The organism is Actinoplanes sp. NPDC051494 (assembly GCF_044454705.1).
Taxonomy (GTDB): Bacteria; Actinomycetota; Actinomycetes; order Mycobacteriales; family Micromonosporaceae; genus Actinoplanes.
In genome coordinates, this window is sequence record NZ_JBITDZ010000009.1 from 227,826 (window position 1) to 411,672 (window position 183,847).

Here is a 183,847-nt window from a genome sequence, read left to right on the forward strand (position 1 = left end):
AGCGCCGGTCGCAGCCCTAGCGCTGGTTGCTGCCTCCGCGCCGGTCGCTTTCTTCAGACCGTCCGCTGTCTCCGGACCGTCTGCTTTCTCCAGGCGGGCCGTCTTCTCCAGGCTGGGTGTTTCCGCCAGGCTGGCTGTTCTCCCCAAGCTGGCTGTCTCTGCCAGGCTGGCTGTTTTTCCCAAGCTGGCCGTTTCTGCCAGGCCGGTTGTCTTGTCGGGGCTGGGTGTTTTTCTCAGGCCAACTGTCTTTCCCCGGCTGGGCGTTTCCTCCAGGGCGGCCGTCGTCTCCGCGCCGGCCGTCTTCTTTGGATCGGTTGTCTCCCCGGCCGGGGGTAGTTCTGAGCCGGCGTTCGGCCCGGGATCGACCTCCTGACCGCGCCGGCGCCGGGATACGGTCTGCCGCCTGTGCCGGAGCGCCTTCCCGAGCCTGAACAGCCACCGGATCAATACCGCGGCCGCGACCACAACGATGATCAACCCGAGCGCGTAGGCGAACGGCAGCCCCAGCGAGAATCCCAAGGTCAGCTGCCAGGTCGCAACAGCCCAGCCCGCGACAGCCCATCCGGTACGCCGTTGAGCAGACCGGAATCCGCCCCGTAGCGACCAGCCGTGGCCTCGCGCCAGCATTGCCAGGGCCAGAGGGATGCCACCGGCGGAGAGGATGTCGAGGTGGCCCTCCTGCGCGAGCCTCCAGGGTGCGTATGCGAAGGCGACCGCCCCGACCAGCGCCGCGGTTCGTCCGGCACCGAGCTGGCGTACCAGCGCATAGCCGCCCATGGTCAGCAACGCGTGAGCGAGCACGAAGAGGATGTTGTAACGCAACACCGCGGCGAACGGTCCTTCGCCGAGCATCCCGGCCGGCGCGTATCCGAGCAGGCTGTCGCCGAAAGCGAAGCTGTAGTGCTCCGGGTAGAACGCGTTGGCCTGCCACAACCGTGCCGGGTCGGTCAGCAGCACATGCCCGGCCCAGGAAATCTGCCACGCCTGCCGCGCCGGATCCCAGATGTCCTGGGGCACGGTGTGCAGCGGATAGCGCAGGGTCGGCCAGGTCAGCACAATGGCGAGCAGCAACGAGCCGTAGATCGCGACGGCGTACTCGTGCCGCAGGGTCCGTCCGACCCGCCGGGCGCCGCGCCGGAACCGGCCGGGCTCGCGTTCGGTGGTCTGCGCGAACACGGTCCAGGGGTCCGGCGGAGACCCGGGAGGCCGGGCGGTGGGCAGCGCCGCCTTCCGTCGCCGCCGGAACCTTCCCCCCACCGAACCGCCCGCGTCGCCATCAGAGCGGGAACCGGCACTCTCAGCGGGTGAGCCAGCGGTGGAGGCTGAGTCGCCCGCAGAGCGTGAGCCGGCAGTGGGAGCCGAGCTTTCCTCCGCAGGTGAGTCGGCCTCCCCGGCCGGGCCGGATCCAGCGTTCGGGCCGGATCCAGCGTTCGGGCCGGATCCAGCGTTCGGGCCGGATCCAGCGGCCGAGCCGGATCCAGCGGCCGAGCCGGACTCAGTGGTCGGGCCGGACCCCGCGGCCGAACCGGACCCAGCGTTTGGGCGGGCGGCAGCGCCGACCTTCGCGGTCGGGTCAACCTCGGTGGTTGAGCCGGCCGCGAAAGCAGTTGAGCCGGCCTCAGCGGTTGAGTCACCCGCGGGGACGGTCGAGCCGGCCGCCGCGGTTGACGCGGCCTTGGCCGGGCTGTCGCTCTTGCCGCTGCGGCCAGCGGAGGCTGCGGCCAGCGGGACCGTTCGGTCCGTCAGCGGTGAGTTCAGGATCGCGGTGTCCGCCTCTGTAGAGGTCTGAGCCGGGTCCGCGCCGCGGTCGGGTTGGGACGGGACTGCCGGCCGTAGCTTCCGCTCGGGTTCGGCCGCCTCCGGCCGCTTGGCGGTGCGGGACCGTCGGAAGCCGGCCCAGCGGCGTACGCGAGAAGTCTCCACAGCGGACACCTCGGCCCCCGCGACCGGGCCGTCCGCGGCATCGTCCGTACGTTGCTGATCGGGGCCGGTTGGGTCCGGGGTTTCTCGGGAGCCGGTTCGCGGCTGGTCGGTCGTCATTCCGCTCCCTTGTGCCGGGCTGGATTCTGGTGCCGGGGCTGGTCAGTTGCCTGCTCTCTCGCGCAGCAGTGCGATGTCGGCGGACTGGCCCTCGATCCCGCCGGGCGTCTCGACGATCGCCGGGGCGCCGGAGGCTCGGATGGCGGCCACCACCAACTCGGGGTCGATCTTGCCATTGCCTAGGTTGTCGTGGCGGTCGCGGCCCGAGTCGAATGTGTCTTTCGAGTCGTTGGCGTGGATGAGGTCGATTCTGCCTGTGATGGCCTTCACTCTGTCCACGATGTCGAGAAGCTCTTCGCCGCCTGCGTGGGCGTGGCAGGTGTCGAGGCAGAATCCGGCTCCGAACTCGCCGACGGCGTCCCAGAGGCGGGCGATGTTGTCGAGGTGCCGGGCGATCGCGTGGTCGCCTCCCGCGGTGTTCTCGATGAGGACGGGGAGAGGGAGGCCGCCTTCCTTCTCCGCGTACGCGAAAGTCTTGCGCCAGTTGTCGAAACCGACCGTGATGTCGTCGCCGGCGTTGACGTGACCGCCGTGCACGATCAGCGCGCGGGCGCCGATCTCGGCAGCCGCGCGAGCGTGGCTGAGCAGCAGTTTGCGGCTCGGGATGCGAATGCGGTTGTTCAGCGTCGCGACGTTGATCACGTAGGGCGCGTGGATGTAGATGTCCACGTCGGACGCCTTGAGGGCCTCCGCGTCGGGGCGGGCCGCCGGGGCCTTCCAGCCCTGTGGGTCGGCCAGGAAGAACTGAACCGCGTCGGCTCCGCGGGCGGTGGCCGCGGCGAGGGGTTCGGCGGGATCTACATGAGCTCCGATGCGCATGGAAAAGAGCGTACGACGTGGGTACGACGCTCACCCGGTGTCGTCGTGGCACCACTGAGCGCGTCACCGTGCTGAACAAGACGTCGTTAACCGGGAGAATCAACCACGAAGCGGGGAGATGTTCACATGGCACGGCAAGTCCGAAACCGGGTGACAGCGATCGTGTTCGGCGGGTTTCTGCTGGGCGCGGCGGTGGCCACCACGGGTACGGCCAACGCCGGGCAGGTCGGGTCCGGCGGCCGCCAGGTCGTGTTCGCGGGTGGGGGCATGATGGGCCTCTCCTGCCGGTCCACCCCCTCGATCGAGTCCTTGACCGTGCCCGCCGAGAGCACGCTGCGGGTGGTCAACCGCACCGGCTGGGGCGCGAAGTTGCTGCTCAACGGTGATTCCAGGGGGACTGTCGCGGATGACGCCACGACCGAGGTGGTGTTCCGTCAGGGCACCACGGCCGTGCTGCTCGATCCCGGCTGTCCGATCGGTGAGCAGACCACGCCGGTGATGGTCACGGCGACCCCGACCACCACACCGTTCCCCGACGAGACGCTGACACCGCCGGAGCCCCCGGACGGTGAGGCCTCCGTCGACCCGTCGGACAGCGTCGAACCGTCGGCTTCCGGGCCGGACTCCGGGACGACGCCCGCGACGGAGTCCCCTGAGCCGTCGCCCACCACCGCCGAGCCGGGGCCGGTCAGCCCGCCGGCGCCGACGACCCACAGTCCGGCGACGTCCGGGACGTCCGGGTCGACGCGGACCGCCGCTCCCTTCGTGCCACTGGGCAGGAAGACCCCCAAGGTCAACACCGATCCCATGACGGGTACGGAGTCAGGTGGCGGTCCGGTGCTCTCCGGCATCCCGGCCGGTGACGAAAAGGTGGCGCTTGACGGCGTACCGGATATCGCACTGCCGGCGACCACGACCGAGGCCGCGCCGCCGCTGGATGCCGGATCCGATCGCCCGGTCGCGGCGGCGGAGCCGGTGATGAGGATGACGCCGATCACGCCGAGCCGGCCGATCGGGTTGCTGACGCTGGTGGCCGTGGTGTGCGTGCTGGGCGTCGGTACGGGGGCGATTCGGGCATTTGTGTCGGAACGTGCATCTCGGGCAAGTCTCGCGTAGACTAGCTGCACAAGCTCCGCGGGGCGGCCGTTCCAACCTCATCGGTGTGGTCGTTCCTCCCCAGGTCCCACCCAGCGAATGCGGACCGGGCGCCCCGCGGCTCCACAATTGAGAGCCTCGTCCACGGACGGGGCTCTCTTTTTGGTTGCCCAGCTCCGCACGGGTATGCTTCTCGGGTTCGCAGTGTGTGCGCCGTGGGGACATCCGACCCCGCGGTTTCTTTCTGCGGACGACACAAGACCTCCTGCCGCGGAAATTCCGTGGCCGTTCAAGCCCACAGGAGGTGAGAACGTCTTGCGTCATTACGAACTCATGGTGATCCTCGACGCTTCACTCGAGGAGCGCACCGTCGCCCCGTCGCTCGACACGTACCTGAACGTGATCCGGACCGCGGGCGGCTCGGTTGAGAAGCTCGATGTCTGGGGCCGTCGCCGGCTCTCGTTCGAGATCAACAAGAAGACCGAGGGCATCTACGCCGTCGTCGATCTGCAGGCCACCCCCGAGGCCGTGGCGGAGCTGGACCGTCAGCTGCGGCTGAACGAGTCCATCCTGCGTACCAAGGTCATCCGGCCGGAGACCCGCTGACGTTCGTTTTGTCGTAGGGGTCTGAGAACCTTTCCGACGAACAACGCCCAGCGGCGAGGAGAAGATCATGGCAGGAGAAACCACCATCACGATCGTCGGTAACTTGACCGACGATCCTGAGCTGCGCTTCACCCCATCGGGTGCGGCAGTCGCCAAGTTCCGTATCGCTTCGACGCCGCGGACCTTGGACCGGCAATCGGGCGAGTGGAAAGACGGCGAGCCACTCTTCCTTGCGTGCAACATCTGGCGTGAAGCCGCCGAGCACGTCGCCGAGTCGCTGCAGCGTGGCGCCCGGGTGATCGTGCAGGGCCGGCTGCGGCAGCGGTCTTACGAGACGCGCGAGGGCGAGAAGCGCACCGTTTACGAGCTCGAGGTCGACGAGATCGGCCCGTCCCTGCGCTACGCCACGGCGAAGGTGCAGAAGGCGAGCAGGTCCGGGGGCGGCGGAAGCGGCGGCGGCTTCGGCGGCGGCGGTGGTGGCAACCGGCAGCCCAGCAACGGTGGCGGCGGCGGTGGCGGGGGCAACTCCTCCTCCTTCGACGACCCGTGGGCCACGGCAGCCCCGGCCTCCGGCGCCAACCGCTCCGGCGGTGGCGGCGGCAGCAGCTCCTCATTCGACGACGAGCCTCCCTTCTAAGCCCCTTACCGGGCTTTTCCGAGTTCAGGAGTAAGAGCAATGGCTAAGGCTGCGGCACTTCGCAAGCCGAAGAAGAAGGTGAACCCGCTCGACAAGGACGGGATCACCTACATCGACTACAAGGACACCGCGCTGCTGCGCAAGTTCATCTCCGACCGCGGCAAGATCCGCGCTCGTCGGGTGACCGGCGTTACCTCGCAGCAGCAGCGGCAGATTGCCCGCGCGGTCAAGAACGCCCGTGAGATGGCGCTCCTGCCGTACACGGCGACGGCGCGCTGAGGGGCGGGACCGACATGAAGATCATTCTCACTCACGAGGTGTCGGGTCTCGGCACTCCCGGCGACATCGTCGAGGTCAAGAACGGCTACGGCCGTAACTACCTCCTGCCGCAGGGCTTCGCGATCCAGTGGACCAAGGGCGCCGAGAAGCAGGTCACGGTCATCAAGCGGGCGCGTGACGCCCGTGAGATCCGCGACCTGGGTCAGGCCAACGAGGTCAAGGGCCAGCTCGAGGGCCTCAAGGTCACGCTGACGGCGCGCTCCGGCACCGGCGGCCGCCTGTTCGGCTCGATCACCCCCGCCGAGATCACCGACGCCGTCAAGGCCGCCGGTGGTCCGTCGCTCGACCGTCGCCGCCTCGAGCTGCCGGGTCACATCAAGACCACGGGCTCGTACAAGGTCCAGGTCAAGCTGCACCCCGAGGTCACCGCGTCGTTCCCCGTGAACGTCGTCGCCTCGAAGTAACACCCGCTACACCGCGAAGAGCGCGCCGACCCTGCCGGGCCGGCGCGCTCTTTCGTCTTTTGCTCGTCAGCTGAGGGATTGACCGGTGATCGCGGAGGTCAGTACGGTCGCCAGCCCGCCGCCCATCACGGCCGCGGCGAGGCCGACGCTGGCCGCCTTCCAGGAACCGCTCGCCCAGCGCAGACCCACCGCGACCAGCATGCTCAGCACCAGGGAAAGCCCGAACTGAGGCGCCGCGTTCGCGAGCGTGGTCAGGGCGTTCGCCTGCTGGCTACCGTTGAGCACGAGCATGTACAGCACGAACAGGACGACCGGGACGCCGTACCAGACAACCGTGTAACCGACCGCCGCGAGCGGACCGCCAGTGTTCTCCTCGATCTCGTCATCCGGCTCGAGCAGATCGTTCTGCCGAGCCGACGCCGACGTCAACGTGCTCACCGGCCGGCGTTCGTACGACCCGGTCGGCGACGTCATCACCGACCCGCGCGGCGGCCACTCGGTGTCCGGCGGATCCTGCCAGCTCGCACCCGTACGAGCGATGAGCGCGGTCGCACCCTGCGAAGCCGAATTGGCCGCCGGAACCTTGACGGCCGCGGACGCCCCGTTCTGCGACGGAGCCCGGAACGGCACGAAGTCACTGGTCCCGAACCGCCGCGACTCCCCGTCGGCGAGATCGCTCTCCGCCCTCAGGTCATCGCGCCAGTCCGCGGCCTGCGGATCGCGGTACCCCGCGGCCGGCGCGCCCTGACCCCGCTCATCCTTGAGCCAGGCCGGCTCGTCCCGCTGAATGATCTCCGTAACGGCATCGCCGGGCCGGGGCGAGCCCCCACCCTGCTCGGCGCGAAGCTGGCTGCGCCAGTCCTCCCCCGGGACCGCCGCCGACCCGCTCGCGGCAGCCGCAACCGGGTCGGGACGTGCGGTCGCAGGTGCGCCTCGGTCGGCCTGGAGCTGACTACGCCAGTCCGCCGCAGGTGCTTCCGGCTGCGCGACGGCCCCGCCCTGGTTCGTACGGGGCCCGGTCGCCGCGGATCCGGCCTGCTCAGCACGAAGCTGGTCGCGCCAGTCCGGGACCGGGTTCGCCGACTGCGCCGCAGGCCAAGGAGAGGCACTCCCCCGTTCAGCGCTCCCCTGTCCAGCACTCCCCTGTCCTGCACCGCCTTGCTCCGCGCGAAGCTGGCTGCGCCATCCCTCGGCCTGGGCTTCGGCCTGCGCCGCGACGTCGCCGGACAGGCCCGGGGGCGTCCCCTGCTCGGCGCGGAGTTGAGTCAGCCAGCTCTCGGTCTGGGCATCCGACCTCGGCGCGGCAGCGCTACCCCGGATCGGTGCTTCCCCCTGCTCCGCACGAAGCTGATTACGCCAGTCCGTGGTCCGATCCTCGGCCTGCGCCCCGGGCCGCCACGCACCGACCTGGGCCTGCCCACCCGGGCCCGCCTGCCCGCTGAAGCCTGCCTGCCCACCCGGGCCTGGCTGCCCGTCCGGGTCCGCCTGCTCATAGCTCAGGCCTGCCTGCCCACCGCGGCCTGCCTGCCTGCCCGGGCCTGCCTGCCCGTCCCGGCCTGGCTGCCCGTCCGGGTCCGCCTGCTCATAGCTCAGGCCTGCTTGCCCGCCGCGGCCTGCTGGCCTGCCCGGGCCTGCCTGGTCGACTGGGCCAGGACGGCTGTCCCGGCCGGCTTGCACGCCGGATCCGGGCCGGGTCGATCCGGGGGCGGTCTGTGCCACTCCGGAGACCGGCCGAACTTCATACCCCTCCGGAGGGCCGGACATCGGCCGGTCGTAGTCCGACGGCCGCTCGTCGTAACCGGAAGGCACGGCGGAAACCGGGCCGTCGTAGCTCGACGGTCCCCACGGCGCGGCCGAGACCGGTGCGTCCCCGGGACCGGGACCCCACGGCGCACCCGACCCACTCGGCGCCGCCGAGGTCGGACGGCCGTCATCACGCCGCCGGCCGGAGGGCCCGGCTTCGAGCTCGCGGGCCCGCCCGGTCAGCGGCCTGGTCGGACCTTCCCGGTCGACCCGGTACGCCTCAGGGTCGACGGGCTGCTCAGCCGGTGCCCGTCGGCGTCCCCCGCGCGGGTCGTCATCCTGCGGCTCGCGCCCACTCTCGAGGGCCAGCGGTGGCCCGTCCAGTGCTCGCCGGCGTCGTCGGGGTCGAGGACTATCGCCTCGGTCATCCTCGTCGTCTTCATCGTCGGCGTCGGCTCGGTGCCACTGGCCGGTGTCGCTGTCCCGGAGCCAGACATCCGAATCCCGGTCGCGGTCCCCCGCCGACTCGAGCTCGTGCTGCCAGCTGGTGTCCGGTTCACGCTTCCCGCCGTACGCACGCTGGCTGTCCCGTCGCGCCGGCGGCATGCCGATGCCACGCTGCGCGTCGAGCCCACGGCGGGGTTCGCGCTGCGTTTCCGGCCCACGCGGCCGGTTGGGACGCCGATCGGGGGCACGAGCCGGACGTCCGTCCGCGCCGTCCCGCTGCCAGGACCCGGTGTCGCCCGGTCCGGGCCGGGCGACACGCGACCGGGAACCGGTGTCACCCGGCGCAACCTGGTCGGCCCGCTGCCAGGACCCGGTCTCAGAAGGCCGTGGTTGGTCGCCGCGCTGCCAGGACCCGGTTTCGGAAGGTCGCGGTTGGTCACGCTGCCAGGACCCGGTTTCAGAGGGGCGCGGCTGGTCACCACGCTGCCAGGACCCGGTCTCGGACGGGCGCGGCTGGTCACCACGCTGCCAGGACCCGGTCTCGGACGGGCGTGGTTGGTCGCCTCGTTGCCAGGAGCCGGTCTCAGAAGGTCGTGGTTGGTCGCCTCGTTGCCAGGAGCCGGTCTCAGAGGGCCGTGGTTGGTCACCGCGCTGCCACGAGCCGGTTTCGGAAGGCCTGGGCTCATCACCGCGCTGCCAGGAGCCGGTCTCCGACGGCAGCGGTTGATGGCCGCGCTGCCACGAGCCGGTTTCGGAAGGCCTGGGCTGGTCCCCGCGCTGCCAGGAGCCGGTCTCGGACGGGCGCGGCTGGTCACTGCGCTGCCAGGAGCCGGAGGCCGAGGGGGACGCGGATTCGATCTCGCGACGCTGCCAGGAACCGGTGGCCGAGGGCGGCGCGGACTCGATCTCGCGGCGCTGCCACGAGCCGGACGGCGGGCCCGACTCGATCTCGCGCGGCCGGGATCCCGGGTCGCGCCGGGTGTCGTCGCGTTGCCAGGTGCCGGTGTCCGTACGGCTCTGCCAGCCGCCGTCTCTGTTCCAATCGCGGGGCTGGTCGGCGGGGCGGGGCGGCACCGGCAGGCCGATGACTCCGGTCTCGGTGGCACTCTGCGCCCACGGGTCCACCGGCGGTGTGGTCCCGGGGTCGCGCCGCCACGACCCGGAGTCGTTCCAGCTGTCCCGGGATTCCTGCCCACGGGCCTGGTCGCCACTGCGCCAGCTCGCGCTGGGCGGTTCCGCCGGCTGCCAGCTTTCGGTACGACGCTGAGCGCCGCGGGATTCGTCGCCGCTGCGCCAGCTGTCGGGGGCCGGTGGGGTGCTCTGCCAGCTGTTGGTGGTCGTGCCGGTGCGCCAGTTGTCGGCCGGGGGCGGTTCGGGCGAGTCGCGGCGCCAGCTCGCGCCGCCGGATTCCGGTTCGTCACGGTATGCGGGGATGTTGCCGGTATCGGTGTGGCCAGCCCAGTTATCCGTTTCGGAACGCGACGTCCAGCCCGTACCCCCGGTGGTCCTTGATCCGGTTTCGGGGGCCCGGCGGCGACCCACCTGGCGTGACCCCTCGTCGAGGCCCGCCTGTCCGGCGGCGGCCTGGCGGCGCCATTGCTCGCGGTCGTCCTCGCGGACGAGGTGCCGGCCGTCGTCGCGCCAGTCCGAGCGGGCTGGGTCGGCGCTGGGCTGCCAGGTGGAACGGGTCTCCCAGGACGGGCGCTCCGAGCGGGTTTCCCAGGACGGGGTGGCTGGATTCGACGGCGTCGCGAAACCCTGCCAGGACGGGCGCTCCTCGGCCCGCTGCCAGCTGGGGGTCGGATCGGCGGGGCGTTGCCAGGACGGCGGGCTGTCCGGCGGCGCCGACTGCTGCCAGCTCGGGAGCGGATCGGCCGGCGGCTGCTGCCAGCTCGGCGTCGGGTCGACCGGGCGTTGCTGCCAGCTCGGGACGTCGCCGGGCTGCTGCCAGCTGGGCGTGGGGTCGGCGGGGCGTTGCTGCCAGCTCGGGGTCGAACCGGGGGCGGGCAGGCGGCTGGAGCTGGCGTCGGACGCCTGCTGCCAGGTGGGTGTGGCATCGCCGGGCCGCGGCTCGCGGGGCTGCTGCCAGCTCGGGGTCTGCTCGGCGGACTCCGGGGTGGGCCACGCGGTGCCTGAGATGGCCGGTGTGCGCGTCAGGGAGTCGGTGGAGGGCAGAGTCGGGGGGAGCGATGATTCGGCGTCAGGGCCGCTCTGCCAGGCCTCCGTGGTGGTGCGCCAGCCGTGGGTGCCCGACGGCGACGACCATTCGGTCGTCTGGCGCCAGCGGGCCGACTCGGCGGTCGACCGCCACTCCGCCGTCGAGGTGCGCCAGCCGACGCCGTCCGCCGGGACCGGGGGGCGGCCGGTCGCCGCGACGTCCGACCAGCGGCTGACCGTGCCGGAGCTTTCGACGGCCTGGTCGTCGTTCTGCGCCCAGGCTTCCGCGCGCAGCGACCATGCGACTGCCTCGGGGATCGGCTGCATGCTCCCGGTGTCGGTCACCGAGCCGGTGCCCCAGCCTGGTGCGCCGGGTTCCTGCTCGGCTGATCCGTCTTTACGGCGCGAATCGGGACTTTCCGGGCGGTCAGTGGGTTGCCAGGAGTCAGCGGCGCTGCGCTCTCGCGGCAGGCGGGCGCCGTAGTCCCACTCCCGTTGGTCCACGGGAAAAGCGTGACGTGCGTTCTCCAGATCTGCAACGCCCTGGCGCGATCGCTTCGTCACCGGCAGCACCTTTTTGTTTTCTCCACACGGTGGGGACGAGGAAAACGCTGGTCACAGCGCTTCGTGACGTAGCGTCTCCGGGGGTTTTACACAGGCTGTGCACAGGGCTGCACACAGGCGCGGCCCGCTTGTCCACAGGTTGTCCCGAGCGCTGTCCACCGTGCCGTTTGGGCCGATGACGTGCAAGTTCGTATTGTTACCGGCGCTGCACCAGGCCCCGGCCCGGTCCAGTCGGGTCATCTCGGCCCGGATCGGAAAAGGCGGGGGATTTCGTGTCATGAATCACTCGCCCGGGCGAGTCCCCACCCGAAAGTGTCATACCAGAGGTGTTCGATCTACCCGGGTGCTCGCCGGTTCCATCCGGCTCGCTGTTCGCTGACCCGCGGTTCACAGGAGGGGAAGGTCGGAGTGTCCATCACCGATGACGCACGGCCCGAGGCTAAAGGACAGTCGTCCGGGCGCCCACCAGGTCCCCCCGCCGGCCCCCCATCGGGAGGCGGCGGCGGAGGGTTCGACAAGACCCCGCCCCAGGACATCGCCGCGGAGCAGAGCGTGCTCGGCGGCATGCTGCTCTCCAAGGACGCCATCGCCGACGTCGTGGAGATCCTCAAGACCCCGGATTTCTATCGCCCGGTGCACGCGACGATCTACGACATCATTCTCGGACTGTACGGACGGGGCGAACCCGCCGACGGCGTCACGGTGGCGGCGGCGCTGGCCGATTCCGGTGACCTCCAGCGCATCGGTGGCGTGCCCTACCTGCACACCCTGATCGAGAGTGTGCCGACCGCGGCCAACGCGTCGTACTACGCCCGGATCGTCTCCGAGCGGGCCGTGCTGCGCCGCCTGGTCGAAGCCGGCACCAAGATCGTCCAGCTCGGCTACGGTGCCGGCGGCAACGGCGGCCGCGACGTCGACGACATCGTCGACCTGGCCCAGCAGGCCATCTACGACGTCACCGAGAAGCGCGTCAACGAGGACTTCATGGCCCTTGGCGACATGCTCCAGCCCACCCTCGACGAGATTGAAGCCGTCGGTGCCTCAGGCGGCATGATGACCGGTGTCCCCACCGGCTTCGCCGACCTCGACCGCCTGCTCAACGGCCTGCACGCGGGCCAGCTGATCATCGTCGCGGGCCGCCCGGGCCTCGGCAAGTCCACCGTGAGCATGGACTTCGCCCGCAACGCGGCCATCCGCCACAATTGCGCCAGCGCCATCTTCTCCCTCGAAATGAGCAAGATCGAGATGGTGATGCGCCTCCTCTCGGCGGAGGCCCGGGTCTCCCTGCATTCCCTGCGCTCCGGCCAGCTCTCCGACGACGACTGGACCAAACTCGCCCGCCGCATGGGCGAGATCAGCGAAGCCCCGATCTTCGTCGACGACACCCCGAGCATGAACCTCATGGAGATCCGGGCGAAGGCCCGCCGCCTCAAGCAGCGCCACAACCTCAAACTCCTGGTGATCGACTACCTCCAGCTGATGAGCTCGCCGAAGAAGACGGAAAGCCGCCAGCAGGAAGTCTCCGAGCTCTCCCGAGGCCTGAAGCTCCTGGCCAAGGAGGTCGAGTGCCCGGTGATCGCGGTGAGCCAGCTGAACCGTGGCCCGGAACAGCGCACCGACAAACGCCCCCAGCTCTCCGACCTCCGAGAATCCGGCTCCATCGAGCAGGACGCCGACGTCGTGATCCTGCTCCACCGAGACGACTACTACGACAAGGAATCCCCCCGAGCGGGCGAAGCCGACTTCATCGTCGCCAAGCACCGAAACGGCCCCACCGACACGGTCACGGTGGCAGCCCAGCTACACCTGTCCCGCTTCGTCGACATGGCCATCAACTAACACCGACACCTGGCGCCGCCGTTCGGAGGTCAAAGCCCCGAACGGCGGTCCCGGCAGTTCTATCGCGTCTGATCAGCCTGGCGCGGAGGGCCGTAGTCCCAGCCCATCCGCTCGCCCTCGGCACACATCTCCAGCAGGACAGCCTCGTTAGGCAGCTCCGACCGCAGAGCCAGCAGAGCGGCCTGTTCGGCTACATGTCGATCAACAGGTTGGATCCTGTCGCGGTATTTGTCGTCGTACAGGAACGACACGGCGAGGGCCGGCGCATAGACCCAACTGTGCCGGGGAACGCTCCAGATCACCGCCCGGAACGGGCTGTCCGGCCGGACCTGATAAGCGATCAGGCTGCTCACGGCGCCTGACAAGTCCGACTTCAGCACCACCTGATAGTCGAAAGCGCTATCGGTCATCGCGACCATCCACTTCGGTGACTTCGAATACGTCAGCCCGGGTGAGCCCGCGCTCTGCCAGTTCGCCATCGAGAGACCTGCCCGACCGAGCCAAGAAGCGAGAGTACTCCCGCCACACCGCCGGCTCGGTCTCGATGAGACGCGCGAGAGTGGTGTCGATGGTCTTGGTGACCGGCAGACGATCAAGGTTGGCGGGCTGGTGCTCAGCGATGTTCAAGGAGTGGTTGACCTGCAACATGTTGAGGAAGGCGCGAACCCGGAGCCAGGGTGGGGCAAGCTTGAACCGGAACGCTTCGTACTCCCGGTGCGTCCGGCTCCCGGCCGCACGCGACAGCGGCGTAGGGAACTGAACTTCGAATCGGAAACCGTCCCGGTCGGTCAGTACGACGTTCAACCCGTTGTGCCGACCACGCCGGGACCAGAAATTCGTGACCTTGCTCGGCGTGAACCCTGACCTGCCGAATTCGGCAAGCGAAGCCATGACCGCCGAGACGTAGCCGTCCTCGGACGTCTGGATCGAGAAGCGGACCCGATCCGTCGTGCCGGCCAGGAACGTATCAAGGTCCAGAGCCTCGAACTGGGACTCGATCGCATACGCGCGGGCAAGCGAATGGGCGGTCTTCACCCGGTGCTCCTCGCCGACGATCTCCAGTGAACCGGCGATGCCGGCAGCACGAAGCCGATCGACAACGCGGTGCAGTCGGGTGGAGAGCACAGCCGCGAGCCGTCGAGCATCACCGACTGACAGGGCGATCGCCGCTCGTTCCTCATCTGACAGCAGGGCGAGGAGCTTGCGTTCCTCCTCGATCGGATCAAGCTCGGACATCGCACCCGAGGAGGAATCACCTACCGTTCGGGTGGGCCGTAGGTCCAGCCCATCTTCTCGCCTTGCTCGATCATCGCTGCCAGCTGAGCCGGGGAGGGGAGGGCGGTGTGGAGCTGTTCCGTGGCCACCTGTTCCGCCGTCCGGCGGTCGACCGGCCTCGTGTCGTTGGTGGATGAATCGTCGAAGAGGAGACTCGCTGCGATCGCTGGGGCGTAGATCCACTCGGCCCGGGTTACGTGCCACATCACGGCTTGCAGGGCCGAGGTGGCCGGTGCCCGGTAGGCGATCAGGCTCGTGACCTGGTTCGACCCCGCGTCGGCCAGGATTGTCTGATAGTGGAAATCCGTGTCGCTCATTTTCGCTGATCAGCCTGTCTATGCCGGGAAGGTCTGCCCAGGTCAGTCCCCAGGCGCTGAGGATGTCTTCGAGGTTGGCCCCATGGGACTCGACGAAATCAATGTATTCGGTCCACGCGCCCTTGCCTCGGCCGGCGGCCCATCGTGGGAGTGAGGTGACCACCGAGACAAAATCGCCGATTGTCGCAAGATCGGATGGCTGGTGCTCGGCCATCTTGTGCATCTTGTTGATGCTGATGATGGCAAGGAAAGCTTCTATTCTCTCCTGGCCCGTTACCGTGTGGGAATCGATACGGAATATCTCGTACAGGTCGTGGGTCAGTTTGCCGACCTTGTGGGATTGCGGGGTGGGGAGCTGTAGCTCCATGCGGAAGCCCTCTGGGTTTCGCATGGTGATGTTCAGGCCGTTGTGGCGGCTGCGGCCATCGCCCCAGAAGCTTGCTACCTCGAGGATTTCGTAGCCCTGGGTGCGGAGTTCGTGCAGTACCTGGGTGAGGGCTGCCGCGTAGGTCTGTTCGGGCAGGGTCATGGAGAAGCGGACCCGGTCGTTGACGTCCTTGAGGAAGTCCTCGACGGAGGTCTGGCTGGTCGCCTGCTTGAGACTGAATTTGCGGGCCAGGGATTCGACGGCTTTGACTCGGTGGTTTTCGTCCACAATGGTCGCCGGGACGGTCAGGGTGTCGGCGAGACGGCGCATGCGGGTGAGTTCTGTTTCGGCTACCTCGGTGGCCGTCGCGCGTGCGGCTAGGAATTCCTGCCGCACCCGGGGATCCAGAGCTCCGAATGCTTCCTTTTGGGCCTGCCTGGCGTGGCTGAGGGCGTCGGGCAGATCGTTGGGCGGGGCTCCGGTCGGGTGGTGGGTGGCTCGGGGCCCGGTGGACGGGCCGGTTACCGGGTTGCCCTGGTTGTCGACCACGAGGGCGTCCACCGAGACGATGTTGGATGGGCCCGGGAATCCGGTGTGGGTGTAGAGCGGGATCGTTTCGGAGAGATGGCCTGTCTGGGGATCCAGGAACAGGATCGTGCCGTTCTGGTTGACCGCTGCCCAAGCGTGGGAGGTGCCCTGTTCGGCGCCGGTGACTATGAAGGCGAACGCGCCGTGGCCGGTTTCCAGCAACTGGTCGTGCAGGGCGGCCAGAGAGGTGTCGACTGCGATTTTTGCTTCACGGTCCGGCAGGGATCCGACGTACGGGCAGAAGCTCTGGAAGTCTCCACCTGTTGTATTTTCTATTCTTGCCAGTCCACCCTTTTCGGCTCCGAGTGGGTGCGTCGGATTGCCCATTGCGTATGAGTCGAACGTCCTAGGGGCGGACACTCTCGGGCGCCCGTGGATGTACGTCTCGTAGAGCGACAGGACGCCGTCCGTGCAGTTGATGCCGCGGGTCGGATCGGCCGCCGGACCGCCGTCGTTCGCCAGCGCGAACCATTTTCCCCGTCGGGGATCGGCCAGGCGTCGCACCCGGCCGTCCGCTTGCCGCGGCATGGCTTCTTCCAGATCTTTCTGGTGTACGGCCAGAGGTGCTCGCAAACCACCCCGCTTCCCGTACCGCCGGCTGCGGTCGATCGGGGCGGGGATGTCGTTGCCGGTCAACGCCGATCGGTCGGCCGTTGTCACGCCGGCATGGGCCAGGGTGCCGAGGTCGTCGTTGAGTCGCGACCAGTCGGGTGGCTCTATGACGGTGCTTTCCGGAACGCGCGCTCCACGGCGTACCTCATCGGAATGGACTGTCAGTTCTTCGGCGTTCTGGTGGGCGAGCCTCGCATCCCTGCGCAATTGATCCGCGAAAACGGTCGAGCCATTGCGGGCGGCATGGTCGGCCCGCTGGTTGAGTTCGTGGCCCCGGGTGCGGTGGTTCTCTGCGGCACGCTGCAGATAGCCGGCGTGATCGGTTCGGCGGTTGTCTTCGAAGTCGGTCCGGATCCGGTCGAGATATTCGCCGTAGACGCGACGCGACGCGCTGTCCGGAAGATGGGGCGGCAGGTTATGGGAACGGGGGCGCCACCAGCCGTCCTCGCGATCGGTGAAGGGGAGCGGATTGGCCCGGCCGTCCACGACAACCGCGTCGAGGGCTACGAGATTGTCGGGGTGGGGTTCGCCCCGATGGCCGTAGAGAGACATTCCCGGTGGGGCCACCCGGCCTGACTGCGGGTCCACGAAGAGGATTTCGCCGTGGTGGTTGACCGCCGCCCAGGCGTGTGCGGCACCGCCTTCCCAAGCGCTCACCAGGAATGCGAATGACCCGTGTCCGCCGGTCGTGAGCTGGGCGGAAACCTCACCCAAGGCTCGGGCTGCCCGTTTCTGCGCTGTCGCGGGAGTGTCCGACGGGTCGGGCTTGCACAGCGATTGCAATTTGGCGCCGGCGGCGTATTCGACCCGTTCGGGACCGATCGCCTCGCCGTAGAGGGGGCGTTGGGGGTCGCCGTCCTGATAGGCGTCGAAGGTGCGGGGTGCGGATACCCGGGGGCGGCCGTGCACATAGGTGTCGAAAAAGGAGAGTACGCAATCCTGACAGTTGATGCCTCGGGTCGGGTCGGCGGCCGGGCCGCCGTCGTTCATGAGCTGGAAGTAGGGCGTGCGCGGGTCCAATTGGCGCATCGGGTTGCCGGCGGCATCGCGTGGAACCGCCTTTTCGAGGTCGAGCTGGTGCTGGGCCAGGGGCGGCCGGAGCCCGCCGGACTCGCCGTACCTGCGGGTGCCGTCGATGGGCGGTGGGTGACCGTTCCCGGTCAACATGGAACGGTCGTCCAGGGAAACGGGGCCGGGGGCGAGGTGTCCGCTGTCGCGGTTCGCGCGGTGCCAATCCTGCGGTTCGACGGTGGTCAGCGCACCGAGCTCGGTGTCGTAGGCCGGGTCGCGCCGGACCCGCGCCTCCGCGTCGGCCAGATCGGCGGCGACGGTCGCCCGCTCGACGTCGGCCTCGAAGAACGCGGCCAGGCCGGGATCGAGTTTCAGGAACTTCGCGATGCGAGCGGAGCGGCGGGCGCTGCGGGCCTGATTGCGAGCGTTCTGTGCCTTTTGCTCCAGGCGTTCGATCGCGTCCTGCCGCCTGAATTGTGCGTATGCGGACCGCTGTTCCCGGGCGAACCGTAGGTATCGGTCCACATCGGAGGAGGTGGCGGGGGCTGGGTGATGGCTCAGAGGTGGCGTGGACCAGGGGCGGCCGATGCGGTGACGACCGCTTTCGATCACTGTGGACGACGGGCTGGGAGGGGTGGATGTCGGTGTAGAAAGGGCGGAAGAAGGCGGCGGGGAAGCGGTCGGCGGTGCGGCAGACGGTGACAAGGGCGTTGAAGCGAGGGGAAGCGGCGAGGGAGGTGGTGAGGAAGGAGGCGATGGAGAGAGATGCGGCGGGGAGATCGAAGGTGGTGCTGAGGGCGGCGACGAGAAAGCGGGAGGTGGCGGGGCGAGGGGTGGTGAGCCGGGAGGTGGGGAGGTGAAGGGCGATACCGGGGAAGGGGAGGTCTGGGTAGTGGGGAGGTCTGAACCGGGGGCGGGGTTCGGGCCGAGGGCGAGGTCTGGGGCTAGGGCGAGGTCTGGGGCTGGGGCGAGGTCTGGGGCGAGGACGGTCAGGGCTGAACGGTCCGGCAGGCCGGCGGGTGGCGCGATGGTGGCGGTCGCTGGGGCCAGGCTGGACAGGTCGGGGCCGGTTGATGAGGGCGAATTGCCGATGGTGGATAGGGGCAGCTGGGGTGAATTCGCAGGTGCTGACTCTGCGGGTGGGGACGACAGCGCGGAGAGGTCAGGCCGGGAGGGATCGGTGAGCGCAGGGCCGCTGCCGGAGAGAGGGCCGTCAGCGGGTGAGGTGACGGGGCCGGTCGAGGGGCCGTCGGGCGAGGTGGCGGGGTCGGTCGAGGGGATGGTGGGTGAGGCGGCGGGGTCGGTCGAGGGGATGGTGGGTGAGGCGGCGGGGTCGGTTGAAGGGCTGCCGGAGAAAAGGCTGTCGGTGGGCGAGGCAGCTGGGCCGGTCGAGAGGCTGTCGGCCGGCGAGTTGTCGGGGATGGTCGTAGGGATGTCGGCCGACTGCCCGGCGAGGCTGTCCGGCGAGGAAGCGGAGGGGTTACCGGCGGCGGGGTCGCCCGTGGCGGTGGCGGAGCCCGTGGCGGTGGCGGAGCTAAGGGCGGTGGCGGAGTCCAGGGCGGTGGCGGAGCTAAGGGCGGTGGCGGAGCTATGGGCGGTGGCGGAGTCCAGGGCGGTGGCGGAGCTATGGGCGGTGGCGGAGTCAAGGGGGGTGGCGGAGTCAAGGGGGGTGGCCGGGCTATCGGGGGGCGCGGGGGCGAGCGCGCTGGAAGAAGGAGCCGTGCCGAGGTCTGGCGCCGGGGATGCCGGGACCGTGGGCATCTTGGCCAGCAGCGCGTCCGTTGCCCCGGTGGTTCCGGAGTGGAGGGCCGAGCCGGTGGCTCCCGAGCTGGCTGATTTGGCCAGGCCTTCCAGGTCGGGAAGGCCTCCGCCGACCGCCGCGCCGCCGAATTCTCCCAGGATCTCGGCTCCGGCTCCGCGGGTGATGCTGTGGTGGGAGCCGCCTCCCACGTGGGCTCCCGAGGCTGCGAAGCCGCCACCGAAACCGCCCGCCGCCGACCACCCGGCATCCGACAGGCTGAGGCCGTGGGCCCGGCCGGTGGTGTTCTGGTATCCCTGGATGGCGCCGTTGGTGATGAGTTCCTCGCGGGCCTCGTCGAAGCCCTCGCGGATCGCGTCCCGGCCCAGGTGCTTCAGGCCCTGCCGGGTGGTCAGCTGCTTGACCGCCCGCTTGCCCGCCGCTTTCAACGATTTCTTGCCGAGCTGTTCCACGAGCCGTTTGAAGATCTGCTGGATGGCCAGCCGGGTGGCCGTGATCAGGCCTCCGGCTGCGGGGGAGGCCGCCCCCAGCGTCATGGCCACCGCTACCGCCATGCCGATGAGTTCGATCAAAAACAGGGTGATCTCCACCCAGGCCTCGATCTTGGCGCCTTCGATGTCGCGGCCGCAGCCTTCGACGAGTTGGCCCAGTTCGTCGGCGATCTCCATCAGGGTGGTCAGCGGTGTCTCGTCCCAGGCTTTGGTGAAGGCCGTCGCCGCGTCGCCCTGGTAGCCGGTGACCACCTGGTTGGCCGCGTCGGCGGCTTCGTCGCTGGGGCCGGCCAGCTGGGTGGCGATGGCGTACCAGCGGTCGGCCACGTCCCAGGTCGTGCGTTCGTTGCCGGCCGGCCAGTCGAAGCCGACCACCCATTCGAGTGCTTCGTAGGCCCAGCCGGGGACGTCGAACGGGCTGAAGTCCAGCGGGTGCGGGATGGGGCTGGGCAGGATGGTCACGGCCGCTCCCGGTACGTCTGCCGCACGCTCATCGAGGCCTGGAGGTCGGTCCGGGTGGCTTCGCGGACCGCGGTGACCACCGCGTCGCCGAGGTCTTCGACGCGGGCGGCGAGGGCTTCCCAGAGCTGCAGGAACTGGTCCTCGACCGGGCGGTAGTTACGTTCGAAGGCGTGGCCGATGCTGTCGGTGCCCCAGGGCTGGGCGTCGCTCATCGCCGCGGCTTCGGCTCCGGAACTCGCGCGCAGGCCGCGGAGGTTCTCGCCCGCGGTCGCCAGGTCGCGGCCGCCGGCGAGGGTGTGCGGAGAGTCCAGCCAGAACTCGTTCATCACCGGCACCCATTCATCGATGAAGATGACTGTAACGGGCAGCACGACTCTGCGTGTTCCGGTAACTTCAGAGCGTGCATATTGGATACACGGAGCGCGAGCATGATCGGCTCAATGACAGTTAGGGAGCGGAATGATCACTAGGGCTGATGCCGAGGAGATCGCCGCCGGGTGGGCGCGCAGCGAGTCCGAGCGCCGGGGGTACGAGTGCATGCCGATGCTGACCGAATTCGATCTCGGCTTCGTGGTGTGGACCCGGCAGCCGCCCGCTGTGCTGCCGGTCCCCGGCGATGGCGCCCGCACCGTCATCGACCGTGAGAACGGTGCCCTGTCGACGTATCCGGGAGTGCCACCCAGCGTTGTCGCCGAGATGTACCGGGAGCGGCGGCCGGAGATCGTCGCGCAACGGCGTACCGTCGCTCCGGAAGTTGAACTGCGGCGCAACGCGCGTCGCCGGCCGGTGCCGACGACGGCCGCGCACATCACAGTGGACGGTCGGTTGTTCCTGGCCCGGGGCGCGAAAGGCGATCAGCTGATCGACCATCACCCGCTGGTCGCGGCTCAGCTGCGCGAGATGGAACCCGCCATCACGGTACGCGGCACCGAGCGTCACGCCGAGCTGATCGTGCTCTCCGATGTGCTCCACGAGGCGGACCGCCGGCGCGAGACGCCGATGACCCTCGACGAGGCCCGGACCTGGTTGCGAACGGCGGAGTTCGAGGCATTTCTGGTACGGGAAAAGGGCGACCCGCTCGCCGGCAGCGCCGCCCGCCCGTGTGAGTCGTGCATCTCGATCCTGGTCGACCTGGCCGTCTTGCCGTGGTCCCACCTGGCGTTCATCGAGCCGTTCCGCCCGTACTCGGCGAACGTCGCGCAGCCGGGCCGCTTCCCGGACCCGGTCGCGGGGGCGCTGGCCGACGCGGGCTGGCGGCCGATGCGGCGCGCGGTGGCCGAGGTGCTGGCCGACGGCATGATCAACGACGTGGTCACGGTCGTGGGGAGCCGGTTCCGGCACCGGGCGTTCCCGGCCGCGCGGGCCGCGGTGATGGACTTCCCCGGGATCTTCTGCGGACTGCGCGCGCCCGGGGTGCGGCGGCAGATTCGCTGGCTGAATCTCGAGCCCGCGGCCGCCGCGCACACCGCCGACCTGCTGGGGGAGTTCGGCGAGGTGCTCGGGTCGGCGTTGTTCCCGCTCGGGGTGGAGGCCAAGGGCGACGCGATCGTGGCCATCGACGAGCAGGGCCGCGTCTTCGGGCTGGATCAGGGCGGCGAGTGGTATCTGGGCAAGGACCTCGACGAAGCCCTGCTGAGCCTGCTCACCGGTGACGGCCCGGCCGAACGGGTGCGCGACGACGGCACCTGGTGAGCCGGGCCGCGCCCCCGAAAGCCGGCCTAGTCGAAGAAGTCGTTGAGGAAGCTCTTCTTCTTGCGTCCCCGGTAGTGGCCGTGGTGGCCGCCGCCGCGGTAGTGCCCGTGGTAGCCCTGCTGGCCGTAGGCGGGCTGGCCGTAACCCGGCTGACCGTACGCGGGCTGGCCGTAGGCGGGCTGCTGGCCGTAACCGGGCTGACCGTAGGCGGGTGCGGGAGCCGCGTAGCCGCCACCGTGCACCGGCGGGGCGGGCGGGGGCGGCGGGGGCGCGTAGCCACCCGGGGCCTGGGCGGGCCGGGGCGGGGTGGGCGCCTGGCTCTTGTTCCAGTTGGCCTCGGCCTCGAAGAGTTTCTCCAGCTCACCGCGGTCGAGGAACATGCCGCGGCATTCGGTGCACTGCTCGAGGGTCACGCCGCTGCGCTCGTAGACCCGCATTTCGCCGCGACACTTGGGACAGGTCATCTGGGGCTGCATGTCATAAATTGTAAGAGGCGGTGTCACTCCGTGGTGGCGTTGTACCTGTGGGTCTGCTGAACGTGGGGGCCGAGGTCAACGAGCCGGCCCAGACCAGCAGCGCGAGCGGGTACATCAGGTAGCCGAAACGGGTGGTCGGCATCAGGAGGATCGCGGCCAGGAGTCCGTACCCGCTGAGGTATGCCGCCGCCGCGGCCGTGCGAGGCGGACGGCGCAGGAGCCGCACCGCGATGGCCAGACCGGCCGTGACCAGCAGACCGAGCGCGAGATAGCGACCGCCCGGCACCGCCTGCGCGATCAGGTATCCGGGGAACGGTGACTGCGCGGGGCTGGTCACCACGCCGTGTCCGAGCGGGAAGCGCAGCACGTTCTCGACGAACGCGTCGCCGTCGACCAGGAACGTGGGGAGCAGGGTCAGGATCGGCAGGCCGATCGCTCCGGGCAGGAAGCGGCGCAGCCCGCCCTGGGTGATCGCCAGGATCAGCAGGACGGCCAGCACCGGGAACGCGAACAGCTTGAGCGCGGCGGCGGCCCCGATCGCCAGGCCGGCCGCGCCGAACCGGCCGGGCACGCAGAACGCGAGGGCCAGCAGGCACAGGGCGAGCACCGGCAGGTCGTCGCCGCCGGTGGCCAGTGTCAGCGCGCAGATGGGGAACACGGTCGCGACCTGCAACGGGCGGACCTGATCGCGGAGCAGACGCAGGGCCGCGATCAGCGCGCCGGCGGTGACCAGGGCGAACCAGATCCGCGCGTCGGTCCACCAGAAGTCACCGAAGGCGGCGCGCGGCAGACCGAAAACGGCCATACCCGGCTGGTACGGCGAGTAGCCCAGCAGCTGGTCCCCCGTCGGCAGCGCGGTGATCGCCTCACGGCTCAGATACGGCGTCCCGGTGTGTGCCAGCCGCTCGCCCATGTGTTCGGCGACCAGCACTTCCTCCTGGGCCCGGTCGGTGCGGCCCGCTGCCCGCTGCACCGACTGCACCACCATCGGCAGCAACGTTGTCGCCCCCCAGGCGAGCCACGTCAGCTCGCGCCGGAAGGCCGGCTTGCGCAGGAGCAGCTGGACGACGACGACCAGGAACGCGGCAAGGTAGCCCCACGTGGCGACCGCACCCCAGGCCCGGTGCGGGAGCAGCGTCGACGTGAGCGCGGTGACCAGCGCGAACACCGCGGAGAGCCCGTAGAGGGCGGCGTCGGCGGCGAGCCCACCGGCAGCCCGGTCGATGCGTTCCGGCAGCTTCACGCAGGCAAGTGTGGCAGAGCGTTTCTCGAGCGGCGCCGTTGTGGCAGGCGAACCACCGCGCCGGTCTCGTGCAGCGGCTCGGCGAGCGCGCCGGATCCACGCTGCAGGGTGGCGAGCATCCGCTCGGCGCGCATCGGCCGGGCGAACAGGTGACCCTGGCCCGCGACGCAGCCGAGTTCCCAGAGCGCGTGCCGTTGCGGCTCGCTCTCGACGCCCTCGGCCACCACGGTCAGGTGCAGGCTGCGCCCGAGGTCGACGGTCGAGCGGATCACCGCGGCGGCCTCGGACGACGTCTCGACCGCGGTGACGAACTCGCGGTCGATCTTGAGTTGGTGCACCGGGAGCCGGGAGAGCACGGTCAGCGACGAGACACCGGTGCCGAAGTCGTCGAGGGCCAGGCGGACGCCGGCGTCGCGGAGCTCGCTCAGCGTGCGGTCCACCACGTCGAGCTGGCTCAGGGTCAGTGTCTCGGCCAGTTCCAGCACGAGCCGGTCGGCCGGTACGGCGTGGGCGACGAGCCGGTCCAGCACCGCGGCCGGGAACGTCGGGTCGAGCAGGCTGCGGGGCGAGACGTTGACCGCAACCGGTAGGTCGAAGCCGGCGTCGCGCCAGCTGACGACGGCGGTCAGCGACTGTTCCAGCACGGCGTCGGCGAAGGCCGCGAGCTGTCCCGAGCGTTCGACCGTGCGCAGGAACTGCATCGGGGTGAGGTCGCCGTGCTCGGGGTGGTGCCAGCGGGCGAGGGCCTCGGCCGAGACGACGTCACCGGAGGCGAGGTCGACGATGGGCTGGAACTCGACGTAGAACTCGTGCTTGGCGACCGCGCGGGTCAGTTCCCCGCCGAGCATGAGCCGGCCGACGTCGGTGGTGTCCTGCGCGTGGGCGTACGTGGCGATGCCCTGGCCGTTGCGTTTCGCCTGGTACATCGCGACGTCGGCGCGGCGCATCAGCTCCTGCACGCCGCCGCTGCCGGGGGCCAGCGCGATGCCGCCGGCCGCCTCGACGGTGAGCTGCATGCCGTCCACCATGATCGGGGGCTCCAGACAGGACAGCATCGCGGTGGCACGGTGGCCGGCGACGGCCGGCGTGGGCAGCCCGGTGAGCAGGATCGCGAACTCGTCGCCGCCGAGCCGGGCGACGAGGTCCCCGGACTGGGCGGCGTCCTCGAGCCGGCCGGCCACCTCGCGCAGGACGTCGTCGCCGGCGGCGTGCCCGAGCGTGTCGTTGACCTCTTTGAAGTGGTTCAGGTCGATGAGCAGCATGGCGGTGATGCCGTCGGTGTGCCGGTCGGCGAAGCTGCGGTCGGCCTGCTCCAGCAGCTCACGGCGATTGGCGAGGCCGGTCAGCGGATCGTGCGCGGCCGCGTAGGCGTTCTCCGCGTTGATGCGCTTGAGCTGTGCGTACGCGCGGGCGTTGTCGATGGCGGTGGACAGCGACGAGGCGAGCGTCTGGAGTTTGTAGCGCTCGGACTCGTCGAGCTTGACCGGTTTGCGGAAGCGCAGCCGCAGCACGCCGATCGGGGTGCCGTCGCTGCCGGGGCGGTCCAGCGGCACCTCGATGGTCGAGCCCTCGTGCCGGGGGGCCTCGGCCACCGGCCCGTCGTAGGCGAGCCGTCCCGCCTCGCCGCGCACCAGCCGGGGCGGGTCGACGTCGCTGAGTTCGATCTCGGCCTGGTCGGCGGAGAAGAGTTCCGGGGTACGCCGGACCGCGGCGTGCAGCACCGCGGTGAGCTCGGTGACGTTCAGCTGGTCGGCGGTGCCCGCGAGGCGTTGCCATGCCTCCTGGTCAGCGCGCTGCCGGACCTTGTTCTTCGTGGCGAACTGCAGCGCCAGCACGGTCGGGATGGTCGCGACGACCAGCAGCGAGTCGTACTCCACCGCGATGACCACGAGCGTCGCGAGCACGATGTTGACGCCGCGGACCACGAGCGTCACGTCCCAGTGCCCACGCATCGCCCGTCGCCACGAGGCGCCGCTGAGCAGGGAGAACAGGGTCATCCCGAGGAGTTCGTCGACCGCCGCGTACGCCAGCGCCGCGCCCAGGATCGCGGCCGCCAGGTGCGGCGGGGCGGGGAGGTCGACGATGAGGTCCGCGGTGGGACCGATGCCCAGGACGGAGATGGTGAACGCGGCGGTGGTCGCCGCGACGATGTCCTTGGACGCGTTGTACGACACCTTCAGCGGATCGCGCATCATGATCCGCGAGGCCAGGGCGCCGACGGTGGTGCAGATGATCACCCAGGGCACCGGCAGCGTGGCGGCGGCGAGCAGGATGGATCCCGAGGTGGCGGCGATGCCGCGTTTCTCCGAGCGGACCCGGACCGAGACGAGCGGGCTGCTCGCGGCGGCGATGATGGTGGTCACCGCAGCGGGGAGGAAGAGCCGCTCGGCGGGCAGGGCGGGTGCGTGGCTGATCGCCCACAGGAGACAGCAGAACCCCGCAAACGCGACGAGACCGACATACAACCGGAGTTGTTTGTCGGCCTTCGCGTCGTTCACAGCGGACGCCCCATGTCTCCATGGTGCCTCGCCGCTCATACGGGCTGTCAATCCCTGATCGCCGTTCCGTGACCGGCGACCGGTGCTTCCGTCAGTGCCACTCGACCTCGCGCATGATGGCCCTCCCTTCTCGTGAATGGTTTTACGCCCTTTTCAAGGCGCTCGATCGACGAATCCTGGTCAACGCCGGCCGCGTTTCCCGTTGATGAGGCTAGGCAAGAAAGACCTATCCGCCAAGAATGATTTGTCGGTCGTTTCACGAAATGCGAGTCTTGCGCACTTCATACCGAATCCGTGACCGTTTAACAACGCTCCGGAGTTGGTCGGTGGCGCGTATTGCCCGGTTCTCGGCCGGGCCAAACGGCACGTACTGGTAGCAGGCCAAACCTGCCTTGCAATGTACGTCCGGACCGGCGCTCGCGTCGCGTCGAAAAAGCGCGCTATGGATCAGTTCACCGCGTGGAACGGATTGCCATCCGAAATGGCTACGGAAAGTGGAGGCGCGCACACTAAGCGCCATTGCCCGGCACGCCGAATATCAAGACCGACTGCGCGCTGGATACTCTGGTAGCCGTGACGAACGCAGCGAAAATGACGCATGTCGACGCCCAGGGCGCGGCCCGCATGGTCGACGTATCGGCGAAAAACGTGACGGCCCGGCGCGCCGTCGCCGCGGGACGGCTGGAGACCACCCCCGAGGTGGTCGCCCTGCTGCGCGCGGACGGCCTCCCGAAGGGCGACGCGCTCGCGGTCGCCCGGCTGGCCGGCATCATGGGCGCCAAGCGGACGCCCGACATCATCCCGCTGTGCCACCCGATCGGGCTGCACGGCGTCACCGTGGACCTGACGGTCACCGACACCGGCGTCGACATCGTGGCCACGACCAAGACCGCCGACCGCACCGGCGTCGAGATGGAAGCGCTCACCGCGGTCGCGACCGCCGGCCTCGCCCTGATCGACATGGTCAAGGCCGTCGATCCGGCGGCCAGCATCGAGGCTGTCCGGGTGCTGCGCAAAGAGGGCGGAAAGACCGGCGAGTGGGTACGCCCCGAGGACCGTCCGTGACCCGCGCGCGGGTCATCGTCGCCTCCAACCGGGCGGCGGCCGGGGTGTACAAGGACACCAGCGGCCCGCTGCTCGTGGCCGGCCTGCGGGAACTCGGCTGCGACGTCGACCCCGACCCGGTCGTGGTGCCCGACGGTGAACCGGTGGCGGGGGCGTTGCGCGCGGCCGTCGCCGACGGGATCGACGTCGTGCTGACCAGCGGCGGCACCGGGGTCACGCCGACCGACCGGACCCCCGAGGCGACCCGTCCGCTGCTCGACTTCGAGATCCCGGGCATCGCCGAGGCCGTCCGCGCGTACAGCCGGGACAAGGTGCCCGCCGCGGTGCTCTCCCGCGGCCTGGCCGGGGTCGCCGGCCGTACGCTGATCGTCAACCTGCCGGGCTCGACCGGCGGCGCCCGCGACGGCCTGGCGGTGCTGGGGCCCGTCCTTGCTCACACCGTGGCGCAGATCGCCGGTGGCGACCATAAGGTTCAAGGGTGACCGCAGAGAGTTTGCCCGTCGACTGGGACAAGGCCCGCACCCTCGCCTACGAGGCGGGCCGGGCCGCGGCGGGCCCGGCCGAGAAACTGCCCCTGAGCGCGGCGGACGGACGCACCCTCGCCGAGCCGCTCGTCACCCTGACCGACCTGCCGGCGTTCCCGACATCGAGCATCGACGGCTGGGCGGTGCGCGGTCCCGGGCCGTGGCGCCCGGTCGGCCAGGTGCTCGCCGGTGGTGTCCCGGCGCCCCTGACCGGCGCCGGCACCTGTGTGGAGATCGCCACCGGCGCGATGGTCCCGGCCGGCGCGGAGGCGCTGATCCGCGTCGAGGCGTCCACCCGGGACGCCGACGGCCTGGTCAGCGGCGCGGCCCGGGCGGAGCCCGAGTGGCGGCTGCCCGGCGACGAGGCGGTGCGCGGCGAGCAACTGCTCCCGGCCGGCACGCCGATCGACCCCGCGGTGCTCGGCATGGCGGCCACCTGCGGTTACGACACCCTTTCGGTACGTTCCGAGCCCCGCGCGGCGCTCCTCGTGTTCGGCGACGAGCTGCTGACCAGCGGTCCGCCGGGTGACGGCCGGGTCCGTGACTCGCTGAGCTCGCTGGTGCCGGCCTGGCTGCGCCGCTCGGGGGCCACGGTGGAACCCGCCGCGATCCAGGGCCCGGTCCGGGACACGCTCGAAGCGCACGTCGCCGCGATCCGCAGCGGCCTGGCCCTGGCGGACGTGGTCTGCACGACCGGCGGCACCATGCACGGTCCCGTCGACCACCTGCACCCCGCCCTGGCCGAGCTCGGCGCCGAGTACATCGTCAACACCGTCGCCGTCCGCCCCGGCTTCCCGATGCTGCTCGCCCGGGTGCCCGGCCCGGACGGCCGGCCCCGCTTCCTCGCCGGGCTCCCGGGCAACCCGCAGTCCGCGGTCATCGCCCTGGTCTCGCTGGTCGCGCCGCTGCTCGCCGGTCTGCGGGGCCGGGAGCTGCCGGCGCTGCCCCCGGTCGAGGTGACCGCACCGGTGCCGGGCCGGGGCGACTTCACCCACCTCGCGCTGGCCGGGCTCGACCCGGCCGGCCGGGCCACCGCGGTCGATCATGCCGGGTCGTCGATGCTGCGCGGCCTCGCCAACTCCCACGGGTTCGTCGTCGTGCGCCCCGGCACCCGGGCCGACGCCGGCGACACCGTGCCCTTCCTGCCCCTCCCGCTGTATCCCGGAGAGCGTCCATGACCAGCACGGACCTGATTCGCATCGCCGAGGTCGGCGACGTCGCCCTGGACCTGGCAGCACACGAGAAGGCGGTCGCCGACCCCCGGGCCGGCGCGGTGGTGTCGTTCCAGGGTGTCGTCCGCGACCACGACGGCGGCCGGAGCGTGACGGCCCTGGAGTACGAAGGCCATCCGAGCGCCGCGGCGGTGCTGCGCGAGGTCGCGGCGGAGATCGCGGCCGACCCGGACGTGTACGCGGTCGCGATCTCGCACCGCGTCGGCGCGCTGCGGATCGGTGACGTGGCCCTGGTCGCGGCGGTGAGCACGGCCCACCGCGCGGCGGCGTTCGCGGCCTGCGCCCGGCTGGTCGACGAGGCCAAGGCGCGGCTGCCGATCTGGAAGCACCAGGTCTTCACCGACGGCACCGACGAGTGGGTCAACTGCCCCTGATCCGTGGCGGCGGTTGCCGCCAGGGCAGCGTGTTGACCAGCAGGATCAGCGCCAGGGCATAGGAGTTCACCGCGAACTGGTCCGACAGGCTCCACATCGGAGCGAGCACGAACAGCAGGTAGGTGCCGATCCCGGCTACCGCGGTCGCGGTGCCCGGGCGGCTCGGCCGGCGCGCCGCGGGATGCCGGGGCGCGGTCCGGTACCCGGCCGCGACGTCGGCGAGCACGAGCAGCGCGGGCAGCACCCACAACAGCTCGTGTGTGCCGCTGATCGGCCCGGCGATCGCCGCGGACAACCCGGCCAGCGAGAACGCCGCGACCTCGTCGCCGTCGGCGTGGGCGGCCCGGGCCCGGATCATCGCGACCGCGGTGATCAGCAGCGCGAACGACAGCCACAGCAGCACCGGGGTGGTGGTCGCGTCGTACAGCCGGGCGAGCACCCCGGCCAGCGACTGGTTGCCGGTCGCCTCGATCGGCCCGGACCGGTCGATCCGCCACAGCACGTCACCGAACCAGGCCGCACTCTCGTGCGGGCTGATCGCGAATGGCACCAGCGCGGTCGCGACGGCGGTCCCGGTGGCGATCAGCGCGGCCCTTCGCTGCCGGCTCACCAGCAGGTAGACGATGAAGAAGGCCGAGCTCACGGTCAACGCCGCGGCCAGCCCGATCCCGACGCCGGCCCATCGCGGCCACCGGGCGACGGGCCCGGCACGGGCCGGCGCGGGGGTGGACGGCCCGGCCGGATGGATCCGGCGCAGGGCGACAAGGTCGGCGGTGACCAGGCCGAACGCCAGCAGGTCGAGGGTGCCCAGGCCGATGGTCGCGCGGATCGGCTCCATGGTCAGCGCCAGCGCGGCGGCCGCGAGCACCACCGGCCACGGGCGCCGGCCGTACCGGCGGGCGATCGGGCCGGCCAGGGCGATCAGGGACAGCGTCAGCGCGGCCACCCCGGCCAGCGCCACCAGCCAGCCCGCGACCATCACCGGCAGGAACGCGGCCGGGGCCATGAACAGCGCCGCGGCCGGGGACAGCGCGGTGCCGAGGTGCGTGCCCGGTTCCCGGTACGCGTACAGGCCGTCGCCGTGCAGCCAGCTCAGGACGGCTCCGCGGTCGCGGGCGAGCGTGCTGAACCCGTACCGCTGGGCGATCGTGGTGATCGCGGCCAGCAACCCGACGCACGCGAGAGTGACCACGACGGATCGGTGGGTCGTCGGGCGTGCCGATGTCCGCGTCGCGGGCATGCCCGACCTCCCACAGCTAGCGCGTCTGGGCCTCCGTCCCGCTTAACGCCTTAACCGCGGTTTGGTGATCTCTAAAAGATCTTTCGGGCGGCCGACGCGGAGCGGGTGGCGATCTTGGCCTCCCGGCGGGCGGTACGGACGGCGCGGCGGGCCGACCGCTGCGAACGCTCCACCGCGCGGCTGACTCCGCGCTGCGAACGGTCGATCGCGTGACTGGTCCGGTATCCGAGGCCGGGCCGGCCCTCGGTGTCGACCGCGGCCAGCAGCAGACCACCGAGCAGGCCGAGGTTCTTCAGGAACTGGGTCTGGTGCTGCTGGCGCTCCTCGCGCGGCCCGGACCAGAACGGGTGACCCGCGATCGTGGTCGGCACCAGACCGGCCGCGAGCACCACCGCCGCGGGCCGGGTGAACCGCCCGGTGGCCAGCAGGAGCCCGGCGGCGACGTCGGCACCGCCCTTGATCTGGACCAGGGTGCGGGCATCGCTGGGCAGACGTGGGTCGACCCGCTCGATCAGCGGACCGGCCTTGTCGGTGACCCGCCTCGCGGTGGGGACCTTGGCGTCGGGATTGATCACGGTGCGGACTCCGCTGACCACGAAGATCGCTCCGAGCATGGCACGGGCGGCGGCGCGTACGGGCTTCATGAACCTGTTATACCCATTCCGGGGATCCCGGATCAGTTGTTGCCGTACTCGCGCAGGCACAGCACGAAATCGAGGCTGTCCAGCTCGCTGTCGTAGAAGTACCACTTCGTGTAGTTCGCCACCTTGCTGCACTTTCCCTCGGCGTCCGCCTCGCCGGTCGTGCGGCCGTCCACCCGCTTGAGCACCTCGTACGTGCCGTCGGTGCACTCCACGACCGTCAGCTGCGGGCTGTCGTCGGCGTGCCCCTCGTTGCGCACGCACTGGCCCTTACTGACGAACCGGGCATCCTGGCTCGGCTGCGTCTCCGGCGCGGCCACGTCCTGGGTCGCGGTGGACGAAGGCGCCGGCACCCCGGCCCGCTCGCCCGCCGCGGAATCCGGCTGGCGCACCAGCCAGGCCGTCGTGCCCAGTCCGCCACAGATCAGCAGGACCAGCACGACCACGATCGCGACGATGGGCCCGTTCGTGCGCTTGCGGACCGGCGGCTCGGGCGGGTGCTGCCAGACCGGGGGCGGCGTGTTGAGCGGGGCCGCCGTGTATGGATCCTGGGCGTAGCCGGGCGGGACCGAGACCGGCTGGCCACCCCACGCATCGTCGGAGACGTGCGTGCCCGCGGCGTCACCCCAGGGATCGGCGGGGGCCGAATACGGCTCGCCGGTCGACCAGCCCTGGCCGTTCTGCGACATCGGGATTCCTCCAGGCGGGGTTTCGCTGTAGGCCACCGTACCGGGCACCCGGGACGCTGAGGTGCCCGGAATCGCGGCGATCGCCGTCCGGTGTCGGTAACAAGACGCGCGACATACCCCTTTCCGGGGATACCGTCGCTGCACATGTCCCTCCCTCTGATCCTCGGCGCGGCGATGTTCGGCGGCGCCGGTGCCACCTTCGTCCCCCGCGTCGCGGACCGCCTGGCGGTGCCCCGCGGCACCCCGGCCCGGATCACCTGCGCTCACTGCGACACCCCCACCCCCGATTGGGTACGCGCGGGAGGTGCCTGCCGATGCCGTCCGGCACCCATGTGGACAGCCGGGGCCGGTGCCCTGGCCGCGGGCCTGCTCAGCTGGGGTCTCGGCGCTTCCCCGGCGCTGCTCGTCCTACTCCCGGCACTGCTGCTCGGGGTCCTGCTGGCCGCTGTCGACGTGCGCTGCCACCGCCTGCCCGACCCGCTCGTCGGGGCGCTGGCACTCGGCACGGTGCTGCCGCTCGGCGCCGGGGCGGTGCTCGCCGGGGATCCCGGCCGGGCGGGACGGGCTCTGCTGGCGGCGGGACTGTGCGGGACGGCGTACCTGCTCATCGCGATCCTGCCCGGCCACGGCCTGGGCCTGGGCGACGTGAAGCTCGCCACCGTCCTGGGTTTTGTGCTCGGGTTCGCCGGCTGGCCGGCGGTCGTCGCCGGGCTGGTCGTCCCGCACCTGATCAACGGGCCGGTCGCCGTGGTGCTGCTGCTGACCGGGCGGGCCCGGCGGCACACCGCGGTGCCGCTCGGACCCTCCCTGCTGGCCGGTGCGCTCGCCGGACTGCTGCTCGCCTAGAGAAGGCGCAGCTGGCGGTCCTTCGGGCGGCTCGGGACGGTGTTGCCCATCCGCTCGAACAGGCCGGCGTCGATCGCGTCGAGGAACGGGCTCGGGTGCTGCTCGCGCTCGCTGCCATGCCGGAACCGCCGGGCCGAATGCGTGACGTACAGCCGGTCCTGGGCCCGGGTCAGCCCCACGAAGAACAGCCGTCGTTCCTCGGCCACCTCGTCGTCGGACGGCGTGCCACCGGGCCAGCGCAGCGGCAACAGGCCGTCCTCGCACCCGACCAGGAACACGATCGGGAACTCCAGGCCCTTCGCCGCGTGCAGCGTCAGCAGGTTGACCGCCTCGGCCCGCGGGTCCAGCGCGTCCACCTCGGCGCCCGTCGCGATCTCCTGCAGGAAGACCGCCGGGTCGTCGCCGATCCGCCGGGCCAGCGGCATCAGCAGGTCAGCCGCGGCCCAGATGTCCTCCGGGGCCAGCTGCTCGGCGTCCAGCGTCGGTGCGGCGTACCGCTGGGCCAGGACCTGCGCGGCCTGCTTGACCCGCGTCGCCAGCGGGCCGGACGTCTTGTCCGCGTGCCGCAGCTCGCGGGCGATGACCTGCACCCCGGGACGGTCCCGCAGGCGGTTGTGCGACCGCTTCTGCACGGGTACGCCGGCCCGGCTGAGCGCGTCCACCACGGCTTGCGACTGCGCGTCGGTGCGATACAGCACCGCGATGTCCGAGAAGGACAGCGTGCCCGGGGCCACCGCCCGGGAATCGATGCGTCCCGAGTCGAGCGACCGGTGCGACAACCCGCCGACCAGCTCGTCGACGGTGCGCACCACGAAATCGGCCTCGTCCGCCGCGCTGCCCGCGAAATAGCGCCCGACCAGCGGCGACTCCGGGTTCACCCGGGCCGGGTCCAGCCGGCGGCCGCTGACCAGCGACGTCGGGGCGATCGCCTGCACGGCCGCGGCCAGGATCGGCGCGGACGACCGGTAGTTGCGGGTCAGCCGGACCAGCCGCGCGTTCTCGAAGTCCTGGTTGAAGCGCAGGAAGTAGCCGACGTCCGCACCCCGGAACGAATAGATCGCCTGGTCCGGGTCACCGATCGCGCAGAGGTTCCCGTCCGCGGGGCTGAGCAGGCGCAACAGCTCGTACTGGGTGTCGTCGACGTCCTGGTACTCGTCCACGAAGATCCACTGCCACTGCTTGCGGTACTTGTCGACCAGCGCCGGGTCGTCGCGCAGCAACGCCACCGGCATGGTCAGCAGATCGTCCAGGTCGACAAGGTCCTGCTGGCGGAGAAGCTTGAGATAGCCGGCGTCGTCGTCCCCGGCCTGCTCCCGCGCGGCGGCCCGCTCGGCGTCGTCGGCGATCCGCCACCCGGCACCCAGCCCGGCCGCCTTCGCGTTCTCCTTCAGGATCCGCAGGCCGATCGAGTGGAACGTGCCCACGGTCAGGTCCTGCACGGTGTCGCCCATCAGCGACGCCAGCCGGTCCCGCATCTCCTCGGCGGCCCGCCGGGTGAACGTGATGGCCAGACAGCGGTGCGGGAAGACGTTCATCTCGGCGCACAGGTACGCGATGCGGTGCGTCAGCGTGCGCGTCTTGCCGGTGCCCGGCCCCGCGACGATCAGCAGCGGCCCACCCGGCGCGGATGCGGCCACCCGCTGCATCGCGTCGAGCCGGTCGAGCAACCCGGTGCCGACCTCTTCCATCCCGGTCAGCGTCGGCTCGAACGGCTCGTGCGGCGACGCGGGCTGCTGGATCGGCGGGGCGGGCGCCTTACGTTTCGCCGGCTCCTTGGCCTTGGCGGGAGCTTTCGGCACGGTCGCACGGCCGACCGCCGGTTCCGCCTTGCGTTGCTGAGGCACCGGGATCATGTCGAACAGTGTCTCCGACTGCGGAGCACTCTGCGCGTTACGGATCTCACCCGGCTCGAACACGGTGATGACGCCATACTCACCGTCGAAGCCGGGCACCCGCCGCACCGCACCGCGCCGCAGCCGGGTGATCGCCTCTTTCAGGTTCTCGCCACCGTGCTGACCGATGTCGTCCAGCGGGACCTTGCGCAGGATGTCCAGCTCCGAACCGAGCGCCGAGACCAGCGTCTTGAGCTGCCCGTCCACGGTCTTCGACTTCGGCCCGACCCCGTTGATCTCACCCAGGATCTCGGCCAGCTGGATCAGGTGCTCGACGGTCTCCTTGCGTTCCCCGCCGTTCGTCCGGTCAGCCAGATCCTCGACCCGGCTCAGCACGCCCACGGTCAGCGGCTTGCCGCACTCGGGGCAGCGCCCGCCGGCCTGCCGGGTCCGCTCGGGCTCCCAGCTCACCCCGCACACCCGGTGCCCGTCGGCGTGATACTTGCCCTCTTCCGGGAAGAACTCGATCGTGCCGGCGAGCGTCTCACCGTTCTTGATCGCGAAGTAGTCCGGCGTCCCGGTGAAGAGGGTGGCCTCCCGGGCCAGCGCGGCCGGCGAGTGGGCGTCGGAGTTCGAGACCAGCCGGTATCGGTCGAGGCTCGAGACCCGCCAGTTCATCTCCGGATCGGAGGAAAGGCCGGTCTCCACCGCGGTGATGTGCCCGGCCAGGTCGGCGTAGCAGTCGGCGATCGCGTCGAACCCGGACTTCGAGCCCAGCGCCGAGAACCACGGCGTCCAGATGTGCGCGGGCACGAGGTAACCGTCGGGGCTGGCCTCCAGCACGATCTCCAGCAGATCGCGCGAGTCCAGGCCGAGGATGGGCCGCCCGTCGGCGGTCAGGTTCCCGATCCGGCCGAGCGCGGTGTTGAACCGGGCGGCCGCCTCGAAATCGGGGAGATAGACGAGGTGGTGCACTTTACGCGTACGGTCATCGCGCTTGTAGATCGTGGAGATCTCGACGCTCAGCATGAACCGGGCGGCATCCGCGGCCTGCAGCGAACCGGGCAGCCGCTTGGTGACGTCGGCTTCCGCGTCGGCGCTGAGCCGGTAAAGCCCGGGCTCGTCGGCGGGCCGCAGACTCTCCCGCAGGTGGTCGAACCATGCCGGATGGGTGAAATCGCCGGTCCCGAGCACCGTGATGCCCTTACGGCGGGCCCACCAGGCCAGATTGGGGAGGGTGAGGTCGCGGCTGCAGGCACGGGAATACCGGGAGTGGATGTGCAGATCCGCGACGTACGTGTCCGCGGCAACCGAGGACCCTGCGCTGTCCGAGGGCACGCTGCATCCTGTCACGAGCGCGCCACAGCCTCGAAGCCGCCACGCGCGAAGTGACATAACCGATCCACGATTGAATCCCGTGGAGGTAACGCCCGTGGCTCAGCCCAATCCACCAAGATTCACTTCCAAGAGGTAATTTCCCTGCCCACCGGACACCACCCACGACCACACCGGGCCGCCCCCAGCCTGCCATCCCCGCCCACCCGCACCGGCCCGGGCCCCAGGCGCGGCCGGGCGTCGCTGTTTCGTTACGGCGCCCGCAGCTCGATGACGCTGACCTGCGGAGGAGCCCCCACCCGAACCGGCGGCCCCCAGAACCCGGCACCGTTGGTCACGTAGACCGGCATCCCGTCGACCGCGCCGAGCCCGCTGACCACCGGCTGTTCCAGCTTGACCAGCAGGTTGAACGGGGCCATCTGCCCACCGTGGGTGTGCCCGGAGACCTGCAGATCGACGCCGTAGGGGGCGGCCTGAACGGCGGCCAGCGGTTGGTGAGCCATCAGCACCACCGGCCGGGCGGTGTCCCGGTCACCGAGCGCCCGGGCAAAATCGGGGGCGTCGCCGTGATCGGCCCCGCCCAGGTCGTTGACCCCGGCCAGATCAAGCCCGTCCAGTTCCAGCCGCTCATTGCGCAACGGCCGCATCCCGAGCCGGGCGACTTCCTCGACCCACTCCTGATACCCGGAGTAGTACTCGTGGTTCCCGGTGACGAAGTACGCCCCCTGCCGCGACTGGATCCCCCGCAGCGGAGCGGCGAACTTCCCCAGCTCGGCCACGCTCCCGTCGACCAGATCCCCGACCACGCAGACAATGTCGGCGTTGACCGAGTTGATGACCTCGACGATGCGCTCGGCATGCCGCATCCCGGTCAGCGGCCCCAGGTGAATGTCGGAGACCACCGCGAGCCGGGTCCCGTCCATCGCCCGGGGCAGCTTGGCCATCGGCAACTGCACCCGATCGATCCGAGGCCCCCCGAGCGCGGTCTGCACGCCGTAGCCGGTGATCCCCGCGGCGGTGAGCCCGGCGAAGATCGCAGCCCCCCGAGCAAGCAGAAGTCGCCGATCGACCCCCCGCCCCGGCTCCCCGCCCCCATCGCCGGCCGCGCGATCGTGGTTGTCAGTGCCGGCTTGGCCATCAACACCGGCTTGGTCATCAACACCGCCTTGGCCGTCAGCGCTGACCTGGTCGGTCGACCGGATGGGCGTTTCCGTCGCGGCCACGTCAGCTGTCGAACTCAGTGCCACGACTGGTGCCGTCTCCCGGCCCTCTCGCGTCTCAGTCAAGGGCTGGGCCTCGGCTTTGGCGCGGTGGCGTAGCCAGAGGTTGGCGGCCAGCCGTGGGATCTCCAGCACCGCGAGCGTCACCAGCAGGTAGAACATGAGCGCGAGCCACATGTATCCCGGCCAGGCCAGCCACTTCAGGTGGCCCGCCCGGACGCCGATGAGGGTGACCGGGACGAGGACGGCCAGGACGATGACGAGGGTGCCACCCGCGCGGCGCGCCCAGACGTTGCGGAGCGTGTCGTGGACCAGACGCTTCCACAGGTACAGATGGATCAGGGTGAGCACGACAATCATGAGTCCGGCGAACCCGAGCAAGCTCAACCCCCAGCGAACGGCGGCAGGACGTCGACTGTCGCCCCGGCGGGCAGTGCCGCGCGACGATCATGGCAGGCGAGGCCGTCCACCAGGAAACTAGCGGCCTTGAGGACCACGGCGAGCCGTTCGCCGTGGCGTTCGGTCAGCGTGTCCGTCAGGTCGTCCAGCGAACCGGCGGAGATCGATTCCTCCCGTACGCCGGCAGCCGCGCGTGCTCCCGCGAAGTAGCGCACCTGAACCATCGGACTCATCCCCCGATCGCGGACATGGGGCGGTCCGGCTGGAGGAATGACGGATCGTCGATGCCGTGGCCGGCCTTCTTGCCCAGCATCGCCGCCCGCCAGGCGTCGGCGAGCTCGGTGTCGGAGGAGCCGTCCCGCATCAATCCGCGGAGGTCGGTCTCACCGGTGGCGAACAGGCAGTTGCGCACCTGTCCGTCCGCGGTCAGCCGGGTCCGGTCGCAGTCCCCGCAGAACGGCCTGGTCACGCTGCCGATCACGCCCACCCGGGCCGGCTGGTCGGCGGCGTCGCGATAACCCGGCACGAGCCACGTCTCGGCCGGCGCTGTTCCACGTGAAACATTGTCGGGAACCAGCCCAAAGGGCGCCAAAGAAGCAAGAATCGCATCGGCGGTGACCATCTCCTGCCGGTCCCACTGATGCTGGGCGTCCAGTGGCATCTGCTCGATGAAGCGCAATTGATACCCATGGTCGAGCGCGAACTGGAGCAGTGCCGGCGCCTCGCCGTCGTTGATCCCCCGCATGAGCACGGTATTGATCTTCACCGGGGTCAGCCCCGCCTCGGCCGCGCCGGCCAGGCCTTTGAGAACGTCAGCGTGCCGGTCGCGATGCGTGAGCTCCTTGAAGCGCGTCGGCGACAACGTGTCGAGGGAGACGTTGACCCGGTCGAGGCCGGCCTCGCGCAGGGGCCCGGCGAGCCGCTCCAGCCCGATGCCGTTCGTCGTGATCGACATCCTGGGCCGGGGGCGCAGCGCCGCGGCACCGGCCACGATGCCCAGCAGGCCGCGGCGGATCATCGGCTCACCACCGGTGAACCGGATCTGGGTCACGCCGAGCAGCTCGACGGCGACCCGGATCAGCCGCCCCACCTCGTCGTCGGTGAGCTGCTGCTCGCGCGGCATCCAGGCCAGACCCTCTTCGGGCATGCAGTAGGTGCAGCGAAGATTGCATCGATCGGTCAGGGACACCCGGAGGTCGGTCGCCACCCGGCCGAAGCGGTCAGCCAGCACTCCGCCACCACGGACGGATCCTCGTGGCGGCACGACGGGCAGGGCAAGCTCAGTCACTGATCGAACGTAGCGCTTGATTCGTCCGATTGCCGTTATGCAAACCACTGCTTGGACGTTCAAGCCCGCAGCGCCGCCTCCGCGGTAGCTCGCACGGCGCCGCGATATGTCTCGCCGAAAGCCGCCGTATGCACCAGCAGCAGGTGCAACTGGTGCAGGGGCACCCGTGCCCGCCATCCCTCGCTCAGCGGCGACACCTCCTGATACGCCGAGACGATGCGTTCCAGATGGGGCGCCCCACCGAACAGCGCGAGCTGGGCCAGATCCGTTTCGCGATGTCCGCCGTGCGCCGCCGGGTCCACCAGCCATCCCCGCTGGTCGGATCCCCACAGCACGTTGCCCGGCCACAGGTCGCCGTGGACCCTCGAGGGCGGTTCCTCCCCGCCGCACGAGCCGATCCGGTCGATGACCCCCTCGACAACCGTGACGTCGGCCGACGAGAGCGCACCGCGGTCGGCCGAGATCTCCAGGTACGGCCGCAGCCGCCGCTCGGCGAACCACTCGCTCCATGGCCCGGTGGCAGGCGTGTTGTCCTGCGTCAGCGGCCCGATGAAGCCCGTCCAGGGCGCCCCGAAGCTCCCCGCTCCGGCCCGGTGCATGCCCGCCAGCTCCCGGCCGAAGCGCTCCGCGGCACCCGGCGTCGGCGGGCCGGCCTCGATCCATTCGAGCGCGAGAATCCCGGCCAGCGCCACGAATACCTCCGGAACGGGCACCTCGCCGGCCTCGCGAAGCCAATTCAGCCCCGCCGCCTCGGTGGCGAAGAATTGCTCCGGAGCCTCGCCCGAGGGCCAGGTCTTCGCGAAGACCGACGAGCCGTCTTCCAAGGTCAAGCGGGTCGCCGTGCATACGTCACCCCCGCCCACCGGTGTTTCCCGAATCCGTTGATGAGTGAGAAATGTCGGGAGATGCTCCGGGTGCGCGCGCAGATATGCCAGATCCACCGCCTTATCTTCCACTTCGGGTTACGGCGTGCCCGGATCGGAGTCAAAATGTCGGCATGACACCTGTCGCGGTGCGTTCGTACCGGCCGAGCGACCACAGCGCCGGCCGCCGCCTGTGGTCCGAGCTGACCTCGGAACACAACAGCATGTACGGGGATCCGTCCGACGACGGCGGCGCGGGTTTCGAGGAATACCTGACCCGGCTCGATCTTGGTGGGCTCTGGGTGGCCGACCACGCGGACGACGGCGTCGTCGGCCTGGTCGGGCTGATCATCCGTGGCCGCGCGGGCGAGGTGGAGCCGGTGGTCGTCACGGCGACCCATCGCCACAAGGGCGTGGGTCGCAAGCTGCTGCGCCATGTGGCTCAGGAAGCCAAGAAGCGCAGCATGCTGTCGCTGACGATCTCGCCCGCGTCGCGCAATGTCGAGGCGATCCGCAGCCTGCACGCGGCCGGATATGACGTGGTGTCGTCCATCGAGCTGACGATGCATCTTGATCATCAGACGCAGGAGTGGCAGCAGGACGGGCTGGAGTTGCACGCGCTTCAATTCCGCTCCTGACCTCGGGGCCGGCTGGGTCCTGGAAGCCTGGCACGGCCGGCGCCGGGTGCCGTGAGTTATCCACAATCCGGCTCTGTCCACAGGGCGCGGAACATCGGGATGCGGACGCCGCCCCGGTTGGTCCACGCTGCCCGGCATGTCGAAGCCGTACATCTCCGAACTGCTCGCCGGACTGCCCTACGCCCTCGGGTTCCACCCCGAGGACAGCCTGGTCGTCGTGGCATTGCCCGGACCCGGCGAGGCGTTCGTCGTCCGTACCGATCTTCCGGAGCTTGACGCCCCGGCCGCGGAGGCCAGGGACTGGGCCGAGTTACTGGTGACGGGTGTCCTGGGGCAGAGACCCGCGGCGGCGATCCTCGTCGGATACGGCCCCGGAACCCGGGTGACACCGGCTGTCCGGCGTGCGTCCCGGGCGCTGAGCGCGGCCGGTGTGCTGATCGAGGACGAGCTGCGCGTCACGGAGGGGCGCTACTGGTCCTACCGGTGCCAGGAGCTGCGGTGTTGTTCCGCGGAGGGCCATCCCTACCCGCCGGCGGACAGCCTGGCGGCGGCCGAGGCGACCTTCGCGGGGGCGGTCGCGTTGCCGCGCAGGAAGGACCTGGAGGCACAGGTGGCTCCGGTGACAGGCAGCGAGCGGCAGGCGATGAACCGGGCCGGCGTCGGCGCCACGGCACGACTGCTCGAGCTGTACAGCAAGGCGGCGGGTCTGCCGGACGCGGTTGAGGTGAGCCCGCCGGTGACAGCGGAACAGACCCGCATTTTCAACCGGGTGCTCCTCAGGATCGGGAGGAAAGCGGTACGCGCCGCTGAGCACCGTTATCGCACCGGTGGCCGGCTGGCCGACGAGGAGGTGGCGTGGCTGGCCCTCGCTCTCCAGGACATCCGCGTCCGCGATTACGCCTGGCTCCGTACGGGGGCCGATGACTGGCAGGTGTCCTTCTGGTTGGACCTGGTGCGGCGGTGCGATCCGGCTCAGGCCGCGGCCCCGGCCGCGATGCTCGGCTTCGTCGCGTGGCGAGCGGGTCAGGGCGCGCTCGCGAACATCGCGGTCGACCGGGCGCGCGATGCCGACGAGGACAACCAGATGGCGCAGTTGGTGGGCCGGATCCTGCTGAACGCGGTCCCGCCCGAGGCGGTCGCCGGCTGGCCCGCCGTCCCGGGGCTGCGGGACTACCTGCGATTCGATCCGGATCGGGACGGCCCGGCGACCGGGGGTGACCACCCGGACCGGTCGAGAACCAGGACGTCACCGGATCCGGGGAATGCGGCTACCGGATCGGCCGCTCCGTCTCCTGACGGACCGTCGCCGCGCCGAGGTCGTCACTCCGCAGTGACGAGACCGCGCCGCCGGGAGTCGGGGTGTCCGCGAGCTGCTGCAGCCCCGGCACCCGGTCCTCGATGACGAAGGTCGCCCGGGTGTGCGCCGGTGCGCCGGGACGGGTCACGTAGGGCAGCACCCGGAAGTCCGCCGTCAGGTCGCCGGGTGTGATCCGGGTGCGTACGTACCCACGCTGGTTGTTGTAAAAGCGCAGGTGAGGGTTCCAGGAGGTCCAGGGATGAGCGGCAGGAACCACATCGACACCGTCGCCGGTAGAGGTGATCGACGAGCAGACCAGCTCGGTGCCGACGGTGGCCGAGGTGGGGTCGGTCCAGTCGAGTTTGAGGTCGTCCGCCCAGTGGGCGTGGACGTCCCCGGTGAGCACGACCGGGTTGCGGACGCCCGCGTCCACCCAGCCTCTGGTGATGCGGTCGCGGGAGGCGGCGTACCCGTCCCAGCTGTCCATGCTGACCACCGAGGCCGGGCCGGAGTTGTTGTCGCGCCGGCCGAAGAAGACCTGCTGGCCCAGGACGTCCCAGCGGGCCGCCGACCGATGGAAGCCGTCGAGCAGCCACCGTTCCTGCTCGGCGCCGGTGATCGAACGGGCCGGGTCGAGGGCGGCCGGGCAGTCCTTGTATCCGTCCCCGCAGCCCTGGTCGTCGCGGAACTGCCGGGTGTCGAGCAGATGGAAGGTGGCCAGCCGGCCCCAGTGCAGACGTCGGTACAACTGCATGTCTATGCCGCGCGGGATGGAGGTCCGGCGCAGGGGCATGTTCTCGTAGTAGGCCTGGAAAGCCGCCGCCCGGCGGGCGAGGAACGCGGGATCCGGCTGCTCCGGCACCTCGTCGGCCCAGTTGTTCTCGACCTCGTGGTCGTCGAAGACCACCGCCCACGGGGCCACGGCGTGTGCCGCCTGCAGGTCGGGGTCGGTCTTGTACTGGGCGTGGCGCTGGCGGTAGTTGGCCAGCGTCACGGTCTCCGGCCCGGCATGGTCGCGGGGGTTCCCGCCCGGGATCGTGTAGCTGCCGGGGGCGTATTCGTACTGGTAGTCGCCCAGGTGCAGGATCAGTTCCGGCTCGTCCTCGGCCAGCCGCTGGTATGCGGTGAAGTAGCCGTGCTCGTACTGCGAACAGGACACGAACGACATGGCGAGCGAGCGCGGCATCGACCAGGGCGCGGGTGCCGTCCTCGTCCGGCCGGTCGGCGACAGGTAGCGCTCGGCCCTGAACCGGTAGAAGTACTCCCGGCCCGGCAGGAGCCCGCTCAGCTCGACGTGGACGGTGTGCGCGGCGGAGGCCCGGGCGATCGTGACACCCCGGCGGACGACGTGCCGGAAGCGGTCGTCCGCCGCCAGCTCCCACGCCACCGGGACATCGCGGGCAGGCATGCCGCCGAGCCCGTCCTCGGCCACCGGGGTGGGCGCGAGCCGGGTCCACAGCACGAAGCCGTCGTGCTCCGGGTCGCCGGACGCGATCCCGAGGGTGAACGGATCGGCGCGCAGCGGCCCGGCGTACGGGGTCGCGGAGGCGGCCAGGGGCCAGGTCGTCGCGGCGGTGGCCGCTCCGACCGCGGCGCCGCTGAGCAGGAGGGTTCGGCGCGACAAGGCCATGTCGGAGCTCCCAGCGTTCCGGGGTTACGGACGCAGGACAGCCTCATCAGCGTGAATGTCTCGGCTACGTGGCGCGGATTAATGGCGTCCGAATACGCAACGAACTCAGACCATGACGCGTTGCGATCCGCTGTAGACGTTCATGGACGGTCCACGCAGAAATCCCACCAGCGTCATCCCGGCCTCGTCGGCCAGCTCCGCCGCGAGCGTGCTGGGCGCCGACACCGCCGCGAGCACCGGGAGGCCGGCCATCCACGCCTTCTGGGTGAGCTCGAAGCTGGCCCGGCCGGAAACCAGCAGGACGTGGCCGGTGAGCGGCAGCCGCCCCTCGCGCAGCGCCCAGCCGATCACCTTGTCGACGGCGTTGTGCCGGCCGACATCCTCCCGCAGCACCAGCAGCTCGCCGTCCGCGGTGAAGAGCCCGGCCGCGTGCAGGCCGCCGGTGCGCTCGAACGTCCGCTGGACGGCCCGCAGCTTGTCCGGGAGCTCGGACAGGGTCCGGGCGGTGACGGTCATCTCGTCCGTGCCGACGTCGAACTGGGATCGGGTACGGACCGCGTCGATACTGGCCTTTCCGCACACGCCGCACGAACTGGTGGTGTAGAAGTTGCGGCTCGGGTCGGTCACCGGCGGTGGGACGTCCGCGCCGAGCACGACGTCGACCACGTTGTACGTGTTCGGAGTGTCGGTGCCGGCACAGAGCTGAGCGGTCAGCACGTCGTCAGCGGTGCGGATGATGCCCTCGGTCAGCAGGAAGCCCATCGCCAGGTCGATGTCCTGACCCGGGGTACGCATCGTCACGGCCAAGGGTTCCTTGCGCAGCCGGATCTCGAGCGGCTCCTCCGCGGCCAGGTCGTCGGGCCGTCGCCGGGGCTCCGCGGCATCGTCGAGATTGATCTTCATGACCGGTCGCCGGTTCATCGTGCGCGCCATACGACGAGCGTATGCCGTGGTGGGGACGCACCCGACGACGCCGGTGCGGCGGGGGTGACAGCACGCAACGACGAAGGCAACAGTCACGCCCGGGGGCTCGGCGGGATACGGTACGTACGTGGGGGGATTCGCGGCGGTGGTGCTTGCCGGCGGTGCGGCGCGTCGGATGGGTGGTGCGGACAAGCCCACCATCCCGGTGGCCGGCCAGCCGATGCTGACCCGCGTGCTGGCGGCGGTGCACGATGCGGACCCTCGGGTGGTGGTCGGCAGGGTGCCTCCCGACCTGCCCGTTCAGGTGTCCTCGACCACCGAGGATCCGCCCGGCGGTGGCCCGGTGGCCGCGACCGCGGCGGGGCTCGCGCTGGTTCCCGAGGGCGTGAGCTTCACCGCTCTGCTCGCCGCGGATCTGCCGCTGCTGACCGGCGAGGCGATCGATGTGCTCAGACTCACGGTCGAATCCGCGCACATGATGCAGGGTGCGCTCTACCGGGACGCGGAGGGGCGCAGGCAGACGTTGTGTGGGGTCTGGCGCACCACTGCCCTGCGCAAGGCCCTCAGCCAGCTCCAGGCGGAGCGCGGTGGCCTGCACGGTGCCTCGATGCACGCGCTCCTCGACCACCTGCAGTTCAGCGAGGTCTCCTGGCGGCGCCCGGGCCCGCCGCCGTGGTTCGACTGCGACACCGACGACGATCTGCGCGCCGCGGAGGAATGGGCCCGGTGAACGTGCTCGAGGAGTGGATCAGGGCAGCGTCCGCCGAGCTGGGGCTCAGCCCCGCGGACGTGCGGCACGAGGCGGTGCTGGACGTGGCCCGCGACGTCGCCCACAACGTGGTGCGGCCGGGTGCGCCTGTCACGGCGTACCTGATGGGGCTGGCCGTGGGCCGTGGCGCTGATCCGGCGGACGTCGCCGAGCGTCTCACCGCACTGGCAGTCGCCTGGCCCGCCGCAGGCGCAGACGAGAAGCCCGCGGAGCAGAAGTAGAAGCAGCAACAACCCGGAATGGGACGCGGCCGATGGGCGGGCGCGCGGCTCGATAGGGTGACGGGGCGGAGGTGACGATCATGACGGCGGAGAACGGTACAGATCAGCCCGAAGGCGTGTTGCTGGACGAGCCGACCACGGCCGACCTGCGGGCCAAGGTGACCGAGGCGTGGCGGGAGTTCGCCGGTGCGTTCGCCGCCCTGCTCCCGAGCCTGAGCGCGGGGGCGTATGTCGACATCACGCTCGACCCGACCGCTTCCGGCACCGGGACGGCCGTCTACTCGGTGAGCATCCGGGTACTCGACGGCGGTGTCGTGGAGGCGCTCGCGGTCGGCAACGCCGGGCTGCCCGAGGGCTACCGGATGGACCGGTCGGCCGTGGCCGACCTGGTCGCGCTGGGCTGGTCGCCGCCCGGGGTGCTGCCGGACTCCGGTGACTCGTTCGGGTTGCGGACCTCGGTCGACGGCGCGAAGCAGCTGGCCACGATCGTGTCCCGGACGCTGCGGGACGTCTATGGCGCGCCGCATCCCGCGTTCCTCGTCTACCTGGTGCACGACGACCAGGACGAGCCGATCGAGACCGCCCCGCTGGCCACCGCGCGGCACGAGCCCAGCATCGACGAGGTGCTCAGCCTCGACGACCTGGACGAGGACGGCGTGCTCTCCGAGGCGCTGGCCAACGCCGCCGACGAGGTCGTCCCGCTCGAGGAGCGGGTGCGGACGGTCGTCGCGACGATGTCCAAGACCACGGTCGACCAGTTGCAGGTCGACACCGACGGCGACATCGGGATTCGGGCCGGGTCCGCGATGGTCTTCGTCCGGGTCCGGGACAACCCGCCGCTGGTCGACGTCTTCTCGCCGATCCTGACCGAGGTCGAGCCGACCGAGCAGCTGTACGTGAAGCTGTCCGAGCTCACCAACCGGATGCCGATCGGCCGCTTGTACTGCGCCCAGGACACCGTCTGGGCCTCGATCCCGGTGTTCGGCCGCAACTTCCAGGCCACCCACCTCATGCTCGCCGTGCAGGTGATGACCGGGCTCGCGGACGAGCTGGACGACCGCCTCCACGGCGAGTTCGGCGGCAAGCGGTTCTTCGGCGAGGGCGACAAGCCGGCCCCGCCGAAGTCCGGCCCGAAGGACGGCGACGACCACCGCCCGGGCATGTATCTCTGATCAGTCGTTGGGCAGCCAGGCCACCTGATCCAGGGTGGACAGGTTCGACGCCTGCAGGCCTCCGTCGGCCACGGTCCATAGCGTGTCGCCGATGACCAGGGAGCGGCGGATCCCCGGGCGGTCGAACGTGCCGACCCGGGTCACGCCCTGGTCGGTCACGCGCAGGGCCAGCGCGCTCGCCCCGCCGCCGTCGAAGGACAGCGACGCGACCGGCACCACGAGCAGCTGCGTCGCCGGCCACCAGAGCAGCGCGTGCGGGTCGTACTCGGCCTCGGACTGGCCGCCCGGGACCTGGTGCTGGGCGAGCCGCCGCGGGGACGCCGGGTCGGCGACGTCGAACAGGGACACCTGGGTGCCCTGGACCCGGCCGGTGGTGTCGGCTTCCTGGCCGATGCCGATGAGGCGGTTGTCGCCGGCCGGCTGCAGGTGCGCCGAGTAACCGGTGATCTTGAGTTCGCCGGTGACCTCGGGCTTTGCCGGCACGCTCAGGTCGAGGGAGTACAGCGGGTCGGTCTGCTTGAACGTCACGACGTAACCGCGGGCGCCCAGGAACCGGACCGAATAGATCCGTTCGCCCTTGCCCAGCCCGTCGACGACCCCGACCTGGGTGAGCTTGTCGCCCTGCTGCTCGAGCACGCGTACCGCTGACTGCTCCCCGCTCGTGGTGGCGACCCTCAGGTGGCCGTCCCATTCGGACAGGGCGTACTGATTGATCAGGAAGCCGGGGACGGTGCCGGCCGCCGCGTACGTCACCGGCCCGGTCGCCTGGGTGGTGAACCGGTAGACCTCGGTCTCCTCACGCACCGGCAGCGCGGCCCGCCCGAGGCCCCGGTCGAGGCGCCAGCGCTGGTCACTGGCCAGGTACAGGCTCGTTCCGGTCGCGTACACGGTGTCGCCGTCCGCCACCACCGCGACCGGATCGCCGTCGCCGAGCGTCGCCTTGCCGAGGTCGAACGTCAGGACGCTGACCAGGGCGCTGCCGGAATACGCGGCCGGCCGGGTGACCTGGCCGCAGGCGAGCCGGCCCGCCGACGACGTCCCCGCGGCGTCGGTGACCGTCCAGGACGGCAGCCAGGCCTCCGCGGCGGCCTTGTCGATCGCCTTCCGGTTGGCCTTGATCCGCTTGCTCTCGTCGTTGACCGTGGGGAGCTCGGGGAACGCGATGCCGGGGGTGGAGCGCAGCACGACCCGGGCGGTGCTGCCGGTCAGCCGGGCGTCGAGCAGGCTGGCCCGCTCCGAGCTGTACCGGCTGATGATCCGGGGCGTCCCGGTCAGGTCGACGAGCAGCAGCTGGGTCTCGGTCCGTGGTAGCCCCCGCTTGTAGGTGATCGCACCGCCCGGACCGCCACCGCCGGCGAGCACGAGCGCGGTGTCGCCGGAGAGCAGCAGGTTGCCGCCCACGGCGCCGACGTCGAGCTTCCCGGTGGGCCGGCGGGTGGTGGCGTCGACGACCCGCAGCGTGCTGCCGTCGAGGGTGACGATCCGTTTCCCGTCGGTCTTGACGATGTTCGGCTCGTCCGCGTCCGCTTCATGGTTGTTTGTGCCCGAAAAAGAAGGAGCCTTGGCGGCGGAGGCCATCGACCGGGCACCGCCGAGATCCATCACTTCGGCCACGGGCGCATCGCCGGGGAAGCCGTATGCGCCGACACTGTCCTTCGCGGCCGCACGCAGGTCCTTCTCGAGCTGCTGACACGAGTCGAATGCGACCAGCCGCATCGCGGACGACGGGCGTGGCGCGGGTGGCGACGAGGTGCAGCCGGCGAGCGACAACAGCAGGACCAGCGCAAGCGAGACACGGTGCGACATGGGGTTAGGACGCCCGGTGACGCCGTGGGGTTCCCGTCAACCCGGTGCGGGAACCGGAGCAGGCGTCTCCACCAGCCGGGACAGCACGATCATGCTGCGGGTCGAGGTCACGAACGGCTCGGCGCGCAGCCGCTCCAGCGCCTGCTCCAGATGGCCCATGTCGGCGGCGCGCAGGTGCACGAGAGCATCGGAGTCACCCGACACCGTGTACGCCCCCACGACCTCCGGGTGGCGCCGGGCGGCCAGGGTGATCTGGGCCGGGGTGGTGCGCCCGGTGCAGAACAGCTCGACGAACGCCTCGGTCGTCCAGCCCACCGCGGCGGGCTCGATGATGGTGGTGAATCCCTTGATCACCCCGTCGGCGCGCAGCCGGTCGACCCGGCGTTTGACCGCGGGGGCGGAGAGCGACACCTTCGTCCCGATCTCGGAATACGAGGCGCGAGCGTCCACCGACAGCAACGCAATGATTCGCTGGTCGACAGCGTCCATGCGCAACGAATTGCCTCCGGCCTGCAAGGGATTGAGCTGTTTCTGTTGTACCAGCGTACCTACCCTTTACTTCATGAGCCAGACGGAGCGGTTGCCGCGAAAGCGGACATATCTCATGTGTCCGCCAGCGCATTTCACGGTCGAGTACGCCATCAACCCGTGGATGGACACCTCCGTCCCGGTCGACGCCGGCCTCGCGCTCAAGCAGTGGACCCTGCTGCGGGACACGCTCACCGATCTCGGCCACTCCGTGCACGTGCTCGACGCACAACCCGGCCTCCCCGACATGGTCTACGCGGCCAACGGCGCGTTCTCGGTCGACGGCACCGTGTACGGCGCGCGGTTCCGTTTCCCCCAGCGCGCCGCCGAGGCCGTGGCGCACGAGCACTTCTACGCCGACGACTGGAAATACACCCACCCGGTGCACGTCAACGAGGGTGAGGGCGACTTCGCGTACCTGCCGGAAGCGTACGGCGGGCTGATCCTCGCCGGCTACGGCTTCCGCACCGAGCCGGCCGCGCACGCCGAGGCCCAGGAGGTGCTGGGCCGCCCGGTGATCTCCCTGCGCCTGGTCGACCCGGCGTATTACCACCTCGACACCGCGCTGGCGGCGCTGGACGACAGCCGGATCACGTACTTCCCGGACGCCTTCTCCGAGCAGAGCCGGCGCGTTCTCGCGCAGCTGTTCCCGGACGCGGTGCTCGCCGACCGGGCGGATGCCGAGGCGTTCGGGCTCAACCTCGTCAGCGACGGGCGGAACGTGATCCTCAACACCGAGGCCGTCGCGATGGGGGCGAAGGTCCGCGCGGCCGGATATCAGCCCGTCCACGTGGAGTTGAGCGAGCTCAAGCGGGGTGGCGGCAGTGTCAAATGCGCCGTGGCGGAGCTTCGACCCTGACGGCGGCCGCTGGGAAACACGAGGCAAGATGGATCGCATGACCGACGAATCCCGCACCGAAGACAAGCAGGAAGACGGCTCCGTCATCGTGGTGGGCCCGGACGGCCGCCCGCTGGGCACCATGGATCCGGACGGCACCATGAAGGCCGAGGAGCCGGGCAACCTCATCGAGCAGCCCGCCAAGGTCATGCGCATCGGCAGCATGATCAAGCAGCTGCTCGAGGAGGTCCGCGCGGCGCCGCTGGACGAGGCGAGCCGCACCCGGCTGCGGGAGATCCACCAGCGGTCCATCAAGGAACTCGAGGACGGCCTGGCGCCGGAGCTGCAGGACGAGCTCGAGCGCCTGTCGCTGCCGTTCGACGCCGACAAGGCGCCCAGCGAGGCCGAGCTGCGCATCGCCCAGGCCCAGCTGGTGGGCTGGCTCGAGGGCCTCTTCCACGGCATCCAGGCGGCGCTGGTCGCCCAGCAGATGGCGGCCCGGCTGCAGCTCGAGCAGATGCGCGGCGGCCAGGGCCGGCCCGCCCTCCCGATGGGCACCACCATCCCCGGCATGCCCACTCAGAACGAGAGCACGGGTCAGTACCTATAGACCGAACAGCCCTTCGAGGTACGCGGCGACGCCGTCCTCGTCGTTCGTGAGGGTCACCTCGTCGGCGATCTCCTTGACGGCGGGGTGTGCGTTGCCCATCGCCACGGAACGACCTGCCCAGGTCAGCAGCGGCAGGTCGTTCGGCATGTCCCCGAACGCCACCACCTCGGCGGCGGTGATCCCCTGCCGCTCACAGACCCAGGCCAGACCCGCGGCCTTGGTCACGCCGGCCGCGGAGATCTCCACCAGCGCCGACTTCGACGAATGGGTCGCCACCGCGGCGTCACCGAGGGTCCGGCTCACCAGCGCCACGAAGTCGTCCGGGTCGTGGTGGGCCGACCGGGCCAGCAGTTTCACGGCCGGCACCGAGGTCAGCTGCTCCTGAGTCGCGAGCACCCGGACGGACTTGTGCTGGTCGTCCCACAGCAACGGCCACTTTTCCTCGTACCAGAAGCTTCTGCCGTCCTCGACCTCGACGGCAAGGGCGACGTCGGGCACCGCCTCGCGCAACCGCTGGGTGATGTCGAGCAGCAGCTCGACCGAGATCGGTGCGGCCCGCAGGATCTCGTCGGTCCCGGGGTCGTAGATCACCGCGCCGTTGGCGCAGACCGCGGGCAGCGGTTCGGCCATCTGGTCGTAGAGCTGGCGCAGCCAGCGCACCGGCCGGCCGGTCACGAGGACGGTCGGGACACCCTGACGGTGGAGGCGGTCGATGGCCTCGGTGGTGCGCGGGCTCAGTGTTCCGTCGCTGCGGATCAGAGTGCCGTCGATGTCCGAGGCGACCAGGCGAAATTCTGACATCACCTGGACAGTAGCCGGTCGAGATAGACCGCGACCCCGTCCTCGTCGTTGGAGAGCGTGACCTCGTCGGCCACCGCGAGCAATTCCGCGTGCGCGTTCGCGACGGCCACCCGCCCCCACCCGGCCCAGGCGAACATCGGCAGGTCGTTGGGCATGTCCCCGAACACGAGCACGTCCGCCGGGTCGACGCCGACGGCCTGGGCGACCACCGCCAGACCGCTGCCCTTGTCGACGTCCGGAGGGCAGATCTCGACGTAGTCCAGACCCGCCTGAGTGACGGACGCCACGTGTTCCGGCACGATCCGCCGGGCCGCGGCCAGCAGGTCGTCGACGTGGCGGTCGAACGAGCGCGCGAACGCTTTGATCACGTCGCCGGTGGTGCATTCGGCCCGGGTCCGCGCCTCGATGGTGACCGGATAACGCCAGGTCGGGTCGTAGTCGCCCCAGAGCGGGGAGTCGTGGTGTTCCAGCGCCTCGACCATCACCGACAGCGGTCCGACCTCGGCCTCCAGGCTCTGCAGCACCAGGGCCAGGTCGCGGCCGGGCAGGCGGGCACTGCGCAGGAGCTGGGACTCGTTCTGGTCGATGACCCAGCCGCCCTGGGCCAGCACGAGGAAGTCGGCGACCCGGATGTCGGTGCGGACGAGCTCGGTGAGGCGGGGACCGCGGCCGGTCGCGGCGACGATGCGGATCCCGGCGGCCCGGACCCGGTCCAGGACCTCGTGCGTGTACGCGGACACGGTGTCGTCGCTGCGTACCAGAGTGCCGTCGAGATCGGTCGCGATGAGCTTCGGAAGGCCGGGTTTGGTCATCAGAACCTCCGAGGGTGGGAAACCCCCGCGGAGGGCGGAAGGAAAACGTTACACGCGCCTGGCTACCAGCAGCTATGACTTTTGGTAGCCAGGCGGTTTCGTGATCGTTAGCGAACGGGTTCGAGGACTTCCCGGCCGCCGAGGTAGGGCTGGAGCGCCTTCGGCACGCGCACCGAACCGTCCGGCTGCTGGTGGTTCTCCAGGATCGGGATCAGCCAGCGGGTGGTGGCGAGCGTCCCGTTCAGCGTCGCCGCCGTCTGGGGCTTGCCGTCCTCGTCGCGGTAGCGGATGTTGAGCCGCCGGGCCTGGTACGTGGTGGTGTTGGACGTCGAGGTGACCTCGCGGTACCGGCTCTGCGACGGCACCCACGCCTCGCAGTCGAACTTGCGGGTCGCGCTCGAGCCCAGGTCACCCGCGGCCACGTCGATGACCCGGTAGGGCACCTCGACCTTGGCGAGCATCTCCTCCTCCATGGCGAGCAGCTTCAGGTGCTCGGCCTCGGCCTCCTCGGGCTTGCAGAAGGAGAACATCTCGACCTTGTCGAACTGGTGCACGCGCAGGATGCCGCGGACGTCCTTGCCGTGCGAGCCGGCCTCGCGGCGGAAGCACGACGACCACCCGGCGAACCGCTCCGGGCCACCGTTCAGGTCGATGATCTCGTTCGAGTGGTAGGCCGCCAGCGCCACCTCGGACGTACCCACGAGGTAGAGGTCGTCGGCCTCCAGCCGGTAGATCTCGCTGGCGTGGGCGCCGAGGTAACCGGTGCCCTCCATCGCCTCGGGGCGCACCAGCGCCGGCGTGATCGACGGGATGAACCCGTGCTCGACGGCCTGGGCGATCGCCAGCTGCAGCATGCCCAGCTGCAGCAACGCGCCCACACCGGTCAGGAAGTAGAACCGCGAGCCGGACACCTTGGCCCCCCGCTCGGTGTCGATGGCGCGCAGCGCCTCACCGATCTCGAGGTGGTCCTTCGGGTTCTCGATCTTGGGTGTCTCGCCGACCTCGCGCAGCACCACGAAGTCGTCCTCGCCACCCGGCGGGACGCCGTCCTGCACGATGTTGGGCACGGCCAGGTGGGCCGCGCGCAGCGTCTCGTCGGCGGCGTTCGCGGCGGCCTCGGCCGCCTTCACCTCGCCGGCCAGCTCCTTGGTGCGGGCCAGCAGCGCGGCCCGGTCGTCGCCGGAAGCCTTCGAGACCTGTTTGCCCAGGGATTTCTGCTCGGCCCGCACGGACTCGAACCGCTGGGTGGCGGCTCGGCGCTCCTCGTCAGCGCGCAGCAGCGCGTCCACCTTGTCGGTGGACTCGCCGCGCACTCGCTGGCTGGCGCGGATCAGCTCGGGGTCCTCACGGAGCAGACGCAGGTCAATCACGATCGTGAGCCTACCGTCCCTACGTGGCGTCCCAGGGCTTGGTGGGGGCCACGGTGAGCTCCAGGGGCGCTTCCGGCAGACCGTCCTCCTCCGGGGCCTCCGGGCGGCGCCAGGACCGGTCCGGCCCGGCCTCCGTCTCCCCGAGGTCGCCCCGCTCCGTGAGGTCGCCCCGCTCCGTGAGGTCGCCCCGCTCCCCGAGGTCGCCCCGCTCCGTGAGCTCGGCCGTCTTCACGAGGTAGGCCGCGAGCAGCACCAGCCCCACGCCCACGATCGCGCACCAGGGTCCACGCCCGACCGACACCACGAGCTGGTCGTCGTCCAGCCCGATCGACTGGACCGCCCCGATGGCCCAGCTGGTGTCCGCGAGCGTCGAATACGCCGCGAGAACCACCGCCAGCAGCGTCCCCGCACCGCCCAGGGCGGCGAATCTCGCGTACACCCGGCCGGCCGGTGGTCCGAAAAGAGCCAGCATCATCGCCATGGCCAGCAGGAACAGCCCGGTCAGATAGGCCGAACCCCACCCGCCCACATCGCCGACCGTGGACTCGAACCGCAGCAATCCGACCTGGCTCTGCTGCCGTTCGGTCCCGTCGATCGCGGTGACCTGCCATTCGGACACCAGCGACGCGAACACCGCGACAGCGCCGAGCGCCGCGAGCAGCGGCACGACCCGGCGATCCCCGGCCAGCGATGTCAAGAAGCGCATGGGAACAATCATTGCCCGCGCGGCGTCCACCGGCCAGCGGGGCGGCTCATGGGCTAGCGTTCTTCGTATGCCTATTCGCACTGCTTCTGCGCGCTGGTCCGGCAACCTCACCGAGGGCACCGGAACGATCAAGACCGGCAAGGGCGGCTACGAGGGGAACTATTCCTTCAAGTCCCGCTTCGAGGAAGGCGAGGGAACCAACCCCGAGGAGCTCATCGGCGCCGCGCACGCCGGCTGCTTCTCGATGGCGTTCTCCAAGGGTCTCGCGGACGCCGGTTTCACCCCCACCTCGGTGGAGACCACGGCCAAGGTGCACCTCGACAAGACCGACGCCGGCTTCGGCGTCACCCGCATCGACCTGGAGACCGTCGGTGACGTCCCGGGCATCGACGCCGACACGTTCCAGAAGCTCGCCGAGGACGCCAAGAAGAACTGCCCGATCTCCCGCCTGCTCTCGCCGGGCGCCGAGATCACCCTGAGCGCCACGCTGTCCTGACGACCGATTCGGTGCTCCGCCCGCCCTCAGGCGGGTGGAGCACAATGGGTGGCGTGCCCGTCGAGATGAGCCGAGACCGTTTCGAGGAGCTCGTGGGCGAAGCGCTCGACGAGGTCCCGCCCGAGCTGCTCAAGACCATGAGCAACGTGGTCATCCTCGTCGAGGACCTGCCACCCGACGGCAGCCTGGGCCTGCTCGGCCTCTACGAGGGCACCGACCTCACCAGCCGCGGCTGGGACTACGCCGGCGTCCTGCCCGACCGCATCACGATCTACCGCCTCCCGACACTCGCGGTCTGCGACACCGAGACCGACGTGATCGACGAGGTCGCCATCACGGTCGTGCACGAGATCGCCCACCACTTCGGCATCGATGACCAGCGCTTGCACGAACTCGGCTGGGGCTGAGCCCTTGCCCGGCGGCCCTAAGCTGAGGGTCCGAACTCACAGGAGGACTTCATGCGCAGCGATCTGTTCTCGGCCGAGAATCTCGAGAAGGAATCGGCCCAGCCCGGCCTGCGGCTGCAGAATTCCAAGCTGCTCAAGGCCGAGCTCAACGGCGATTTCATGGCCCGGGTCGGCTCGATGGTCGCCTACCAGGGCAACGTCCAGTTCGAAGCGCTCGGATCCGGCGGCATCGGCAAGTTCCTCAAGCAGAAACTCACCGGTGAGGGCGTCCCGCTCATGCGGGTCAAGGGCCACGGTGACGTCTTCCTCGCCGAGAACGCCGCGGACATCCACCTGATCGACCTCGAGCCCGGCGACGGCCTCTCGATCAACGGTGCGAACGTCCTGGCCTTCGACTCGACCCTCAACTACGACATCAAAATGGTCCAGGGCGTCGGCATGGCCTCCAACGCGGGCCTGTTCAACTGCGTCTTCAGCGGCCACGGCCGGATCGCGGTGACGACCAAGGGCACCCCGGTCGTCCTCACCGTCGACCAGCCCACCTACGTGGACCCCCAGGCCGCCATCTGCTGGTCGGCCAACCTCCAGACCGGCTACCACCGAGCCGAGCAGATGGGCCTCGGCACGCTCCTCGGCCGCTCCACCGGCGAACGCTTCACGATGAGCTTCGCCGGCCAGGGCTTCGTCGTGGTCCAGCCCTCGGAAGAACCCCCGGGCGGCCTCGCCGGCGCAGCCGGAGGTCAGCAGCAGTCCGGCGGCCTCCTCGGCAACATCCTGGGCAACTGACCACGATCAAAATCTTGCTGTCGTAGCTCGGTGGGGGGTGGCGGACCGCTGCTCCCGCCGAGGGACGGGCCGGGGCCCAGCTTCGCAGGCCCTGGCCCTTCACCTGCGAAAATGGTCACCAACCCCGTGGTGGCTCAGGCCGGTTCGCCGGCTCGGAGGCGGGAGAGCCAGGCGGCGCTGTCCGCGAAGTCCTCGTTGGTCAGTCCCGGCTGCGACGGCTGCGGGTTCTCGCGGGCTGTCGTGGACCAGCGGTGCCGCGGGTAGGACCCGAGGAAGCGGACCTCCGTGCAGATGCGGCGCAGGCCCTGCAACGCCTCACCCAACCGCGGCTCGGCGACGTGGCCGGTGCAGTCCAGGAAGAAGACGTAGACGCCGAGCTGCTCGCCCGTGGGCCGGGACTCGATGCGGGACAGGTTGATGCCCCGGACGGCGAGTTCGGTGAGAACCGAGAGCAGGTTCCCGACCCGGTCGTGGTCGATCATCAGCGCCAGCGAGGTGACGTCATCACCGGTCGGGGGCCCGGGCGGGGTGGGGCGGGACAGCAGGGCGAACCGGGTCACCGCGTCCGGCCGGTCGGCGATCTTCTCGGCCAGCACCGTCAGGTTGTTGCGGGGCACCCCGATCGGGGCGCAGATCGCCGCGTCGTAGTCGCCCGCGGCGGCGGCCATCGCGGCAGCGGCGTTGGACAGCACGTCGACCACGATCGCGTCCGGCATGTTAGCGCGCAGCCATCCCCGGCACTGGGCGGAGGCCTGCGGATGGGCGGCCACCGACCGGACCGAGCCGAGCGGTTTGAGCGACGCCGAGCCCAGCACGAACTCGACCGGCAGCACCACCTCCCGGGTGATGACCAGCGGTGACCCGGTGCCCAGCTCGTCGAGCGTCACCGGCACCGCCCCACCGACGGAATTCTCCAGCGGCACGAGCGCGGCGTCGGCGTCCCCGGCCCGGACCGCCTCGAGTGCCTCGGGAACGCTGCGGGCCGGCGTGCGCAACCCTTGCTCAGCTGCGGGAATGGTGCGCAGTGCCTGCTCGGTGAAGGTGCCTTCCGGCCCCAGATAGACGAAGCGCGTAGGCATCCCTCCACCCTAGTGGTCACGAGAATGGCGGGCGGGAGCCACAGCTCCCGCCCGCGGTGATCAACGTGCGGAACCGGTCAGATCCAGACGCGCAGGGCCTCGAGACGCAGCGACTGGCCGGTGGTGCCGACCTGGGCGTACTTGGTGCCGTGCGAGTACTTGACCTTGCCCCAGCCGTAGTTCTCGACGTGGCCCTGGATGCCGAACGACAGACCGTTCTTCTTGGCGGCACTGATCCGGACAGCCTCGAGACGCAGGGACTGGCCGGTGGTGCCGACCCGTACCGGAGCGCCGTTCTTGGTGGTGCACTTCTTCTTGCCCCAGCCGTAGTTCTCGACGTGGCCCTGGAGGCAGACCCCGCCGGTCTTGGCGGTGGCGATCTCGACGGCTTCGAGGCGCAACGATTCCCCGGTGGTGCCGGCCCACACGAATTCGCTGTCGCAGTCCCAGTCCTGCCAGCCCTCGTCCTGGACGTGCCCGCGGATGCAGATGCCGGCCTCGGACTTGGCCAGGGCAGCCTTGAGGGAAGAGCCTGCGGAGGTCGTCTTGACCGCCGCCGCGGCCGGAGCGGCAGAAGCGGCATTGCTGAGCGACGGGAATGCGAGGGTGGCCACGGCCATACCGGTAACGGCGGCCATGCGGACAAATTTAGTGGCTGTGAACATGCTCAAGAGATACCGCAAAAATAACGTAACAACCGGAAAAGGACAAAAAGTTCAACACTCCTCTTTTGAGTGACAAACCGCCCGGCGTACCAGCTCGCGAGGGGTGCCGGGCGTCCCGGGCATCGAGCTGCCCACGTGCGTCGCGCGCGCGAGGCATTGAATGGCAGGGATTTGCTGCGCGGGCGAGGTATTGAACGGCAAAAATTTGCTGCGCTTTCGAGCAAAGGAACAAAGAGCGGGTGCTATCGCCCCGAGGTGAAGCCGTTGCCTCGAAGTGGGAGGAGTTCTCCCAAGGCGGGAGCCCGGATCGGGGCGGGGTGGGGCCGGAGGGGCGCCGCTGCGGGATGCCAGAGCGAGGTGCTGCTTTGCGGGGCGGGACCTGGGCTCAGGTGGAGGCCCGCTCTCAGGCTCCGCAGGCGTGGACCCGGATGCCGGCTGGGGCCTCGCCCTGGACCCGGACGCTGCAGACATCGGCGCCGGCTTCGACGAGTTGGAGAGCGCTGGGGATGCCGGTCGTGACCACGGACAGGGGTTCGTACCTGGTCTCGCCGCCGGACGCGGCGATCTCCATGATCGAGTATTGCCACGTGCCCGAGCAAAACGGCCCGGAGATGACCTTGAGTGGCTCATCCGGGATGCCGGGCGTCCCCTTCACCGCGGCGATCAACTGTGCCGGGGTGGGACCGTTGGTGCACGCAGGTGCCGGCGTCGCCGTGGGGCCGGTGGTGGTCACGACCGGTGGCGGCGTGTAGCGGGTGGTCGGTGCGGTGGTGACGGCGCCCGGGTACGTCGTGATCGGCCCGACCGTCGGCGTCGCGTAGGTCGGTGGTGGCAGCTCGGGCGTCGGCTCGGTGGTCACCACGGGCGGCGGGGTCGGTAGTGACGCCGAAGGGGTCCCGGCGTTGCCGGTGACCGGTGGCGGCGCGGTGCGCGGCGGTGCGGGTGGTTCGCCGCATCCGGTGAGCGACGCCAGCGCGCCGACCAGTAACGCGCCGGCCGTCATGCCGGTCAGCGGCAGGTGGCGGAGGCCTGCCCGGTGGACATCGCGGAGCACGGCCCCATGGTAGGGCGATATTTGAATAGACGGCTATCTCGATTTGGCGGCAGCTACGCAGGCGGTACAGCGTGCGCAGCGCAACTGGCCAGCGAGAGCGCGGCAAGCAGTGGAGCGGGCTGCGCGGGTGGTCCGGTACAGCAGCGGGTGCGACGGCCGGTTACGCGGCCAGGCGGTGGCCGGCTGCGGTCAGGGTGGCTACCGCCTCGCTGAGGCGGACCTGCGGCACCAGGAGGTAGTCGGTGTCGTAGGTGGAGAAGGCGATGATGTTGACCCGGGCTTCGGCCAGCGGGCTCACCAGGGAGGCGAGCACTCCGGTGAGGGCGAGGTCCAGGGGGCCGACCACCCGGAAGCAGCGCCACGAGGCCTCGGCGATCGCGTCCTGGGGCACCCGGTCGCTCGGGCAGATGATGGAGACCTCGTCGGGTGCCCAGGTCACGGAGATGACCGACTTGTTGTCCGGGCCGCTGCTGAGGGATGGCGGCAGTGCGGATCCGGCGGGTAGCCGGCACACCGCGTACTCCTCGGGTAGCAGATCAAGCTCGAGCATGAAGGGAACCTTACGGTCCGAACCCTGCTAACCCCAATGGGTGACGGGTGCGTTCATCGCCACACGAAAGAGTGGAATCAGTACCGGATGGCCGCGAAGAATGTGAGCGTCGCCACTACCCGGCCGTTCTCGAGCAGCGGGGTCGTGATGGCATCGACCGTGACGGGGCGTTCGTCGCCGGGGGGCTGGATGCGCAGCAGGCCGCGGGCCATCCGTTCCGAGGACATGGCCAGCAGCGGCGGGATCTTTTCGATCTCCTGGTCGGTGAGGTCGCCCGCGCCGGCCGTGAAGTCGATGAGCCGGAGGGTGCCCAGCAGCGGCTTGCCCACCACCTCGGCGCCCTTGCCCAGGCCCAGCAGCTCGCTGCCGGACGGGGACACGGCCACCACCGTGGAGTTCACGTCGATGACGAGGCAGGGTTCCACCGCCTGCCAGACGGTGGCGGCCCATCGGTCGATGTTCGAGACGAACTCGGATTCGACCGGCGTACGCGCCTGGGGCACGAACGCTCCCGAGAGTGAGAGCTCGACGTGCGCCACCCGCACCTCCCTGTTGTCCGTGCCGCCGGGATCGGCAGGACCCCGGCCGGTCACCCGATGAGTGTCCGGCCGGTGCCCGATGCACTGGGAGGAACGTTACCGGCGGGTCGCCCGATTGTCAGCGGCCGTTTGGCCCCCCGGGTACCAACGGTAGTCACCAGCCGGTCGATATGGCGCGTTTGCCCAGGTAGCGGGGTGCTGTGCCACGGCGGAAAGTTTGCTCGCCGTAGCGGGCGAGATGCGGGCGCCACCGGCGATCAGGAGGCGGTCGAGTTCCTTGTGGGTCGCCACGAGACAGTCCTTGGGCAGACCGTGCACGCTGATGACCCCGGTGCCCACGAACGCGAGTACGGGCGTCACGGGCACGCTCAGGCCCACAGCGGCGCTCATGGCGCGTCCGGCACGCTTGGCGTCCCGGCGGGCCTCAGCGACGTACGCGGGCCGCTTTCCGTTGATCTGGACGACGTCCCCGGCGATGAGAACGCGGGCGCGGCCGTGGTCGGCGACCGTCACGGCGTACACGCCTCCGGGTCCGATCGCGAGGAAGCCCGCGCGGTCGTCGCTGGGGTCGTGTTCGTAGCCCAGGGAGTCGGTCCGCGGCCAGTCGACGATGTGCCACGCGGGTCCGAGGCGGTCGAGGCGGGTCAGCGCGCGGGAGCCGGCGGCCTCGAGGCGCCGGGCGTCACGTTCGGCGCGGCGGCGGCGGGCCCACTCGACGGGGCTGGGGCGGACCGGCTCCAGTGCGGTGCCTGGCTGGGACCGGTCCGGGTCGGGGGGTGCGGGGGGAAGGCTTCGGTGTGCGGCGGGCAGGGCGGGACGTGCGGGGAAGACAGTCACTGCGACCTCCGGCAAAAGGTCCATCGGGCTCTCTTTTCACTACGGTAAGTGTTGGACCCGGTACTCAAGCAAGTCATCGGGCCGAAAAGAAAGCGGAATGAGTGGGGATGAATGCCGCATTCACGGACAAGGTGTTTTTCCGTATGGTGCATCACGCGACCTAGGGCTCCCCTGGAATCCGAAACATCCTCCGCCAAGTTAGCGTGCCCTTAGCGTGTGCGCAGCCGTGTCCCGGATCTTGGCGCTACGTCACAGGACCGATGCGGACAGTAGATGACAAATCTGCGGACCGCGAGACAAGCCAGCGCGCCGACGGCCCGAAATCACCCTAGGCTCGTGTTCGTGACTCCTCATGTCGACAGTGAAGTTGGCCGCCTCGCGACCGTCATGTTGCACCGGCCCGGGGCCGAGCTGGCGCGGCTGACACCTCGCAACAACGACTCACTTCTTTTCGACGCCATCCCGTGGGTGGGCCGGGCGCAGGAGGAGCACGACCGGTTCGCGGAGGCGCTGCGGCAGCGCGGTGTCGAGGTGTTGTACCTCGGTGAGCTGCTCGAGGAGACGCTGGCCGTGCCGGAGGCCCGGACCACGCTGACCGCCGGTGTGCTGAATTCCCCGCGCCTGGGCGACAGCCTCCGGACCCGGGTCGGCGCACACCTCGCCGACCTCGACCCGCGCGAGCTCGCCCAGGTCCTCATGGCCGGACTGGCCCACGAGGAGGTGAAACCCGGGCCCGGCAAGCCCGGCGGCCTCGTCTACGAGCTCATGGACCGGCACGACTTCGTCATCGACCCGCTGCCCAACCTGCTCTTCACCCGGGACTCCTCGGTCTGGGTCCGCGACCAGGTCGCCGTCACCAGTCTCGCGATGCCCGCCCGGGGCCGGGAGACGACGCTGACCCGGGCCATCTACACCCACCACCCGCGGTTCGCCGGCACCGAGCTGCTCTACAGCCCGGAGCTGGAGAACCTGGAGGGCGGCGACGTGCTCCTGCTCGCCCCGGACGTGCTGGCGATCGGGGTGGGCGAGCGCACCACGCCGGCCGGTGCCGAGCGGCTGGCCCGCCGGGTGTTCGCGGCCGGCCTGGCGCACACGATCCTCGCGGTGCCGATCGCGCAGGAGCGCGCCACGATGCACCTCGACACCGTCTGCACGATGGTCGATGTGGATGCCGTGGTCATGTACCCCAACATCGCCGACACGCTGATGGCGTACCCGGTGACCGCGGGGTTCGACGGGGAGCCCCGGGTGGGCGCGGCCCGGCCGTTCCTGGAGGCGGCGGCCGAGGCGATGGGCATCGAGCGACTGCGCATCATCGACACCGGCCTGGACCCGGTGACCGCCGAGCGCGAGCAGTGGGACGACGGTAACAACACGCTCGCGGTGGCACCACGGCTCTGCGTCGCGTACGAACGCAATGTCGAGACGAACGCCCAGCTGGAGCGGGCCGGCATCGAGGTGATCGCGATCAGCGGCTCCGAGCTGGGCTCCGGCCGGGGCGGGCCGCGCTGCATGTCCTGCCCGATCGAACGGACCGGACTCTGACGACGCGGGCCCGCCACGGGCCGATGAGCTAGCGGAGCGTCAGCTGCCGTCCGACGAGACCCTGCTTGGCGCGGCGGGCGGCGCCGTCCAGCGGGGCCTTCTCGCCGAGGACGTCGGCGTAACGCTTGGCGAAGTCCGCGAGCGGGGCTTCCCAGTCGGTGCCGTCCGGCTCGCCCGGCACGTCCCAGACCGGGACCAGCAGGCCGTGCGCGCGGAACATGCCGGCGAACTTGGTGCCGTCACCGAGCAGCAGGTCGCCCGCGGCGGAGAGCCGGGCCAGGGCGTCCAGCGCGGCGTCCTCCGGGTCCGGCAGGACCCAGCGGACGTGGGCCTTGTCCGGGACCCGGCACCAGTACGCGGCGTGCGCCGACGACAGCCGTACGGTCGGGTAGATCGAGGCGTTCGCCCGCTCCAGGGACGCCTTGACGTTCGCGTCCTCGGCCTGCTGGGCGTCGAGCCAGTACTCGAAGCCCTCGTGCATGCTGATCTCGAGCGGGCCGTCCACCAGGATGTCCTGCAGGCGTACGCCGGGACCGGGCAGGCCGGGCACCGCGACGGTCTCACCGGGCGTGGTCCGCAGCGCGCACAGGATGGCCACCGCGATGTCACGGGACACGTCGCCGGACTGGACGTGGCGCTGCAGTCCGACGAAGACCCGGCCGTCCTGACGGGTCATCGCGGGCCACGCCATGGGCAGCACCGTGGAGAGGGTGACCTGGCGGTCGCCGTACTCCTCGATGATCTCGGGTTTGAGGGTCAGCGGCGCCGAGGCGGCCGGCACCAGTTCGCGGAGCGCGATCCACTCGGTCTCGTCCGCCAGGCCCTCGAACGGCCGGGCGACGAAGATGTCCTTGATCTTCTCGCGCTTGGGCGCCGCGTCGGCGGCTCGGGGGTTCTTTCGACGCTTGCTCACGGCGAACCAGCCTAGGGCATGGAGTCCGGATCGTGGCGCCGCCGAGACGGAGTCCAGGTTTCGCGTCGCAAGTGGGCCGGGCGATCGGATACCGGGTTTGTATCCGACCGTTCGGACCGCGCAGCGAGGCGCAACCTGGGCCCGTCGCAGGCCGTCACGATCCGGACTCCATGCCCCGGGGCATGGCGGGTTATGCGCGGGGGAAGCGGACCTCGACGACCGTGCCGCCGCCCTCCCGGGGCCGCAGCGAGACCCAGCCGTGCTGGCGTTCCACGATCCTGCGGACCAGATAGAGGCCCAGGCCGGCGCCCGGGTTGCGGCCGTCGGGGTCGGGATCGCCCTGCCAGTAGCGCTCGAAGGCGAGCTCGACGTGTTCCGGCCGGACGCCGATGCCCCGGTCGGCGACCCGGAACGTCACGGTCGACTCGTCGGCCTCCGCGGTCACCGTCACCGGTGTCTCGGCGGGGGAGTACTTGTCGGCGTTGGTGGCGAGCTCGGTGAGGATCGTGGCCATCGAGTCGCGGTCGCCGAACGCCTTGGGCAGCTCGGCCGGCAGGTCGGCGAGCACGAGCCGGGGCCGCAGCGCCTCGGGCAGCTCGGTGACGGCCGCACGGAGCCCGTCCACGAGGTCGAACGGGCCGGGCGGGGAGCCGCCGGCCTCGCCGTCGTCGCTGGTCGCGGCGAGCAGCCGGTCGACCAGGCGGGCGAGCTCGCCGGCCCGGGAGGCGATCACCCGGACCGCTTCCTGGCGGCCGACCTCGTCGAGGGAGCCCCAGTGGTTGGTGAGGGTGTCCGCGTATCCCTTGATCACGGTCACCGGGGTCCGCAGCTCGTGACTGGTCACCGCGACGAACAGGTCGCGGTCCTGCTGGCGGCGCTGGTCGGCGACGGCGGTGCGGTCGAGCACGGCGCCCTTGGGGTCGCCGGGGCCGGGCCGGGCGGCGGCCCGGGCGCCGTAGACGTGGCCCACGTTCGCCGCGAGCAGTTCCAGGACGGCGTGGTGCTCCGGGCCGGGCTCGGTGTCCTCGGCGCCGTAGTAGACGTGCAGGGTGCCCACGACCAGGTCGCCGGCGGAGCAGCGGGCCCCGAGCGCGTGGTGCAGGCCGGCGTCCTCGATGTCGTGCAGCGAGTCGAGGCTGACGAGGCGGGTGTTGCGGCCGGCGAGCAGTCCCTCGTCCTCCCGGTCCACCCGGCGGCCCAGCGCGCTCTCGCAGGCGCCGCTGGCGGCGACGATCCGGCCGTGGCCGGGGTGATACTCGGCGAAGCCCGCGCCACGGCCGCCGAGGACGTGCTGGGCGAGCCGGACGATCTGGTTCAGGACGGCGAGACCGGTCTCGCCCGCGCTGATCCGGCCGAGGAGAGCGATCTGCCCACGCGTGAACGCGGTGTAATCAGGTCGGTCCGGCATATCTGCGAGTCTGCCTCGCTTCCGCGCTTTTTGGCAGAGCGGTAGGTGTGGATCTTGGGGATAATTCTGGCGAGAGTGGCGGCTGTCACACTGGGCGTGCGTTTTCCAGCTTGTCGATCACGAAGCGTGGCCGGTCACTGATGATGCCGTCGACGCCCTGCTCCAGCACGAGGTCGAGATCGGGCTCGTTGTTCACCGTCCAGACGTAGGTCTGCAGCCCGGCCGCCTGAAAGTTCCGGACCAGCGTCGGCCGGGAACGCACCAGGCCGATCCCGGGACCGGCGATCCTGGCCCCGAACGGCAGCCGGCCGCGACCGACCCCGGGAGGCGGTATCTCCAGCAGATACACGGTCGGCAGGCCGGGCGCGAGGGCCCGGATCCGGCGCAGCGCCAGCGCCGCGAAGGACATGACCGTCACCTGTACGGGATCACCCGGCACCGGCTCCGCGAGCCCGAACTTCCGTAACATCTCGACCAGGCGCCGCTCCACCTCGCTGCCGTAGCGTGACGGATGCTTGGTTTCGATGAGTAACCGGACGGCACGGCCGGAATCACGCAGCGCCGACAGCAGCCGGTCGAGGGTGAGCAGCCTGGTGTGCTCCGCGGTCAGCTCGGCGGCGGCCGCCGCGGCGTGCCAGGAACCGAAGTCGAGGCCCTCGAGCTCGGCCAGCGTCTTCGCGCTGACCAGCCCGGTGCCGTTGGAGGTGCGGTCGAGGCGCCGGTCGTGCACGCAGACGAGGTGCCCGTCCCGGGTCAGCCGGACATCGCACTCGACCCCGTCGGCGCCGTCGGCGAGCGCACGGAGGTACGCCGCGAGCGTGTGCTCGGGCAGTGCGTCCGCCCCGCCGCGATGGGCGAAGACCAGGGGCCTCACAGCACCCGGGCCGGCTGCCCGTTCTCACTGACCATGTCGCGCCCCGCGGCGGCCCAGGCCTGCATGCCGCCGTCGAGGTTGCGTACGTTGTCCCACCCGTTGCCCATGAGGTAGGAGACGACCTGGCCGGAGCGCCCGCCGACCCGGCAGACGACCACGACCTCGGCGTCCTTCGGGATCTCGGCGACCCGCGCCGGGACCTCCATCATGGGCAGGTGATGGGCGTCGGGCGCATGTCCCGCCGACCATTCGTCGGGCTCGCGCACGTCGAGCAGGTAGGTCGAGCTCTCGACCTGGGTGGCTGTCACGCTGGGTACCTGAGGTCCGAACACGATTCCAGCGTAGAGCTACTTCTCGTTGGCCACGACGTCCGGGTTGGCAAGGATGAACTCGGCGAGCTTGTCCTTCTTGACCGCCTCGTACATCTCCATGCTTTTCGGCGTGATCGTCTCGCGGCCGGCGCCGTTCCCGGCGAACGTGCCGTTGTTGGTCCGCAGCAGCACCATGTCGTTGGCCGCCACGCCCTTGAGGCCGAAGATGAAGTCGGCGACCGCGACATCACCGGTGTCGAGCACGAACGCGTCGCCCGCCGCCTTGATCAGCCCGTTGACCTTGACCGGGTTGGTGAGCACCCCGCTGTTCGCGGCCTTCTTGGCGATCGCCTTGATGAGCTGCTGCTGGTGGCGCTGCCGGTCGTAGTCGCCGTTCTTCAGGCCGTAGCGCTGCCGGGCGTAGTCGAGCGCCTGCCAGCCCTCCATGTCCTGGCAGCCCTTCTCGTACCAGATCTCCTTCTTGGTCCCGCCGACCTTGCGGGCGTCGGCCAGGTACAGCGGCTTGCCGTCGACCATCAGGATGTGGTGCGACTTGACCCGCTGGTCGACGCACATCCGGACACCCTTGAGCGCGTCGATGATGCCCTTGAAGCCGTTGAAGTCGATGATCGCGGCACCGTCGAAGTTCATCCCGGTGTTCTCTTTGATCGTCTGTGCCATGAGCTGCGCGCCGCCGGCCCAGCCGCCGCCGTTCTGGGCGCCGTGGAAGAACACCTCGGTGGCCTTCGCGGTGCCGCCGGGGTAGCTCGCCTTGGGGAACGCCGGGACGTTCATCTCGGTGTCCCGCGGGATCGACACGAGGTACGCCTGGTCGTGGCTGGCCGGGATGTGCAGCGCGATGATCGTGTCCGACCGCAGGTCGTCGACCGCCCAGCGCTTACGTGCGTCGACGCCCATCAGCAGGATGTCGACCGCGCCCTTGATGTCGCCGCCGCCCTCGGCCTCGTTCTTCTTCGTGCCGCCGAGCAGGTTCTCCTGGGTGACCGCACCGGAGGCGCTGTGCACGAACCACTTGGTGCCCGCGACGCCGGCGCCGCTGGTGAGGATCAGCACCGCGCCGAACGCGACGGTCAGCTTGGCCCAGAGCGGGTCCCGCCTCTTCTTGGCGGGTTTGGGCAATGGCCCCGACGGATGGTCCCGGGTCGGTTTGCCGTCCTTGTCCAGCGCCGGCGGGCGTCTGGTGGCATGGACGGACATACGGACTCCAAGCGTCGGCAGGGAATGGCGGATGTCACTGTACGTTCAACTCGCATCCCGTGCGAGGCCTTGTCTGTTTCAGCTCCATGACATGCGGTGTTCATGCAAACGGCGCGGGTGGCGATAACCGCCGACCCGCGCCGTTTGTCCGACTTAACGCGTGCTTACTTCGTGGGATTCGCCGTCATCCAGTCGCCCACCTTGTCGTCGGTGACCGCTTTGTACAGCGCGAGCGCCTTCTCCCGGTCCGAGACGACGACGCTCTGCCCGTCGATGGTCTCGCTGCCCTTGTTAGGGCTCGTGATGAAGGTGAGGTTCTCCCCGCGGAGGCTGCGGAACTGCACCGCGGCGTCGGTGAGCGAGAAGTCGTTGTCGGCGGTGATGGCCTTGGTGACCGACTTGAGGAAGTCGTCGAGCTTGCCGGGGCTGGCCAGCGTGCCGCTGCTGGCCGCCTTGTCCATCAGCGCCCTCAGGAATTCCTGCTGGTGGCGCATCCGGTCGAAGTCGCCACGGGGGAACTGCTTGCGCTGCCGGATCCAGTCCAGCGCCTGGGCGCCGTCCATGTGCATGGTGCCCTTGGTGAACTTGCGGAACGGCTTGTGGATCGACGTGATGCTGCGGTCCACCGGGAGGTCCACGCCGCCGAGCGCGTCGGTGACCTCCTTGAAGCCGCCGAAGTCGATGGCCAGCACGTGGTCCAGCTTGACGTCGGTCATGCACTCGACCGTGCGCACCGCCCGGGGCAGCCCGCCGAACGCGAACGCCGCGTTGATCTTCGCCCGGCTGCCGTCGCTGCACGCCGCGTCGTTGGCCTTCGGGATCGTCACCCACAGGTCGCGGGGGATCGAGATCAGCTGGGCAGACTTATGGTCCTCCGGGATGTGCATGATGATCAGCGTGTCCGCGCGCCAGGCGTTCGTGTCTTCCTTGGAGGCGTCCGGATCCCGCGAGTCGCTGCCGACCAGCAGGATGTTCAGCGCCCCGTCCACCGTCTTGGCCGGGCGGCCGTTGGTGATGTCGGAGAACGCGTCCGTGCGCTTCAGGTCGTCGTCGAGCCCGTTGGCGTAGCTGTACAGCGAGATGCCGGCGACCAGCGCGATCACCAGGACGACGCCACCCGCGACGAGGGCGATCCGGCCCCAGCGCGGCTTGCGCTTGCCCGAGTACGGGCGACCGCCACCGCCACCGGACCCGCGCGGCGGCGGGGGGCCCACCGGTCCACCCGGTCCGCCACCCGAACCACGGGGTGGCCAGTCGCCGTCGTACTGACGACCGGTGGGAGAAGACTCGCCCCGGCCACCGCCCGGGCGGGCCGTTCCGACCCGGCCGGAAGAGCCAGGCACCGAGGATCGATCCATAGCACCCGGCATACCCACCGGACCCGGCACTGAAGCCCGGCCGGCCGGGCCACCCCAAGGGGACGAAGTCGCAGACATGAGACCAGATTACGAGGCGCGCACCAGGTAAACCCCTCTTCGACACCGGCTGGCACGAAGGCAGGAGACAATTACTGTTCGTGCAACGTTCACTACGGTGCTGAATGACTCACCGGGCGAAGAAGTCGATCGTGCGCCGCAGCCCCTCCTCGGGGCCCACCTCGGGCTCGTATCCGAGCAGCGTACGCGCCAGTGTGAGGTCGGGGCGGCGCTTCTCCGGGTCGTCGGAGGCGCGCTCGACCAGGGTGATCTCGGAGGCGCTGCCGGCGAGTTTCACGATCAGCTCGGCAAGCTGGAGCATCGACAGCTCGTGCTCGGTGCCGCAGTTGATCGGGCCGGTCTCGGTGGAGTCGAGCAGCAGCAGGATGCCGCGGACCAGATCGTCGACGTAGGTGATCGACCGGGTCTGCGTGCCGGTGCCCTGCACGGTGATCGGCAAGTCGGCCAGCGCCTGGCTGATGAACGTCGGGATGGCCCGGCCGTCGTCCGGGCGCATCCGCGGACCGTACGTGTTGAAGATGCGCACGATGGCCGTATCGAGCCCGTGGAAGCGGTGGTATCCCATGGTGGCGGCCTCGGAGAAGCGCTTCGCCTCGTCGTAGACCGAGCGCACGCCGATCGGGTTGACGTTGCCCCAGTAGCTCTCCGGCTGCGGGTGCACGGCCGGGTCGCCGTAGGCCTCGGAGGTCGACGCCATCAGGAAGCGCGCCGAGTCGGCGACGGCCCGGTCGAGCAGGGCCAGCGTGCCGAGCGAGCCGACCTTGAGGATCTCGACGGGCAGCTTGGCGAAGTCGGTGGGGCTGGCGGGCGACGCCATGTGCATGATCGCGTCGAAGCGCCCGGCCAGCGCCGGGTCCGTGGGCAGGCCCGCGGCGAGATCGGCCTCGACCAGGGTGAACCGCGGTTCGTCGGCGAGGTGCGCGACGTTGTCCCGGGCACCGGTGACGAAGTTGTCGACGGCGACGACCGTGCAACCCCGCGCGATCAGCGCATCGACGACGTGGGAGGGCACGAAGCCGGCCCCGCCACTGACCAGAACCCGATGCCCCTTGCCGAACCGCTGCTGAACCGCCATGGGCGCCACTCTAACGCCAGGGGCCGGCGCGCTGTCCACGCGTCGGCCCCCGGGTGGGAACAACAGCCGTCAGTGCGCTCCGTGCCCGGTGATCGACCGGACCTCGAGCTCGGCGTACTTCTCGGGGTCGGTCTCCTTGGAGATGACCGTGCCGATCCAGCCGCAGAGGAAGCCGATCGGGATCGAGATGATGCCGGGGTTGCTCAGCGGGAAGAAGTGCCAGTCGCTGTCCGGGAACATCGCCGTCGGTGAGCCGGAGACCACCGGCGAGAAGAACACCAGGAGCACCGCGGCGGCGAGGCCACCGTAGGTCGCCCACAGTGCCCCGGCGGTGTTGAACCGCCGCCAGAACAGGCTGTAGAGGATCGTCGGCAGGTTCGCCGACGCGGCGACCGCGAACGCGAGCGCCACCAGGAACGCCACGTTCAGGCTCTGCGCGAAGATGGACAGCACGATCGCGACCGCGCCGATGCCGAAGGCCGAGAACCGGGCGACCCGCACCTCGTCCCGTTCGCTGGCGTTGCCCCGCTTGATCACGCTGGCATAGAAGTCGTGCGCCACGCTCGACGAGGACGCCAGGGTCAGCCCGGCGACGACGGCGAGGATCGTGGCGAACGCGACCGCCGCGATGATCGCCAGCAGGACCGACCCGCCGGTTTCCCCACCGAGGAAGTCGATGCCCAGCTTCTGGGCCAGCTGCGGCGCGGCGGTGTTGCCGGCCTTGTCCTGCGCGGTGATCTCCGCGCCGCCCACCAGCGCCGCCGCACCGAAGCCCAGGGCCAGGGTGAACAGGTAGAACGTGCCGATGATGCCGATGGCCCACAGCACGCTCTTACGGGCGATCCGGGCCGTCGGGACGGTGTAGAACCGGGTCAGGATGTGCGGCAGGCCGGCCGTGCCGAGCACCAGCGCGATGCCCAGCGAGAGCAGGTCCATCTTGCTGTAGAACGTGGCCGACGCGCTCGCCGACTCGATGCCGTACCGGAGTCCGGGTTCCAGGAAGGCTTCGCCCTTGCCGGACCGTTGCGCGGCGTCGCCGAGCAGCGTGGACAGGTTGAACTTGTAGTGCGCCAGCACCAGCAGCGTCATGATCAGCGCGCCGGTCATCAGCAGGAACGCCTTGACGATCTGGACGTACGTCGTGCCCTTCATGCCGCCGACCACCACGTACACGATCATCAGCGCGCCGACCAGGATGATGGTGGCGATCTTGGCGGTGTCGGCGTCCATGCCCAGGAACGTGGTGCCGGGGCGGATGCCGAGCAGCAGCGACACCAGAGCGCCGGCGCCGACCATCTGGGCGATCAGATAGAAGATCGACACCACGATGGTGGAGACCGACGCGGCCGTACGGACCGGGCGCTGACGCATCCGGAACGCCAGCACGTCGGCCATCGTGTAGCGGCCCGAGTTGCGCAGGAATTCCGCCACCAGCAGCAGCGCGACGAGCCACGCCACCAGGAAGCCGATGGAGTACAGGAAGCCGTCGTAGCCGTACAGCGCGATCAGTCCGGCGATGCCCAGGAACGAGGCGGCCGACATGTAGTCGCCACCGATCGCCAGGCCGTTCTGGAACCCGGTGAACTGCCGGCCACCGGCGTAGAAGTCGGTCGCCGTCTTGGTCTGCCGGCTGGCCCAGATCGTGATGCCCAGCGTGATCGCGACGAAGACCAGGAAGAGCGTGATCGTGAGGGTACGGCTCGTGGAGTTGCCGGCCTCGGCGGCGATGAGGGTGTTCACTGCGCACCCCCGCCGTCGAGCTCAGCCTTGATCTTGTCGGCGACCGGGTCGATCTCCTTCGCGGCGTACCGCGAGTAGTACCAGGCGATCACGAACGTCGTCACGAACTGCAGCAGGCCGAACAGCAACGCGATGTTGATGTGGCCGACGATCTTGACGGACATGAAGCCGCGGGCGTACGCGGACAGCAGGACGTACAGCGCGTACCAAAGGAAGAACGCGATCGTCATGGGAAAGACGAAGTTGCGGATCCGGCGCCGGAGACCGGCGAACTCGGCGGACCTCTGGACCTCGAGATATTTCTCGCTGGATGTCGCTTCGGTCGTCACGTGGGCTCACCACCTTCGTGGGGGCGGGTGTTTCCGGCACCGTACGAAGGTCGGGACACCGTCACTGACCGCCGGTCGGCGGTTGCGCCGAGTGGCGCTCGGCGTGCGCTTACCGGTCCAACGAGCGGTAGCGCCCGCGGAAATGCATCAGTGGATCACTCGTGTGGGCGCCCGCGGCGACGGTCTCGATCGTGGCCTCGACGAGCAGCGCCCACCCGTACGGCCGGTCCGCGTCGAGCCGGCAGCCCGCCCACGTCGCGGCGTCACCCGGCACCGGGCCGTACTCGGTGTCGGTCCAGTTCCCGGCCGCGAACAGGCCACCGGGCGCGGGCATCAGCCCGGCGAACTTGTCGGCGAGCTGCTGGTCGTCCGGCCCGAGCGGGGTGACCGCGAAGCGCCCGGCGACCGAGACGGCGTCCCAGAAGTCGCTCTCCTCGTCGACGAGCCCGAGCACCCGTCCCGGCTCCCCGTCGGCGACCAGCATCGACGAGACGGTGAGCCCGGACGGACCCGGCGCGGTCCACAGCGTGACCGGCGCGGCCAGCCGTCCGCGCAGCCGGCGTACCGGGGATTTGTCCTGCTCGGGAGTGGCGAACGGGTCACTGGAGTGGATGTGCCCACCCGTATCTGGTTTCACGTGAATCATTCTGCCGGGTAGCCTCGACCCATGAAGAGCGTGCAGAGCTGGCGTCCGTCTTAACGACGGCTACCCCACCCACGCACGCTCGGGCCGTCCAGTCGGACGGCCCTTTCTCGTTTCCGCAGGGCTGTCCGCGAACCCTGAAGGAGAAACGATGACCAAGCGCGTCCTCACCGGCGACCGGCCGACCGGCCCGCTGCACCTCGGCCACTATTTCGGGACCCTGCGCAACCGGGTACGCCTGCAGCGCGAGGGTCTGGACATGATCGTGATCGTGGCGGACTACCAGGTGCTGACCGACCGCGACGTCGCGGAACGCCTGACCGAGACCGTCGACGAGCTGCTGCTCGATTACCTGGCGGTGGGGCTCGACCCGGACACGACCACCGTCTTCACGCACAGTGCCGTGCCCGCACTGAACCAGTTGCTGCTGCCGTTCCTGAGCCTGGTCACGGTCGCCGAACTGCAGCGCAACCCGACCGTGAAGGACGAGGTCCAGCACTCGCGGCAGAGCGCGGTCAGCGGGCTGATGTTCACGTACCCGGTGCACCAGGCCGCCGACATCCTGTTCTGCAAGGGGGAGCTGGTGCCGGTCGGACAGGACCAGATGCCGCACATCGAGATCACCCGGACCGTGGCGCGCCGGTTCAACCAGCGCTACGGCCCGGTCTTCCCGGTGCCGGACGGCCTGCTCAGCGTCGCGCCGCTGCTGCCGGGCACGGACGGCCGCAAGATGAGCAAGAGCCGGGGGAACGCGATCGCGCTGTCCTCGACCCCGGACGAGACCGCCCGGCTGATCAAGGGCGCGACCACGGACGCGGACCGGCACATCACGTACGACCCCGAGCGCCGCCCCGGGGTCTCCGGTCTGGTCCAGCTCGCCGCACTCTGCCTCGACCGGGATCCGCACGAGGTGGCGGACGGGATCGGGGATGCCGGCTCGGCGGCGCTCAAGCGCACGGTCACCGAGGCGGTCAACGAGTTCCTGGCGCCGATGCGGGAGCTCAGGACGGCGTACGCGAAGGATCTGGCCTTTGTCCGTGATGTCCTGCACCGGGGCAACGCGCGGGCGAACGAGATGGCCGAGCGGACCCTGCGGGAGGTGCGGGTCGCGATGGGGACTACGTACTAGCCGACACGGTCGCGAGGAGCTCCGGCATCCGCCTGTCCAGCACCGGGCCGGTCAGGCGGAGGCCGAGCAGGAACGCGGCGGTGCCGTAGCCGATCCCGGCCGGCAGCCCGATCCACAGCCAGACGTCGCCCAGCAGGAACGCCGCGATCTGCAGCGGCACGGTGGCGAGCACCGAGCCGAACAGGGCCGCGAAACCGAGCAGTCCCTTGGCCAGGCCGCTACCGGAGGACATGGCGAACGGGCTGGCCGAGTCGGGCAGGGCGTAGGCGGCCCGTACCGAGATCGGCAGCACCAGGCCCATGGCCACGCCGAACGCCGCCACGACCGTGCCGAACATCGCCGGCACCGCGCCGAACTGACCCGCCACACCACCCACGACCAGGGAGAAGACGAGCAGTGCGGGGAACACGTACACCGCGTAGCCGGCCGCCCGGGCAGCCAGCTCGATCCGCCCCGGAACCCCGGCCACGACGTTGGCCGCGTAGGCACTGCCGTCGAAGCCGAACTGGTTGGCGAGGCTGACCGCCGCCAGCGCCGCGACGAAGACCAGGATCGTCACCGAGGGCGCGGTGGAATCGCTGGTCACGCCGAGGAAGATCGGCAGGAACAGACCGATCACACAGAACGTGATGAACGTGGCCCGGCGTCGCGTCTCGCGCCACCAGTAGCGCATCTCCCTCGCGGCGAGGGCACCGAAACGGGTGCTCGGCAGCCATCGGGGGACCAGCTGGGCGACCGGCTCGAGCTCGGTCGTCCTTGCGGCCCGGCCCCCGCCGCCGGCAGCGCCGAGCATCGCGCGTTCCAGCGACGCCGACCACCACCACAGCAACAAACCAACGGCCACGACCACGATCAGGACCTTGACGGGTACGGCCCAGAAGCGGCCCGCCGCGACGTCGAGCCCGAGCGTGTACGGGGCACCGAACGGGGTCCACGCGACCACATCGGTGACCCGGCCGACCCGGTCCCAGTCCGCCCGCTCGATCGCCGCGGCCAGGCCCAGTTGCAGCGGGCCGAGCAGCCCGGCCGTGCCGGCGAGCGCGACCGTGGCCAGGTCCCGGGCCCGGCGACTGCGCAGTGCGGTGGCGAAAGCGCTGGTCACCGCGCGGCAGAGGGCGGCGCACAACACGATCCCGCCGGCCACACCGAGCAGTTGGGCCAGCGCCGCGACCACCCCGCCCAGCTCGGCGGCGGCGTGCACCGTGCCCAGCGTGGCGCCGAACGTGGCCAGCGCCGGCACCCCGGCCAGCGACGCCGCGAGCAGGCCCCGGACCAGCGTGGGGCGGGGCAACGGGAACAGGGCGAAGCGGGCCGGGTCGAGCGACTCGTCCACGCCGAAGAACACCAGCGGCAGGAACAGCCAGCCGAGCACGAGCGCCGCGCCACCGAGCGGGAGCAGCACCTCCGCGGCCCGTTGCTCGTGCAGCAGGCCGGGCAGGGCGAAGACCACGTAACCCAGGATGCCGAACACGGTTCCGAACAGGACGCCGAGCACGAACATGGTCACCCGCCGGCCGCGCCCGCGCAGGCCGTTCGCGAGCAGGCGCAGCTTCAGGCGTACGAAGTACCGGGCGCTCACAGCCACGACAGTTCCGAGCCGGTCGCCGTCCGCCCGCCGACCACCTCGACGAACACGTCCTCCAGGGAGCGCCCGCCGCGGACCTCGTCCAGCGTGCCCCGCGCCCGGATCTGCCCGTCCGCCATGATCGCCACGTGGCTGCACAGCCGCTCGACCACGGTCATCACGTGACTGGACAGCACCACGGTGCCGCCGCCGGCCGCGTACCGCTGCAGGATCCCGCGGATCAGTGCCGCCGACACCGGGTCGACGGCCTCGAACGGCTCGTCCAGCACCAGCAGCCGGGGTGCGTGCAGCAGCGCGCAGGCCAGCCCGATCTTCTTCTTCATGCCGGCCGAGTAGTCGACGACCATCGTCCGGTTGCCGGCCCCCAGCTCGAGGACGTCCAGCAGCTCGGCGGCGCGCCGGTCGACCACGCCGGGATCCATGCCTCGCAGCAGACCGTGGTACGCGAGCAGCTCGGCGCCGGTGAGCCGGTCGAACAGGAGCACACCGTCGGGCAGCACGCCGATGCGGGACTTGGCGGCGACCGGGTCGGCCCAGACGTCGTACCCCAGGATCAGGGCCTGACCCGCGTCCGGCCGCAGCAGGCCGACGGCCATCGAGAGGGTCGTGGTCTTGCCGGCGCCGTTGGGGCCGAGCAGGCCGAGGAACGAGCCGGCCGGGACGTCCAGGTCGAGGCCGGCGACCGCCACCTTGGCGTCGAACCGCTTGACGAGGCCACGCAGCGCGAGCGCGGAATCGGGGCTGTCGCGCTGATGGGGGACCGTCATGACGCCGAACTTAACGGTTAGTGATCGCCGCGGCCACCCCGCGCGCCGATATGGCCACTCAGCCGACTCGTTCGATCACAGCGCGTCGGATGAGGAATTTGCCCGATTCGCGAACCTGCTCGAACGCGGCGTCATTGAGCAGCACGCAGCTGCCGGACGGGGTGGCCACCTTGACCGTGATGCTCTTGTTGTTGTCCAGGTTGGTGACCCGCAGCGTGGTGCCGATCGGGAACGTGCCGCTGGACGCCGCCGGCGCGCCCGCCTCACCGGAGAGCGTCACGGTCGAGCCCTTGCAGACCACGTCGCCTTTTTCCCCGGCCTGTTCTTCCTCGGCCGGCGCCTGAGTGGCCGGCTTCGTCGCGGCCGGGGGCTGGGCGACCGCCGGGGGCTGGGCGACCGCTGGGGGCTGGGCGACGGCTGGGGGCTGGGCGACGGCTGGGGGCTGGGCGACGGCTGGGGGTTGGGCGACCACGTCACCGGTGCAGCCGGCGGTCGCGCGGCGCTGATTGATCAGGTCGACGACGGCCTGCCGATTGGCGATCCGGGCGTCGGAAAGGGCGTCCGGATTCGCCTTCTGATCGGCGATGAACGTCAGATTGTTCTGCAGCGCGGTGTCGAGCCCGGCGCAGCTCTCGCCGGCGCTGCTCATCCCCGTGCTGACCGCGAACGCGCCACCGGCGAGGGCCGCGGCGGCCAGGCCGATGAGCACCTTGCGCGTCTTGTTTCTCCGGGACATGTCCGCTCCTTCGGTCGACTTCCCTCCAGTACGGAACGGCCACCGGAACAGGTTCAGTAAATAGACCTTAAAGATATTTAATGTCGTCAGAGCCGCAACGATTCCGGGGCGTGCAGCCGCAGCATCGTCGCGCCTATGTCGGCGGGAATCCGGCGTTTGGTCAGCAACGACCCGGCCACCATCACCACGAAAGCGAGCGGCACCGTCCACGCCGCAGGCTGTTGCACGACCTCGGCCGCCCAACCATGCAACGGCGGCCCCAGCACGGTCACCAGCACCGCCACCATCGCCGCGCCCCCACCCGCGAGGATCCCGGCGGCCGCACCGGCATCGGTCAGCCCCCGCCACCAGATGCCCAGCACCAGCAGCGGGCAGAAACTGGACGCCGCCACCGCGAACGCCAGCCCCACCACCCGGGACACGTCCATGTTCGCCACGCCGATCGCCAGCACCATCGGCACGCTCGCGGCGAGCACCGTGGCCAGCCGGAAGTCGCGGACCGAACCACCGCGCCCGGCGTGCAGCACATCGGTGAAGACCACCCCGGCGACGCTGGTCAGCAGCCCGGACGAGGTGGACAGGAACGCCGCGAGCGCCCCGGCGGTGACCAGCGCGCCGAGGAAATGGCCCAGGATCCCGCCGCCCAGTGCGGCCTCCGGCAACAGCAGCACCACGGCGTCGGTCTGCCCGGTCATCAGCAACTGTGGCGTGTAGACCCGGCCGAGCACGCCGTACAGGGTCGGCAGCAGATAGAAGAGCCCGACCATGGCCAGCACGACCAGCGTGGTCCGCCGGGCCGAGGCCCCGTCCGGATTCGTATAGAACCGCACCAGCACATGCGGCAGGCCCATCGTGCCGAGAAACGTGGCGAGAATCAGCGAATACGTCGCGAACAGGCTGGTGTCGCCGCCCGGCAGCAGCCAGTCCGCCCCGATGTCGGGATCCACCGAACTCACCCGCGGCACCGGATCGCCGGCCGCGAAACTCAGCTCCTGTCCTTTCCGCACGGTGACCGCGCCATCGAGCACCGCGTCCTCCTGCACCACGACAACGGTCGCCGCGGGAAAGACCGGGCCGCTGGGCGGGGAAACGGCCGGGCGCCCGTCCGACTGCCATTGCAGGATCAGAAAGATGACGGGTACGGCCAGCGCGGTCAATTTGAGCCAGTACTGAAAAGCCTGCACGAAGGTGATCGCCCGCATCCCGCCCAGCGCCACGTTGGCGGTGACGACGAGCCCGACGAGCAGCGCACCCCACTCGTACCGGCCGCCGGCCACGGTGGTGAACGTGAGCCCGGCCCCCTGCAACTGCGGCACGAGATACAGGCACCCGATGAAGATCACGAAGACGGTGGCGAGCCGTCGCAGGAACCCGGAACGCAGCCGTACCTCGCAGAAGTCGGGCAACGTGAACGCCCCGGAGCGCCGCAACGGTGCCGCGACGAACAGCAGCAGGGCCAGGTATCCGGCCGCGAAACCGACCGGGTACCAGAGCACGTCGACGCCGTAGCGCAGCACCAGCCCGGCGACCCCGAGGAACGACGCGGCGGACAGGTACTCCCCGCTGATCGCGGCGGCGTTCCAGGCCGGGCTCACCGACCGGGACGCCACCAGGAAGTCGGAGGTCGTCCGCGCGAACCGCAGCCCGTACACCCCGATGCCGACGGTGATCAGCACGACCGCGACCAGCCCGGGGACGACGTACGGATTCACGCGTCGGGCCTGCGGATGACCGCGGTGAAGTCCTGCTCGTTGCGTTCGGCCCAGCGCACGTACGCCCAGCCGACGAGCACCAGGAACGGATAAGCGAGGACGCCGAGCAAAAGCCACGGCAGGTTGATCCCGAGCACCTTGACCCGGGCCACCCCGGGGGCCACCGCGAACAGCAGCGGGAGCGCCCCGAGCCCGGCCGCGACCACCAGGCTCAGCCGGACGGCGAGCGCGAGCTGAGCCCGGACCAGCCCGTTGACCAGTGCCTCCCCGATCGGTGTGCCCTCGACCAGCTCGGCCCGCGCCGGATCCGGGGCCGGCCCCCGGACAGCGGCCTCCCCCAGCACCACCCGCACCCGCACCGGCCGCGGCGCATCATCACCCACCCCGGCAGTCTCGCCCCCCGCTCCACAAAGTCAAGACGGCTGATGGGCACCCCCACGCTGCCGCACCCCATACCGCCGCGCCGTGGTCAGCGGCCGCTCCAGACGCCGGGGCAGTTCGTTCCCGGCCTCGGCGGGTCGGCGGCGAGCAGGTCGCGGGCATTTTCACGGGACCAGTTCCACTCCTGCCAGCTCTGCGCCTCGCTCAGGAGGGGCGCCAGCGTGCGAAGCGCGCAGTCCCGGTGCCCGGCCGGAAGCCCGTCCAGCGCCGGCACCGCATCGGCGGACAGCGTGGACAGGTAATAGGTGTCGATGGTGTGCGACTGCTCGAACTGGGCGATGTTGCGTTCTGCGATGACCCGGTCCGGATCGGCCGCGGCGAGGCCGAGCAGCGCCAGCACCCCCACCGCGATCACCGCCCGGGGCAGCCAGGCCGCCCGCATCCGGATGCCGGCGACGAGGATGAGCAGGAAGACCACACCCAGCCAGGCCTCGCAGAGCGCTACCAGGATCCGGAGCCGGGTGAGCCCGTACGTGTCCGCGTACAGATTCATCCGGTGCAGCGCCGATCCCACGATGACCAGGGTGAGCACCGCCAGGGCACCCAGCAGAGCCCGGATCCACACCCGGTCCCCGGTGGTCCGTCGCGATGCCCACCGCGCCGCGCCGGCCAGGACGAGCAGCGTGAGGCCGGTGACGACCAGCAGCTGCCAGAATCCGCCCCGGGCATACTCGGCGTAGGTGAGGCCGTCGGTCGCCAGCACGTGCTCCGAGCCTCCGAAAAGGACGGTCAGCTGCACCCCCACGAACAGGGCGAACAGTGACACCAACAGGAGTAGCGGGATCGCCCACTCGAGCCGCGCGACCCGTCGGCCACTCCGGGTGTCCAGGCCGGACAGATCCGGCGGGGCGGCCCGCAGGAACGCCGCACCACCGAGCGCGAAGACCGTCACCGTGAACAGGAAGATCCACCGCACGACCGAATCCGCCCGCAGGTCCGGCACCACCGCCTCGACAATGCCGGCAAAAGCCGCATCCGCCGACGCGAAGAGCGCACCGAACACCACGAGCAGTGCCACCGAGACCGCAACGGTCGCGACCAGCCGTACGCCGTCCCGCCCCCTACGCAGTGCCTTGATCCCCCGCAGGATCCATGGCAATGACCGGAACCCGGCGATCGGAGCCGCCCACACCGACCGGACGATCCCCTTCGAAGAGCGCCCACCGGCGACGGCCAGCGCCCCGGTCAGGAAGGCGGTGCCGACGCAGAGCATGAAAAGCCAGTCAGCGGCCCGGAAACCACCCACGGCAAGCAGCGCGACAGTCGCCGCCGACCATCCGAACCGGGACCCGTCCAGCGAAGGAGCCCGCCACCCCACCAACGGCACCGGCCCGGCTGCGGATTGCCTGGCAGTAGCCGTCGAGGCCGCCCGCGCTGGCGCACCGGACGCGGCCGTCGAGGTCGCGCCCCAGCCAGGCACCGCCGGCCCGGCCCCAGCGGTCACGGCTTCGCTCACGCCGGGCACCGCCGGCCCGGCCGCGGTGGTCGCGGTGTCGCCTACGCCCGGCGGCGCCGAGCTGGCTTCATCAACCACGGTTTCGCCTGCGCCGAGCAGCGCTGGCTGGGCTGCGGTGGTCGCAGTTCCGCCAGGCGTCACCGTCGCGGCCGCGGTCGTCGCGGTTTCACCCAGGCGGGCCGGAACCGGGCTGGGCTGGGTGGGGGCGGGTGATGCTGCGCTGGGCGAGGTGGGGGCGTGCGATGCTGGGCTGGGTGATTCTGGGTTGGGCGATGCTGGGTTGGGCGGCAGCGGGCTCGGGCGCGGCTTTCGACCGGCGATGATCAGGGCCGCTACTCCCGCGATCGCGGCGACAACCCAGCCGATGCCGGCCTGGTCGAGGGGGACACTGAGGGCGGCGACCGCAGCGGCCGCGGCGATGGACCAGATGGTCGCTGCTGAAGCGGGGCCGGCGGGTCCTCGCCACCGCCGTTCGAGGAACGAGGGGTGGTCGGCCCAGGGGCCGTGCATCAGCGGAGCCTGCGGCGGCAGGGGCAGGCCGGGGCGATGCGGTGCGGGCTGGCTCGTTGTCGTCATGGCTCGTCTCCCGGTCGTTTGGGCATGGTTCAGCCGGCCCCGGGCCTGAGGTCGGCATGGGGGCCTGCGCGTGCGGGTGGATCAAGGGACTCCGGGCGCCGGAGTCAGGCCGCTTCCAACGGCAACGTCACGTGGATGTGGCAGCCGGACCCCGCCCGGACCCCGCCCGGGCCGGACAGCCCACCCGGCGGTGCGTCCGGGGCCGGCGAGGTCGTGCTGGGTGGGTGGCTGGGGTCGACGACGGCGATGGTGCCGTGGTGGAGCTGGACCACCCAGCGGGCGATCGCCAGGCCGAGGCCGGTGCCGCCGTCCTTGGCCCGTTCGCCCCGGGTGAAGCGTTCGAAGACGGTCTCGCGTTCGGCCGGGGGGATGCCGTCGCCCTCGTCGATCACCATGATGCGGATGTGGTCGTCGTGGCGTTCGGCCCGGACCGTGACCGTGCCGCGCCGGGGGCTGTGCCGGGCCGCGTTGTCGAGGAGGTTGGCGAAGACCTGGCAGAGGCGTTCGCGGTCGGCGGCGAAGCGGATCTCCGGGGTGGACACCTCGAAACGGACGTCGTGGCCCGCGCCCTCCGCGGTCACCCGGGCCTCTTTGACCACGTCGTCGAGGAAATCACGGGCGTCGATCGAGGTCATGGTCATGGGGACCACGCCGGCGTCCAGGCGGGAGAGGTCCAGCAGCTCGGCGACCAGGCGGCCCAGGCGTTCGGTCTGGGACAGGGCGACGCGCATGGTCTCCGGTTCGGCCGGGGAGACGCCGTCGACGATGTTCTCGAGGAGACCGCGCAGGGCGGTGATCGGGGTACGCAGCTCGTGCGAGACGTTCGCGATCAGCTCGCGCCGCCGTTGGTCGGCGGCGGCCAGGTCGCCGGCCATCTGGTTGAAGGCCGTGGCGAGTTCGCCGACCTCGTCGCGGGAGGTGGCCCGGACCCGGCGGGTGTAGTCGCCGCGGGCCATCGCCTTGGCGGCGACCGTCATCTCGCGCAGGGGCACGGTGGCGCCGTGGGCCATGACCTGCAGGGTGATCAGGCCGAGCGCCACCGCGACGCCGAACCAGCCGATGTCGACCCGGACCCAGTCGAGGCTCCACCAGAAGATCAGCAGGCCCACGCCGCCGGCCAGGCCGAGTGCGCCGGACAGCTTCGCCTTGATCGACCGTACGGGGTCGAGCGGCCGCGGCAACCTGCCCAGCACCCGCCGGACGACGTCGGAAAGGCCGGTCACCGGGTCACCTCGAGGGCGTAGCCGACGCCGTGGACCGTACGGATGAGGTCGGCGCCGATCTTGCGGCGGAGGCCTTTGATGTGGCTGTCGACCGTGCGGGTGCCGGAGGCGTCGGCCCAGCCCCAGATGTCGGCGAGGAGGCGTTCGCGGGGCAGCACCATCCGGGGGCTGGCGGCGAGTTTGGCCAGCAGGTCGAACTCGGTGGGGGTCAGGTGGGCCTCGACGCCGGCGCGGTGCACCCGGCGCTCGGCGAGGTTGATCTCGAGGTCCCCGAAGCGCAGTGGTGGCGGGGTGGCCGGGGTGTCGTTGCGGGTGGCGCGGCGCAGCAGTGCGTGCAGCCGGGCGGTCAGCTCGCGCATCGAGAACGGCTTGGTCAGGTAGTCGTCGGCGCCGACCGCGAGGCCGACGAGCAGGTCGGTCTCGTCGTCCCGGGCGGTCAGCATGAGGATGGGGACGGGGCGTTCGGCCTGGACGCGCCGGCAGACCTCGAGGCCGTCGAAGCCGGGGAGCATGACGTCGAGGACGATCGCGTCAGGCCGGACGCGGCGGGCGGCCTCGACCGCGCCGGGGCCGTCGAACGCCAGCTCGACCGCGAAGCCCTCGGCCCGCAGCCGGGCCGCGACCGTCTCGGCGATCGTGCGCTCGTCCTCGACCACCAGCACCGTGCGCGTCACCGGTGTCCCGCTCATCTCACACCCCCTCGAAGCTGTACGGGATGCAGCCTATTGAGCAGCCGTGCAGGGGCGGGGAGGGAGTTGTGGATAACTCGTGAAGATGTGCGCCAGCCTGTGGATAACTCTGGGGACAACCCTGTGTGACTGTGGATAACTCTGTGGAATCTCAGCGGCTCCAGTCGTTCTTGACGGCTCTGATCAGGCGATCCTTCAACTCCCGGGTGTGCCGTCGGCTGACCGGGAGTTCCGCCCCGTCGATCGTCACCACATAACCCGACGGGGTGAGCCGCAGCTCCCGGACCAGCCTCATCTGCACGAGGTACGACCGGTGGATGCGCACGAACCCGGCGTCGGCCCAGCGTTCGGCGAGCGTGGCCAGCGACACCCGGACCAGGTGGGAGGCGTCGGCGGTGTGCAGGCGCGCGTAGTCGCCCTGGGCCTCCACCCAGCGCACCGTCGAGCGGGGCAGCAGCTTGGTGGTGCCGGCCAGCTCGACCGGGATGCTGGGTTCGTCCTCCCGCTTGGGCGCCACCACCACCGGCGGGACCCGCAGCCCCACAACCCGGCGCAGGGACTCGCCCAGCCGCTCGGCCCGCACCGGTTTGCGCACGTAGTCGGTCACGCCGAGGTCGAACGCGTCCACCGCGCCGTCGTCGTACGCCGTCACGAACACGATCGCGGGTGGCCGGGCGAAGCGGCGCAGGATGCGGGCCAGCTCCATGCCGTCCAGGCCGGGCATCCGGATGTCCAGGAAGACCGCGTCCACCTCGGTGTCGCGCAGGACCCGCAGCGCCTCGGTGGCGTCGCCGGCCCGGTGCACGTACGCGACCCGTTTGTCGGCGTTGAGCAGATAGGCCAGCTCGTCGAGCGCGGGTGGCTCGTCGTCGACGGCCAGGACGACAAGGCTCACGCTCGTACCCCCGGGTGGAATTTCGGCACTCGCATGCTTATTTTCGTCCCCGCTCCCGGCGCTGTCTCGACCACGAGGCCGAATCGGTCGCCGAACACCGTGCGCAGCCTCTCGTCCACGTTGGAGAGCCCGACGTGGCGCCCGGCGTCGTCGTTCGCGGCCTCCGCGACGCCCTCGGCCAGCGCGGCCGGGTCCATGCCGACCCCGTCGTCCTCGACCGTGATGTGGCATTCGGCCCCGGCGTCCCGGGCCTCGATGCTCACCATACCGACGCCCGGTTTGGGCGACAGACCGTGCCGGACCGCGTTCTCGACCAGCGGCTGCAGGCACAGGAACGGCAGCACGACCGGCAGCACCTCGGGCGCGATCCGCAGGCGCACCTGCAACCGGTCGCCGAACCGGGCCCGTTCGATGGTCAGATAGCGGTCGATGGACCGGAGCTCCTCGGCCAGGGTGGTGAAGTCGCCGTGCGCCCGGAAGGAGTATCGGGTGAACTCGGCGAACTCCAGGATCAGTTCCCGCGCCCGGACCGGGTCGGTGCGCACGAACGACGCGATCGCGGTCAGCGCGTTGTAGATGAAGTGCGGGCTGATCTGGGCGCGCAAGGCTCGCACCTCGGCGCGGGCAAGGCGTTCGCGTGACGAGTCCAGCTCGGCCAGGGCGAGCTGCGAGCCCGCCCACCTCGCGGTTTCCATGGTCGCCTGGACGAGCCCGGGCGCCGGATGGCCGTCCGCGACCGCGACCAGCGCGCCGAGCGCCTGCCCGTCGGCGCCGTTCAGCGGGGCGACCACGGCACCCCGCACGATGCAGTCCACCCGGTCGCAGGGCAGGTCGCCCGCGCCCAGCACGACGGAGTGGTTGGTGGTGACCGCCCGCCGGGCCGCCGTGACGAACTGGTCACCGTGGTGGCCGCCCCGCCCGTCGTAGGCCAGGCCGCGTTCGGTGTCGGTCACCGACAGGCCTGGGGCGCCGACCAGCCGGCGCAGGTGACGGGCGGCTTTCGCGGCCGAGGCGGTGGTCAGGCCGGTCCGCAGCGGTTCCGCGGCCAGCGACGCCGAATGCAGGACGTCGTACGTGGCCCGTTGTGCCGCCGTAGCCACCCCACGCCGGGCCCGCAGCCGGAGCACGGCCACCACCGCGCCGGCCAGCGCGGCGAGCACGGCAACGACGGCGAGGACGGTCACGCAGAGATCCTGACGGCTGGCGCGCCAAAACGCCATGCCGGGGCAGCACGGGGGAGCATCGTGATATGCCGTTGACCGATTACTTTGCCGCGCCCGACGACCGTGCCGCGCTGGCCGGGCTCGAGAGCGGGCCCGAGGCGGCGGACCTGCCCACGGTCCCGTCGAAGAATCTCGATCCCGTCGTCGTCGCGGGCACCCTGGAATCCCTGCTGACCGGCCGGTCCTATGAAGAGGTCATCGAGAGCCCCCGGCAGGGTGATCTGGTCAGCGACGCCATGGAGAGCCCGGAGCAGCACATCGTCTCGGTCACCGACCGGTTACGGGACGCCCTCGCCACCGCGGACGACGCGCGCCTGGCCGAGGTGGCCGCGCTCTGGTCGCGTACCGAGGAACTGGATGGCGCCGACGCCGGAAGCTTGACCGATTTCCTGGTCGATCTCGCGGCTTTGGCTCGGAGAGCGAGCCAAAACCACAGCCATCTGTACTGCTACTGGGCGTTGTAGCTAGTAAGCGCCCTTGCGTTTGAGGACGACCCAGATCGTGCGCCAGAGGATGCCGAGGTCGTAGGTGAGCGACCAGTTGTCGACGTAGTACAGGTCGAGCCGGACCGATTCGTCCCAGGACAGGTCGGACCGGCCGGAGACCTGCCAGAGGCCGGTGATGCCGGGACGGACCAGCAGGCGGCGCCGCACGTCGCCGAGGTAGTCGCCGTCGTCGGCGGGCAGCGGGCGCGGGCCGACCAGCGACATCTCGCCCTTGAGCACGTTGATCAGCTGGGGCAGCTCGTCCATGGAGGTGCCGCGCAGCTTGCCGCCGAACTTGAAGATCCGCGGGTCGTCCTTCATCTTGAAGAGCATGCCGTCGGAGTCGTTGAGCTCCTCCAGGCTGGCCTTGCGTTCCTCGGCGTCGATGTACATCGTCCGGAACTTCCAGACCCGGAAGGTACGCCCCTCGTGGCCGACCCGCGGCTGCCGGAAGAAGACCGGGCCGGGGTCGGAGAGCCGGATGCCGATCGCGATGAACGCGAGCACCGGGGAGAGCAGCACCAGGCCGACGAACGCGACAAGGCGGTCGAGGGCGTTCTTGGCGAGCCAGCCGGGGCCGGAGAGCGTGGGCTCCTCGACGTGCAGCAGCGGCAGGCCCTCGATCGGGCGGATGTGCACCCGCGGGCCGGCGATGTCGGTGAGCTGGGGCGCGACCACCAGGTCGACGCCGGTGCCCTCGAGCTGCCAGGCCAGGCGGCGCAGCTCACCGGGTTCCGAGCTGGCCGAGCCGCAGACCGCGATCGTGTCCGCCTGGACCTCGCGGACCAGGGTCATCACGTCGCGGCCGGCGTACACCGGGACCGGGGTTTCGATGCCCCGGGCGGCCGCGTAGCCGTCGGTGATGTGGATGGCGACCGGGATGAGGCCGGCGGCCGGGCTGCGGGTGACCGCGGTGTAGACCTCGAGCGCCTCGGGCAGCGTGCCGACCAGGACCATCCGGTGTGCGCCGTAGCCGGTCTTCTTGCGGGAGACGTGCAGGATCTGCCGGGCGGAGTAGCGGCAGAACAGGATGAAGACGAGCGCCGCCACCGAGACGTAGGCGATCGTCACACGCGAGAGTTCGGTCTTGGTGCCGAAAGCCAGCAGGGAGACGACCGCGACCAGCGTCACGAACGCGCGGAAGACCCGTTTGAACTCTTCGCTGCCCAGCCCGAGGTAACGCCGGTCGTAGCTGCCGTTGCCCCAGAGGATGATCACCCAGCCCAGCGGCAGGCCGACGAACGCGACCAGAAGGAAGAGCTCACGGCTGCCCTGGAAACCCGAGTTGGACTTCTGGATGAAGGTGACCGCGAGATAGCTGGCGAAGACCGACGAGATCAGGTCAAGGACGATCAGGATCAGGGTGTACGGGCGGTGCCAGCGTGACACGCGCTTGTGGGATCGGGTCCACGCTGATCGGGGGACGCCACTACTCGGTGGCGGCTGCTGCTGCCACTCGAAGCTGTCGTACGGCATGCCGCTCCGGGTCTCGCTGGTACTGGACGCCGGGCGATGGAGGCTCGTTGTCACCTCGCCATGTCCTCCCGCATCACGGACCGCCCACACCGAGAACATTACGCACCGCCACGACCGCCGGGGTTCCGGCAGGCGGCCGATCCCCCTCCGTCGCGAATGGTGCCGCGAACAGAAGCGTGGACCGAGCCACTATACCGATGGAACGACGTAGAAGAAGGTGACGTTGTGGCCGCATTCGACACACGTCTCCGAATCGCCACTCTGCGTGATCGTGGCGGCGCTAACGGATCAACTTCGACAGCCGGCGGTCGGCCAGCGGCTTGCCCCCGGTCTGACAGGTGGGGCAGTACTGCAGGCTCTTGTCGGCGAACGAGACCTCCCGGACCGTGTCGCCGCACACCGGGCAGGGCAGCCCGGTGCGGGCGTGTACCCGCATCCCGGCGCGCTTCTCGCCCTTGAGTTCGGCCGCCTTCTGCCCGACCGACCGGGCCACCGCGTCGGTCTCCACCTGACGGGTGGCCTCGTACAGAATCGTGATCTGGTCCTCGGTCATCTTGCTCGTCAACGCGAACGGCGACATCTTCGCGACATGCAGGATCTCGTCGGAATAGGCATTGCCGATGCCGGCCAGCACCTCCTGGTCGGTCAGCACGCCCTTGATCTGGCCCTTGCGGCTGCGGATCCGCTCGGCGAACTCGTCGCGGCCGACCGCCAGCGCGTCCGGGCCGAGCCGGGCGACGCCGGGCACCTGCGCCGGGTCACGCACCAGATAGGCGGCGAGCGACTTCTGGGTGCCGGCCTCGGTCAGGTCGAAACCGGACCCGTCGTCCAGCCGGACCCGGACCGCGATCGGGCCGCTGCCGGGCTTGAGCGGGGCCGGCGACTTGAAGGCGTCGCGGTAATGCAGCCAGCCGGCCCGGGCGAGGTGCACGATCAGGTGCAGGTCCGGGCCGAGGCTGACGTCGAGGAATTTGCCGTGGCGGCCGGCGTCGGTGATCGGGAGGCCCGCCACCGCGCTCGGCGCCGGGTCGTAGGTCTTCAGCGCGCTGAACGAGGACACCTCGAAGCGCTCCACGGTACGGCCGACCGCACGCTCCCGCAGGTACGCGGCGAGCGCCTCGACCTCAGGCAACTCAGGCACGTCCTCAACGGTAGCGTTTGCCGCCGTGAAGGTTGTCGTTGCGCACAATCGGTACCGGGAAGCGATCCCTTCCGGCGAAAACGTCATGGTCGACACCGAGATCGCCCAGCTCACCGCCGCGGGAGTCGAGGTGGTGCCGTTCCAGCGGGCCTCGGACTCGATCGGTGACCTGCCGCTCGCGGAGAAGGCCCTGCTGCCGCTCTCCCCCGTCTTCGGGCACAGCGCCCAGCGCGATCTCGGCGAGTTGCTCGCCCGGGAGCGTCCTGACGTGCTGCACCTGCACAATCCGTACCCGCTGCTCTCGCCCTGGGTGATCCGGACCGCGCACAAGCACGGCGTGCCGGTGGTGCAGACCGTCCACAACTACCGGCAGGTCTGCTCGTCGGGGTTGTATTTCCGTGACGGCCACAACTGCCACGACTGCCGGGGCAAGGCGCTGGGTTGGCCGGCGATCCAGCACAAGTGCTACCGCGGGTCGGCGGCGCAGAGCGCGCTCATGGCGACGACGCTCGCGGTGCACCGGCCGACCTGGAAGTCCGTGGACCGCTTCATCGCGCTGACCGACCAGATCGCCGCGCACCTCAACGATTACGGCATCCCGGACGACCGGATCGTGATCAAACCCAACGGTCTGCCGGACCCGGGTGCGCCCGATCCGCTCGGTGACGGATTCCTGTACGCCGCCCGCCTGTCCCCGGAGAAGGGTCTGGCCCTGCTCCTCGACGCCTGGCAGCGGCACCCGGTCGGCGCGCTCGGGCGGTTGACCATCGCGGGCGACGGTGAGCTGCGCCCGCTGGCCGAGCAGGCCGCCGCGGCGCGGGCCGACGTGAGCTACGTGGGTGCGCTCGACCGGGCCGGGATGACCGCGGCGCGGCGTGCGGCCTCGGTGATCGTCGCGGTGCCGACCTGGAACGACGTGCTGCCCACGGTGATCCTGGAGGCGATGGCGTCCGGGCGTCCGGTGCTCGGCACCGCCGTCGGCGGCATCCCCTATCTGCTGGGCGGCGACGCGGGCTGGGCGGTGGCGCCGGAGCCGGCGGCACTGGCCGCGGCGCTCCCTCGGGCCCGGGCCGAGGCGGCGTCGCGGGCCCCGGCCGCCCGCGACCGCTACCTGCGGATGTTCCACCCGGATGTGCTGGTCAAACGCTTGATCGAGATCTACGCCGGGCTCAGGACGACCAGCTGAGCTCGACCCGGCGGTTCTTCGCGCGGCCGGCGGGTTGTCGTTCGTGGCGGTGGTCCGCAGGTCGGGGCGCACGGCGGCGACCACCTTCACCACCGCCTGCGCCCGGCAGCAGCAGAACGGCGCCGCGAACACGGCCCAGGCCTCGAACGACGTCCCGTTCCGGCCGCCGGCGCCGAGCGGGGAAGTCATGCCCTGACCGTTGGACCGGATGATGTCGTAGCGCTTCAGGTTGGTGCGGTCGAGCAGGTACGGCGCGAAGTTCAGGCTCGCCCCGACGAACAGGTCGTAGAGCCGGACCTCGGCGTCGGGCTTCTTCGACGCGAGCGTGGGGGTCAGCTGACCGGGGTGGGTGCCTGTGCGCTCTCGTCCTTCGGCGAAGAACAGCCGGACAGCAGCAGAATTGCCGTTCTGACGATGGGGGTCATCGAGACGGTCCCGGGCAGGATTTGCCACCGCCCGGGTGCCGGGCCTGGGTGATCGATCTCGAGGAGAACGACCATTGCTCAGACCCGGCATCCGTGCAGATTTAAAGGCGCAGGGCCTGCCGTCCGGCGAAAGCGATGCTGGCGGCCAGGAAAGCGCCGTTGATGAGTGTGAACGCGCAGATGACCCAGATGATCCACTGGGGAGCGACGGTCAGCACGACGCCGGCCAGGGCGATCACCGCGCCGTAGTCGCGGACCAGCTTGGCCACCCGGACCGGGAGCGACGTGCTGGTCACCATGCTGGAGGCCTGGCTGCCCGACTGCATGACCGAGGTGACCAGGTTGACCATCCAGGTGCCCGCGAACGCCGCCAGCAGCCAGGCCGGGGTGGACGGTACCTGTTTCGCCGCGGTCGACGACAGCGCCGCGACCAGCGCGATCTGGCCGGCCACGTCGCAGAGCACGTCGACCCGCCCGCCGGCCGGGCTGGCCTGGCCGGTGACCCGGGCGAGCTGACCGTCGGAGCAGTCGAGGGCGTACGCGAACTGCCAGCCGAGCAGCGCGAGCAGCCCGATCGGCCACGCCCAGATGCGCTCACCGGCGACCGGTCCGGCGGCGGCGACCACCACGAACGAGACGAGGCAGCTGGAGCCGAGCGCGGCGACCGACAGCACGGTGGGTGCCAGGCGGTGCTTGTTGGCGAAGACCGCGATGCGGGAGCCGATGTGCTGGCTGACCGCCTCGCTGAACAGGCCACCACCGCGGTTGACCGCATAGAAGTCGGCGGCGGTGGGCGCGGCGGCCCCGCCGGCCCTCGGGGGCGGCGGCCCCGGCTGGGTGGGCGGGCTGGACTGGGTGGCGCCGTGTTGGGTGGCGCCGTGTTGGGTGGCGCCGTGGGGGTCAGCGGCTGGCGATGGCGTCGACATATTCGGCCAGCTTCCTACGGATCTCGTCCGGGCTCAAGGCGAGGTGCTCCAGGATCGTGTAACGGTCCGGGCGGGTTTTCGGTGCGAACTGTACGACGTCCACGAACTGCTCCACGTCAAGGCCGACGTCCGCCGGGGTGCGGGGCAGCTGGTGGCGTTCGAGGCAGTCGGACATCTGCGCGAAGCGCCGCTCGTCCCCGCGCAGGAACGTGCAGAACAGCGCGCCCAGCCCGGCGAGCTCACCGTGTGACGCGGTCTCCGGGAACAGCGAGTCGATGGCGTGCATGATCTCGTGGCAGCCGCCGCTGGACGGCCGGCTGCTGCCGCAGACCGCCATGGCGAGCCCGCTGGAGATCAGCGCCTCGGCGAGCACCGTGACGAACGCGTCGTCGGTCATGTCGCCGGGCATGGTGAGGACCGCCTCGGCGCCCATCCGGGCCAGCGACGCGGCGAGACCGTCGACCGGCTCCCCGCGGACCGCCCGGGCGAGCTCCCAGTCGGCGAGTGCGCTGATGTTGCTGATCACGTCGCCGATCCCGGAGCGGTTGATCCGGTCCGGGCCGTTCTCGACGAAATCGAGGTCGACGATCACGGCGATCGGGATGTGTACGCCGTAGGAGCCCTTGATGCCGTCGTTGATCAGGCTGGCCACCGGTGACGCGACGCCGTCGTTGGCCAGGCTGGTCGCCACCGACACCATGGGCATCGCGTAGCGGGTCGCCGCGTACTTGGCGGTGTCGATCGTCTTGCCGCCGCCGATCGCGACCACCGCGTCGTACGACCGGGAGCGCAGCTTGGCGCCCAGGTCGATCGCTGCGTCGAGGGTGCCGCCGCTGGTCGTGTAGACGTCGGCGGACCGCAGGGACGGGCGGATCAGCTCCGCGATCTTCTCGCCCTGCCCGGGCCCGACCACCACGGCGACGTCGCCGCCCGAGGAGATCCGGCCGTCGGCGAGGATCGCGCCCAGGTCGCTGACCGCGCCCCGCCGGACGTCGATGTGCAGCGGGGTCTGGACGCTACGGGCTAGTAGTGGCATGCGATGGTCCGCGCCTTGGCGAGGTCGTCATGGTTGTCCACCTCGACCCAGGGGACGTCGCCGATGCTCGCCGCGCGGATCTCGCCGCCCCTGGTCACGTACTCCTGGTAGCCGTCCTCGTAGTACAGGTCGGGGTTCTTCTCCCAGGTGGCCTTGAGGCAGTCGGCGAGCTCCGCGGCGGCCGACGGCTCGATGACCGTGGCGCCGATGTACTCGCCGAACGCGTCGGCCGGATCCATCAGCTTGGTGATCCGGGTGAGCCGGCCGTCCTCGGAGAAGATCGTCTTCATCTCCTCGTCGGCCAGCTTCTTGACGCTGTCGACGGCGAGCAGGATGCCCGGGCCGCGGTTGGCCAGCAGGGTCTCCTCGACGCTGACCGGGTGCACGGTGTCGCCGTTGACGAGCAGCGCGCCCTGCGCGAAGTGGTCGCGCGCCAGCCACAGCGAGTACGCGTTGTTCCACTCCTCGGCTTTGTCGTTGTGCACGAGGGTGATCGTGACGCCGTACTTCTGCTCGAACGCGTCCTTGCGGGCCTCGACCGCGCCGGCCTGGTAACCGACCACGATCGTCACGTCGGTGAGCCCGGCGGCGGCGAGGTTGCGCAGCGAGATGTCCATGATCGTGGTCTCCCCGTCCACGGGGACCAGCGCCTTCGGCAGCGTGTCCGTGTAGGGGCGCAGCCTGCGTCCGGCGCCGGCGGCGAGTACGAGACCGATCATGGGATGGTTCCTTCCGTGGATCCAGGGGGTGCCAGCCGAGGATAGCGGGGCACTCACAGGTCAAGGGCGTGCAAGACCGCGAAGCCATCCTCGGCGATCGTGCGGATCATCCCGTCGTTGATGTCGCTGCTCTCGTCCAGCAGGTCGAGTTCATCGGGACCCAGCCAGCGGTATTCGGTGTGTTTACCGACCTCCAGCCGCGGATTTTCCAAATCGCCGTGCACGCGTACGAGGAAGTCGGTCTCGAGACGCGTCAGCCCGTCCTCGCCGGTGTAGGTGTAGTCGCCGACCGTGGCCAGCACCGTCGCCACGCGCCACCCGGTCTCCTCGAAGACCTCACGGGCCAGCGCCTCGTCGACCGTTTCGCCCGGTTCGAGGTGGCCGCCGACCACGTCCCAGCTGTTCGGGAAAAGCTTGCGCTGAGCCGAGCGTTTCTGGAAGAAAATCCGGCCTCGGTCGTCCACGACAAGAGCAGCGGCTACCCGCAGGGGTTCATCGGACACGATTAAAAATGATATCGACCCGACTCGTAAGCTGTGCGGTATGACCGCTGAGCAGCTGATCTCATTCGCACGAGGCGCACCGTCGCTCGACATCATCGACGTGGCCGGGCTGAAGGCCGCCGCCGCGCGGGCCTTCGACGCCGATCCGGCCGGGGTGACGGCCTACGGCACCTCCGTCGGCTACCTGCCGCTGCGAAAGTGGATCGCGGACAAGCACGGGGTCACGCCGGACGAGGTCATCGTCACCAACGGTTCGCTGCAGGCGGACGCGTTCTTCTTCAACCACCTAATCAAGCCCGGTGACCACGTGGTGGTGGAGAAGCCCACGTACGACCGCACCCTGCTGGGTCTGCAGAACCTGGGTGCCAAGGTGCACCAGGTGACGATCCAGCCCGACGGCATCGACGTGGACGAGCTGCGCGCGCTGCTGGAGTCCGGGGTCCGCCCCAAGTTCGCGCACATCATCCCGAACTACCAGAACCCGGCCGGTGTCACGCTCTCGCTCGAGAAGCGCCGGGTGCTGCTGGAGCTCGCCGCCGAGTATGAATTCCTCATCTTCGAGGACGACCCGTACGTCGACATCCGCTTCCGTGGCGAGGCGCTGCCCTCGATGCTGTCGATGGACACGAACACCACCGTCGTGCACGCGTCGAGCTTCACCAAGACGGTCTGCCCCGGCGTGCGCGTCGGTTACCTGGTCGGCCCGGCCGCGTTCATCCACGCGATCGCCAAGACGGCCACCAATCTCTACATCTCGCCCGGCATGGTGTCCGAGGCGATCGTGCACCAGTTCTGCGTGTCCGGCGACATCGAGCGCTCGGTCGCGACCGTGAGCGCGGCCCTGGGCGAGCGGTCGCGGGTGCTGGCGGAGTCGATCCGCAAGCACATCCCCGGCGCCACCTTCACCGAGCCGGACGGCGGTTACTTCCTCTGGGTCGACCTGCCGACGGACGTCGACGTGGACAAGCTGTTCCCGGCCGCGATGAAGAAGGGGGTCGCCATCGTCAAGGGCACCGACTTCCTGCTCGACGGCGGCCAGAACTCGGTGCGCCTCGCGTTCTCCGCGGTGACCGTGGACCAGATCGACGAGGGTGTACGCCGGCTCGCCGAGGCCATCGAGGTCGTTCGCGCCGGATAGTCGACCTACTGTCGGGTTTCCGACAGTGAGTGCTTCCCGTCGGTTCCGGGTTTCCCCTGGGACCGGCGGACAGCTCAGAATGCATGCGGCGTCAAAACCGCATGACGATGCGGTGTGACGCGTTGACACCCACCCCGCCCCCTGGCGCCGGGCGGGCCGATCGCACCCTTCACCCCCCGAAATGCGGCCGGTCCGTCCGGCGCCCCCCTAACCGGCGCGCGGGACCGGCGTAACCTCGCCGACGAGAGCGCGCCGGGAAACGTGGGGGAGGCAGTTATGAGCGAAAGCAGCAGGCCGGCCAGTGGGAGCCGGTCGTTGGTGCGAGCTTGGACCGCCCCCGTCCGGGCGATGAACAGGTTCCTCGGCACCGTCGACGGCCGGCCCGCCGAGCCCGGCGAGGTGTTCCAGGGCAGTTCCGTGGTCGACTGCGGCGTCTACGTCGACGGCAAGCGGGAGCCCGGCGACTTCAGCCCCGACGAGGCGCTGCGCGAGGCCTGCAGCCGGGAGAACGCGTTCGTCTGGCTGGGCCTGCACGAGCCGACGCAGGCGGAGATGTCCGCCGTCGCGCGGACCTACGACCTGCATGAGCTCGCGGTCGAGGACGCGGTCAAGGCGGAGCAGCGGCCCAAGCTGGAGCAGTTCGGCCTGGTGCACTTCCTCGTGCTGCGGACCGCCCGGTACGTGCCGCACGGCGAGCTGACCGAGACCTCGCAGATCGTCGAGACCGGCCAGATGATGATCTTCGTCGGCGAGCGGTTCGTGATCACGGTGCGGCACGGCGACGCCACGAAACTCGCGCCGGTCCGGGCCGACATGGAGGCCCGGGGTGACCTGCTCGCGCAGGGGCCGTGGGCGGTCGCCTACGCGGTGACCGACCGGGTCGTCGACGCCTACATCGAGGTCGCCGACCAGGTCGAGGCCGACCTCGACATCATCGAGGAGGGCGCGTTCTCCCGGGACCGCGGCCGCAGCCCGGTGCAGGCGATCTATCAGATGAAGCGCGAGATCGTGGAATTCCGCCGGGCGGTGGTGCCGCTGCAGCGCCCGCTCGCGACGATCACCGCGCCGCAGAGCCGGCTCGTGCCCAAGGAGATCCGGCGCTACTTCCGCGACGTGCAGGATCACCTGACGCGAACGGTCGAGCAGGTCTCGTCGTACGACGATCTGCTGAATTCGATCCTGCAGGCGCGTCTCGCGCAGGTGACCGTCGACCAGAACAACGACATGCGCAAGATCGCCGCCTGGGCCGGTATCTCCGCCTGGTGGACCGCGGTCGCCGGGGTCTACGGCATGAATTTCGTGCACATGCCGGAAACCCAGTGGCTGTACGGCTACCCGGTGGTGATAACGGTCATCGTCGGGGTGTCCGTGCTGCTCTACCGGGCCTTCCGCCGCAACGGCTGGCTCTAGGCGGCCCCCCATGTGACCTCGGGGACCTTTACAGTGACGGGGTTGCACCGGGGAGGTCATTCACGTGCCGTCGAGGCAAGATCAGCTGCATTCGTACCAGTACTCGCAACAGCGGGTGGTGGCGGCGCTGGTTACCCACGATCCGGATCCGCACCGGTCCCCGCTGCGCCGGGCCGGGACAACCGTGCTGGTCAGCCTCGTCGTGGCGGCGCTGGCCGTCGGTGGCGCCGCGGTCTACGGCCTGATCAAGGGCAACGGGACGGTCGACGCCGACAAAGAGGACGTGGTGTGGCTGGAGAAGGGCACCGGGGCCCGCTTCGTCTACGTCGCGTCGGACAGCAAGATCCACCCGGTGCTGAACTACACGTCGGGCCTGCTGATCGCCAACGCCGCGGCACCCCAGCTGAAGAACGCGTCCCGGGAAAGCCTGGCCAAGATCCCGCTGGGTGACCCGCTCGGCATCCCGGACGCGCCGGATTCCCTGCCCGACGCCAAGAACGGCCTGCTGCCCAGCCGCTGGACGGTCTGCACGTCGCTGCCCGAGGGGTCGGAGGGCGGCGGCGCCCGCAGCGTGGTGTCGATCGGCGTCCCGGTCACCGACGGCACGCTGCTGCCGGTGCCGAAGGCCGACACCCCGGGCTCCGAGCTGCGCGGGCTCCTGGTCACCGACACCGCCGGCCGGGCGTTCCTGGTCTACAACAACAAGCGGTTCCTCATCCCGGCCAACCGCCTCCAGCAGACCCAGGTGCGGTTCGGGTGGACCCAGGCCGCGCTCGAGGTCTCGCCGGCGTGGCTCAACTCGGTGACGTTGGGCCCGGACCTCAAGGCCCCGAAGATCGACGGCTTCAGCAACGCGTCGTCGGCGATCAACGACACCCGGATCGGCCAGCTCCTGCAGATCAGCGGCCCGAACGGCAGCGTCCAGTGGGGTGTGGTGCTCGACGACGGGGTGGCCGACCTCACCGAGGTGCAGGCCACGCTGATGCAGACCGAGCCGAACGCGAGCTCGCTGCAGACGATGGACCTCAACCTGTACAGCCAGCTGCCGCACTCGAAGACGAACATGGTCAGCGCGGCCAACGCCGACGGCCTCCCACCGGCGTTCCCGGTGCTGCTCAACGGCCCGGGCACGGTCTGCACCAACTACGACGGCGGCAACGGCGGGTCGATCAGCATCCGGATCGGCTCGGCGGTGCCGCAGGGCACGGCGGTGACCGGTGAGCCGGCCGTCGCGGGCGGCGTGCAGGCCGACGAGGTCCTGGTGCCCCGCGGCAAGGGTGCGCTGGTGGTCTCCGCGGCATCGCCGGACGCCCCGGCCACCTCCGGGACGGTCAGTGTGATCACCGACACCGGCCGGCGATACCCGCTCGCGAGCCGCGACCTGCTGGGCAAACTCGGCTACGGCGGCGTCCAGCCGCAGGCCATCCCGGGACAGCTGGTCGCCCTGCTGCCCCAGGGCCCGGCCCTCGACCCGGTGCGCGCCCGGCTGTCGAACGCCTCGGAGGACGAGGACAAGGACAACGGAAACTAGAAACGGCCCCCCGAGGTGATCGGGGAGCCGTTCCGAGGATCTGTGGGTTACCGAGGGGTCGTCGGGATGACCGGCTCGGTCTCACCGACGGGGGTCGGGAATCCGGACGGACCGGAGAGGTCGGCCGGCTCGAACGCGGCGTCGTCGGCTGCGGCGGTGGCCGTGGTGTCGACCGGGCCGGTGGGGTCGTACTCGTCCCACTGGTCGGTGCGGCGCTTGCGCACGAAGTAGGCGCCCGCGACGCCGACCGCGGCACCGATCAGGGCGAGGCCCACGAGCTTGCTGCCCGTCGAGCCCTGCTTGCGGCCCAGCGCCTTGTTCGCCCGCTTCTCGAGCTTCTTGGCGTTCTTGCGGCCGGCCTTGGTCGTCTTCTTGTTGACCTTGGCTGACTTGGCGCTGACCTGCTTGGCGTTCTCGGTCGCGGCGGCGACCAGCGGGCTCAGCGTCGCGACGGCGCTCTCCCAGCCGGAGGACGCGGCACCCTTGGCGCGATCCGTGGCGGGCTGCACCCGGTCGCGGGCCGCGGAGATCCTGGGCCCCACGGTCGCGCTGGTCTCCTGCGCGGCGAGCGAAACCGCCTGCCTGAAGTGGTCAACGCTCTGACCGAGCTCGTTCTTCATCTTGGCGTTGCGGTTCTTACGTCGCATAGTTGCGAACACCAGTGCCACCTCCTGTGGTCTCTCCCATGTCCATGCTGCCCCCTTGGGTACCCCCGCGTAGCCCGTTCCAACACATGGGGCAGGATCCGAACTGCAAAGAATTTGACCCTGCGCCGATAGGAGTAACCGTGGCTGACAAGCTTTACGCCACCCTGCACACCAACCACGGACCGATCCGGCTCCAGCTGTTCCCGGATCACGCGCCGGCGACCGTGCGTAACTTCGTGGAGCTCGCGGAGGGCACCAAGGACTACGTCGACCCGCGGACCGGCCAGAAGGGCTCGGGCCCGTACTACGACGGCACCATCTCGCACCGGGTCATCGCGAACTTCATGGTCCAGATGGGTGACCCGACCGGCACCGGCCGTGGCGGCCCGGGCTTCCAGTTCGCCGACGAGTTCCACCCGGAGCTGCAGTTCGACCGTCCGTACCTGCTTGCGATGGCGAACGCCGGTCCGGGCACGAACGGTTCGCAGTTCTTCATCACGGTCAGCCCCACCCCGCACCTCAACCGGCGGCACACCATCTTCGGCCAGGTCGCCGACGAGCAGTCCGCCAAGGTCGTCGACTCGATCGGCACCACCGCCACGGGCCCCGGTGACCGTCCCAAGGAGGACGTCGTCATCGAGCGCGTGGAGATCGAGCGGGTCGCCGCTTAGTGGTGAGCCCAGGTACCGTTGATGCATGAGTGAGTCCCCGGTGACGGCGCCCGTCTGCTATCGGCACCCGTCCAAGGAGACCTACATCCGGTGCACCCGCTGTGAGCGGTCCATCTGCCCGGATTGCATGAACGAAGCCTCGGTCGGCCATCAGTGCCCTGAGTGCGTCGCCCAGGGGCGGCGCACTCAGCGGTCGGCCCGCACCGCGTTCGGCGGCAGCGCGGCCGGTAAGGCCGGCACCGCCACCAAGACCCTGATCGGCATCAACGTCGTGGCGATGGTCTTCTCGATCATCTCCGGGGGTTCCGGGGCGGTCGCCGGCGGCGGCATGGGCGGCCTGCTCGGCGGCAGCACCCCGCTGACCAGCTGGGGCGGCGTCTGGACGTATTACATCGCGGGCAACAACGAGTTCTACCGCCTGTTCACCGCGATGTTCCTGCACTACGGCGTGATCCACCTGCTGCTGAACATGTACGCGCTGTGGATCCTCGGCCGGCAGCTCGAGGGCGCGCTCGGCCCGCTGCGGTTCACCGGCCTCTACCTGCTGGCCGGACTGGGCGGCAACGTCGCGGCGTACGTCTTCACCGGTATCGACGGCGGCAACACCGTCGGCGCCTCCACCGCGGTCTTCGGTCTGATGGCGGCCATGCTGGTGCTGCTCAAACGACTCAACCTGAGCGTCGCACCGATCCTGCCGGTCATCGTGATCAACGTGATCTTCACGTTCACCATCAGCGGCATCTCGGTGCCGGGTCACCTCGGCGGCATGTTCACCGGCTTCGCCGCGGCGATCGCGCTGGCCTACGCTCCCAAGGACCGCCGCGGCCTCGTGCAGGGCATCGGCCTGGGCGCGATCCTGCTGGTCCTGGTGGTCATATCGATCGCTCGGACGCTGTCCCTGACGACGTAGCCTCCTCGCGGATCCGCGCGAGGGTCGCGGCCACCTCCGCCGGGTCGGCGTTCAGCTCGTGCTGGCTGAGCAGGTGCAGGCTGTCACCGGCATCGATCTCGAGGTATTCGCTGCGGATGCCGCGGTGCGCCCGGGCGTCGACCCGCACCCGCTCGATCGCCGGCCAGCTCAGGTGACGCCGGGTCGCGAAACCGGTGACCACGGTCACGCCGTCCGGGTCCGCCACCAGCCGGACCGGCCGGATCAGGTCACGCAGCGCCCAGCCGGTCAGCCCGGCCACGGCGAGCAGCGCCAGCGCCCACTGGATCGGGTCGTCACCGCCGAACGCCACGACCAGCGCCGCGAGCGCGGCCGCGCCGATCAGTTTCGTCACGGGCAGAGCGGGCTTCAGCCGCCATTGCATTGCCGACATGCCCACCACTATGGCAGCCCGGCGTACCGTCGGCGGTATGCGAGACGCGGTGATCGTCGCAGCGGTGCGGACCCCGGTCGGAAGGCGTAACGGCGGCCTGTCCGGCGTACACCCGGTTGATCTGTCGGCCGGGGTGCTCCGGGCCCTGACCGGGCGGGCCGGCCTCGATCCGGCGGACGTCGAGGACGTCATGTGGGGTTGTGTGTCGCAGTCCGGCGAGCAGTCGTGGAACATCGGCCGCAACGCGGTCCTCGCGGCGGGCTGGCCCGACACGGTGCCGGGCACGACGATGGACCGGCAGTGCGGGTCCAGCCAGCAGGCCCTGCACGTGGCGGCCGCGACGGTGATCTCCGGCCAGGCCGACCTGGTCGTGGCCGGCGGTGTCGAGTCGATGAGCCGGGTGCCGATGGGTTCGAGCGCCGCGGGCGCCGACCCCTACGGCCCGCTGGTCCACGAGCGGTACGGCACCCGGTCGTTCAACCAGGGCCTCGGCGCCGAGATGATCGCCGAGCGGTGGCACTTCTCCCGGTCCCGGCTCGACGAGTTCGCGCTGGCCAGCCACGAGGCGGCGGCGAAGGCGCAGGACGCGGGCGAGTTCGACGCGGAGATCGCCCCGGTCGGCGCCGTGGCCCGCGACGAGGGCATCCGGCGGGACACGACGCTGGAGCGGCTGGGCGCCCTGAAGACGCCGTTCCGGGCGGACGGCGTGGTCACCGCGGGCACCGCGTCACAGATCTCCGACGGTGCCGCCGCGCTCGCGGTCACCACCTCCGAGTGGGCCGCCGCCCACGGGCTGCGGCCGCTGGCCCGGGTGCACACCGCGGTGGTCGCCGCGGACGATCCGGTGATCATGCTGACCGCGCCCATCCCGGCCACCGTGAAGGTGCTGACCAGGGCGGGGCTCACCCTCGACGACATCGGGGTTTACGAGGTGAACGAGGCTTTCGCACCCGTACCGCTGGCGTGGCTGGTGGAGACCGGCGCCGATCCGGCCCGGCTGAACCCGCGGGGCGGGGCGATCGCCCTGGGGCATCCGCTCGGCGCGTCCGGTGCCCGGATCATGACGACGATGCTGCACCACATGCGACAGAACGGCATCCGGTACGGCCTGCAGACCATGTGTGAGGGCGGTGGAATGGCGAACGCCACGATCGTCGAGAGTCTGTAATCCGTTATTCATCTCGTAACACCCGCGCCCTCCCCTGGGCGTTGCCGTTAGACGCCACATGGACGTGTTCTCCCGTACGTTCCTTCCCGCCGCCGCCGAAGCCGGGGTCACCCTCCCGACCGTGAGCCGGCACCTGCCGATCTTTCGCCGCTGCGTCGACCAGGACGACGCGACGGTGCTGGTCACCCGCTGCGCCGACCCGGACCGGCCCCGATCCGGTGAATTCCTTCTGCTGCTGACCAGCCGCCGGCTCGTCGTCACGCGGGAGACGCGCGTGCTGCGCCGCCTGCGACTGCACCTCAACGCGAACCTGCGTCACCTCAGCGATGTCACCTGGAGCCCGGACCCCATGGGCTCCACGGTGGACATCGCGGCGACGGCGGTGGACGGCGTACGCGAAAGATTCCGGGTCCGGGTCAGCGAGCCCGACCGCGTCTGGCGGTTCGACGCCCTGTTCAAGCAGGTCTTCCGCAGCCGCGTAGCGGTCTAACCGGCCAGGAACGCCACCATCGAGGCCCTCAGGCCGGCCGGATCCAGCCCGTGCCATCCGGCATGATCAGCCGGGGACCCGTAATGCCGTTGCTCGGTCCGGCTGACCCCGAGGTGCAACTCCCGATGGGGTACGTGCGAGAGCGCGGCCGCTACGACCCGGCTCGACGTGCCGGCCAGGTACGGCTCGACCACCACGATCTCCGCAGGTCGCAACGTCACCAGGGCCCCGGTGTCGAGCGGCCGCGGCGTGTTCGAGTACGCGACGGTGACGTCCAGGTCCCGGGTGGCCTCGAGCACGGCGTCGAGCATCGGCCCGATCGCCAGCACCACCGCACCGCTGTCCGACCGCTTCAGCACCGTCAGATCGTTCCCCGGGTACGCGGCCCGGTTCGCCCCGCTCGACAGCCGGATGTACACCCGGTCGTCGTGCCGGGCGGCCGCGCGGAGCAGGCCCGGCACCTCGTCGGGATGCCCCGGGACGTGCACGGTCCAGCCCTCGAGCGTGTCCAGCAGCGCCACGTCACCGGGCGACTGGTGGGTGTAACCCTCGGCCGACGCGTCGTACGAGCCGCCGATGCTGACCAGCACCGCACCCACGTCCTGGTGACCGAGGTCGAGCTTGATCTGCTCGTAGGCGCGGTCGATGACGAACGGCGCGTACGAGTGCACGATGGGCCGCATCCCGGTGAGCGCCAGCCCGCCCGCGACGCCGGTCATCAGTTGTTCGCGGATCCCGACGTTGAGCACCCGGTCGGGGTGGCGGCGCTGGGCCGGCGCGAACGCGTCGCTGGAGATGTCGGCGAGCACGAGCACGGTCCGGGGATCCGCTGCCAGCAGCGCGCTGGTCGTGGCGACGAAGGTGTCTCTCATTTCGGCTCCACCTGTGCGATGACGACCTGGGGTCCGGGCGTGCGCCGCAGTGCCGCCTCGATCTCGTCGTGGTCACGTCCGTCCACGTGCGACACCGACCAGCCCGGGAAGCGCAGCGCGATCCCGCCCGGCCAGCCGTGCGTCGACGACCGGTTGTCGATCACGATCGCGGTGAGGTCCAGGCCGGTCGCCGCCGCGTACGCGATGGCCTCGTGATTCGATCCCTCGTCGAGTTCCGCGTCGCCGAGCAGCACGAACGTCCGGGTCGTGAGGTAGCCCTGGGCGCGCAGCCCGAGCACGGTGCCGACGGCCAGCCCGAGGCCGTGCCCGAGCGACCCGGTGCCGATCTCCACGCCGGGCACCAGCACCCGGTCGGGATGGTGCCCGAGCGGGCTGGTCGCGCTGCCGACGTCGTCGAGCCATTCCGGTGGGAAGAACCCCTTGGCGGCGAGTACGGCGTAGTAGGCGGCCGGCCCGTGTCCCTTCGACAGCAGGAACCGGTCGCGGTCCGGGGCGTCGGCGGTCCCGGGGGACACCCGCAGCACCCGGTCGTAGAGCACCCACAGCACGTCGAACGTCGAGTAGGCGCTGGGCGCGTGCTTCGCGTCCGCGGTGATCCGGCGGAGCAGGTCTGGCGTGGCGCTCGAAACGGTCATAGGCTTCAGGGTGCTAGTTAAAGTTCACTTCAACTCAAGGATTCTCCGCATGGAACTTCTGACCATCGGCGATCTGGCGGCGCGCAGCGGTGTGGCCCAGTCGGCCCTGCGCTACTACGAACGCGAAGGCCTCATCAGCTCGACCCGGACCAGCGGCAACCAGCGCCGATACGAACGCCACGAACTGCGCCGCGTCTCCTTCATCCGGATCGCCCAGCAGGTCGGCGTCTCCCTGGAGGAGATCCGCACCGCCCTGAACGACCTCCCCGAGAACCGGACCCCGACCCGGTCCGACTGGGCCCGGCTGTCCGCACACTGGCGCCGCAAACTCGAGGACCGCATCACCATGATGGAACGGCTCCGCGACCAGCTCACCGGCTGCATCGGCTGCGGCTGCCTCTCCCTGGAACGCTGCAACCTGATAAACCCCGAGGACAAACTCGCCCAGCGCGGCGAAGGCCCGCAGATGATCCTCAACCCGCCGTCGTGAGCACGTCCCAGGCGGCCTTCCCACTGGCGAAATAGTCGCGGACCGACTTCTCGGCCAGCAGCGCCACCCCACACCCGTCACAGCGTGCCTTCACACCCTCGGCATCGATCCCGAGACTGCGGCACAGCGTCACCGCGCGCCGCAGGTGATAGGCCTGCGTGACCACGAGCGCCTTCGTGATGCCGTATTTCTCGTGCGCCCGCGCGCAGCTGTCATAGGTGTCCAGCCCCTGCGGGTCGGCCATCACGAGCGCCGGATCCATGCCCAGCTCCCCGGTCAAGAACCCGGTCATGGCCGCGGTTTCGTCACCCGAGTCTCCGCCACCGTCGCCGGAGACCAGGATCGCGCGAGCCCGGCCGGCGGAGACCAGCGCGGCCGCGGTCCGCAGCCGTCCCTCGAGACGTTTCTCGGGGGTACGACGGTCCGCCGCGACCTGCGTGCCCAGCACGATGACCACGTCGGCAGCCGGCGCGTCGGCCTCGTCGTGCACGTGCCCGACCGCGGAGAGCGTGGTCCACAGCCACGGCGCGCTGACCAGCACCAGGACGGCAGCGGCGACAATCAGGATCTTCTTCTTCACCGCAGGGGTCCCCCGTGAGAGCTACCCCGAGGTGTCATCCGCAGCGGGATGGGGGCAACTCTCGATCTCAATAGTTTTATCGACATGACTTCCCCCGTTGCGAAGAACCGCCTCCGCCAGTTCCGGGTCCCCGTCCTGATCGTCGCGATGGCCGCCGTCCTGGCCGGCACCCGGGGCCTGAACGTACTGGCCGCGCACAACCCGATCACCGCGGTCCTGGTCGGCTTCGCCACGGCGGTCGCGGCGCTCTTCGCGTACAAATGGCTGGCCCGCACCGTCGAGAGCCGCGAGACCGTCGACGAGCTCCCGGACGCCGGCCGCTGGACCAACCTGCGCCGCGGCCTGCTGATCGGCGCCGGCGCGCTCACCGCGATGATGCTGATCATCGGCATGTTCGGCGGCTGGGACCACATCGGCTGGGGCGGCTGGAGCGGCTTGTTCGTCACGCTCGGCATGATGGCCAGCGTCGCGGTCAACGAGGAACTCCTGTTCCGGGGCATCATCTTCCGCATCCTGGAGGAGCGCACCGGCACGGTGGTAGCCCTGGTCATCTCCTCGGTCCTGTTCGGCCTGACCCACCTCGTCAACGACGGCGCGACAATCTGGGGCACCCTGGCCATCGGCATCGAGGGTGGCACGATGCTCTGCGCGGCCTACGCCCTGACCCGCTCGCTCTGGCTCCCCATCGGCATCCACTTCGCCTGGAACTTCACCGAGGCCGGCTTCTTCGGAGTGGCGACCTCCGGCACCGAACAGCACGGCCTCTTCGACACAACGCTCTCCGGCCCGACATTCCTGACCGGCGGCGCGTTCGGCCCCGAAGCCAGCTTCACGGCGCTGCTGGTCTGCCTGGTTCCCACGGTCATCATGATCCGCAGGGCCCGTCGCTCCGGCCAGATCCGCCAGGGCAACGTGAACTTCCGCAAGCTCCGCACCCGCAAGGCCGCCTGAGAACGCCGCTTTTTTCGAAGGCCCAGCTGCAGCTCAGCTGGGCTTCCGGCGTATCCCGTCGGTGATGGCCTTGATCTGCGTCAGAACGGTGGTGACGTTGGCGCGCTCGAGGGTCTCCGGCCGGGCGAGGCAGTCGATGTGCCGGCCGAGCCCGGGGTGGGACAGTGGCCGCAGGACCAGCTCCGGGTGGTCGCGGAGGTCGGTCGTGTATCGGGGCATCAGCGCGACACACCCGCTGGCCTTGACCACCGCGGCCGCGACGAAGAACTCGTTGATCCGGTGCACGATGCGCGCGTCGGCGCCCCCGATGCCGGCGATCACGGTGATCGCCCGCTCGAGCGGAAACCCCTCGTGGACCGCCACCCACGCCTCGCCCCGGAGATCCTCCGGCACGATCGAGGAGGTCGCCGCCAGCCGATGGTCCCGCCGGACGGCGAGGTCCAGGGGCTCGAACAGGAGCGGCTCGACCCGTACCGATGCCGGCCAGGGCGGGCTGCCGACCAGCCGGTGGGCAAGGACAAGATCGTGGTCCGAGGTGAGGGCCGGGAAGCTCTCCTGGGCCACGTCGAAATCGCTCAGGCTGACCCGCGGCTGGTCAGGGGTGTTCAGGGCGGTGAGCAGCGGCCCGAAGACCGCCAGGCACGCACTGTGGAAGGCGGCCACCGAAACCGTGCCGGTCGGCTCGCTCCGAAAGTTCGCCACCGCCTGCTCGGCACGTTCAAAAGCCACTTCCACGTCGATCGCGGCCAGCGCCAGGGCCCGGCCGGCGTCGGTGAGAGCTGTCCGACGCCCATCTTTATACGTCAAGGGGGCCGGCGAGGCACGCTGCAGCGCGCTGATCTGCTGCGAGACAGACGACGGAGTGACGCGCAGAGCAGCCGCGACGGCGGCGATGCTGCCCCGGTCGCCCAGCTCTCTCAACGCGCGAAGCTGACCCAGTTCCATTAGGTCAACCTAAACTATCGGTAGCGAAATTCCTGTCTTGTCTTACCTGATGACGGCCCAGACCATGAAGGCATGATCGCTTCCCTGGCCCGGTTCCGCGTCGACCTGCTGCTGCTCGCGGTCGCCGTCTCGTGGGGATCGACCTATCTTGTGGCCAAGGAGTTGGTCACCCCGGATTCGGTGGTGGCCCTGCTGGCGCTGCGCATGCTGCTCGCGGCCCTGATCATGGCCGTGGTGGTGGCCGCCCGACGGACCCGCGTGACCGCGGCGGAGCTACGCGCCGGTGCGATCCTCGGGGTGCTGCTGACCGCGGTCTTCGCGTTCGAGACGTTCGGGATCGCCCACACCTCGGCGACGAACGCCGGGATCATCATCAGCCTGACCATCGTGTTCACCCCGCTCCTGGACACCGTGGTCTCAGGACGGCGGCTGCCCGGCCGGTTCTTCCTCGCGGCCGTGATCGCCGTGCTCGGGGTGGTGCTGCTGGCCGGCTTCCACACGCTGAGCGTCGGCGACCTGCTCATCCTGGTAGCCGCAGTCGTGCGGGCCGTCCACGTCACCTCCATGCACAAGCTCACGGCCACCAAGCCGATGGACCCGCTCCACCTGACGACGGTGCAGCTGGCGACATGCGCGGCTCTCTTCACGGCGACGTCTGTCTTCCACGGCGAATCGGTCCCGAGCTACGTTGCCCACCTGGATCCCGTACGGATGCTGCTCTTCCTCTACCTCGTCCTCATCTGCACGGTCTTCGCTTTCCTCGTGCAAACCTGGGCGGTCCGCCGCACATCGCCCTCCCGGGTCAGCCTCCTCCTCGGCACCGAACCGGTCTGGGCGGCGGTCATCGGCATCGCCATTGCCCACGACCAGCTGGGCATCGCCGGCTATTGCGGAATCGCCCTCGTCCTGGCCGCAACCGCCTGGGGCCGCTCCATCGAACAAGCCCACCGCCTGTCCCAGCCGACCACGCTTGATCGCCGCCCACCCGCTTCGCAGATGGCGAGACGTTGACCATGCCCGACGAGTCCCAGATCCGACAGGCGAAGAGTCACGGCATCGATACCTTTAGCGATGATGCGAGGTCGGGCGAGGAGGCTTCGATGACCACCGCTGTCCAGCCTTCGGCCATGCCAATCCGGTCACCGGGGACGGGGATGGAAACCGGGGTAGCGTCTCGCTACCTTGCGCCGATGACCAGTGTCGACTCAGTCATCAAAGCCATAGACATCAACCGTCCCGGCCTGTCCGACACAAAGCGGAAGCTGCTGCTGTTCTTCGCCCAAGGCCACTACCTCGCGCGCGGGCACGGCGCGTTGTTCGCCGAAGCCCTGTATGCCACCGACGACGGCGTCGACCTGGACGATCTCCTCGAGTCGGAAGCCCCCGAACCACCGCACAGTACAGCGTTGAACACCATCAACGCGGTCCTGCTGCGGTACGGCGATTTGTCGCCGGCCGACCTGCGCACCCTTGTCCAGGCGTCGCAGCCGTGGCGGCTCGCAAGGAAGTCGACGTCGAGCCCGAGGATCGAGTGGGCCTGGCTGACCGACTGGTTCCTCCGGCCCGAGGAAACCGACGACCCGGATGACGGGCGGCCCACCAACACCCAGCTCGCCGCGTGGGCTGCCCGCAGGAGCACCTGACCGGACCATCCGCCGCACCTCGCCAGGGAGGCTCGATGAGTAGCTCGGACGGACTGTGGAAACTGCACCTGTTCCCGCCGAGGGTCGAGTGCCCGGTTGACGTCGCCGGCGAGGTGCAGCACGCCTACGAGCGGTGGAAGGAATCCCGGAAGATCAACCCTGAACGGGACGCGAAAGCCATGGACGGCGGTGACCGGCACACAGCCGTGGTCCACGGCGCTCGCTACGTCGACGAAAACTTCGTCGAGCACCAGCTGATGTGCGACTACGAGATCAGGCCAGGCCTTTGGGGAGAGCCGGGCACGGTCGTCTTCGTGGAGTACGGCTTCGTCGGGTCGCTTGATTAGCCGCGCCGAGTTCCAGCCGGTCCGCCCGTTCATCCGTGCCGGCCGCCCGTCCGCGCGCGAACCCATGGTCCATACGGCAAAAAGCCCCGCTGACCTACATCTGTTAGGTAGCTGGGTGAGCGGAGGGCGTGGGATTCGAACCCACGGAGACGCGTAACGCCTCACCGGTTTTCAAGACCGGCGCCATCGGCCACTAGGCGAGCCCTCCCGGCAATGTTCGGGTCTCAGTGTGCCAGATGGGGTGGTGGGGCGCTGAGCGGACACGGGGCCCGGCCGCCGCGCCCCCGCGACGGCCAGGCCCCTGTCTTGGGGGACGTGCGTCGGGGTCAAGTTTCTGGGGGTGGGTTCGGCCAGTTCAACGGGGGCGGCCGGGTGTGGCCGTCCTGGGTCGATGTGGTGCCTGATGGGGTTCGATCCCTGAAGTTTGTGTTATCGCCTGGTCACAGTGTGCACAGCGTACGCACGAAACTTATATTAACTGTCTTAACAGGGGTTTGAACTGGGGAAACACCGCTTCACAGCACGGGTGGGGCAGTTGACAGGGCATAGATGGGCATGTTTATTGTTCAGCGCCTTATCAATTGCGGCCAGGCCCCCACCTGCGGCCAAGGAGTCCCATGCCCATCCCCGAAAGACGCACGAGAAGACGAGCGCGGACGGCGCTCATCGCGGCGACCGTCCTGGTCAGTGCCGGCGTCGCAGTCCCCGCTGCGTTCGCCGCGAACGAGCAAGTGCAGGTCTATCTCACCACCACCAGTGACGCCGGCGGGCGGACCGTCACCCGAGGGTTGCAGCAGCAGACCCCGGTCAGTTTCGCCGCGACCTCCGGCAGTGCCAACCAGACGATCACCGTCAACGAGGGAACCACGTATCAGCAGTTCGAGGGCGCCGGCGCCAGCTTCACCGACACCGCGGCGTGGCTGATCAACGGTAGTGGTGCCCTGAGCGCGGCCACCAAGAACGACGTGATGACCAAGCTTTTCAGCCCTACGGCCGGCATCGGGGTCAGCGCCGTACGCAATGTCATCGGATCATCGGACCTGGCGCGGTCGAGTTACTCGTACGACGGCACCTGCTGTGACCTCAACGATTTCACGCTGACCCGGGATGTCGACGTGCTCGCGCTGACGAAGCAGGCTCGGGGCCTGAATCCGAACCTGTCCCTGTTCGCGTCGCCGTGGTCGGCTCCTTCGTGGATGAAGGACAACAACGCGTACGACCAGGGGTACCTGAAGGCCGAGTACTACAAGGCGTACGCCCAGTATTTTGTGAAGTATCTGCAGGGCTACGAGGCTCAGGGCGTACACGTCAATTATGTGACCGAGCAGAACGAGCCTGGCTGCTGTGCCGGATACCCCTCCATGCAGTGGAGTGTCTCGGGGTTGCAGTCGTTCGCCAAGAACGACCTGTTGCCGGCGCTGCAGGCGGCCGGCCTGAGCACGAAACTGCTGGTGCACGACTGGAATTACAGCGATTACGACACGTGGGGTGCGCCCCTGGTCAACGACGCGGCGATCCGCAACCACCCGAATTACGGCGGCGTCGCTTGGCACGGTTACGGCGGCGATCCGAGCAAGGCTTCCTCGGTACGGGCGCAGTACCCGGCCATGAACCAGTATTTCACCGAGCACTCGGGCGGTGTCTGGGTCGGCAACCAGCATGCCGAGGACATGAACAACCTGATCGACTACACCCGGAACTGGGCCCGTTCGTGGACGAAGTGGAGTCTCGCGGTCGATCAGAACATGGGTCCGCACAACGGGGGCTGCGGAACCTGCACCGGCCTGGTCACCGTGCACAACGGGGACAGCCGTAGCGGTCAGGTCGATTACACCGTCGAGTACTACACGATGGGGCACCTGACGAAGTTCGTGAAGCCGGGTGCGGTGCGGATCGATTCGACGGCCAACAGCACCGTGAAGAACGTTGCGTGGAAGAACCCGGACGGCTCGAAGGCGCTGATCGCCTACAACACCAGTGGCAGCACGCAGACCGTCAAGGTGAACTGGGCCGGCCAGTCCTTTGTGTACAGCCTGCCGACGCGGACGTCGGCCACGTTCACGTGGTCGGGGAGCCAGGGCAGAGCCGGGGCTGTCAGCAGCAACCTCGGGACCTGCCTGGACGTGACCGACGGCTCGACCGTGAACGGCAATCTGCCGCAGACGTGGTCGTGCACGGCGGGCCCGAACCAGACGTGGACGCTCGGCGCGAACGGCACGGTCAGTGCGCTCGGGAAGTGCCTGGACGTGAAGGACAACGGCACCGCGGACGGCTCGGTCGTGCAGCTGTGGGACTGCTTCGGCGGCACCAATCAGCAATGGACCGCGACCGCCGGTCACGACCTCGTCAACGTCGCCTCCGGCAAGTGTCTCGACATCATCGGCAGCAGTTCCGCCAACGGCGCGAAGCTGCAGCTCTGGACCTGTACCGGTGCCGCCAACCAGAAATGGAACGTGCCCGCATGAAGCGTCTTCTCGCAGTCTCCGCAGCGACCCTCCTGATCGCGATGATCGGCGTCACCGGGGCCCAGGCCGCGACCACCGGTGCGATCACCGGGCTCGGCGGCAAGTGTCTCGACCTGACCGACGGGTCGACCACCAACGGCAATCTTCCGCAGATCTGGACCTGTGTCGCCGGTTCCGGCAATCAGACGTGGACGGTGGCGGACAACGGTTCCCTGCAGATCAAGGGGAAGTGTCTCGACGTCGCGAACAACGCGACCACCGATGGCGCGACCGTGCACACCTGGGATTGCTACGACACCGTGGCGACCCAGAAGTGGCAGGTCAGCAACGGCAGGATCGTCAACACCGCCTCCGGGAAATGCCTCGACGTCAAGGGCGGCGGTTCCGCGGACGGGACCAAACTGCAGATCTGGACGTGTACGGGCGCCGCGAACCAGGCCTGGACGACATCGGGCGGAACCACACCGCCGCCGAGCACGGGTGGCCCGGGCGCCAAAGCGGTAGCGCCGTACTACTACACGGGGTGGGGCAATCCGCCGAACCTCACCACCGTCAAGAACGCCACCGGGGTCACCTGGTACACGATGGCGTTCATGCTGAACAGCGGTTCCTGCGACCCGAAATGGGACGGCAGCCGCGCGCTGACCGGCGGGGCGGACCAGGCCGCGATCAACACGATCCGGGCGAACGGCGGTGACGTGGTGATCTCGTTCGGCGGGGCTGCCGGGCCGTGGCTCGAGCATTACTGCACGAGTGCCTCGGCGCTCGCGGCCGCCTATCAGAAGGTCATCAACGCGTACGGGCTCAAGGCAATCGACATCGACATCGAGGGCACGCCGTACAACACGCCGGCGGATCAGCAGAAGACCGTCGACGCGCTGAAGACGATCAAGGCGAACAACCCGGGCATCACCACGTACATCACGCTGGGCAGTTACACGACCGGGCCGGACGACTCGCTGATCAAGCGGGCGGCGGCCGCGGGTCTGCAGGTGGACGGCTGGGGCATCATGACGTTCGACTGGGGCAGCACCGGCACCAACCAGGGCGCGCTGACGATCCAGGCCGCGGACGGACTCAAGAACAAGCTCAAGTCGGCGTACGGGTACAGCGACGCCGACGCGTACAAGCATGTGGGCATCTCGTCGATGAACGGGATCACCGATGAGAACGCGGTGGTGACGTTGAACGACATGCGCACCATCACCTCGTACGCGCAGCAGCACGTGATCGCGCGGTTGACCTTCTGGTCCTTGAACCGGGACCGGCAGTGCTCGGGTGCCTACCCGAACGACGACACGTGCAGCGGGGTCGCCCAGTCCGCCTACGAATACACGAAGATCATCGGCGCTTACCGGGGTTGATGTCGTACCCCTGAGGCAAGCTGTTGGGTATGCGCGCGATCGTGATCGAGAAGCCCGGTGGCCCGGAGGCGTTGGTCTGGAACGAAGTTCCGGATCCCGTCCCGGGCCCCGGTGAGGTGGTTGTCCAGGTCACGGCCGCGGCGGTCAACCGCGCCGACGTCATGCAGCGGCAGGGCGCCTATCCGCCGCCGCCCGGCAGCCCGCCGTACCCGGGCCTGGAGTGCTCCGGCGTGATCACCGCGCTCGGCGACGGCGTGACCGGGCACAACGTCGGCGAACGGGTCTGCGCGCTGCTCTCCGGCGGGGGTTACGCCGAGCAGGTCGCGGTGCCGGCCGGCCAGCTGCTCCCGATCCCGCAGGGCCTGTCCGTGCAGGAGGCGGCCGCGCTGCCCGAGGTCGCGTGCACGGTGTGGTCCAACGTGGTCGACATCGCCCGGCTCCGGCAGGGCCGCACGCTGCTGGTCCACGGCGGTGGCGGGGGCATCGGCACGTTCGCGGTGCAGCTGGGCAAGGCGCTCGGGGCCACGGTGCTCGTCACCGCCCGCGAGCCGAAACACGAGCAGCTCAAGGCGCTCGGCGCCGACCTGGCCATCGACTACACCAGCACCGACTTCGTCGCCGCGGTCAAGGATTTCACCGACGGTCGTGGCGCCGACGTCATCCTCGACATCATCGCGGCCAAGTATCTCGACCGGAATCTCGAGGCGGTCGCCACCAACGGGCACATCGTCACCATCGGCATGCAGGGCGGCCGCAAGGCCGAGCTGGATTTCGGCGTCCTGATGGCCAAGCGCGCGTCCCTCTCGGCCACCACCCTGCGGGCCCGCCCGGCCGCTGAGAAGGCCCGCATCGTCAAGGGTGTCCACGACCAGGTCTGGCCGCTGGTCGGCGCCGGCACCATCCGCCCGATCATCGACCGGACGTTCCCGATGGCCGAGGCCGCCGAGGCGCACCGCCTGATGGAATCGAGCGACCACCTCGGCAAGATCCTGCTGCTGACCTGAGACCTAGGCGGGAACCAGGGCGATCCCGGAGAAGATCCGCAGCCGCCAGGTGCAGGCCGGCTCGGTGATGATCTCGAAGAAGCCGTGGCGCCCGCCGGCCAGCCCGTGCATGGTCACGGTGCCTTCCGGGCCGATGTGGCCGGCGGATTCGCCCATGTCGTCACCGTGCCAGACCACGAACAACGGACCCGACCCCATGCATCGGTACGTGACGATCGCCGTATACCGGGCCGTCGGGATCAGCAACGGGCGACCTTTCCAGTCACCGGACGCCGGCCCGTACGAGACGATCTCCTTGGACCGGGGCTGGACCACCTGGACGGCCCGGAGCCGGGCGGCGTTGCGGCGGGTCACGCTGCCCGGGAAGACGGCCTTCCACGTGCCGGTCGTCGAGGCCACGAACCGGCGCGCGAACGTCCCGGCGTCGTTGGCGGTCGTGAAGCCCCGGTAGGCGTACTCGTTCGCGGGTGTGCCGGTGGGGTGGAAGTAGAAGTCGATCCGCGCCCGGTTGCCGGTCGCGCCGACCCACACCCGGCCGCTCAGCGTGACCTCGGCGCCCTTCAGCACCGGCTGCGGCGTGGCCGCGACCACCATCTTCACGGTCAGCGGCGCGGCGTGCGCGGCCTGTCCGGGTGAGACAAGCGCGAGCCCCGCGGTGACCAGGGCGAGCAGGAACAGGGAGGGACGACGGCGCATTGACAAAGCGGCCTTTCGGGTTAATGCATGAGATATCGTCCGAATCCTCGCAGCTCAGCACCCCTGTCGGCCACCGTGGCGTGCGGATTCACTGTGTCCGGTTCGCCCGAAAAGGGAGATCATCCGGTCTGTCGGACAGCTTGGCCTCAACCTTGGTTCCGGTCCTAGCGTTCGGTCATGCAGAAACTGCGGACCGCCGTCATCGCGGGGAGCACCCGGGAGGGCCGCTTCGGGCCGACCATCGCCCGTTGGGCCGCCGCGCAGGTCGAACAGCATGCCGACCTGGAACCGGACGTCGTCGACGTGCTCGTGGAGTGGCGGGCCAAGCCGGTCGCCTTCGTCTCGTACGGGGGTCTGTCCGGCGGTCTACGTGCGGTCGAGCATCTGCGGCCGGTCTTCGCCGAACTGCACGCGATCACGATCCGTGACACCGTCAGCTTCCACGGTGGACGCGCCTGCTTCGACAAGGACGGCGAACCCCTCGGTCCGGAGTCCGCGGTCGCGGCGCGGGTGCTGATCGAGAGCCTCGCCTGGTGGGCGCACACCCTGCGGGACGCTCGCGAGACCCGGCCCTACCCGGTCTAGAGCCGGAACTTCTTGACCTCCTCGCCCAGCAGGTCCGCGCCGATGAGCTCGGTCACCTCGGCGGAGACCATCGCGTGCTGGGTGGCCGTGTGGACATCACGGAAGTGCCGCTGCAACGGGCTCGACTCGTAGACCGCGGTGCCACCGGCGGCGTGATAGAGCAGGTCCACGGCCCGCGCCGCGTTGCGGGCCGCCGTGCTGATGGCCAGGCGCAGGGTGGTCGAGCTGGGCGGGACACCGCCGGCTTCACTGAGCAGGTACGCCAACCCGGACGCGTGCAGGGCCGTGGCCTCGGCGACGGATACCCGTACGGATGACCGGCCCGCAGGTTTGGTCCGGGCCAGCTCGCCGAACTCCTCGATCGCGGCCCGGGCGATCCCCAGGGCCACCGCGCCGATCCCGAGGGCGAGCAGCGACAAGGGTGGGAACGTGTACAGCGGTCCCGGCTGGGTCGGCGGCTCGGCCAGGGAGAAGGCGCGCTCGGCGGGCACGAACACGTCGTCGGCCGAGAAGTCGTGGCTGCCGGTGCCCCGCAGCCCGGCGACGTGCCATGTGTCGTGGATGGTGAGCTGCCCGGCCTCCATCACGAACAGTCGTGGCCGGCCGTCGGCGATCGCGCCGCCGACCAGCCACGTCGCGTGCCGGCAGGCGCTGCCGAACGCCCAGCGGCCGGTCACCCGGAAGCCACCCTCGGCCGCGGTCGCCCGGCCGGCCGGCGCGGCGACGCCGGCGATCAGGAACGCGGGATCGTCCAGCATGGATCGCGCGGTCGCCGGCGGCAGGTGGCCCAGCGCCATCCCGGTCGCGCCGCCGATCATGGCGCACCAGCCGGTCGAGCCGTCCGCGTAACCGAGCTCCTCGAACACCCGCACCAGCGTGCCCGGATCCGCCTCCAGGCCACCGCAGTCCGCGGGCGCGGTCAGGCGGAAGACCCCGAGCGTGCGGAGCTGGTCGAGCAGCGGCTCGGGGACCGTACCGTCCTGCTCGATCCGGGGCGCGAGCGTCCGGATCGACGGCGTCAGGCGGCGGAGATCATCTAAAAGTGAGGTCGGCATGACGCTGAGTATTGCGGATGACGGGAGGCCGGCGGCTCGCCATCATGGACCCACCATGAACGAGAAACTCAAGGAGATGGCCCGCGAGACGGTGGAGATCGCCGGGCGGGGCTCCTACCGGACCGCGGACGGCGCCGAGGTCCGCGTCGACGTGGCCCCCGCGGTGGCCGCCACCCGGTTGTACCTGCCCGAGGATGCGGTCCCCGAGCCGGTCGCCACGCCCGGCACCCTGATCGAGGTCACCGGCGAGTCGACCCTCGCCGCGGCGCGCCGGCTCGGTGGCGACGTCGCCGCCCTGGTCTTCGCGTCCGCGCGCAACCCCGGCGGCGGGTTCCTCAACGGCGCCCGGGCCCAGGAGGAGAGCATCGCCCGCAGCTCCGGGCTGTACCCGTGCCAGCTGGCGGCCGGCGACTTCTACACCCACCACCGGACCCACCCCGAGCTCACGTACTCCGATCGGGTCATCTACTCCCCGGGGGTACCCGTGTTCCGGGACGATCACGGGGCGCTGCTCGGGGATCCGTACCCGGTCACGTTCCTGACCTCGGCCGCACCCAACCTCGGCGCGCTCCGGGGCAACCAGCCCGGCCTGGTCGCCCAGGTCCCGGCAGTGCTGCGCCGCCGGGCGCGGCGCGTCCTCGCGATCGCCGCCGCCCACGGGCACCGGCGGCTGGTTCTCGGGGCGTGGGGCTGCGGCGTCTTCGGCAACGATCCCACCCTGGTCGCGCAGACCTTCGCCGACGCGGTGCGCGACGGCCCGTTCGACCACGTCGTCTTCGCCGTGCTGGGCCCGAACCGCACCGAGTTCAGTGCTGTTTTCGCAGGTGGAGAGCGATAGCGTCGAGAACGCTCACCAGCCCTGCGGGAACGCTCCAGCCTCACGCAATTGGCTCTTGCCGATTAGCTTTCATCAATGTTCCCGGAGTAAACAACACGAACGAGCGACACCCGAATCGGCAGCGGCGGCGGGTTGATTTTGCCAATTCGCCGGTTCGTGGACGCAAATGTGTGTTCGCATGGTCGACGGAATTACCAATTGCCCGGGTTCCCATTGTCGCTGCTCAACGGGCGACAACAGCGTGGCTGGAGGTTCAGTCATGCTCGAATGGGATTCGCGTGAGTGCCCCGGGCCGATTTCGGAGGCTTTCGCTGTCCCGTCCGTCAACCGGCCGTGTCCTGGCCGCCGGCGCTCTCGCGCTGGCCGTGAGCACCTCGGCCCTCGAACCCATTGACCTTCCCGCGGAAGCGCACGGTTCTCCCGTATCGGCGGCCGCGGCCGCCACCGCCGTCTCACCCCTGCTGGACCTCCGGTCCCGCGAACGGGTGGCCTCCCGGTCCGCGGCCCGGCGGTCGGCCACCCGGCCTGCCGCGAGAGCGCTGCGAGCCGCCGAGAACGAAGTCCTGGCCGTACGGGCGGACGAGCTCGAACGGTTCGAAGCCGCCCGCCGAGCGGTGGCCGAGCGTGCGGCCGCCCGCCGGGCCGCTGTCGCCGCCGCGGCTCAGCGTGCGGCCGCTGCCCGCCGGGTCGCCGCCCGTCGCGCGGCGGCAAGCCGGGTGTTCGCCCGGCGCGCGGTCCCGGCGAAGCGGGCCGCGGTCCAGCGGCCGGCCACCCGCCGGGCCACCAGGGCCACCACCCGCCGGGCCCCGGCCGGGATGGCCGCGGTGCTGGCCTTCGCCCGTGCCCAGGTCGGCAAGAGCTACGCCAGCGGAGCCGACGGCCCGAACTCGTTCGACTGCTCAGGCTTCACGAAGCGCGCGTACGCCCAGGCCGGCCTGCAGCTCCCGCACTCCTCCGGCGCCCAGGCGGCCCGGGCCCGCATCGTCTCCCGCGCTGCCGCCCGCCCCGGTGACCTCGTGGTCGGCTCCGGCCACGTGGGCGTCTACATGGGCAACGGCATGATGATCGATGCCGGGAACAGCCGCACCGGAGTGGTCTACCGCCGTCTGTACAGGGGGCTGCACATCGAACGCTTCTGACGAACCCGTGCCGTCGCCAGGCGGGCCCGCCCGCCTGGCATAAACCGTTCGCCGCACCCGGGGCCGGACGACACAATCCAATTATGATCACCGATCACTGGCCGCAGTACGGGCTCCGCCTGCGCACCCCCAGACTCGAACTGCGCCTCCCCGACCTGAACGACCTCGCCCAGCTGGCCGACCTGGCGGTCGCCGGCGTCCACGACCCGGCGGTCATGCCGTTCGTCGTACCGTGGACCGACGGGACACCCCGGGAGCGGGCCGAGGGCACCCTGAAGTGGCACTGGAGCCTGGCGGCGAACTGGTCCCCGGCGAAGTGGTCCCTCGCTCTGGTGGCTGTCACGGCCGACGGCCAGGTCATCGGGACGCAGGAGATCAGCGGCCGGGACTTCGCCACCTCCCGGCAGGTGGAAACCGGATCCTGGCTGGGCCTGGCCCATCAGGGTCAAGGTTTCGGCACCGAGATGCGCGCGGCGGTCCTCGCCCTCGCGTTCACCGGCCTGGGCGCCGTCGAAGCGGCCACCGAGGCCTTCGACCACAACAAGGCCTCGTCGGGGGTGTCCCACAAGCTCGGCTACACCTTCAACGGCACCGACCGGCACGTGGTCCGCGGCGAGGTGGTGACGGGGCGCAGGATGCTGCTCACCCGGGAGAACTGGGCGGCGGCCCGCACCATCGAAACCGAGATCACCGGCTTGGCCCCCTGCCTCCCCGCCTTCGGCCTCACCGTCTGACGGCCGGCCCCTCTCGGTCACTCCTTTCGAGAGAACGAACGTTCTTTCCGGTGGGTCAGGGGTGGGGCAGGGTCAGGCGGACCGTCGTACCGGTCCCCGGCTCGCTCTCGAGATGGATGCTGCCGTGATGGGCGTCGAGGATCGAGCGGACGATGGCCAGCCCGAGCCCAGGGCCCGGAGCGGCCATCGTGTCCGCCGCGGCGCTCCGGAAGAAGCGATCGAAGACGTGCGGCAGCTCGTTCGCCGGGATTCCCACCCCGGTGTCGGTGATGAGGAGTTCCGGTTCCGCACCGGCCGTACTCGTCACCATGATCTCGCCGCCCGGGGCGGTGAACTTGATGGCGTTGACGATCAGATGGTTGAGCGCCTGCTGGAGCCGCTTCGCATCGCCGCGGGCCGGGACCGGGCAGGACGTCCGGTCCCGGAGCTTCACCTCCCGGTGCTCGGCCAGCGGGCGGCAGGACGCGGTGACCTGGTGCGCGAGTTCGGCCAGGTCCAGCTCGGCCAGCTCCAGCTCCATGCCGACATCGTTGAGGCGCGCCACGGTCAGCAGGTCGTCGATGAGGCGCAGCAGCCGATCCGAGTTCCGCTGCATCACGCCGAGGAAGCGCTGCGACGTCTCCGCATCGAATTCGTCCTCCAGCAGCATCTCCAGATAACCCCGGATCGATGACAACGGGGTACGCAGCTCGTGGCTCACGGTAGCCAGGAACGAGTCCTTCATCCGGTCGAGCTGCCGCAGCCGGTCCGCGATCTCGCCGGCGTGCCGGGCATAGCGTCGGAGTTCCAGCTGCACCGACGCGTGCCGGGCGAGGCTGCGCAGGGCCCGGCGCTGAGCCGCGGTCAGCTCTCGTGGCCGGTTGTCGATGACACAGACCGTGCCGACCGAGTGCGTACCGTCGAGAACAACCGGCGCGCCGGCGTAGAACCGGATGCTGGTGTCGCCGAGGACCATCGGGTTGTCGCTGAACCGGGGATCGATCGTGGCATCGCGAACCTCGAGGAGCTCGTGCCCGCGTACGGCATGCCCGCAGAACGAGATGTCCCGATGCGTCTCGTCGATGTCGATGCCGACCTTGGCCTTGAACCACTGCCGGTTCTCGTCGACGAGGCTGACCAGCCCCATCGGCGTACCGCAGATTTCCGAGGCCAGCAGAGCGATATCGTCGAAATCCTCTTCCGGCAGCGTGTCGAGCACCTGGGCATCGCGCAAAGCAGCCAGCCGGGCGGCTTCGTCGTCGGGCAGCGGCGCTTTCACGCCCCGATCGTCTCACCGGCTGCAGCCAAAAAAGCCGGTTTCGTCCCGCCCCGGATCGGCCGAACCCTCCTGGCCTCCGGCATCACCGGCCGGAACGAGGGGATGGGATCCGTCCGCGCCCCTCACGTGCCGGACGGCAATCGGCCCCCGTCCGGGTGGGGGCGGGGGCCGATTCGCTGGCCGGGGGCCACTTGTGTGGTCGACCGATCCCACCGGGCGCGGGGATCTCTGCCGCTCGCACCCGGTCGGATGTCTGACATGACTATCGGCCGGGGTCAGTGCCGGGCCGCGCACCACCTGTGCGTTTTCCGGCGAGATGTGGTCCGGGCGAAAGCTGTGGGACACCTCACGCGATTACTCTCGGCTCGCCGGGGCAGTCTGGGGACCGACCCCGAAAGTAGCTGGGAGGGCTGATGAGTGTGAGCCTGGAGCGGCCGGAAGCGCCGGATCCTTATGATCTTCTGCCGGCGGTGCCCGCTTTCGCGGTGACCAGCACGGATGTGACCGATGGGCAGCCGCTCGACGAGCTGTATGTGCACACCAGCGCGGGTGGCAAGAATCTTTCGCCGCAGCTGGCGTGGTCCGGCTTCCCGGCTGAGACGCGCGGGTTCGTGGTGACCTGTTTCGATCCTGATGCGCCGACCGGCAGCGGGTTCTGGCACTGGGTCGTGGTGAATCTGCCGGCTTCGGTGACCGAGCTTCCCCGGGGTGTCGATCCGCTGCCCGAGGGCGCGCTGTCGATCCGCACCGACTTCGGCTCGGACGGTTACGGCGGGGCCGCCCCGCCGCCCGGGGACCGGCCGCACCGGTATGTGTTCGCGGTGCACGCCATCGACGTGGACCGGCTGGAGGTGGACGGGGAGGCCACCCCGGCGTATGTCGGGTTCAATCTCGCGTTCCACACGCTGGCCCGCGCGGTGATCCGCCCGACGTATCAGGTCAAGGCCTGACCGGCACGACCCTGACCGGCACGACGAAGCCCGCCGGGTGGACCGGCGGGCTCAGGCGTGGAGCGGTGTCCCGTTGCTGGGTGCTGGTCAGCCGGGGACCTTCGCGACGACGAAGACCGACTGGCCGAACGGGGGCTTCACGAGGCTCTCGGCGGCCTTGGTGACCGGGAGGACCACGTTGTCGTAGATCTTCACCATCGGGCCCTCTTTCGGGGCCAGCTTGAAGATGCTGGTCGCGCCGTAGTAGCCGATGAGGCCCAGGGCGTTCGCGTAGTGCAGCTTCTCGATGGTGAGGCCGGCCTCGGTCATCGCCGCGCGCATCGTCTTCTTGGTGTACCGCCGGATGTGGCCGGTGGCGATGTCGACGTGGCTCATGGCGAACATGAAGGCCGGGACGATCAGGATGATGCGGCCGCCGGGGCGGACCAGCTCAGCCATGCTGCGCAGGGCGCCGACGTGGTCCTCGATGTGCTCGAGGACGTTGTAGGACACGACCGCGCTGAACTCGCCGGCCGCGTCGGGCGACGGGAGCAGCATCTGGCGCACGTCGATCGTCGGGTGGTCGGCCAGGCGCTCCTTGAGGAGCACGAGGCGGTCCGGGTCCGCTTCGGTCGCGGTGAAGTGCGGCACGTGCTCGGCCCAGGCCAGCGCGTAGTCGCCGAGGCCGCTACCGACCTCGATGGGGTTGTCCCCCAGGTAGGGGAGGGCCAGCTCGACGAACCACTGACGGTGGTTCACAGCCGTGGCGAGGCCCTCGAGCACTTCGGACTGGACCCTCTGGTCGCCAGTGATGTCTGCCATAAGTTGGTTCCCTCGTCTTGCCGATCCGAGCTGACAGCGGGACCGGACGAGTTAACCATCCGGCGCGCGCAACCGAAAGTTGAGCGGGGGCTGACCGCTCTTTTTTTGCCTGATCGATACATTCCCCCGGCCGCGCCCCGCCGTGATACCCATCATGCACGATGCGCGTCAAGTGCCGGTAAAAGCGGTTAGATATCGGCTCCATCACGCCTCGGCTGCCCGTCACGGCTCTGTTACCTGCCTCGGTTAGGCTCGCCGTTGCTATGACGATTACGGGTATTGACTCGACAGGCCAGACGGCGGGCGGGAACGTTCTGCCACCGGATCGTGCGGCCTCCGCCGAAGACCTGGACGCCGAGCTGCTGGCTTGGGAAAGCGATGTCGCGGACGCGCCGATCGCTGTCATGCCAGTCGATACGACAACGGCGGGTCCCGCTTCCGGGCCGGCGCCCGGCCGGGGGTCGCGCCGCAGGTGGTGGCGGTCTCTCACCTGGCGAGACGTGCTCGCTATCAGCACCTACATCGCGGTATCGCTGTTCGTCACGGGGCCGTTGTGGCTCAATCTTGATCATGAGTTGACGAACAATCCGCCTGATCAGGCATTCTTCGAGTGGATGTTGGCGCACGGTGCGCGCGTCGTTACGGATGGCGTTTATCCGTTCTTTTCCGACCGGATGAATTACCCCGATGGGGTGAACATGATGGCCAACACCTCGGTGTTGGCCGTTTCGTTGCCGATGACGCCCGTCACTGTCCTGTTCGGTCCGCACGTGTCGTTCAACGCCTTTATTACGCTGGGCCTGGCCGCCACCGGCATCTCGTGGTACCTGGTGCTGTCCCGCAGGTTCGTCACCTCGCGGCTGGCCGCCTGGGTCGGAGCGCTGTTCGCCACGTTCGCGCCGAGCATGATCGCCCACGCCGGCGGCCACCCGAACATCGTCTCCCAGTTCCTGGTGCCCCTGATCATCTGGCGCACGCTGGAGCTGCGCCGCCCCGGCCGGGCGGTGCGCAACGGTCTGGTCCTGGCCGGTCTGCTGGTGTGGCAGGCGTTCATCAACCTCGAGATCCTGTTCATGACCGCGGTCGCGCTCGGGCTGTTCTGCGTGGTCATGGCGGTCGCCCGGCGACGTGAGCGCGCCGAGTTGTTCGCGTTCCTGCGGGCGCTCGGTGTCGCGGCGGGGGCCACGCTGATCGCCCTGGCCTATCCGCTCGGCGTGCAGTTCTTCGGGCCGCAGGCTTACCACGGGCTCCCCGACGGGGTCCGGGGCTTCGGGGCCGATCTGGGCTCCTTCACCGCGTACGCCCAGAGCTCTATCGCCGGCAACAGTCTGACCGCGGGCCGCCTCGCCCAGAATGCGGCCGAGCAGAACGCGTTCTTCGGTTGGGGCCTGGTCATTCTGTTCGCCGGTCTCGTGGTCTGGATGTGGCGCAGCGTCGCCGTCATGACGGTGGCCGGCATCGCGGTGTTCTTCGGGGCGTTGTCGCTCGGCCCGGTCATCCGGGTCAACGGTGTCGATACCGACGTCGCGGGCATCTGGTCGGCGCTGCACAGCGTGCCGGTGCTCAACTCGGTCGTGCCGACCCGGTGGGCGCTGGCGATCGCGCCGATGGTCGCGATCGTGCTGGCGCTCGGCTGCCAGAAGGCGGCGGAGCTGATGGACGCGCAGCCGGCGGCGCGCGGGCCGGTCCGGGTCGCGATGATCACCGCGGTGGCGATGGCGCTGGTCCCGCTCGCACCGACGCCGCTGCCGACCACGCCGATGGAGCCGGTGCCGGAGTTCGTCACCGCGGGCACCTGGAAGCAGTACGTGGACGACGACCACACCATGGTGACGTTGCCGCTGCCGGACGCCGGTTACCCGGATCCGATGCGCTGGAGTGCGTACACCGGTCAGGATCTGCGGATCGCCAGCGCGTACGCGTTGCTGCCGAACAAGAATCCGCTGGACCCCGCCGATCGGTACGCGGTCTTCGCGCCGCCGTGGCGGCCGACCAGCGGGCTGATGGCGTCGATCAAGATGGGGAACCCGACGCCGGAGATCACCGACACCCGGCGGGAGATGACGCTGGCGGATCTGCGCTACTGGAAGGCCGGCGTCGTGGTGCTGACGCCGCAGGTGCGTGACATCGAGATGCTGCGGGCGATGACGGACCTGCTCGGTTTCCAGCCCACCTGGACCGGCGGCGCGTGGATCTGGGACGTGGGCGGGATCGTCGACGACCCGAAGGCCGTACTTTAAAGCGCTCTAGCCCTGCTTGATGCAGCAGCCCATGCAGACCTTGGGCTTGGGCAGCGTGAACGCGAGGCAGCAGGTCTTGCGCTGTACGTCGAGCTTGCCGTTGCGGCCCGGCACGAGCTCGATCAGGTCGTCGACGCCGAGCGCGGTCAGCAGGGTGGCGATGCTCTCGGCGGACGAGCCGGGCAGGACGTCGGCCGAGCGGATCACCGCGTAGGCGACGCCGGAGGCCAGCGAGCCGAGCAGGGTGCGCTTGCCGAGCCGGACCCGGCTGTGGATGGCGTCCAGCATCGGGGTGAGGTGCTCGTCGAGCAGGGAACGGCGCAGCTCCTCGAGCAGCGCGGCCTCGTCGGTGACGACCCGGACCTGCTTCAGGCCGCGCAGCGCCAGCGGGTCCTCCGGGAGTACCGCGACCGTGATGTCGTCGCGCATGCCCAGGGTGACCAGCGGGCGGGGGTCGTCGAAGTGCATCAGCGTGTCGGTGCCGGTCAGCAGCGGGACCCGGCGGGCCGAGGCCCAGCCCAGCACCGCCGGCAGCGTCAGCCAGTAGGTGTAGGCCTTCCACGCCATGGCGGCGGCCGCGTGCGGCTGGGCCTGCCAGCGCCGGCCGGAGGATGCGAGCAGCGTGTCGAGGGCGTCCCCGGCCAGCGCGGCGGTCGGCGTCCACCCTGTGGTATCCGTCACCAGAAGATCCGGGGCGAGGCCGGGGAGCTCGGTCGAGGTGCCGAACATCGCGCGCAGCGTCGCGTTCACCGGCGCGAGGGGATGCTCGGCATACGCTGAGTGATCGGTCAGTGCCCGATCGAGGGTGGTGGTCACCGGCGCACGCCAGTCCGGCAAGCGCAGTCTCGCTGCTTCTTCACCGATTCCCACCTCGCCGGTCGATGCCTGGGGCCGCTAGTTGTTCATGGTGACCCACCGTGCACTGCTAAGGCTAGCCTAACCATGCCCCACAACTGAGGGTTTCCCGGCCCCAGAGAGGTATTTCTTGAACAAATACCCCATGCAAGGGTGACCTAACAGAACGTTGTGGTCTTGTTCGCTACGTCAAGGGATCTGTCGGCAACGCGCTACAAGCCCCATGCGGCCCCGGGAAGACGTGACACTGAGGTTCCTGTCGCAAAGGGGACATCCGTGATGACCACCTCGCCCGTCGAGAGGGCCGCCGACCAGTTCGTGACGGCGCTTGCGCAGTGGCGGGCCGAGCGCGGGATGACGAAGAAGCAACTCGCCGCCCGCATGGGCTTCGACCCTTCCTACGTCAGCCATGTCGAGGGACGCCGGCACAAGCCCACCGAGGACTTCGCCCGGCGTGCGGAAGCGGTCCTGGCCGCCGGCGGCGTCATCTGGCAACGCTTCCAGGAGTACGACGAACTGCGCCACGCCCGTGGTCCCGTCCTGCACCGTGACCCGCCGGTACCGGTCCAGTGGATGCCACCCGGCACCGGGCTCATCGTCGAGCAGGAGATCGCCGAACTCACGTACACGCGCGGGGCCTACCGGTGCCGGATCCGGCGCGCCCTCTACAACGCCGGCGTCGAACCGGTCACCCGCTACCTCGTCAAGATCGCCGTGGACCGGTTCCCGCACGACCCGGCCGGCTCCAACCGCCACCACCGGCGCTACCCGCTCAGTTTCGAGGAGATGGACCTGCGCGCGGTCGCCGGTGAGGGCGACGCCGCCGAGCCCATGCAGTGGCGGCTCAAACTCGACCGCGACGCCTCCAAGGAAGTCTGGCTGCTGTTCGCGAACGACCACGGCCAGTTCCCGCTGTACCCGGGCGAGCGGACCACGATCGACTACGCGTACACGGTCGGCGAGGAGAAATGGGGCCAGTGGTTCCAGCGGGCCGTGCGCCTGCCCACCCGCAACCTCACCGTGCGCCTCGACTTCCCGGTCGAATTCGAGCCGCAGGTGTGGGGCGTCGAGACGTCGCTCGCGGCCGAGGTCCCGGTCCGTACCCCGCTGGAAAGGCACAACGACGACCAGCGCGCGGTCTTCGAATGGTCGACCGACGCGCCCCTGCTCAACGCCCGCTACCGCCTCGAATGGCGGTTCCGCGGACAGGGTGCCCCCGCCAACGGAGATGAGGGAGCCAGAACCGAGCTCAACGGACACGAGCTGAGAGCGAGTCAGCGGATGCGCGGAATCGGCATCGTGCAGCGCGGCGCGGATCTGCTGCGCCAGCGCGCGCGTCATTTCCAGTTGCCCCGCGAGGAGAACGAGGCCCGCGACGCGGTCTCCGTTCTGCGCGACACCCTGGACCGGCTGGAGGCTCTGCACGACTTCAGCAAAGGCGTGGGTCTGGCCGCACCCCAGATCGGCCTCGGCGTGGCCGCCGCGATGGTCCGCCCGCCCGAACGCGGCGCCGATCCCATCGTGCTGCTGAACCCGCGGATCGTCGACGAATCCAGCGAGACCGACGAACAGTACGAAGGGTGCCTCTCGTTCTTCGACTACCGCGGGCTGGTCGTCCGGCCATTACGGGTCGACGTGGAACACGCCCGCTACGACGGCACCCGCATGATCACGTCGTTCGAGCTGGCGATGGCCCGGCTGGTCAGCCACGAGATCGACCACCTCGACGGGCGCCTGTATGTCGACCGGATGGCGGCCGACGCCACGCTCGTACCGATCGAGGAATACGGGCAGACCGGCCGGCCCTGGCGCTATTAGGTGCCGGAGAAGCTGTCGTACTTGATGCGGATCGACGGCACCTGCAGCTCCGCCAGCGTCTTCAACGTCGCTTTCACCATGGTGCCCGAACCCGAAACGAAAAAATCGTGCTCGTTCCACGGGCCGTACCGCGCGACGACGTCCGAGATGTTGCCCTGCTCCCCGGAGAACGTCGGATCGTCACTGCACGCGGTCACCACCGACAACCACGGATAACGGGCCGCCAGGCGATTCAGGTCGGCCAGGTCGTACAGGTCGTCGCGGTTCCTGGCGCCGAAGAACACATGCACCCATCTCGTACGGTTGTAGCGCGTCAATTCCTCCAGCAGCGACTTGATCGGGGCCAATCCGGTGCCGCCGGCCACGAAGACCGCGTCCCGGGTCGAACGGCGATCCAGGTTCATCACCCCCATCGGCGCCGCCAGCCGGATCATGTCCCCGACCTCCAGCCGGCGGACCAGCGCACTGGACACCCAGCCGGCCCCGATCGCCCGCACGTGGAACTCCAGCGAATGGTCGCGGCGCGGTGCGTTCGCCGGCGAGTACGTCCGCCACAACCGCGGCTGGAATTTCGGGCACTCGACACTGAGATACTGCCCGGCCCGGTATTCGAGCGGCTGCATCGGGATGACGGTGAACACCGCTATGTCGTGCCCTCGGCGCTCATGGGACACGACTTCCGCGTACCAATAGGGGGGATTGGTGTCGGCTTCCGCACCGGCCATCATCTTCGCGGCGATGACCGCGTACGCGTCGGCCCACGCCTGGTCGTACTCGACACCCCACTGCTCGCCGGCGAACTGCCGCATCGCCTCGATCAGCGCCCCGCCGACCACCTCGTAATGCTGCGGTTCCACGTGGAACTTGCGATGGTCGCGGCCCAGTGCCCGCAGATAGCTGTCGAACCGCTCCGGATCCTCCAGCGTCTGCACCGCGGTGATGATCGCCCCCAGCAGCCGCGACCGCTGCACATCCATATGAACCGGAAAAAGGTCCCGCAGATCGGGGTACGACAGGAAGACGCGCGCGTAGAAATAGCCGGCGACCTTGTCCTGGTGCTCCTCGACGAGGCTCCAACTCTCCTTGAGCAAGCGTGCCAGGTCTCCCATGCCCCCAGCGTGGAGAGAGGGAAAGGATACGCATCGCACGTAAAGTGCGACGTTGCATGACCCGCTGGTCCTTCTACAGTTGTCGCGTGACGGCGACCCTGGAACGGCCCCCGGCGACGCGAAGCCAGCTGCGCTGGGAGATCGCGATCGTGCTCCTGCTCTCGCTCGGCAGCTCCGCCGTGTACGCGGTCGTGTCGCTCATCGCGAAGCTGACCGCCGGCAAACCACTGTCACAACAGACCGCCACACTGAACGCGTCACAGTCCGCCCGGCCGTACCTCGATCTCACGTACCAGCTGCTCGGGATCTTCTTCGCCCTTGTGCCCGTCATGCTGGCGCTCTATCTGCTCAACCGGGAACGCCCCGCGCTCGGCATCGACTTGCGCCGGCCGGCCCCCGACGCGGGCTGGGGCACCCTGCTGGCCGCGGCCATCGGCCTTCCCGGCCTGCTGCTGGTGTACGTGGCGGCCACGCTCGGCCTCAACGCCCAGATCGTGCCCGCCGCGCTGAACCCGGTCTGGTGGGCGGTGCCGGTGCTCATCCTGTCGGCGGTGCAGAACGCGATCCTCGAGGAAGTGATCGTGGTCGGCTACCTCATGACCCGTCTGCGAACCCTCGGCTGGCGCCTCTGGTGGATCGTCGCGGCGAGCGCCGTCCTCCGCGGCTCCTACCACCTGTACCAGGGCTTCGGAGCCTTCGTGGGCAACGCCGTGATGGGCGTGGTGTTCGCCCTCTTCTTCCTCCGCAAGGGCCGGGTGATGCCGCTGATCGTCGCGCACGCCCTGCTCGACATCTGCGCGTTCGTCGGTTACACCCTGCTGCCGGACAGCTGGCTCAACTGGCTCTGACGCGATAGTAAAGAGTCGCCCGTGCGGCACTGGTCCGAGCCGCGGCCCGGCTGCTCAACGTGGCGGCCAGCAGACTCGTGCCCGGGAAGAACCGGTTCACCACCCGCAGCGCGGCCCACACCCCGGCCTGCGACGTGATCATCCGCCCGAGCCGCCAAGCCGCATCGGTCAACCCGGTGCTCTCGTACGAGAACTCCTTCGCGGCAGTCAGTGCGGCGACGGCATCCTCCCGGCTCGGATGCACCCGGCTCAGCACCAGAAGATCGACCGCCCGGGCCTCATCGGCCGGATCCAGCCCGTAAGCGGCGGCAACATGGAGTGAAAGCTCGGCGTGCGTGAGAGCGGAAGCCCCGACCAACGCGACCGGCGCATACGACCCGGCCACCGCGGCAAAGACCCCACTGACACTGCCGAACCGCGTGAACTGCCGAACCGCCAGCCGTGCAACCGCATCTGAGGTGGCGGCCGGATAGGCCTCCCGAACCTGCTGAGCCCACACCGAGGCCCGAGGCCCGAGCGTCTGCACCGCGGCCAGGGCCAGCAGCTCCGGTGAATGCCCAGGATCGGCAAGCAACCGAGCCCAGGACCCCTCGACCTCAGTCGGCGAGTTCCCAGCCTGCGTAACGCCGCCCGCTGGCGAGGCCCCGGACCGAGCAGCCGAGATCGCTTCCGTAGCCGCAACAGCCTGAGCCGCCGCAACCACGTCCTCCGCCTGCTGGGCGTCCGGGCGTTCCGCAGCCTGCGTTGCCGGGTCGTCCGCCTGCTGCATGGCTGGTTTGCCTGCCTGCGGGGCGACTGGGTCCGCTGCTGGCTGCGTGGCCGCAACGTCCGGTGCCGAGGCGGGTGATGCGGCGGTAGCCGGTGCCGCAGTCGACGGCTTGGCGGCCTTTCCCTGCTCGACCGCCGCGGCCTTTTCCTGCTCGACCGCCGCGGTTGGTGCCGGTGTGACTGCCGCCGGTGATGTGACCGGGTCTGTCGCCGCGGCTGGCTGAGTCGCGGTCGCCGGCTTCGCCGAGGGTGCGGTGGCCGATGTCGGCTGCGTGGCCTGAGCCGGAGCGGATCCCGCTTCCACGCTCGCCGAGGAAACGCCCACGGCACCTGCGCGACCTTGCCTGGAAGCGCGCCTGGCCGACGCAGCCTTCTTCAGCGGCCCGGCCCCCTTCCCCGTGGGGCTGGTCCCTGCGAGGCGGGCTTCCGTAGGCCCAGCCGTCGCCGGCTCGCCCTCGGCAGGCGCAGCCTTTGCCGGGCTGCCCTCGGTGGGGCCGGCTTTCGCGGGCACAGTTGGCCCGGCCGTCGCGGTTGTGGTCACCGACGGCGCGGCTTCGGCGGGCGTCGGCACGGGCTTTGCGGGCCTGTTCCTGGCCCGGGTGGCTTTCTTCGCGGGTTGATCCTTGCGGGGAGTGGGATTCGTCACGCTGTTTTCCGGCTCGTTCTGGGAGGCGGCCGGCGAGGCCTCGGAAGTGGGAGCCGGGGTTCGTTCCACTGGATCAGCCGCTGCCGTGGCCTTCTCGACCGGCGTCTCCTCAGCCGTGGCGCCCGCTTCGCTCGGGGCTGGAGCCCGGCCTGAGGCACGCTTGCGAGGGCGCGGAGTGCTGGCGGGTGGGGGCGCGGCGGGTGCTCCGGGCGTACCGGAAGGGGTTGCTTGATCTTCCGTTGGTGGGCGGAAGGTGACAGCCGGCGCGGACCGGGCCGGGGTCTCGGTGGATTCCGGCTGCTCAGGAGTGCTGAACGAGGGCCGCGGCGCGCGCGGCCGACGCGGCGTCGGCGGGTTCTCCTCCATGCCGAGCGAGCCTAGCCCCAAAGTTTGAATTTCACCTGTTGGCGGGCGCGGCGCGCGAGGGGTGTACCAGTTTGAACGTGAGCCATCCGGTCCGGTATCCTCGACGATCGGTGGCCTTGCAGCTGCTGGAGGAGACTTCGCCTAGTCTGGTCTATGGCGCCGCACTGCTAATGCGGTTGGGGTTTTATAGCCCCTCCCGGGTTCGAATCCCGGAGTCTCCGCTCGTGTTCATGAACCGGCCGTGATCTGCGAAAGTGCAGCTCGCGGCCTTTTTCATGCGGTGCTCAGCTCAGGCACGACGTCGTGACACCACCTCGGTGGGCCCGCCGCTGTCCGACCGCGGCATCGACGAGGTGGCGAGCTGGGCGGGCCCGTCGGGCGCTGATTTGTCGGGCAGGCCGCACGGGGACCGGCGCAGCGTGTGCGGACCCGGACCACCCCGGCAGGAGTTCCACATCAGACGGTGACCATGAGCCCGCGCTGACATACAGCGTCGCGCTGCTCTACGCCCTCACCACCCGCGTCGGCCCGGCCATCGACCGAATCCTGGCGCCGATGGGCCGGATGGCATTGACCAACTACGTAAGCGCGACTCTTCCTGGCCATTGCGGGAGGCGCGGCCCTCGGACTACACAATTCAGCACACTACGGTCGAATGCTCGCTTTGGCGACGCTGATCCTCGCGCTCCAGGCCTGGGCCAGCTGGTGGTGGCTCAGCCGGCACCGCTACGGCCCCCTGGAGTGGCTCTGGCGAAACATCACCTGGTGGACCCGGTCACCCAACCGCCCCTGACCCCACGCGGACGCCGGACGGCACCATGCTAAAGTCGTTACTCGCAGGTCCGGAAGCGTAAAAACCTCCGGGCAAGCGAGGTAAGCGCCCGTAGCTCAATGGATAGAGCATCTGACTACGGATCAGAAGGTTAGGGGTTCGAGTCCCTTCGGGCGCACTTCTTGAAAATGCCGTGACCTGCGGAAACGCGGGTTGCGGCATTTTTGTTTCCCATTCCAGGCCTGCCGAAATCCCGGTATGTGGGATGTGGTGATCCTGTGGTGATCGGTTGTTCTGGATCGGCCTGTCCGTCCTGGTGCCGACCAGTGCCTTTGCGTCCGGGCGCGACCACGGTCGTGTCAACAGTCTGTCGTCAGGGCTGGACAGAGGGGGGATTGCGCCGCTCGGGCGACGGGTTACACGGCGGCCAGGCAAAGGCGTGTGGCCTGCATTGATGCTGGCCGAGTGAGCCCGAGTGGGGCCGACGGGCTGGTCAACACTGGCGCGGTAAGCCGCATCTGATCGCGAGTCTTTGTTTTCGCCGCATTCGATTGCCGGGTCGACCCTTCCCGGAGGCGGTGATCCAGCGGTGATCCGCTGTTGAAACAGCGCCGTTGTCACAGAGCGCGTGATGAATGCCTTACGCCATAGCATCGACATGACTTGATCTATGCGGCGAGTCGCGCAATGGTTCGTGCACCGGCCGGAGTGCTGATCTGACCCTGCCGGCACCGTGGCGAACGGACCACACGTGGACCCACGCCGTGGCAGCGCTGCCGGGCTCCTCGTCAGGGGAGTCCGGCACGTGGCGCTCCTTGGTCACCTCTCTACCTTGTTAGGTCGCCAAAGGCGATGAACTCGTTGGTGGGTGTCTCGTCGGCAACGCCTCTGAACTGCGCGTTCAGTACCCAGCGGGCGGGCGTACGGTCCTCGTTCTGTTGGAGCCAGAGCACCCGGGCGCTTGTCAGCACATGGCCGACCCGGCGTCGTGTCGTGAGCCAAGTCTGGAACTCGGGGTGACTCCACACCGGAAGCGGAATCTGGCGCTCGACGGAGCTTCGGCGCGAGCCGTTCCCGATCATTGCCATCGCTGCTGTTGCGGCGTCGTCGAGGGTGGCGGTGACTGGGGCGCCGTTGCGGACGGCGCATTCTCGGAGGTATCCGACGTGCATGGCGTTGGGCGGAGCGCCGAGGACGATTCGGCCGCTGGCTTCCCACCGGCCGAACTCCACGTTCGTGGTCAGACCTGGCAGGTGCTGCATGTCTCTGGGCACCCAGAACAGGATGACGTCGACGATGGCAAGCCAGCGATCTTCCCAGGCGTGATGGTCGTACTTCAGCGGCTTGCCATCACGCGGTTCCGGCACGAATACGACAAGCTCGCCGGGCCCCGTCCAGGCGCCCTCAACCGCCTTGAGCGCGTCGGGGCGCCACGACGGGACGTCCGTTGTTCGCGGCATCGGTCCTGCGATGAACAGCGACGCATCCCAGGCCTCGGGTGGCTGCTCGTTGGCGTAGACGACGGTGACGCGGCTGCTCACGGGCTGACTCCGACGCGCTCGCATAGGGCTCGTAGCTCGGTCCATCCCGTTCCCCGTCGGGACTTCTCCAGTAGGTGCCGCACTGTTTCGGTGACCAGCGGAGACAGCCGCACGCGTTGTGGCGCGAGGCGTTCGGCGTTGAGGAGCATGCGCAGGGCTTCCGTGTCCTTGTTGATGTTGCTGAGTGCGCGGGCGGTGTCGATGTAGAACGCGGCCTGTCGCGAGCGTGAGATTGCTGCGATGCCGGTGGGGTCGATGTCTCGGGCGATCTGGACGGCGGCTCGTGGATCGCCGGCGTCGGCGTTCATGCTGACGCGCCATACGTCGATAGCTGTGGGCCCGAAGTTCAGTCCGAGTGCTGGGGATTGGCCGGTGAGTTGCGCGATGCGCTCGGCTTCTCCGATGGCGGCGTCTGCCGCGTTGGTGTCGCCGAGCGCCAATTTGGAGAATCCGGTCATCATGTAGAGCTGGCCGAGCATCTCTTTGCCGTGAGGCTTGTCGACGTGGGGTTCCAACTCTGTTGTGGCTCGTTCGGCGATCCGGAGCGCCCGGGCGTACAGCCCGCATCCACTCGCCGCGTGGGCCTGTGACCATGCGGACAACCCCAGCATGACGGGGTTTTGGAGGTACGTCGCGGCCTGGCGGCCGCGGTCGGCAATCAGCACTGCGGAGGCGGAGTCGCCGAGGTATCTGATGACGAATGAGGCGGTGTCCTGGGCAAGGACCAGCGCTTCGAGAGCCCGCTCGCGCTCGATGCCGAATGCCGCAGCGTGCAGATCGCGAAGCAGTGGCGGGATGAGCTTCGCGGCTCCGCTGTAGTCGCACTTGAGGCGCAGGTCCATGACGAGGTCGAGACGCTGAATCAACGGCTCCAATGGCGTCTCGGTGATGGCGGGCGGATCCTCGAGATCGGCTTCGATGGCCGCCTGCATGATGTGGTAGATGGCGCTCTTTGTCTCTGTTTCGCCGTGCTCAGGGCCGATGACGCCGGTGCCGGTGAGTTCGGCGAGGGGCACGTTGAGCGCCTTGGCCAGAGCGGCAAGCATGAATCGGTTGTCGGCGCTGCGTTCGCCGCGTTCGAGGCGACCCCATTGCACGTGGCTGATGCCCGCGCGGGATGCAGCATGGCGGATGGACCAGTTGCGCTGGAGGCGCAGCATTCGGAGACGTTCGCCGATTGGTTCCGTCGCGATACGCGGAGATCTCATGCCTGCTCCTGGGGCGTTTCGGCCCCTGCGCGTCGAAACTGCCGGAACCACTTGGTACCAGTGTGGCACGCACCCCTCGCTAACTTCCACACACGATCAGTAGCCGAATACCTCACCGGTTGATGCCGGTGGAGTGCCGACTTGGCTGGAGATCGCGTCAGGACGGAAGGGAGAGCGATGGCGGGGGCGACCGCGTACTACGCGAAATCGGCGACGGAGCCGCTGGCCCAGGCGCAGCAGATGTTGGACCGGCATGTGACGTCGAGCGCGACGGGCCGTTGCCTGGAGTGCGGTTCGCTGGGGCCATGTGGGCAGCGAGAAGGCGCGGTGGCGATCTTCGCGCGAAGTCTGCGATTGCCGGTACGTCAGCCGGGGGCGAGTCGGCCTGAGTTGGTGGGCGCGGTCCGGGTCGGTGTGCCCTTGCTTCCGCCGGCGAGGCAGCGGTGAACGCCGGTGCCGCGCAGCCGAGTGAAAACGATGATCAAGGCAACCGTCGCGGAGTTCGCGCCGCCTGACGGGACTGACGCGGGCGTGGCGGGCTCTTCCCGTGTGGACGGTCACGCCAGCTCGGTCAACCCCTCTCCTTCCGTACTGCGGCGTCGCTGGTTGCGCCGAGACACCAAGCGTCCTTTCCCGATCCTGTTCCGGCTCTCTGGAAGGAAGTCCCTTGATGACCACCACCTCCGTAAACCCGACGACACTGCCGGCTGACGTCGCCGCTCTGCGGCGGCTGGATCCCGGCTTGATGGAGCGGCTACGCCACGAGGCGTTGACCATTCCGCAGGACTGGGTCGTGGAGTACGGCGACTACCAGAACGGCGGCTGGCACACGCTGTCGCTGCTCAACGACTCCGGCGACCCCCGCGACGTCACGATCCGGGACTGTCCGCAACCTCAGCCCACGGCCCTGCTCGAGCGGATGCCTGCCGTGCAGGAGCTGATCGCCGAGCTGGGCGTACGGGTCATGTGGGCACGGCTGGCCCGCCTGGACGCCGGCGCGTTCCTATGGGAGCACCGCGACTACGGCGAGCTGACCACGGCCGAGCGGCACCGGCTGCACGTGCCGCTGGTGACCAACTCGTCGGCCTACCTAGTGCTGGGCGGCACGAAGGTGCACATGAGCGTGGGCCGGGTATGGCGGCTGACGCCCACCAGCCCGCACGGCGTCTGCAACCGCTTCGGACCATCTCGGATTCACCTGATCATCGACTGCTACGCCGACGACACCTTCACATCGCTCAACCACGCCGAGGCACCGGAGCCGGGTGACGCCGAACCCCTTCCCGAACCGGAACAGGCGCAGATCGATGAGGCGGTCGCCACCGCGACCGGTCTCGCGGAGCTGGGCTATGACCACGCCGCCGAGACGACGCTGCTGGAGCTGTTCTACCAGCAAGCAATGCCGGAAGGCCTGGCGTACGACCTGATCAGCGGCATGTACGACACCCTGCACCGCGACGACGACGCCCAGCGGTGGAAGGCAAAGAAGAACGTGATGCTCGGCCGCGCCTGACCACCGTCCCGCAAATCCCCTCGTTCGTTCTCCAGGAGGTTCCGTTGTGAGTACCCGTCTGCTCGATGACGTCGCCGCGGTCAATCTGCCGCGCCAGTTCGGACTGCTGCAGAAAGCGATCGACGTGATCGGCCGCAGCAACGCCGTGCACTCGCTGCACGTGCGCGGCTCCCTCGCGGCCGGCACCGCCGACCGGCTCTCCGACCTCGACTTCATCGTCGCGGTCCACGACCCCAGTTTCGGCCCGTTCCTGCGGGTCATCGACACCCTGATGAGCGCCGAACTCGGCGCTCTGCTGCCGGGCTGGCGGGACACGATCGTCGCCCGGATGGGCGGGCTCGGCTACGTCTTTCTCGTCCCGCACGAAGGCGCCCTGCACCAGATCGACCTATATGCGGTGCCGGTCTCGCGGCTGGACATCGTGCTCGCCCGAACCAAGGCGATGCCGGTCTACCAAGCCGACGGCGAGCGCCGCGAGCGCAACAGCCAGGTCGACTGGCTCATCAACAGCACCCTTGACCGGCCCTACACCACCCAGGAACTACTTGTGGAGATCCTGGTCCTGGGCCACATGATCGACAAGCGGATCGCGCGGGGCCAGCGGTACGTCGCGTACGCGGAGATGTTCGCCCTGCACACCGCGGCGAAGAACCTCATCAAGACGGCACTGGCGCCCGGCTCGGCCTTCTACGGCTGGTACCAACTCGCCGAGGAGATCGGCACCACGCCGATCGGCCGGCAATGCCTGGCCGACCTCGACCGGCTGATCTCTGGCCAGCCAATTCCCGACTCCTACGACCTGACGGCCGCGCTGACCATCGCCCTGGAACTGGCCAACCGTGCCGCCCTGGACGCTGTCACTGCACTACGCCCGGCGATCACCGCCTACTGGCACTACTTGGAGCAGATGTGAACACCGCCGGATCGATAGCGGTGTTCTTCGGCGGCTGCGTTCCGGCCTCACCACACGAAGAACACCTCGCCCACGACATCGGCGTCCTCCTCGCCGAGTACGGCTACACGCTGCGGCACGGCGGCTACAACGGGCTGATGGAACACGCCGCGAAAGGCGCGGCCGAGCACGGCGCCTCAGTAGTAGCGGTCAGCATGCAGAACATGCCGTGGGGCGGCTTCAACCCGCACGTCACCGACACGATCCTGCTGCCCACCATGGGCGAGCGCATGCACGCATTCCTCGACACGGCGGACGTCGTCGTCGCCATGGGCGGCGGCGTCGGAACCCTGCATGAGCTGACCGCAGCGCTCTGGTACGCGAGCAACATCCGCCCGCTACCCGTCGTGATCGCCGGCTCGACTGCGAGTCGGTTGATCAGCTTCCTGCGGGCCGAGCGATGGGTGTACGAGTCACCGACCCGTCCGCTGCAGTTCCTGCACCAGATCGACCGGGCAACCGACCTGATCCCGTATGTCACCGCCGCCGGCGATGCGCATCGGAGCGACCAGTGACGCCCGCGACCACGGCGCTGGCCGAGCGGGTCCTCGCCGTCGGCACGATGAACGGCCCCTACTGGCTGCCCACCGGCAGAGTCCTCGACTTCTACTTCGACGAATATCGCGTCGCCGCGGACCCCGCACTCCTGGCCCAGACCGGCGAAGCCCTCGCGGGACTGCTGCCACCGGACATCGACGTGATCGCCGGGCTAGAGCTGGGAGGCGTGCCGTTCGCGCTGGCTGTGTCGGCGGCCACGGGATTGCCGGCCGCGCTCGTTCGTAAAGCGGCCAAGTCCTACGGCGCCCGGCTGCAAGTCGAGGGCCAGCCGCCGCCGGGAGCCCGAGTGGCAATGATTGACGACGTGATCCGCTCCGGACGACAGATCACCATCGCCGCGACCGCGCTGCGGCACGCCGGAGCCGATCCAGTCGCGGCGGTCGCCATCCTGATCCGACCTGGCAACGCCAAAGCCCTGCTCGACGGCCAGGGCATCGCTGTAGCGGGTGTCATCGACGAGAACCGGACGGTCCGGGCGCGGCAGGGGCAGCCATGATCCATGCCGTGCTGTACGACCTTGACGGTGTGATCGTGGATAGCCAAACCGCCGTCGTCGAAGCGCTCCGCGAGGTTGCCGGCATCGCGCTCGGAATCCTGCCGCCACCTGAGCAGGTTCGCCGCTTGGCATACCTGCCCCCGGTGCAGGCGCTCACCGAACTGGGCGTCGCCGATGCCTCTCGGGTATTCGACGCCCATTTCGACACCGCGTACGCCGCGCACGCACGCAAGTCGCGGCTGGTGCCCGGCATGACGGCCGCTATGTGGCGCATCCGGATGGCGGGACGAAGACAAGCCATCGTCACCTTGCAACGCCGCCGCCGCGTCAACCTGCTCCCACTGGGCGAGGTCCACGATCTGGTCGACACCATCGTGTGTTTCGAGGACGCCACCCCCAAACCCGCACCTGACCCACTCTGGCTCGCCCTCGACCGCCTGCACATCCCACCGGGGCATGCGTGCTTCATCGGTGACACCGCTTCCGACATCCAAGCCGGGAAAGCCGCAGGTGTGCCCGTCTACGGTGCGGTCTGGGGCTACCGAGACGCCGCCGCGCTGGCCGACGCGGGCACGGACGGGCTGCTCTCCCAGCCCGCCGACATTGTCAGCCTGGTCTTGGCCGAGCGGCCGGTCACGGTAGGCTACGATTCCAGCGCGATAAGCATGACCGTGCGCTCCGGCAGTTGCCCGTGAGTCGCAGCGTAGTCAACCGCAGGACGGAAGCAGGAAACGGGCATGGGCATGGTGGGGCGGCGAGCTAGCCGCGCTGAGCTGGGGAACGAGGACCGCGTCCTCGCCTGACCCCCTCGGCCCGGCTCGGCGTGACCAGACACCAGCTTTCCCACCGCTGTTTTCCTGCGCGAACCTGCCTGGACGGACACCGGCGAGGACCCCACACCGCCCTTCCGCGCGTCTGCGCGTGATCTGCGGTGGTGTGGGGCGCCAGGTGCGTTCGCCACCTCATCACCTGTGAGGCTCTGCCGTGCGTTCCGCCGACATTCGCAAGATCTTCTTCGACTACTTCACCAGCAGGGGCCATACCCGCGTGCCGTCCGGCTCGCTCGTCCCCGCCGACCCGACGTTGTTGCTGGCCAATGCGGGCATGAACCAGTTCAAGCCGTACTTTCTCGGCGAGGTACCGCCGCCGTATTCGCGGGCCACCAGCGTGCAGAAATGCGCCCGAACCTCTGACATCGACAACGTCGGCCGGACCACCCGGCACGCCACGTTCTTCGAGATGCTCGGCAATTTCTCCTTCGGCGACTACTTCAAAGCCGACGCGATCCGGTACGCCTGGGAACTGCTCACCGAGCACTACCGCCTCGACCCCGAGAAGCTGTGGATTACCGTCTACCAGGACGACGACGAAGCCATTGAACTCTGGCGTCAGGTCGGCGTCCCCGCCGAACGGATCCAGCGCCTCGGCATGGACGACAACTTCTGGTCAATGGGCGTACCCGGCCCCTGCGGACCCTGCTCGGAAATCTGCTACGACCGGGGCCCCGCCTTCGGTCCCGCCGGCGGCCCCGAAACAAATGGCGAGCGGTACCTGGAGATCTGGAACCTCGTCTTCATGCAGAACCTCCGAGGTGAAGGCGCCGGCGGTGGCAAGGGCGACTTCCCGATCCTCGGCGAACTGCCCAACAAGAGCATCGACACCGGCCTCGGCCTCGACCGAATCGCCGCGATCCTGCAAGACGTCGACACCGTCTGCGAGACCGACCTCCTCGCGCCCACCCTGGCCGCCGTCGAACGCCTTGCCGGACGACGTTTCCCCGGCCGCAACGGCAGCGACGAATCAGTCTCCTTCCAGATCGTCACCGAACACGCCCGCTCCACCGCCTTCCTGATCGCCGATGGAGTGCTTCCCGCCAATGAGGGCCGCGGCTATGTGCTGCGCCGTCTGATGCGCCGCGCCATCCGCCACGCGCGGTCCCTCGGCATCGACCAGCCCGCCCTGGCTGATGTCGTCGGCAGCGTCATCGACAACCTCGGCGACGACTGGCCCGACCTGCGCGCCCAACGCGAACTGATCACCGCCGTGGTCAGCCGCGAGGAGGAAACCTTCGGCGTGACCCTGCGCCAAGGAACCCGCCTGCTCGATGCCGCGATCACCCGTACTCGAAGCAGCGGCGGCACCCAAATCATGGGAGAGACCGCGTTCGAACTGCACGATACGTACGGCTTCCCCATCGAACTCACCCTCGAAGCAGCCCAGGCCGCTGGTCTCACCGTCGACGAGGACCGCTACGCCACCCTTTTGGACGAGCAGCGACGCCGGGCTAAGAAGAGCGGCAAGGCCCAGACCGCAGCCGCGATGCGCCGCCAGGACACCTACCGCGAGATCCTCGCCCAGCACGGCCGCACCGACTTTGTGGGCTACACCGACACCAGCGCCGACACCGAAATCCTCGCACTGCTCGCCGACGGAGAACCGGTCCTCGAAGCGAGTGAAGGCCAGCAGGTCGAAATCGTCATCGGTCGGAGCCCGTTCTACGCCGAACGCGGCGGGCAAATCGGCGACATCGGAACCCTGACCACGAGCGACGGCACCACCATCGAAGTCACCGACACCACCTATGGCCTCGACGGCTTCCACGTCCTCACCGGCCAGGTGACTGCTGGCCAGGCGCGGCCCGGCCAGCTGGCCCACGCCGTCGTGGATGCCCAGCGGCGCGCCGCGATCGCCCGATCCCACTCAGCCACACACGTCCTGCACGCCATGCTGCGCCGCAACCTCGGCGACCACGCCCGCCAGCAAGGCTCCCTCGTCGCCCCGGACCGGCTGCGGTTCGACTTCACCCATTTCGCGCCTGTCGAGCCGGCTCGACTTCAGGCGATCGGCACCATGATCAACGACTATCTACTCGCCGACCCTGCAGTACGGGTGTGGCATGCCACCCGTGCGGAGGCCGAAGAAGCCGGAGCCATCGCCTTTTTCGGCGACACCTACGGCGAGCGTGTCCGCATCGTCGACATCGGCGACGCCTCGCGCGAACTCTGCGGCGGCACCCACGTCGCCCACGGCGCTCAAGCCGGCCCGGTCCGCATCCTCGGCGAATCCTCCATCGGCGCCGGACTGCGCCGCATCGAAGCCCTCACCGGCCGCGACGCCTTCCAACGAGCCGACCACGAACGCCGGCTCCTCGACGAGGTCACCCACCTGCTCGGAAGCCGACCTGACGACCTGATCACCACCCTCACCAAGCGGCTCGCCGCACTCGCCGACGCCGAGAAGACCCTCGCCGAATACCGACGCCGAGAACTGGAGAACGTTGCCACCAAACTGGCCGGGCAACGTCGCGTACTCGACCACGGAACCCTCGTGGCCGCAACGGTAAACGACGTGACCACCGCCGAACTCCGGACGCTCGCTGTAACGGTCAGAGAGCTCCTGCCACAAGAAGCCGCTGCGGGCGTCGTCCTGGCCACCGTCAGCGACGGCAAATCGCACCTGGCGGCAGCGATCAACCGCGTCCTGTTGGACCACGGAGTCCAAGCCCGGCATATCCTCGCCGAGGCTGCCACCACGATCGGCGGCGGGGCTGGCGGCACGGGCCCGCTCGCCAGCGCGGGAGGACGCAACACCACGGCCCTAAAGGCGGCCCTGACCCAAGCCGAGGAATCCCTCGCTGCCGCCATCAACCGGTAACGCGCCCGCACCGAACCGCAGCAACCTGCTCAGCTCCGAGTGCTCTGGTCAGCGAGACACTGGCCAGAGCACTCGTTTCAGCCGGAGCAAGCTGTGTGCTTCGGGCGGACAGCGAACCCGTAATCGTGCAGCTCCACGAGCGCTTCGGACCAGAGGTCGCCAGCGACCATCGGACAGACCCAGCCCAACGTTTCCAACCCGCCACTGCGAGCTCGTGTCCTGGCTGCAGCCTTTGTCCGCCGTGGCCGTAGCCTCTCCGGCGAAGTGACGGCATTCCAACGGATTCTCATGCCGAGTTGAGTACGTTAGATCAGGCCGTACCCGAGAACCGCCGGCAATCAAGCGCATCAAACCTTCTCGTAGCCTGGCCGCCTTTGCGGCAAAAGGCGGAGTCGCCTAGGCATACCCCTGCAAGTCAGCTTGTCGGCCGTATAGCTGAATCTAACAGCCTATCAAGAAACGAGCCCGCGCACCTCAAATTACGCCTAGTGCTACCGCATTCCGGAAGTTTGAGTCGGGCCATGATAGAAGATGTAGATTCCTCGTGAACGCCAGCTAATAGACTACGCAAGGATGCATCGATGGATCTCGTGGCGCTTGTCGGGAACGGGCTCTCAATCGCCTGCGAGCCTCGCTTTAGCTGCAGCTCCCTGACGATCGGAATGCAAGAGAAGTTCAAGAATCTCGGCCTGGATGGCGCGGACACTGCGCTCCGGAAATTTGCCGAAAAGCTAAACAATTCCAGAAGTATTGACAACGCCTTTGAGGAGATGCTCGGTCCACTCGAGGCTGCGAGTGGGGTTTTAGGTGGACTCTATGAAATGGCGTCCGCTCTAAGGTCAAGCATGCCCGGCAATGGGGATAAGATTCTCGAATCCTTGCGGCGAGCCGAGCGATTCTCGGATCTCTTCTATCGCCTCGGAAGCACGGGGATCTTAGAACTCATTGAAGAAGTATCCGAAGGCGTCGATATTTCGATTCCGAAGGCTCTGGTGGAGGGTCTTGTCGAGGTCGCAGCTCCAGGGAAGTTAACCATCGGCACGTTGAACTACGATGCCCTGCTGCTCAGCGCGGTACTTGCTATCGACGAGGAGCGGCGGACCGCCGGCGATCTTCACTTTGCTGCGGACATGGCTGACGGGCGAGTCGAGATGTTCCATGAGGTTACTCCAAGGAAGGAAATTCGCGGTCACAGAATTCGTCGCAGCATTAGCGACTTTCCGTCCTGGCCTTTAACGCTTCTTGCACTCCATGGATCACTTACTTGGCTACGGGATACCCGGAGTGGCGATGTCTGGAAGTTCGAACTTTCGGACATTCGTAGTAATCCAAATTACTGGAATGATATTCTACAATCCTCGGACTGGAAGCCCGCTGTCATCATGACTAATCAGTCAGGAAAGGCTTCGCGGGTAACCGAGCAACCCTTCAAATTGGCCTACGAGGCATTCCAAGAACGTCTCGGCGGAGCTTCGCGTTGGATGATCGGGGGGTACGGCTTCGGCGACGAATGTGTAAATTCCGTGCTCGCAGAGGTGGCAGCGAAACGCCACGGAGTAAATTGCCTTGTGGTTACTCATGCAGGATCCCCCACGAGGGACAAAGTTGAGGAAGTTTTGCGCGGCGTTAGTAGCTGCCATATTTATGACGGGGACCTCAAGGACCTTCTGCGAGCCGACGAATGGCGAGAATGGAGGAGATAGCGGCGACGTCCTCTTCCGCGCTTAGCGCGTTGACCTTCGTTGGGTGGTCCTTGGCATGGCATCCGAGGCGCTGATGGTCGATGAACGAGTGCCGCCCGCCGGTATAGCGTTGGCGGGTGAGGGAGCATTGCTACAGCGCGGCGAACATCACGGTCCTGACGATGGCTGACTCTGTCCGTAAGCGGCCAGGCATGTATTTTGGTGTCGGTCGGGGCGATCCGCGTCTGGCAACCGAGGTGCTGTGCGCGGTCGTCGGCCACGCGTTCCATCCGGCAGCCAAGGTGGCCGCCAGCCACACTCCGCACGTCGTTGCGGACATCACCGCGGACCTCGCATTCGCGGTGACCGACGACCAGGCGGGCACCCTCACCGGGCCCGGCGCGCCCCGGCTGGGTTACGAGGGGTCGTTGCTGACGGCCGAACGCTGGTCGATCGCTGCCGCGGCAGCGGTGAGTTCGCAGGCTGTTGTCGAGGTCTGGCGAGCAGGCCGGGGTTTCCGTCAAACTCTCCATCAAACCCGTGGCTTGACAACCCGTATAACTGACGTCGCATCCGTAGTTGCGCCCCGGCTCGCCAGCGAACCATGGACGTGGCGTCCGGGGCACGACCCGCTGCTGAGGATCGGACCTTGTCGCCCACACGAATCGCCTACTGGCAACTTCCACCATCGGTTCGCTACCGGATCGGCGAAGCCGTCGGTCCGGTCATTGCCGCTGACTCGATCAGCGACGGATTGAACAGCTCTGTCGCCGCGATACTCCAGACGTCCGCCGGTTCCTACTTCGTCAAGGCCCTGCCGGTCGAGCACCGCTGGGTATGGACCCAAGAGCGCGAGGCCGAGATCGCCCCGCACGTCGAGACGGTGGGCTCCGGCCTGATCGCCCGGATCACCGATGACGCCTGGGACGTGCTGATCTTCGACGCGCTCGACGGACATCATGCCGACTACTCGCCGGACTCCAAGGACCTCGGGCACGTCGCCCGGCTCATCGCGCGCATCGGTGAACTACCCTGCCCGGACCTGTCTCTCCGGCGAGCAGAACAGCGGCTCGCCTCGTACACCAGCGCCGGCATGCTTCACCACTTCCAGGGCGGCAGTCTCCTGCACTCCGACCTCAACCCGGCCAATGTCATCGTGAGCGACGACGAGGCCCGCATCGTCGACTGGGGCTGGGCGACTCGTGGAGCAGCATGGCTGGACGCCGCCTACTGGGTCAGCTGGTTGATCGCGGCGGGACACACGCCGAAGCAGGCCGAATGGTGGGCGGAGCAGGTGCCGGCCTGGCGTATGGCGACTGTCGAGGGCGTGACGGCCTTCGCCGTAGCGAACGCACGGATGTGGGCCGCGTCCGGTGACGGCAGTACCGACCCGTGGACGCGGGCGATCATGCACGCATCCGAGGTATGGCGTCGATACCGAGAGCAGGAAGCGATTTAGCGACACGATGTATCGCGACATCATTGGCAGCGCTCCAAAGGTGCTTCCAAGGAGCTCCGTTCCTGGTCAGACAGCACTTGACCATTCCGAAGAGTCACGCGATCGTTCGTGCACCTGGTCAGGTGGCTACGCAACCAGACTGGTACCACGGTGGTCGGCCCAGTGGCCATCGCTATGGCAGCGCCGCCGGGCCTCCCGATGAGGGAGGTCCGGCACGTGGCGTTCGGCCGGTGTCGTGCCGGCCTTCGATGGAACGAAGGCCGGCCCACCCTGTTGCGGTGGACCGGCCTGTCGGACTTACCGCTATGCGGCTTCGCGGGGAATTAGGTTGGCGGCTGCGTCGGCGTTCGGGCGTCGTAGTTCGAGGATGACCGAGGTGTAGGTGTCGGAGGTCAGGCCGATGGTGGAGTGGCCGAGGACTTCTTGGATCTCTTTCATGTCGGCGCCGCCGTGGCGCAGGTAGGTGGCGGCGCAGTGTCGGAGGTCGTGCAACCTGACCGGCGGTAGGCCGCTCTTGGTGACGAGGTAGTCGAAGCGGTCGCTGATGGCTTGTGGGTGCCAGGATTGCCCGTCGGGACGTACGAAGAACAGCCCTGTGTCCGGCCAGTTGTCGCCGCTGACCTGCTGCCAGCGGTTGCGCATGTCGAGGTAGGCGATGAGTCCAGCGACGGTGGTGGGGCCGAGGGGGACGATCCGGTCGCCGGCGTCGCTTTTAACTTTGCGGGTGACTGGGGTGTAGCCGACGGTGGTGATCTGTTGGACGATGCTGAGGTAGGCCTCGTTGAGGTCGACGTCGTAGTCGCGGAGTCCGATGGCTTCGCCGCGGCGTAGGCCGCGGTGCAGGATCAGTTCGAACAGTGGGTAGAGCACGGCGTCGTGGCGTTGGGCGTAGTCGAGGAACTGTCCGGCCTGTTCGGGCCGCCACACCATCACCGGGCTGGGCCGGTCACCGGTGGCCTTCCACAGTTCGATCGCTTTCGGTGTCCAGACCCGCGCCTTCGGGCGGGTGCCGGATTCGAGTTCGATGCTGAGGGCCGGGTTGGTGGGAATGAGGCGGGCGCGGCGGACGGCGTCGTTGAGTGCTACCCGCAGGGTGGCGTACAGGCGGACCATGCTGGATGCGCCCATCGGCCGGACGCCACGAAACTGTTGACGTACGACCGGATCGGTGTCGGTTCGTGCGGCGCGGATCTGTTCGTTGCGGGCGTCGAGCGCGGTGAACATGACTTGGATGTGGCTGGTCCGCAGGCTCTGCAGTGGGATGTCGCCGAGGTACGGGATCAGGTAGGAGCGGATGTGGTCGTCGTACCCGCGGATCGTCTTGGGTGAGAGCCCGCGCCGTCCGGCCAGCCATTGGAGGAGGTATTCGCCGGTGGTGGTCGGGACGGCGGCGGGGACTCCGGCGCGGACGCGGTCGGCGACGGTGTCCCGGTCCGGTAGCGGGATGCCGTTCCTGCAGGCTTGCAGGAGGTCGCCGATCTGTACGGCGAGGCCGGTGTCGTCGCCGGCCAGGGCGAGCAGCGACCGGGCGTGGTCGAGTTCGGCGCGGGTGGTGTCGCGGTCGTCGAAGCCGCTGCGGCGTAGTAGCCGCCGTCCGCGGCCGGGTGCGGCGGGGAGTTCGAGTTGGTATCCCCAGACTCCGTGGGTGGTGCTCCAGGATCCGCCGGGGCGGCGCAGTTTCGGGCAGCCGCTGTTGAGTCGTCTTCCGGTGGTGGTGTCTTTGCAGCCGCACCGTTTGGTGATGGATCCTTCGCTGGTCACGGTTCTCCCTGCTCAACGTGGTCGTCGACGGCGGGCGTTCTGATTCCGTCGTGGTGATCCACGCTTCGCATCGCCGACGGCGTCAAGTCGCCGCCGGGCGGTATGCCGAGGGCGGTGAGGATCCCGGCGATCGGTACGCGGTAGCGGGTGCCGGCGCGGATGACCGGTGCCGGGAACTCGTCGGTGCGGGCGAGGTCGTAGGCCAGGGACCGGCCGAGGCCGAAGATCCGTGCGGCGGTGGGGAGGTCGGTGACAGCACCCAGGGCGAGGATGCGTTCTCCGGTCCACACACCGTCGTGGTGGCCGGTAGAGAGGTTCGGGTTCGGGGTGGCGTTCAAGGTGAGAGTGCTCCTGTCGCAAGAGACGGGCCGACGCCGGGCGCATTCCTCGTCGCCGCTGGCGCGGGCGGGATGCGTTGGCACTCTCAAACCGGCTCTTGTCAGCTCCGGCGAACACTTGCCGATCTAACAGGTTTCTGACAGCGCCTGACGAAAGTCTGACAGTGCAGCTCAGCGCCTTGATCGACAGCCGAGGCCGAGTCTCTGACAGACCGGTACGGCGACTTGCGAAATGCGCTGTCAGTCGGTTGTGTACAACCGACTGACAGTGAGCGACCATGCTGACGCTCCGCGCCAAATCCCGTCGGGATGCCGCTGACCTGCACTGTCAGACATCCTCAGCGGCCTGTCAGAAAACTGTTAGACCGGAGAGTGTTCGCCGGAGCTGACAAACCCCGTTTTGAGGATGACGTCGCCGGCACGTTCGGCACACAGGCGACCGGCCGGACAAAGCTCGCGCCGGGCCTCCGAAGGCCGCGTCCTCCGCCCGCACCCCAGGCGTAAGGGCCGACGCCGGCCTCACCCGCGGCCGTCACCGAACGCAATGGCGTCTGCAGCAGGACCGCCATCGATGCCGTGCACGCCGACTCTCGCCAGCACCAGGCCGACCCGACGGAGCAGAGGCTCTGGACGGCCGCTACCACTCCCGTCACCTTTCGAAGATCGAGGAGATCTCTGTTGCAGTCCTCGTACTCACCACCGACGACGGTTCGGCCGTCAGTGCGGATGTCAGCCTTGCCGTCAGTGTTGACGTCAGTCTTCAACCGGACCCCCGAACCGACCCTCGGACCCGTCTCACAGTGCAGGTCAGGGCGGCTGTCGCCGCCGGGGACCTGTGCTCCGACAGACCCTGCAATCGTTCGGGTCTCCCCGGGGGTACGCCATGGATGATCCCGTTTTGCGGGTGCAGTCCCAGCTCACCGCCCGCGACCGGATTCTCCTGGGCTGGCTCTACGACCACGGCGTCCTCACCACTTTCCAGGTCGCCAACGCCCTGTTCCCCTCATTGGGCTTCTGCCAGCGCCGGATGCGGACCCTCTACCAGCTGCGGCTGATCGCCCGCTTCCGCCCTCAACGCGCCGACGGCGGTTCCTTTCCATACCACTGGCTCATCGACCAACTCGGCGCCGAAGTAGTTGCCGCGGCCCGCGACGAGCGCCCACCGCGCCGCGACCACGCCCGCCTCGAACGGCGTCGCTGGACCTCCACTCGCACTCTCGACCACCGGCTCGGCGTCAACCAGTTCTTCACCAACCTCGCTGGCCACGCCCGCACCCACCCCGAGGCCGAACTCCAGCAGTGGCTTCCCGAAGCAGTCTGTCAGCGGCCCGGCACCTTCGTCACCGACGACGATCCGGCACTACTCCGCGCCTACGAACCACCGGTACGCCCAGACGGATACGGGCTCTGGACGGAGAGCGGCCGCCAGGTGCCGTTCTTCCTCGAGTACGACACTGGCACCGAACAGCTCGGCGTTCTCACCGCCAAAATCATCGGCTACGCCAGACTCTTCGCCACCCTCGACCGGTCCTGGCCGATCCTGTTCTGGCTGCACTCCGCCGCCCGGGAACGCAACCTCCGGGTACGCCTCGCTGAAGTACCCGACCTATTGCGCGTCGCCACTGGCACGCGCGAGGACTCAGCCGGTCCAGCCGGCCAGGTCTGGGCCAGCGTGGGATCGAGCGAGCGCTGTCGCCTGTCAGGTCTATGACTAGCGACGTTGGCAGCGTCGGGCCTGCGGCACGCCTGGATCACGGCGGCAGCGGCCTGATTCATCAGCCGGGTAGATGATCACCCTTTGCTCTGACGGTCCAGTGCAGCGAAGGCCACCGTTATCGGGCTACTGAGCTCGGGGTGGCTACCGCCCACGCTGCAGTGAAGCACGCAATGTTGTCGCAGAATCACTTAGCGTGCACTATTGAGTGATAAGCGTGGATGGCCAGCGAAGGGTGCGCCGTGGTCTACATGCCCATACTCAAAGGCAGGGAAGGCGAGCTCAAAGCCATCGACCATCTGCCGGAAGTGCTGGCAGCGAGGGTGATGCCGATCTTCGAGGTACCGCCAACCAGTGGGGATCCGATCAAGGATGCCCACAGCTTCGCCGAGAAGGCCCGGAACGTAATACCGCGGGGGATGAGCGTGGCGGTCGACGCTCGTTATCTGGCCGATCCGGACGGAGGCAGGCGGGGGCCGCTGCAAGCAATTGCCGACGATTTCGCCGACTGGTGCGTCCCAATCAGGCCGGTTCTCCACCCGAACGACTCCGAGCGCCGTCTGGCAGAGGCGCGACAGGCTGCGGAGATGCATGATGGGCAGGCTGTCATCCGGCTCGGCGGCGACATCGCCGATCCTGACGAGGATGAAGCCGAAGCGGCGCTGGCTAAGCTCTGCTGGCGGGCCGGGACGACGATCGAGAAGTCGGCACTCGTTCTCGACTTCTTCGACGTTCGCTCAGAACGTGACATCGGCAGAGTCGAAGCGCTGGCGCGAAAGTGCCTGGTCTGGGCGCGGCGCTATCCGTGGGAATCCATCACGGTGGCTTCAGGTGCGATGCCGGAGTCGATCGGTGACCTTCCGTACAACATTGCCACCCCCATACCTAGACGCGACCTGGCTCTCTGGAGACGACTCCAAGACCCCGACATCGTCTTCGGGGACTACGGCATTGCCCACCCGAAGATGGGCGTCAAGGGATGGCCCCCGCCTCCGAACCTTCGGTACACCGACGAAGACGTGTGGTGGATATACCGATGGGCGCGCGACGGCAACGGCCACAAGAGCATGTACGACCTTTGCGCCTCGCTGGTGGCGGCGGATCACTGGCCGGCAGAAGGCGCCGCGTACTCCTGGGGCGATGCCGAGATCGCACAACGCGCCGACTTGGTCGGAGGCCCGGGGAACGCGGCAGGATGGCGAGCCTGGGGCACGGCACACCACCTGACCCACGTGCTGAAGATGCTCGAAGACTCGCACGACGATCCCGGCGGCTGACTTCCCGGTTCCCGCTTCGCCGATCGTCTGTGAAGCCTAGCGTCACGCGTTGACCTGGTACGGAATGAGCAGCCAGCGGACGAGACGATCTCCAAGCGGACCTAACGTACAGATCATCCCGGATGATTTTGAACTGCTAGGCCGCTCGGATTGTCTCGTGGACGTTCGTTGCCGGACAACGCGTCAACGCAATGCGACACAACCCGTGGCCAATACTCGGCCAACACCGACAACTGCAGTTGCCAGGAGGCGCTCGCCAACACCCGACCCATAACCCGGGCGGCTCGGTCGAGGTCGCCGGCGGTCGCGACCGCGCGGACCACCGCGGTCAGTGCCTGTACCCGCTGGCCCGGGTAGGTAATCGAGTCGGCCACGGCTTCGGCCCGATCGAAGTCTCCGTCGGCCGCGACCGCCCCGGCCACCTCGGCCAACGCCTGCGCTTGCAGGTCCGGGGCGGCGCTTGAGCGTGCCACGGTCTCGGCCAGGTCGATCAGTTGCCCGGCACGGTCAAGGTCACCGACGGCCCTAACCGCTTGGGCTACCTCGGTCAGTGCCCGCACCTGCGGGTACAAGTAGGTGATCGAGCGTGCCACGGCCTCGGCCCGGTCGATGAGCTGCCCGGCGCGGTCAAGGTCACCACCGGCCGCGACCGATCGGGCCACCGCGGTCAGTGCCCTCGCTTGCTCATCCGGGTCAGTGATCGAGCGTGCCACGGCCTCGGCCCGGTCGGTGACCTGCCCGGCGCGGTCGCGGTCACCGCCAGCCGCGACCGCCTCGGCCACTGCAGCCAGCGTCTGCGCCCGCGGGTAGGGGTTGGTGATCGTGCGTGCCACGGCATGGGCCCGGTCGGCGAGTTGCCCACCCCGGTCGAGGTCACCAGCGGCCGCGACCGCCCCGGCCACTGCGGCCAGCGCCCGCGCGTGCTGGTACGGGCTGATGATCGTGCGTGCCACGGCCTCGGCCTGATCGAAGTCACGGGAAGCCACAAGCGCCTGGGCCACCACGACCAGCGCCCGCGACTGCAGGTACGGCCCGGTGCGGGCTTGGCTGCCGCCGAGGACCAGGATCGAGCGGGCCACGGCTTCGGCCCGATCGAGGTCACCGGAAGCCACGAGCGCCTGGGCCACCACGGCCAGCGCCCTCGCCTGTTGGTCCGGGCCATCGATCGACCATGCTACGGTCTCGGCCCGGTCGAAGTCACCGGCGGCCGCGACCGCCTCAGCCACGTCGACGAGCGCCCACGCCTCATGGAGCGGATCGGCGATCGACCGGGCCATGGTCTCGGCCCGGTCGAAGTCACCGGCGGCGGCGACCGCCCCAGCGGCCTTACTCAGCGCCCACGGGTCCGGGTTGGTGATTGTGCGTGCCACGGTCTCGGCCCGATCGGCAAGCTGCCTACCTCGGTCGAAGTCACCGGCGGCGGCGACCGCCCCGGCTATCTCGGCTAGCGCTGATGCTTGTTGTTCCGGGTCGGTGATCGAGCGTGTCACGGTCTCCGCCCGGTCAAGGTCACCGGCAGCCACAGCCGCTTGGACCACCGTAGTTAGCGCCCGCGCCTGCTCGTCCGGGTCGTCGATCGAGCGGGCCGCCGCCTCAGCTTGTCGGGCGAGCTGCCCGGCCCGGTCGAAGTCACCGGCAGCTGCGACTGCTCGGGCCACCATGGTTAGCGCCCGCGCCTGCTCGTCCGGGTCGTCGATCGAGCGGGCCGCCGCCTCAGCTTGTCGGGCGAACTGCCCGGCCCGGTCGAAGTCACCCACGGCCGCGACCGATCCGGCCACCTCGCTCAGCGCCCGCGCCTGCCAGGACGAGACATCGATCGATCGAAGCAGGATTTCGGCCCGATTGAAGTCACCCGCAGCCGCGGCCGCCCCAGCCACCGCGGTCAGCCCGTGCACCCGCTCAAACGGGTAGAAAATCGAGTCGGCCACGATCTCGGCCCGATCGAAGTCACCGGCGGCTGCGACGGCCCCGGCCATCTCGACCCGCACCCGGGCCTGATTAAGCCGGTCAGTAATCGATCCGGTGACGGCCTCGGCCTGGTCGACGAACTGCCCGACCCGGTCGAGGTCACCAACAGCCGCGACCACTCGGGCGACCTCGATCAGCACCCGAGCCTGCTGGTTCGGGTTGATGATCGAGTCGGCCATGATCTCAGCCCGGTCGGCGAGCTGCCCGGCCCGATCGAGGTCACCGGCAGCCACGACCGCTCGGGCCAGCGCAGTCAGCGCCCGCGCCTGCTGGTCCGGGTCGGTAATCGATCGGGCCACGGTCTCGACCCGGTCGAGGTCACTGGCCCCTGTGGTCATCGCCAGCACCTGCATATACGGGTCGGTGATCGAGTGAGCCACGGCCTCGGCCCGCCGGAGGTCGCCAGCAGCCGCGACCGCTCGGACCACCTCGATCAACGCCTGTGCCTGCCGATCGGGGTCGGTAATCGAGCGGGCGAGGGCTTCAGCACGGGCGGGTTGGCCCAGGCTAGCCCAGACTGCGGGCAGGGTCGTGGGGATGTTCTCGTTGCGGTCGGTGAGGTTGGCGCGGCGAATACACAACCGCAGCATCGCCCCGAGGTCGGGCTCGGGCATGGCGAGGACAAGGTCTTGGCAGGCAGTGATCTCGGCGAGAGCGGCAGCGTCACCACCGGACAGGTCAAGCATCCGGTCGTGCCGTTCCGGATCGGTGACCAGGTTGACCAGCCGGGACGCCTCGCCGGTGGTGCTCAGCAAACGGGGGTAGCCGATCAGCAGGTAATCCGGGGTGCTGGCCGGCCACGGCGGGCGGCCAGTGGTCGGGATGCGGTAGGTGTCGGCCCAGGCGTGCAGTCGGGTGCGGTATCCAGCCAGCCGGCGTTCGCCGATGTAGGTCGTGGCAGCCTGTTGCAGTTCCCCGTGGCCGAGCAGATACACCTCAGGTCCAATGTCCGGATCCCAGCGGGCGGTGCGGCGCGTGAAGGTCCGCCCGGCCACGGTGTGCAGCACGTCCTCGATGTCGACCAAGCCAGCCCCGGTCAGTTCTCGCAAATCGGGTCCGGACAGGCCACCGCGAGCCGCGGTCAATAGACCGAGCAGGTCGCGCTCGATCGGGCTGCCTTTCAATAGGAGTTTGAGCTCGGCCTGGCCGAGGCGCTGCAGATCCTGCGCGTAAGCCGACGCAGATAGCCGGCGCACGATGCCCGGGTCATGGAGCGGATGCCAGTGCGGCACGTCGTTGGGGATCGGCGGGTTCGGCCGTCCGGCCACGATCACCCGCAGCCCGGTCGGCGGGTCGGCCGGCAGCAGCCCGGCGATGCTGTGCGTGCCCACATCGTCGGTGGTGCTGCGATCCTCATCCAAGCCGTCGACCAGCAACACCAGCCGAACCTGCCGCCGCAGGCACGCCTCGGCTACTTGGCCGAGCAGATCCAGCAGCCACGCCTCCCGTAACCCCTCATCCGGTACGGTCGGCGGCTGCTGCCCGGTCAACGCGCCCAATTGCTCGGTCACCGCCGCGACGAACGCCGCCCGAGTGTCCTGACCAGCCAGCCGGGAGGTGATAAAAAACGCTACCACCTGCACATGCTTCTGAATTTGCGCAGGTGGGTTCAGCACGAACGTCGACAGCAATGCCGACTTTCCCGCCCACGGACCCGCCTGCCACCACACGTACGGACCCCGCCCCGAATCCAGGCAGAACTCGGCCAACTCGGCTAACTCCTGTACACGGTCCGCCAACATGGGCGGAGCAATCCGGCGCACCTGCGCCAGATACGCCGACCGAGACGTCACCAACGGCCCCGGCCCGGACAGGAACACATTCACCGTCCCTGCCGCTCCGACCCCGACCCGCACGCCATGCCCGAGAACTCCCGGTCCAGCCGCAGGCCGCCACCCCCGCGCCCCCGCAGAAGCGCCGTTCTCACCGGGTCCGGTCAGTGGCCGGGCCGACCCGGCGGGGAAGGGTCCGGGTCTCCCCGACGCCGGTCGCCGATATTCACCACGCCGGCCTGCCCGATCGCGGTCGCCTCATCATGTGCGGTCGCGGTCACCGTACCGGTGAACACCGTCGACCCCGACCCGGCCAGCACCTGCGTACCCGACGCCTGCTCAGCCGCCTGCAACTGAGCCAGCAGATCGGTAACCGTCTCGGCGAACGCCTCATCCCGGCGCGCGGCCGCAGCCACCGCCAACTCGACCTGCTGCCGCGTCAATTCGCTGACCATCCCCGACTCGCCAGCCGCCTCTAGTGCAAGATCCTCACGCACCGGCTCACCCAACCTGGCCAGGACCACCTCGTGCAGCCGGTCCGCGCCCGCGTCGATCGCCGCGTCGACCGTCTCGTCCATCCGGCCCGCAGCCCGTCGCGCCTTGTGTACCGCCCACGTGATCACCATCCCGGCGATCAACGAAGCCTCCACCACCGGCACCAGAACCTCCCCGAACAGGTCGCCCCCACAGTGGACCAATATCTGTACCACCGTACCGAGCACCCACCACGGCTGTCCTCCGAACGGCTCCTCAAGAATCCCGTCCGTGGCTGCCCGCGATAGCTCCGTGAGTGCTGCTCGCGTACCGCTACGCCGGTGCTGTTCGACCGCCAGAGGATTCAGCCGCTGGTTTGAGTGTCCGCTGGCGCTTATCGAGCTCACCAGCCAGTTCGGCAAAGATCGCCTTGATGTCATCTTCACTGGTCGGCGGCTCAGGTGACGTGGGTGGTTGTGGATGAGTGTCCAGCCAGCGACGCTCCACGCCGTACCCGTCGGCGATCACCTCATAGGTCATCATGAATTGCGGTAACTCACCGCCTGTCTGGACGGCAGGTTCGGCCTGGGCCGACGGGTCATGCTTAGGGTGGAAGAACACGTGCCGGACTGCGGTATCGATCACCATGGAGTTGAGGCCGATTGCTAGGCCGGGATGCACCTTGAACCGATGATCGGTACGGATCTCACGGTCACCAGCGGATCCCAGCCCGGGAAGATACAGGCAGCGGTGGGAGTCCAAGGGCATGTAGATGTCCCAAAACTGCACGGCAAGGTGCTGGTCCGAGTGGTCTTGTCCGTTGAGCACAATGACAGGAACGTCACCGGTCAGCAGGCAGTAGTCGCTGAACCCGACGCCCCAGGGGCGGTAGAAGATGGCGGCGGCGAGGCGCTCGATCATCTCTGCGATGTACTTGATGTGCCTGTTGGCGCTGTCGAACTGTTGAGGCAGATCGAGGCGCTTCTTCGGCTTCGGGTCAAAGGCTTGGCCGTGATGGGTCAGCTCAAGGCGCGTTCGCTGCCGAAGCGTACGGAGGATCTGCGCCGCGATCCACCAGGAGATGGAATGCCGAGTAGCGGTACGTGGCGGCCATGGAGGAAGTGCGTCTTCTGACGGAAACTTGCCGGTATCGAGAACTCGCCTAAATGCCGTGGTCGCGTCGTTTTCAAGCGCGGTGAAGAACTTTTCCATGTCGTGATGAGGCACGCCGTCGATGTCGCTGCCCCAGTAGAAGCCTCGTTCGACGGCCACGTCATTGATCGATGCCGGAAACCGGGTTTTGAGGTCTGGGCTCATGGCGATTAGTTGAGCGCCGCCTGGACGGTGCTGGGCGAAGCGGCGCAGGTACATGCGTGGCACGTGGTGGTCGCGGGTGTTCGTCGCGTTGGTCTTCATGTCAGCAGTCCGTTCAGGCGGTGATCATCGCAGTTGGCTCGTTCAGCCAGTCAGCCAAGACCCGCTTCTCGTCGCGTTGTTTTACTCCCCAATGGCCCTGGAACGGTAGGGCGTCGTCCGGGAACGGATGGGTCGCAAACGGGTTATCGAAGCGGGTAGTCCGCGGCAGGTAAGGTCCGCCGGGGAACCATTCGTGGATCGAGAACACCGATGACACTTGCTTACGCTTCCCGGCGGGATTGTTTCGTCCGACGCCGAAGAAGCCGTCGCCGAGCCGGACGGCCTGACCGTTGGCGATGACCACCGCGGAGCTGCCCACCAACGCCTCATGAATCTCGTCGATGGTGCACCACGAATCACGGACGCCGATGACGAGGGCGAAGGGTCTGTCGTCGAGGTCGTACTTGCCGGCCTTTGCGTCGAGACGGCTTCGCAGCCTGACGGCTGAATCGATCATGCCGCCCATGGCTGGACCGCCAATGACCGACGGCTCCTGGCCCGTGGGCTGGAAGTGGCGTGGCAGCGGGTGGAATTGGAAGGTGATCTCGGCATACCTGCCGACGTAGCGCTTCTCAGGTGTGCCGGTCTCGTCGCGCTGCAGAGCGTCGGGGTCCTGCTTGAGTTCTTCCAGGGCAGCTTTCAACCAGCGCTCGAGGTGTCTTACGTTCGGGGTGCTCGCCCAGCTGTGAACGTCGAACGTGAGCGAGTGCGTGGAGAGCGGGACGAGGCGGTTGATCTCGCCCTCGAGCCAGGCGTGACAGCGTGCTTCCTTCTCCCAGTCGTCCCGTTCGAACAGCGTTAGCACTTCGACGGTCCCGACGTACTCCTGGTCACGGTAGAGACGAAAATCAGGCTGGGTCCTGGCACCTTGCTCGTAGCCGACGCGGTAATGCTGAATCAACTGCTCATGCACATACAGCTCGTCGAGTGCCGAGCAGAAGCGTCGATCGTCGGTGGAGCGCAGATCGTCGAGCATCCGACCGGTAGTATCCGCGAACCTGGCATAGAACTCGTTGATGATGCGCCGCCCTTCGACGGCTGCCGGTCGGGTGACCTCAGCGAACCACGTGACTGCCGGCTCAGCCCCGCTCAGACCACGGTCACGGCGAACCTTCGGCTCATCGAACACCTGTCGCATCACGGCAGGCGACACTAGCGCGAAGTACGAGTTCTCGCTATCGCAATAGCCGTGCGAGACCACCCATTGGAGCGACACCCGGCCGGTATTCCGAGTTCTGAAGCCATGTCGGCGTCTCCGCGGGACCGCTACCGAGGCTCCCCAGGAGGCTGGTGGACGAGATTGTCAGACCCTGCCTGCACAATCGTGTCCTAAGCCAAGCCCATTCCACGGGCCGGCACGACTAGGGAGCCTTGGTGCCGCAGAACAACGAGAACCGCGGGCGCACCTCAGCGCAGCGCATCCACGAATCGGAGCGCAGTCAGAAGCTCGACCCCGGGGGCGCGGCCATGCCGGTCCTGACTACCAGCACCCCGCCCCCGCCCCCACCGCCGCCCTCCGGCGCCACGCAACAGAAGGCCTAACGGTGATTCCTTCCACGCCCGTCGGCGTGGCACTGCTGCTCCTCCTGATCGCCCCGGGACTGGCCTACGTCTTGCGGCGAGAGAAGGCCGTGCCGACCGGTCCGCGCACGGCATTCCGGGAAGCGCTGCAGGTGGTCTTCGTCAGCGTCGCCAGTTTGACCGTCATTGGTCTGCTGGCGACGCTGCTTCGCACGATCGCCCCAGAACACACCCTTGACGTCAGACGTCTGATCCAGGCGCCGGGACCGTTCGCTCGCGGCCACCATGTCCAGGTGGCGTGGTGGTCGTTCGGCGTCCTCGCCTCCGCCACATTGCTCGCGTGGGTCATGGCCGACCCTCGGATCATCCGAGGACTTCACTGGCTGAGCACCCATAGACCCTTTACATGGCTAACCGGAGCCAGCAGCTCCGACATCGCCGAGATCAGCGGATGGTGGCGAGTCTTTGACGACCGCCGGCCCAAGTACACAGCCAAAGTCGACGTCGGAGTCTTGAAGGACGACGGAACCTACATCCAAGGCACCCTCGTCTCGTGGACCGCCGGCGGCCTCGATTACGACAAGCGCGAACTGGTCCTCAAGGAACCCCTGCGCTACCAGACCACAGACGGCAAGCAACACAACCTGCCGGTCGACATGGTCGTCATCGCAGGCCGCGACATCCGGCGCCTCGACGTCAAATACTTGATGGAGGCAAACAGACAGGACGTGGGCGAACCGACTGAAGAAGCCCCAACCCGCCGACCAAGCGACGAATCTGACGATGCCAGCCAGCCGTAACCCGGTCGAGTATTTGATCTGATGCCGGACAGGGGCCGTGCTGCAGCCGCACAGCACGGCGAGATATAGATCAGATGCTTTCCGTCGCGGGCGCTGTCAGCGACGGACTTCGGCAACAACTCAGGATGGTGGACCGCGGGTATGTCGAGGATGGTGATCCGCAGGTGATCGGATGTCGCTGCGGCGGGTCCTCGGCGCAGTAGGTCCGGCGGGAGCAGCACCGGCTCTTCGCCCTGACCAGCGCTGATTGAAGCGGGGCTTACGCTGTGTGATGGCGGTGCGTGGTGATCCGTGGGTGATCGGATGTCGGCGACCGTCTCAGCACGGTCGCGACTAAACCAGCACGCGTGATGGCTAGCGATCGGTGCGGGAGGCGAGCCAATCATGGACTCGGCCCCGACCTGCGGAAACGTAGAGCTGCTTTGAGCTGCTAATATGTCTTCGGAAACGGCTTTGAGTCCGAAGGCTACAGAGGGTACTCGCGACCACTAGGCACCTGACTACGGATCAGAAGGTTAGGGGTTCGAGTCCCTTCGGGCGCACAGCCAGAAACAGCCTCCCACCAGTGGTGGGAGGCTGTTTCGTTTTCCACCTGAGTTCGCTGTATGAGGCGACTGCTCACACCGCGGTGCGCTTGGGCTGATGGCGGGTCAGAAGCTTCGACGATTTCTCTACCTGCTTGGCTGTCTCCTTCCGCATGAGGGCTTGTACACGCACCGGGTCACGTCAGGGCTGGCGTGCCCCCGGATCCCGCCGGCGAAGCCGAGCTTGTGGACGGTGACCGCCCGGCTGATCCGCCGCTCCAGCACCTCGGCGATCACCTGGGGTGGTCTCAGCCGCGCAGGTTGACCTGCCGGTTGAATGCCGCGCGCGCCTGCCCGGATCCCGCTTGGTCGAGAAGCGCCTGCAAATGGTGATTCGACACTGGCTTCGCCGCAGACCCGGCCATCACTTTAATTTTCTGTTATGGATTCTCATCATAGAGCGACATCATCGTGTGTCGTTGCGTACGCAAGTCCGCACAAGGCCCACAACCGTACGTATGAAAACAGGTGTTGCTCGTCGCCGGTCTGGCTGTAGATCCGGGGCTGGTTGCGTTTCGTGTCCTCCGATCGGCCTCCTCCCCTCATCGTGCCGCGTCGCCACGATCACTACCGTTCATGGCACAGGCTCGATGAATGATGTGACGGTGCTTGAGACCCTGCTTGAGACCCTGCTGCCGACAGCCTCCTCGCCGTGGCTCTACCTGATCGTCTTCCTCATGGTCGCGATCGATGGATTCCTCCCGGTCGTACCGTCCGAGGCCACGGTGATCGGCCTGAGTGCGTTGTCGGCCACCGGCTCGCCGAACCTCGTCGCGCTTGCCACGGCCGTGACAGCCGGAGGGGTAGCCGGTGACCAGATCTCCTACCTGCTCGGCCGGCGGGCGGGCAGCCGGGTGACGACGGGCAAGCTGGCCGCGGCCAGGGCGAAGGCCGAGCATGCATTGCTGCGGTACGGCGCGGCTGCGATCCTGGCCGGGAGGTTCCTTCCGTGCGGGCGTGCCGCGACCACGTGGACGTCCGGGTCGGTGTCGCTGCCGCTGGGCCGTTTCCGGCTGTTCAGCGCGCTGGCAAGCATGGCCTGGGCGGGATACATGATCGGTCTCGGCTGGCTGGGCGGCTCGGCGTTTGCCGACATGCCGCTGCTGGGAGCCGCTATCGGTCTCGCGATCGGGGCGGTACTGGCTGGTGCGCATTCGCTCATCGAGAAGCGGCGAGCCACCTACGGATCAAGTACTCCCAACCTGGCTCGGGCGGGTGACGGCGGTCATGGTGATGCGACGGTGATTCCGTGTCGAATCCAGCCAGAAGGCTCGTGGGGCACTCCGGCTGTCCGGCCCGGGTACTTCGCCCCGACCGGCGCCATGGTCTCGTGACTACGACTGCGTCTCTTCTGACGGGTTCGTCTGCCGGGGTGGTTCGTTCGGCGGGCCACGGTGTGCTCGTCCAAGGCGATGGCCCCGTGCCCGGCGGCGATCTACGCAGGCCGCGCCGGGCGGTGAGCCCTCAGAACGCGAACAGCGAATCTACGACAGCCGCACCGATCGCTGGGCCGTCAGCAACGCGGAAGAGGTTGCCGCCTCCGACCAGCGGCGCCTGAGCTCCGACCGGCAGGCATCCGCCCGGACGCTGGAGCAGGGACGCGGGCGACAAGAAAATCTATGGCGAGCTGACTAGACTTTCTTGGCAGAGTCGGTTAACGTTTCCCTCGTTGACAGCAGAGATCGTCGAAGACGCAGACGTAGCAGGCCGAGCGTCAAGCAGGGCCCGGATCTTTCGTGGCTCGCTCGGCACCGCGATGGAGTGCACTACCGCACCCCAGCAGGACAAGACCCTGACGTAGTTCCAGGTCAGGGCACGCAGCAGGGCCGATGCACGTTCGGGGCTCTGGCTGATGGCACGACAGTAGAAGTTAAGACCTTGACGTAATTTCAGGTCAGGGCATGGCCAGGCAGGGCCGATGCGAGTTCAGGGTTCTGCCTGATGCAAGAAGATCTGGCGAACGTATGCGGGGCCATGAAGTTTGCGTGGGGCTCCGATACCGGCAGATGGCACCACAGCAGTTCAGGTGAAGGAAGCAGAGGAAAGGGAGGGTTCAGCACCGTTGGATCGCCCGCCGGCCAGGACGCAGTTCCCGGTTCTGGGGGTGGACACCGCAGTCTCCATCGAACGTGAGGTGGTCTCCGGTCACGCTTATGCGATCCTCGCACCGCAAGCCGCTGAAGTTCGCGGCCGGTGTGGATACGACAAACCGACGAACCTGTCGGTAGATGGTGTAGTAATCCGTAACCCTGGGCCCCGGCGCTTCTGCGCCGGGGCCCTCGTCATGGAGGTACCTGTTGGCCCAACCGGATGACATGCTCGACGATGACGATTACCCCGCCTACACGATGGGTCGCGCCGCGGAGATCACCGGCGCCTCGCCGGACTTCCTGCGCCGACTGGACCACGCGAAACTGATCACACCGCTCCGGTCCGCGGGCGGGCACCGTCGCTACTCCCGCTATCAGTTGCGTCTGGCCGTACGAGCTCGGGAGATGGTCGGCCGCGGCACCGCCCTGGAAGCCGCCTGCCGGATCATCATCCTCGAAGACCAGCTCGACGACGCTCTCCGGCACCATCAGAGCGACCACCATCGCCGGCACGCCGACGCCGCCTGACCGTCCTTCACCACCACGAGCGAAACCGTTTGCCGCACCCGCTCTCGCCGATCTGCACCGTGCGCCGAGCGGACCGCTACCCGCACGTCACCTTCGGGCGCACCACCCCGACAAGGCCCTCCACCAGCCACAGCGGCTAGGCGGAGGGTCTTTTTCATGCCCGGGAGCCAGCCATCGGTCGGCGCCCACCAAACCGGGCAGCGAGGACTCCGGTCGATATCTAAGATGTCCGGGACACGGGAGGAAAACTGCATGCAAAACACCACGGCCCGGCGCTTGTTCGCTGCCCTGGCCGCTCTTACCGTCCCCCTCGCCCTGGCGGCCCCCGCGCGGGCTGACGACCGCTTGCCCCTGGCGGCGGGCGCGACGGTGCAGGCCGCAGCCACACCGGGCGGCATCTTCACGGCGCCGTTGTCGGTCACCTACACCGGAACGGTCCCGCTCGACGGCGTGGTGGTCTCGTTCTTCGGGATCGATGGTTTCGCGACCGAGAGCCGGTACCAGAACTGCACCTATGACATCCTCGGGCAGTTGGAGGCCTGTGTCTTCGACCGGACCCTGGAGCCGGGCCGGTCGTACCGGGTGGATCTGCCGTTCCGCGCCCCGGCCGACGCCTACGCGCCGAGTGCCATGAGGACCCAGTTCACCTGGGAGAAAAAGGCTTTCCATCACCCGTACGGCACGCCTGGTGACGGCGCGGTTATGCCGCTGCTCGATGATGTGACGCCGGCGAAGGTGGGCGTCTATCCCTGGCAGTACGTGGATCTCGCGATCACCGGCCGGCAGAGCGCGGATCTGGTCGCCACCGGCAGCAAGGTCTACGGCGCGGCCGGCGACGTGGTCCAGATCAAGGCTGGGGTACGCAACGACGGCCCCGCCACGCTCAAGTGGATCGGCACCGGTGTGCCGCACGGCCTCGTGGTCGTCACGATCCCGCCGGGCACGTCCGTGCAGAGCTCGCCGTCGAGGTGTGCGCCTGCCACGGCCGCGCAGCAGACCCGGGCCGACGCGGTGCAGTACGCGTGTGTCCTCGACGGATCTCTCAAGATCGGCCCGAACTACGCCCTGAACCTGCCGTTCAGCCTGCGGATCGACACGGTGATCGAAGACGCGGCAGGTCTGGTCGAGGTGAACCCGGCGTGCACGTGCGACCGCTTCGCCGACGACCTCGACACGTCCAACGACACCGCGCCGCTGATCCTCAACCCGGCGCCGACCGCTCCGGGCGGCAAGGACGCCAACCCGCCGGTCGTCACCTCCACCGGGCTGACCGATGGCCAGTGGCTCGGCCGGTACCCCGACATCACCCCTTCCTGGTCGGACGACGTCGCGGTCACCAAGGTGCAGGTCCTGGTGAACAGCAAGGAAATCGCGACCTATGAGAGCCCGCTACCCCGCGAGGTCCGCTTCGTGCTGCCGAGCGAGGTGCACGGGCAGGAGCCGCTCGTCACCATCCGTGTCTTCGACGCGGCCGGAAACACCGCTGAGAAGACGACGAGGGTACGCGCGGACGTGCTCAGTCCCGATGCGGCGCTCACCCCGGCGTTCGGGTCGCGTGTCCGTGGTGTGGTCACGTTCCGGGCCACGAACGTCTCCAGCGACACCGACCGCATCGAGCTGCTCGACGCGTACGGTCAGATCGTCGCCCGCAGCACCGCAGCGCCGTGGACGATGACCTGGGACACCCGCCGCGTCAGTGGCGCGCAGTCCGTTTCGGTCCGTGTCTTCGACCGTGCGGACAACGGCAGCTACGACTCGGGCACCTACCAGGTCGACAACTCCGGCCCGGCGGTCAGCTCGATCACCCCGGGCAACCGGGCGCTGGTACGTGGCAGCGTGCGCACCACCGCGAAAGCCTCCGACCCGAGCGGCATCCTCTCGGCGCGGGTGACCGGCGCCAAGGCCACGAGCTCGCCGTGGGCCTGGACGGTGACCCCGAAAGCGCAGGGCAACCACACCATCGAGTGGGTCGTGACCGACAAACTGGGCAACACCACGATCGCCCGTCGCGTCGTCGTCAACGACACCGTCGCGCCCACGCTGAAGCTCACCAAGGCACCGAAGAACAACGCGAAACTGACGAAGAACACGCCACTGGCCGCGTCCGCGAGCGACAAGAACGGCATCGCGAAGGTGCAGCTGATCGTCAACGGCAAGGTCGTCGCCACCGACACGAAGGCCGGCTACAGCTTCACCCTGAACCCGAAAAAGTACGGCAAGAAGTTCACCGTCCAGCTCCGCGCGTACGACAAGGCCGGCAACGTCAAGACGCTCGGCAAGCGCACTTACCGCCGCTGAATCTGCCGCGCCTCCGCGGCGGGGCGGCACGCCGCGTGCGGAGGCTGGGCATACTGCTTGACCATGAGTGAGTCGTTTGTTCTGGGCGATCCCGATGGCGATCGGTGGGTGGTGCACCCGCCGCAGGATTCGTACGGGGACGACTACATCTACTCGGTCGGGTCCGAACTGCACCTGGATGGCCTGACCGCGGCGACGATTGCTCAGATCGACGGGATCTTCGCTGAGCGGGCGGTGCTGCTGTCCGGCTTCGTCGAGGGACTCGCGGCCGGCTGGCGGGGCTGGGACGGCGTCCGCACGTGGCAGTCGATGGGGCGGGAGCTCATCATCGACGCCCGGCATGACGGTCGCGGGTACGTGTCGCTCGGGGTCACGTTGCGCGCGGCGGATGCGTACCCGGAGGAAACCGCCTGGTCGGCCAGGGCGGTGTTCATCCTGGAGGCGGGGGAGGAGATGACCCGGCTCGCCGCGGATCTGAGCCACCTGTGCTCGCTCTCTCCGTAAAACGTGCCACAAGGCGTGCGATGGCCACTGTTCCATTCCGGAACCGGCAAACATGGTCCACATCGCACCGCACGTCGATCGGAACGAGGAACCATCATGAAGAAGCTGCTCATCAGCGCCCTTGCCGCCGCTGCCGTACTCGCCCCGTTCACCATTTCCTCCGCCGCTTCCGCCGCGGCTGCCGACCCCATTCTGGCGGGCAAGCGTCAGGTCGTGATCGCGCCGCTCCCGTCCTTCGAGTCGATCGTCGGGATCGACGGCAAGGGCCGCCTCCACGTCACCGACGGCGAGCCGAAGTTCTCGCTGTTCGTGCTCAGCCCGGTCGGCAAGAAGTTCCAGATCAAGACGGCGAAGGCGGGCGATGGCAAGAAGGCCGCCTGCATCGGTCTCAAGAACAATGGCAGCAAGCCGGTCACCGCGGTGGCCACGACCTGCAACACCAAGCGGGCCGGCCAGCTGTTCACCATCACCAAGCTGAAGGCCAAGGACAACGGCCGCCCGACATACTCGATCAGCAACGGCGGCGCTTTCCTCCAGTACTTCCCCAAGACCGGCCTGATCGTCAAGAAGCTGGGCGGCGCGAGCCTGAAGACGTCCTACGCCTTCGTCGACAACGGCCCGGCGCCCAAGCTGGGCTGACCCACAACCGGGGCGCGCACCGAGCTCAGGTGCGCGCCGGCAATTGGCATCGCCTCGGCGCAGCCGACCACAGCTGATGGAGATGCCGGACCCGTACGATAAGACTGCGCTGGGTGGTCGAAGCGGGGGTGCGATGCCTGACGATTTGTTGAGCGGTCCGACGGTTGACCGGATCGACCAATGGGAGCGCGGCTTCATTGAAAGGGCGGCGCAAGCCAAGGCGCTGGCAGCGCGAACGGCTGAGCTGTCCGCCACTGTCCGGGCACCCGGTGGGCTGGTCGAAGTGACGGTTGGCGCCGATGGTCAGATTACCCGTCTGCGGCTGGACGAGGAAATTCGCAGGCAATCGGCGTCCACGACAGAGCAGCAGATCATGGCTGCTATTCGCGCGGCCCAGTTGGACCTGATCCGGCAGTACGGCGAGGTCATCGCAGAGACGGTCGGTGCTGAAAGTGAGACGGGGCGGGCGGTTCTTGCCGGATTGGCCGAGAGGCTCCGTGCCAACGAAGACGAGGCGTCTTCGTGAGCGCGGCAGACGGCCAGATGCAGGTCAACCCCAACGACCTCGTTGCGCATGCCCGGAAGATCGATGAGATCGGCGACGGGTTGGCCATGGCACAGGAGGCCGGCGCGGCCGTCCGCACCGATGCGGGAGAGTATGGGCAACTCTGTCAGTTCGTGCCGAGTCTCCTGAACGCGATGCAGAGTCAAATGATCGATGGTCTCGCGACGGCGGCGAGGTCGGTCCATGACACCGCAGACGGGCTGCGTGAAGTCGCAGCGGCATACGACGACACAGATCACAATACGGCCGACCGCATCCGGAATGCGCGGTGAGCGCGCCCAATCCGCTGATAGCCGGCAAGACGAATACCCCCGTTGATCCCTGGGCCGGAGTGTGGATCGCCGAGGACATCGACCAGCTCTGCCGTGCAGTCAAAGACGGTAGTTGGATCGATGGATCTCTTGCAGCGGTCTCGGCCGGCTTGGACTCACTTGCCTTTGCTTTCGACCCGGTCGGTTCACTGCTGCAGTACGGCGTCGCGTGGATCATCGAGCATGTCAAGCCGTTGACCGAGGCCTTGGACTGGTTGGCCGGGGACCCGGGTCAGATCGCAGCCCACGCACAGACGTGGCGGAATATCGCGGTTTCGCTCCACGACCGAGCCTCGGAGCTGGATCGAGCGGTGCGCTGGGACACCACGGAATGGACCGGATCAGCCGCTGACGCGTACCGGGCGTGGACGGGCCAGCAGAGGGGCGCTCTCGATGGCATGGCTCAGGCAGCCGAGACGCTGGGGGCGATCACCGAAGCCGCAGGTCTCCTGATTGCCGGTGTACGCCTGATGGTGCGCGATGCCATTGCGACAGTGGTCTCCCGTCTGGCTGTCTACGCGGCTGAGTTGGTTGGCTCGTTCGGGCTGACGACACCGCTGGTCGTCGAACAAGTGAGCACTCTGTACGCCTCCTGGGCCGCACGAATCGGCAAGTGGCTCAAGGACCTGGTCAGCAGTCTGAGCAGACTGCGGGGTGTCGCCGGCAAGGTGGGTGAGCTGATCGAGAAACTCAAGGAGTTGCTCGGCCGAGGTGGGCCGGGTACCGGGGGCGGTAAGAGGAAGCCGAGCAAGGCCGCCGAGCAGATCGCGAACGGTCAGGAGTTCAGGGGCCGCAAGCTACCGCACATGAACGGGCCGCCCGACGGAACGCTCTACAAACGCGATCCGCAGTCCGGGGAGATCACGAACTACACGGTGTACGACGCTGATGGGAACGCCGTCAAACGGGTGGATCTGACCGGACGCCCCCACGCGGGCGTCCCTACGCCCCACGTCGTTGAATACGATAAGAACGTCAATCCGAGTACCGGAGAGGTTTTCGTGCGCGAGCAGCGACACGTACGGCCCGCTACGCCGGACGAGGTCCCATGATGGAGCCGCTGACTACCGGTGGCACCGGTGAGCGTGGGCATGATGGGCCGCGCCCACTGCCGGAATTTTTCCTGAACTGGCGGTCGGGGTGGGGCGACGCGGCAGCGTCTTGGACGCCCACCGACTACCTCAACCAGGACAGCGCCATCGCTGCCACCGTTGCGGCCGGCTGGCTCTTCAACCCGTCAACAGTGCGCTATCGGGGTGCGATATTCCTGGCCGAGCGATTCAATGCCCCGAACGTCGACGAGTGGTTCGAGCGCTATCCGGAAGAGTCGGCCCGTGTCGAGGCGGTCGTCAACACGGTGGCCCTTTACGACTTCTTCGTCAACGCTGACACCGATCCGTACGAGAACTCCCTGCCTGGCCTTGCCGCTGATGTGGGCGTGTGCTGGCGCGGAGTCCTGACGTTGCGTTACCCCGATCTTGACGTGCACGTCGAGACCACCGATGGGTCCGGCTCCGGTGAGTACGGGCCTTCAGTCACATTCTGGACCAGATTGAAGCCGTGAGGCCGGAACCCTTTGCGGGTTCCGGCCGTCGCGGGTCGGGTCACCAGGGCAGCTGGGTCTCGCAGGAGATCAGGTTGTCCTCGGCCTTGGCCACGCACACGTCGCTGTTCGGGCCGCCGTCGAGGAGGCTGATTCCGTACGCGATGCGCAGTGTGTCGTTGCCGGCCTCGCCGTAGAGCTTGTTGCGGCCGTCCCAGCCGTTGATTTTGTCGTTGCCGGCGCCGCCGCGAATGATGTCGTCGCCGGCCAGACCGTCGATCTCGTTGGCTGCCTTGTTGCCGGTCAGGCGGTCGTTGGCGCTGCCGCCGACCAGGTTCTCGATGTCTGAGCCGAGGCTGTCGTGTTCGCCGGCGATGCCGTCGTCGCGGTTCGCGCCGTCCAGGTCGACGGTGAGCATCTTGGTGTAGGCCGAATAGTCGACGACGTCCACGCCGGCGCCGCCGAGCAGCACGTCGGCCGCGACTTTGCGGTCATTGTTGTCGCCGCTGAGCTGGTCGTTACCGGCGCCACCGACGATGCGGTCCGCACCGGCACCGCCGACGAGATGGTCGTTGCCGTTCTCGCCGTACAGTTTGTCGGCACCGTTGTCGCCGTACAGATAATCGTTGCCGTTGTTGCCGTGCAGGACGTCGTTGCCGGAGCGGTCGCGGGCATTGACGCAGTCGCTGTCGGCAACGATCTGGTCGTTGCCGTCCCCGCCGGAAACATAATCAGCGCCGTCGCCCGCGTCGATCCGGTCGTTGCCACCGTTGCCGTAGATTTTGTCGTTGCCGGGCGACGGGTCGCAGATGTCGTCACCGTCGAGCACGTCCGCCTTGGGGCCACCGACGAGCTTGTCGCTGCCGGAACCACCCTCGGCGTTCATTTTCAGGTCGCTTTTGTTGACCACCGTGTCGTTCTTGTCGTACAGCTTGATGGTCACCAGGGTGGGTGCCTTCGTGGTCGTGCAGCGAACCCTGGTCTTGTCCCCCTTGACCTGCTTGCAGCCCTTGCCCGGCTTGACCGCGACCCGGTCGTCGATGGTCACGATCCGCCCGGAACGGGTGACGACGACGTTGTTCTTCGCTTTGTGGTCCGCGGTGAATGTGACCTTTGTGCTGTTCGCGGTCGCGTAACCCGCACTCGCCGCGGCCGGGGCCGGCCCGGCGACGGATCCCGCGGAGATGATGATGAGAGAAGCGATCCCGGCCCGGTACGACCAGAGCTTTCGTGGCATGCGCGCATCGTAGAGATAGGACAGTGCATCCCGCGACCCCGTCAGGGGGTGAGGCGGAAGCTTTGGGCGGGTGTGCCGTTGCAGGTGTATTGGACCAGCTGGACGCTGTTGGCGAGGGACGCGCCCGGGACGTCGACGCATTTGCCGCTGTTGCGGTTCACGAAGTGGAAGTAGCCGTTGCCTTCGCTGACCTGCTGCCATTGCTGATTGGCGCCGCCGCCGTAGGTCCAGGTCTGGATCGGGGCGTTGTCGGCCGTGGACACGTTGGTCACGTCCAGGGCCTGGGTGCTGTTTCCCCGGTTGTTGATGCGCGCGTAACCGTCGGTCGCCGGGGCGATCTCGTACTGCTGGGCGTTCGACCCGTTGCAGGTGTACTGCTGGATCGCGGTGCCGTTCGTGGTGCCGGCTGACCGGGCGTCCAGGCATTTGGCGCTGTTGCGGTTGACCAGGGGATGCCACGACGGTTGCCCGGTGCCGGATTCGCCGGCCAGCCAGCGGATGCTGGAGATCAGCCACTGGTTCTGCTGGGCGCTGGCGAACGTGGCGGACGTCCGTGTGTTGGTCTCGTAGTTCATCGCGTTGTGCCCGAAGTTGGTGTAGATCATTTTGTAGTTCCGATTGGTCCAGATCAGCGGGTAGAAACCGCTGCGCCACTGCTGGTTGGGGTCGGTGCCGACCGGGAAACTGCTCGCGTCGATCGAGGCCAGGATGTCGATGTCCGGGTTCTGGCGCAGGTCGCGGCTCCACGAATACCACTCGCTGACCGAGGACTGGATCGTCGCCGGGAGGTCGGCGGTGGTCGGATGGCCCCGGTCTTCGATCTTGAGTGTCTCGGCGGTCGGGCCCCAGGTGTTGGTGGCGAAGTTCCCCGAGCCCAGGAACGCGTTGTGATACCAGCTCCAGTCGTCGGCGGCGGTGGTGAACGCGCTGACGTGGAAGCCCATCCAGGCCCCGCCACCCTGCATGTACTGCTGGAACGCGGCCCGGCGGCCGGCCGGCGGGGCGTCGTCCAGGAACATGATGACCTTGTAGTCGGCGAGGCCCGCGGCGCTGAGCCGGCTCCAGTCGGTGGTGGCTTCCCAGGTGAACCCGTTCTGGGCGGCCGCCTGCGGGAACCACTCCTTCGCCTCCTTGTCGAAGTCGATGTGCGCGGCGTCCCAGGTGCCGTTGTAGAAAGCGAGCACCTTGAATGAAGCGGCGGCGGCGTGGGCGGGTACGGGGGTGAGGGTGGCGGTGAACAGGAAGATTGCCGTTACGAGGGCGCGTTTGAGCAGACTCATGGCAGGGTCCCCCAGGCGGTGAGGAGAGCGGATCCTCATCCTGTGGCATCGCCAGGCATCGATACAAGTAACTGTTAAATAAACTTCCGGAAGGGAAGGGCGCCGGCCGAATGTGACCCGGGGTGGGGGAAGATCACCGGATGAACAAGTATGCGTGGAGCTCGATCATCACTGTCCTGGCTGGACTCGTCGTGGTGCTGGTCGCCAGTGATGACCTGAATTCGGGGGTTCGGTATGGCCTCGGCGCCGTCGCCGTCGTGGGTATCGCTGTGGGGGCCTATCAGCTGCGCCGTCAGAGTTTGCGGTAGCGGGCCTGCACGAACGAGAACAGGCCGTAGGCCGCGATGCCCGCCGCGGTCAGGGCCAGCAGCCAGGGGCCGTAACTGCGCTGGGCCATGGCGTTGAGGGTCGCGTCGAGGCCCCGGGCCTTGTCCGGGTCGTATTGGACCGCGGCCACGATGAACAGGATGCCCGCTATGCCGTAGGCGGTGCCCTTGGCCGCGTACCCGATGGTCCCTAGTTTTGCACTGAGTTCGCGTGTCTTGGCGGTCATCCGGCTGACCCTGAGGTGTTTCTCGAATTTCCTGGTCAGGCCGTAGAAGACCAGGCCGGCGCCGATGGCCGCGATGATGAGGCCGGCCAGGCCGACGGTGAGGCGGCCGGCTCCGGTGTCCATCAGATCTTCGCTGGCCTTCTGCTGGGTGTCGGCGCTGGAGGCGTTCTTGCCGCGGAGGACCTTGATCCCGGTCCAGGTCAGGTAGGCGTAGAACGCGGCGCGGCCGACCGACAGGATCCGTTCGTCGCCGAAGACCGCTTCGAGGGCCTGCCAGAGGACCATGGCGGCGAGGCCGATCACGAGGACGGTGATCAGCGTGGTGCCGAACGGCTTGGTGGCCAGGCGTTGCAGCGCGCCGGACTGGTCGCCGTCGGTGCCGGAGCCGTCGAACGCGATGCGCAGGATCAGCCAGGCGAACAGCAGGTGGATGACGCCGTACCCGACGAGGCCGCCGCGGGTGAGGTGTTCCAGCCAGGCCGAGTGGCGCGCCCGCGAGGTCAGGGAGGACATGCAAGCGTCTTGTCCGAACCGGAACATTGTCAAACCCCGTACGTCAGCGCCGCGGCGCACGGGGCGCAGGTGATCAACTGCCCGTACACGGATCCGCCGTTGAGGGTGAACCGTCGTTGATCGCCGCCCCCGGATCCCGGGGCGCGGCGATCATGTGTTCATGGGCACATGGTGGAGGAAAGTCGCGTTGATGCTGGCCGCGGGCCTGATCAGCGTTCCCGGGGCCGCGTCCGCGAAGGTGGCACCGACGTGGACGCACGACGGCTACGGACCGGGTAACACCGGGTACAACCCGGCCGAGTCGGTGGTGAACGCCGCCACGATCACGAAGCTGAAGCTCCGCTGGCGGGCGGTCCCCCGGGCCGGCACCGAGGGGTGTCAGCAGCAGACCACCCCGGTGGTGGCCGGCGGCCGGGTGTTCCTCGTCGACGGTGACGGGGTCGGCGCGTTCGACCTGCGGACCGGGCGGCGGCTGTGGAGTGACACCACGGTCATGGACGCGATGGTGCACCGCACGATGACGGTCGCCGGTGGGCTGGTCATCACGTCGGGCTACTCCTGTTACGGCACCAGCGATCCCGGCGGTCACATCGTGGCGCTCGACGCCGTGACCGGGAAGGTGCGGTGGAGCCGCATCGAGGGCAGCGCCACGATGACCGTGCTCGTCGACGGTTCGACGCTGGTCAGTTTCTCGGCGTGCGAGGTCTGCTCGAGTTACGTCGTCTCGGGGTACCGGCTCACCGACGGCGTACGGAAGTGGAGCCGGGACGGCCTGCTCGCCACGCCCGTCTCGGCCGGGGGCCGGTTGCTGCTGAGCGCCGGCGCGTCCGGATCGTTCGCGGTGTCCGCCGCCACCGGTGCGCAGCTGTGGCAGTCCGGGATCGCCTGGAACGTGATCGCGGCGAACCCGGCCGGCAGCCAGTTCTACGTGCGGGGTCCGAAGGGCCGGTTCGCCGCGGTGAACGCCGCGACAGGCAAGGTGCTGTGGTCGGTTCCGGCGGCGGCCGGGGAGCTGGCCGCGGACGGCACCCGGGTGTACGTCTCGCGTGGTGACCGGATCACGGCGTATCGGGCCGGGGACGGGCGCCGGCTCTGGTTCCGGACCGGAATTGCCGAGAGCCGGCCCGTACGAGCCGGGGGTCTGTTGTATCTGGCGGGCAGTGTCCTTTCTCCTGTGAACGGGTCGCTCGTCCTGAGCGCGACCTACAGCACCCCGTTCCAGCACGCGGTTGTGGCCGACGGCAAGGTTTTGCGGGTCAAGGGGCTCGAAGTGCAGGCCTACGGTCCCTGATTTCCACACCGTCGGAGGAGTGCGGTCCGGGTCGCGGAGGCGAAACATTGCAGCTCGGAGGTATGCATGGCTTCACGCGACAGTGACTGCTCGCAGTTCGCTGAGGGGTGGCGCCCGGACACGCTGCTGGGTGGGTTGTCCGCGCCCTTACGGGCCGAGATGGTGTGCCTGGGGGACGAGCGCGATTTCGCCGCCGGCGACGTGCTCGTGCGCCAGGGCAGCGACCGGCGCGAGACCCTGTTGCTGTTGCGGGGTTACGTCCGGGTGACCGCGTCCTCCGGCGGGCTCACCGAGCTGCTGACGATCCGGGCGCAGGGTGACGTCGTCGGCGATCCGGTCACGACGGTCATCTCGAGCACACCGGTGGTCGCGCGCGTGCTCCCGCCGGACGTCCTCGAGGGGTTCCTGGCCCCGCGTCCGGAAGCCGCCGCGTTGCTCCAGGCGCTCAAGGTGGCCCAGCTCGCCGGCGCCAACCGCCGACGCGTCGAGTTCGCCACGCTGACCGTGCGTGAGCGCCTGGCGTGGATGCTCATCGAACTGATGGCCGTCCTCGGCGAGGACGGCCCCGGCGGATCCGTACGCATGCCGTCGTGGTTCGGCAAGGCGGACCTGGCCGGGCTCACCGGCGCCCTGCCCAACGACATCCGGCGAGGTCTGCGGAGCCTGCACGCCGAGGGCCTGATCGACGCCGGCGAGGGGCCGCTGACGGTCCTGGCCCCGGCGAAGCTCGACGCTATCCGACTTCGTTGACCTGGGCGAACGGCTTATCGGCCTGCCAGACCACGTGGATGATGAAGCTGTGGTTGGTCTCGTTGAAGTAGACCGCGAGGTTGTCCGGCGTGTCCTGCACCGTCGCCACCGAGAAGCCGTCGGCCGGCGTCGCGGTCACCAGCTTGATCACCCCGGCGGACGCGCGGATCACGGTCTGCCCGCCCTCGACCCGGAAAGACCGGACATAGGTACGCGTACCGTCACCGTCCGTCGACACCGTCCAGCCGTCTTCCGTCGTGGTGGCGGGGGCCTTCGTCGTGGGCGCGGTGGTGGTGGTCGGCGGCACGCTTGATGGGGTACGGGACGGGGTGCGCGATTTCGACGGCGACTTCTTGGGCGTCGTGGTCGTGGTCGTGGCTTGCGGTGACCGCTCTTCCTTGGGCGGCTCCGGGGACGGCTCCGGGGTGGGCTCCGTCCCGCTACCGCCGGCGTTCCCGCTGTCACTGTCGCGCAGTTGATCGACCGACATCAGCGTGCCGGTGTCGGCGGTGGCCGTCCGCAGCACCGGGAGCATCGCCACCGAGGCGAGCGCGATGCTGGTCAGCGTGGCGGCGCACCAGCCCAGCACGGGGATCCAGCTCCGGGAAGATCGCACGTCGGCCATGGTCTCACCTCTGGCAAGTTTCCGCCCTGGCCCTATGGTGTTGCCCATGGCGTTGATCCTTCTGGTCGAGGACGACCGGAACATCTCCGGTGCGATGGTCCGGGCCCTCACCGATGCCGGGCATGTCGTGCGGCCCGTCGCGCAGGCGACCGAGGCGCTCAAGATCCTCACCGAGGAGCAGCCCGACCTGGTGATCCTCGACCTCGGCCTGCCCGACATCGACGGTGCCGACGCGCTGCGGATGATGCGCTCGATCTCCATGGTCCCGGTGATCGTGGCGACCGCCCGGCGCACCGACGCCGACATCATCGGCCTGCTCAGCGCCGGTGCCGACGACTACGTGACGAAGCCGTTCTCCAGCGGTCACATCCTCGCCCGGATCACGGCGGTCCTGCGCCGTACACAGACGGCAGTCGACACCGCACCCACCGTGATCACCGTCGGTGAGCTGGAGATCAACCCGCGGCAGCGCAAGGTCATCCTGCGCGGGCAGCCGCTGCAACTGACCCGCCGCGAGTTCGACGTGCTCACCTACCTCGCCGAACGCGTCGGCCAGGTGATCAGCCGCCGCGAGCTGCTCACCGAGGTCTGGAACCAGTCCCGCATCGGCGAGGAACAGACCATCGACGTCCACATCTCCTGGCTGCGGCGCAAGCTGGGCGAGACGGCGGCGGCCCCCAGATTCCTGCACACGGTACGAGGTGTCGGCGTGATGATGGTCGTCCCGCAGTGAGATGGGAGCTCAACCGGCTCGCGCTCGCCATCACGTCGATGGTCGCGCTCGCGTTCCTCGTCCCCCTGATCTACGCCACCGGCAAGATCGCCCACGACCGGGCCCTGAGTGACGCCCGCCAGCAGGCCGCCGCGATGGTCGCCGCGCTCGCCGTCGACCCCGACCCGGCGCTGCTGACCAGCGCGATCGCCAGCACCTCCGCCGGCAGCAGCGGCCGCCTCGCCATCCACCTCCCGTCCGGCGACCCGGTCGGCACCACCCACGTCGAGGCGTCCGCGATCGGCGAGGCCGACCGCTACCGGCGGGCGATGACCGCACCCGTGGCCGACGGCCTCGCCTACCTGCAGCCCAGCGTGCTCAGCGACGGCAGTTCGGCGGTCATCGAGGTCTTCGTCCCCGATGAGGAGATGCGCCGCGGCGTCTGGCCGGCCTGGCTCGCCCTGTGCGCCCTGGCCGCGGCCCTGGTCGCCGGGTCGACCCTGATGGCCGACCGCCTCGGCGGCCGCCTGGTGCGCGCCACCCGGGATCTGGCGGGGTCCAGCAGGCGTCTCGGCGGCGGCGATTTAGCGGTACGGGTAGAGCCCTCCGGCCCCCGCGAACTCCAGGACGCCGCGCACGCGTTCAACTCCATGGCCGCCGACCTGCGCCGGCTCCTCGACGCGGAACGCGAGCTCGCCGCCGACCTGTCGCACCGGCTACGGACCCCCCTGACCGCGCTGCGCCTCGACGCCGAGACCATGCCGGCCGGCCCGATCGGCGACCGGATGCGCCAGGCGTGCGACATGCTCGACGAGGAACTCGAGGCGATCATCGCCGGCGCCCGGCTCGGCGTCGAAGCCCGCGGCAACCAGCAGTCCGACCTGGTGGAAGTGCTCGCCGACCGGCTGGCGTTCTGGTCGGCGCTCGCCGAGGACCAGCTGCGCCCCTGGGAGGTCGTCGGCGGCCAGACCCCGGTGCCGATGCCCCTGCCCCGCACCGAACTGATCCTCGCGGTCGACTCCCTGCTCGGCAACGTCTTCGCACACACCCCGGAAGGCGTGGCGTTCCGCGTCACGGTCTCCCCGGCCGGCCTGCTCGTCGACGACGCGGGCCCCGGCATCGCCGACCCGGCCGCCGCCGTGCAGCGGGGCGTCAGCGGAGCCGGCTCCACCGGCCTCGGCCTCGATATCGTGCGCCGCGTGGCGGAAGCCGCCGGCGGACACCTGGAGATCTCCCGCGGACCACTGGGCGGGGCCAGGATCGGGATGCTGCTCCGCGTACCGGAAATGGCACCGCCGGAAGAACCGGTGAGCAAGAGCGGCGGACGGCGCCGGCGCTCTTCATGAGTCTTTCCGGTCCCTTTAAGGGTCTGTTATGGAAAGGCTCAGTACGTTCTCGTCCGTAAGCAGCCGGACGAGCACAGGGAGCACCACACATGCGCAGGTCGATCGCCTATCCGCTGGCAACCCTCGGAGCAATCGGCTCGACGCTCGTGGTCACCTCCCCGGCCCTCGCCCACGGCTACGTCTCGGCCCCGCCCAGCCGCCAGGCGCTCTGCGCCGCGGGAACGGTCAAGGACTGCGGCCCGATCCAGTTCGAACCGCAGAGCGTCGAAGCCCCCAAAGGCTCGAAATCCTGTGACGGCGGCGTAGCCCAGTGGTCGGTCCTCTCCGACGAAAGCCGCAACTGGCCGGCCAAGGCAGTGGGCACCAACGTCACGTTCACCTGGGTCATGACGGCCCGCCACAAGACCAGCAACTGGGAGTACTTCATCGGTGGCAAAAAGGTCGCCACCGTTGACGGGGGCAACCAGCAGCCGGACGCCGTGGTCACCCACAACGTGAATCTGTCAGCATTCCCGGGCAAGCAGAAGGTCCTCGCGGTCTGGAACATCGGCGACACCCCGATGGCGTTCTACAGCTGCATCGACCTCAACGTAGGCGGCGGCGCTTCTTCCCCCACGGCTGCCCCCACCACCCCGCCCCCGGCCTCGCCGCCGCCTTCCGCGGCCCCTTCTTCCACCGCGCCTTCCCCTTCTTCCGCCGCGCCTACTACTTCGTCCGCGGCTCCGGTCACCTCCTCCGGTTCCTGGGCCCCGGGCGTGGCCTACAAGACCGGCGACAAGGTCACCTTCGACGGCAAGACGTACGAATGCCGCCAGGGCCACTCGTCCCTGCGCAGCTGGGAGCCGTCGATCTACACCCTCGCCCTCTGGCTCCCGCTGTGAAGCGCCTCCTGCTCCTGGCCGCGGCAACCTTGACGCTGGCCGCCTGCGGAACAGCCACCACCCCGACCGCGAAGGCCACATCCGCGACGGCCGAGGTGCGAGCCGAAGGCAACCACAACGACACCGACGTGATGTACCTGCAGATGATGCTGGCTCACCATGAACAAGGTCTGGAAATGGTGCGCCTCGCCGAGCAGAACACCGACCGCGAAGACCTGAAAACTCTGGCCCAGGCGGTAGACGTCACCCAGTCGGACGAGTCAAAAATGATGACCACCTGGCTCACCGACTGGAACCAGCCCACCACGGTCGACCACGCCCCGAGCGCCCACGCCGACCACGGCGGCCTCCCGGCAACCGGCCCGGAAGAGATCGCAGCCTTGAAGAAGGCCAAGGGCAAGGACTTCGAGACGGCCTTCATCAACCTCTTCGTGGCCCACCAGCACAACGCGGTCGAGATGGCCCAGATGGAAGCCGCAGGCGGCTCCAACAAGGAAGCCAAGGACTTCGCCACCCGCGTGAAGGAAAGCCGCACCGACCAGATCCAGCAGATGCTCACGATGCTGAACACCTGATCCACCCGTCCCACCACTTTCCCCGACCCGGCATCCCCAGGCTGGTCTGCACCACCAGTCGCCGGGTCGGCAAAGCCGGGCCCTAAAGGTCTCCCCTTCAAGACTCGCAGAGCCCGAACCTCCGGCCGGCCCCTTCTTCAGGGGGCCGGCCGGAGTCCGTCTCAGCCCGCGACGAGCCGGGCGGCGTGATAGATATCCGCAGGCAGCGGGTGGTCCAGCCGCCACTCAATCCGCATGGGCCGATCGCCGGTGTGCCGCTCATAGGTCATCGGACCCGCGTAGAGATACGGCCGAACCCCGAGATTACCTGCATGCCCCGGGCGATGATGTGCTCGTAGGCGCTGTCGGCGAGATCCATCACGCCGGCAACATAGCGCCAAGGACCGACAACTTTCGGTCCGATAGCGTGACCTGCACAGGCGTAGGTCAGGCTAAGGGGAAATCGTGGAACTGCTGCACTCGGGGAAGGTCCGGGACGTTTACCAGGATGGGGACGACATCCTCCTGGTTGCCTCGGATCGAATCTCGATCTATGACGTCATCCTGCCCACGCCGATCCCGGACAAGGGCAAGATCCTCACCCAGCTGTCGCTGTGGTGGTTCGATCAGCTCGCGGACGTGGTGCCCAACCACATCATCTCGGCCACCGACGTGCCAGCTGAGTTTGCAGGGCGGGCTGTGCGGTGCGAGAAGCTTGAGATGGTCATGGTCGAGTGCATCGTTCGGGGCTACCTGGCCGGCTCGGGGCTGAAGTCCTATGAGCGGGACCGAGCGATCTGTGACGTGCCTCTTCCGGACGGGCTGATCGAGTCGTCGAAGCTGCCGGAGCCGATCTTCACGCCGACCAGCAAGGTGGCCGTCGGGGCCGGGCACGATGAGAACATGACCTACCCCGAGGTCGAGGCCAAGGTGGGGGCCGATGTTGCTGCCGAGCTGCGTAGGATCACGCTTGAGGTCTACCGGGGTGGGTCTGAAGTCGCGGCCAAGAGCGGCATGATCATTGCTGACACGAAGCTGGAGTTCGGGTTCGCTGCTGATGGCCAGCTGAAGCTTGGCGATGAGCTGCTGACGCCGGACTCGTCGCGGTTCTGGGCTGCTGACGAGTGGGCGCCGGGCACGACTCCTCGCTACCTGGACAAGCAGTTCCTGCGGGACTGGTCCTCGCAGTCCGACTGGGACCGGACCGACCCCGGCCCGGCGGTCCCCGAGGACGTTGTCGAGGCCACCCGGGCTCGCTACGTGGAGGTCTACGAGCGGCTCACCGGCGACAAGTGGCGCTGAGTCTGACAGGAACGAACTACTGAAACGGCCGTGGGCACTTGTGTGCCGCGGCGGGGTTGATGCCTGCATGGCGGGCGGGCCGATGGCAACGGTTCGACCGACGCTTGTGAGGCGCGGGATATCGCTTCGGCTTTAGCTCCAGTCGGTCACCAGGTCGTGCTGCTCGTGGTGGGACCAGGCCGGTTGGGTGTCGCGGGTGTTGCCGCTCAGCTGGCCGCCACAGTGGGCGCACGTGTCGTTGGTGCGTCGCAGACGCCAGCCTATGGCCATTCCGGACAATAGGCCGGCCACGGCTATGAGAGCGGCCACGGTGATGGCTGCGGCCATCAGAAGGCCAGCATCGTGGCTCCGTCGCCGCCCAGACGGGGGCGGCGGAAGATGAGGGCGTTCTCCTGGCGGCGGTCGAGGGCCGGGTCCTCGTCCGTGCGGGTGGTCACGTACTGGGCGGTGAAGGTGTCCACGCCGGTGCCGAAGTGGGTGCCGGGGCGGTAGGTCACCGTGACGGCCATCGGGGATGAGGCCTCGATGACGCCTGCTCGCCAGCCGTTGCGGTAGACCCAGACCGGGTCGGCCTTGTGGTAGCTCGCGGCCGGTGCCACTTCCGCTGGGTTGCGTTGCGGTGGGGCGATGGACGGTGTCGACATGACAAGCCTCCTACATCCGGGTCCCTGAGCGGGTGCTGCGCGCGGATCAGGGAGAAAAGCACTCTGCGTCAGCACAACAACAACCGCCTGTCAGCTATCATGCTCGGGATCGAGTGCGTTCGCAAGGCCGGATGCACGTGCATCTGCTTCGTGCCGTTGCTTGAGAGGATGTCCGAACGTTCGGTTTTCTGCCGGACGATCTCACCCTTAGGATGCACTGGGCAACGGATCTGCAACTTGCAGGATTCGCTGGACATGATGACCAGGATTCGCCGGACGTGAGGACAAGGAGCCAGGTGAGCGTGGGTACGCAGGAGGAGGCGCCGAACAGCGGCCCTACCGTGCTGCGCATCCTGCTCGGTGCGCAGCTGCGTCGGCTCCGTGAAGGCAGAGGGATCAGCCGTGAGGACGCCGGCTACGAGATCCGTGCCTCGGGCTCGAAGATCAGCCGCATGGAGCTGGGGCGTGTCAGCTTCAAGGAACGCGACGTCGCGGACCTGCTGACCATGTACGGCGTGAAGGACACCGCCGAGCGGGAAGCGCTGCTGGGCCTGGCGCGACAGGCGAACAACCCCGGCTGGTGGCATCACTTCGGCGACATCATGCCGACCTGGTTCCAGTCGTATCTGGGGCTCGAGGCGGCCGCGTCGCTCATCCGTACGTACGAGATCCAGTTTGTGCCCGGTCTTCTGCAGACGCCGGAGTATGCCCGCGCGGTGATCATGCTCGGTCACGCCGGAGCCACCGCGGACGAGATCGACCGCCGGGTGGAGCTGCGCCGTCAGCGGCAGCTGCTGCTCAAGCGGGCTGAGGCGCCGCAGCTGTGGGCCGTGATCGACGAGGCGGTGCTGCGTCGCCCGATCGGTGGGGTCGACGTCATGCGGGGCCAGATCGAGGCGCTCATCGAAGCGTCGAAGAAGCCGAACGTGCGGCTCCAGATCATTCCGTTCAACGCCGGCGGTCACGCCGCGGCGGGCGGGCCGTTCGCGATCCTGCGGTTCCCCGAGCCGGAGCTGCCCGACGTCGTCTATGTCGAGCAGCTGACCAGTGCTATCTATCTGGACAAGCGGGACGACGTCGACCAGTACGCGATCGCCATGGAGCGCGTGTGCATCGACGCCGACCCGCCGAACCACACCCAGGAGATCCTCGGCAAGCTCCTGCACGAGATCGGCCGTCCGGCCTGATTCCAGGTTGTGAGTCAGTGACCCTCTGTATTTAGTTTCCCGGGTTGTCACCCGGATGATGCACGCGATTCACCCCAGCAGGTGGTCGAAGTCCCCATCGCGGACGCCGCCGAGGAACGCTTCGATCTCGGCGGGCGTGTAGACCAGCGCCGGGCCCTCCGGGTCGCGGGAATTCCGCATGGCGACGCTGCCGTCGGGCAGGGCAGCGCATTCGACGCAGTTGCCGCTCGGGTTGCTGCGGCCACTCTTTCGCCAGGTCACATCTGACAGCTGGCCTGCGGGCATGCCGTTGAAGATGTGCGTCATTACTTGCTCCCTAACGGTGAGACCGATCCGAGGACCGGCGATGTGTGTCGCGCCGGCTACCTGCTGTGCAAATGCACGTGCATTTGGCCTTGCGTTCTCACATGATTGTGAGCATGATAACGCACGTACCCCATCAAGTGGGGGTCACGGAGGGTGACATCTTTGAGTGACGGGTCGGTCGCGGAACGACCGCTGCGACCACTGACGCGAGGCTCTCTGGCGGGAGCGTCCGAGCGGAGGAACCACATGTCTGTCCCGAACATCGGCCCGGAAACCTGGACACTCACCAACCATGACGGTTCCGAGGCGGCCGGGCGTTGCAACCCGGCCCCGAACTATCGCAACGAGCAGGGCTCGGACGGGATGCGGTCAGCCAGCACTCGTGCGACCACAGTGTCCCACCGCTTCGGTGGGGTGCGCCACGCATTGACCCGGAAGGATGGCTTCCGTCCGGGTTCGCCCCTTCCGGATGACGGTGGTGATCCTCACGCGAGTCACTGAGCATGTCCACTGCGCACGCCGGCGCCGGCCCGGGGAAGCGACACGCTTCCGCGGGCTGTCTCCCGCGCCCCCGATCATCCGTCGCGGGCGCCTGCAGCCGAGCGTCACCCGCTGGCCGGTGCACACCTTCGAGGAGACGGACTACTGCTACGGGATCGGCCCGCTGGCCTTACGGCTTAATCGGGTCGAATGGCGCAAACCCATTCCGTACGAGGGTGACATCTGGCTGGAGGTCGAAGGTCGCGTGATCAACGCTCGTACCGGTGCGACCGGCCCGGTCCGCCAGGTTCTGGTGCGGGCCTGTCGCCTTCCGGAAGCCCCGGCGCTGAAAAGGCCACATCTGCGCCCCTGACAACGTCATAGAACACGAGCGACGCCGGTCCCGCGGCGTCGCTCACCGCGTGCCCCCAGGGGGTGCGCAGCCCGGACCCCGGCCGGGCGGTCCGGTTCCCCCGTGCTGGATCGCTCGGCCGGCCGGTGCTCACGAGGCGCCGGGCCGGTGCTCGCGCGGGGTGCTGGGCCGGTGGGGCGAGGGGGCGGCCCGGTCGGCGATCATGGCGGGATGACACTTCTCGGACTTGATGCTGATCAACTGCTGTCGACCACTCGCGCCGTACGGAAGCGGCTTGATCTTGATCGGGCGGTGCCGGACGAGCTGATCCGCGAGTGCGTGGCGATGGCTCTGCAGGCGCCCTCGGGGTCGAACGTGGTGACCATGCGATTCGTGGTGGTTCGGGACGAGGCCAGGCGGCAGGCCGTCGGGCAGGTCTATCGCGAGGTCTATGCCGGGTACAAAGCGTCGCCGTACTACCCGGGGCGGCCGACCGGGGACGCCGAGCGGGACGGCGTGCAGGCTCGCGTCGCCGACTCGGCCGACTTCCTCGGCGAGCACATGGGTGATGCGCCGGTGCTGGTGCTCGGCTGTACGGAAGGGCCGAACCGGGCCGTCGCGGAAGCCGGCCTCGGCAACATCCTGCCCGGGATGTGGAGCTTCATGCTGGCCGCCCGGGCCCGCGGGCTCGGAACCGCCTGGACGTCCATGCACCGGGCCCGGGAGCAGGAAGTGGCGGACATCCTCGGCATTCCCTATGAGACGGTCGCCCAGGCGGTGCTGACGCCGCTCGCGTTCACGAAGGGCACCGACTTCAAGCCGGCGAAGCGGCCCGAGCCGGAATCGGTCATCCACTGGGACTCGTGGTGACCGCTCAGGGTTTGCGGGCGACCCCGGCCCAGTAGTAGGTGGCCTCCGGATTGTCGACCGGGGCGTCCGGGCGCCAGGCCGAGGTCGGCACGATGCCGGGGCTGAGCAGCTCCCAGTCGCCGAAGAAGCGGGCGACCTCGTCCTTCGTCCGGGCGACCAGGGTCATGCCGGCCGACCGGGCCGAGGCGACCGCCTCGCCGACCGCTTCCGGGTTGAAGTCCGCGGTGGGGTGGGTGATCGCCAGGACGCTGCCGGACGGCATCGCGTCGCGGAGCTCGGCCACCAGGGCCCACGGGTCGTCCTGGTCCGAGAGCAGCATCAGGATGGCGATCAGGGTCAGGCCGACCGGCTGGGTCAGGTCGAGCGTCTCGAGGAGTGCCTTTTCGGACAGAATCGAAGCAGGTCGGCGGATATCGGCGGCGATGTACTCCGAGCGGCCCTGCTCGCTGCTGACCATCAGGGCGCGGGCGTGCACCAGCACGATCGGGTCGTTGTCCACGTAGACCACCCGGGTCTCCGGGGCCAACCGCTGGGCGATCTCGTGCAGGTTCGGCCGGGTCGGGATGCCGGTGCCGATGTCCAGGAACTGCCGTAGGCCCTGCTCGGTCACCAGGTCACGGGCGGCCCGGTGGACGAACTTGCGGTTCTCGGCGGCCATCGCGCGCAGCTCCGGGATGGCCTTGACCATCGCGTCGCCGACCTGCCGGTCCGCGGCGAAGTTGTCCTTGCCGCCGAGCCAGTAGTCGTAGATGCGGGCGGAGTGCGGCACGTCCGGGTTGACCCCGGGCGGTGCGGGCTCGGCCGGCGGGGAAGTCTCGTTGCCCTGCGTCATCGCGACAGCCTCCCTCAGGCCACCCCTGGCCGTCCATCCCACATTCGCGGTTGTCAGCGTAGCGCCCGGAGATGATCAATTTCAGCCCCCGTCGCCCGGTGGGGTCAGGCGGCGTTGGCGCTGTCGCGGTAGGACCGGTGCGGGCCGTCGAGGTGCTTGCCGGACACCACCCGGTCGCGGCCCGCGTGCTTGGCCACGTACAGGTTGCGGTCCGCTGTGGACAGCAGGGACGCCTGGGTGCGGGTGCTGCACTCGGCCGGGCCGGCGAGGCCGATGCTGACGGTGATCGGGAGGCCGTGGGCCAGGGCCGACCAGTCGTACGCGGCAATGGTGGCCCGGATCGCGTCGAGGTGGACCGCCGCGGTGGGGGTGTTCAGGCCGGGGAGCGCCATGAGGAATTCCTCGCCGCCCATCCGGGCCACGAAACCGTCCGGTGCCACCGCCGCGAGTTCGGTCTCGAGGAGCGCGGCGACCCGGATGAGGACCTGGTCACCGATGTCGTGGGAGAGCTGGTCGTTGACCCGCTTGAAGTGGTCCAGGTCGACGATGGCGACCGTGACCTCCGCGTACGTCTCGATCAGGGTCGGCAGTTGCTCGTCGAGGTAGCGGCGGTTGTGCAGCCCGGTGAGCGGGTCGCGGCGGGCCTGCTCGCGGAAGCGCTCGGCCTCCTGGCGGGCCTCGGTGGTCTCGAACATCGCCTGACGGGTACGGGCCTGGGCTTCACGCTGGGAGGAGTGCAGCGCGTAGTGGGCGGCGAAGAACGTCTTGTGGGCGGCGAACGCCTCCGCGAACTCGCCGCGGGCCGCGTGCAGCTCGGCCTGCTCCTGGTGGACCCGGACGAGGACGTCACCCAGGTTGCGATCGACGCACAGCTCGCGGGACTCGTCGAGGCTGGCCTGCGCACGGTCGGTCGCACCCAGGAAGCGCTGGGCGCTCGCGAGGCTGAGCATGTACTCGGCGAGCGCGTCGGCGTCCTCGTACTTGCCGAGGCGGTGCCGGCGGACCGCTTCGAGGAAGAGGCGTTCGGCCTCCGGGTAGTTGCCGTTCTCGATCTCGATGGAGCCGATCGTGTCGAAGGCGGCCGGGTCGAGCTCGAGGTTGTGCTGCCGGGCGAGCAGCTGCATCCGGTCGGTGACCTCTTGGGCGCGCTTGTTCTCGCCGGCCGCGTGCTCGGTGTACGCCTGGTTGTTGAGCACGCCCAGGAGCAGGTGCGCCTGACCGGTCTCGGCGGCCAGTTCCTCGGTCTGCCGGTAGCGCGCGCGGGCCGCGTCCATCGACCCGGCGAGCCCGAGGGCGTCGGCGAGCTTGGTGCGGTGCCAGACGTGCATGTACGCGGTGGCGGTGTCGTCCAGCAGCTCGACGGCGAGCACGGCGTGCTCCAGGCACTGGGCGGCGTCGCCGAGGTGCCGGTGGATGTTGGACCACACCAGATGGGTACGGGCCTGCACGCAGTTGTCGCCGTGGTCGGCGGCCCAGCGGTGGATGGACCAGATCTGCTTGGCGGCCGCCGCGACGTCGCCCTTGCGCATCAGCATGTTCGCCTGGCAGAGCCGGGCCCGGGTGATGAGCCGCTGGTCGCCCAGGGCGTGCGCCTGCCGCTCGTACGTGAGGGCCGCGTCGTACGACGAGTCGGCGTCCCACAGATACTGGTCCTCGAGCTCGGTGAGGGCAGCGTGCAGCCGCTCCGCGTCGCTCTCGCGCCCGTTCATCGGCCTGCTCCTCTCGCTGTCACCGCGATCCATCGACATTTCCGGTCCCCGCTGAAGAACATCGCGCCAAGCAAAAACGTTGCGCTCTGTTTCGGAAGGTTAGCCGTGTGTGAACAACTGGACACACAGTCACGCACGTGATCCACGTCGCCGCGGTTCATGATGTACGTCGTACAGTTGGTGGATGGCCAAGCAGAGTCAGCGCCTCAGCCGGGATGTGCTCATCGACTGCGCGATGACGCTCGCCGACGCCGAGGGTCTGGGGGCCGTGACGATCCGGCGCCTGGCCCAGGAGAACGGCGTCACCCCGATGGCCATGTACTGGCACTTCAACGACAAGGAAGCCCTGCTCGACGCGATGGCCGCGCATCTGGTCGGGGCCGTCAAGCTGCCGGCGGCGACGGATGCGCCATGGGACGCGCAGCTGCGTGACGTCCTGGACGCGATCGCGGTCGCCCTGCGCCCGCATCCGACCGTGGCCGGGATGGCGGCGCGTCAGGTGCTGATCGCCGAGGCCGGCCTGGAGCTGACCGAGCGGGTGCTGGCGCTGCTGGCCACGGCCGGGCTGGAACCACGCCGCGCCGCCGAGGTTGCCACGTTCCTGTTCTGCTCGGTCGTCGCGCTGGTGGCCGGCGATCCGGGGCAGCGTGAGGTCGCGACCGACGAGGACCGTGAGAGTCGGATCCGGTACAAGACCGCGTCGCTGGCCGCGCTGCCGCCGGCCCGCTTCCCGCACCTGATCGCCGCGGCTCCGGGCCTGGTCAGCTGCTTCGGTCAGGACGACTTCTTCGACCTCAACCTCGACCTGCTGGTCCAGGGCGTGCGAGGCATCCGCTAGAGCAACATCACACCTCACTTGACGCTCCTGTACGGCGTACATATACGGTGTACATGTACGCCGCATAGGGCAGCGTACGTGGAGGTGAGACCGTGCCCCGCAATCCCTGGCCGACCCTGGCCGTAGTGGCGGTCGCCCAGTTCATGGTCGTGCTCGACGTGACGATCGTGAATGTGGCGCTGCCCGACATCCAGCAGGACCTGGGGTTCAGCGCCTCCGCCCTGCAATGGGTGATCAGCGCGTACACCCTGCTGTTCGGTGGATTCCTGCTCCTCGGCGGCCGCGTCGCCGACCTGCTCGGCCGGCGCCGGATGTTCGTGGCCGGCCTGGTCCTGTTCGGCGTGACCTCGTTGCTCGCCGGGCTCGCCCAGTCGCCCGACCAGCTGATCGTCCTGCGGGCGGTGCAGGGCCTCGGCGGCGCGCTGCTCTCCCCGGCCGCGTTCGCGATCCTCACGGTCACGTTCGCGCACGGCAGACAGCGCAACATCGCCATGGGAGTCTGGGGCGGCCTCGCCGGGCTCGGCGGCACGCTCGGCGTCATCGCCGGTGGCCTGCTCGTCGACTCACTGACCTGGCGCTGGATCTTCCTCGTCAACGTGCCGTTCGCCATCGTGCTCGCGGTGCTGACCCCGTCGATCGTCGCGGAGAGCCGGGCCCCGCAGACCGGGCGCCGCACGTTCGACGTCGCCGGCGCGCTGCTCAGCACCGCCGGACTGCTCGCCATCGTGCTCGGCGTGATCCGGGCCGAACCGCTCGGGTGGTCCAGCCTCGAGGTCATCGCACTGCTGGTCGGTGGCGTGGCGTTACTGACGGCTTTCGTACGGGTAGAGGCGCGCTCGGCTGCTCCGCTCGTACCGCTGACGTTGTTCCGGTCCCGCAGCATGACCCTGTCGACGCTGGCCCTCGCGCTCAACGGCGCGGCGTTCCTCGCGATGTTCTTCCTCACCGCGATCTTCCTGCAGCAGGTCCGTGGCCTGACCGCACTCGAGACCGGCCTTGAATTCCTGCCCATGGGCTTCGCCGCGATCGCCAGCGCGGTGGTGGCCTCGCAGCTCGTCACCCGGTTCGGCACCAAGCCGGTGCAGATCGCCGGCGCGGCACTGAGCATCGCCGGACTGGTGCTGCTCTCCCACGCCGACGCCACGTCGTCCTACGTCGCCACGGTCCTGCCGGGCCTGGTGATCTTCGGGATCGGCATCATCGCCACGGGCACGCCGGCCCAGATCGCCGCGGTCGCCGACGTCCGCCACGAGCAGGCCGGGGCGGCTTCCGGGGTGGTCAACGCGGGTTACCAGGTCGGTGGCGCGCTCGGGCTGGCGATCATCACGACGCTGTCGACCTCGCACGTCGAGGGCCTGATCGGGGATGGGGCGCAGCCGCAGGACGCCCTGGTCGGCGGGTTCGAACGGGGGCTGTTGCTGGCGGCGGTCTTCGCGGCGGCGAACATCGTGCTCGCGCTCGCGGCGCCGCGGCTGCACCCGACGGAGGAGCAGATCGCCGAGGCTGCGGTCGCGGCCTGAGGAGTCACCGCTCGGGGAGAACGAACGTTCTTTCCGGCGAAGAATGCCGGCGGAGGCGGCCGCGCGGGGCGCGGGGTGGCGGTGTCCGCGCGGGGCATGGGGCGCGGGGTGGCGGTGTCCGCGTGGGGCGCGGGGTGGCGGTGTCCGCGTAGGGCGCGGGGTGGCGGTGTCCGCGTGGGGCGCGGGGTGGCGGTGACCGCGTGGGGCGCGGGGTGGCGATGGCCGCGTGGGATGGGGATGTGCGGCGGGGGGGGGGGGGGGGGGGGGGGGGGGGGGGGGGGGGGGGGGGGGGGGGGGGGGGGGGGGGGGGGGGGGGGGGGGGGGGGGGGGGGGGGGGGGGGG

At 69.1% G+C, this 183,847-nt stretch carries 169 protein-coding genes, 3 tRNA genes and 2 pseudogenes (1 of these 174 running past the window's edge); 86 read left to right on the forward strand and 88 right to left on the reverse strand.

Features of this window, described 5'->3' with window-relative positions:
• Both ACIA6A_RS28585 and ACIA6A_RS28590 read right to left on the reverse strand, forming a co-directional pair.
• Positions 1 to 1,176: the beginning of a hypothetical protein gene (locus ACIA6A_RS28585; protein WP_396100978.1), read on the reverse strand. It extends 1,350 nt beyond the left edge of the window; 1,176 of the gene's 2,526 nt are visible here — the first part of the coding sequence; its start codon is at positions 1,174 to 1,176; its stop codon lies off the left edge, out of view.
• A 906-nt stretch (positions 1,177 to 2,082) separates the two neighbouring features.
• Positions 2,083 to 2,859, reverse strand: a complete 777-nt coding sequence (locus ACIA6A_RS28590) for a deoxyribonuclease IV (protein ID WP_396100979.1) — start codon at positions 2,857 to 2,859, stop codon at positions 2,083 to 2,085.
• Positions 2,860 to 2,985: 126 nt separating this feature from the next.
• Between ACIA6A_RS28590 and ACIA6A_RS28595 the strand changes: the two genes are divergently transcribed.
• The 5 genes from ACIA6A_RS28595 to rplI all read left to right on the forward strand — a co-directional run bounded on the left by ACIA6A_RS28595 (position 2,986) and on the right by rplI (position 5,940).
• Complete coding sequence (locus ACIA6A_RS28595; RefSeq protein ID WP_396100980.1) at positions 2,986 to 3,975, forward strand: hypothetical protein; 990 nt, start codon at positions 2,986 to 2,988, stop codon at positions 3,973 to 3,975.
• Between the two features lie 294 nt (positions 3,976 to 4,269).
• Entirely contained in the window at positions 4,270 to 4,560 is a 291-nt protein-coding gene (gene rpsF / locus ACIA6A_RS28600; protein ID WP_396100981.1) for a 30S ribosomal protein S6, read from the forward strand.
• Between the two features lie 67 nt (positions 4,561 to 4,627).
• Positions 4,628 to 5,197, forward strand: coding sequence for a single-stranded DNA-binding protein (locus ACIA6A_RS28605; protein WP_396100982.1), 570 nt, complete (start codon positions 4,628 to 4,630; stop codon positions 5,195 to 5,197).
• 39 nt (positions 5,198 to 5,236) lie between these two features.
• Positions 5,237 to 5,476 carry a 30S ribosomal protein S18 gene (rpsR, locus tag ACIA6A_RS28610; protein ID WP_007073789.1) on the forward strand — a complete coding sequence of 80 codons (240 nt, stop codon included), beginning with the start codon at positions 5,237 to 5,239 and terminating at the stop codon, positions 5,474 to 5,476.
• 14 nt (positions 5,477 to 5,490) lie between these two features.
• Positions 5,491 to 5,940, forward strand: a complete 450-nt coding sequence (rplI, locus tag ACIA6A_RS28615) for a 50S ribosomal protein L9 (RefSeq protein WP_396100983.1) — start codon at positions 5,491 to 5,493, stop codon at positions 5,938 to 5,940.
• Between the two features lie 66 nt (positions 5,941 to 6,006).
• On the opposite strand, the gene ACIA6A_RS28620 is transcribed toward rplI, so the two are convergent.
• Positions 6,007 to 10,791: a hypothetical protein gene (locus ACIA6A_RS28620; protein ID WP_396100984.1), complete on the reverse strand. Its 4,785-nt coding sequence runs from the start codon at positions 10,789 to 10,791 to the stop codon at positions 6,007 to 6,009.
• Positions 10,792 to 11,265: 474 nt separating this feature from the next.
• Here ACIA6A_RS28620 and dnaB point away from each other — a divergent pair, with 474 nt between their 5' ends.
• Complete coding sequence (gene dnaB / locus ACIA6A_RS28625) at positions 11,266 to 12,690, forward strand: replicative DNA helicase (RefSeq protein ID WP_396101159.1); 1,425 nt, start codon at positions 11,266 to 11,268, stop codon at positions 12,688 to 12,690.
• 59 nt (positions 12,691 to 12,749) lie between these two features.
• Here dnaB and ACIA6A_RS28630 read toward each other — a convergent pair whose 3' ends face one another.
• Genes ACIA6A_RS28630 through ACIA6A_RS28640 form a run of 3 tightly spaced genes read right to left on the reverse strand, consistent with a single transcriptional unit; the run spans position 12,750 to position 19,898 of the window.
• Entirely contained in the window at positions 12,750 to 13,100 is a 351-nt protein-coding gene (locus ACIA6A_RS28630) for a hypothetical protein (RefSeq protein WP_396100985.1), read from the reverse strand.
• Positions 13,090 to 19,572 (reverse strand): toxin glutamine deamidase domain-containing protein, encoded by a 6,483-nt coding sequence (locus ACIA6A_RS28635; protein ID WP_396100986.1) that lies wholly within the window; start codon positions 19,570 to 19,572, stop codon positions 13,090 to 13,092. Before ACIA6A_RS28635 ends, ACIA6A_RS28630 begins: the two co-directional genes overlap by 11 nt.
• Entirely contained in the window at positions 19,569 to 19,898 is a 330-nt protein-coding gene (locus ACIA6A_RS28640; RefSeq protein ID WP_396100987.1) for a hypothetical protein, read from the reverse strand. Before ACIA6A_RS28640 ends, ACIA6A_RS28635 begins: the two co-directional genes overlap by 4 nt.
• Positions 19,899 to 20,031: 133 nt before the next feature.
• Here ACIA6A_RS28640 and ACIA6A_RS28645 point away from each other — a divergent pair, with 133 nt between their 5' ends.
• Entirely contained in the window at positions 20,032 to 21,264 is a 1,233-nt protein-coding gene (locus ACIA6A_RS28645; protein WP_396100988.1) for an SUKH-3 domain-containing protein, read from the forward strand.
• A 26-nt stretch (positions 21,265 to 21,290) separates the two neighbouring features.
• Here the strand turns inward: ACIA6A_RS28645 and ACIA6A_RS28650 are convergent, their stop codons facing one another.
• Genes ACIA6A_RS28650 through ACIA6A_RS28660 form a run of 3 tightly spaced genes read right to left on the reverse strand, consistent with a single transcriptional unit; the run spans position 21,291 to position 25,520 of the window.
• Positions 21,291 to 21,740, reverse strand: a complete 450-nt coding sequence (locus ACIA6A_RS28650; RefSeq protein ID WP_396100989.1) for a zf-TFIIB domain-containing protein — start codon at positions 21,738 to 21,740, stop codon at positions 21,291 to 21,293.
• Position 21,741: 1 nt separating this feature from the next.
• A complete protein-coding gene (locus ACIA6A_RS28655; RefSeq protein ID WP_396100990.1) occupies positions 21,742 to 22,983 on the reverse strand; it encodes a glycosyltransferase 87 family protein in 1,242 nt (413 codons plus the stop codon).
• Positions 22,980 to 25,520, reverse strand: coding sequence for a putative bifunctional diguanylate cyclase/phosphodiesterase (locus ACIA6A_RS28660; protein WP_396100991.1), 2,541 nt, complete (start codon positions 25,518 to 25,520; stop codon positions 22,980 to 22,982). The genes ACIA6A_RS28655 and ACIA6A_RS28660 overlap by 4 nt, the downstream gene beginning before the upstream one ends.
• 552 nt (positions 25,521 to 26,072) lie before the next feature.
• Between ACIA6A_RS28660 and moaC the strand changes: the two genes are divergently transcribed.
• Genes moaC through ACIA6A_RS28680 form a run of 4 tightly spaced genes read left to right on the forward strand, consistent with a single transcriptional unit; the run spans position 26,073 to position 28,676 of the window.
• A complete protein-coding gene (gene moaC / locus ACIA6A_RS28665) occupies positions 26,073 to 26,546 on the forward strand; it encodes a cyclic pyranopterin monophosphate synthase MoaC (protein WP_396101160.1) in 474 nt (157 codons plus the stop codon).
• Positions 26,543 to 27,028, forward strand: coding sequence for a molybdenum cofactor biosynthesis protein B (locus ACIA6A_RS28670; RefSeq protein ID WP_396100992.1), 486 nt, complete (start codon positions 26,543 to 26,545; stop codon positions 27,026 to 27,028). The genes moaC and ACIA6A_RS28670 overlap by 4 nt, the downstream gene beginning before the upstream one ends.
• Positions 27,025 to 28,248: a molybdopterin molybdotransferase MoeA gene (locus ACIA6A_RS28675; protein WP_396100993.1), complete on the forward strand. Its 1,224-nt coding sequence runs from the start codon at positions 27,025 to 27,027 to the stop codon at positions 28,246 to 28,248. Before ACIA6A_RS28670 ends, ACIA6A_RS28675 begins: the two co-directional genes overlap by 4 nt.
• Positions 28,245 to 28,676, forward strand: a complete 432-nt coding sequence (locus ACIA6A_RS28680) for a molybdenum cofactor biosynthesis protein MoaE (protein WP_396100994.1) — start codon at positions 28,245 to 28,247, stop codon at positions 28,674 to 28,676. The genes ACIA6A_RS28675 and ACIA6A_RS28680 overlap by 4 nt, the downstream gene beginning before the upstream one ends.
• On the opposite strand, the gene ACIA6A_RS28685 is transcribed toward ACIA6A_RS28680, so the two are convergent.
• The 3 genes from ACIA6A_RS28685 to ACIA6A_RS28695 all read right to left on the reverse strand — a co-directional run bounded on the left by ACIA6A_RS28685 (position 28,663) and on the right by ACIA6A_RS28695 (position 31,246).
• A complete protein-coding gene (locus ACIA6A_RS28685) occupies positions 28,663 to 29,868 on the reverse strand; it encodes a glycosyltransferase 87 family protein (RefSeq protein WP_396100995.1) in 1,206 nt (401 codons plus the stop codon). The two genes, ACIA6A_RS28680 and ACIA6A_RS28685, sit on opposite strands and share 14 nt — an antisense overlap.
• Positions 29,869 to 29,987: 119 nt before the next feature.
• On the reverse strand, positions 29,988 to 30,560 hold the full coding sequence (locus ACIA6A_RS28690; protein WP_396100996.1) for a DoxX family protein: 573 nt from the start codon (positions 30,558 to 30,560) through the stop codon (positions 29,988 to 29,990).
• Between the two features lie 32 nt (positions 30,561 to 30,592).
• Positions 30,593 to 31,246 (reverse strand): hypothetical protein, encoded by a 654-nt coding sequence (locus tag ACIA6A_RS28695; RefSeq protein WP_396100997.1) that lies wholly within the window; start codon positions 31,244 to 31,246, stop codon positions 30,593 to 30,595.
• 144 nt (positions 31,247 to 31,390) lie between these two features.
• Here ACIA6A_RS28695 and ACIA6A_RS28700 point away from each other — a divergent pair, with 144 nt between their 5' ends.
• The gene (locus ACIA6A_RS28700; RefSeq protein WP_396100998.1) at positions 31,391 to 32,092 is read left to right on the forward strand and encodes a prepilin peptidase; all 702 of its coding nucleotides are present in this window, start codon (positions 31,391 to 31,393) and stop codon (positions 32,090 to 32,092) included.
• On the opposite strand, the gene ACIA6A_RS28705 is transcribed toward ACIA6A_RS28700, so the two are convergent.
• The 5 genes from ACIA6A_RS28705 to ACIA6A_RS28725 form a co-directional block, all read right to left on the reverse strand.
• Complete coding sequence (locus ACIA6A_RS28705) at positions 32,089 to 35,262, reverse strand: UvrD-helicase domain-containing protein (RefSeq protein WP_396100999.1); 3,174 nt, start codon at positions 35,260 to 35,262, stop codon at positions 32,089 to 32,091. The genes ACIA6A_RS28700 and ACIA6A_RS28705 overlap by 4 nt on opposite strands.
• A gap of 248 nt (positions 35,263 to 35,510) precedes the next feature.
• On the reverse strand, positions 35,511 to 36,839 hold the full coding sequence (locus tag ACIA6A_RS28710) for a metallophosphoesterase (protein WP_396101000.1): 1,329 nt from the start codon (positions 36,837 to 36,839) through the stop codon (positions 35,511 to 35,513).
• Positions 36,840 to 36,862: 23 nt separating this feature from the next.
• On the reverse strand, positions 36,863 to 37,111 hold the full coding sequence (locus tag ACIA6A_RS28715) for a MoaD/ThiS family protein (RefSeq protein ID WP_396101001.1): 249 nt from the start codon (positions 37,109 to 37,111) through the stop codon (positions 36,863 to 36,865).
• On the reverse strand, positions 37,108 to 38,151 hold the full coding sequence (gene moaA / locus ACIA6A_RS28720) for a GTP 3',8-cyclase MoaA (RefSeq protein ID WP_396101161.1): 1,044 nt from the start codon (positions 38,149 to 38,151) through the stop codon (positions 37,108 to 37,110). The genes ACIA6A_RS28715 and moaA overlap by 4 nt, the downstream gene beginning before the upstream one ends.
• Before the next feature lie 74 nt (positions 38,152 to 38,225).
• Positions 38,226 to 39,107 (reverse strand): fructosamine kinase family protein, encoded by an 882-nt coding sequence (locus ACIA6A_RS28725; protein WP_396101002.1) that lies wholly within the window; start codon positions 39,105 to 39,107, stop codon positions 38,226 to 38,228.
• Between the two features lie 56 nt (positions 39,108 to 39,163).
• On the opposite strand from ACIA6A_RS28725, the gene ACIA6A_RS28730 reads away from it, so the two are divergent.
• On the forward strand, positions 39,164 to 39,667 hold the full coding sequence (locus ACIA6A_RS28730) for a GNAT family N-acetyltransferase (protein WP_396101003.1): 504 nt from the start codon (positions 39,164 to 39,166) through the stop codon (positions 39,665 to 39,667).
• Positions 39,668 to 39,803: 136 nt separating this feature from the next.
• A pseudogene (locus ACIA6A_RS28735) lies at positions 39,804 to 40,787 on the forward strand (DUF4192 domain-containing protein); the annotation flags it as partial.
• 148 nt (positions 40,788 to 40,935) lie between these two features.
• Here ACIA6A_RS28735 and ACIA6A_RS28740 read toward each other — a convergent pair.
• Positions 40,936 to 42,594, reverse strand: a complete 1,659-nt coding sequence (locus ACIA6A_RS28740; protein ID WP_396101004.1) for an alkaline phosphatase D family protein — start codon at positions 42,592 to 42,594, stop codon at positions 40,936 to 40,938.
• A gap of 105 nt (positions 42,595 to 42,699) precedes the next feature.
• Positions 42,700 to 43,527 carry a formate dehydrogenase accessory sulfurtransferase FdhD gene (gene fdhD, locus ACIA6A_RS28745; protein WP_396101006.1) on the reverse strand — a complete coding sequence of 276 codons (828 nt, stop codon included), beginning with the start codon at positions 43,525 to 43,527 and terminating at the stop codon, positions 42,700 to 42,702.
• 118 nt (positions 43,528 to 43,645) lie between these two features.
• Between fdhD and ACIA6A_RS28750 the strand changes: the two genes are divergently transcribed.
• The 3 genes from ACIA6A_RS28750 (at position 43,646) to ACIA6A_RS28760 (ending at position 45,680) form a co-directional block, all read left to right on the forward strand.
• Positions 43,646 to 44,248 (forward strand): molybdenum cofactor guanylyltransferase, encoded by a 603-nt coding sequence (locus ACIA6A_RS28750; protein WP_396101007.1) that lies wholly within the window; start codon positions 43,646 to 43,648, stop codon positions 44,246 to 44,248.
• Positions 44,245 to 44,508, forward strand: a complete 264-nt coding sequence (locus ACIA6A_RS28755) for a DUF6457 domain-containing protein (RefSeq protein ID WP_396101008.1) — start codon at positions 44,245 to 44,247, stop codon at positions 44,506 to 44,508. The genes ACIA6A_RS28750 and ACIA6A_RS28755 overlap by 4 nt, the downstream gene beginning before the upstream one ends.
• Positions 44,509 to 44,588: 80 nt before the next feature.
• On the forward strand, positions 44,589 to 45,680 hold the full coding sequence (locus tag ACIA6A_RS28760) for a T3SS (YopN, CesT) and YbjN peptide-binding chaperone 1 (RefSeq protein ID WP_396101009.1): 1,092 nt from the start codon (positions 44,589 to 44,591) through the stop codon (positions 45,678 to 45,680).
• On the opposite strand, the gene ACIA6A_RS28765 is transcribed toward ACIA6A_RS28760, so the two are convergent.
• Positions 45,681 to 47,486: a beta-propeller domain-containing protein gene (locus tag ACIA6A_RS28765; RefSeq protein ID WP_396101010.1), complete on the reverse strand. Its 1,806-nt coding sequence runs from the start codon at positions 47,484 to 47,486 to the stop codon at positions 45,681 to 45,683.
• A gap of 36 nt (positions 47,487 to 47,522) precedes the next feature.
• On the reverse strand, positions 47,523 to 47,981 hold the full coding sequence (locus ACIA6A_RS28770) for an Lrp/AsnC family transcriptional regulator (protein ID WP_396101011.1): 459 nt from the start codon (positions 47,979 to 47,981) through the stop codon (positions 47,523 to 47,525).
• A 67-nt stretch (positions 47,982 to 48,048) separates the two neighbouring features.
• On the opposite strand from ACIA6A_RS28770, the gene ddaH reads away from it, so the two are divergent.
• Both ddaH and ACIA6A_RS28780 read left to right on the forward strand, forming a co-directional pair.
• A complete protein-coding gene (gene ddaH, locus ACIA6A_RS28775) occupies positions 48,049 to 48,873 on the forward strand; it encodes a dimethylargininase (protein WP_396101012.1) in 825 nt (274 codons plus the stop codon).
• Positions 48,874 to 48,910: 37 nt separating this feature from the next.
• Positions 48,911 to 49,462 (forward strand): bacterial proteasome activator family protein, encoded by a 552-nt coding sequence (locus ACIA6A_RS28780; RefSeq protein ID WP_396101013.1) that lies wholly within the window; start codon positions 48,911 to 48,913, stop codon positions 49,460 to 49,462.
• Here ACIA6A_RS28780 and ACIA6A_RS28785 read toward each other — a convergent pair.
• The 4 genes from ACIA6A_RS28785 to ACIA6A_RS28800 form a co-directional block, all read right to left on the reverse strand.
• Positions 49,457 to 50,263 carry a Cof-type HAD-IIB family hydrolase gene (locus ACIA6A_RS28785; RefSeq protein ID WP_396101015.1) on the reverse strand — a complete coding sequence of 269 codons (807 nt, stop codon included), beginning with the start codon at positions 50,261 to 50,263 and terminating at the stop codon, positions 49,457 to 49,459. The genes ACIA6A_RS28780 and ACIA6A_RS28785 overlap by 6 nt on opposite strands.
• A complete protein-coding gene (locus ACIA6A_RS28790; protein WP_396101016.1) occupies positions 50,263 to 51,075 on the reverse strand; it encodes an HAD family hydrolase in 813 nt (270 codons plus the stop codon). The genes ACIA6A_RS28785 and ACIA6A_RS28790 overlap by 1 nt, the downstream gene beginning before the upstream one ends.
• Positions 51,076 to 51,182: 107 nt before the next feature.
• A complete protein-coding gene (serS, locus tag ACIA6A_RS28795; protein WP_396101017.1) occupies positions 51,183 to 52,445 on the reverse strand; it encodes a serine--tRNA ligase in 1,263 nt (420 codons plus the stop codon).
• Positions 52,446 to 52,464: 19 nt separating this feature from the next.
• The gene (locus ACIA6A_RS28800; protein WP_396101018.1) at positions 52,465 to 53,151 is read right to left on the reverse strand and encodes a hypothetical protein; all 687 of its coding nucleotides are present in this window, start codon (positions 53,149 to 53,151) and stop codon (positions 52,465 to 52,467) included.
• Between the two features lie 67 nt (positions 53,152 to 53,218).
• On the opposite strand from ACIA6A_RS28800, the gene ACIA6A_RS28805 reads away from it, so the two are divergent.
• From ACIA6A_RS28805 to ACIA6A_RS28815, 3 genes are read left to right on the forward strand one after another with little or no spacing between them, the layout of a single operon-like run.
• Positions 53,219 to 53,647 carry an OsmC family protein gene (locus ACIA6A_RS28805; RefSeq protein WP_396101019.1) on the forward strand — a complete coding sequence of 143 codons (429 nt, stop codon included), beginning with the start codon at positions 53,219 to 53,221 and terminating at the stop codon, positions 53,645 to 53,647.
• 44 nt (positions 53,648 to 53,691) lie between these two features.
• On the forward strand, positions 53,692 to 54,054 hold the full coding sequence (locus ACIA6A_RS28810) for a metallopeptidase family protein (protein WP_396101020.1): 363 nt from the start codon (positions 53,692 to 53,694) through the stop codon (positions 54,052 to 54,054).
• Positions 54,055 to 54,105: 51 nt separating this feature from the next.
• Positions 54,106 to 54,840: an AIM24 family protein gene (locus ACIA6A_RS28815; RefSeq protein WP_396101021.1), complete on the forward strand. Its 735-nt coding sequence runs from the start codon at positions 54,106 to 54,108 to the stop codon at positions 54,838 to 54,840.
• 134 nt (positions 54,841 to 54,974) lie between these two features.
• On the opposite strand, the gene pheA is transcribed toward ACIA6A_RS28815, so the two are convergent.
• From pheA to ACIA6A_RS28845, 6 genes are all read right to left on the reverse strand, one after another.
• A complete protein-coding gene (pheA, locus tag ACIA6A_RS28820; RefSeq protein WP_396101022.1) occupies positions 54,975 to 55,919 on the reverse strand; it encodes a prephenate dehydratase in 945 nt (314 codons plus the stop codon).
• Between the two features lie 77 nt (positions 55,920 to 55,996).
• Positions 55,997 to 56,557 (reverse strand): hypothetical protein, encoded by a 561-nt coding sequence (locus ACIA6A_RS28825; RefSeq protein ID WP_396101023.1) that lies wholly within the window; start codon positions 56,555 to 56,557, stop codon positions 55,997 to 55,999.
• Positions 56,558 to 56,987: 430 nt separating this feature from the next.
• Positions 56,988 to 57,638 (reverse strand): hypothetical protein, encoded by a 651-nt coding sequence (locus tag ACIA6A_RS28830; RefSeq protein ID WP_396101024.1) that lies wholly within the window; start codon positions 57,636 to 57,638, stop codon positions 56,988 to 56,990.
• 160 nt (positions 57,639 to 57,798) lie between these two features.
• Positions 57,799 to 58,188: an ACT domain-containing protein gene (locus tag ACIA6A_RS28835; RefSeq protein WP_396101025.1), complete on the reverse strand. Its 390-nt coding sequence runs from the start codon at positions 58,186 to 58,188 to the stop codon at positions 57,799 to 57,801.
• Positions 58,189 to 58,265: 77 nt separating this feature from the next.
• On the reverse strand, positions 58,266 to 58,727 hold the full coding sequence (locus ACIA6A_RS28840) for a hypothetical protein (protein ID WP_396101026.1): 462 nt from the start codon (positions 58,725 to 58,727) through the stop codon (positions 58,266 to 58,268).
• Positions 58,728 to 58,823: 96 nt separating this feature from the next.
• The gene (locus ACIA6A_RS28845; RefSeq protein ID WP_396101162.1) at positions 58,824 to 59,564 is read right to left on the reverse strand and encodes a hypothetical protein; all 741 of its coding nucleotides are present in this window, start codon (positions 59,562 to 59,564) and stop codon (positions 58,824 to 58,826) included.
• Positions 59,565 to 59,906: 342 nt separating this feature from the next.
• Between ACIA6A_RS28845 and ACIA6A_RS28850 the strand changes: the two genes are divergently transcribed.
• Positions 59,907 to 61,109, forward strand: a complete 1,203-nt coding sequence (locus ACIA6A_RS28850) for an arginine deiminase (protein ID WP_396101027.1) — start codon at positions 59,907 to 59,909, stop codon at positions 61,107 to 61,109.
• A 28-nt stretch (positions 61,110 to 61,137) separates the two neighbouring features.
• Here the strand turns inward: ACIA6A_RS28850 and ACIA6A_RS28855 are convergent, their stop codons facing one another.
• The 10 genes from ACIA6A_RS28855 to ACIA6A_RS28900 all read right to left on the reverse strand — a co-directional run bounded on the left by ACIA6A_RS28855 (position 61,138) and on the right by ACIA6A_RS28900 (position 71,059).
• Positions 61,138 to 62,022, reverse strand: a complete 885-nt coding sequence (locus ACIA6A_RS28855) for a DUF5926 family protein (protein ID WP_396101028.1) — start codon at positions 62,020 to 62,022, stop codon at positions 61,138 to 61,140.
• Between the two features lie 190 nt (positions 62,023 to 62,212).
• Positions 62,213 to 63,430: a sensor histidine kinase gene (locus ACIA6A_RS28860; protein ID WP_396101029.1), complete on the reverse strand. Its 1,218-nt coding sequence runs from the start codon at positions 63,428 to 63,430 to the stop codon at positions 62,213 to 62,215.
• Between the two features lie 85 nt (positions 63,431 to 63,515).
• A complete protein-coding gene (locus ACIA6A_RS28865; RefSeq protein WP_396101030.1) occupies positions 63,516 to 64,304 on the reverse strand; it encodes a glycerophosphodiester phosphodiesterase in 789 nt (262 codons plus the stop codon).
• Positions 64,301 to 64,636: a rhodanese-like domain-containing protein gene (locus ACIA6A_RS28870; protein WP_396101031.1), complete on the reverse strand. Its 336-nt coding sequence runs from the start codon at positions 64,634 to 64,636 to the stop codon at positions 64,301 to 64,303. Before ACIA6A_RS28870 ends, ACIA6A_RS28865 begins: the two co-directional genes overlap by 4 nt.
• 15 nt (positions 64,637 to 64,651) lie before the next feature.
• Positions 64,652 to 65,833, reverse strand: coding sequence for an LCP family protein (locus ACIA6A_RS28875; protein ID WP_396101032.1), 1,182 nt, complete (start codon positions 65,831 to 65,833; stop codon positions 64,652 to 64,654).
• Positions 65,834 to 65,997: 164 nt separating this feature from the next.
• Positions 65,998 to 67,269, reverse strand: coding sequence for an LCP family protein (locus ACIA6A_RS28880; RefSeq protein ID WP_396101033.1), 1,272 nt, complete (start codon positions 67,267 to 67,269; stop codon positions 65,998 to 66,000).
• Between the two features lie 109 nt (positions 67,270 to 67,378).
• Complete coding sequence (locus tag ACIA6A_RS28885; protein WP_396101034.1) at positions 67,379 to 68,344, reverse strand: NAD-dependent epimerase/dehydratase family protein; 966 nt, start codon at positions 68,342 to 68,344, stop codon at positions 67,379 to 67,381.
• Positions 68,345 to 68,413: 69 nt separating this feature from the next.
• Positions 68,414 to 70,084: a cation acetate symporter gene (locus ACIA6A_RS28890; protein ID WP_396101035.1), complete on the reverse strand. Its 1,671-nt coding sequence runs from the start codon at positions 70,082 to 70,084 to the stop codon at positions 68,414 to 68,416.
• Positions 70,081 to 70,413, reverse strand: coding sequence for a DUF485 domain-containing protein (locus ACIA6A_RS28895; protein ID WP_396101036.1), 333 nt, complete (start codon positions 70,411 to 70,413; stop codon positions 70,081 to 70,083). Before ACIA6A_RS28895 ends, ACIA6A_RS28890 begins: the two co-directional genes overlap by 4 nt.
• Before the next feature lie 109 nt (positions 70,414 to 70,522).
• Positions 70,523 to 71,059, reverse strand: a complete 537-nt coding sequence (locus ACIA6A_RS28900; RefSeq protein ID WP_396101038.1) for a flavin reductase family protein — start codon at positions 71,057 to 71,059, stop codon at positions 70,523 to 70,525.
• A 148-nt stretch (positions 71,060 to 71,207) separates the two neighbouring features.
• Here ACIA6A_RS28900 and trpS point away from each other — a divergent pair, with 148 nt between their 5' ends.
• Positions 71,208 to 72,185, forward strand: a complete 978-nt coding sequence (gene trpS, locus ACIA6A_RS28905; RefSeq protein WP_396101039.1) for a tryptophan--tRNA ligase — start codon at positions 71,208 to 71,210, stop codon at positions 72,183 to 72,185.
• Here trpS and ACIA6A_RS28910 read toward each other — a convergent pair.
• From ACIA6A_RS28910 to ACIA6A_RS28955, 10 genes are all read right to left on the reverse strand, one after another.
• Positions 72,175 to 73,764, reverse strand: coding sequence for an ABC transporter permease (locus ACIA6A_RS28910; protein WP_396101040.1), 1,590 nt, complete (start codon positions 73,762 to 73,764; stop codon positions 72,175 to 72,177). The two genes, trpS and ACIA6A_RS28910, sit on opposite strands and share 11 nt — an antisense overlap.
• Positions 73,761 to 74,537 carry an ABC transporter ATP-binding protein gene (locus tag ACIA6A_RS28915; protein WP_396101042.1) on the reverse strand — a complete coding sequence of 259 codons (777 nt, stop codon included), beginning with the start codon at positions 74,535 to 74,537 and terminating at the stop codon, positions 73,761 to 73,763. Before ACIA6A_RS28915 ends, ACIA6A_RS28910 begins: the two co-directional genes overlap by 4 nt.
• Before the next feature lie 58 nt (positions 74,538 to 74,595).
• Positions 74,596 to 75,273 carry a hypothetical protein gene (locus ACIA6A_RS28920; RefSeq protein WP_396101043.1) on the reverse strand — a complete coding sequence of 226 codons (678 nt, stop codon included), beginning with the start codon at positions 75,271 to 75,273 and terminating at the stop codon, positions 74,596 to 74,598.
• Positions 75,274 to 75,359: 86 nt separating this feature from the next.
• Positions 75,360 to 76,985 (reverse strand): cation acetate symporter, encoded by a 1,626-nt coding sequence (locus tag ACIA6A_RS28925; RefSeq protein ID WP_396101044.1) that lies wholly within the window; start codon positions 76,983 to 76,985, stop codon positions 75,360 to 75,362.
• Positions 76,982 to 77,368 carry a DUF485 domain-containing protein gene (locus ACIA6A_RS28930; RefSeq protein WP_396101045.1) on the reverse strand — a complete coding sequence of 129 codons (387 nt, stop codon included), beginning with the start codon at positions 77,366 to 77,368 and terminating at the stop codon, positions 76,982 to 76,984. Before ACIA6A_RS28930 ends, ACIA6A_RS28925 begins: the two co-directional genes overlap by 4 nt.
• Positions 77,369 to 77,454: 86 nt before the next feature.
• The gene (locus tag ACIA6A_RS28935; RefSeq protein ID WP_396101046.1) at positions 77,455 to 79,458 is read right to left on the reverse strand and encodes a DUF4153 domain-containing protein; all 2,004 of its coding nucleotides are present in this window, start codon (positions 79,456 to 79,458) and stop codon (positions 77,455 to 77,457) included.
• 104 nt (positions 79,459 to 79,562) lie between these two features.
• Positions 79,563 to 80,681 carry a sensor histidine kinase gene (locus ACIA6A_RS28940; RefSeq protein WP_396101047.1) on the reverse strand — a complete coding sequence of 373 codons (1,119 nt, stop codon included), beginning with the start codon at positions 80,679 to 80,681 and terminating at the stop codon, positions 79,563 to 79,565.
• The gene (locus ACIA6A_RS28945; RefSeq protein ID WP_396101048.1) at positions 80,678 to 81,370 is read right to left on the reverse strand and encodes a response regulator transcription factor; all 693 of its coding nucleotides are present in this window, start codon (positions 81,368 to 81,370) and stop codon (positions 80,678 to 80,680) included. The genes ACIA6A_RS28940 and ACIA6A_RS28945 overlap by 4 nt, the downstream gene beginning before the upstream one ends.
• Before the next feature lie 151 nt (positions 81,371 to 81,521).
• Positions 81,522 to 82,265: a LytR/AlgR family response regulator transcription factor gene (locus ACIA6A_RS28950; RefSeq protein ID WP_396101049.1), complete on the reverse strand. Its 744-nt coding sequence runs from the start codon at positions 82,263 to 82,265 to the stop codon at positions 81,522 to 81,524.
• A complete protein-coding gene (locus ACIA6A_RS28955; protein WP_396101050.1) occupies positions 82,262 to 83,449 on the reverse strand; it encodes a sensor histidine kinase in 1,188 nt (395 codons plus the stop codon). Before ACIA6A_RS28955 ends, ACIA6A_RS28950 begins: the two co-directional genes overlap by 4 nt.
• A gap of 71 nt (positions 83,450 to 83,520) precedes the next feature.
• On the opposite strand from ACIA6A_RS28955, the gene ACIA6A_RS28960 reads away from it, so the two are divergent.
• Positions 83,521 to 83,952, forward strand: coding sequence for a hypothetical protein (locus ACIA6A_RS28960; RefSeq protein ID WP_396101051.1), 432 nt, complete (start codon positions 83,521 to 83,523; stop codon positions 83,950 to 83,952).
• On the opposite strand, the gene ACIA6A_RS28965 is transcribed toward ACIA6A_RS28960, so the two are convergent.
• Together ACIA6A_RS28965 and ACIA6A_RS28970 are read right to left on the reverse strand one after the other, a co-directional pair.
• The gene (locus tag ACIA6A_RS28965; protein ID WP_396101163.1) at positions 83,953 to 85,449 is read right to left on the reverse strand and encodes a sugar transferase; all 1,497 of its coding nucleotides are present in this window, start codon (positions 85,447 to 85,449) and stop codon (positions 83,953 to 83,955) included.
• Between the two features lie 280 nt (positions 85,450 to 85,729).
• Entirely contained in the window at positions 85,730 to 86,590 is an 861-nt protein-coding gene (locus ACIA6A_RS28970; RefSeq protein ID WP_396101052.1) for an Fpg/Nei family DNA glycosylase, read from the reverse strand.
• A gap of 25 nt (positions 86,591 to 86,615) precedes the next feature.
• On the opposite strand from ACIA6A_RS28970, the gene ACIA6A_RS28975 reads away from it, so the two are divergent.
• Complete coding sequence (locus ACIA6A_RS28975) at positions 86,616 to 87,776, forward strand: glycosyltransferase family 4 protein (RefSeq protein ID WP_396101053.1); 1,161 nt, start codon at positions 86,616 to 86,618, stop codon at positions 87,774 to 87,776.
• Between the two features lie 49 nt (positions 87,777 to 87,825).
• Positions 87,826 to 87,972, forward strand: coding sequence for a hypothetical protein (locus ACIA6A_RS28980; RefSeq protein WP_396101054.1), 147 nt, complete (start codon positions 87,826 to 87,828; stop codon positions 87,970 to 87,972).
• A gap of 330 nt (positions 87,973 to 88,302) precedes the next feature.
• Here ACIA6A_RS28980 and ACIA6A_RS28985 read toward each other — a convergent pair whose 3' ends face one another.
• Genes ACIA6A_RS28985 through ACIA6A_RS29000 form a run of 4 tightly spaced genes read right to left on the reverse strand, consistent with a single transcriptional unit; the run spans position 88,303 to position 91,385 of the window.
• On the reverse strand, positions 88,303 to 89,127 hold the full coding sequence (locus ACIA6A_RS28985; RefSeq protein ID WP_396101055.1) for a CDP-alcohol phosphatidyltransferase family protein: 825 nt from the start codon (positions 89,125 to 89,127) through the stop codon (positions 88,303 to 88,305).
• Entirely contained in the window at positions 89,102 to 90,163 is a 1,062-nt protein-coding gene (locus ACIA6A_RS28990; protein WP_396101056.1) for an iron-containing alcohol dehydrogenase family protein, read from the reverse strand. Before ACIA6A_RS28990 ends, ACIA6A_RS28985 begins: the two co-directional genes overlap by 26 nt.
• Positions 90,151 to 90,882, reverse strand: coding sequence for a sugar phosphate nucleotidyltransferase (locus ACIA6A_RS28995; protein ID WP_396101057.1), 732 nt, complete (start codon positions 90,880 to 90,882; stop codon positions 90,151 to 90,153). The genes ACIA6A_RS28990 and ACIA6A_RS28995 overlap by 13 nt, the downstream gene beginning before the upstream one ends.
• Before the next feature lie 53 nt (positions 90,883 to 90,935).
• On the reverse strand, positions 90,936 to 91,385 hold the full coding sequence (locus tag ACIA6A_RS29000) for an NUDIX hydrolase (RefSeq protein ID WP_396101058.1): 450 nt from the start codon (positions 91,383 to 91,385) through the stop codon (positions 90,936 to 90,938).
• Positions 91,386 to 91,425: 40 nt separating this feature from the next.
• On the opposite strand from ACIA6A_RS29000, the gene ACIA6A_RS29005 reads away from it, so the two are divergent.
• The 3 genes from ACIA6A_RS29005 (at position 91,426) to eccB (ending at position 95,464) form a co-directional block, all read left to right on the forward strand.
• Positions 91,426 to 92,523, forward strand: coding sequence for a PLP-dependent aminotransferase family protein (locus ACIA6A_RS29005; protein WP_396101059.1), 1,098 nt, complete (start codon positions 91,426 to 91,428; stop codon positions 92,521 to 92,523).
• Between the two features lie 276 nt (positions 92,524 to 92,799).
• Positions 92,800 to 93,933 (forward strand): magnesium and cobalt transport protein CorA, encoded by a 1,134-nt coding sequence (locus ACIA6A_RS29010; protein ID WP_396101060.1) that lies wholly within the window; start codon positions 92,800 to 92,802, stop codon positions 93,931 to 93,933.
• A gap of 64 nt (positions 93,934 to 93,997) precedes the next feature.
• On the forward strand, positions 93,998 to 95,464 hold the full coding sequence (gene eccB / locus ACIA6A_RS29015; RefSeq protein WP_396101061.1) for a type VII secretion protein EccB: 1,467 nt from the start codon (positions 93,998 to 94,000) through the stop codon (positions 95,462 to 95,464).
• Between the two features lie 47 nt (positions 95,465 to 95,511).
• Here the strand turns inward: eccB and ACIA6A_RS29020 are convergent, their stop codons facing one another.
• Positions 95,512 to 96,123, reverse strand: coding sequence for a hypothetical protein (locus ACIA6A_RS29020; RefSeq protein WP_396101062.1), 612 nt, complete (start codon positions 96,121 to 96,123; stop codon positions 95,512 to 95,514).
• A gap of 128 nt (positions 96,124 to 96,251) precedes the next feature.
• Between ACIA6A_RS29020 and ACIA6A_RS29025 the strand changes: the two genes are divergently transcribed.
• Both ACIA6A_RS29025 and ACIA6A_RS29030 read left to right on the forward strand, forming a co-directional pair.
• Complete coding sequence (locus ACIA6A_RS29025; RefSeq protein ID WP_396101063.1) at positions 96,252 to 96,782, forward strand: peptidylprolyl isomerase; 531 nt, start codon at positions 96,252 to 96,254, stop codon at positions 96,780 to 96,782.
• Between the two features lie 25 nt (positions 96,783 to 96,807).
• Positions 96,808 to 97,692, forward strand: coding sequence for a rhomboid family intramembrane serine protease (locus tag ACIA6A_RS29030; RefSeq protein WP_396101064.1), 885 nt, complete (start codon positions 96,808 to 96,810; stop codon positions 97,690 to 97,692).
• On the opposite strand, the gene ACIA6A_RS29035 is transcribed toward ACIA6A_RS29030, so the two are convergent.
• The gene (locus ACIA6A_RS29035; RefSeq protein ID WP_396101164.1) at positions 97,655 to 98,095 is read right to left on the reverse strand and encodes a PH domain-containing protein; all 441 of its coding nucleotides are present in this window, start codon (positions 98,093 to 98,095) and stop codon (positions 97,655 to 97,657) included. The two genes, ACIA6A_RS29030 and ACIA6A_RS29035, sit on opposite strands and share 38 nt — an antisense overlap.
• Positions 98,096 to 98,141: 46 nt before the next feature.
• Here ACIA6A_RS29035 and ACIA6A_RS29040 point away from each other — a divergent pair, with 46 nt between their 5' ends.
• Both ACIA6A_RS29040 and ACIA6A_RS29045 read left to right on the forward strand, forming a co-directional pair.
• Positions 98,142 to 99,272: a thiolase family protein gene (locus tag ACIA6A_RS29040; protein ID WP_396101065.1), complete on the forward strand. Its 1,131-nt coding sequence runs from the start codon at positions 98,142 to 98,144 to the stop codon at positions 99,270 to 99,272.
• 58 nt (positions 99,273 to 99,330) lie between these two features.
• Positions 99,331 to 99,762: a hypothetical protein gene (locus ACIA6A_RS29045; RefSeq protein WP_396101066.1), complete on the forward strand. Its 432-nt coding sequence runs from the start codon at positions 99,331 to 99,333 to the stop codon at positions 99,760 to 99,762.
• On the opposite strand, the gene ACIA6A_RS29050 is transcribed toward ACIA6A_RS29045, so the two are convergent.
• Together ACIA6A_RS29050 and ACIA6A_RS29055 are read right to left on the reverse strand one after the other, a co-directional pair.
• On the reverse strand, positions 99,759 to 100,634 hold the full coding sequence (locus ACIA6A_RS29050; protein WP_396101068.1) for a transketolase family protein: 876 nt from the start codon (positions 100,632 to 100,634) through the stop codon (positions 99,759 to 99,761). The two genes, ACIA6A_RS29045 and ACIA6A_RS29050, sit on opposite strands and share 4 nt — an antisense overlap.
• On the reverse strand, positions 100,631 to 101,290 hold the full coding sequence (locus ACIA6A_RS29055; RefSeq protein ID WP_396101069.1) for a transketolase: 660 nt from the start codon (positions 101,288 to 101,290) through the stop codon (positions 100,631 to 100,633). The genes ACIA6A_RS29050 and ACIA6A_RS29055 overlap by 4 nt, the downstream gene beginning before the upstream one ends.
• Positions 101,291 to 101,339: 49 nt before the next feature.
• On the opposite strand from ACIA6A_RS29055, the gene soxR reads away from it, so the two are divergent.
• Complete coding sequence (soxR, locus tag ACIA6A_RS29060; RefSeq protein WP_396101070.1) at positions 101,340 to 101,780, forward strand: redox-sensitive transcriptional activator SoxR; 441 nt, start codon at positions 101,340 to 101,342, stop codon at positions 101,778 to 101,780.
• Here soxR and ACIA6A_RS29065 read toward each other — a convergent pair.
• Positions 101,764 to 102,360 carry a vancomycin high temperature exclusion protein gene (locus ACIA6A_RS29065; RefSeq protein WP_396101071.1) on the reverse strand — a complete coding sequence of 199 codons (597 nt, stop codon included), beginning with the start codon at positions 102,358 to 102,360 and terminating at the stop codon, positions 101,764 to 101,766. The two genes, soxR and ACIA6A_RS29065, sit on opposite strands and share 17 nt — an antisense overlap.
• An 84-nt stretch (positions 102,361 to 102,444) precedes the next feature.
• Between ACIA6A_RS29065 and ACIA6A_RS29070 the strand changes: the two genes are divergently transcribed.
• Entirely contained in the window at positions 102,445 to 103,311 is an 867-nt protein-coding gene (locus tag ACIA6A_RS29070; RefSeq protein ID WP_396101072.1) for a lysostaphin resistance A-like protein, read from the forward strand.
• Between the two features lie 33 nt (positions 103,312 to 103,344).
• Here ACIA6A_RS29070 and ACIA6A_RS29075 read toward each other — a convergent pair whose 3' ends face one another.
• A complete protein-coding gene (locus ACIA6A_RS29075) occupies positions 103,345 to 104,256 on the reverse strand; it encodes a LysR family transcriptional regulator (protein WP_396101073.1) in 912 nt (303 codons plus the stop codon).
• A 72-nt stretch (positions 104,257 to 104,328) separates the two neighbouring features.
• Between ACIA6A_RS29075 and ACIA6A_RS29080 the strand changes: the two genes are divergently transcribed.
• From ACIA6A_RS29080 to ACIA6A_RS29090, 3 genes are all read left to right on the forward strand, one after another.
• Positions 104,329 to 105,267, forward strand: a complete 939-nt coding sequence (locus ACIA6A_RS29080) for a DMT family transporter (protein WP_396101074.1) — start codon at positions 104,329 to 104,331, stop codon at positions 105,265 to 105,267.
• An 89-nt stretch (positions 105,268 to 105,356) separates the two neighbouring features.
• On the forward strand, positions 105,357 to 105,899 hold the full coding sequence (locus ACIA6A_RS29085; protein WP_396101075.1) for a hypothetical protein: 543 nt from the start codon (positions 105,357 to 105,359) through the stop codon (positions 105,897 to 105,899).
• A 35-nt stretch (positions 105,900 to 105,934) separates the two neighbouring features.
• Positions 105,935 to 106,246: a hypothetical protein gene (locus ACIA6A_RS29090; RefSeq protein ID WP_396101076.1), complete on the forward strand. Its 312-nt coding sequence runs from the start codon at positions 105,935 to 105,937 to the stop codon at positions 106,244 to 106,246.
• Positions 106,247 to 106,366: 120 nt separating this feature from the next.
• Here the strand turns inward: ACIA6A_RS29090 and ACIA6A_RS29095 are convergent.
• Positions 106,367 to 106,454: transfer RNA gene (locus tag ACIA6A_RS29095), tRNA-Ser, on the reverse strand.
• A gap of 409 nt (positions 106,455 to 106,863) precedes the next feature.
• Here ACIA6A_RS29095 and ACIA6A_RS29100 point away from each other — a divergent pair.
• From ACIA6A_RS29100 to ACIA6A_RS29110, 3 genes are read left to right on the forward strand one after another with little or no spacing between them, the layout of a single operon-like run.
• Positions 106,864 to 108,711, forward strand: coding sequence for a ricin-type beta-trefoil lectin domain protein (locus tag ACIA6A_RS29100; protein ID WP_396101077.1), 1,848 nt, complete (start codon positions 106,864 to 106,866; stop codon positions 108,709 to 108,711).
• Positions 108,708 to 110,075 (forward strand): RICIN domain-containing protein, encoded by a 1,368-nt coding sequence (locus ACIA6A_RS29105; RefSeq protein ID WP_396101078.1) that lies wholly within the window; start codon positions 108,708 to 108,710, stop codon positions 110,073 to 110,075. The genes ACIA6A_RS29100 and ACIA6A_RS29105 overlap by 4 nt, the downstream gene beginning before the upstream one ends.
• A gap of 29 nt (positions 110,076 to 110,104) precedes the next feature.
• Positions 110,105 to 111,079, forward strand: a complete 975-nt coding sequence (locus tag ACIA6A_RS29110; RefSeq protein ID WP_396101079.1) for an NAD(P)H-quinone oxidoreductase — start codon at positions 110,105 to 110,107, stop codon at positions 111,077 to 111,079.
• 3 nt (positions 111,080 to 111,082) lie between these two features.
• On the opposite strand, the gene ACIA6A_RS29115 is transcribed toward ACIA6A_RS29110, so the two are convergent.
• A complete protein-coding gene (locus ACIA6A_RS29115; protein ID WP_396101080.1) occupies positions 111,083 to 111,775 on the reverse strand; it encodes a hypothetical protein in 693 nt (230 codons plus the stop codon).
• Positions 111,776 to 111,952: 177 nt separating this feature from the next.
• Here ACIA6A_RS29115 and ACIA6A_RS29120 point away from each other — a divergent pair, with 177 nt between their 5' ends.
• Positions 111,953 to 112,360 carry an NADPH-dependent FMN reductase gene (locus ACIA6A_RS29120; protein ID WP_396101081.1) on the forward strand — a complete coding sequence of 136 codons (408 nt, stop codon included), beginning with the start codon at positions 111,953 to 111,955 and terminating at the stop codon, positions 112,358 to 112,360.
• Here the strand turns inward: ACIA6A_RS29120 and ACIA6A_RS29125 are convergent.
• A complete protein-coding gene (locus tag ACIA6A_RS29125; protein ID WP_396101082.1) occupies positions 112,357 to 113,415 on the reverse strand; it encodes an acyl-CoA dehydrogenase family protein in 1,059 nt (352 codons plus the stop codon). The two genes, ACIA6A_RS29120 and ACIA6A_RS29125, sit on opposite strands and share 4 nt — an antisense overlap.
• A gap of 55 nt (positions 113,416 to 113,470) precedes the next feature.
• On the opposite strand from ACIA6A_RS29125, the gene ACIA6A_RS29130 reads away from it, so the two are divergent.
• The 3 genes from ACIA6A_RS29130 to ACIA6A_RS29140 all read left to right on the forward strand — a co-directional run bounded on the left by ACIA6A_RS29130 (position 113,471) and on the right by ACIA6A_RS29140 (position 116,126).
• Entirely contained in the window at positions 113,471 to 114,253 is a 783-nt protein-coding gene (locus ACIA6A_RS29130) for a TIGR02452 family protein (RefSeq protein WP_396101083.1), read from the forward strand.
• Positions 114,254 to 114,618: 365 nt separating this feature from the next.
• Positions 114,619 to 115,392, forward strand: coding sequence for a C40 family peptidase (locus tag ACIA6A_RS29135; RefSeq protein ID WP_396101084.1), 774 nt, complete (start codon positions 114,619 to 114,621; stop codon positions 115,390 to 115,392).
• Between the two features lie 83 nt (positions 115,393 to 115,475).
• Entirely contained in the window at positions 115,476 to 116,126 is a 651-nt protein-coding gene (locus tag ACIA6A_RS29140; protein WP_396101085.1) for a GNAT family N-acetyltransferase, read from the forward strand.
• Between the two features lie 55 nt (positions 116,127 to 116,181).
• Here ACIA6A_RS29140 and ACIA6A_RS29145 read toward each other — a convergent pair whose 3' ends face one another.
• On the reverse strand, positions 116,182 to 117,384 hold the full coding sequence (locus ACIA6A_RS29145) for an ATP-binding protein (protein ID WP_396101086.1): 1,203 nt from the start codon (positions 117,382 to 117,384) through the stop codon (positions 116,182 to 116,184).
• Between the two features lie 419 nt (positions 117,385 to 117,803).
• Here ACIA6A_RS29145 and ACIA6A_RS29150 point away from each other — a divergent pair, with 419 nt between their 5' ends.
• Positions 117,804 to 118,334: a YbhB/YbcL family Raf kinase inhibitor-like protein gene (locus ACIA6A_RS29150; protein WP_396101165.1), complete on the forward strand. Its 531-nt coding sequence runs from the start codon at positions 117,804 to 117,806 to the stop codon at positions 118,332 to 118,334.
• Between the two features lie 87 nt (positions 118,335 to 118,421).
• Here the strand turns inward: ACIA6A_RS29150 and ACIA6A_RS29155 are convergent, their stop codons facing one another.
• The gene (locus tag ACIA6A_RS29155) at positions 118,422 to 119,135 is read right to left on the reverse strand and encodes a class I SAM-dependent methyltransferase (RefSeq protein WP_396101088.1); all 714 of its coding nucleotides are present in this window, start codon (positions 119,133 to 119,135) and stop codon (positions 118,422 to 118,424) included.
• A 263-nt stretch (positions 119,136 to 119,398) separates the two neighbouring features.
• Here ACIA6A_RS29155 and ACIA6A_RS29160 point away from each other — a divergent pair, with 263 nt between their 5' ends.
• The gene (locus ACIA6A_RS29160) at positions 119,399 to 121,375 is read left to right on the forward strand and encodes a hypothetical protein (RefSeq protein ID WP_396101089.1); all 1,977 of its coding nucleotides are present in this window, start codon (positions 119,399 to 119,401) and stop codon (positions 121,373 to 121,375) included.
• Between the two features lie 6 nt (positions 121,376 to 121,381).
• On the opposite strand, the gene ACIA6A_RS29165 is transcribed toward ACIA6A_RS29160, so the two are convergent.
• Complete coding sequence (locus tag ACIA6A_RS29165) at positions 121,382 to 122,104, reverse strand: IucA/IucC family C-terminal-domain containing protein (protein WP_396101166.1); 723 nt, start codon at positions 122,102 to 122,104, stop codon at positions 121,382 to 121,384.
• A 405-nt stretch (positions 122,105 to 122,509) separates the two neighbouring features.
• Between ACIA6A_RS29165 and ACIA6A_RS29170 the strand changes: the two genes are divergently transcribed.
• The gene (locus ACIA6A_RS29170; RefSeq protein ID WP_396101090.1) at positions 122,510 to 124,048 is read left to right on the forward strand and encodes a peptide deformylase; all 1,539 of its coding nucleotides are present in this window, start codon (positions 122,510 to 122,512) and stop codon (positions 124,046 to 124,048) included.
• Here ACIA6A_RS29170 and ACIA6A_RS29175 read toward each other — a convergent pair.
• A complete protein-coding gene (locus ACIA6A_RS29175) occupies positions 124,045 to 125,157 on the reverse strand; it encodes a globin domain-containing protein (RefSeq protein WP_396101092.1) in 1,113 nt (370 codons plus the stop codon). The two genes, ACIA6A_RS29170 and ACIA6A_RS29175, sit on opposite strands and share 4 nt — an antisense overlap.
• A gap of 86 nt (positions 125,158 to 125,243) precedes the next feature.
• On the opposite strand from ACIA6A_RS29175, the gene ACIA6A_RS29180 reads away from it, so the two are divergent.
• Entirely contained in the window at positions 125,244 to 126,005 is a 762-nt protein-coding gene (locus ACIA6A_RS29180) for a CPBP family intramembrane glutamic endopeptidase (RefSeq protein ID WP_396101093.1), read from the forward strand.
• Here the strand turns inward: ACIA6A_RS29180 and ACIA6A_RS29185 are convergent.
• Positions 125,992 to 126,774: a hypothetical protein gene (locus ACIA6A_RS29185; RefSeq protein WP_396101094.1), complete on the reverse strand. Its 783-nt coding sequence runs from the start codon at positions 126,772 to 126,774 to the stop codon at positions 125,992 to 125,994. The genes ACIA6A_RS29180 and ACIA6A_RS29185 overlap by 14 nt on opposite strands.
• 1,141 nt (positions 126,775 to 127,915) lie before the next feature.
• On the opposite strand from ACIA6A_RS29185, the gene ACIA6A_RS29190 reads away from it, so the two are divergent.
• The 3 genes and pseudogenes from ACIA6A_RS29190 (at position 127,916) to ACIA6A_RS29200 (ending at position 128,735) form a co-directional block, all read left to right on the forward strand.
• Positions 127,916 to 128,006: transfer RNA gene (locus ACIA6A_RS29190), tRNA-Ser, on the forward strand.
• 82 nt (positions 128,007 to 128,088) lie between these two features.
• Positions 128,089 to 128,578, forward strand: a pseudogene (locus tag ACIA6A_RS29195) (DUF418 domain-containing protein).
• Between the two features lie 84 nt (positions 128,579 to 128,662).
• Positions 128,663 to 128,735 (forward strand) — tRNA-Arg (locus ACIA6A_RS29200).
• 649 nt (positions 128,736 to 129,384) lie between these two features.
• Here ACIA6A_RS29200 and ACIA6A_RS29205 read toward each other — a convergent pair.
• Entirely contained in the window at positions 129,385 to 130,098 is a 714-nt protein-coding gene (locus ACIA6A_RS29205) for a hypothetical protein (RefSeq protein ID WP_396101095.1), read from the reverse strand.
• Positions 130,095 to 131,306, reverse strand: coding sequence for a helix-turn-helix domain-containing protein (locus ACIA6A_RS29210; RefSeq protein ID WP_396101096.1), 1,212 nt, complete (start codon positions 131,304 to 131,306; stop codon positions 130,095 to 130,097). The genes ACIA6A_RS29205 and ACIA6A_RS29210 overlap by 4 nt, the downstream gene beginning before the upstream one ends.
• Positions 131,307 to 131,976: 670 nt before the next feature.
• Between ACIA6A_RS29210 and ACIA6A_RS29215 the strand changes: the two genes are divergently transcribed.
• The 8 genes from ACIA6A_RS29215 to ACIA6A_RS29250 all read left to right on the forward strand — a co-directional run bounded on the left by ACIA6A_RS29215 (position 131,977) and on the right by ACIA6A_RS29250 (position 141,620).
• Positions 131,977 to 132,819, forward strand: coding sequence for an aspartyl/asparaginyl beta-hydroxylase domain-containing protein (locus ACIA6A_RS29215; RefSeq protein ID WP_396101097.1), 843 nt, complete (start codon positions 131,977 to 131,979; stop codon positions 132,817 to 132,819).
• Between the two features lie 46 nt (positions 132,820 to 132,865).
• Positions 132,866 to 133,732: a hypothetical protein gene (locus ACIA6A_RS29220; RefSeq protein WP_396101098.1), complete on the forward strand. Its 867-nt coding sequence runs from the start codon at positions 132,866 to 132,868 to the stop codon at positions 133,730 to 133,732.
• Complete coding sequence (locus ACIA6A_RS29225) at positions 133,729 to 134,286, forward strand: LOG family protein (RefSeq protein ID WP_396101099.1); 558 nt, start codon at positions 133,729 to 133,731, stop codon at positions 134,284 to 134,286. The genes ACIA6A_RS29220 and ACIA6A_RS29225 overlap by 4 nt, the downstream gene beginning before the upstream one ends.
• The gene (locus ACIA6A_RS29230) at positions 134,283 to 134,825 is read left to right on the forward strand and encodes an orotate phosphoribosyltransferase (protein ID WP_396101100.1); all 543 of its coding nucleotides are present in this window, start codon (positions 134,283 to 134,285) and stop codon (positions 134,823 to 134,825) included. The genes ACIA6A_RS29225 and ACIA6A_RS29230 overlap by 4 nt, the downstream gene beginning before the upstream one ends.
• Positions 134,822 to 135,520: an HAD family hydrolase gene (locus ACIA6A_RS29235; RefSeq protein ID WP_396101101.1), complete on the forward strand. Its 699-nt coding sequence runs from the start codon at positions 134,822 to 134,824 to the stop codon at positions 135,518 to 135,520. Before ACIA6A_RS29230 ends, ACIA6A_RS29235 begins: the two co-directional genes overlap by 4 nt.
• Before the next feature lie 289 nt (positions 135,521 to 135,809).
• On the forward strand, positions 135,810 to 138,479 hold the full coding sequence (gene alaS, locus ACIA6A_RS29240; protein WP_396101102.1) for an alanine--tRNA ligase: 2,670 nt from the start codon (positions 135,810 to 135,812) through the stop codon (positions 138,477 to 138,479).
• A 581-nt stretch (positions 138,480 to 139,060) separates the two neighbouring features.
• The gene (locus ACIA6A_RS29245; RefSeq protein ID WP_396101103.1) at positions 139,061 to 140,182 is read left to right on the forward strand and encodes a hypothetical protein; all 1,122 of its coding nucleotides are present in this window, start codon (positions 139,061 to 139,063) and stop codon (positions 140,180 to 140,182) included.
• 628 nt (positions 140,183 to 140,810) lie between these two features.
• Positions 140,811 to 141,620, forward strand: coding sequence for a phosphotransferase family protein (locus ACIA6A_RS29250; RefSeq protein ID WP_396101105.1), 810 nt, complete (start codon positions 140,811 to 140,813; stop codon positions 141,618 to 141,620).
• A gap of 303 nt (positions 141,621 to 141,923) precedes the next feature.
• On the opposite strand, the gene ACIA6A_RS29255 is transcribed toward ACIA6A_RS29250, so the two are convergent.
• A complete protein-coding gene (locus tag ACIA6A_RS29255; RefSeq protein WP_396101106.1) occupies positions 141,924 to 143,381 on the reverse strand; it encodes a tyrosine-type recombinase/integrase in 1,458 nt (485 codons plus the stop codon).
• Positions 143,378 to 143,671 carry a DNA-binding protein gene (locus tag ACIA6A_RS29260; protein ID WP_396101107.1) on the reverse strand — a complete coding sequence of 98 codons (294 nt, stop codon included), beginning with the start codon at positions 143,669 to 143,671 and terminating at the stop codon, positions 143,378 to 143,380. Before ACIA6A_RS29260 ends, ACIA6A_RS29255 begins: the two co-directional genes overlap by 4 nt.
• 931 nt (positions 143,672 to 144,602) lie before the next feature.
• On the opposite strand from ACIA6A_RS29260, the gene ACIA6A_RS29265 reads away from it, so the two are divergent.
• Positions 144,603 to 145,430 (forward strand): replication-relaxation family protein, encoded by an 828-nt coding sequence (locus ACIA6A_RS29265; RefSeq protein WP_396101108.1) that lies wholly within the window; start codon positions 144,603 to 144,605, stop codon positions 145,428 to 145,430.
• A gap of 254 nt (positions 145,431 to 145,684) precedes the next feature.
• Positions 145,685 to 146,710, forward strand: a complete 1,026-nt coding sequence (locus ACIA6A_RS29270; RefSeq protein ID WP_396101167.1) for a beta family protein — start codon at positions 145,685 to 145,687, stop codon at positions 146,708 to 146,710.
• A 113-nt stretch (positions 146,711 to 146,823) separates the two neighbouring features.
• Here the strand turns inward: ACIA6A_RS29270 and ACIA6A_RS29275 are convergent, their stop codons facing one another.
• From ACIA6A_RS29275 to ACIA6A_RS29290, 4 genes are all read right to left on the reverse strand, one after another.
• Positions 146,824 to 150,504: a hypothetical protein gene (locus ACIA6A_RS29275; RefSeq protein ID WP_396101109.1), complete on the reverse strand. Its 3,681-nt coding sequence runs from the start codon at positions 150,502 to 150,504 to the stop codon at positions 146,824 to 146,826.
• 110 nt (positions 150,505 to 150,614) lie between these two features.
• Positions 150,615 to 151,172, reverse strand: coding sequence for a chromosome partitioning protein (locus ACIA6A_RS29280; protein WP_396101110.1), 558 nt, complete (start codon positions 151,170 to 151,172; stop codon positions 150,615 to 150,617).
• A gap of 85 nt (positions 151,173 to 151,257) precedes the next feature.
• The gene (locus ACIA6A_RS29285) at positions 151,258 to 152,340 is read right to left on the reverse strand and encodes a DUF4238 domain-containing protein (protein ID WP_396101111.1); all 1,083 of its coding nucleotides are present in this window, start codon (positions 152,338 to 152,340) and stop codon (positions 151,258 to 151,260) included.
• Between the two features lie 13 nt (positions 152,341 to 152,353).
• Positions 152,354 to 153,481, reverse strand: a complete 1,128-nt coding sequence (locus ACIA6A_RS29290) for a hypothetical protein (protein ID WP_396101112.1) — start codon at positions 153,479 to 153,481, stop codon at positions 152,354 to 152,356.
• Positions 153,482 to 153,714: 233 nt separating this feature from the next.
• On the opposite strand from ACIA6A_RS29290, the gene ACIA6A_RS29295 reads away from it, so the two are divergent.
• From ACIA6A_RS29295 to ACIA6A_RS29345, 11 genes are all read left to right on the forward strand, one after another.
• Entirely contained in the window at positions 153,715 to 153,882 is a 168-nt protein-coding gene (locus ACIA6A_RS29295) for a hypothetical protein (protein WP_203765720.1), read from the forward strand.
• 2 nt (positions 153,883 to 153,884) lie between these two features.
• Positions 153,885 to 154,661: a DUF6338 family protein gene (locus ACIA6A_RS29300; protein ID WP_396101113.1), complete on the forward strand. Its 777-nt coding sequence runs from the start codon at positions 153,885 to 153,887 to the stop codon at positions 154,659 to 154,661.
• A gap of 1,189 nt (positions 154,662 to 155,850) precedes the next feature.
• Positions 155,851 to 156,579, forward strand: a complete 729-nt coding sequence (locus ACIA6A_RS29305) for a DedA family protein (protein WP_396101114.1) — start codon at positions 155,851 to 155,853, stop codon at positions 156,577 to 156,579.
• Positions 156,580 to 157,560: 981 nt separating this feature from the next.
• Positions 157,561 to 157,863: a MerR family DNA-binding transcriptional regulator gene (locus ACIA6A_RS29310; protein WP_396101169.1), complete on the forward strand. Its 303-nt coding sequence runs from the start codon at positions 157,561 to 157,563 to the stop codon at positions 157,861 to 157,863.
• Between the two features lie 252 nt (positions 157,864 to 158,115).
• Positions 158,116 to 160,161 carry an Ig-like domain-containing protein gene (locus ACIA6A_RS29315; RefSeq protein WP_396101115.1) on the forward strand — a complete coding sequence of 682 codons (2,046 nt, stop codon included), beginning with the start codon at positions 158,116 to 158,118 and terminating at the stop codon, positions 160,159 to 160,161.
• 63 nt (positions 160,162 to 160,224) lie between these two features.
• The gene (locus ACIA6A_RS29320) at positions 160,225 to 160,665 is read left to right on the forward strand and encodes a DUF6228 family protein (protein WP_396101116.1); all 441 of its coding nucleotides are present in this window, start codon (positions 160,225 to 160,227) and stop codon (positions 160,663 to 160,665) included.
• A gap of 96 nt (positions 160,666 to 160,761) precedes the next feature.
• Positions 160,762 to 161,304 (forward strand): hypothetical protein, encoded by a 543-nt coding sequence (locus tag ACIA6A_RS29325; RefSeq protein WP_396101117.1) that lies wholly within the window; start codon positions 160,762 to 160,764, stop codon positions 161,302 to 161,304.
• Positions 161,305 to 161,437: 133 nt separating this feature from the next.
• A complete protein-coding gene (locus ACIA6A_RS29330) occupies positions 161,438 to 161,830 on the forward strand; it encodes a YbaB/EbfC family nucleoid-associated protein (RefSeq protein ID WP_396101119.1) in 393 nt (130 codons plus the stop codon).
• Positions 161,827 to 162,141, forward strand: a complete 315-nt coding sequence (locus ACIA6A_RS29335; RefSeq protein ID WP_396101120.1) for a type VII secretion target — start codon at positions 161,827 to 161,829, stop codon at positions 162,139 to 162,141. Before ACIA6A_RS29330 ends, ACIA6A_RS29335 begins: the two co-directional genes overlap by 4 nt.
• Positions 162,138 to 163,232, forward strand: a complete 1,095-nt coding sequence (locus ACIA6A_RS29340) for a polymorphic toxin type 24 domain-containing protein (RefSeq protein WP_396101121.1) — start codon at positions 162,138 to 162,140, stop codon at positions 163,230 to 163,232. Before ACIA6A_RS29335 ends, ACIA6A_RS29340 begins: the two co-directional genes overlap by 4 nt.
• The gene (locus ACIA6A_RS29345) at positions 163,229 to 163,744 is read left to right on the forward strand and encodes a hypothetical protein (RefSeq protein ID WP_396101123.1); all 516 of its coding nucleotides are present in this window, start codon (positions 163,229 to 163,231) and stop codon (positions 163,742 to 163,744) included. The genes ACIA6A_RS29340 and ACIA6A_RS29345 overlap by 4 nt, the downstream gene beginning before the upstream one ends.
• Before the next feature lie 40 nt (positions 163,745 to 163,784).
• On the opposite strand, the gene ACIA6A_RS29350 is transcribed toward ACIA6A_RS29345, so the two are convergent.
• The 3 genes from ACIA6A_RS29350 to ACIA6A_RS29360 form a co-directional block, all read right to left on the reverse strand.
• Positions 163,785 to 164,960 (reverse strand): calcium-binding protein, encoded by a 1,176-nt coding sequence (locus ACIA6A_RS29350; RefSeq protein WP_396101124.1) that lies wholly within the window; start codon positions 164,958 to 164,960, stop codon positions 163,785 to 163,787.
• Between the two features lie 41 nt (positions 164,961 to 165,001).
• Complete coding sequence (locus tag ACIA6A_RS29355) at positions 165,002 to 166,240, reverse strand: RICIN domain-containing protein (protein WP_396101125.1); 1,239 nt, start codon at positions 166,238 to 166,240, stop codon at positions 165,002 to 165,004.
• Between the two features lie 292 nt (positions 166,241 to 166,532).
• Positions 166,533 to 167,306, reverse strand: a complete 774-nt coding sequence (locus tag ACIA6A_RS29360; RefSeq protein ID WP_396101126.1) for a DUF1206 domain-containing protein — start codon at positions 167,304 to 167,306, stop codon at positions 166,533 to 166,535.
• A gap of 160 nt (positions 167,307 to 167,466) precedes the next feature.
• Between ACIA6A_RS29360 and ACIA6A_RS29365 the strand changes: the two genes are divergently transcribed.
• Both ACIA6A_RS29365 and ACIA6A_RS29370 read left to right on the forward strand, forming a co-directional pair.
• Entirely contained in the window at positions 167,467 to 168,597 is a 1,131-nt protein-coding gene (locus tag ACIA6A_RS29365) for a PQQ-binding-like beta-propeller repeat protein (protein ID WP_396101127.1), read from the forward strand.
• 66 nt (positions 168,598 to 168,663) lie between these two features.
• Positions 168,664 to 169,347, forward strand: coding sequence for a Crp/Fnr family transcriptional regulator (locus ACIA6A_RS29370; RefSeq protein ID WP_396101128.1), 684 nt, complete (start codon positions 168,664 to 168,666; stop codon positions 169,345 to 169,347).
• Here ACIA6A_RS29370 and ACIA6A_RS29375 read toward each other — a convergent pair.
• Positions 169,331 to 169,963 carry a DNA mismatch repair protein MutL gene (locus ACIA6A_RS29375; protein ID WP_396101170.1) on the reverse strand — a complete coding sequence of 211 codons (633 nt, stop codon included), beginning with the start codon at positions 169,961 to 169,963 and terminating at the stop codon, positions 169,331 to 169,333. The genes ACIA6A_RS29370 and ACIA6A_RS29375 overlap by 17 nt on opposite strands.
• 55 nt (positions 169,964 to 170,018) lie before the next feature.
• Here ACIA6A_RS29375 and ACIA6A_RS29380 point away from each other — a divergent pair, with 55 nt between their 5' ends.
• The 5 genes from ACIA6A_RS29380 to ACIA6A_RS29400 all read left to right on the forward strand — a co-directional run bounded on the left by ACIA6A_RS29380 (position 170,019) and on the right by ACIA6A_RS29400 (position 174,767).
• Positions 170,019 to 170,705, forward strand: a complete 687-nt coding sequence (locus ACIA6A_RS29380; protein ID WP_396101130.1) for a response regulator transcription factor — start codon at positions 170,019 to 170,021, stop codon at positions 170,703 to 170,705.
• The gene (locus ACIA6A_RS29385) at positions 170,702 to 172,030 is read left to right on the forward strand and encodes a sensor histidine kinase (protein WP_396101131.1); all 1,329 of its coding nucleotides are present in this window, start codon (positions 170,702 to 170,704) and stop codon (positions 172,028 to 172,030) included. Before ACIA6A_RS29380 ends, ACIA6A_RS29385 begins: the two co-directional genes overlap by 4 nt.
• A gap of 89 nt (positions 172,031 to 172,119) precedes the next feature.
• Positions 172,120 to 172,911 (forward strand): lytic polysaccharide monooxygenase, encoded by a 792-nt coding sequence (locus tag ACIA6A_RS29390; RefSeq protein ID WP_396101132.1) that lies wholly within the window; start codon positions 172,120 to 172,122, stop codon positions 172,909 to 172,911.
• Between the two features lie 35 nt (positions 172,912 to 172,946).
• Positions 172,947 to 173,486, forward strand: coding sequence for a DUF305 domain-containing protein (locus tag ACIA6A_RS29395; protein WP_396101171.1), 540 nt, complete (start codon positions 172,947 to 172,949; stop codon positions 173,484 to 173,486).
• A gap of 444 nt (positions 173,487 to 173,930) precedes the next feature.
• Positions 173,931 to 174,767: a phosphoribosylaminoimidazolesuccinocarboxamide synthase gene (locus ACIA6A_RS29400; RefSeq protein ID WP_396101133.1), complete on the forward strand. Its 837-nt coding sequence runs from the start codon at positions 173,931 to 173,933 to the stop codon at positions 174,765 to 174,767.
• A 132-nt stretch (positions 174,768 to 174,899) separates the two neighbouring features.
• Here the strand turns inward: ACIA6A_RS29400 and ACIA6A_RS29405 are convergent, their stop codons facing one another.
• Entirely contained in the window at positions 174,900 to 175,094 is a 195-nt protein-coding gene (locus ACIA6A_RS29405) for a hypothetical protein (protein ID WP_396101134.1), read from the reverse strand.
• Entirely contained in the window at positions 175,094 to 175,411 is a 318-nt protein-coding gene (locus ACIA6A_RS29410; RefSeq protein WP_396101136.1) for a hypothetical protein, read from the reverse strand. The genes ACIA6A_RS29405 and ACIA6A_RS29410 overlap by 1 nt, the downstream gene beginning before the upstream one ends.
• Before the next feature lie 296 nt (positions 175,412 to 175,707).
• Between ACIA6A_RS29410 and ACIA6A_RS29415 the strand changes: the two genes are divergently transcribed.
• Positions 175,708 to 176,598: a helix-turn-helix domain-containing protein gene (locus ACIA6A_RS29415; protein WP_396101137.1), complete on the forward strand. Its 891-nt coding sequence runs from the start codon at positions 175,708 to 175,710 to the stop codon at positions 176,596 to 176,598.
• Between the two features lie 69 nt (positions 176,599 to 176,667).
• Here the strand turns inward: ACIA6A_RS29415 and ACIA6A_RS29420 are convergent, their stop codons facing one another.
• Complete coding sequence (locus ACIA6A_RS29420; RefSeq protein ID WP_396101138.1) at positions 176,668 to 176,904, reverse strand: DUF397 domain-containing protein; 237 nt, start codon at positions 176,902 to 176,904, stop codon at positions 176,668 to 176,670.
• 469 nt (positions 176,905 to 177,373) lie between these two features.
• Here ACIA6A_RS29420 and ACIA6A_RS29425 point away from each other — a divergent pair, with 469 nt between their 5' ends.
• Both ACIA6A_RS29425 and ACIA6A_RS29430 read left to right on the forward strand, forming a co-directional pair.
• Positions 177,374 to 177,757 carry a hypothetical protein gene (locus tag ACIA6A_RS29425; protein ID WP_396101139.1) on the forward strand — a complete coding sequence of 128 codons (384 nt, stop codon included), beginning with the start codon at positions 177,374 to 177,376 and terminating at the stop codon, positions 177,755 to 177,757.
• Between the two features lie 210 nt (positions 177,758 to 177,967).
• Positions 177,968 to 178,606 carry a nitroreductase family protein gene (locus tag ACIA6A_RS29430; RefSeq protein ID WP_396101140.1) on the forward strand — a complete coding sequence of 213 codons (639 nt, stop codon included), beginning with the start codon at positions 177,968 to 177,970 and terminating at the stop codon, positions 178,604 to 178,606.
• Positions 178,607 to 178,610: 4 nt separating this feature from the next.
• Here the strand turns inward: ACIA6A_RS29430 and ACIA6A_RS29435 are convergent, their stop codons facing one another.
• Complete coding sequence (locus tag ACIA6A_RS29435; RefSeq protein WP_396101141.1) at positions 178,611 to 179,438, reverse strand: SAM-dependent methyltransferase; 828 nt, start codon at positions 179,436 to 179,438, stop codon at positions 178,611 to 178,613.
• A gap of 104 nt (positions 179,439 to 179,542) precedes the next feature.
• Positions 179,543 to 181,147 (reverse strand): diguanylate cyclase, encoded by a 1,605-nt coding sequence (locus ACIA6A_RS29440; protein ID WP_396101142.1) that lies wholly within the window; start codon positions 181,145 to 181,147, stop codon positions 179,543 to 179,545.
• 184 nt (positions 181,148 to 181,331) lie between these two features.
• Between ACIA6A_RS29440 and ACIA6A_RS29445 the strand changes: the two genes are divergently transcribed.
• Entirely contained in the window at positions 181,332 to 181,985 is a 654-nt protein-coding gene (locus ACIA6A_RS29445; RefSeq protein WP_396101143.1) for a TetR/AcrR family transcriptional regulator, read from the forward strand.
• Between the two features lie 92 nt (positions 181,986 to 182,077).
• On the forward strand, positions 182,078 to 183,505 hold the full coding sequence (locus tag ACIA6A_RS29450) for an MFS transporter (RefSeq protein ID WP_396101144.1): 1,428 nt from the start codon (positions 182,078 to 182,080) through the stop codon (positions 183,503 to 183,505).
• The last annotated feature ends 342 nt before the right edge of the window (positions 183,506 to 183,847 follow it).

What these genes read in the sequence shown, in the direction of transcription:
- ACIA6A_RS28590 (WP_396100979.1), bottom strand. Translation starts at nt 2,859, where the DNA reads ATGCGCATCGGAGCTCATGTAGATCCCGCCGAACCCCTCGCCGCGGCC.
- ACIA6A_RS28595 (WP_396100980.1), top strand. Translation starts at nt 2,986, where the DNA reads ATGGCACGGCAAGTCCGAAACCGGGTGACAGCGATCGTGTTCGGCGGG.
- ACIA6A_RS28605 (WP_396100982.1), top strand. Translation starts at nt 4,628, where the DNA reads ATGGCAGGAGAAACCACCATCACGATCGTCGGTAACTTGACCGACGAT.
- rpsR (WP_007073789.1), top strand. Translation starts at nt 5,237, where the DNA reads ATGGCTAAGGCTGCGGCACTTCGCAAGCCGAAGAAGAAGGTGAACCCG.
- rplI (WP_396100983.1), top strand. Translation starts at nt 5,491, where the DNA reads ATGAAGATCATTCTCACTCACGAGGTGTCGGGTCTCGGCACTCCCGGC.
- ACIA6A_RS28630 (WP_396100985.1), bottom strand. Translation starts at nt 13,100, where the DNA reads ATGACCGATAGCGCTTTCGACTATCAGGTGGTGCTGAAGTCGGACTTG.
- ACIA6A_RS28640 (WP_396100987.1), bottom strand. Translation starts at nt 19,898, where the DNA reads ATGAACGAGTTCTGGCTGGACTCTCCGCACACCCTCGCCGGCGGCCGC.
- ACIA6A_RS28645 (WP_396100988.1), top strand. Translation starts at nt 20,032, where the DNA reads ATGATCACTAGGGCTGATGCCGAGGAGATCGCCGCCGGGTGGGCGCGC.
- ACIA6A_RS28650 (WP_396100989.1), bottom strand. Translation starts at nt 21,740, where the DNA reads ATGCAGCCCCAGATGACCTGTCCCAAGTGTCGCGGCGAAATGCGGGTC.
- ACIA6A_RS28660 (WP_396100991.1), bottom strand. Translation starts at nt 25,520, where the DNA reads ATGAGCGGCGAGGCACCATGGAGACATGGGGCGTCCGCTGTGAACGAC.
- moaC (WP_396101160.1), top strand. Translation starts at nt 26,073, where the DNA reads ATGACGCATGTCGACGCCCAGGGCGCGGCCCGCATGGTCGACGTATCG.
- ACIA6A_RS28680 (WP_396100994.1), top strand. Translation starts at nt 28,245, where the DNA reads ATGACCAGCACGGACCTGATTCGCATCGCCGAGGTCGGCGACGTCGCC.
- ACIA6A_RS28690 (WP_396100996.1), bottom strand. Translation starts at nt 30,560, where the DNA reads ATGAAGCCCGTACGCGCCGCCGCCCGTGCCATGCTCGGAGCGATCTTC.
- ACIA6A_RS28695 (WP_396100997.1), bottom strand. Translation starts at nt 31,246, where the DNA reads ATGTCGCAGAACGGCCAGGGCTGGTCGACCGGCGAGCCGTATTCGGCC.
- ACIA6A_RS28700 (WP_396100998.1), top strand. Translation starts at nt 31,391, where the DNA reads ATGTCCCTCCCTCTGATCCTCGGCGCGGCGATGTTCGGCGGCGCCGGT.
- ACIA6A_RS28710 (WP_396101000.1), bottom strand. Translation starts at nt 36,839, where the DNA reads ATGATTGTCGTGCTCACCCTGATCCATCTGTACCTGTGGAAGCGTCTG.
- ACIA6A_RS28715 (WP_396101001.1), bottom strand. Translation starts at nt 37,111, where the DNA reads ATGAGTCCGATGGTTCAGGTGCGCTACTTCGCGGGAGCACGCGCGGCT.
- ACIA6A_RS28730 (WP_396101003.1), top strand. Translation starts at nt 39,164, where the DNA reads ATGACACCTGTCGCGGTGCGTTCGTACCGGCCGAGCGACCACAGCGCC.
- ACIA6A_RS28740 (WP_396101004.1), bottom strand. Translation starts at nt 42,594, where the DNA reads ATGGCCTTGTCGCGCCGAACCCTCCTGCTCAGCGGCGCCGCGGTCGGA.
- fdhD (WP_396101006.1), bottom strand. Translation starts at nt 43,527, where the DNA reads ATGGCGCGCACGATGAACCGGCGACCGGTCATGAAGATCAATCTCGAC.
- ACIA6A_RS28760 (WP_396101009.1), top strand. Translation starts at nt 44,589, where the DNA reads ATGACGGCGGAGAACGGTACAGATCAGCCCGAAGGCGTGTTGCTGGAC.
- ACIA6A_RS28765 (WP_396101010.1), bottom strand. Translation starts at nt 47,486, where the DNA reads ATGTCGCACCGTGTCTCGCTTGCGCTGGTCCTGCTGTTGTCGCTCGCC.
- ddaH (WP_396101012.1), top strand. Translation starts at nt 48,049, where the DNA reads ATGAGCCAGACGGAGCGGTTGCCGCGAAAGCGGACATATCTCATGTGT.
- ACIA6A_RS28780 (WP_396101013.1), top strand. Translation starts at nt 48,911, where the DNA reads ATGACCGACGAATCCCGCACCGAAGACAAGCAGGAAGACGGCTCCGTC.
- ACIA6A_RS28785 (WP_396101015.1), bottom strand. Translation starts at nt 50,263, where the DNA reads ATGTCAGAATTTCGCCTGGTCGCCTCGGACATCGACGGCACTCTGATC.
- ACIA6A_RS28790 (WP_396101016.1), bottom strand. Translation starts at nt 51,075, where the DNA reads ATGACCAAACCCGGCCTTCCGAAGCTCATCGCGACCGATCTCGACGGC.
- ACIA6A_RS28800 (WP_396101018.1), bottom strand. Translation starts at nt 53,151, where the DNA reads ATGCGCTTCTTGACATCGCTGGCCGGGGATCGCCGGGTCGTGCCGCTG.
- ACIA6A_RS28805 (WP_396101019.1), top strand. Translation starts at nt 53,219, where the DNA reads ATGCCTATTCGCACTGCTTCTGCGCGCTGGTCCGGCAACCTCACCGAG.
- ACIA6A_RS28810 (WP_396101020.1), top strand. Translation starts at nt 53,692, where the DNA reads ATGGGTGGCGTGCCCGTCGAGATGAGCCGAGACCGTTTCGAGGAGCTC.
- ACIA6A_RS28815 (WP_396101021.1), top strand. Translation starts at nt 54,106, where the DNA reads ATGCGCAGCGATCTGTTCTCGGCCGAGAATCTCGAGAAGGAATCGGCC.
- pheA (WP_396101022.1), bottom strand. Translation starts at nt 55,919, where the DNA reads ATGCCTACGCGCTTCGTCTATCTGGGGCCGGAAGGCACCTTCACCGAG.
- ACIA6A_RS28825 (WP_396101023.1), bottom strand. Translation starts at nt 56,557, where the DNA reads ATGGCCGCCGTTACCGGTATGGCCGTGGCCACCCTCGCATTCCCGTCG.
- ACIA6A_RS28835 (WP_396101025.1), bottom strand. Translation starts at nt 58,188, where the DNA reads ATGCTCGAGCTTGATCTGCTACCCGAGGAGTACGCGGTGTGCCGGCTA.
- ACIA6A_RS28860 (WP_396101029.1), bottom strand. Translation starts at nt 63,430, where the DNA reads ATGCCGGACCGACCTGATTACACCGCGTTCACGCGTGGGCAGATCGCT.
- ACIA6A_RS28875 (WP_396101032.1), bottom strand. Translation starts at nt 65,833, where the DNA reads ATGTCCGTCCATGCCACCAGACGCCCGCCGGCGCTGGACAAGGACGGC.
- ACIA6A_RS28880 (WP_396101033.1), bottom strand. Translation starts at nt 67,269, where the DNA reads ATGTCTGCGACTTCGTCCCCTTGGGGTGGCCCGGCCGGCCGGGCTTCA.
- ACIA6A_RS28885 (WP_396101034.1), bottom strand. Translation starts at nt 68,344, where the DNA reads ATGGCGGTTCAGCAGCGGTTCGGCAAGGGGCATCGGGTTCTGGTCAGT.
- ACIA6A_RS28900 (WP_396101038.1), bottom strand. Translation starts at nt 71,059, where the DNA reads ATGATTCACGTGAAACCAGATACGGGTGGGCACATCCACTCCAGTGAC.
- trpS (WP_396101039.1), top strand. Translation starts at nt 71,208, where the DNA reads ATGACCAAGCGCGTCCTCACCGGCGACCGGCCGACCGGCCCGCTGCAC.
- ACIA6A_RS28915 (WP_396101042.1), bottom strand. Translation starts at nt 74,537, where the DNA reads ATGACGGTCCCCCATCAGCGCGACAGCCCCGATTCCGCGCTCGCGCTG.
- ACIA6A_RS28920 (WP_396101043.1), bottom strand. Translation starts at nt 75,273, where the DNA reads ATGTCCCGGAGAAACAAGACGCGCAAGGTGCTCATCGGCCTGGCCGCC.
- ACIA6A_RS28935 (WP_396101046.1), bottom strand. Translation starts at nt 79,458, where the DNA reads ATGACGACAACGAGCCAGCCCGCACCGCATCGCCCCGGCCTGCCCCTG.
- ACIA6A_RS28945 (WP_396101048.1), bottom strand. Translation starts at nt 81,370, where the DNA reads ATGAGCGGGACACCGGTGACGCGCACGGTGCTGGTGGTCGAGGACGAG.
- ACIA6A_RS28965 (WP_396101163.1), bottom strand. Translation starts at nt 85,449, where the DNA reads ATGCCGTACGACAGCTTCGAGTGGCAGCAGCAGCCGCCACCGAGTAGT.
- ACIA6A_RS28985 (WP_396101055.1), bottom strand. Translation starts at nt 89,127, where the DNA reads ATGTCGACGCCATCGCCAGCCGCTGACCCCCACGGCGCCACCCAACAC.
- ACIA6A_RS28990 (WP_396101056.1), bottom strand. Translation starts at nt 90,163, where the DNA reads ATGCCACTACTAGCCCGTAGCGTCCAGACCCCGCTGCACATCGACGTC.
- ACIA6A_RS28995 (WP_396101057.1), bottom strand. Translation starts at nt 90,882, where the DNA reads ATGATCGGTCTCGTACTCGCCGCCGGCGCCGGACGCAGGCTGCGCCCC.
- ACIA6A_RS29005 (WP_396101059.1), top strand. Translation starts at nt 91,426, where the DNA reads ATGACCGCTGAGCAGCTGATCTCATTCGCACGAGGCGCACCGTCGCTC.
- ACIA6A_RS29010 (WP_396101060.1), top strand. Translation starts at nt 92,800, where the DNA reads ATGAGCGAAAGCAGCAGGCCGGCCAGTGGGAGCCGGTCGTTGGTGCGA.
- ACIA6A_RS29030 (WP_396101064.1), top strand. Translation starts at nt 96,808, where the DNA reads ATGAGTGAGTCCCCGGTGACGGCGCCCGTCTGCTATCGGCACCCGTCC.
- ACIA6A_RS29035 (WP_396101164.1), bottom strand. Translation starts at nt 98,095, where the DNA reads ATGCAATGGCGGCTGAAGCCCGCTCTGCCCGTGACGAAACTGATCGGC.
- ACIA6A_RS29040 (WP_396101065.1), top strand. Translation starts at nt 98,142, where the DNA reads ATGCGAGACGCGGTGATCGTCGCAGCGGTGCGGACCCCGGTCGGAAGG.
- ACIA6A_RS29045 (WP_396101066.1), top strand. Translation starts at nt 99,331, where the DNA reads ATGGACGTGTTCTCCCGTACGTTCCTTCCCGCCGCCGCCGAAGCCGGG.
- ACIA6A_RS29050 (WP_396101068.1), bottom strand. Translation starts at nt 100,634, where the DNA reads ATGAGAGACACCTTCGTCGCCACGACCAGCGCGCTGCTGGCAGCGGAT.
- ACIA6A_RS29055 (WP_396101069.1), bottom strand. Translation starts at nt 101,290, where the DNA reads ATGACCGTTTCGAGCGCCACGCCAGACCTGCTCCGCCGGATCACCGCG.
- soxR (WP_396101070.1), top strand. Translation starts at nt 101,340, where the DNA reads ATGGAACTTCTGACCATCGGCGATCTGGCGGCGCGCAGCGGTGTGGCC.
- ACIA6A_RS29070 (WP_396101072.1), top strand. Translation starts at nt 102,445, where the DNA reads ATGACTTCCCCCGTTGCGAAGAACCGCCTCCGCCAGTTCCGGGTCCCC.
- ACIA6A_RS29075 (WP_396101073.1), bottom strand. Translation starts at nt 104,256, where the DNA reads ATGGAACTGGGTCAGCTTCGCGCGTTGAGAGAGCTGGGCGACCGGGGC.
- ACIA6A_RS29080 (WP_396101074.1), top strand. Translation starts at nt 104,329, where the DNA reads ATGATCGCTTCCCTGGCCCGGTTCCGCGTCGACCTGCTGCTGCTCGCG.
- ACIA6A_RS29085 (WP_396101075.1), top strand. Translation starts at nt 105,357, where the DNA reads ATGACCACCGCTGTCCAGCCTTCGGCCATGCCAATCCGGTCACCGGGG.
- ACIA6A_RS29090 (WP_396101076.1), top strand. Translation starts at nt 105,935, where the DNA reads ATGAGTAGCTCGGACGGACTGTGGAAACTGCACCTGTTCCCGCCGAGG.
- ACIA6A_RS29100 (WP_396101077.1), top strand. Translation starts at nt 106,864, where the DNA reads ATGCCCATCCCCGAAAGACGCACGAGAAGACGAGCGCGGACGGCGCTC.
- ACIA6A_RS29105 (WP_396101078.1), top strand. Translation starts at nt 108,708, where the DNA reads ATGAAGCGTCTTCTCGCAGTCTCCGCAGCGACCCTCCTGATCGCGATG.
- ACIA6A_RS29110 (WP_396101079.1), top strand. Translation starts at nt 110,105, where the DNA reads ATGCGCGCGATCGTGATCGAGAAGCCCGGTGGCCCGGAGGCGTTGGTC.
- ACIA6A_RS29115 (WP_396101080.1), bottom strand. Translation starts at nt 111,775, where the DNA reads ATGCGCCGTCGTCCCTCCCTGTTCCTGCTCGCCCTGGTCACCGCGGGG.
- ACIA6A_RS29120 (WP_396101081.1), top strand. Translation starts at nt 111,953, where the DNA reads ATGCAGAAACTGCGGACCGCCGTCATCGCGGGGAGCACCCGGGAGGGC.
- ACIA6A_RS29125 (WP_396101082.1), bottom strand. Translation starts at nt 113,415, where the DNA reads ATGCCGACCTCACTTTTAGATGATCTCCGCCGCCTGACGCCGTCGATC.
- ACIA6A_RS29130 (WP_396101083.1), top strand. Translation starts at nt 113,471, where the DNA reads ATGAACGAGAAACTCAAGGAGATGGCCCGCGAGACGGTGGAGATCGCC.
- ACIA6A_RS29140 (WP_396101085.1), top strand. Translation starts at nt 115,476, where the DNA reads ATGATCACCGATCACTGGCCGCAGTACGGGCTCCGCCTGCGCACCCCC.
- ACIA6A_RS29155 (WP_396101088.1), bottom strand. Translation starts at nt 119,135, where the DNA reads ATGGCAGACATCACTGGCGACCAGAGGGTCCAGTCCGAAGTGCTCGAG.
- ACIA6A_RS29160 (WP_396101089.1), top strand. Translation starts at nt 119,399, where the DNA reads ATGACGATTACGGGTATTGACTCGACAGGCCAGACGGCGGGCGGGAAC.
- ACIA6A_RS29165 (WP_396101166.1), bottom strand. Translation starts at nt 122,104, where the DNA reads ATGTTCGGCACCTCGACCGAGCTCCCCGGCCTCGCCCCGGATCTTCTG.
- ACIA6A_RS29170 (WP_396101090.1), top strand. Translation starts at nt 122,510, where the DNA reads ATGACCACCTCGCCCGTCGAGAGGGCCGCCGACCAGTTCGTGACGGCG.
- ACIA6A_RS29175 (WP_396101092.1), bottom strand. Translation starts at nt 125,157, where the DNA reads ATGGGAGACCTGGCACGCTTGCTCAAGGAGAGTTGGAGCCTCGTCGAG.
- ACIA6A_RS29185 (WP_396101094.1), bottom strand. Translation starts at nt 126,774, where the DNA reads ATGCAGCAGGCGGACGACCCGGCAACGCAGGCTGCGGAACGCCCGGAC.
- ACIA6A_RS29210 (WP_396101096.1), bottom strand. Translation starts at nt 131,306, where the DNA reads ATGAGATCTCCGCGTATCGCGACGGAACCAATCGGCGAACGTCTCCGA.
- ACIA6A_RS29215 (WP_396101097.1), top strand. Translation starts at nt 131,977, where the DNA reads ATGACCACCACCTCCGTAAACCCGACGACACTGCCGGCTGACGTCGCC.
- ACIA6A_RS29235 (WP_396101101.1), top strand. Translation starts at nt 134,822, where the DNA reads ATGATCCATGCCGTGCTGTACGACCTTGACGGTGTGATCGTGGATAGC.
- ACIA6A_RS29245 (WP_396101103.1), top strand. Translation starts at nt 139,061, where the DNA reads ATGGATCTCGTGGCGCTTGTCGGGAACGGGCTCTCAATCGCCTGCGAG.
- ACIA6A_RS29265 (WP_396101108.1), top strand. Translation starts at nt 144,603, where the DNA reads ATGGATGATCCCGTTTTGCGGGTGCAGTCCCAGCTCACCGCCCGCGAC.
- ACIA6A_RS29270 (WP_396101167.1), top strand. Translation starts at nt 145,685, where the DNA reads ATGCCCATACTCAAAGGCAGGGAAGGCGAGCTCAAAGCCATCGACCAT.
- ACIA6A_RS29285 (WP_396101111.1), bottom strand. Translation starts at nt 152,340, where the DNA reads ATGAAGACCAACGCGACGAACACCCGCGACCACCACGTGCCACGCATG.
- ACIA6A_RS29310 (WP_396101169.1), top strand. Translation starts at nt 157,561, where the DNA reads ATGCTCGACGATGACGATTACCCCGCCTACACGATGGGTCGCGCCGCG.
- ACIA6A_RS29315 (WP_396101115.1), top strand. Translation starts at nt 158,116, where the DNA reads ATGCAAAACACCACGGCCCGGCGCTTGTTCGCTGCCCTGGCCGCTCTT.
- ACIA6A_RS29320 (WP_396101116.1), top strand. Translation starts at nt 160,225, where the DNA reads ATGAGTGAGTCGTTTGTTCTGGGCGATCCCGATGGCGATCGGTGGGTG.
- ACIA6A_RS29325 (WP_396101117.1), top strand. Translation starts at nt 160,762, where the DNA reads ATGAAGAAGCTGCTCATCAGCGCCCTTGCCGCCGCTGCCGTACTCGCC.
- ACIA6A_RS29330 (WP_396101119.1), top strand. Translation starts at nt 161,438, where the DNA reads ATGCCTGACGATTTGTTGAGCGGTCCGACGGTTGACCGGATCGACCAA.
- ACIA6A_RS29345 (WP_396101123.1), top strand. Translation starts at nt 163,229, where the DNA reads ATGATGGAGCCGCTGACTACCGGTGGCACCGGTGAGCGTGGGCATGAT.
- ACIA6A_RS29350 (WP_396101124.1), bottom strand. Translation starts at nt 164,960, where the DNA reads ATGCCACGAAAGCTCTGGTCGTACCGGGCCGGGATCGCTTCTCTCATC.
- ACIA6A_RS29355 (WP_396101125.1), bottom strand. Translation starts at nt 166,240, where the DNA reads ATGAGTCTGCTCAAACGCGCCCTCGTAACGGCAATCTTCCTGTTCACC.
- ACIA6A_RS29360 (WP_396101126.1), bottom strand. Translation starts at nt 167,306, where the DNA reads ATGTCCTCCCTGACCTCGCGGGCGCGCCACTCGGCCTGGCTGGAACAC.
- ACIA6A_RS29365 (WP_396101127.1), top strand. Translation starts at nt 167,467, where the DNA reads ATGGGCACATGGTGGAGGAAAGTCGCGTTGATGCTGGCCGCGGGCCTG.
- ACIA6A_RS29370 (WP_396101128.1), top strand. Translation starts at nt 168,664, where the DNA reads ATGGCTTCACGCGACAGTGACTGCTCGCAGTTCGCTGAGGGGTGGCGC.
- ACIA6A_RS29380 (WP_396101130.1), top strand. Translation starts at nt 170,019, where the DNA reads ATGGCGTTGATCCTTCTGGTCGAGGACGACCGGAACATCTCCGGTGCG.
- ACIA6A_RS29390 (WP_396101132.1), top strand. Translation starts at nt 172,120, where the DNA reads ATGCGCAGGTCGATCGCCTATCCGCTGGCAACCCTCGGAGCAATCGGC.
- ACIA6A_RS29405 (WP_396101134.1), bottom strand. Translation starts at nt 175,094, where the DNA reads ATGGCCGCAGCCATCACCGTGGCCGCTCTCATAGCCGTGGCCGGCCTA.
- ACIA6A_RS29410 (WP_396101136.1), bottom strand. Translation starts at nt 175,411, where the DNA reads ATGTCGACACCGTCCATCGCCCCACCGCAACGCAACCCAGCGGAAGTG.
- ACIA6A_RS29420 (WP_396101138.1), bottom strand. Translation starts at nt 176,904, where the DNA reads ATGACGCACATCTTCAACGGCATGCCCGCAGGCCAGCTGTCAGATGTG.
- ACIA6A_RS29425 (WP_396101139.1), top strand. Translation starts at nt 177,374, where the DNA reads ATGACGGTGGTGATCCTCACGCGAGTCACTGAGCATGTCCACTGCGCA.
- ACIA6A_RS29430 (WP_396101140.1), top strand. Translation starts at nt 177,968, where the DNA reads ATGACACTTCTCGGACTTGATGCTGATCAACTGCTGTCGACCACTCGC.
- ACIA6A_RS29435 (WP_396101141.1), bottom strand. Translation starts at nt 179,438, where the DNA reads ATGACGCAGGGCAACGAGACTTCCCCGCCGGCCGAGCCCGCACCGCCC.
- ACIA6A_RS29440 (WP_396101142.1), bottom strand. Translation starts at nt 181,147, where the DNA reads ATGAACGGGCGCGAGAGCGACGCGGAGCGGCTGCACGCTGCCCTCACC.
- ACIA6A_RS29445 (WP_396101143.1), top strand. Translation starts at nt 181,332, where the DNA reads ATGGCCAAGCAGAGTCAGCGCCTCAGCCGGGATGTGCTCATCGACTGC.